Annotated in this window: 219 protein-coding genes, 2 tRNA genes and 2 riboswitches (2 of these 223 only partly in view); of the genes, 121 read left to right on the top strand and 100 right to left on the bottom strand. The window is 64.4% G+C overall.

Going from position 1 to position 226,865, the window contains the following annotated elements:
- The 3 genes in view from JOD47_RS04650 to JOD47_RS04640 are tightly spaced (at most 21 nt apart) and all read left to right on the top strand, a layout consistent with a single transcriptional unit that may run on beyond the window.
- Positions 1-711: the 3' portion of a mechanosensitive ion channel family protein gene (locus JOD47_RS04650; RefSeq protein WP_204532424.1), read on the top strand. The gene continues 489 nt to the left of window position 1, outside the view; only the last 711 of its 1,200 coding nucleotides appear in the window; its start codon lies off the left edge, out of view; its stop codon occupies positions 709-711.
- 8 nt (positions 712-719) lie between these two features.
- On the top strand, positions 720-1,154 hold the full coding sequence (locus JOD47_RS04645; protein ID WP_204532416.1) for a DUF7793 family protein: 435 nt from the start codon (positions 720-722) through the stop codon (positions 1,152-1,154).
- 21 nt (positions 1,155-1,175) lie between these two features.
- Positions 1,176-1,589, top strand: coding sequence for a DUF7793 family protein (locus JOD47_RS04640; RefSeq protein WP_204532414.1), 414 nt, complete (start codon positions 1,176-1,178; stop codon positions 1,587-1,589).
- On the opposite strand, the gene JOD47_RS04635 is transcribed toward JOD47_RS04640, so the two are convergent.
- Positions 1,554-3,422, bottom strand: coding sequence for a glycogen debranching N-terminal domain-containing protein (locus tag JOD47_RS04635; protein WP_204532412.1), 1,869 nt, complete (start codon positions 3,420-3,422; stop codon positions 1,554-1,556). The two genes, JOD47_RS04640 and JOD47_RS04635, sit on opposite strands and share 36 nt — an antisense overlap.
- A gap of 138 nt (positions 3,423-3,560) precedes the next feature.
- Between JOD47_RS04635 and JOD47_RS04630 the strand changes: the two genes are divergently transcribed.
- The 4 genes from JOD47_RS04630 to JOD47_RS04615 all read left to right on the top strand — a co-directional run bounded on the left by JOD47_RS04630 (position 3,561) and on the right by JOD47_RS04615 (position 8,064).
- Entirely contained in the window at positions 3,561-4,607 is a 1,047-nt protein-coding gene (locus tag JOD47_RS04630) for a LacI family DNA-binding transcriptional regulator (protein WP_204532410.1), read from the top strand.
- Positions 4,608-4,650: 43 nt separating this feature from the next.
- Positions 4,651-5,901, top strand: coding sequence for a sugar ABC transporter substrate-binding protein (locus tag JOD47_RS04625; protein ID WP_204532401.1), 1,251 nt, complete (start codon positions 4,651-4,653; stop codon positions 5,899-5,901).
- 82 nt (positions 5,902-5,983) lie between these two features.
- Positions 5,984-7,171: a carbohydrate ABC transporter permease gene (locus tag JOD47_RS04620; RefSeq protein WP_372432787.1), complete on the top strand. Its 1,188-nt coding sequence runs from the start codon at positions 5,984-5,986 to the stop codon at positions 7,169-7,171.
- A complete protein-coding gene (locus tag JOD47_RS04615) occupies positions 7,168-8,064 on the top strand; it encodes a carbohydrate ABC transporter permease (RefSeq protein ID WP_204532394.1) in 897 nt (298 codons plus the stop codon). The genes JOD47_RS04620 and JOD47_RS04615 overlap by 4 nt, the downstream gene beginning before the upstream one ends.
- Before the next feature lie 19 nt (positions 8,065-8,083).
- Here JOD47_RS04615 and JOD47_RS04610 read toward each other — a convergent pair whose 3' ends face one another.
- Complete coding sequence (locus JOD47_RS04610; RefSeq protein WP_204532392.1) at positions 8,084-9,118, bottom strand: NAD-dependent epimerase/dehydratase family protein; 1,035 nt, start codon at positions 9,116-9,118, stop codon at positions 8,084-8,086.
- 120 nt (positions 9,119-9,238) lie between these two features.
- Between JOD47_RS04610 and JOD47_RS04605 the strand changes: the two genes are divergently transcribed.
- From JOD47_RS04605 to JOD47_RS04575, 7 genes are all read left to right on the top strand, one after another.
- Complete coding sequence (locus tag JOD47_RS04605) at positions 9,239-10,345, top strand: YihY/virulence factor BrkB family protein (RefSeq protein WP_204532382.1); 1,107 nt, start codon at positions 9,239-9,241, stop codon at positions 10,343-10,345.
- A complete protein-coding gene (locus JOD47_RS04600) occupies positions 10,342-10,770 on the top strand; it encodes a four-helix bundle copper-binding protein (protein WP_204532380.1) in 429 nt (142 codons plus the stop codon). Before JOD47_RS04605 ends, JOD47_RS04600 begins: the two co-directional genes overlap by 4 nt.
- Positions 10,771-10,779: 9 nt before the next feature.
- Positions 10,780-11,775: a glutathione S-transferase family protein gene (locus JOD47_RS04595; RefSeq protein WP_204532378.1), complete on the top strand. Its 996-nt coding sequence runs from the start codon at positions 10,780-10,782 to the stop codon at positions 11,773-11,775.
- Between the two features lie 126 nt (positions 11,776-11,901).
- The gene (locus tag JOD47_RS04590; protein ID WP_204532376.1) at positions 11,902-12,954 is read left to right on the top strand and encodes a FecCD family ABC transporter permease; all 1,053 of its coding nucleotides are present in this window, start codon (positions 11,902-11,904) and stop codon (positions 12,952-12,954) included.
- Between the two features lie 47 nt (positions 12,955-13,001).
- The gene (locus JOD47_RS04585) at positions 13,002-14,015 is read left to right on the top strand and encodes a FecCD family ABC transporter permease (protein WP_204536432.1); all 1,014 of its coding nucleotides are present in this window, start codon (positions 13,002-13,004) and stop codon (positions 14,013-14,015) included.
- A gap of 1 nt (position 14,016) precedes the next feature.
- Positions 14,017-14,904, top strand: coding sequence for an ABC transporter ATP-binding protein (locus tag JOD47_RS04580; protein ID WP_204532374.1), 888 nt, complete (start codon positions 14,017-14,019; stop codon positions 14,902-14,904).
- A complete protein-coding gene (locus JOD47_RS04575) occupies positions 14,901-16,055 on the top strand; it encodes a siderophore-interacting protein (RefSeq protein ID WP_204532372.1) in 1,155 nt (384 codons plus the stop codon). The genes JOD47_RS04580 and JOD47_RS04575 overlap by 4 nt, the downstream gene beginning before the upstream one ends.
- Positions 16,056-16,061: 6 nt before the next feature.
- Here JOD47_RS04575 and JOD47_RS04570 read toward each other — a convergent pair whose 3' ends face one another.
- On the bottom strand, positions 16,062-17,072 hold the full coding sequence (locus JOD47_RS04570; RefSeq protein ID WP_204532370.1) for a diacylglycerol/lipid kinase family protein: 1,011 nt from the start codon (positions 17,070-17,072) through the stop codon (positions 16,062-16,064).
- Between the two features lie 111 nt (positions 17,073-17,183).
- Here JOD47_RS04570 and JOD47_RS04565 point away from each other — a divergent pair, with 111 nt between their 5' ends.
- The 10 genes from JOD47_RS04565 to JOD47_RS04520 all read left to right on the top strand — a co-directional run bounded on the left by JOD47_RS04565 (position 17,184) and on the right by JOD47_RS04520 (position 25,733).
- Positions 17,184-17,459 carry a hypothetical protein gene (locus tag JOD47_RS04565; RefSeq protein WP_204532368.1) on the top strand — a complete coding sequence of 92 codons (276 nt, stop codon included), beginning with the start codon at positions 17,184-17,186 and terminating at the stop codon, positions 17,457-17,459.
- 5 nt (positions 17,460-17,464) lie between these two features.
- The gene (locus tag JOD47_RS04560) at positions 17,465-18,268 is read left to right on the top strand and encodes an SGNH/GDSL hydrolase family protein (RefSeq protein WP_204532360.1); all 804 of its coding nucleotides are present in this window, start codon (positions 17,465-17,467) and stop codon (positions 18,266-18,268) included.
- A gap of 28 nt (positions 18,269-18,296) precedes the next feature.
- Positions 18,297-18,794, top strand: coding sequence for a MarR family winged helix-turn-helix transcriptional regulator (locus JOD47_RS04555; RefSeq protein WP_204532358.1), 498 nt, complete (start codon positions 18,297-18,299; stop codon positions 18,792-18,794).
- Positions 18,791-19,930 carry a glucose-1-phosphate adenylyltransferase family protein gene (locus JOD47_RS04550; protein ID WP_204532353.1) on the top strand — a complete coding sequence of 380 codons (1,140 nt, stop codon included), beginning with the start codon at positions 18,791-18,793 and terminating at the stop codon, positions 19,928-19,930. Before JOD47_RS04555 ends, JOD47_RS04550 begins: the two co-directional genes overlap by 4 nt.
- A 250-nt stretch (positions 19,931-20,180) precedes the next feature.
- A complete protein-coding gene (gene rpmB / locus JOD47_RS04545) occupies positions 20,181-20,417 on the top strand; it encodes a 50S ribosomal protein L28 (RefSeq protein WP_204532352.1) in 237 nt (78 codons plus the stop codon).
- A complete protein-coding gene (gene rpmG / locus JOD47_RS04540; RefSeq protein ID WP_019481734.1) occupies positions 20,417-20,584 on the top strand; it encodes a 50S ribosomal protein L33 in 168 nt (55 codons plus the stop codon). The genes rpmB and rpmG overlap by 1 nt, the downstream gene beginning before the upstream one ends.
- A gap of 2 nt (positions 20,585-20,586) precedes the next feature.
- Complete coding sequence (gene rpsN / locus JOD47_RS04535; RefSeq protein ID WP_026545363.1) at positions 20,587-20,892, top strand: 30S ribosomal protein S14; 306 nt, start codon at positions 20,587-20,589, stop codon at positions 20,890-20,892.
- Positions 20,893-21,149: 257 nt separating this feature from the next.
- A complete protein-coding gene (locus JOD47_RS04530; protein WP_204532351.1) occupies positions 21,150-21,440 on the top strand; it encodes an HU family DNA-binding protein in 291 nt (96 codons plus the stop codon).
- 127 nt (positions 21,441-21,567) lie between these two features.
- Entirely contained in the window at positions 21,568-23,727 is a 2,160-nt protein-coding gene (locus JOD47_RS04525; RefSeq protein ID WP_204532349.1) for a bifunctional copper resistance protein CopD/cytochrome c oxidase assembly protein, read from the top strand.
- Positions 23,724-25,733, top strand: a complete 2,010-nt coding sequence (locus JOD47_RS04520) for an NHL domain-containing thioredoxin family protein (protein ID WP_204532347.1) — start codon at positions 23,724-23,726, stop codon at positions 25,731-25,733. Before JOD47_RS04525 ends, JOD47_RS04520 begins: the two co-directional genes overlap by 4 nt.
- Here the strand turns inward: JOD47_RS04520 and JOD47_RS04515 are convergent.
- The 8 genes from JOD47_RS04515 to JOD47_RS04480 all read right to left on the bottom strand — a co-directional run bounded on the left by JOD47_RS04515 (position 25,730) and on the right by JOD47_RS04480 (position 34,601).
- The gene (locus tag JOD47_RS04515) at positions 25,730-26,713 is read right to left on the bottom strand and encodes a hypothetical protein (protein WP_307836194.1); all 984 of its coding nucleotides are present in this window, start codon (positions 26,711-26,713) and stop codon (positions 25,730-25,732) included. The two genes, JOD47_RS04520 and JOD47_RS04515, sit on opposite strands and share 4 nt — an antisense overlap.
- 31 nt (positions 26,714-26,744) lie before the next feature.
- On the bottom strand, positions 26,745-28,487 hold the full coding sequence (locus tag JOD47_RS04510) for a helicase HerA-like domain-containing protein (RefSeq protein ID WP_204532344.1): 1,743 nt from the start codon (positions 28,485-28,487) through the stop codon (positions 26,745-26,747).
- A 28-nt stretch (positions 28,488-28,515) separates the two neighbouring features.
- Positions 28,516-29,817, bottom strand: coding sequence for an ABC transporter ATP-binding protein (locus JOD47_RS04505; RefSeq protein WP_204532337.1), 1,302 nt, complete (start codon positions 29,815-29,817; stop codon positions 28,516-28,518).
- Positions 29,818-29,854: 37 nt separating this feature from the next.
- Positions 29,855-30,700: a carbohydrate ABC transporter permease gene (locus JOD47_RS04500; protein ID WP_204532335.1), complete on the bottom strand. Its 846-nt coding sequence runs from the start codon at positions 30,698-30,700 to the stop codon at positions 29,855-29,857.
- Entirely contained in the window at positions 30,697-31,626 is a 930-nt protein-coding gene (locus tag JOD47_RS04495; protein ID WP_204536428.1) for a carbohydrate ABC transporter permease, read from the bottom strand. The genes JOD47_RS04500 and JOD47_RS04495 overlap by 4 nt, the downstream gene beginning before the upstream one ends.
- 29 nt (positions 31,627-31,655) lie before the next feature.
- On the bottom strand, positions 31,656-32,981 hold the full coding sequence (locus JOD47_RS04490) for an extracellular solute-binding protein (RefSeq protein ID WP_204532333.1): 1,326 nt from the start codon (positions 32,979-32,981) through the stop codon (positions 31,656-31,658).
- Positions 32,982-33,193: 212 nt separating this feature from the next.
- A complete protein-coding gene (gene panD / locus JOD47_RS04485) occupies positions 33,194-33,622 on the bottom strand; it encodes an aspartate 1-decarboxylase (RefSeq protein WP_204532332.1) in 429 nt (142 codons plus the stop codon).
- A 118-nt stretch (positions 33,623-33,740) separates the two neighbouring features.
- Entirely contained in the window at positions 33,741-34,601 is an 861-nt protein-coding gene (locus JOD47_RS04480) for a LysR substrate-binding domain-containing protein (RefSeq protein ID WP_204532330.1), read from the bottom strand.
- Between the two features lie 170 nt (positions 34,602-34,771).
- Here JOD47_RS04480 and JOD47_RS04475 point away from each other — a divergent pair, with 170 nt between their 5' ends.
- Together JOD47_RS04475 and JOD47_RS04470 are read left to right on the top strand one after the other, a co-directional pair.
- Positions 34,772-36,124, top strand: coding sequence for an MFS transporter (locus JOD47_RS04475; RefSeq protein ID WP_239548009.1), 1,353 nt, complete (start codon positions 34,772-34,774; stop codon positions 36,122-36,124).
- Between the two features lie 64 nt (positions 36,125-36,188).
- On the top strand, positions 36,189-36,527 hold the full coding sequence (locus JOD47_RS04470; RefSeq protein WP_204532323.1) for a YnfA family protein: 339 nt from the start codon (positions 36,189-36,191) through the stop codon (positions 36,525-36,527).
- 13 nt (positions 36,528-36,540) lie between these two features.
- Here JOD47_RS04470 and JOD47_RS04465 read toward each other — a convergent pair.
- From JOD47_RS04465 to JOD47_RS04455, 3 genes are all read right to left on the bottom strand, one after another.
- A tRNA-Gly gene (locus JOD47_RS04465) sits at positions 36,541-36,614 on the bottom strand.
- A 130-nt stretch (positions 36,615-36,744) separates the two neighbouring features.
- The gene (locus JOD47_RS04460) at positions 36,745-37,041 is read right to left on the bottom strand and encodes a protealysin inhibitor emfourin (protein ID WP_307836193.1); all 297 of its coding nucleotides are present in this window, start codon (positions 37,039-37,041) and stop codon (positions 36,745-36,747) included.
- Positions 37,038-38,102: a M4 family metallopeptidase gene (locus JOD47_RS04455; RefSeq protein WP_204532320.1), complete on the bottom strand. Its 1,065-nt coding sequence runs from the start codon at positions 38,100-38,102 to the stop codon at positions 37,038-37,040. The genes JOD47_RS04460 and JOD47_RS04455 overlap by 4 nt, the downstream gene beginning before the upstream one ends.
- 129 nt (positions 38,103-38,231) lie before the next feature.
- Here JOD47_RS04455 and kynA point away from each other — a divergent pair, with 129 nt between their 5' ends.
- Positions 38,232-39,086: a tryptophan 2,3-dioxygenase gene (gene kynA, locus JOD47_RS04450; RefSeq protein WP_204532318.1), complete on the top strand. Its 855-nt coding sequence runs from the start codon at positions 38,232-38,234 to the stop codon at positions 39,084-39,086.
- A gap of 47 nt (positions 39,087-39,133) precedes the next feature.
- A complete protein-coding gene (dcd, locus tag JOD47_RS04445) occupies positions 39,134-39,730 on the top strand; it encodes a dCTP deaminase (RefSeq protein ID WP_204532310.1) in 597 nt (198 codons plus the stop codon).
- A gap of 20 nt (positions 39,731-39,750) precedes the next feature.
- Here the strand turns inward: dcd and JOD47_RS04440 are convergent, their stop codons facing one another.
- Positions 39,751-41,100, bottom strand: coding sequence for an MFS transporter (locus JOD47_RS04440; RefSeq protein WP_239548008.1), 1,350 nt, complete (start codon positions 41,098-41,100; stop codon positions 39,751-39,753).
- Positions 41,101-41,279: 179 nt separating this feature from the next.
- On the opposite strand from JOD47_RS04440, the gene JOD47_RS04435 reads away from it, so the two are divergent.
- The 6 genes from JOD47_RS04435 to mnhG are packed head-to-tail and all read left to right on the top strand — an operon-like array spanning position 41,280 to position 47,624.
- A complete protein-coding gene (locus JOD47_RS04435; RefSeq protein ID WP_204532307.1) occupies positions 41,280-44,291 on the top strand; it encodes a Na+/H+ antiporter subunit A in 3,012 nt (1,003 codons plus the stop codon).
- On the top strand, positions 44,288-44,785 hold the full coding sequence (locus JOD47_RS04430) for a Na(+)/H(+) antiporter subunit C (RefSeq protein ID WP_204532300.1): 498 nt from the start codon (positions 44,288-44,290) through the stop codon (positions 44,783-44,785). The genes JOD47_RS04435 and JOD47_RS04430 overlap by 4 nt, the downstream gene beginning before the upstream one ends.
- Positions 44,782-46,410 carry a Na+/H+ antiporter subunit D gene (locus tag JOD47_RS04425; protein ID WP_204532298.1) on the top strand — a complete coding sequence of 543 codons (1,629 nt, stop codon included), beginning with the start codon at positions 44,782-44,784 and terminating at the stop codon, positions 46,408-46,410. The genes JOD47_RS04430 and JOD47_RS04425 overlap by 4 nt, the downstream gene beginning before the upstream one ends.
- Positions 46,410-46,979: a Na+/H+ antiporter subunit E gene (locus JOD47_RS04420; RefSeq protein WP_204536426.1), complete on the top strand. Its 570-nt coding sequence runs from the start codon at positions 46,410-46,412 to the stop codon at positions 46,977-46,979. The genes JOD47_RS04425 and JOD47_RS04420 overlap by 1 nt, the downstream gene beginning before the upstream one ends.
- Positions 46,976-47,233 carry an MrpF/PhaF family protein gene (locus tag JOD47_RS04415; RefSeq protein WP_204532296.1) on the top strand — a complete coding sequence of 86 codons (258 nt, stop codon included), beginning with the start codon at positions 46,976-46,978 and terminating at the stop codon, positions 47,231-47,233. Before JOD47_RS04420 ends, JOD47_RS04415 begins: the two co-directional genes overlap by 4 nt.
- A 7-nt stretch (positions 47,234-47,240) precedes the next feature.
- Entirely contained in the window at positions 47,241-47,624 is a 384-nt protein-coding gene (gene mnhG / locus JOD47_RS04410) for a monovalent cation/H(+) antiporter subunit G (RefSeq protein ID WP_204532294.1), read from the top strand.
- A 96-nt stretch (positions 47,625-47,720) separates the two neighbouring features.
- On the opposite strand, the gene JOD47_RS04405 is transcribed toward mnhG, so the two are convergent.
- Both JOD47_RS04405 and JOD47_RS04400 read right to left on the bottom strand, forming a co-directional pair.
- Positions 47,721-49,265, bottom strand: a complete 1,545-nt coding sequence (locus JOD47_RS04405) for an HNH endonuclease signature motif containing protein (protein WP_204532292.1) — start codon at positions 49,263-49,265, stop codon at positions 47,721-47,723.
- A 115-nt stretch (positions 49,266-49,380) separates the two neighbouring features.
- The gene (locus tag JOD47_RS04400; RefSeq protein ID WP_204532289.1) at positions 49,381-49,641 is read right to left on the bottom strand and encodes a DUF4235 domain-containing protein; all 261 of its coding nucleotides are present in this window, start codon (positions 49,639-49,641) and stop codon (positions 49,381-49,383) included.
- Positions 49,642-49,787: 146 nt separating this feature from the next.
- Positions 49,788-49,903: riboswitch (TPP riboswitch) on the top strand.
- Positions 49,904-49,958: 55 nt separating this feature from the next.
- On the opposite strand from JOD47_RS04400, the gene JOD47_RS04395 reads away from it, so the two are divergent.
- The 4 genes from JOD47_RS04395 (at position 49,959) to JOD47_RS04380 (ending at position 53,491) form a co-directional block, all read left to right on the top strand.
- Entirely contained in the window at positions 49,959-50,570 is a 612-nt protein-coding gene (locus JOD47_RS04395; protein ID WP_204532287.1) for an ECF transporter S component, read from the top strand.
- A gap of 1 nt (position 50,571) precedes the next feature.
- Positions 50,572-52,065: an ABC transporter ATP-binding protein gene (locus tag JOD47_RS04390; RefSeq protein ID WP_204532285.1), complete on the top strand. Its 1,494-nt coding sequence runs from the start codon at positions 50,572-50,574 to the stop codon at positions 52,063-52,065.
- Positions 52,062-52,859: an energy-coupling factor transporter transmembrane component T family protein gene (locus JOD47_RS04385; protein WP_204532283.1), complete on the top strand. Its 798-nt coding sequence runs from the start codon at positions 52,062-52,064 to the stop codon at positions 52,857-52,859. The genes JOD47_RS04390 and JOD47_RS04385 overlap by 4 nt, the downstream gene beginning before the upstream one ends.
- A gap of 119 nt (positions 52,860-52,978) precedes the next feature.
- Entirely contained in the window at positions 52,979-53,491 is a 513-nt protein-coding gene (locus tag JOD47_RS04380; RefSeq protein WP_204532281.1) for a sigma-70 family RNA polymerase sigma factor, read from the top strand.
- Between the two features lie 13 nt (positions 53,492-53,504).
- Here the strand turns inward: JOD47_RS04380 and JOD47_RS04375 are convergent, their stop codons facing one another.
- The 8 genes from JOD47_RS04375 to JOD47_RS04340 form a co-directional block, all read right to left on the bottom strand.
- Positions 53,505-54,071: a COG4315 family predicted lipoprotein gene (locus tag JOD47_RS04375; RefSeq protein ID WP_204532279.1), complete on the bottom strand. Its 567-nt coding sequence runs from the start codon at positions 54,069-54,071 to the stop codon at positions 53,505-53,507.
- A gap of 132 nt (positions 54,072-54,203) precedes the next feature.
- Entirely contained in the window at positions 54,204-55,412 is a 1,209-nt protein-coding gene (locus JOD47_RS04370; protein ID WP_204536424.1) for an O-succinylhomoserine sulfhydrylase, read from the bottom strand.
- Positions 55,413-55,500: 88 nt separating this feature from the next.
- Positions 55,501-55,992, bottom strand: a complete 492-nt coding sequence (locus tag JOD47_RS04365) for a rhodanese-like domain-containing protein (protein WP_204532277.1) — start codon at positions 55,990-55,992, stop codon at positions 55,501-55,503.
- A 6-nt stretch (positions 55,993-55,998) separates the two neighbouring features.
- A riboswitch (SAM riboswitch) is annotated at positions 55,999-56,124 on the bottom strand.
- A gap of 257 nt (positions 56,125-56,381) precedes the next feature.
- Positions 56,382-57,236 carry an aminodeoxychorismate lyase gene (locus tag JOD47_RS04360; RefSeq protein WP_204532275.1) on the bottom strand — a complete coding sequence of 285 codons (855 nt, stop codon included), beginning with the start codon at positions 57,234-57,236 and terminating at the stop codon, positions 56,382-56,384.
- A gap of 24 nt (positions 57,237-57,260) precedes the next feature.
- Positions 57,261-57,545: a hypothetical protein gene (locus JOD47_RS04355; protein WP_204532272.1), complete on the bottom strand. Its 285-nt coding sequence runs from the start codon at positions 57,543-57,545 to the stop codon at positions 57,261-57,263.
- Between the two features lie 99 nt (positions 57,546-57,644).
- Complete coding sequence (locus JOD47_RS04350; RefSeq protein WP_204532270.1) at positions 57,645-59,714, bottom strand: chorismate-binding protein; 2,070 nt, start codon at positions 59,712-59,714, stop codon at positions 57,645-57,647.
- Between the two features lie 3 nt (positions 59,715-59,717).
- Positions 59,718-60,335, bottom strand: a complete 618-nt coding sequence (locus JOD47_RS04345) for a LysE family transporter (RefSeq protein WP_204532268.1) — start codon at positions 60,333-60,335, stop codon at positions 59,718-59,720.
- Positions 60,332-61,291 (bottom strand): NAD-dependent epimerase/dehydratase family protein, encoded by a 960-nt coding sequence (locus tag JOD47_RS04340; RefSeq protein WP_204532265.1) that lies wholly within the window; start codon positions 61,289-61,291, stop codon positions 60,332-60,334. The genes JOD47_RS04345 and JOD47_RS04340 overlap by 4 nt, the downstream gene beginning before the upstream one ends.
- Positions 61,292-61,425: 134 nt before the next feature.
- Here JOD47_RS04340 and JOD47_RS04335 point away from each other — a divergent pair, with 134 nt between their 5' ends.
- Positions 61,426-62,133: a TetR/AcrR family transcriptional regulator gene (locus tag JOD47_RS04335; RefSeq protein WP_204532263.1), complete on the top strand. Its 708-nt coding sequence runs from the start codon at positions 61,426-61,428 to the stop codon at positions 62,131-62,133.
- A 41-nt stretch (positions 62,134-62,174) separates the two neighbouring features.
- Here JOD47_RS04335 and JOD47_RS04330 read toward each other — a convergent pair whose 3' ends face one another.
- From JOD47_RS04330 to JOD47_RS04310, 5 genes are all read right to left on the bottom strand, one after another.
- The gene (locus JOD47_RS04330; protein WP_204532261.1) at positions 62,175-62,336 is read right to left on the bottom strand and encodes a PIN domain-containing protein; all 162 of its coding nucleotides are present in this window, start codon (positions 62,334-62,336) and stop codon (positions 62,175-62,177) included.
- Positions 62,337-62,503: 167 nt separating this feature from the next.
- Positions 62,504-63,013, bottom strand: coding sequence for a low molecular weight protein-tyrosine-phosphatase (locus tag JOD47_RS04325; protein WP_204532259.1), 510 nt, complete (start codon positions 63,011-63,013; stop codon positions 62,504-62,506).
- 57 nt (positions 63,014-63,070) lie between these two features.
- Positions 63,071-64,681, bottom strand: a complete 1,611-nt coding sequence (locus JOD47_RS04320) for a phytoene desaturase family protein (protein ID WP_275577871.1) — start codon at positions 64,679-64,681, stop codon at positions 63,071-63,073.
- A 35-nt stretch (positions 64,682-64,716) separates the two neighbouring features.
- On the bottom strand, positions 64,717-65,514 hold the full coding sequence (locus JOD47_RS04315) for a methyltransferase domain-containing protein (RefSeq protein WP_204532257.1): 798 nt from the start codon (positions 65,512-65,514) through the stop codon (positions 64,717-64,719).
- A 10-nt stretch (positions 65,515-65,524) separates the two neighbouring features.
- The gene (locus JOD47_RS04310) at positions 65,525-65,995 is read right to left on the bottom strand and encodes a MarR family transcriptional regulator (protein ID WP_204532255.1); all 471 of its coding nucleotides are present in this window, start codon (positions 65,993-65,995) and stop codon (positions 65,525-65,527) included.
- 91 nt (positions 65,996-66,086) lie between these two features.
- Here JOD47_RS04310 and JOD47_RS04305 point away from each other — a divergent pair, with 91 nt between their 5' ends.
- From JOD47_RS04305 to JOD47_RS04270, 8 genes are all read left to right on the top strand, one after another.
- Positions 66,087-68,282: an MMPL family transporter gene (locus JOD47_RS04305; protein WP_204532253.1), complete on the top strand. Its 2,196-nt coding sequence runs from the start codon at positions 66,087-66,089 to the stop codon at positions 68,280-68,282.
- Positions 68,283-68,511: 229 nt separating this feature from the next.
- Positions 68,512-70,386 (top strand): molecular chaperone DnaK, encoded by a 1,875-nt coding sequence (gene dnaK, locus JOD47_RS04300; RefSeq protein WP_204532251.1) that lies wholly within the window; start codon positions 68,512-68,514, stop codon positions 70,384-70,386.
- Positions 70,387-70,388: 2 nt separating this feature from the next.
- Entirely contained in the window at positions 70,389-71,051 is a 663-nt protein-coding gene (locus JOD47_RS04295; RefSeq protein ID WP_204532242.1) for a nucleotide exchange factor GrpE, read from the top strand.
- A gap of 89 nt (positions 71,052-71,140) precedes the next feature.
- Complete coding sequence (locus tag JOD47_RS04290) at positions 71,141-72,136, top strand: DnaJ C-terminal domain-containing protein (RefSeq protein ID WP_204532240.1); 996 nt, start codon at positions 71,141-71,143, stop codon at positions 72,134-72,136.
- Positions 72,137-72,173: 37 nt separating this feature from the next.
- The gene (locus JOD47_RS04285; RefSeq protein ID WP_204532236.1) at positions 72,174-72,596 is read left to right on the top strand and encodes a heat shock protein transcriptional repressor HspR; all 423 of its coding nucleotides are present in this window, start codon (positions 72,174-72,176) and stop codon (positions 72,594-72,596) included.
- 56 nt (positions 72,597-72,652) lie between these two features.
- On the top strand, positions 72,653-73,258 hold the full coding sequence (locus JOD47_RS04280) for a hypothetical protein (RefSeq protein WP_204532235.1): 606 nt from the start codon (positions 72,653-72,655) through the stop codon (positions 73,256-73,258).
- Between the two features lie 5 nt (positions 73,259-73,263).
- Entirely contained in the window at positions 73,264-73,956 is a 693-nt protein-coding gene (locus JOD47_RS04275) for a PspA/IM30 family protein (protein ID WP_204532234.1), read from the top strand.
- A gap of 51 nt (positions 73,957-74,007) precedes the next feature.
- Complete coding sequence (locus JOD47_RS04270) at positions 74,008-74,700, top strand: SDR family NAD(P)-dependent oxidoreductase (RefSeq protein ID WP_204532233.1); 693 nt, start codon at positions 74,008-74,010, stop codon at positions 74,698-74,700.
- Positions 74,701-74,724: 24 nt separating this feature from the next.
- Here JOD47_RS04270 and JOD47_RS04265 read toward each other — a convergent pair whose 3' ends face one another.
- From JOD47_RS04265 to JOD47_RS04250, 4 genes are read right to left on the bottom strand one after another with little or no spacing between them, the layout of a single operon-like run.
- A complete protein-coding gene (locus tag JOD47_RS04265) occupies positions 74,725-75,561 on the bottom strand; it encodes an ABC transporter permease (RefSeq protein ID WP_204532231.1) in 837 nt (278 codons plus the stop codon).
- Positions 75,558-76,490, bottom strand: a complete 933-nt coding sequence (locus JOD47_RS04260) for an ABC transporter ATP-binding protein (protein ID WP_204532229.1) — start codon at positions 76,488-76,490, stop codon at positions 75,558-75,560. The genes JOD47_RS04265 and JOD47_RS04260 overlap by 4 nt, the downstream gene beginning before the upstream one ends.
- Positions 76,487-76,795 (bottom strand): transcriptional regulator, encoded by a 309-nt coding sequence (locus JOD47_RS04255; protein WP_204532227.1) that lies wholly within the window; start codon positions 76,793-76,795, stop codon positions 76,487-76,489. Before JOD47_RS04255 ends, JOD47_RS04260 begins: the two co-directional genes overlap by 4 nt.
- Positions 76,782-77,456 carry a hypothetical protein gene (locus JOD47_RS04250; RefSeq protein WP_204532224.1) on the bottom strand — a complete coding sequence of 225 codons (675 nt, stop codon included), beginning with the start codon at positions 77,454-77,456 and terminating at the stop codon, positions 76,782-76,784. Before JOD47_RS04250 ends, JOD47_RS04255 begins: the two co-directional genes overlap by 14 nt.
- Before the next feature lie 103 nt (positions 77,457-77,559).
- On the opposite strand from JOD47_RS04250, the gene JOD47_RS04245 reads away from it, so the two are divergent.
- Positions 77,560-78,072 carry a DinB family protein gene (locus tag JOD47_RS04245; RefSeq protein ID WP_204532222.1) on the top strand — a complete coding sequence of 171 codons (513 nt, stop codon included), beginning with the start codon at positions 77,560-77,562 and terminating at the stop codon, positions 78,070-78,072.
- Positions 78,073-78,202: 130 nt separating this feature from the next.
- Here the strand turns inward: JOD47_RS04245 and trmB are convergent, their stop codons facing one another.
- Complete coding sequence (gene trmB / locus JOD47_RS04240) at positions 78,203-79,069, bottom strand: tRNA (guanosine(46)-N7)-methyltransferase TrmB (protein WP_204532221.1); 867 nt, start codon at positions 79,067-79,069, stop codon at positions 78,203-78,205.
- Between the two features lie 71 nt (positions 79,070-79,140).
- Positions 79,141-80,412: a M20 metallopeptidase family protein gene (locus tag JOD47_RS04235; RefSeq protein ID WP_204536420.1), complete on the bottom strand. Its 1,272-nt coding sequence runs from the start codon at positions 80,410-80,412 to the stop codon at positions 79,141-79,143.
- Between the two features lie 277 nt (positions 80,413-80,689).
- On the opposite strand from JOD47_RS04235, the gene JOD47_RS04230 reads away from it, so the two are divergent.
- The gene (locus JOD47_RS04230; RefSeq protein WP_204532220.1) at positions 80,690-82,351 is read left to right on the top strand and encodes a DEAD/DEAH box helicase; all 1,662 of its coding nucleotides are present in this window, start codon (positions 80,690-80,692) and stop codon (positions 82,349-82,351) included.
- A gap of 100 nt (positions 82,352-82,451) precedes the next feature.
- Here the strand turns inward: JOD47_RS04230 and JOD47_RS04225 are convergent, their stop codons facing one another.
- Positions 82,452-84,431 carry a penicillin-binding transpeptidase domain-containing protein gene (locus JOD47_RS04225; protein ID WP_204532219.1) on the bottom strand — a complete coding sequence of 660 codons (1,980 nt, stop codon included), beginning with the start codon at positions 84,429-84,431 and terminating at the stop codon, positions 82,452-82,454.
- Between the two features lie 99 nt (positions 84,432-84,530).
- On the opposite strand from JOD47_RS04225, the gene JOD47_RS04220 reads away from it, so the two are divergent.
- Together JOD47_RS04220 and clpB are read left to right on the top strand one after the other, a co-directional pair.
- Entirely contained in the window at positions 84,531-85,529 is a 999-nt protein-coding gene (locus JOD47_RS04220; RefSeq protein WP_204532218.1) for an aldo/keto reductase, read from the top strand.
- 118 nt (positions 85,530-85,647) lie between these two features.
- A complete protein-coding gene (clpB, locus tag JOD47_RS04215; protein ID WP_204532217.1) occupies positions 85,648-88,245 on the top strand; it encodes an ATP-dependent chaperone ClpB in 2,598 nt (865 codons plus the stop codon).
- Positions 88,246-88,321: 76 nt separating this feature from the next.
- Here clpB and JOD47_RS04210 read toward each other — a convergent pair whose 3' ends face one another.
- Positions 88,322-89,815, bottom strand: coding sequence for a septum formation family protein (locus JOD47_RS04210; RefSeq protein ID WP_204532215.1), 1,494 nt, complete (start codon positions 89,813-89,815; stop codon positions 88,322-88,324).
- Between the two features lie 225 nt (positions 89,816-90,040).
- Between JOD47_RS04210 and JOD47_RS04205 the strand changes: the two genes are divergently transcribed.
- The gene (locus JOD47_RS04205) at positions 90,041-90,268 is read left to right on the top strand and encodes a DUF3073 domain-containing protein (RefSeq protein ID WP_204532213.1); all 228 of its coding nucleotides are present in this window, start codon (positions 90,041-90,043) and stop codon (positions 90,266-90,268) included.
- A gap of 139 nt (positions 90,269-90,407) precedes the next feature.
- On the opposite strand, the gene purM is transcribed toward JOD47_RS04205, so the two are convergent.
- From purM to JOD47_RS04170, 7 genes are all read right to left on the bottom strand, one after another.
- Positions 90,408-91,532, bottom strand: a complete 1,125-nt coding sequence (purM, locus tag JOD47_RS04200; protein WP_204532211.1) for a phosphoribosylformylglycinamidine cyclo-ligase — start codon at positions 91,530-91,532, stop codon at positions 90,408-90,410.
- Positions 91,529-93,088 carry an amidophosphoribosyltransferase gene (gene purF, locus JOD47_RS04195; protein ID WP_204532209.1) on the bottom strand — a complete coding sequence of 520 codons (1,560 nt, stop codon included), beginning with the start codon at positions 93,086-93,088 and terminating at the stop codon, positions 91,529-91,531. The genes purM and purF overlap by 4 nt, the downstream gene beginning before the upstream one ends.
- 41 nt (positions 93,089-93,129) lie before the next feature.
- Positions 93,130-93,417 (bottom strand): hypothetical protein, encoded by a 288-nt coding sequence (locus tag JOD47_RS04190; protein ID WP_204532207.1) that lies wholly within the window; start codon positions 93,415-93,417, stop codon positions 93,130-93,132.
- An 18-nt stretch (positions 93,418-93,435) separates the two neighbouring features.
- On the bottom strand, positions 93,436-94,884 hold the full coding sequence (locus JOD47_RS04185) for a DUF2079 domain-containing protein (RefSeq protein ID WP_204532205.1): 1,449 nt from the start codon (positions 94,882-94,884) through the stop codon (positions 93,436-93,438).
- Entirely contained in the window at positions 94,881-95,270 is a 390-nt protein-coding gene (locus JOD47_RS04180) for a sterol carrier family protein (protein WP_204532203.1), read from the bottom strand. Before JOD47_RS04180 ends, JOD47_RS04185 begins: the two co-directional genes overlap by 4 nt.
- Positions 95,271-95,272: 2 nt before the next feature.
- Positions 95,273-96,277, bottom strand: coding sequence for an asparaginase (locus JOD47_RS04175; RefSeq protein ID WP_204532201.1), 1,005 nt, complete (start codon positions 96,275-96,277; stop codon positions 95,273-95,275).
- An 86-nt stretch (positions 96,278-96,363) separates the two neighbouring features.
- Entirely contained in the window at positions 96,364-97,974 is a 1,611-nt protein-coding gene (locus JOD47_RS04170; RefSeq protein WP_204532199.1) for a molybdopterin-dependent oxidoreductase, read from the bottom strand.
- Between the two features lie 115 nt (positions 97,975-98,089).
- On the opposite strand from JOD47_RS04170, the gene purD reads away from it, so the two are divergent.
- Both purD and JOD47_RS04160 read left to right on the top strand, forming a co-directional pair.
- Positions 98,090-99,427 carry a phosphoribosylamine--glycine ligase gene (purD, locus tag JOD47_RS04165; RefSeq protein ID WP_204532197.1) on the top strand — a complete coding sequence of 446 codons (1,338 nt, stop codon included), beginning with the start codon at positions 98,090-98,092 and terminating at the stop codon, positions 99,425-99,427.
- A 2-nt stretch (positions 99,428-99,429) separates the two neighbouring features.
- On the top strand, positions 99,430-100,296 hold the full coding sequence (locus JOD47_RS04160) for a phosphoribosylaminoimidazolesuccinocarboxamide synthase (protein WP_204532195.1): 867 nt from the start codon (positions 99,430-99,432) through the stop codon (positions 100,294-100,296).
- A 67-nt stretch (positions 100,297-100,363) separates the two neighbouring features.
- On the opposite strand, the gene JOD47_RS04155 is transcribed toward JOD47_RS04160, so the two are convergent.
- From JOD47_RS04155 to JOD47_RS04135, 5 genes are all read right to left on the bottom strand, one after another.
- Positions 100,364-100,440, bottom strand: a tRNA-Pro gene (locus tag JOD47_RS04155).
- Positions 100,441-100,529: 89 nt separating this feature from the next.
- Entirely contained in the window at positions 100,530-102,299 is a 1,770-nt protein-coding gene (locus tag JOD47_RS04150) for an ABC transporter ATP-binding protein (protein ID WP_239548299.1), read from the bottom strand.
- A 101-nt stretch (positions 102,300-102,400) separates the two neighbouring features.
- Positions 102,401-104,221, bottom strand: coding sequence for an ABC transporter ATP-binding protein (locus JOD47_RS04145; protein ID WP_204532192.1), 1,821 nt, complete (start codon positions 104,219-104,221; stop codon positions 102,401-102,403).
- Positions 104,222-104,339: 118 nt separating this feature from the next.
- Entirely contained in the window at positions 104,340-105,224 is an 885-nt protein-coding gene (locus tag JOD47_RS04140) for a metallophosphoesterase (RefSeq protein ID WP_204536418.1), read from the bottom strand.
- 53 nt (positions 105,225-105,277) lie between these two features.
- The gene (locus JOD47_RS04135) at positions 105,278-107,614 is read right to left on the bottom strand and encodes a transglycosylase domain-containing protein (RefSeq protein ID WP_204532190.1); all 2,337 of its coding nucleotides are present in this window, start codon (positions 107,612-107,614) and stop codon (positions 105,278-105,280) included.
- Between the two features lie 37 nt (positions 107,615-107,651).
- Here JOD47_RS04135 and sp36 point away from each other — a divergent pair, with 37 nt between their 5' ends.
- The 3 genes from sp36 to JOD47_RS04120 are packed head-to-tail and all read left to right on the top strand — an operon-like array spanning position 107,652 to position 109,209.
- The gene (sp36, locus tag JOD47_RS04130) at positions 107,652-107,813 is read left to right on the top strand and encodes a Sp36 family protein (RefSeq protein ID WP_157358939.1); all 162 of its coding nucleotides are present in this window, start codon (positions 107,652-107,654) and stop codon (positions 107,811-107,813) included.
- Complete coding sequence (locus JOD47_RS04125; protein ID WP_204532188.1) at positions 107,810-108,292, top strand: RidA family protein; 483 nt, start codon at positions 107,810-107,812, stop codon at positions 108,290-108,292. Before sp36 ends, JOD47_RS04125 begins: the two co-directional genes overlap by 4 nt.
- Positions 108,293-108,297: 5 nt before the next feature.
- Positions 108,298-109,209, top strand: a complete 912-nt coding sequence (locus JOD47_RS04120) for an NUDIX hydrolase (RefSeq protein ID WP_204532186.1) — start codon at positions 108,298-108,300, stop codon at positions 109,207-109,209.
- 181 nt (positions 109,210-109,390) lie between these two features.
- Here JOD47_RS04120 and JOD47_RS04115 read toward each other — a convergent pair whose 3' ends face one another.
- Entirely contained in the window at positions 109,391-110,068 is a 678-nt protein-coding gene (locus JOD47_RS04115; RefSeq protein WP_204532184.1) for a Crp/Fnr family transcriptional regulator, read from the bottom strand.
- 207 nt (positions 110,069-110,275) lie between these two features.
- Here JOD47_RS04115 and JOD47_RS04110 point away from each other — a divergent pair, with 207 nt between their 5' ends.
- The 4 genes from JOD47_RS04110 (at position 110,276) to JOD47_RS04095 (ending at position 115,348) form a co-directional block, all read left to right on the top strand.
- Positions 110,276-111,460: a MarP family serine protease gene (locus JOD47_RS04110; protein ID WP_204532182.1), complete on the top strand. Its 1,185-nt coding sequence runs from the start codon at positions 110,276-110,278 to the stop codon at positions 111,458-111,460.
- Between the two features lie 162 nt (positions 111,461-111,622).
- Positions 111,623-113,317, top strand: coding sequence for an ABC transporter substrate-binding protein (locus tag JOD47_RS04105; RefSeq protein WP_204532179.1), 1,695 nt, complete (start codon positions 111,623-111,625; stop codon positions 113,315-113,317).
- Positions 113,318-113,402: 85 nt separating this feature from the next.
- Positions 113,403-114,407 carry an ABC transporter permease gene (locus JOD47_RS04100; RefSeq protein ID WP_204532178.1) on the top strand — a complete coding sequence of 335 codons (1,005 nt, stop codon included), beginning with the start codon at positions 113,403-113,405 and terminating at the stop codon, positions 114,405-114,407.
- A complete protein-coding gene (locus tag JOD47_RS04095) occupies positions 114,404-115,348 on the top strand; it encodes an ABC transporter permease (protein WP_204532176.1) in 945 nt (314 codons plus the stop codon). Before JOD47_RS04100 ends, JOD47_RS04095 begins: the two co-directional genes overlap by 4 nt.
- Before the next feature lie 107 nt (positions 115,349-115,455).
- Here the strand turns inward: JOD47_RS04095 and JOD47_RS04090 are convergent, their stop codons facing one another.
- The 4 genes from JOD47_RS04090 to acs form a co-directional block, all read right to left on the bottom strand.
- A complete protein-coding gene (locus JOD47_RS04090) occupies positions 115,456-117,189 on the bottom strand; it encodes an ABC transporter ATP-binding protein (protein WP_204532174.1) in 1,734 nt (577 codons plus the stop codon).
- 4 nt (positions 117,190-117,193) lie between these two features.
- The gene (gene aroQ, locus JOD47_RS04085; protein WP_204532172.1) at positions 117,194-117,670 is read right to left on the bottom strand and encodes a type II 3-dehydroquinate dehydratase; all 477 of its coding nucleotides are present in this window, start codon (positions 117,668-117,670) and stop codon (positions 117,194-117,196) included.
- A gap of 50 nt (positions 117,671-117,720) precedes the next feature.
- A complete protein-coding gene (locus JOD47_RS04080; RefSeq protein WP_307836192.1) occupies positions 117,721-119,019 on the bottom strand; it encodes an MFS transporter in 1,299 nt (432 codons plus the stop codon).
- 166 nt (positions 119,020-119,185) lie between these two features.
- Complete coding sequence (gene acs, locus JOD47_RS04075) at positions 119,186-121,168, bottom strand: acetate--CoA ligase (RefSeq protein WP_204532170.1); 1,983 nt, start codon at positions 121,166-121,168, stop codon at positions 119,186-119,188.
- A gap of 206 nt (positions 121,169-121,374) precedes the next feature.
- Here acs and JOD47_RS17445 point away from each other — a divergent pair, with 206 nt between their 5' ends.
- From JOD47_RS17445 to JOD47_RS04065, 3 genes are read left to right on the top strand one after another with little or no spacing between them, the layout of a single operon-like run.
- Positions 121,375-122,952 carry a hypothetical protein gene (locus JOD47_RS17445; protein WP_239548006.1) on the top strand — a complete coding sequence of 526 codons (1,578 nt, stop codon included), beginning with the start codon at positions 121,375-121,377 and terminating at the stop codon, positions 122,950-122,952.
- Between the two features lie 40 nt (positions 122,953-122,992).
- Positions 122,993-123,772: an endonuclease III gene (gene nth, locus JOD47_RS04070; protein WP_307836191.1), complete on the top strand. Its 780-nt coding sequence runs from the start codon at positions 122,993-122,995 to the stop codon at positions 123,770-123,772.
- Positions 123,769-124,452 (top strand): NUDIX hydrolase, encoded by a 684-nt coding sequence (locus JOD47_RS04065; RefSeq protein WP_204532167.1) that lies wholly within the window; start codon positions 123,769-123,771, stop codon positions 124,450-124,452. Before nth ends, JOD47_RS04065 begins: the two co-directional genes overlap by 4 nt.
- Here the strand turns inward: JOD47_RS04065 and JOD47_RS04060 are convergent, their stop codons facing one another.
- Positions 124,453-126,159 (bottom strand): bifunctional 3'-5' exonuclease/DNA polymerase, encoded by a 1,707-nt coding sequence (locus JOD47_RS04060; RefSeq protein WP_372432786.1) that lies wholly within the window; start codon positions 126,157-126,159, stop codon positions 124,453-124,455. It abuts the gene before it with no gap.
- A gap of 169 nt (positions 126,160-126,328) precedes the next feature.
- Between JOD47_RS04060 and ssd the strand changes: the two genes are divergently transcribed.
- From ssd to JOD47_RS04025, 7 genes are all read left to right on the top strand, one after another.
- Entirely contained in the window at positions 126,329-127,396 is a 1,068-nt protein-coding gene (ssd, locus tag JOD47_RS04055; protein ID WP_204532164.1) for a septum site-determining protein Ssd, read from the top strand.
- Positions 127,393-128,583 carry a TadA family conjugal transfer-associated ATPase gene (locus JOD47_RS04050; protein WP_239548005.1) on the top strand — a complete coding sequence of 397 codons (1,191 nt, stop codon included), beginning with the start codon at positions 127,393-127,395 and terminating at the stop codon, positions 128,581-128,583. The genes ssd and JOD47_RS04050 overlap by 4 nt, the downstream gene beginning before the upstream one ends.
- 139 nt (positions 128,584-128,722) lie before the next feature.
- On the top strand, positions 128,723-129,310 hold the full coding sequence (locus JOD47_RS04045; RefSeq protein ID WP_204532162.1) for a type II secretion system F family protein: 588 nt from the start codon (positions 128,723-128,725) through the stop codon (positions 129,308-129,310).
- Positions 129,311-129,408: 98 nt separating this feature from the next.
- A complete protein-coding gene (locus JOD47_RS04040) occupies positions 129,409-129,870 on the top strand; it encodes a type II secretion system F family protein (RefSeq protein WP_204532153.1) in 462 nt (153 codons plus the stop codon).
- Between the two features lie 225 nt (positions 129,871-130,095).
- Complete coding sequence (locus JOD47_RS17440) at positions 130,096-130,422, top strand: DUF4244 domain-containing protein (RefSeq protein ID WP_239548292.1); 327 nt, start codon at positions 130,096-130,098, stop codon at positions 130,420-130,422.
- 65 nt (positions 130,423-130,487) lie between these two features.
- Entirely contained in the window at positions 130,488-130,796 is a 309-nt protein-coding gene (locus JOD47_RS04030; RefSeq protein WP_204532151.1) for a TadE family type IV pilus minor pilin, read from the top strand.
- A complete protein-coding gene (locus JOD47_RS04025) occupies positions 130,793-131,164 on the top strand; it encodes an Rv3654c family TadE-like protein (protein ID WP_204532149.1) in 372 nt (123 codons plus the stop codon). Before JOD47_RS04030 ends, JOD47_RS04025 begins: the two co-directional genes overlap by 4 nt.
- A gap of 11 nt (positions 131,165-131,175) precedes the next feature.
- Here the strand turns inward: JOD47_RS04025 and sftH are convergent, their stop codons facing one another.
- Together sftH and JOD47_RS04015 are read right to left on the bottom strand one after the other, a co-directional pair.
- On the bottom strand, positions 131,176-133,530 hold the full coding sequence (gene sftH / locus JOD47_RS04020) for a DEAD/DEAH box helicase (protein WP_204532147.1): 2,355 nt from the start codon (positions 133,528-133,530) through the stop codon (positions 131,176-131,178).
- 27 nt (positions 133,531-133,557) lie between these two features.
- The gene (locus JOD47_RS04015; RefSeq protein WP_204532145.1) at positions 133,558-134,208 is read right to left on the bottom strand and encodes a GNAT family N-acetyltransferase; all 651 of its coding nucleotides are present in this window, start codon (positions 134,206-134,208) and stop codon (positions 133,558-133,560) included.
- Between the two features lie 97 nt (positions 134,209-134,305).
- Between JOD47_RS04015 and trhO the strand changes: the two genes are divergently transcribed.
- Complete coding sequence (trhO, locus tag JOD47_RS04010; protein WP_204532143.1) at positions 134,306-135,223, top strand: oxygen-dependent tRNA uridine(34) hydroxylase TrhO; 918 nt, start codon at positions 134,306-134,308, stop codon at positions 135,221-135,223.
- A gap of 65 nt (positions 135,224-135,288) precedes the next feature.
- Here trhO and srmL read toward each other — a convergent pair whose 3' ends face one another.
- The gene (gene srmL / locus JOD47_RS04005) at positions 135,289-136,404 is read right to left on the bottom strand and encodes a PheS-related mystery ligase SrmL (RefSeq protein WP_204532141.1); all 1,116 of its coding nucleotides are present in this window, start codon (positions 136,402-136,404) and stop codon (positions 135,289-135,291) included.
- Positions 136,405-136,591: 187 nt separating this feature from the next.
- Positions 136,592-137,056, bottom strand: coding sequence for a hypothetical protein (locus JOD47_RS04000; protein WP_204532139.1), 465 nt, complete (start codon positions 137,054-137,056; stop codon positions 136,592-136,594).
- A 47-nt stretch (positions 137,057-137,103) separates the two neighbouring features.
- Between JOD47_RS04000 and JOD47_RS03995 the strand changes: the two genes are divergently transcribed.
- The 4 genes from JOD47_RS03995 (at position 137,104) to proC (ending at position 143,769) form a co-directional block, all read left to right on the top strand.
- Positions 137,104-138,759: a DUF7059 domain-containing protein gene (locus tag JOD47_RS03995; protein ID WP_204532138.1), complete on the top strand. Its 1,656-nt coding sequence runs from the start codon at positions 137,104-137,106 to the stop codon at positions 138,757-138,759.
- A 112-nt stretch (positions 138,760-138,871) separates the two neighbouring features.
- Positions 138,872-141,631, top strand: a complete 2,760-nt coding sequence (gene topA / locus JOD47_RS03990; RefSeq protein WP_204532137.1) for a type I DNA topoisomerase — start codon at positions 138,872-138,874, stop codon at positions 141,629-141,631.
- A 70-nt stretch (positions 141,632-141,701) separates the two neighbouring features.
- A complete protein-coding gene (locus tag JOD47_RS03985; RefSeq protein ID WP_204532136.1) occupies positions 141,702-142,688 on the top strand; it encodes a Ppx/GppA phosphatase family protein in 987 nt (328 codons plus the stop codon).
- Positions 142,689-142,935: 247 nt separating this feature from the next.
- The gene (gene proC / locus JOD47_RS03980; RefSeq protein WP_204536410.1) at positions 142,936-143,769 is read left to right on the top strand and encodes a pyrroline-5-carboxylate reductase; all 834 of its coding nucleotides are present in this window, start codon (positions 142,936-142,938) and stop codon (positions 143,767-143,769) included.
- 36 nt (positions 143,770-143,805) lie between these two features.
- On the opposite strand, the gene JOD47_RS03975 is transcribed toward proC, so the two are convergent.
- The gene (locus JOD47_RS03975) at positions 143,806-144,444 is read right to left on the bottom strand and encodes a potassium channel family protein (RefSeq protein WP_204536408.1); all 639 of its coding nucleotides are present in this window, start codon (positions 144,442-144,444) and stop codon (positions 143,806-143,808) included.
- Between the two features lie 22 nt (positions 144,445-144,466).
- Positions 144,467-145,879, bottom strand: a complete 1,413-nt coding sequence (locus JOD47_RS03970) for a TrkH family potassium uptake protein (protein ID WP_204532135.1) — start codon at positions 145,877-145,879, stop codon at positions 144,467-144,469.
- A 158-nt stretch (positions 145,880-146,037) separates the two neighbouring features.
- On the opposite strand from JOD47_RS03970, the gene JOD47_RS03965 reads away from it, so the two are divergent.
- Entirely contained in the window at positions 146,038-147,186 is a 1,149-nt protein-coding gene (locus JOD47_RS03965) for an acetoin utilization protein AcuC (protein WP_204536406.1), read from the top strand.
- A 76-nt stretch (positions 147,187-147,262) separates the two neighbouring features.
- The gene (locus JOD47_RS03960; RefSeq protein ID WP_204532134.1) at positions 147,263-147,712 is read left to right on the top strand and encodes an ArsR/SmtB family transcription factor; all 450 of its coding nucleotides are present in this window, start codon (positions 147,263-147,265) and stop codon (positions 147,710-147,712) included.
- A gap of 124 nt (positions 147,713-147,836) precedes the next feature.
- Here the strand turns inward: JOD47_RS03960 and JOD47_RS03955 are convergent, their stop codons facing one another.
- The gene (locus JOD47_RS03955) at positions 147,837-149,567 is read right to left on the bottom strand and encodes an HNH endonuclease signature motif containing protein (RefSeq protein WP_204532133.1); all 1,731 of its coding nucleotides are present in this window, start codon (positions 149,565-149,567) and stop codon (positions 147,837-147,839) included.
- A 294-nt stretch (positions 149,568-149,861) separates the two neighbouring features.
- Here JOD47_RS03955 and JOD47_RS03950 point away from each other — a divergent pair, with 294 nt between their 5' ends.
- The 3 genes from JOD47_RS03950 (at position 149,862) to JOD47_RS03940 (ending at position 151,604) form a co-directional block, all read left to right on the top strand.
- Positions 149,862-150,941: a 3-deoxy-7-phosphoheptulonate synthase gene (locus JOD47_RS03950; RefSeq protein WP_204532131.1), complete on the top strand. Its 1,080-nt coding sequence runs from the start codon at positions 149,862-149,864 to the stop codon at positions 150,939-150,941.
- A 154-nt stretch (positions 150,942-151,095) separates the two neighbouring features.
- Positions 151,096-151,308, top strand: a complete 213-nt coding sequence (locus JOD47_RS03945) for a helix-turn-helix domain-containing protein (RefSeq protein WP_204532130.1) — start codon at positions 151,096-151,098, stop codon at positions 151,306-151,308.
- A gap of 197 nt (positions 151,309-151,505) precedes the next feature.
- On the top strand, positions 151,506-151,604 hold the full coding sequence (locus tag JOD47_RS03940; protein ID WP_003792170.1) for a 30S ribosomal protein bS22: 99 nt from the start codon (positions 151,506-151,508) through the stop codon (positions 151,602-151,604).
- A gap of 48 nt (positions 151,605-151,652) precedes the next feature.
- On the opposite strand, the gene JOD47_RS03935 is transcribed toward JOD47_RS03940, so the two are convergent.
- Positions 151,653-152,495 carry an HAD family hydrolase gene (locus JOD47_RS03935; protein WP_204532129.1) on the bottom strand — a complete coding sequence of 281 codons (843 nt, stop codon included), beginning with the start codon at positions 152,493-152,495 and terminating at the stop codon, positions 151,653-151,655.
- A 158-nt stretch (positions 152,496-152,653) separates the two neighbouring features.
- Between JOD47_RS03935 and JOD47_RS03930 the strand changes: the two genes are divergently transcribed.
- Together JOD47_RS03930 and JOD47_RS03925 are read left to right on the top strand one after the other, a co-directional pair.
- On the top strand, positions 152,654-152,923 hold the full coding sequence (locus tag JOD47_RS03930; RefSeq protein WP_204532128.1) for a glutaredoxin family protein: 270 nt from the start codon (positions 152,654-152,656) through the stop codon (positions 152,921-152,923).
- Positions 152,924-153,094: 171 nt separating this feature from the next.
- On the top strand, positions 153,095-153,805 hold the full coding sequence (locus JOD47_RS03925) for a redox-sensing transcriptional repressor Rex (RefSeq protein WP_204532127.1): 711 nt from the start codon (positions 153,095-153,097) through the stop codon (positions 153,803-153,805).
- Between the two features lie 51 nt (positions 153,806-153,856).
- Here JOD47_RS03925 and JOD47_RS03920 read toward each other — a convergent pair whose 3' ends face one another.
- Positions 153,857-154,525, bottom strand: coding sequence for a hypothetical protein (locus JOD47_RS03920; RefSeq protein WP_204532126.1), 669 nt, complete (start codon positions 154,523-154,525; stop codon positions 153,857-153,859).
- A 115-nt stretch (positions 154,526-154,640) separates the two neighbouring features.
- Complete coding sequence (locus JOD47_RS03915) at positions 154,641-155,192, bottom strand: YceI family protein (protein WP_204532125.1); 552 nt, start codon at positions 155,190-155,192, stop codon at positions 154,641-154,643.
- Between the two features lie 201 nt (positions 155,193-155,393).
- On the opposite strand from JOD47_RS03915, the gene JOD47_RS03910 reads away from it, so the two are divergent.
- From JOD47_RS03910 to ccsB, 5 genes are all read left to right on the top strand, one after another.
- A complete protein-coding gene (locus tag JOD47_RS03910; protein WP_204532123.1) occupies positions 155,394-156,059 on the top strand; it encodes a histidine phosphatase family protein in 666 nt (221 codons plus the stop codon).
- 86 nt (positions 156,060-156,145) lie between these two features.
- A complete protein-coding gene (locus tag JOD47_RS03905) occupies positions 156,146-156,718 on the top strand; it encodes a TlpA family protein disulfide reductase (RefSeq protein ID WP_204536404.1) in 573 nt (190 codons plus the stop codon).
- Positions 156,719-156,753: 35 nt separating this feature from the next.
- Positions 156,754-157,521 (top strand): cytochrome c biogenesis CcdA family protein, encoded by a 768-nt coding sequence (locus JOD47_RS03900; RefSeq protein ID WP_204536402.1) that lies wholly within the window; start codon positions 156,754-156,756, stop codon positions 157,519-157,521.
- A 31-nt stretch (positions 157,522-157,552) separates the two neighbouring features.
- Complete coding sequence (gene resB / locus JOD47_RS03895; protein ID WP_204532121.1) at positions 157,553-159,241, top strand: cytochrome c biogenesis protein ResB; 1,689 nt, start codon at positions 157,553-157,555, stop codon at positions 159,239-159,241.
- Entirely contained in the window at positions 159,241-160,272 is a 1,032-nt protein-coding gene (gene ccsB, locus JOD47_RS03890) for a c-type cytochrome biogenesis protein CcsB (RefSeq protein ID WP_204532119.1), read from the top strand. The genes resB and ccsB overlap by 1 nt, the downstream gene beginning before the upstream one ends.
- 16 nt (positions 160,273-160,288) lie before the next feature.
- Here the strand turns inward: ccsB and JOD47_RS03885 are convergent, their stop codons facing one another.
- On the bottom strand, positions 160,289-160,933 hold the full coding sequence (locus tag JOD47_RS03885) for a response regulator (protein WP_204532117.1): 645 nt from the start codon (positions 160,931-160,933) through the stop codon (positions 160,289-160,291).
- Positions 160,926-162,221 (bottom strand): sensor histidine kinase, encoded by a 1,296-nt coding sequence (locus JOD47_RS03880; protein WP_239548002.1) that lies wholly within the window; start codon positions 162,219-162,221, stop codon positions 160,926-160,928. Before JOD47_RS03880 ends, JOD47_RS03885 begins: the two co-directional genes overlap by 8 nt.
- Before the next feature lie 180 nt (positions 162,222-162,401).
- Here JOD47_RS03880 and JOD47_RS03875 point away from each other — a divergent pair, with 180 nt between their 5' ends.
- Entirely contained in the window at positions 162,402-163,484 is a 1,083-nt protein-coding gene (locus JOD47_RS03875; protein WP_204532115.1) for an ABC transporter permease, read from the top strand.
- Positions 163,485-163,513: 29 nt separating this feature from the next.
- On the top strand, positions 163,514-164,221 hold the full coding sequence (locus tag JOD47_RS03870; protein WP_204532114.1) for an ABC transporter ATP-binding protein: 708 nt from the start codon (positions 163,514-163,516) through the stop codon (positions 164,219-164,221).
- An 88-nt stretch (positions 164,222-164,309) separates the two neighbouring features.
- Here the strand turns inward: JOD47_RS03870 and JOD47_RS03865 are convergent, their stop codons facing one another.
- Positions 164,310-164,792 carry an Lrp/AsnC family transcriptional regulator gene (locus JOD47_RS03865; RefSeq protein WP_204532113.1) on the bottom strand — a complete coding sequence of 161 codons (483 nt, stop codon included), beginning with the start codon at positions 164,790-164,792 and terminating at the stop codon, positions 164,310-164,312.
- Positions 164,793-165,054: 262 nt separating this feature from the next.
- Positions 165,055-165,441, bottom strand: coding sequence for a PLD nuclease N-terminal domain-containing protein (locus JOD47_RS03860; RefSeq protein WP_204532112.1), 387 nt, complete (start codon positions 165,439-165,441; stop codon positions 165,055-165,057).
- A gap of 30 nt (positions 165,442-165,471) precedes the next feature.
- Here JOD47_RS03860 and JOD47_RS03855 point away from each other — a divergent pair, with 30 nt between their 5' ends.
- Positions 165,472-165,765: a DUF4229 domain-containing protein gene (locus tag JOD47_RS03855; protein ID WP_204532111.1), complete on the top strand. Its 294-nt coding sequence runs from the start codon at positions 165,472-165,474 to the stop codon at positions 165,763-165,765.
- Positions 165,766-165,836: 71 nt separating this feature from the next.
- Here JOD47_RS03855 and JOD47_RS03850 read toward each other — a convergent pair whose 3' ends face one another.
- From JOD47_RS03850 to JOD47_RS03835, 4 genes are all read right to left on the bottom strand, one after another.
- The gene (locus tag JOD47_RS03850; RefSeq protein ID WP_204532110.1) at positions 165,837-166,721 is read right to left on the bottom strand and encodes a 1,4-dihydroxy-2-naphthoate polyprenyltransferase; all 885 of its coding nucleotides are present in this window, start codon (positions 166,719-166,721) and stop codon (positions 165,837-165,839) included.
- Between the two features lie 66 nt (positions 166,722-166,787).
- The gene (gene menE / locus JOD47_RS03845; protein WP_204532102.1) at positions 166,788-167,921 is read right to left on the bottom strand and encodes an o-succinylbenzoate--CoA ligase; all 1,134 of its coding nucleotides are present in this window, start codon (positions 167,919-167,921) and stop codon (positions 166,788-166,790) included.
- A 6-nt stretch (positions 167,922-167,927) separates the two neighbouring features.
- On the bottom strand, positions 167,928-168,899 hold the full coding sequence (locus tag JOD47_RS03840; RefSeq protein ID WP_204532100.1) for a 1,4-dihydroxy-2-naphthoyl-CoA synthase: 972 nt from the start codon (positions 168,897-168,899) through the stop codon (positions 167,928-167,930).
- Positions 168,900-168,949: 50 nt separating this feature from the next.
- Complete coding sequence (locus tag JOD47_RS03835) at positions 168,950-169,387, bottom strand: VOC family protein (protein WP_204532098.1); 438 nt, start codon at positions 169,385-169,387, stop codon at positions 168,950-168,952.
- A gap of 169 nt (positions 169,388-169,556) precedes the next feature.
- Between JOD47_RS03835 and JOD47_RS03830 the strand changes: the two genes are divergently transcribed.
- The 6 genes from JOD47_RS03830 to JOD47_RS03805 all read left to right on the top strand — a co-directional run bounded on the left by JOD47_RS03830 (position 169,557) and on the right by JOD47_RS03805 (position 175,524).
- A complete protein-coding gene (locus tag JOD47_RS03830) occupies positions 169,557-169,766 on the top strand; it encodes a dodecin (protein ID WP_056543571.1) in 210 nt (69 codons plus the stop codon).
- A 203-nt stretch (positions 169,767-169,969) separates the two neighbouring features.
- Positions 169,970-171,595, top strand: coding sequence for an ABC-F family ATP-binding cassette domain-containing protein (locus JOD47_RS03825; RefSeq protein ID WP_204532096.1), 1,626 nt, complete (start codon positions 169,970-169,972; stop codon positions 171,593-171,595).
- A 240-nt stretch (positions 171,596-171,835) separates the two neighbouring features.
- The gene (locus JOD47_RS03820) at positions 171,836-173,032 is read left to right on the top strand and encodes a thiolase family protein (RefSeq protein WP_204532094.1); all 1,197 of its coding nucleotides are present in this window, start codon (positions 171,836-171,838) and stop codon (positions 173,030-173,032) included.
- Positions 173,032-173,784: an enoyl-CoA hydratase/isomerase family protein gene (locus JOD47_RS03815; RefSeq protein ID WP_204532092.1), complete on the top strand. Its 753-nt coding sequence runs from the start codon at positions 173,032-173,034 to the stop codon at positions 173,782-173,784. The genes JOD47_RS03820 and JOD47_RS03815 overlap by 1 nt, the downstream gene beginning before the upstream one ends.
- Entirely contained in the window at positions 173,781-174,650 is an 870-nt protein-coding gene (locus JOD47_RS03810; RefSeq protein WP_204532090.1) for a 3-hydroxyacyl-CoA dehydrogenase family protein, read from the top strand. Before JOD47_RS03815 ends, JOD47_RS03810 begins: the two co-directional genes overlap by 4 nt.
- Before the next feature lie 34 nt (positions 174,651-174,684).
- Positions 174,685-175,524 (top strand): endonuclease/exonuclease/phosphatase family protein, encoded by an 840-nt coding sequence (locus JOD47_RS03805; RefSeq protein WP_204532088.1) that lies wholly within the window; start codon positions 174,685-174,687, stop codon positions 175,522-175,524.
- Here JOD47_RS03805 and JOD47_RS03800 read toward each other — a convergent pair.
- On the bottom strand, positions 175,521-176,342 hold the full coding sequence (locus tag JOD47_RS03800; RefSeq protein WP_204532086.1) for an SGNH/GDSL hydrolase family protein: 822 nt from the start codon (positions 176,340-176,342) through the stop codon (positions 175,521-175,523). The two genes, JOD47_RS03805 and JOD47_RS03800, sit on opposite strands and share 4 nt — an antisense overlap.
- 111 nt (positions 176,343-176,453) lie before the next feature.
- Here JOD47_RS03800 and JOD47_RS03795 point away from each other — a divergent pair, with 111 nt between their 5' ends.
- Together JOD47_RS03795 and JOD47_RS03790 are read left to right on the top strand one after the other, a co-directional pair.
- Positions 176,454-177,554: a class I SAM-dependent methyltransferase gene (locus tag JOD47_RS03795; RefSeq protein ID WP_204532085.1), complete on the top strand. Its 1,101-nt coding sequence runs from the start codon at positions 176,454-176,456 to the stop codon at positions 177,552-177,554.
- A gap of 30 nt (positions 177,555-177,584) precedes the next feature.
- Positions 177,585-178,334, top strand: a complete 750-nt coding sequence (locus JOD47_RS03790) for a tyrosine-protein phosphatase (protein WP_204532084.1) — start codon at positions 177,585-177,587, stop codon at positions 178,332-178,334.
- A 3-nt stretch (positions 178,335-178,337) separates the two neighbouring features.
- Here the strand turns inward: JOD47_RS03790 and JOD47_RS03785 are convergent, their stop codons facing one another.
- Positions 178,338-178,688 carry a PaaI family thioesterase gene (locus tag JOD47_RS03785; RefSeq protein ID WP_239548284.1) on the bottom strand — a complete coding sequence of 117 codons (351 nt, stop codon included), beginning with the start codon at positions 178,686-178,688 and terminating at the stop codon, positions 178,338-178,340.
- 167 nt (positions 178,689-178,855) lie between these two features.
- Between JOD47_RS03785 and paaZ the strand changes: the two genes are divergently transcribed.
- Complete coding sequence (gene paaZ, locus JOD47_RS03780; RefSeq protein ID WP_204532082.1) at positions 178,856-180,940, top strand: phenylacetic acid degradation bifunctional protein PaaZ; 2,085 nt, start codon at positions 178,856-178,858, stop codon at positions 180,938-180,940.
- A gap of 85 nt (positions 180,941-181,025) precedes the next feature.
- Here paaZ and JOD47_RS03775 read toward each other — a convergent pair whose 3' ends face one another.
- The 5 genes from JOD47_RS03775 to paaI all read right to left on the bottom strand — a co-directional run bounded on the left by JOD47_RS03775 (position 181,026) and on the right by paaI (position 186,007).
- Positions 181,026-182,483, bottom strand: a complete 1,458-nt coding sequence (locus JOD47_RS03775; RefSeq protein ID WP_239548000.1) for a pectate lyase family protein — start codon at positions 182,481-182,483, stop codon at positions 181,026-181,028.
- A gap of 175 nt (positions 182,484-182,658) precedes the next feature.
- Positions 182,659-183,489, bottom strand: coding sequence for a DUF427 domain-containing protein (locus JOD47_RS03770; protein ID WP_204532081.1), 831 nt, complete (start codon positions 183,487-183,489; stop codon positions 182,659-182,661).
- Positions 183,490-183,542: 53 nt separating this feature from the next.
- Complete coding sequence (locus tag JOD47_RS03765) at positions 183,543-184,148, bottom strand: TetR/AcrR family transcriptional regulator (protein ID WP_204532080.1); 606 nt, start codon at positions 184,146-184,148, stop codon at positions 183,543-183,545.
- Positions 184,149-184,202: 54 nt separating this feature from the next.
- Positions 184,203-185,534, bottom strand: a complete 1,332-nt coding sequence (gene paaK, locus JOD47_RS03760) for a phenylacetate--CoA ligase PaaK (RefSeq protein ID WP_204532079.1) — start codon at positions 185,532-185,534, stop codon at positions 184,203-184,205.
- Positions 185,531-186,007 carry a hydroxyphenylacetyl-CoA thioesterase PaaI gene (gene paaI, locus JOD47_RS03755; protein ID WP_204532064.1) on the bottom strand — a complete coding sequence of 159 codons (477 nt, stop codon included), beginning with the start codon at positions 186,005-186,007 and terminating at the stop codon, positions 185,531-185,533. Before paaI ends, paaK begins: the two co-directional genes overlap by 4 nt.
- A 175-nt stretch (positions 186,008-186,182) precedes the next feature.
- Between paaI and JOD47_RS03750 the strand changes: the two genes are divergently transcribed.
- Positions 186,183-188,045, top strand: a complete 1,863-nt coding sequence (locus JOD47_RS03750) for a gamma-glutamyltransferase family protein (RefSeq protein WP_204532062.1) — start codon at positions 186,183-186,185, stop codon at positions 188,043-188,045.
- Between the two features lie 62 nt (positions 188,046-188,107).
- Here JOD47_RS03750 and JOD47_RS03745 read toward each other — a convergent pair whose 3' ends face one another.
- From JOD47_RS03745 to JOD47_RS03730, 4 genes are all read right to left on the bottom strand, one after another.
- A complete protein-coding gene (locus tag JOD47_RS03745; RefSeq protein WP_204532060.1) occupies positions 188,108-188,860 on the bottom strand; it encodes a hypothetical protein in 753 nt (250 codons plus the stop codon).
- Positions 188,857-190,170: a serine/threonine-protein kinase gene (locus JOD47_RS03740; RefSeq protein ID WP_204532058.1), complete on the bottom strand. Its 1,314-nt coding sequence runs from the start codon at positions 190,168-190,170 to the stop codon at positions 188,857-188,859. Before JOD47_RS03740 ends, JOD47_RS03745 begins: the two co-directional genes overlap by 4 nt.
- 141 nt (positions 190,171-190,311) lie before the next feature.
- Positions 190,312-192,483: a S9 family peptidase gene (locus tag JOD47_RS03735; RefSeq protein WP_204532056.1), complete on the bottom strand. Its 2,172-nt coding sequence runs from the start codon at positions 192,481-192,483 to the stop codon at positions 190,312-190,314.
- A gap of 174 nt (positions 192,484-192,657) precedes the next feature.
- Positions 192,658-193,689, bottom strand: coding sequence for a LacI family DNA-binding transcriptional regulator (locus JOD47_RS03730; protein ID WP_204532054.1), 1,032 nt, complete (start codon positions 193,687-193,689; stop codon positions 192,658-192,660).
- Between the two features lie 146 nt (positions 193,690-193,835).
- Between JOD47_RS03730 and pulA the strand changes: the two genes are divergently transcribed.
- The 8 genes from pulA (at position 193,836) to JOD47_RS03690 (ending at position 202,429) form a co-directional block, all read left to right on the top strand.
- Positions 193,836-196,904 (top strand): pullulanase-type alpha-1,6-glucosidase, encoded by a 3,069-nt coding sequence (pulA, locus tag JOD47_RS03725; protein WP_204532052.1) that lies wholly within the window; start codon positions 193,836-193,838, stop codon positions 196,902-196,904.
- A 174-nt stretch (positions 196,905-197,078) separates the two neighbouring features.
- Positions 197,079-198,068 (top strand): 1,2-phenylacetyl-CoA epoxidase subunit PaaA, encoded by a 990-nt coding sequence (gene paaA / locus JOD47_RS03720; protein WP_204532050.1) that lies wholly within the window; start codon positions 197,079-197,081, stop codon positions 198,066-198,068.
- Positions 198,069-198,422: a 1,2-phenylacetyl-CoA epoxidase subunit PaaB gene (gene paaB / locus JOD47_RS03715; RefSeq protein WP_056543633.1), complete on the top strand. Its 354-nt coding sequence runs from the start codon at positions 198,069-198,071 to the stop codon at positions 198,420-198,422.
- Complete coding sequence (gene paaC / locus JOD47_RS03710; protein ID WP_204532048.1) at positions 198,419-199,243, top strand: 1,2-phenylacetyl-CoA epoxidase subunit PaaC; 825 nt, start codon at positions 198,419-198,421, stop codon at positions 199,241-199,243. The genes paaB and paaC overlap by 4 nt, the downstream gene beginning before the upstream one ends.
- Positions 199,237-199,734 (top strand): 1,2-phenylacetyl-CoA epoxidase subunit PaaD, encoded by a 498-nt coding sequence (gene paaD / locus JOD47_RS03705; RefSeq protein ID WP_204532041.1) that lies wholly within the window; start codon positions 199,237-199,239, stop codon positions 199,732-199,734. The genes paaC and paaD overlap by 7 nt, the downstream gene beginning before the upstream one ends.
- Entirely contained in the window at positions 199,734-200,894 is a 1,161-nt protein-coding gene (paaE, locus tag JOD47_RS03700; protein WP_204532036.1) for a 1,2-phenylacetyl-CoA epoxidase subunit PaaE, read from the top strand. Before paaD ends, paaE begins: the two co-directional genes overlap by 1 nt.
- A 90-nt stretch (positions 200,895-200,984) precedes the next feature.
- On the top strand, positions 200,985-201,764 hold the full coding sequence (locus tag JOD47_RS03695) for an enoyl-CoA hydratase/isomerase family protein (protein ID WP_204532032.1): 780 nt from the start codon (positions 200,985-200,987) through the stop codon (positions 201,762-201,764).
- A 68-nt stretch (positions 201,765-201,832) separates the two neighbouring features.
- The gene (locus JOD47_RS03690; protein ID WP_204532030.1) at positions 201,833-202,429 is read left to right on the top strand and encodes a nitroreductase family protein; all 597 of its coding nucleotides are present in this window, start codon (positions 201,833-201,835) and stop codon (positions 202,427-202,429) included.
- Positions 202,430-202,626: 197 nt separating this feature from the next.
- On the opposite strand, the gene JOD47_RS03685 is transcribed toward JOD47_RS03690, so the two are convergent.
- Genes JOD47_RS03685 through JOD47_RS03675 form a run of 3 tightly spaced genes read right to left on the bottom strand, consistent with a single transcriptional unit; the run spans position 202,627 to position 205,923 of the window.
- On the bottom strand, positions 202,627-203,652 hold the full coding sequence (locus tag JOD47_RS03685) for an NAD-dependent epimerase/dehydratase family protein (protein ID WP_204532023.1): 1,026 nt from the start codon (positions 203,650-203,652) through the stop codon (positions 202,627-202,629).
- 4 nt (positions 203,653-203,656) lie between these two features.
- The gene (locus JOD47_RS03680) at positions 203,657-204,364 is read right to left on the bottom strand and encodes a class I SAM-dependent methyltransferase (RefSeq protein ID WP_204532021.1); all 708 of its coding nucleotides are present in this window, start codon (positions 204,362-204,364) and stop codon (positions 203,657-203,659) included.
- A complete protein-coding gene (locus JOD47_RS03675) occupies positions 204,361-205,923 on the bottom strand; it encodes an AAA family ATPase (RefSeq protein ID WP_204532019.1) in 1,563 nt (520 codons plus the stop codon). The genes JOD47_RS03680 and JOD47_RS03675 overlap by 4 nt, the downstream gene beginning before the upstream one ends.
- Positions 205,924-206,293: 370 nt before the next feature.
- Between JOD47_RS03675 and JOD47_RS03670 the strand changes: the two genes are divergently transcribed.
- Together JOD47_RS03670 and JOD47_RS03665 are read left to right on the top strand one after the other, a co-directional pair.
- Complete coding sequence (locus JOD47_RS03670) at positions 206,294-206,821, top strand: hypothetical protein (protein WP_204532017.1); 528 nt, start codon at positions 206,294-206,296, stop codon at positions 206,819-206,821.
- Positions 206,818-207,498 carry a DUF4166 domain-containing protein gene (locus tag JOD47_RS03665; RefSeq protein WP_204532016.1) on the top strand — a complete coding sequence of 227 codons (681 nt, stop codon included), beginning with the start codon at positions 206,818-206,820 and terminating at the stop codon, positions 207,496-207,498. The genes JOD47_RS03670 and JOD47_RS03665 overlap by 4 nt, the downstream gene beginning before the upstream one ends.
- Positions 207,499-208,303: 805 nt before the next feature.
- Here JOD47_RS03665 and JOD47_RS03660 read toward each other — a convergent pair.
- Positions 208,304-209,305, bottom strand: coding sequence for a hypothetical protein (locus JOD47_RS03660; protein WP_239547999.1), 1,002 nt, complete (start codon positions 209,303-209,305; stop codon positions 208,304-208,306).
- A 212-nt stretch (positions 209,306-209,517) separates the two neighbouring features.
- Here JOD47_RS03660 and JOD47_RS03655 point away from each other — a divergent pair, with 212 nt between their 5' ends.
- From JOD47_RS03655 to JOD47_RS03640, 4 genes are all read left to right on the top strand, one after another.
- Complete coding sequence (locus JOD47_RS03655) at positions 209,518-209,805, top strand: hypothetical protein (protein ID WP_204532014.1); 288 nt, start codon at positions 209,518-209,520, stop codon at positions 209,803-209,805.
- Between the two features lie 516 nt (positions 209,806-210,321).
- A complete protein-coding gene (gene istA, locus JOD47_RS03650; RefSeq protein WP_239547998.1) occupies positions 210,322-211,893 on the top strand; it encodes an IS21 family transposase in 1,572 nt (523 codons plus the stop codon).
- A complete protein-coding gene (gene istB, locus JOD47_RS03645; RefSeq protein ID WP_204532013.1) occupies positions 211,890-212,678 on the top strand; it encodes an IS21-like element helper ATPase IstB in 789 nt (262 codons plus the stop codon). Before istA ends, istB begins: the two co-directional genes overlap by 4 nt.
- Before the next feature lie 184 nt (positions 212,679-212,862).
- A complete protein-coding gene (locus JOD47_RS03640) occupies positions 212,863-213,036 on the top strand; it encodes a helix-hairpin-helix domain-containing protein (RefSeq protein ID WP_204532012.1) in 174 nt (57 codons plus the stop codon).
- A 139-nt stretch (positions 213,037-213,175) separates the two neighbouring features.
- On the opposite strand, the gene JOD47_RS03635 is transcribed toward JOD47_RS03640, so the two are convergent.
- Both JOD47_RS03635 and JOD47_RS03630 read right to left on the bottom strand, forming a co-directional pair.
- Positions 213,176-214,381 (bottom strand): DUF4232 domain-containing protein, encoded by a 1,206-nt coding sequence (locus JOD47_RS03635; RefSeq protein ID WP_204532011.1) that lies wholly within the window; start codon positions 214,379-214,381, stop codon positions 213,176-213,178.
- Between the two features lie 191 nt (positions 214,382-214,572).
- A complete protein-coding gene (locus JOD47_RS03630; protein WP_204532009.1) occupies positions 214,573-215,061 on the bottom strand; it encodes a hypothetical protein in 489 nt (162 codons plus the stop codon).
- Positions 215,062-215,431: 370 nt separating this feature from the next.
- Here JOD47_RS03630 and JOD47_RS03625 point away from each other — a divergent pair, with 370 nt between their 5' ends.
- Positions 215,432-215,740, top strand: coding sequence for a hypothetical protein (locus JOD47_RS03625; protein ID WP_204532008.1), 309 nt, complete (start codon positions 215,432-215,434; stop codon positions 215,738-215,740).
- Positions 215,741-217,280: 1,540 nt separating this feature from the next.
- Here JOD47_RS03625 and JOD47_RS03620 read toward each other — a convergent pair.
- A complete protein-coding gene (locus tag JOD47_RS03620) occupies positions 217,281-217,721 on the bottom strand; it encodes a hypothetical protein (RefSeq protein ID WP_204532007.1) in 441 nt (146 codons plus the stop codon).
- Between the two features lie 138 nt (positions 217,722-217,859).
- Between JOD47_RS03620 and JOD47_RS03615 the strand changes: the two genes are divergently transcribed.
- From JOD47_RS03615 to JOD47_RS03605, 3 genes are all read left to right on the top strand, one after another.
- A complete protein-coding gene (locus tag JOD47_RS03615; RefSeq protein ID WP_204532006.1) occupies positions 217,860-218,261 on the top strand; it encodes a ribonuclease E inhibitor RraB in 402 nt (133 codons plus the stop codon).
- A gap of 99 nt (positions 218,262-218,360) precedes the next feature.
- A complete protein-coding gene (locus JOD47_RS03610; protein ID WP_204532005.1) occupies positions 218,361-218,873 on the top strand; it encodes a GNAT family N-acetyltransferase in 513 nt (170 codons plus the stop codon).
- Positions 218,874-218,957: 84 nt separating this feature from the next.
- The gene (locus tag JOD47_RS03605; protein WP_204532004.1) at positions 218,958-219,308 is read left to right on the top strand and encodes a hypothetical protein; all 351 of its coding nucleotides are present in this window, start codon (positions 218,958-218,960) and stop codon (positions 219,306-219,308) included.
- A 251-nt stretch (positions 219,309-219,559) separates the two neighbouring features.
- Here the strand turns inward: JOD47_RS03605 and JOD47_RS03600 are convergent, their stop codons facing one another.
- Positions 219,560-219,832, bottom strand: coding sequence for a hypothetical protein (locus JOD47_RS03600; RefSeq protein ID WP_239547997.1), 273 nt, complete (start codon positions 219,830-219,832; stop codon positions 219,560-219,562).
- A 143-nt stretch (positions 219,833-219,975) separates the two neighbouring features.
- Positions 219,976-220,740, bottom strand: a complete 765-nt coding sequence (locus tag JOD47_RS03595) for a phosphotransferase (RefSeq protein WP_239547996.1) — start codon at positions 220,738-220,740, stop codon at positions 219,976-219,978.
- A gap of 181 nt (positions 220,741-220,921) precedes the next feature.
- On the opposite strand from JOD47_RS03595, the gene JOD47_RS03590 reads away from it, so the two are divergent.
- Positions 220,922-221,293 carry a nuclear transport factor 2 family protein gene (locus JOD47_RS03590; RefSeq protein WP_204532001.1) on the top strand — a complete coding sequence of 124 codons (372 nt, stop codon included), beginning with the start codon at positions 220,922-220,924 and terminating at the stop codon, positions 221,291-221,293.
- 61 nt (positions 221,294-221,354) lie between these two features.
- Complete coding sequence (locus JOD47_RS03585) at positions 221,355-221,903, top strand: AAA family ATPase (protein ID WP_204532000.1); 549 nt, start codon at positions 221,355-221,357, stop codon at positions 221,901-221,903.
- A 33-nt stretch (positions 221,904-221,936) separates the two neighbouring features.
- Here JOD47_RS03585 and JOD47_RS03580 read toward each other — a convergent pair whose 3' ends face one another.
- From JOD47_RS03580 to JOD47_RS03555, 6 genes are all read right to left on the bottom strand, one after another.
- Positions 221,937-223,292, bottom strand: coding sequence for a hypothetical protein (locus JOD47_RS03580; RefSeq protein WP_204531999.1), 1,356 nt, complete (start codon positions 223,290-223,292; stop codon positions 221,937-221,939).
- A 100-nt stretch (positions 223,293-223,392) separates the two neighbouring features.
- Positions 223,393-223,614: a hypothetical protein gene (locus JOD47_RS03575; protein WP_204531998.1), complete on the bottom strand. Its 222-nt coding sequence runs from the start codon at positions 223,612-223,614 to the stop codon at positions 223,393-223,395.
- Between the two features lie 409 nt (positions 223,615-224,023).
- The gene (locus tag JOD47_RS03570) at positions 224,024-224,719 is read right to left on the bottom strand and encodes a hypothetical protein (RefSeq protein WP_204531997.1); all 696 of its coding nucleotides are present in this window, start codon (positions 224,717-224,719) and stop codon (positions 224,024-224,026) included.
- A gap of 625 nt (positions 224,720-225,344) precedes the next feature.
- Positions 225,345-225,878, bottom strand: a complete 534-nt coding sequence (locus JOD47_RS03565) for a hypothetical protein (RefSeq protein ID WP_204531996.1) — start codon at positions 225,876-225,878, stop codon at positions 225,345-225,347.
- Positions 225,879-226,005: 127 nt separating this feature from the next.
- Complete coding sequence (locus tag JOD47_RS03560; protein WP_204531995.1) at positions 226,006-226,647, bottom strand: hypothetical protein; 642 nt, start codon at positions 226,645-226,647, stop codon at positions 226,006-226,008.
- Positions 226,644-226,865, bottom strand: partial view of a hypothetical protein gene (locus JOD47_RS03555; protein ID WP_204531993.1) — the 3' portion only. It continues 1,020 nt past the right edge of the window; 222 of the gene's 1,242 nt are visible here — the last part of the coding sequence; its start codon lies off the right edge, out of view; the stop codon is at positions 226,644-226,646. The genes JOD47_RS03560 and JOD47_RS03555 overlap by 4 nt, the downstream gene beginning before the upstream one ends.

Raw genomic sequence — 226,865 nt, 5'->3', positions numbered from 1 at the left:
GGTCTGATCTCGATCGTCGCGGGCCTCGCCGTGCAGAGCTCGCTAAGCAACGTCTTCGCCGGCGTGCAGCTGGCCTTCACCGACGCGATCCGGGTGGAGGATGTGGTCCTCGTGGAGGGTGAGATGGGAACCATCGAGGAGATCACCATGACCTACGTGGTGGTCCAGTCCTGGGACGAACGCCGCCTCATCCTTCCCTCCACGTACTTCACCTCCACCCCGTTCGAGAACTGGACGCGCCGCCGCTCCGAGTTGCTGGGAACCGTTGAGCTGGACCTCGACTGGCGTGTGCCGATAGAGAACATGCGCGTCCGGCTGCGCGAGATCCTCGACGGCTCCGACCTGTGGGACAACCGCACCGGCACCCTCCAGATCACCAAAGCCACCGACGGCATGATCCGCGCCCGCATCTTGGTCAGTGCCGCAGACAGCGGCGCCCTGTGGGACCTGCAGTGCCTGGTCCGTGAGCAGATGGTCGGCTTCATCCAGAGCAGGTTCCCCGACGCCCTGCCGCGCCAGCGCTGGGAGGCGGTGTCGCCGTCGTCGTCGGCTGCGCCAACTGCCGGCCAGTCAACCAACGACGACGCCGCGCTGCACCCCAGCAACGGCCGCCTCTTCACCGGCTCACCGGAGGCGGAGAGGCGGCGTGCGGACTTCAGCGGACCGGGCGAAGACGTGCTCGACGAGCGCGAGGCACGCACAGGGTCCTGACCCATCGTGTGAGGTGGGATACATTTGGCTCGGAGCAGCTGATGACGGGAGGGGCGTTGAACGGATTGAAGTCTGGCCGCCGTTTCACCCTCACCCTCGAAAAAGGCTGCGTCCGCGTGGAGTGGAACGAGGGCGTCACGGTGACCGAGCAGGATGCGCTGGAGCTGGTCCGGCGGCTGGAGGAAGTGAATCCCGGCCGGTGCGATCCGATGCTCGTCATCCTTAACTCGATGGTCTCGGTGGATGCCCCCGGGCAGACTGTTTTCGCTGATCACCTGAACGTGGCCGCGCTGGCACTGGTGGGCCCAACAGCAGTGGACCGGCTGATTGCTGCCTTCTTTGACGGCGTTCACCGTCCGCGGTACCCCACGCGCTATTTTGCTGAGCCGGAATCAGCGCGTGAGTGGCTGCTGACACCGGGACACTACACACCTGACATGTAAACGCTGGGGGACAACCGAATCATGGAACCGATTTCCGACGATGGCCTGCGCAACGATGGCCTGCGCTTCGAGCTGACGGACGAGGGCGACTTCCTCCGTCTGTGCTGGAATCCGGGCATCGTCATGGAGCTGCGCGACGTGCAGGCGAGCGTCACGGCTGTAGAAGCAGTATCGCCCGAGTGCCAGCGGCCGCTGCTTGTGCACATTGACCTCGTTGACGGGATCAGCGCCCCGGCCCGGGACCTCCTGCTGGAGGAAACGTGCTCCAGCCGCACGGCGGTCCTCGGAGCGGATGAGGTGGCGCGTGTCATGACCGCCTTCAACTACCGTGCCGCAACGCCCAGCCAGTACTTCACCGATGAGGTACGGGCAATCGAGTGGCTTACGTCCGATAGTGCGTCAGAGCCCACCGAGCGCCTGCGCGATCGGGATTGACGACGCCGCCGCCCACGCCTGCGGGCGGCACGACGCCGGGTAGGGAACCGGAGGCCACATCTCGCTGGACGCATGCCCGGAGAACAGCTCGGGCAACCGCCAGTCAAACCCTTCGGCTGCTCGCAGCAGCCCTGCGGCCAGGGCAGAGGCCTGCGTGACGAAGCCGTCCTTGAGCAGTCCGCTGATGATCATGCCGGTGTCATGGCTCCAGACCGACCCCGCATGGTAGCGCGTGGGCCAGAACCCGCCGTTGGTGGTGGATACCGTGCGGATCCCGTAGCCGGAGAACATGGTGGGATCCATCAGCCGTGCGGCAACAGCCTGCGCTTCCGCTTCATCAAGAATGCCGGTACCCAGCAGGTGACCCATGTTGCTGGTCACCCCGTCCACCGGGCGCTTGGACGAATCCAGTGCGATGGCGGGGTAGCGTCCCAACTCGTCGGTACACCAGAACGCGGTCCGGAAACGCTCCCGCAGGTCTGCTGCGTACCGCCGCCATGCGTCGCCGCCGCTGCGCCCGAAAGCATCGAGCAGGGCTGCTCCTCCCAGCGCGGCCTCGTAGGCGTAACCCTGGACCTCCGCAAGCGCGATGGGCCCGTCAGCCAGCGAGCCGTCATGCCAGCGGATGGAGTCTCCGGAGTCCTTCCAGCCCTGGTTGGCGAGTCCATGGCCGCTCTCGTCCTTGTATTCAAGGAAGCCGTCGCCGTCGGAATCACCGTGATCGCGCAACCACACCAGCGCTGCCTCCAGGTGGTCCAGCAGCGCCTCCACCTGATCCTCGGGCAGCCCCGCCTGCCAGGCGTCATGCAACAGGCAGATCCACAGGGGAGTGGCGTCGATGGTGCCGAAATAGACGGGCGGGAGTGACACGCCGGCGTCGCCCTCGGTGAAGGACAGCGTGCCGCGGCGGACCTCATGAAGGATCTTGCCAGGCTGCTCGGCCGTTCCGGGATCGGTGGAAGCGCCTTGCCGGGAGGCGAGCGCGCGAAGCGTGCTGCCGGCCAGTGAGGTCTCGATCGGCAGGAGCAGCCGCGCCGCAATCAGTGAGTCCCGCCCGAACATGGTGAAGAACCAGGGGGCACCTGCGGCCAGGAACGTGTCCTCGGGCCGACTCGCGGCGGCCATACGAAGGCCGTTCAGGTCTGACACGGACCGGTCAAGCAGACGCTGCAGCGGCTCGCCCTCAACCGTCGGAACCGCAATGCCGGACCCCGACGGCGCCACCATGGGCGCGGCGGCATCGGTAACGGCCAGCCGCCAGCCGAGCTCGACGACGCCACCGGGCTCCACCTCCACCTGCCAGGTAAGGGTGATCCGGCCGCCGTCGAACTGGATGTGCGCGGCGGGTGCCTCCAGCAGGGCGGTGGTGTCCTGATCGCGCCAGTTCCATTTGGGGCTGGTCACGGCGAGTTGAGTGGTGGCGGCTGCGCCGGATTTCACCTGTTCCATCGGGGTATTGTCCGCGTCAAGAACCAGCCGGACGTCCTGCCGGACGGTGAAGCTGTAAGCGGACTCGAAGCGAAGCTGCTCGGCTATGCCTTCGGAGTCGGCGGTGCGGGAACGCGTCAGGTACATCAACGGGTCCGCCACCTGCGACTCCACCCGGACGAAATGCATGTAGTCGACGCGCTGCGCCGAGCGCACCTGCGTTGAGACCCAATCCGGCTCTGCGCCGTCAACCGTCAGCACAGCGGAGCGGACCACCCGGTCATCGCCACAGTGGATTCCCTGCGCACCCGAGTCCCGGATCTGCCCATGCGGGTCCGCCCACGCCTGGACAGGGGCGCTGAACACGCCGGTGAGGTTGTGCAGGAAGGGCTGGAGGTACGCCACGGGGGTTCTCCTTGAAGTTTGGTGAGACTTGAAGTTCGGTGAGCAAGATTAGATCGTTCAAATTATCCATTGACAATCCTATTTGAACGTTCATATTCTGTAAATATCCAGTCGTCGGGATCACGGGAAAGGAACAGCATGTCCAAGGCCACGCTCGTCAGCCTCGCTGAATCCCTCGGTGTCTCGCGGCAGACCATCTCCAACGTGATCAACGCGCCGCACCGGGTGAAGCCGGAGACACGGCTCCGGATACAGCATGCGATCGCGGAGAGCGGCTACCGGCCCAGCGCCGCCGGCCGGCAGTTGCGCACCCGGCGCTCGATGAACCTTGGCATCCGCATGATGCCGGTGATCGACGGAATCAACGGATCAATCCTCGACCGGTTCCTGCACGCGCTCACCGAGGCCGCGCAGCAGGAGGGCTACCGGATCACCCTGTTCTGCGCGGACTCCGATTCCGGCGAGATCCGCCAGTACGAGGAACTCCAGAAGGTTGCCGACCTTGACGGCTTCGTGCTGACCGGCACGCACTACGGCGATGAGCGCACGGCCTGGCTGCTTGAGCACGATGTGCCGTTCGCCGCCTTCGGCCGCCCGTGGAGTAGCATCGAGGATCCCTTCACCTCCAGCCACCCCTGGGTGGATGTCGACGGCGGCGCCGGAACCGAGCAGGCCACGCGCACCCTGATCGGCCAGGGCCACACGGCAGTCGGCTTTGTTGGCTGGCCTGAGGGCTCCGGGGCCGGCGATGACCGCCGCGCCGGCTGGACCCGTGCGATGCACGCTGCCGGACTTCCCACCGACACCCTCGATATCCAGGCCGACGACGGCGTCCCCGCCGGCGCGCAGGGCGCCGAACGGCTCGCATCCCGCGGGGCGACCGCGCTGGTGTGCGCAAGCGATTCCCTGGCTCTGGGAGCCACAGCGAAGCTGAGGCAGCTGCTTCCGGCGCAGTCCTCGCCTGCGGTGATCGGATTCGATGACACACCGGTGGCTGCTGCCGTCGGGCTCTCAAGCGTTTCCCAGCCCACGGAGGACGCAGCGCGGCACATCATCGCTGTCCTCGCCCACCAGCTGGCCGGGCGCAACGGCCGGGAGCTGGATGGGGAGCCGGCGCCGGAGCGGCACCTACTCCTGCCGCCGACCCTGATCCAGCGCACCCCATACTCCTTCAGCAGCACCTGACCAACCCCACAAGAAGAAGAATCAACACAAGAGGAATCAGACAATGAAGACTGGAAATCCCCGACGGCGGCTGGCCGTCGCCATCACCGCAGCATCGATGCTCGCCCTCACCGCCTGCGGTGGCTCGGGCTTCGACGAGTCCGCCGAGGAAGGCGGCGGCCAGACCGAAGCTACGGACGCTCCCGTCAGCGTCCTCATCGGATCATCGGGTGATGCCGAAACCGCGGCTGTCACCTCGGCTGTCGACGCCTGGGCCAGCGAGTCCGGTGTGGATGCCTCTGTCATCGCAGCCTCCGACCTCACGCAGCAGCTCAGCCAGGGCTTTGCGTCCGGTGAGCCGGCGGACGTCTTCTACCTGTCCACCGACGCGTTCGCCGGATATGCGGCCAATGGCTCGCTGGAGCCCTACGGAGAGGACCTGGAGAACAAGGACGACTACTACCCGGCGCTCCGTGAGGCCTTCACCTATGAAGACCAGCTCTACTGCGCGCCCAAGGACTTCTCCACACTCGGCCTTGTGATCAACAGCGCCATGTGGGAGGAGGCCGGGCTCACGGAGGATGACATCCCGACCAGCTGGGATGAACTGGCCACAGTAGCCGAACAGCTCACCACCGGGGAGACCGTCGGTCTGGGGTTCAGCCCCGAGTTCCAACGGCTCGGCGTCTTCACCGCCCAGGCTGGAGGCGGCCTGGTCACCGACGGCGAAGCGACAGTCGCCAGCGAAGCCAACGTCGAGGCGCTGAGCTACGCCAAGCAGATGATGACCGACGGCGTTGCCGCCTACTCCTCCGACCTCGGCGCAGGCTGGGGCGGCGAAGCATTCGGCAAAGGCCTGGCCGCCATGGTCATCGAGGGCAACTGGATTGCCGGCGCCATGACCAACGACTTCCCCGACGTCGAATACCAGATCGCCGAGCTTCCGGAGGGCCCCGGCGGCAAGGGCACGCTCCAGTTCACCAATTGCTGGGGTATCGCCGCAGACAGCGACAACATCGAAGGCGCCAAGGCGCTGGTGGAGCACCTGACCACACCGGAGAGCCAACTGGGCTTCGCGGAAGCTTTCGGTGTCATGCCCTCGCTCCAGTCCGTTGCCGGGGACTGGGCCGAGCAGTACCCGGAGCTGGCGCCGTTCATCGCCGGTGGCGAGTACGCGCAGAACCTGCCCGCCCAGCAGGGCGCAGCCGACGTGCTGGCGGAGCTGAACTCGCAACTCGAGTCCCTGGAGTCCTCGGAGCCACAGCAGATCCTTGAGTCGGTGCAGCCGCTTATGGAATCCGTCGTGACCCAGTAACGCCTTCCCAGCCGCGCAGACGGCGCCCCGCCGCAGGGGCGCCGCCCACGGAACGTCCAGCGAATAGACCCGAGGTATCGACGTGCCATCCACTCCAGCACCCCCTGGGCAATCGGCCGGGCCGGCCAGCCGCAGGAATGGGAGCATCCGCGGCAGGCAAGGGCTCGCCGGCTGGCTCTTCATCACGCCCATCATCCTGATTCTCGGACTGTTCCTCGTCATCCCGGTCCTGATGGCCGCATGGGTCAGCGTCTCGGACTGGACCGGTCGCGGCAGCCCTTTCTCCGGCACCGTGAACTTCGTCGGCTCCGAAAACTACTCGGCCATCCTCGGAGGCGAGGGACTGACGGGACGCGACTTCGGTACCTCGATCCGGAACAACCTGTACTACGTCCTCCTGGTCGTTCCGCTGCAGACCGCGCTCTCCCTCTTCCTCGCGGTCATGGTCAACCGGCAGATCCTCCGGGGCAGGGGATTCTTCCGCACCGCTTTCTACTTCCCGTCAGTGACCAGTTCGGTGGCCATCACGGTGCTTTGGCTGTTCCTGTTCAGCGCAACCGGTGTAGTCAACAAGTTCCTTTCCTTCTTCGCGATCGATGGGCCCAACTGGTTCCAGGACCCGCGCGGCGTCCTGCATATCCTGCTCGGACTCATCGGAATCGATCAGGCGCCGGCCGCCCTGCAGGACCCGGCGTTCCTCGGCATCAGCAGCTGGGAATGGCTGGCCGGGCCATCGGTCGCCATGTCCGCCTTCGTCCTGATGGCGATCTTCACCACCTCCGGAACCTTCATGCTGCTCTTCATCGCGGCGCTGCAGAACATCAGCGGCGAAGTGCAGGAGGCGGCCGAAGTGGATGGCGCCACCGGGTGGCAGCGGTTCTGGAGCGTCACCCTCCCGATGCTGCGCCCCACGCTTTTCACTGTGCTGACGCTGGGCCTCATCGGCACCTGGCAGGTGTTCGACCAGATCTACACCGGCACCCAGGGCGGGCCCGCCAAGACCACGCTGACCCCCGCCTACCTGTCCTTCAACTCCGCCTTCGTGGACCAGCAGTGGGGAGTCGGTGCCGCCATCGCCTTCGTGCTTTTCGCCATCATCGTCGTGCTCACCGTGCTTCAGCGCTGGGCACTGAAGGAACGTGACGTTCCACGACGACGGCGGATGGTTCCCGCTGGAGTCAGCGCCGGTTCAAGCGCTGCGGCGGCCCCCGGCACGGCGGCGCGCACGGATGATGCCGGCGCAGATGAGAAGGGGAAGTCCAGGCGATGAGCACAGCAACAGCACCCGCCCCACCGGCCGCGAACCGCCGTCGTCGTACTGATAATCCTGCGCGCCGCAAAAGGGTACGCGGAGCATGGATCACTTACCTGGTCCTGATCGCACTCGCGACCATCTACATCTTCCCGTTCCTGGTACAGGTGGCCACGTCCTTCAAAACGGAGCCGGAAGCGGCACAGAACCCGCTGGGACTGGTTCCGCAGAATTGGTCAGTGGCGGCCTATGAGGGGCTCTTCGCGAATTCGGACTTCCCGCTGTGGGGGATGAACTCCTTCATCGTGACAGTGTTCGTGACCCTCGGCAGGGTCTTCTTCAATTCGCTGGCCGGCTACGCGCTGGCCCGGATCCCGTTCCGCGGGCGCGGACTGGTGTTTGCACTGCTGGTCGCCGTGATGGCGGTGCCCGGCGTCGTGCTGCTGATCCCGAAGTTCCTCGTGATCAATCAGCTGGGCATCTACGACTCCTACACCGGCATGATCCTGCCGCTGCTGGCCGACGCAGCGGGCGTGTTCATCATGAAGAACTTCTTCGAATCCATCCCGGTGAGCGTCGAGGAGCAGGCGCGGATCGACGGCGCGGGAACATTCCGTACCTTCTGGTCCGTGGTGCTGCCGATGGCGCGGCCGGCCGTGATGACGATTGTGATCCTGTCCTTCCAGGGCTCCTGGAACGAGCTGAACCACTTCATCATCTCCACCCAGGATCCCTCGCTGACAACACTCACGAAGGGCGTCGCGCAGTTGGCCTCCGGGGCATTGAGCCAGGGGACGCAGTATCCGCTCAAGCTCGCAGCGGCAGCGCTCATGACTGTTCCCGTGGCGATCGTATTCTTCATCTTCCAGAAGCGGATCATGAACGCTTCGGCGGGTGCGGTGAAGGAGTAAGTGGGTGAAGCGTGGTTCCTCAGCCGCCGGGACGCAGGCTGGGGGAGCCGTGCACTCCCACGCCGCCCGCCAGCCCGTCGATCACCTCGCGCATCGCCGCAACCGAGGACCGCGTGGGTTCCCAGCCGAGTAGGGTGCGCGCCCGGTCAGTGTTCATGACCGGAGCCTGCGACGCCATGTCGATCCACCCCGGATCCGTCGCCTGGATGTGCAGGGCCCAGGATGCCGCCACCACCGCACGCAGCACGGGCACCGGCAGGTCGAACACTCGCTTGGCGCCGAGCAGCCCGCCCAGCAGGCGTGGCGTCAGGATGGGATCTGCAGCGATGTTGAAGGGGCCTGAAGCCCGCTGGTCGATGATCCGCCAGTAGGCGTCGGCCATATCCGCGGCATGCACCGCCTGGAACACAAGCTCCGAAGGGATCGGCAACACCGGCAGGCTCAGTTTGTTGAGAATCGATTTCGGGATCAGCGGACCCAGGAAGTACCGCCCGATTTCCTCTCCGGCGTCGGCCTGGAAGATGAGCCCGGGACGGACCCTCGCCACGGGAATCTCCGGAAAATCACGTTCGAAGGTGTCCAGCAGGGCCTCCTGCTCGGCCTTGTGCCGGCTGTAATGGGACGTCGCGATGCCTCCGGTGGGCCAATCCTCAGTGACTACCTGATCCTTGCGTGCCGGGCTGTACGCACCCACCGAAGACGCGCAGACGAAGTGCCGCACGCCGGCGTCCGCGGCCGCATGCAGCGCATTCTCCGTGCCGGTCACGTTGGTGCGGTGCATCGCCTCCTCATCCCGGTTGGGCTGGATGGCCCAGGCAAGATGTACGACGGCGTCAGTCCCCTTCAGCGCGTCGGTGAGGCTTGCGCGCCCGGCATCAGTGCCGACGTCGGCGGTGTGCCATTCGACGCCGCTGTAGGGCGCGTGGTCCTGGGAAGGCTTCCTCCGGGAGATACCGACCAGCTCAAGGGCGGGGTTCTCCTGGCGGGCCTGCTGGAGCCGGCGAAGGAGCGCCGTCCCCACGTTTCCGGTTGCTCCGATAACAGCGATGCGCATGTGGAACCCTTCAATCGATGTGCGGCCTGAAAACCACACTAAAGGGTCGACCACTTATTGCAATAGTAAGTATCCTTATGGTTCGGTTGGTGTAGGCAATTCTGAACCGGAGGTAGAAACGTGACCACGAGAGATCCCGCGAAAGCGGACTCGGCAGAGGAAGCCACGCAAGCCAAGGCAGCCTCGAGCCCGCATCCTGATGATTCCCGGAAGCCGGACGCGCCGACTGACCTTGCCAAGCCGGCATGGGGGTACGTCTTCAAGCGGACCATCAACGAGTTCGGCAAAGACCAGTGCACTGACCTGGCGGCTGCCCTGACGTACTACGCAGTCCTGGCCATCTTCCCGGCGCTGCTGGCGCTGGTATCCATTCTCGGGTTCTTCGGGCAGGCAGAGGCTACGACGGACACCGTGCTTAACATACTCGGCAACGTCTCGTCGGACGCCGAAACCACGTTGGGACCTGTTATTCAGCAACTGGCCTCCTCGGAGACCGCGGGCCTGACCTTCGTCATCGGCCTGCTGGGTGCGTTGTGGTCCGCCTCGGGGTTCGTCAACGCGTTCTCGCGTGCAATGAACCGGGTCTACGAAGTCGAAGAGGGGCGCCCCTTCTGGAAGCTTCGCCCGGTCATGCTGCTGATCACCGTCGTCGTACTGCTCCTGGTGGTGCTGATGGCGCTGCTGCTCATCCTGTCCGGACCGGTGGCGGAAGCAATCGGCGGGGCGATCGGACTTGGATCAACGGCCCTGGTCATCTGGAATATCGCCAAATGGCCGGTCATGGTGTTCTTCGCGGTGCTGATGATCGCGGTGCTGTACTACGCGACTCCCAATGTGCAGCAGCCCAAGTTCAAGTGGGTGAGTGTCGGTTCCATCATTGCGCTGCTGGTTCTTGCGCTGACCACAGCCGGGTTCTCCATCTATGTAGCGAACTCGGACAGCTACCAGCAGACCTACGGCGCCATCGCCGGCGTCATCATCTTCCTGCTGTGGCTGTGGCTGGCGAATCTCTCCCTGCTCTTCGGGGCCGAGTTCGACGCCGAACTGGAGCGGGGACGTCAGCTGCAGGCAGGGATCGAGGCAGAAGAAACAGTCCAGTTGCCTCCGCGCGATGCCAAGGCAGCGGAGAAGAAGCGGGACAAGCAGCTCGGCCTGGTGGACAAGGGCCGTGAACTGCGCCAAAAGTACGGACGCGATCGCGATACTCGGACAAGGAGAAAATCATGACCCATATAGCAGACATGATCATCGCCCACCCCCGGCCCTCCGGGCACCTGGAGGCAGGGGACCTCGCAGCCGCCATCGAGGCGTGCCTGGACTGCGTTGCCTCCTGCGGCAGCTGTGCGGACGCGTGTCTTGGCGAGGAAAGCATTGCCGATCTCCGGCACTGCATCCGGACCGACCAGGACTGCGCCGACATCTGCCTCGCCACTGCCCGGATGCTCCAGCGCCAGGGTGGCCACCATCCCGCCGTGCTCGCGCCGCTGCTCGAGGCCTGTCTGCAGGCCTGCCGGAACTGTGCGGAGGAATGCGAGCGGCACGCCTCCATGCACGATCACTGCAGGATCTGCGCCGAGGCCTGCCGCCGCTGTGAGGCTGCGTGCTCCACGCTGCTCGAGACACTGCGCACCAGCGGCTCGTCCAGCCACTAGGGTGGCACCATGAGCCAATCCGACCACAGCACCAAGGGCGCCTACGTGGACTCCGGCAAGGAGTTCAAGCGTGACACCGCCTACATCGAAACACGGATCACACGGGACGGTGCCGACGGGTTCGCGGTGGAACCGGGCCGCTACCGGCTCATCGCTGCCCGCGCCTGCCCCTGGGCCAACCGGGCAATCATCGTCCGCAGGCTCCTTGGTCTCGAGGAGGCCATCTCGCTCGGAACGCCGGGGCCAACGCATGACAAACGGTCCTGGACGTTCGACCTCGACCCGGGTGGCAAGGATCCGGTGCTCGGGATAGAGCGGCTGCAGGAGGCGTACTTCACCCGGGATCCGGATTACCCCCGGGGCATTACGGTGCCGGCTATTGTCGATGTCTCCACGGGCGCTGTTGTCACCAACAACTTTCCGCAGATCACGCTGGACTTCTCCACGGAGTGGAAGGAGTACCACCGCGAGGGGGCTCCGGACCTCTACCCGGAGGAACTGCGTGAGGAGATCGACGCAGTGAACAAGCGGGTGTTCACCGAGGTAAACAACGGCGTCTACCGCTGCGGTTTTGCCGGGTCGCAGGAGGCGTACAACGACGCCTATGACCGTCTCTTCACCGCCCTGGACTGGCTCGAGGAGCGGCTGACCGGCCAGCGGTACCTCGTGGGTGACTCGATCACCGAAGCTGATGTGCGGCTCTTCACCACGCTGGCGCGCTTCGACCCGGTGTACCACGGACACTTCAAGTGCAACCGGAACAAGCTGACCGAGATGCCGGCACTCTGGGGCTACGCACGGGATCTCTTCCAGACGCCGGGCTTCGGAGACACTCTCGACTTCGACCAGATCAAGAAGCATTACTACGTGGTTCACGAGGACATCAATCCCACGCAGATTGTGCCGAAGGGTCCCTCCCTGGAGAACTGGCACAGCGATCACCAGCGTGAACGCCTGGGCGGAAGCCCGTTCGGGCGGGGAACCGCGCCGACAGCGGCCCCCTGACAAGTGGTGATCCCGAGAAATAGGGAACATAACCGTTTCCTAATCCAGCCATGCGTAGGCTAGCCTTACTTAAGTCCGTCCCGGTGATCGTCCGGCGAATTCAGGTGTTGGCTCAAGGAGGCATGCATGGCAGTCGACGTGCCTGCCTCCCCGGCCGTTCTTCGTAAACAGCGTGCATCGAAGCGCCCCTCGGCCCGGGGATTAAAGCTCATCGCCGCCATCGCCCTCCTCGGAACCGCCAGTGTTGCGTCCCTGGCAATCGGAGCCCGGCCAATCAGCGTGGAAACCCTGATCCAGGCCCTGACCGCTTTCGATCCTGCCAACGGCGACCACGCCGTCGTGCTCTCCCGCATCCCGCGGACCATCGTGGGCCTGCTCGCGGGAGCCGCGCTCGGACTGGCCGGAGCGGCCATGCAGGGCGTCGCCCGTAACCCCCTTGCCGATCCCGGCATCCTCGGCATCAACTCCGGCGCAGCGCTAGCCGTCGTGATCGGTATCTTCGTCTTCGGCGTCACCAACTTCACCGGCTACATCTGGTTCGCCTTCCTCGGTGCCGCAGCCGCCGCCGTACTGGTCTACGCGATCGCGAGCCTCGGACGCGACGGCGCCACTCCCGTGAAGCTGGCCCTCGCCGGCGCAGCGCTCTCTGCAGGCATGGTCTCACTGCTCAATGCGGTGCTGGTTTCCAGCCAGCAGACCTTCGATACGTTCCGGTTCTGGCAGGTGGGTTCCGTCGCCGGCCGCGGCTGGGAGGTGATCGTTCCGGTGCTGCCGTTCCTCGCTTTCGGATTCGTACTCACCCTGCTCACCGGCAAGGTCCTGAACAGCCTGTCCCTGGGTGACGACATCGCGCGCGGTCTCGGCCAGAACGTCACCCTTGCCCGCGCGCTCACGGCGCTCGGCGTCGTCGTACTCTGTGGAGCCGCTACCGCGGCCGCCGGCCCAATCGGCTTCATCGGGCTGGTCATTCCGCATGTGGTGCGCTCGTTCACGGGCCCTGACTACCGGTGGATCCTGCCCTTCTCGATGGTGCTCGCGCCGGTCCTGCTGCTTTCGGCGGACATACTCGGCCGCGTCATCCTCCCGCCCGGCGAGGTGCAGGTCGGCATCCTCACGGCGGTCATCGGTGCCCCGGTCTTCATCTGGTTGGTGCGGCGGCGGAAGATGGCCGAGCTGTGAGCCTCGACACCCGTCCCACCCCCGCCGGGCTTCGCGACGAGGAGCGCCTGGTGGTTTCACGGCGTCATCACCTGCGCACCCAGCGGGCGGTCAAGATCGGTGCCCTGGCCTTCCTTGTCGTTGCGCTCAGCGCGGTCACGCTCCTGCTGGGCCGCTACACCGTGACCATCCCCGATTTCTTGCGCATCGTCGCGGGTGCCGATATCCCCGGGGCCAGCTTCATCGTGATGGAGAACCGGATCCCGCGCGTGCTGATCGGCATTATGATCGGCGGCGCGTTCGGTGTGGCCGGCGCGGTGTTCCAGACGATGCTGCGCAACCCGCTCGCCAGCCCGGACATCATCGGCATCAGTTATGGCGCCAGCGCGTCGGCAGTCTTCGCGATCGCATTCCTCGGCGCATCCGGCCTGGTGCTTTCCGGGTTCGCGATGGCCGGAGCCCTCGCCGTCGCCCTGGCCATCTACTTCCTGTCCCGGCGAGGCGCGGTGGCCGGCTACCGGCTCATCCTGGTGGGCATCGGATTCTCAGCAGTCCTGCAGTCAGTGGTCAGCTTCCTCCTGACGCGCACGGACATCAGGGTTGCCTCGGACGCCCTCACCTGGCTGAACGGCTCACTGAACTCGAGCAACTGGGACCGGGTGACCATACTGTTCGTTGCGCTGGCGGTCCTGACCCCCGCCGTCGTCGTCCTGTCCCGCTCGCTGCGCGGGCTGGAACTGGGGGATGACGCCGCAGCCGGCCTGGGCGTGAACGTGGAACGCTCACGGCTGGCCCTCATTGTCACCGGCGTGCTGCTCGCGGCGATTGCGACGGCGGCAGCCGGACCGGTTGCCTTCATCGCGTTTCTCTCCGGGCCGATTGCGCGGCGATTCCTCGGCGGCTACCGCCCGCTGGTGACTGCTGCGCTGGTCGGTGCCGTGATCGTCCTCGCGGGAGATTTCCTGGGTGCCAACCTGATCCCGGGCGTTTCCCTGCCGGTCGGAGTGATTACGGGCGTCCTCGGCGCTCCGTTCCTCCTCTGGCTTCTCGCTACATCCAACCGCTCAGGCCAGGGAGGCTGACATGAGGTTGAACGCCGAAAACCTGACCCTTGCATATGACAACCGCCGGGTAGTGGAGGACCTGACGGTTGAGCTGCCGGCCGGAAAGGTCACCGTCATCGTCGGAGCGAACGCCTGCGGCAAGTCCACCCTGCTGCGCGGCTTGGCGCGGCTGCTCAAGCCCGCCGCGGGTACGGTGCTGCTGGACGGCAAGGACATCCATTCGCTCTCCACCCGCTCGGTGGCAAAGACCCTTGGCCTGCTTCCGCAGACGCCGGTCGCCCCGGACGGCATCGCCGTGGTGGACCTGGTGGGCCGCGGCCGCTACCCGCATCAGGGCTGGTTCCGCCAGTGGAACGCGGACGACGACGCCGCGGTCGCCGCAGCGCTGCGCGTCACCGACACTATGGAACTGGCAGACCGCAACGTCGATGAGCTTTCCGGCGGCCAGCGCCAGCGCGTCTGGATTGCGATGGCGCTGGCGCAGCAGACGGACATCCTGCTGCTCGATGAACCGACCACCTTCCTCGACGTGGCGCACCAGGTGGAAGTCCTCGACCTCATCACCGACCTGAACCGCAGTGCCGGAACCACCGTTGCCATCGTGCTGCATGACCTCAACCTCGCTGCGCGCTATGCAGACCACCTCATCGCGATGAAGGGCGGCCGGATTGTCGCCGAGGGACCGCCGTCGGACGTCGTCACGGAGGCGACCGTCGCTGACGTCTTCGGCCTGGAATCCCGCGTCATTCCCGATCCGGTCTCGGGTACACCCATGGTGGTGCCCCTGGGGCGGCACCACTCCGCACCGAAGAACGTAGCCACAGAAACCACCCGGGATGGCATCGCGGGTTTTTTAGCGAACCCGCAGGACGGGCTCCCCGCTCTGACCATGGAGGCAGCATCGTGACAGAAGTCAGTACCCGTCGTACCCGCAGGACAGCGGCACCCTCACAGACTTCCGCCGGCAACCAGGCGGTCGTCCCGGCGGTCCGCGCATTCAACGTGGTGGTGACCCGCGTGGAGCGCATCAGCTCCAACTTCCGGCGCATCACCTTCGGCGGCGCCTGCCTGTCAGACTTCGGCGTGCAGGGTTCCACTCTGGACCTGCGCATCAAGGTGATGATCCCGCCGGCCAATGGCGAGAGTGCTGACGGTGTTGATCTTGGGACCCTGATGGACGGCGCGGGCAGCGGCTGGTACCAGCAGTGGCTGTCCCTTGAGCCTTCCGAGCGCGGTGACATGCGCACCTATACGGTCCGCGATTCCCGCTGTGAGCAGGAGATTCCCGAGCTGGACATCGACTTCGTGATGCACTTCGACGCAGCCGGCAACGGCGGGCCGGCTTCGCAGTGGGCCGCCGCTGCTGAACCGGGGGACCGGGTGTGGCTGATCGGTCCTAACATCCATGCCGCAAGTTGCTCTACTGCCGGCGCCTACGGAGGTATCGAGTGGCGTCCGGGCCTGGCCCAGAACGTTCTGCTCGCAGGGGACGAGACCGCTGTTCCGGCGATCAGCGCCATCCTTGAGTCGCTGCCTGAGGACATCAAGGGCCACGCGTTCCTGGAGGTTCCGCACGGCTCGGACTGCCAGGACATCCAGACCAGATCGGGCGTCGGTATCAGCTGGCTGGTGCGCGGCGGCCGCCCTCACGGTGAACTGCTCGACGCCGCTGTCCGCCAGGCCGTCAGGGTGCCGGGCTGGGTGTCCCTGTCCGCGCCGTTCCGCGTCAGCCTCGGAAGCGACACGCCCTCAGGCCAGGCGCTCGCTGCCGCAGCCGGCCGCGCGGGCGGACCGGAGCGCGCTGCCGGACCGGAGCCGGAGGACATCGACGTTGACAAGACCATCCTGTGGGAAACTCCGCAGCTCCTGGACGCCGCAGCCCTGAACGGCTCCCTGAATCCGGACAAACCCGCGGGCGCATTGCCGTTCTACGCGTGGATCGCGGGCGAAGCGGCGGTGGTGCGGGGGCTGCGCCGTTACCTGGTGCGCGACGTCGGCATCGACCGCAAGCAGGTCGCCTTCATGGGCTACTGGCGCCAGGGCAAAGCCGAGGGCTGAACCGCTCTACGGCGTCGGGTCGGCGAGGATTGCCGGATCCTTCTTGCCGTAGGGCATGCGCAGCCTCAGGGAGTTCGGCTCCACCCGGAAAGACATGTGACTGCCCTTGCCCAGGGAGTCTCCGTCCAGTTCGATCTCCAGCGGGGTCTCGGACTCCACCTCGGCGGTACTGCACTGGTAGTACTCGAGCGACGGGTCCTTGCCCTTGCCGCGCGCAAGAAGCTTGCCGAGTACAGCAAACCAACCGAACTTCCCGCTCGGCGCGATGGTCATGATGTCCAGCAGCCCGTCGTTGAGCTTCGCGCCCGGGAAGATCTCCAGGCCGCCCATGATCTTGCCGCAATTGCCGCCCATGACGCTGCGCAGGCGGCGGGTAACGCGCTTGCCGCCGTCAATCGAGATGGACACCCTGGACGGCTTTCCGGGAAGGTTCCGGATGCCGGCGTCGACATAGGCGAGCCAGCCCACCTTGTCCTTCAGGTCATCCCGGGTATCAGCCATCACCGCTGCGTCGAAGCCCAGCCCGGCCATGACCAGGAAGACGTGGGCGTCCTGCGCCCGGTCGACGTTCACATGCACCACGTCGATCATCCGCTCCGTGCCTCCGAGCGCAGCTTCGACGGCTCCCCGGGGATCATCGACGTCGATATCGAGGTTGCGGGCGAGCAGGTTGCCGGTGCCCAGCGGCAACAGGCCAAGTGCCGTCGTCGTGCCTGCCAGCTCTTCCGCCACGCACCGGACGGTGCCATCGCCGCCGGCTGCAATAACGACGTCGACTCCTGCCTTCAGTGCTTCCTGCGCCTGGCCGTGGCCCGGGTCATCCGCGGTGGTCTCCAGGAACAGGGGTTCTTCCCAGCCCTGTTCGAGACTCAGTTCAGTGACGATGGCCCGGATATCCTCAGAGGTGGGCTTGACCGGATTGAGGATCAGGGCTGCGCGCCTGGTCCGCGTTTCTGACTGGTGCTCCGGCTGGAGATCGCTCGGCTGATCAGATTCGGTATCCGGTACGGAAGCCATAGGTATTCTCCTGACACGTAGGTTTGTCACCGAGCTTAGCGTCTGCGCCTGCCACGTGTACGCGGGCGTGCGCGGGACTATGCTGGGTGGGCAAAACCAGAAGGAGGAGCCATGACTCAGGACCAGTCCAGCGCAGGCAAGGCCAAGGGACAGGAGAGCGGCGCGCAGGAGGGCAACCCCTTCGGCGGTTCGCCAACGTTCCCTGACCCTTCCACTACCCGGCCCACCGGCGACACCACCGGGTTCAACGGTTCCTACGAGGAGACCGAGCACCACACCCAGCACGAGTACGACGCCGAGCACCAGCAGAAGAACTCCGGAGATGGTGCCGGCAGCGATTCCGGGACAAGCGATTCCGGAACAAGCGATTTCAGGGAAGAGGACTAACAGAATTGGGCGAAGAAACCACCGCGTTTACCCACCGTTATGTCGCACTCGGGGATTCCTTCACCGAGGGCGTGGGGGACTGGGACCCGCGCAGTCCCAACGGCGTCCGGGGGTGGGCTGACCGGGTTGCCGAGCAACTGATCCTTGCCGACCCGTCCTGGGGCTATGCCAATCTCGCCATCCGCGGCCGCAAGATGCGGCAGATCCTTGCCGAGCAGGTGGATGCAGCGCTTGCGCTCAAGCCGACGCTCGTGACCATCTACGCCGGTGCCAACGACATCCTGCGCCCCTCCATTGATCTCGACGCACTCTTGGCGGAGTACGACGCCGGAATCGCCCGCCTGCGCGCCGGCGGTGCCGCTGTGGTGCTGTTTACCGGGTTCGACTCGTCGAAGTCAGCAGTCTTTGCAAAGACACGCGGACGTACGGCGATCTACAACGAACTCGTCCGGGAGATCGCGGACCGGCACGATGCCGAAATTGCCGACTACTGGCGGATGCGGGAGTTCCAGAACTGGGGCTACTGGGACGTGGACCGCATGCACATGGCTGCAGCCGGCCACACCCTCATGGCGGCCCGCGTCCTGGAGGTACTGAAGTCCGCGCACAGCATCGAGGTTCCTGAGCTTGAGGCCCGGCCGGCAGCAACGCGCCTCGCCCAGCTCCGGACGGACGCGCTCTGGGCCCGCGATTACCTCGGGCCCTGGGTCGGCAGGCGATTGCGTGGGCAGTCCTCCGGGGACACGGTGACCTCAAAATACCCGGAGCTGACCCATCCGGTGTGGACACGGGAAACAACGTCCCCGTGACGTCGGCGCTTCTGCAAGGATGGGAACCATGACAGGCGTGCGCTGGTTGAATCCCGCGGAAAGACAGGCATGGCTTGCCCTCTACGGGGTGGCCACCCTGTTGCCGGGAACCTTGGATGCAGACCTCAACCGTCGTGCCCGGGTGACGCTGTTCGACTATCACGTCCTTGCGATGCTTTCCGAGGCTGATGAGCGGACACTACCCATGAGTGAACTCGCGGGCCGCTCCAATGCCTCCCTGTCACGGCTGAGCCACGTGGTCACCAAGCTGGAGAACCGCGGCTGGGTGCAGCGGAGCCAGAGCACCCGTGACCTCCGGGTGACTACGGCGAGCATCACCCCCGAGGGGCTGACCAACCTGCAGGAACTGGCGCTCGAACATGTGGAGCACGTCCGCCGGCTGGTCTTCGACGGGCTGAATGACCAGGACATCGCGGACCTCGAGCGGGTAGGCAAGAAGATCCTCGCGCGGCTCGATGAGACGCACTGGATCCTCAAACAGTCCCAACCCGTGGGATCGGCATGACGGAGCCGTCCGTCCTGGCAGTCATTCTGGCCGGCGGTACCGGCGGAAGGCTGGGGGCGCTGACCGACAGCAAGGCCAAGCCCGTGGTGCCGGTGGGCGGAACCTATCGGCTGATCGATATTCCGCTGTCCAATCTCCACCACAGCCACATCTCGGATGTCTGGGTAGTGGAGCAGTACCAGCCGAAGTCCATCAATGACCACCTCGCAAACGGCCGCCCCTGGGACCTCGACCGCACCAACGGCGGTCTGCGGGTATTGCCGCCCTTCCAGGGGGAACACGGCGAGGGCTTCGCCGCGGGCAACGCGGACGGCCTCTACCGGCAGGCCGAATTCATCCGCGAGTTCGATCCCGATCTGGTGCTTGTGCTCAGTGCCGACCACCTCTACCAGCTCGATTACCGCGAGGTGGTGAAAACCCATCAGGAGACCGGTGCGGTCCTCACCATGGTGACCACACGGTTCGACGGCGATGCCTCCCAGCACGGTGTTGCCGAGGTGGAGGATGGCCGGGTCACAGGGTTCCAGTACAAGCCCGAGAAACCCCGTACCGACGTGGTGGCGGCGGAGATCTTCCTCTATTCCACGGACGTGCTGCTGAATACGCTGGCGGAACTGCACAAGCGCGACGGCGAGCTGAAGGACTACGGGGACCAACTCATCCCGCACCTGGTGGAGCACTCCACCGTCGCCGAGCATCGGCTTGAGTCATACTGGCTGGACCTCGGCACACCGAAGAACTATCACCGAGCGCACATGGACCTACTGGCTGGAAACGGTCTCGCGTTCGACGATCCCGCGTGGCCGATCCTGAGCGCCAGTCCGCGCCGCCTGCCCGCGTTCATCGCGGACACCGCGCGGGTCGGTTCCAGCCTCATCTCTCCGGGTGCCGCCATCGCCGGAACTGTCACGCATAGCGTGATCGGGCCGGACGCGGTGGTGGAGGAGGGCGCCGTCGTCGAGCATTCGGTGGTACTGAACGGGGCACGCATTCCTTCCGGTGCGGTGCTGCGCCGGACCATTGTGGACGCCAACGCCCAGCTGACCCCCGGCGCGCAGATCGGGGAAGCGGGTGTCGTCACAGTCGTTGACGTCTCTGGAAACGCAACGCGCCCCGACGAGTCGAACGGCAGCTGAGGCTTCCGCGATTGGTCTTATGGCCGCCTCCCTCCTAGAATGGAAGGGCATCAGGTGGCGGAGCGTGCGCAATTGCTCCGGTTGACGGGAATCTTTTTCTTCCGAGGGCCGGTAGTTAGGGGCTCAGGTTGCGCAGAATTCGCGAACATCCGGCGGTCTTTTGACCGCTCTGACGGTGGCGCCACTGAACGCATTCCATGGCAGGTAGCACTGTCCGCTACCTGTTCTATTCAATCTTTGGAGGATCGTCATGGCAGCTCACTGCCAAGTGACTGGGGCCGAGCCGGGCTTTGGGCACAGCATTTCGCACTCGCACCGGCGCACCAAGCGCAGGTTCGACCCGAACATTCAGAAGAAGCGCTACTGGGTTCCGTCCCTGCGCCGCAACGTAACGCTGCAGGTTTCAGCCCGCGGCATCAAGACCATCGACGTGCGCGGTATTGACGCCGTCGTGGCCCAGATCCAGGCGCGGGGAGTGAAGCTCTAATGGCAAAGGACAAAGACGTACGTCCGATCATCAAGCTGAAGTCCACGGCTGGCACCGGGTACACCTACGTGACCCGCAAGAATCGCCGTAATGACCCGGACCGTATGGTTCTGATGAAGTATGACCCCAAGATCCGCAAGCACGTCGAATTCCGAGAGGAGCGCTAAACATGGCTAAGAAGTCAAAGATTGCTCGTAACGAGCAGCGCAAGGTCATTGTTGAGCGCTACGCGGCCAAGCGCCTCGAGCTCAAGAAGACGCTTGTTGATGAAAACGCAACGGATGAGGCTCGTGAGGCTGCACGCCTCGGTCTGCAGAAGCTGCCCCGCAACGCTTCGCCGGTCCGCCTGCGCAACCGCGACCAGATCGACGGACGCCCCCGCGGCACGCTCCAGAAGTTCGGCATCTCGCGTGTCCGCTTCCGCGATATGGCGCACCGCGGCGAGCTTCCCGGTGTCACCAAGTCCAGCTGGTAGCTGGCTGGGGCTGAGATTGCCCCGATGAACTGTCACTCAGGACGGCGACTCCGGTCGCCGTCCTGAGTGCTTTAACCGGACCGGTATATCCTTCGGGCCACTTTGGCGCGTGAAATAGGTCTGAATTCGGCTAAATACCGGGCAAAAGTGCCCTAATCTGCGGGACTTTGCGATTGAAGCTGGTAGGTTTTCCTCCAGAAGCTTCGCCAGCACGGTGAGGTTCTGAATAATCCGTACGAGGTCCAGGAGGACATACATTGGCTAAGAAAGAGACCAAGAACCGCAGTGAACTGGTTGCCGAGGTAGCAGCGAAGGCTGACACCAGCCAGACTGCCGTGAACAGCGTGCTGGATGCCCTGTTCGACGTTCTCGCTTCCTCCGCCAAGAGCGACGTCAAGGTTACGATCCCGGGCTGGCTGGCAGTCGAGCGCACCGAGCGTGCAGCACGCACCGGCCGCAACCCCCAGACCGGTGAAACCATCGAGATTGCAGCAGGCAGCAGCGTCAAGCTGACCGCCGGCTCCAAGCTCAAGGCTGCCGTCAAGTAGTCAGCCGATCCGAGGGCTGCCACCATACGGTGGCAGTCCTCGCTTCGTTTAACGCGGACAAACAGCCGGGTCCACCGTCCGTGCGGCAAACCACCTTAGTTGGCCGTTGTTCTACTGCGGGTAGACAATGGGAAGCGTGGCCACAACAACTAACCAGACGAAGCACGGCAGCGCCGGTGCGGCCGGCGAGCGAGGCGTCAAACCGGGCTGGCTGATCGCCGCAGGAGTCACCGTTCTTCTCGCGGTGGTGCTTGCGCTTGCGTTCTCCGGTGCGGCGGCGCCGCGTCAGCTCAGCGACCCGGGAGTGCTCACCCGGTGGGGTCTGCCCATGGCAAAGGCGCTGCACAACGTCTCCGTTGCCGCTGTCATCGGTTCCCTTGTCTTCGCGGTGGTGATCCTCCCGCGGCACGTCCGCCCCGGCAGCGGATCCACCCGCTCCAGCCGCGTGAATGATCCGGGCCCTGAGGCTGAAGAGACTCCCGCCTTCGCCAGGGTCATGACGCTCGCGTCCTGGGCCGCGGTTATTTGGACCCTTTCCGCGCTGGCCGTACTGGTATTGACCTACTCCGACGCCGCAGGGCTGCCACTCAGCGGTGACCCCGCGTATACCCAGGGCCTCGCTTCCTACCTGACGGACTTCGACACCGGCCGTGCCTGGCTGTCCACCACCATGATCGCCGCAGTGGTCGCAACCATGACCTTCGGCGCCCGTTCAAGCATCTGGCTGGCCCTCACGCTCGTGCTGTCGGTCGGCGGCCTGGTCCCGATGGCACTGATCGGCCACTCGGCGGGTGGCGATGACCACTATGCCGCCATCAACTCCATCGCGCTGCACCTCGTGGGCGTCTGCCTCTGGGTGGGCGGGATCATTGTCCTCGCCGCGGTTGGCGGGAAACTTGGAACACAGACGACGACGGTGCTGACGCGCTTCTCCGCGCTGGCCGGCTTCGCCCTCGCACTGGTTTTCCTCTCAGGCATCATCAACGCAAGCCTGCGTATCGGCAGCCTCTCACAGCTGGGCTCCGAATGGGGTTTGCTGGTGACCTTCAAGGCGATCGCCACCATCCTCCTCGGCGGGATCGGACTCATGCACCGGCAGTGGATCATCCCCCAGCTGGACACCAACTTCTCTGCCCGCCGCGTGCTGTGGCAGCTCATCGCCGTCGAGCTCGTGATCATGGGCGCAGTGTCCGGCGTCGCCGTTGCGTTGGCAAGGACCGCACCGCCGCGCTCGGAGGAGCTGCAGCCTGACGCCACCCCTGCCCGCATCCTGACCGGCTACGAGCTGCCTCCCGAACCGACGCCGATGCGCTGGCTCACCGAGTGGCGCCCGGACTGGCTGTGGGTCGCCTTCACCGTCACTGTTGCTGTTGCCTACATCCTGGGCGTGGTGAAACTGCGCCGCCGCGGTGATTCCTGGCCGGTGCTACGGCTTGTCTCCTGGTTCATCGGTCTGGTCGCGCTGACGTACTTCACCTCCGGGGCTCCCGCCGTCTACGGCATGGTGCTCTTCAGTGCGCACATGATCGACCACATGGCGCTGACCATGGTGGTTCCGCTGTTCCTGGTGATCGGCGCACCCGTCACGCTTGCGCTCAAGGCGCTCACACCCCGCAGGGACGGCAGCAGGGGGATCCGTGAATGGATCCTCGTGATTGTCCATTCGAAGTTCTCCGCGCTCGTCACCCACCCGCTGTTCGCAGCGGCGAACTTCGCCGGGTCCATCGTGATCTTCTACTATTCGCCGCTGTTCGGCTTTGCGCTGCGTGAGCATGTGGGACATGAGCTCATGAACGTGCACTTCCTGCTCACCGGGTACATCTTCGTGCTGACGATGATCGGCACCGACCCGATTCCGCGCCGCGCACCCTACCCGCTGCGGCTGGTGCTCCTGTTCGCGACCATGGCCTTCCACGCTTTCTTCGGTGTTGCGCTGACGGGCGGCACCTCCCTGTTGCAGGCGTCCTGGTTCGGAAACATGGGCAGGGAATGGGGCCCATCGGCGCTCGCGGACCAGCAGATCGGCGGCGCAGTGACCTGGGGCATCGGTGAAATCCCGACGCTCCTGCTGGCGATCGGCGTTGCCGTGATGTGGTCCCGGAGCGACGCGAAGGAGTCGCGGCGCACGGACCGGGCTGCGGATCGGAATAACAACGCCGAGCTATCGGCTTATAACAACATGTTCGCCTCACTGGCGGAACGGGACCGCCCCAGGTCCTCCCCGTCCGGCGGGCCGCACGACCCTCCCGCAGGACAGCGCACAACCCCCACAGGAGACCCTGAATGACCGAAACCTCCCTCCGCGTCGGCTACCGCGTCCGCGCTTCCGAACTCGTCGGGCGGAACTGGCTCAACACCGGGGGCAAACAGCTCAAGCTTGAGGACCTGCGCGGGAAGATCGTCCTGCTGGATTTCTGGACCTTCTGCTGCATCAACTGCCTCCACGTCCTCGACGAGCTTCGGCCGCTCGAGGAAAAGTACTCGGACGTTTTCGTCACCGTGGGCGTCCACTCGCCCAAGTTCGAGCATGAGGCGGATCCCGTGGCCCTCGCCGCAGCGGTCGAGCGGTACGAGATTCACCACCCGGTCCTCGATGACCCGGAACTGGACACCTGGCAGGCCTATACCGCCCGCGCATGGCCCACGCTGGTAGTCATCGACCCGGAGGGTTACATCGTTGCCCACCTGTCCGGTGAGGGGCACGCAGCGGGGCTGGAATCCCTCGTTGAGGAACTGGTTGCCGAGCATGAGGCGAAGGGCACCCTGCATCGCGGCGACGGCCCGTACGTGCCCGCCGAACCGACCGCCGGCAATCTCCGCTTCCCGGGCAAGGTACTTGCACTTCCCGCCACCAACACCTTCCTGGTGGGGGACAGCGGCCATCACCGATTGGTGGAACTCGAGGCTGATCTCGAGACCGTGCGGCGCACCATCGGCTCCGGTACGCGCGGTTTCGCGGACGGCGGGGCAAACGATGCCCAGTTCAACGAGCCCCAGGGCCTCACCCTCCTTCCGGCGCCGATCGCACGGCAGGTGGGATACGACGTCGTTATCGCAGACACCGTCAACCACCGTCTGCGTGCGGTGTCGCTTGAAACCGGCGCGGTGACCACCATCGCGGGCAACGGTATCCAGCGGCTGCTCGACTCCGGCAACCAGGTCAAGGCCCGCCCTGCCGAGCTGCAGGAGGTCTCCCACGATCTTGGCGGTGACGTCGCCGACATCCCGGAGGATGCCACGCCGCGGTTGGAGGACACGTTCCTCGGTACGGATGCCCTCGGTGTCTCATTGTCTTCGCCGTGGGACGTCATCTGGTCCACCATCCTGGGGCGGGTTGTCGTGGCCATGGCCGGGACCCATCAGATCTTCACCTTCGATCCGCTCACCCATGCCGTCGATATTCTTGCCGGCACCGGGCTTGAGGGCCTGCTCGACGGTGATTCATCCGCTGCCTGGTTCGCCCAGTCCTCCGGACTGGCTGAAGATGCGCACGGCAACATCTGGGTTGCTGACTCCGAAACCTCCGCACTGCGGGTGTTGAGCTTTCCTACGGTCAACGGCAGGAGCCGCACGCAGGTGCAGTCTGCTATCGGCACCGGATTGTTCGACTTCGGGTTCCGTGACGGTGAGGCCGGGCAGGCCCGCCTGCAGCACCCGCTCGGTGTCACCGCCCTTCCGGACGGGTCGGTCGCTATTGCCGACACCTACAACGGAGCTATCCGCCGGTATGACCCGGCAACGCGCGAGGTTTCCACCCTCATGCGCGGATTGGCCGAGCCCTCCGACGTCCTCGTAGACCAGGCGCCGCTGGAATCGGGGAGCGAACCCCTGCTCATCGTGGTCGAGGCGAACAAGCACCAGCTTGTACGGCTTCCGATTCCGAGGGAGGCCCTTGCGGTCGATGAGGGTGCCTCGCAGACACAGCGGCCCAAAACGGCCGTGGCGGCAGGGGAATTTGGCGTGACGGTGCGGTTCAGTGCGCCGAAGGGCCAGAAGCTCGATGACCGGTGGGGAGATCCTACGCAGCTCAAGATTTCCTCGTCGCCGGAGTCGCTCCTGGTATCGGGTGCGGGAACCGGCGTTGGCCTGACGCGGCAACTCGTGCTGTCAGACGGCGTCCCCGAGGGCGTCCTGCACATCACCGCACGCGCTGCGGCCTGCGACGGTGAGCCCGGCGGTGACATACCCGACCACGCTGCGTGCCACCTGTACCAGCAGGACTGGGGTATCCCGGTGACCTTCGATGCCGCCGGTGAAACCGAGCTGACGCTCGACCTGCGCGGGCTCGACTAGTACTCCACCACGGGGGTTACGGTGATGCCCTCGTCGGTGACGGCGAGGCGGGCGGTGAAACCGAACTCCTGCGGGACGCTGATGGGTTCAATGATGCCCGTGAAGAGGTCCTGCAGGCTCGTCTCCAGCAGCACAGTGCCCGTGAGCGGCGAGATCACCCAGTCGCCGTTGAAGGGTTCGATGCTCACTTCCGGGTATTCCGTGATTGACCAGGCGATCGGCCCGGCTACCCGGTTCCCGGTTTCGAAACCGAACGGGCAGTTGGCTGGTTGGAACACGGTCTGCTTGGCACAGGAGTCGAGGAACGTCTTCAGCTGGGCGGTCACAGCCTCGCTCAGTGCCGGAGTTGCCGCCGTGGCGAGGTTCAGGCTGACCGTCGCCTGCTGACGGTCCGTAACTGCGGCGGTCTGGGCCGGCGCGGCGAAGTATTCGCTCGTGTAGTGGGCTTCCACCTCGGTGGGGTAGAAGGCCGCGAACTGGTTGCGTCCTTCCGGCATCACCACCCGCGTGCCGTTGAGTGTGGCCTCGTTCTGGTTGATGACCGACACTTCCAGCGCAGGCAGCGTCGAGGGTACAAACTCCCACTGGTTGAAGAACAGCCACTCGGTGCCGGTCTTCTCCAGGAGGAACGCGGTGGTGTGTGCGGTGTCATCGATGGTGTAGGTGACGTCCACCTCAACCCGGTCCTCGCCCGACGGCTGCGGCGTGCCCACCTCGATGTTCTCCACACCCTGCGTTGCCCGCTGCAGGGCCGGGCCGTCGAGGAGCGCGGCGTTCGCGTCCGGAACGGTGGCGTTAAGCAGTCCCAGGGCACGCTCTCCCTCACCCTGGCGCAGCGCCTCGAGGTAGCTCTCCACCTGCTGGTGCGGACCGAACATGTGCGTGTTGACCAGGGTCACCGTGACGATCGCCGCGGCGATTGCGATCATGAGACCAAGCAGCCAGGCGGCCAGGACTCGGATCAGGCGGGACGAATGCACGCTCTTACGTTACCCAATGGTGATGCCAGACCTACCAACGACGACGGCGGCGCCTCCGTTGCGTTGCAAAAAGGCCACGGACCAGTTCAACTCCGATGGTGCCCGCCGTCTTGAGCGCGAAGTCCATCATTTCGTTCTTTTCCTGCTGTTTCTGCCCGGTGGGCGGAGCCGGGGGATGAGTTTGGCCGCTTATCGGAGCCGGGTGCTCCCGGCGGGTGGTCGCGGGGCGGCTGCTGGGCCGGCCGAGAATGTCTTCCTCGATCCGGCGGGCCTCGGCATCGATCTCCGACTGCGAGGGGAGGCGGCGTGCCGGTGGAGTATCGCCTGACTGGGGCGCCGCCGTCGTCCCCGGTCTTGTCGTTCCAGGTCCTGTCGTGCCCGGTTCAGCGGAAGCGTGTGTGGGCGCCGGTTCGGGTGTGGAAAGCTTCTCGAAGGCGGAGTGGCTGTCGATGGGTGTGCCGTAATCCGCGAGGAGCGGTGAGCCTGCCACTATCCCCTCGACCACTCCTGCCGGGGATGGTCCCATGGTGGACTGCGGCGAGAACATCCTCGTCCAGGCCACGGGCGTGGGAGCGCCCTTCTCGTTCATGACGGTGACCACCGCCTCGCCGATGCCGGCTGATGTCAGAACTTCTTCGAGGTCGTAAGGGCTGATGGGGAAGGTGGAGACAGTGGACTTGAGAGCTTTCGCGTCATCGGGCGTGAATGCGCGAAGCGCGTGCTGCACCCGGTTCGCGAGCTGGCCCAGCACCTCCGCGGGCACGTCGCGCGGGGTCTGGGTGACAAGGAAGATGCCAACGCCCTTGGAACGGATCAGCCGGACGGTGGTCTGGATGGACTGCAGGAAAGCCTTGGACGCGCCGTTGAAGAGCAGGTGCGCCTCGTCGAGGAAGAAGACCAGCTTCGGCTTGTCGATGTCCCCGACCTCCGGAAGGTCCGCGAAGAGGTCTGCCACCAGCCACATGAGGAAGGTGGAAAACAGCTGGGGCTTCTGCTGCAGTGTGGGCAGTTCCAGGCAACTGATGACTCCGCGGCCCGCGGCATCGGTGCGCAGGAGGTCGTCCGTGTCGAATTCCGGCTCACCGAAGAACCGGTCCATGCCCTGGGCTTCAAGGGTGATGAGCTCGCGCAGGATGACTCCGGCAGTTGCTTTCGAGAGGCCGCCGAGGTTCTCCAGCGACCCCTTGCCTTCATCAGAAACCAGGAACGAGATGACTGCGCGGAGGTCAGCGAGGTTGAACAGTTCGAGGTCTGCCTTGTCGGCGTAATGGAACACGAGCTGCAGGCTTGATTCCTGCGTCTCGTTCAGATCCAGGACCCGTGCCAGGAGCAGGGGGCCGAAGTCGGAGATGGTTGCACGGATGGGCACGCCCACGCCGTCTCCGCCAAGGGAGAAGTACTCGACCGGGAAGCTCTTGGCCGCCCACGCCTGACCGACTGACTGTGTGCGCTTGAGGAGCTTTTCGGCGCCCGCGCCCGCGGTCGACAGACCGGTGAGATCTCCCTTGATGTCTGCGAGGAAGACCGGAACGCCGTGGGCGCTCAGCTGTTCGGCGATGACCTGCAGCGTGATGGTCTTGCCGGTTCCGGTGGCTCCGGACACCAGTCCATGGCGGTTCATCATGGCCAACGGCAGCCTCACAGCGGCTTCCGGATGCACGGTGTTGTCCACGACTGCCGCACCCAACTGGATGGACGGCTCATCGAAGGTATACCCGGAGGTAATCTGCTCAATGTGCTGGGCCGGGGTCTGCTGTGCCTCTTTGCTCGCCATGATGCTCAGCGTACAACCCGCCCGCTTGTCAGCTCGCTGCCGCGTGGCTTCCGCCGCTCCTCCCGGCGCTCGACTCGTGGTTGGCCTGGTCAGCCTGGCGGGCACTTTCGATCTCCTCGGCCCGCTCCTCACTCGCCTCCGCGGTCAGCGCTGCTCCCGCCTCGGCATCGCGGGTCAGATTTTCACCGGTCTCGGCGTCGAACAGGTGCAGCTTGCGGGTATCCAGCCAGATCTCCGACTCCCGGCCGCCCCGGATACGGCTCGCAGCATCGAGCGTCACCACAACCTGCGGCCGCAGCTCATCGGCATCCATATCGCGTGCCAGGTTATTCAGGAGTTCGCGCACCTCGGGGGCAGGGTCGAAGTTGATGTAGCCGTACTGCTCATTGCCGAGCCACTCGGTGTGGGTGAGAGTTGCCGTGAACGTGGAACCATGCGGCTTCTTCGCCTCGTCCACCAGCTTGGCGTCCTCGAAGAATTCAGGCCGGACACCCACGAGGACCACCTTGCGGCCTTCCGCCTTCGCTGCGCGGTCGGCAGGAATATCCAGCGCACCGAGCGCGGTCTGGAGCTTGCCGCCTTCGATGGTGGCCGGAAGGAAGTTCATCGACGGGGAGCCGATGAAGCCGGCGACGAACAGGTTGACCGGCTGTTCATATAGTTCCCGCGGGGAGGCAATCTGCTGTAGCTCGCCTTTCTTCAGAACGGCTACCCGGTCTCCGAGGGTCATGGCCTCGGTCTGGTCGTGGGTGACGTAGACCGATGTGGTGCCCAGCCGCCGCTGCATCTGCGAGATCTCCGATCGCATCTGCCCGCGAAGCTTTGCGTCAAGGTTGGAAAGCGGCTCGTCGAACAGGAACGCATCTGCCTGCCGGACGATGGCCCTGCCCATGGCAACACGCTGCCGCTGGCCGCCCGAGAGATTGGCGGGCTTGCGCTGCAGGTGATCGGTCAGCTCAAGGGTTGCGGCCGCCCCGGTAACCAGGCGATCCACCTCTTCCTCGCTGTTCTTGCCCTTTGCAAGGCGTAGCGGGAAAGCGATGTTCTCATACACCGTCAGGTGCGGATAAAGCGCGTAATTCTGGAACACCATGGCAAGATTCCGGTCACGGGGAGCCTTCGAATTGACCCGCTCCCCGTTGATGTACAGATCGCCGGACGTGATGTCCTCAAGCCCCACGATCATGCGCAGCAGAGTTGACTTGCCGCAGCCCGAAGGGCCGACAAGGATGATGAACTCGCCATCCTCGATGTCGATACTGATGTCATTGACGGCGGGGAACCCGTCCCCATACTTCTTGACGAGGTTCTTGAGTGTTATGGAAGCCATGTTCTTATCGGTCCTCTTCCTTCAGTTTCTTCGGTTCTCAACCCTTGACTGCGCCCTGAGTCAGGCCTGAAACGATCTGCCGCTGGAAGAGCAAGACCAGCAGCACAACCGGAATGGTCACAATGATTGCCGCCGCGGAAATCGCACCGGTGGGGGACTCGAACTGCGAAGCCCCGGTGAAGAACGCAAGTGCCGCGGGTACAGGACGTGCCGCTTCCGTCGACGTCAGCGATATGCCGTAGACGAAGTCGTTCCACGCGATGAAGAAGGCGATGATCGCCGTCGTAAACACGCCGGGTGCGGCGAGCGGAACGATTGCCTTGCGGAACGCCTGCCACGTCGTGGCACCGTCCACCTGTGCCGCTTGCTCCAGTTCCCACGGGATCTGGCGGAAGAAGGCTGCCAGCGTCCAGATGGAGATCGGAAGCGTGAGAGACAGGTAGGGGATGATCAGGCCGAGCCAGGTGTCGTACAGACCGATGTTCCGCCACAGATTGAACAGTGGAGTGACGATCGAGATGACAGGGAAGATCGACACCGCCAGCGCCGTCGTCAGGATGACCTTCTTGCCGGGGAAGTCCAACCGGGCGATCGCGTAGGCGCACAGGGTAGCCAGGACAACGGCGATGAAGGTTGCAATGAGCGATATTCCGATCGAGTTCCACAGCGCTGTGAGGAAGAGGCCCTGTGCATCTCCGACAAGGATCTGTTCGTAGTTGTCCAGCGTGGCCAACCCCGGTGTCGGGAGAAAATTCCCGTTGGTCAGGTCACCGGGTGCCTTGAATGAGGTGGCGAAGATGGACGCTACAGGGAACAGTGCATAAACGAGAACTGCAATCGAAATGAGCGTCCATACGAGCTTTTCGCGGCCAGTCGACTTCATCGCTTTCCTCCTGTTGATCCGGCGAGGTCCACCTTGAACACCTTGATCGCAACGAAACTGATCAGCAGGACACAGGCGAAGAGAAGTACCGATACAGCTGAGCCCAGGCCGATCTCCAGTCTGCTGATCGAGGTTCGATAGGCGAGCAGCGAGAGCACCTCGGTGCCGTACTGGCCATTGGTCATGATGAAGACGTTGTCGAATATTCGGAAGGCGTCGAGGGCGCGGAAGAGAACCGCTACCATGATGGCCGCCTTCATATTGGGAATGATGACCTTGCGCATCTGCTCCCACCACGTGGCGCCGTCAACCTTGGCGGCCTCCGTCAGTTCATCCGGCACCTGTGCCAGCCCGGCCAGCAGGAGAAGTGAGATGAAGGGTGTGGTCTTCCAGATTTCCGATGCCATGATGACCGGGAGCGCCGTGCTGGCCTGTGCGAACCAGTTCAGATCCTGATCGATGCCCGGCACCCAATTGAACCACGAGTTCACGTAGCCGGAGCTGATGTCGAACGCGTAGAACCAGGCATACGCCGAAACTACGGTGATGATTCCGTAGGGCACAAGAATGGCAGTACGGAGCCAGCCCCTTACTGCTTTGAGCGCCCGGTGCATGACCAGTGCCAAGGCAAAACCAAGAACGAGTTCGACGGCGACTGTCACTACGGTGATCAGGAGCGTCACCAGGAGGTCGCGCCACCAGACCGGGTCGCTCAGGATTGTCACGTAGTTCTGAAACAGAATGAATTGGCGCTCGTCCGGTGCCGTCAGCCTGAAGGCGAACAGCGAGTCGAAAAATGCCTGGAGGATGGGGTACAGGGTGACCGCGAGCATGATGATGAAGGCCGGGCCCGCAAGCATCCAACCAAGCCGGCGTTCAGATTTGGCCCTGTCGCTGTAGTCGTCGTTACGGCCATTGGTCTTCATGGCCTTTGGATTCTTGGTGATTGCGCTGGTCACAGCAGCCTCTCCCCTCTCAGCACAGCGGTGATGAACTCCGCTGATTGCTCCGGCGTGGTTTCCGGCTCCACCTCATCCGGCGGGGTCCAGGTCTGCTGGAGGCCACTTGAGATTTCGTTGTAGAACGGGGTTTGCGGGCGAGGCGCTGCAAGTTCCAGTGATTCACGGATGGTCTCAGCCATGGGGAACTGTTCTTCGATCCGGGGATCCTCGTACGCCTCCGAGTTTGACGGCGGGTTGCCGTTGGTCAGGAAGTATTCGGTCTGGTTCTCTGGCTGCACAATGCACTCGATGGCCTGGTACGCCAGCTCCGGATTTTCACTGCCGGATCCCACGCCGAGGTTGATTCCGCCAAGCGGAGGCGCTGTCTCCTGATCCTCGAACACGCGCGGGTAGAGCGCCCATCCAATGTCATCGAGCACCGCCTGATCCAGGGATCCTCCCTCGACTGCGCCCTGTGTGGCGGGCCAGACAAAGGGGTAGTTGACCATGAAGGAACCGGTCTCGCCCTGGAATTCGATGAGGGACGTATTCTCGGTGGATGTCGCCAGACCCGGACCGCCCAGCCCCTGGTCCCCGATCGTCCCGACGATGCGAGCAGCTTCGCGTCCCGCTTCACTGGCCAGGCCCAACTCAATCTCGTCGGCGGGTGCTTCCGGGGTTTCAAGGATTGTTCCGCCGGCCGACTCGATCAGGGAATTGATCCAGACGGTCATCGATTCAGCCTGTGAACCCTGAACGCCGAGCTCTACGTCCTGCGCGGCGGCTACTTCCATCAGCTGGTCCCAGGTGACCGGTTGAGACATGTCGAGGCCGGCTTCCTCTGCGACGGATTCGCGGTACCAGAGGATCTGCGTATTGGCCCAGAACGGCACCGTTACCAGTTCATCCTCATACATTGCACCCTGCAGTGCGCCGTCCAGTGTGTTCTCGGTGGTGCTCTGGGCGACGTCCTCGGGAACCGGTGCGAGGAACGTGGCCAGCTCAGGTACGAACGGCGGGTCGATGCTCATGATGTCCAGGGAATCGTCATTCGCCGCCAGCCGGCGTGCGAGCTGCTCGCGCTGGGCTGCTGCGTCATTGGGAAGCAGCGCAGTTTCGATCCGGTACTCGCCGCCCGCCTCTTCGGTGCAGCGCTGCGCGATGTCCGCCTGCCCACCGGCATCGGGATTGATGTACCAGGTAAGCGTGGGAACACCGGAGTCCGCTGGCCCGCACCCGCTGAGGAGTAGTGAAGCAAGCCCCAGGGTGGTGGCGGCGACGGCACCGGGGCGCCTCCGAATCCGCCTCTTCTGCTGCTTGATCCTGCGATTTCCCGGCATGCGTACCTCGCCTCCACATCGAGTCTGGTCCGCCCCGATCCTTCAGAACCGGTGCCGGTCAAAGGAAAGAAAGCAGCCTTGCCTTTCTGACACTAAGCCCTACGGGACGAATTCGCTAGGATCCGTTGCCAAGCCGATATCGAAGAGTACAAACAACAGGAGGCCCCGCAGAATTTGCGGGGCCTCCTGGTGCATCGTCCGGGATGCGAAGACTAGAGCAGTGCGGCGTTATTCAAGGCGAAGGGGGGCCGCAGCAACCCCTCGGTGAGTCCCTCTGCGGGATCATTGCCCAGTTCGATGATCCGGTTGGCAGCATCAACGTGAACAATGGTGGGCTCGTAGGAATGCGCCTCTTCAGTGGTCATCGCTGCGTAGGTGATCAGAATGACCGTGTCACCCTCATGCACCAGGTGAGCGGCCGGACCATTGATGCCGAGGACGCCGGAACCGCGTTCGCCTGCGATGGTGTAGGTCTCCAGACGTGCACCGTTGGTGACGTCCACGATGGACACCATCTCACCGGGCAGGATGTCTGCCGCTTCCAGCAGGTCCAGGTCAACGGTGACGGAACCCACGTAGTGAAGGTCCGCGTGGGTCACCGTAGCGCGGTGGATCTTGGACTTGAACATTGTGCGATTCATCGCGTCAAGTCTACGCTGGCCCCAGCCGGCCTGCCATGTGGCCTTGCGCACGCTCGCCGCGCCGTAGTCGGCCTGCGCCAGCCCGCCCGCGCCGCCCGCCCGCTGCGGCCGGGACAGGTCAGGAGTCCGTCGGCTTGCGCAGTGCACGGCCAAGGATAGCTGTGCTCAACGTCTCGACCAGGTCCTGGTTCGCCAGCGGGTTGCTCAGCAGCGTGAAGTCCACATCGCCCAGTGGAGGCAGATCAAAGCGGTTGGTTACCTGGACCAGGTCATCAGGGATGAGGGACTGGGGGAAAACGGCCAGTCCGATTCCCGCGCGGGCTGCTGCCAGTACGCCGTTGATCTCACGGGTGTTGCAGGTGATCCGCCAGGTCCTGCCCGCCTTCTCAAGTGCTTCGATTGCCATTTGCCGGCTGAGGCTGGGTGCCTGGTAGGCAATGAGCGGGACCGGGGCGCCGTCGTCGAGCGTTGTCTTGGCATGGCCCGCCCAGACGAGGCGGTCACGCTGTACCAGGGTGCCCTCACCCGTACCGGCCATGTACTTGATGAGAATCAGGTCCAGTTGACCGGCGCGCAGGCGGCGCAGCAGCGGCGGGCTCTGCGACACCGTCAGCTCGAGGTTGATCTGTGGGTAGAGCTGACGGAAATGACGGAGAATGCGGGGAAGCTGAGTGATCGCGAGGTCATCGGCGACCCCGAAGCGCAGCCGCCCGCGCATGGCCGACCCCGAGAAATAGGTGAGCGCCTGTTCCTGGGCCGCGAGTATTGTGCGGGCGAACCCGGCCATCGCGTCACCGTTGTCGGTGAGGCGGACCTCCCGGGTGTCCCGCGCTATGAGCATCCGGCCGGCGGCCTTTTCGAGCTTCCGGACATGCTGACTGACCGTCGGCTGACTCAGCCCGAGCCGGGTTGCTGCCCCCGTGAAACTGCGGGTCTCCGCGACGGCGAGGAAGGATTTCAGTTGCACTGAGTCGTACATGGGCTGCCTCTCTGCGCACTCATTACGTTCCACAATAGTACTTATAAGCTTGATCACCATTCCTAATGCGCGTGCGGCTGGTTAGCGTTAAGAAGGTACCCATCCATTCACCGCGCTACTGCAGTTCCCAGCGACGCTTCAGTTCTCCGCGCTACTTCAGGAAAGTTTCCTTGGCACCCCCACCGCCCTCCGCACCGGCCGGAGACCCCACACTGACCGCCCCGATTCCCGTCACCTCTCACCGCCCACCCTGGCGTGACACCTTCATCTCGCTTCGCATCCCCAACTTCCGCCTGTTCGCAATCTCCCACCTCATCGCCGTCGTTGCAGTCTGGATGCAGCGCATCGCACAGGACTGGATGGTCCTGGAACTGTCGGGGTCCGTTGCAGCGGTGGGCGTGACTGTTGCGCTGCAGTTTGCGCCCATGCTGATTCTGGGGCCCTGGGGAGGAGTGGTGACAGACCGTTATTCCAAGCGCACCCTCCTCATCATTTCGCAGAGCGTTGCAGCGCTGATGGCTGCAGCCATGGCGGTGCTTGCGCTCTCCGGGCTGATCGAGGTGTGGCACGTCTACCTCATCGCCTTTGTCCTGGGTCTGGTCACCGTGGTGGATGCGCCTGCGCGGCAGGTCTTCGTCAACGACCTCGTTGGGCCCATCTACCTGCGCAATGCCATCAGCCTCAACTCGTCGATCTTCCAGCTCGGTGCCATGGTGGGCCCGGCGGTCAGCGGTTTGCTGATCGTTGCCGTCGGAGGAGGATGGGCTTTCGCCATCAATGCGATCGCCTGCTGTTACACCGTGCTGACGCTGTGCCGGCTGCGTACCGACCAACTCAACGCAACAGCGCCGGCACCCCGCGCCAAGGGGCAGCTGCGTGCGGGCGCACGCTACCTCCTCAACAAGCCGGCGATCTTCTGGACCACGGTCTCAGCCGCCTTCGTTGCCGTCTTCGCGTTGAGCACACCGGTGCTTCTGGCAGCCTTCGCGGACAGCGTTTTCGAATCGGGCGCGGGCGGCTACGGGCTGTTGAACACGGCGCTGGCCAGCGGCTCGCTGGTCGGCGCTCTCGCATCCACCCGCAGAACCACGCTGCGGCTGCGCGGGGTGCTTGGAGGGATGACGGCGTTTGGCGGGTTCATGGTGCTTGCCGCGTTCGTCCCCAGCCAGTTGGTCTTTACCACGCTGATGTTCTTCGCGGGTATCGGGTGTCTCTGGTTTGTCACGGGAGCCAACCAGTTGGTTCAGACTTCCACGAACCTGGCGATCCGCGGACGTGTGATGAGCCTTTACATGATGGTGCTCATCGGGGGGCAGGCACTCGGCGGTCCCATGATTGGCTGGCTCGCGGAGAACATCGGTGCACAGCCCACCATGATGATTGCCGGAGGGGTTCCCGTTCTGGCGGCCGGAGGCATCGCCGTCGTGCTTGCCCGTCGCGGCCAGCTGACTGTCCGCTTCCGCTGGACAGCAGCTCAGGATGAACGACGGCGGTTCCTTGCGATTGTGCCGAAGGTTTCGTAGCCGGACGGCGGGCTCGCCTGCAAGGAGAACTTAGCCGTGTAGAACAGCAGTAAATAATGGGGTCATGAGCGTACTTCTCGTCATTGTCCTCTTCGCCGTAGCAGCAGTGGCCGAGATCGGGGGAGCCTGGCTCGTGTGGCAAAGCGTGCGGGAAGGCCAGCCGTGGTGGTGGGCAGGCCTGGGGATCATGGCCCTCGGCGCTTACGGGTTCGTGGCGACACTGCAGCCCGACGCGAACTTCGGCCGGATCCTTGCCGCATACGGCGGAGTCTTCGTTGTTGGATCCCTCGCCTGGGGGATGGCCTTTGACGGGTTTCGGCCTGACCGCTGGGATCTGATTGGAAGCGCCGCCTGCCTGGCCGGCGTTGCGGTGATCATGTTCGGGCCGCGCTCCGCGAGCTGACCGGTTTGATCTGTGGAGCGGGCGACGGGAATCGAACCCGCGTATCGAGCTTGGGAAGCTAGCGCTCTACCATTGAGCTACGCCCGCATGCGGCCGAAACCGCTCCATAAACACTACAACATGTGCGGGATGCATTTCAGACGCCCGTGCGGTGGCTGACGTCTTCGCAAGCGCGGTCAGCGTCGTTGCAAGTGCGGCCAGCGTCTGTGCAGGAGTGTCAGTCGGGTGCCTCCCCGGATTCCTTTCCACGCTGGCTGGACGAGGCACCCTTGACCCACTCCACCAGTTCCTTCCAGGGACCTTCCACTGCGCTCTCGGCAACCGTCACTTCCCGGTAGCCGATGGCGATGTGGTAGACGTAGCGATCACGTTGGGGATCCTCGAGCCCGCTGCCTTCCACCTTCTCCAGAAGGGGCAGCCAGCGTTCCTCCGCCTCGGTGGAGCTCACCTCCACACTCCAGGTACGGGTCAACCCGGCGAATCCCCCCGAGCGCGATACCTCAATCCGCGTCACAGCACGCCCACTTCCCGCCAGGCGTACTGCACAGCGTCAGCCTCCGGTGAGCCGTTTCCGAACCGTGCGGTGGCGGCGTCGACGGTGACGGACGCGAACAGTGCGAAATCGCAGTCCGTGGGGACGCGTCCTCCCGTTGCGGAGTCATACCAAATCTGTCCACACCGCTCCCACGCGTTGCCGCCCAACCTCGTGGCGGCTATGTAGAAAGCATGATTCGGGATGCCTGAATTGATGTGCACGCCACCGTTGTCGGAGGTGGTGTCCACGTAATCCGCCATGGTGGCGGGCTGCGGATCCTTGCCGAGGACGTCGTCGTCGTAAGCGGTTCCGGGAGCCTTCAGCGAGCGCAGCGCGCGCCCCTCCACCTGATCGGTGAAAAGGCCCTCGCCGACCAGCCAACTCGCGGCGTCCGCGGACTGGCCCAGCTCACGCTGCTCGACCAGCACACCGAAGACATCCGAAATGGATTCGTTGAGCGCACCCGACTGGCCCTGATACCGCAGGTTGGAGGAGTACTGGGTGAATCCATGCGCCAGTTCATGGCCGATCACCGTGAGCGACGCGGTGAAGCGTCCGAAGATTTCACCGTCACCGTCACCGAACACCATGCGGGAGCCGTCCCAGAACGCGTTGTCATACTGCTGGCCGAAGTGAACCGTGGCATCCAGCGACAGGCCGGCGTCGTCAATGGATGACCTTCCGTACACCTCGCTGAACAGCTCATACGTTGCACCGAGGCCTGCATACGCTTCATCCACCGCTGCATCACCCGTAGCCGGATCGCCTTCCCGTCGGACGGTCTGTCCCGGCAACGTCTCGCTGCCGCCGGCGTCCGCTATGGTCCGGCGCAGCGCCAGCACGACGGCGGTACCGGCTCCCCGCGATGGATCCCTGGGAGCGGTGGCCCGGGCATGATGGATGGGGTCCAACTGCACGAGCGCTCGCCGGGCGGCAGCCGCCGCACCGCGATGTTCCGGAGCGTCGAGGCCGGCCAACCGGGCCAACAGGTAGGGCGGAACAATGCTGCAGCGAACGTGGGTAGGTGTGCGTGTGATCATGCTGCCTCCTCGGGTTCCTCCAACCTAGTGGCCGCCCCTGACAGTCTTCAATGGCGCCCTTCAATGGCGCCCTTCGATGGCGCACTTGTAGGGGCGCGCTTCGATGGCACGAAGAACTACGCTGGGGGCATGAGCGTGGAGCGGAACACCCGGAACCTTGAAGCAGGCATCGAGAAGGATTTCTCCGGAAAGATGAGCTACGGGTCCTACCTCGCACTGGACTCCATCCTGTCCGCGCAGCATCCTGTCAGCAGGCCCGAACACCATGACGAAATGTTGTTCATCATCCAGCACCAGACCTCCGAGCTGTGGCTGAAGCTCGTCCTCCATGAGCTGAGTGCGGTCCGCACTTACCTGCGCGCGGATGATCTGCGGGCGGCCATGAAGGGCATAGCCCGCATCAAGCACATTCAGCGCTCGCTGACCGAGCAGTGGTCGGTGCTGGCGACGCTCACGCCGTCGGAATATGCGGAGTTCCGCGGTGCGCTCCAGTCGGCCAGCGGCTTCCAGTCCTACCAGTACCGTGCCGTCGAGTTCCTGCTTGGCAACAAGAACGCGGGCATGCTTCAGGTCTTCGAGAGTGACGCTGAGGCCTTCGAACTCCTGTCCCGGCTCCTGCAGGAAACCAGCATCTACGACGAGTTCATCTCCTACCTCTCGCGTCGCGGCTACGGCATCCCCGCGGAACTGCTTGAACGGGACGTAACACGTGCCCACGAGTTCAGCCGCGGGCTGGTCCAGGTCTACAAGGAGGTGTACGAGGACGCTGCCGGCCACTGGGACGTCTACGAGGCGTGCGAGGAGCTCGTGGACCTGGAGGACAACTTCCAGCTGTGGCGGTTCAGGCACCTGAAAACGGTTGAGCGGACCATAGGCCACAAAACGGGAACCGGAGGGTCCAGCGGGGTCGGGTTCCTGCAGAAGGCGCTGGAGCTGACGTTCTTTCCCGAGCTGTTCGCCGTCAGGACCGAGATCGGGCGCTGACTGCCTTCGATGAGATCGGCTTGAACTGCGTACGGTATTTTTAGACGGTGCTGATCTCAGACCGCGACATCCGAACCGAAATTGCCGCCGAGCGCATCCTCCTCGACCCCTATGATCCCGCGATGGTTCAGCCGTCGAGCGTGGACGTCCGCATCGACCGGTTCTTCCGGCTCTTCGACAACCACAAGTACGCGCACATCGACCCAGCCGAGAACCAGCCGGACCTGACCCGCCTGGTGGAGGTCGCTCCGGACGAGCCGTTCATCCTGCATCCGGGGGAGTTCGTCCTCGGTTCCACTTATGAGCGGGTTACGCTCCCTGACGACATTGCGGCGCGCCTGGAGGGCAAATCCTCGCTCGGGCGTCTGGGCCTCCTCACCCACTCGACGGCTGGCTTCATCGATCCCGGCTTCTCCGGCCACGTCACGCTTGAGCTGTCCAACATGGCAACCCTGCCGATCAAGCTGTGGCCGGGCTCCAAAATCGGCCAGCTCTGCTTCTTCAAGCTCACCTCGCCGGCGGAGCACTCCTACGGTTCAGGGCAATATGGCAACCGCTATCAGGGCCAGCGGGGCCCGACGGCGTCGCGCAGCCACCTGAACTTCCACCGCACCGAGATCGCCGAGGGCACCCCTTCCCGCTGAGACGGGCACAAGGCGCAGCACTACGGCGCAGGAACGACGGCGGGAGTCACCTGTGCAGGCGGCTTCACCGGGAGCAGCACCAGCAGGCCGGCCAGCAGCACCACCAGAATCCCGATGATGCCGAACCGCTGTTCCCCGAACACTCCGATAAAGAGTGAGAAAAGCGCTGGAGCCAGGAAGCTGACCGCACGGCCGGTGGTCGCATACAGCCCGAACATCTCGCCCTCCTCACCCCGCGGTGAGAGGCGTGCGAGGTAGGCCCGGGAAGAAGCCTGTGCCGGACCCACGAAGAGGGTGAGCAGGAGTCCGAAGATCCAGAACGTAGTATCACCGCTCCAGTTCAGGCCGAACATCTGCTGGTCCTCCGCTCCAAGGACCATCACGGCGGTGCCCGCGACCAGAAGACCGATCAGCGACACGATGATGACCAGTTTGGGGCCGACGCGGTCATCGAAGTAGCCGCCGATCACTGCGCCGACGGCAGCGATGACGTTGCCCACGATGGCGAACAGGATCACCTCGCTGAGCTCGAAACCGAATGTTCCGGCAGCGATGATGCCGCCGAAAGTGAACACCGCCGCCAAACCGTCACGGAAAATGGCGCTCGCGAGCAGGAAGTAGATGGTGTGCGGGCTGGTCCGGTAAATCGCCTTGATCCGCCGGAAGAGCAATCCATAGGAGGCGAGGAAACTCAGACGGTCGGCATGGCGCTGCCGGGGGACTTCGGGGACCGCAAACATCACCGGGAGTGCGAAGGCGAGGAACCAGAGCGCGGAGAAGACGGCGACCAGCCGGATATTCAATGCGCCCTCGGTGCTGGACCCGAACCATTCGAAGACCGGCTGGACAAAAGCGACCAGAACGATCACCAGGGCCACGATGCCGCCCACGTACCCCATTGCCCAACCGAATCCGCTGACCCGTCCCACGCTGGAGGGGGTGGAAATCTGCGCGAGCATGGCGTTGTAATTGACCCCGGCGAACTCGAAGAAGATGTTCGCGGCAGCAATCAGCGCAACGCCGAGAATGAGCAGTTCAGGGCGCGGGAACACGAAGAAACACAGGGCGGTCAGCGCCGCGACGGCCAGGCTGTTTACGCCCAGCCACAGTTTGCGGCGGCCGCCAACATCCGACCGTTGGCCGGTCACCGGAGCGAGGAGCGCAATGAGCAGGCCGGCAACTGCGAGACCCCAGCCGAGAACCTCGGATGCGTAGGTCTCTCCGCCGAAGGCGTCGGAGGTCAGGTACACCGTGAAAACGAAGGTGGTCATGACTGCGTTGAAAGCCGCTGAGCCCCAGTCCCACGATGCCCACGCAAGCACGGGTTTGGATAGGAGTCGGCCAGGGGGCTGTTGGGGGTCCGTGCTCATAGGCTGCATGCTATCCGCTGCGAACCAACAACTGGTTGAAGGCCGCTTTTATTCCCTGTGCCGGCGACTTGTGCGCTGGGCAGAAACGGGAGGATGCCTCGAGTATGCCACGGGTAGAATGAAACATATGCCCTTGACCGTCAGCTGACCGTCTCATTCGGAGAGATCAGGAGATCATCGTGCTACCCGTGCTCATCGCCCTCTTCGCGGTGGCCGCAATAGCGCCCTTGATCTTCCGCCTGATGGGCCGATCGGCCTTCTACCTCCTTGCCGCGGTTCCGGCGGCCGGATTCGTATGGCTGCTTGCGACCTTCGGCGATTACATCAACGCAGACCAGACCAGCGGCAACGGCCAACCCAACGCACCGCCGTCCGTCGTCGTTCCCTGGATTCCCCAGCTTCAGCTGGAACTGGCCTTCCGCATGGACGCGCTGGCCGCGGTGCTCAGCATCCTTGTTCTGGGCGTCGGATCCCTGGTGCTGTTCTATTGCGCACGCTATTTCAAGCAGGACGACGCCAACATCGGCCCGTTCGGAGCCCAGTTGCTCGCCTTCGCGGGCGCCATGTTCGGTCTGGTCATCGCCGATGACCTGATCCTCCTGTTCATCTTCTGGGAACTCACCACTGTTCTGTCCTACCTGCTGATCGGATACTCGAGGCATCGCCTCTCAGCCAGGCGTGCGGCGCTGCAGGCGCTCATTGTGACTACGCTCGGCGGCCTGGCCATGCTCGTTGGCCTCATCATTCTGGGGCAGTCAGCCGGCACTTACCGGCTCTCGGACATCCTTGCGCGTGCAGATTCCCTCACCGGCCCTGCAGTGGAGACGGCGATCGTCCTGATCCTTGTCGGTGCGCTCTCCAAGTCCGCACTTGTGCCGTTCCACTTCTGGCTTCCCAGTGCCATGGCAGCGCCGACGCCGGTCAGCGCGTACCTGCACGCTGCCGCGATGGTGAAAGCCGGCATCTACCTGATCGCCCGGTTTGCGCCCGGTTTCTCGGACACCCTGCTCTGGCCACCGATCGTCCTGAGCCTCGGTCTCGCAACAATGATCTTCGGCGGGTGGCGCGCCCTGCGCCAGCATGACCTGAAGCTGCTCCTCGCCTACGGCACCGTGAGCCAGCTGGGGTTCCTGACGATCGTTGTGGGCCTGGGCGGGCAGGAGGCAGCGCTTGCGGGACTGGGGCTCCTGCTGGCCCACGGGTTCTTCAAGGCGACGCTGTTTCTGGTGGTCGGCATCATCGACCACCAGTCGGGTACCCGTGACATCCGCAAGCTGTGCGGGATCGGCCGGTCCGCACCGGTGCTGGCCGCCGTCGCCGTTGTTGCTGCCGCCTCGATGGCCGGGATCCCCCCGCTGTTGGGTTTCGTGGCCAAGGAATCCGTCTTTGAGGCTTTTGTCCACCGGGCGGAGGAGGGCCCGGTGGGCGTGGTGATGCTCATCGGGATCGTCCTGGGCTCCATGCTGACCTTCGCGTACAGCGCCCGCTTCATCTGGGGTGGTTTCGCACGGAAGTCCTCGGCCCCGACACCGTTCAAACGGGTTGAGCCGTCCTTCCTGTTCGCTCCCGCGCTGCTGGCCGTTGCATCCGTCGTGTTCGGCCTGTGGCCGGCGCCGCTCGACTCGGCGGTCCAGCCGTATCTCAGCACCTTCCCGGCGGTCGGGGAGACTCCCCACCTGCTGCTCTGGCACGGTGTCACTCCGGCGCTGTTCCTGTCCCTGCTATCGATCGCGGGCGGGCTGGCGCTGTTCCTGCTGCGCGAGCGCTTCGAACGGCTGCAGACCAGATTCGCCCCGGATATCGACGCCGAGCGGAACTACAAGGCGGTCATCGGTGTTCTCGATGACGTGGCGGTCTGGCTCACGGGCCGCACCCAGCGGGGTTCGCTGGCGTTCTACCTGTTTGTCATCCTTACGATGGCGATCGTGACGCCGCTGAGCGCTCTAATCTTCTTCGACGCACCTGTGCCGCAGGACTGGTACCTGGCGGACTCGCCCGCCCAGCTCATTGCCGGCGTCGCCATCATCCTTGCCGCCATCGCGGCGCTTCGCGCCACCAAGCGGTTCATGGCGGTCATCATGGTCGGCGTCACCGGCTACGGGATCGCGCTGATCTTCGCGCTTCAGGGCGCGCCGGACCTGGCACTGACCCAACTGCTGGTCGAGACGATCGTGCTGGTTGCCTTCGTGCTCGCGTTGCGATCCCTCCCAGCGCGTCTGTGGCAACGCGCACCGGGACGTAAATACCGGGTGCTCCGCGCAGTGCTTGGTATCTCCTTTGGTGCGGTGATGGTCGCCATCGCGATGTCGGCGATGGCTTCCCGGGTAGCGGAGCCCATCTCGCTGAGCTTCCCCTCGCTGGCTTACGACGACGGCGGAGGCGCCAACATCGTCAACGTCACCCTCGTGGACATCCGGGCATGGGACACCTTCGGCGAAATCAGCGTGCTCGCCATCGCTGCCACCGGCGTGGCAAGCCTGATTTTCATCCGTGGCCGCGGTGACGGACGTGTGCGTGCGGACGGAGTCAAGAGCGGGACTGTCGGGCGCGGCAAGGAACCGATCGATGCGTACGGCAGGGAGGCCGCTGCCCTTGAGCTCGCCAAGAAGTTCGCGAGCTCGGTGAACGATGCGTGGCTGGTTGCGGGCCGGACCCTTGCACCTGAGCGCCGCTCCATCATCTTCGAGGTGGTCACCCGCCTGCTTTTCCACTCGGTGATCATCTTCTCGATCTATCTTCTGCTCGCCGGGCATAACCTTCCGGGCGGCGGGTTTGCCGGTGGACTGATGGCAGGACTGGCCCTGACCATCCGATACCTTGCCGGTGGCCGCTTCGAACTCGCGGAGGCCACCCCCGTCAGTGCCGGCCTGCTCCTCGGCGGGGGCCTCGCAACGGCGGCCCTGACGGCGATCGTGCCGGTGTTCCTCGGCGGCGAAGTCTTTCAGAGCGCAATCATCGAGGCAACCTGGCCGGTGTTCGGAGACATCAAGTTCGTGACGTCGACCATCTTCGACATCGGCGTCTACATGGTGGTGGTGGGGCTGGTGCTCGACGTGCTGCGTAGCCTCGGCTCCGAGATCGACGAACGTAGCGAAGGGGTTACCGCAACCATCGATGCCGGAACGCCGGAGCAGACCAAGACGCCGGAGCAGGCAAAGAACAGGGATCCGGAAGAAGAGGTGGCTCAGTGAGCGTCAACATCACGCTGCTTGTCATCATGGGTGCGCTTTTCGCCGCCGGAATCTACCTGCTGCTCGAGCGGAGCCTGACCCGGGTATTGCTCGGACTGATCATGCTCACCAACGGAGCGAACATGCTGCTTCTTGCCGGCGGCGGCGCCGCCGGCAAGGCGCCGTTGTACTCGGCGGATATTCCGGCCGAGGAATATAGCGATCCGCTTCCGCAAGCACTGATTCTCACCTCCATCGTCATCTCATTTGCTGTCACCGCCTTCATGCTCGGCATCATCTACCGCTCGTGGGTCCTTGGGCGCCAGGACGAAGTGCAGGATGACATTGAAGACCGGCGGGTGGCGTCGCAGAGCAGCTTCGACGCAGAGGACGACGCCGAGGTGCCCATTGAGACCACCGAGTTCACGCCGGTTGAGGAAGCCGAAGAAGCACCCGGTGCCCAACGAACGGCAACCGCCAAGAAAACAAACAAGCCACGGACGGGGGAGCGATGAACATAGCGAACCTTGCGCCCCTCGCGGTCGTTCTTCCGTTCCTCGGGGCAGCGCTGGCGTTCCTGCTTATTCGGCATTCCCGTTCCCAACGGGCTGTCAGTATCACAACACTGTGTGTGACGCTCCTGATCGAGATCTTCCTGCTCATCGACACCAGCGGGAAGGGCACCACGGCAGTCTTCATCGGCAACTGGGCCGCGCCGTTCGGAATCACGATGGTGGTGGACCAGTTCTCCGCCCTGATGCTCGTGGTCTCCTCAGCGGTCAGCCTCGCCGTGCTGATCTACGCCACCGGCCAGGGTATGACAGACGGGGACGAAGACGGTCCGATTTCGATCTTCCACCCCACCTACCTCATCCTGGTGGCAGGAGTCTCCAACGCGTTCCTTGCCGGAGACCTGTTCAATCTATACGTGGGATTCGAAATCCTGCTTACCGCGAGTTACGTCCTCATGACCCTCGGAGGCACCACGCCGCGCATTCGTGCAGGGGTGACCTACGTCGTCGTCAGTGTGGTTTCCTCGATGCTTTTCCTTATCAGCATCGGGATGATCTATGCGGCTACCGGAACCATCAATATGGCGGATCTGGCACTGAAGCTTGCCGATATTGACCACGGGACACAGATGATCCTGCATTTGATGCTGCTGGTCGCTTTCGGCATCAAGGCTGCAATCTTCCCGTTGTCCTTCTGGCTGCCCGACTCCTATCCGACTGCCCCTGCGCCCGTAACCGCGGTGTTCGCGGGCCTGCTGACCAAGGTTGGCGTGTACGCGATGGTCCGGACCGAGACGCTCCTGTTCCCCGGAGACCGCATCAACACGCTGCTCATGGTCGTCGCGATGCTCACCATGATCGTTGGAATCCTCGGTGCGCTGGCGCAGTCGGACATCAAACGTATGCTCTCCTTCACGCTGGTCAGCCACATCGGCTACATGGTCTTCGGGCTCGCTGTCTCGACCGTGATCGGCCTGGGGGCGGCGGTCTACTATGTCGCTCACCACATCATCGTGCAGACCAGTCTGTTCCTCGTGACCGGTCTGATCGAACGCCGTGGCGGGACGGCCAACATGGACCGGCTCGGCGGGCTGGCGAAAATCTCCCCGTTGCTGGCTCTGCTGTTCTTTGTTCCGGGTATGAACCTGGCCGGCATTCCGCCGTTCTCCGGTTTCCTTGGGAAGCTGGGACTGCTGCAGGCCGGTGTGGAACTCGGAACGCCGCTGGCCTACGTGCTGGTGGGAGCCGGAGTGCTGACAAGTCTGCTGACCCTGCTGGTGATCGCGCGGGTGTGGAACCGTGCCTTCTGGCGCCAGCCGGAGGACGCAACCCACCCCGATCCCATCCTGATGGCAACGTCAGCCGACGGCTCAGCCGTTCGAACCTCACGGCGGGTTTCAGGGCACAGTACCGGAAAGTTCGCGGGCAGGACTGCGGTGAACCTGTTGCCCCGGAGCATGGTGGGGGCAACTGCCGGGCTGGTGATGCTGGGCGTCAGCCTGACCCTCATGGGGGGTCCGCTTTTTGCCCTCAGTGACCAGGCTGCACAGCAGATGCTCGAGCGGACACCCTACATCGACGCTGTCCTTGGCGAGGGCGCTACCGAAGCGGCAGGAGCAACGCCATGATGTCCAGACAGAAAATTCCGCTGCGGGTGGAGCTGCCGCTGCTGGTCTGGCTCGTTATCGTGTGGGGCGCGCTCTGGCAGGACTTTAGCCTGGGAAACATGGTCTTCGGAGCGATCATCGCCTTCGCAGTCGCCAACCTGCTCTATCTTCCGCCTGTTGAGCTCAGCGGCCGGTTCAATGTGTTCTACGCCGCGGGATTCGCCGGGAGGTTCCTCCACCAGTTGGTGCTGGCCAGCTTCCAGGTATTCTGGCTGGCGCTCACGCGCGGGCCACGGTTGAAGAACGCGGTTGTCGCAGTGCGTCTGCGCAGTCCGTCTGACCTGTTGGTAACCGCCACCGGGCATGTCCTTTCGCTGATCCCGGGATCGCTCGTAGTGGAGGTGGACCGTTCCACATCCACGCTCTACCTGCACTGTTTGAATGTCGCCACCAGCGACGACGCGGAGAAGGTGCGCCAGAACGCCCGGCGCACCGAGGAATGGCTCATCCGCGTCATGGGGACCCGGGATGATCTCGCGCTGCTGGACACTGACGCTCCGCACCACCTCGACGGAAGGGGACACCCGTGAGCGTAATCCTCGGCATTGTCGCCGTGATCCTCGGCATCTCGGCGCTGTTCGCCATCTACCGGGTGGCGCGTGGTCCCTCGATCCTTGACCGGGTGCTAGCCGTTGATGTCCTTCTCGCGATCGTGGGTGGTGCGCTCGCTGCGGACATGGTGTTCAACGGACACACCAACAGCCTCGTGATCCTCGTAGCAACCTCCGTCGTCGGATTCATTGCCTCGGTGACCGTCGCCCGATTTGTCACGGATAAGAAGTGAGCCGCTGATGGATACTGCCCTGGATATCCTGACCGCCGTTTTGCTCCTGGGCGGAGCGCTCATGTCGCTGGCTGCCGCCGTCGGACTGTTGCGTTTTCCGGACCTGCTCAGCAGGATGCACGCGGCAACCAAGCCCCAGGTTCTGGGACTGTTGCTCTTCCTGTTGGCCATCGCGGTGCAGCAGCGTTCGTGGGCAGTGGTGCCCGTCCTGATCGTCTGCTGGATCTTCCAGTTGCTGACTGCGCCCGTGTCGGCGCACATGGTGGGCCGCGCGGGCTACCGCACCAAGCACCTGCGCAAGGATCTGCTCAGCATGGATGACCTTGACGATGTCGTGGAACACGCGGCCACACGTCGCCGTGAGGCCGGGGACCGTGCGTCCAATGAGTGAGGCCGAGCCGAGCCAGTAGCCACCCGCGCTGCCGGTGCCTTTGGTCAGGTTCTGCCTTGGTCAGGGCTTCGCCTGTGGTCAGGGTTCTGCCGTTGGTCAGGGTGGTGCCGCGCGTTCACCGGTGCCCGTGTGGGTGTGGGTGCTCGCGTGGGTGTTGGAGTCTGTGCCGATGTTAGAGCGCGCGAGGTGGTTGTGGATGGCTTGTTCTACTTGCCAGTAGCGGTTGCGTTTGGGTGTTTGGTGGGGGTCGAGGTATTTGGGTGGTGTGAACCAGGGGATTCCGTTGATTGATTCGACGGTCCAGTTTCCTTGGTGGATTTGGTGGTGGTGCCAGGAGCACAGCAGGACGCCGTCGCTGAGGTTGGTGGTTCCACCTGTTGCCCAGGGGATGATGTGGTGGGCTTCGCACCAGGTTGCGGGAGTGGTGCAGTCGGGGAAGGCGCAGCCTTTGTCCCGTGCGACCAGTGCTCGTCGCAGGTGGGGTGGGAAGAGGCGTTGGGTGCGGCCGATGTCCAGGACCTGGCCTTCGCCGCCGAGCACCAAGGGGAGGATGTCTGCGTCGCACGCGAGTTTACGGATACTGCGGGCGCTCAACTGTTGGGCGAACACCGAATGCCCGTCGTGCCCACTGTGCCGTCCGTGTCCGTCGTGTCCGCTGTGTCGCCCGTGTCCGTTGTCTGCCAGGTCGTTGAGGAGGTCGCGGTAGTTGATGGTGACCATTACTTGGGGTCGGTGGCCTCCGGTTGCGGGGAGGCCGTCACCTGCGAGTGCGATCCGGCAGGCTGAGACGAGACCGTCGAGAAGGCTCTGTTCACGGGTCGGCTGATCGGGGCTTGAGCCGGCGTCGTTGTCGCCGCCGTCGGTGAGGTTGCCGTCGGTCGTGCCGGTTCCCTGGTGAGCGGTGTTTTGTGCTCGGGGGTTGGTGGCGGTGTTCATGACGGTGATGAGGTGTTCGTATTGTTCGTCGGTGGCGCCGATTTCCATGAAGTGCAGGCCGTGGCGTCTGCCGCGCAGGAACACGCCCTGGCGTGCGCGGAGGATTTTGTCGGTGGGTTCGGTGCCGTCCTGGTCGATGATGTCTTCCCAGCGTTGGGCCAGGGCCCGCAGGACGTCTTCATCGGATTCGACGGCCTGGCGGACCAGGTGCTCTTCCATGGCATCGAGTTCCTGGCGGGTCGCGGCGGGTGAGACGCGGTGCATGGCGTTGCGGATGATGGTGGCGGCACGGCTGCTGAGCGCACCGGCACTGGTTGCTTCAGCCAGAACACCCAGCGGAGGTGTGAGCGCTGCTCCTGGTCCGGGAATCTCGGGCAGGACGTCGTGTCCGAGCCGTAGCCGGCGGTTCGCTTCGGTGCGGCTGATACCGATTTTCGCCCGTAGGTAGTCCGCGGTGTTCTTGTGCGGGTCCCGGGCGTCCGTGGTGGCGAGCTGGTGGTCCTCGGCGGCACGGGCAGCCACGGTCTGCAGGTGATCGACCAGTTTGGAGAGCTGCTCGACCTCGACCAGGGTTGCCGCGGCCTCCTGCGGACTCAACGTCAGGTACGACGACTCATACTGCTGCACGAAGGCCTGTAGGTCGGACCGCAGGCCACCCAGGAGAGACGTGTCTTCCGTGGTGGGTTCGAGCACTGCGACGGCCATACCCAAATTCTATCGAACACGCGTTCTAATCACGATCGAATACCGCCAATGTGGAGGACAAGTGAAACAAACTTATCCACAACCCCGTACGTGAATGCCGCCAACCCGCGTAGGCCTAGGTGAGGTGACGCGTGCGCTCGTAGCGGTGAATGGCCCGCTGGGTGGTGCGGTTGGTGAGCACGCGGATGGTGGTGCTGACACTGCCCGAGATAATGGCGAAGATCAGCGCTGACCGAAGCGTGTTCTCAAGGCCCTCCACGTCCTTCGGAGGCTCGTTTCCGGTGACCCGCTTCCAGATGAAGTCCACCAGCTGCGTGCCTATGAGGCCCGCCCCAATGCCCAGTCCAACGCCCATCAGTTTGAAGATCGCGTTCATGGTGCCTCTTTCAGTCGGCTTAGCTTTCCTCCCAGCCTAGCGTTATCGAGGCGATCCTTGGAGGACCCGGTGGGTCACCGGCCGCTGCATGACCGCAACGACGACGACGGCGTAGCACGGCTTCCGGTGTAGAGTTGGTATCGCTCAAACAACGACAGGGGAGCGCAGCCACGCAGGTGGTGGGCGCTGAGAGTGCGGATCACCGCAGACCCTCGAACCTGATCCGGCTAGTACCGGCGAAGGGAGTCGAGTTCTCGAGGCTTCACGGCGTCTTGCCGGAAGGCCTCCCCCTCCTGTACCCAGGAGGATCAACAATCATGACTGCAACACAGAGCGTTACACCGTCCCAATCCCGGCGCCGCTATGAGTGGCGTGTCGTCGATATCGTGGTCGCCTCAGTCATCGCGGTGGCCGTGGGCGTCATCTTCTTCGCCTGGTCTGCCGGTTACAGCGGCATTGCCGCGGTGACAGCTGCATTCCCGCCTCTCGCCGGGCTGTACTCAGGCGGCTGGCTCATCGCCGGGGTGCTGGGCGGACTCATCATCCGCAAGCCCGGCGCTGCCATCTACTGCGAGGTGCTCGCGGCCGCTGTGTCGGCGCTGATCGGAACCCAGTTCGGTATGGCGGTGCTGCTCTCCGGCCTGGTTCAGGGCCTTGGCGCTGAACTGATCTTCGCACTTTTCCTTTATCGGCGGTGGAATATCGGGGTGGCGCTCCTCGCGGGACTGGGCGCCGGACTTGCCCTCGCCATCAGCGAAAACATCATGTACAACGTCGAATGGGCTCTTGAGTACAAGCTGATGTATGGAGTCTTCGCCGCCATCTCCGGCGTAGTGCTCGCGGGTCTGCTGCCGTGGCTCGCCACCCGGGGGCTCGCGAAGACCGGTGCCCTGTCAGCCTTCGCCGCGGGCCGCACGGCAGACGTCTAGCATGGCACCCACGGCGGCGCCCGCCCCGGCGTCGATCACCGCAAGGGGTTGGGGATGGCGTCACCCCGGCCGGACACGCTGGGCAGTCCGCGATATCCACCTGACGATCGAGGCCGGGCAGCGCGTCCTTCTCCTCGGCGCGTCCGGTGCCGGCAAGTCCACGCTTCTGCACGGACTTGCCGGGGTCCTGGGCGATCAGGACGAGGGCGAGCAGACCGGCGAACTTACTATCGACGGCGTCAGGCCGGCTGCTGCACGCGGCCGGTCCGGGCTGGTCCTTCAGGACCCGGACAGCCAACTGGTGCTCGCCCGGGTCGGTGACGAAGTGGCGTTCGGAGCCGAAAATCTGGCAGTGCCACGGAAAGACATCTGGCCACGCGTGCGTCAGTCGCTGGACGACGTCGGCCTGGATGTCCCACTGAACCACTCCACCACCGCGCTCTCCGGCGGCCAGAAGCAGCGGCTCGCGCTTGCGGCAGTCCTCGCGATGCAACCCGGGTTGATGCTCCTCGATGAGCCGACCGCCAACCTGGACCCCGCCGGGGTGTTGGATGTGCGCGATGCCGTTGTCCGCGTACTCAACCGAACCTCCGCGACGCTCGTTGTGGTGGAGCACCGGGTGGAGGTCTGGGCTGACGTGGTGGACCGGGTAGTGGTGCTCGATTCCGACGGCGGCATCCTCGCTGACGGGGAACCGGCTGCAGTGCTCCGGCACGAGGCCACACGCGCCAGGCTCGTTGAGGCAGGGGTCTGGGTGCCGGGTTACCGGCCGGAGACCCCAACGGTACGTACCGGCTCCGGAACGGACCTGCTGCAGGCGTCCGGGCTATCCGTCGCGCGCACCAAGCGCGGGCCGGCGGTTCTCAGCGGCGTCGACCTCACCCTGCAACAGGCGGAAGCAGTCAGCGTGTTGGGTCCGAACGGTGCCGGAAAATCCACGCTCGCGCTCACCCTCGCCGGGTTGCTCCGCCCCCGCAAAGGTGAACTCTCAGCCCTGGATCCGCTCGCCCGCGGAGCGGGGGCCAAACCATTCGAGTGGAAGTCCGCCGATCTGGTCAGCCGGATCGGTACGGTCTTCCAGGAGCCCGAACACCAGTTCCTGACCAACTCCGTTCGTGAGGAACTGGAGTTCGGCCCGCGGCGGGTGGCCAGGCTCACGGAGGAAGAAGTACGACGGCGGATCTATCCCATTGCTGAGCGGCTCCGGCTCACGGGGCTGCTGAAAGCGAATCCGTTCACGCTGTCCGGCGGCGAAAAGCGACGGCTGTCCGTTGCGACGATGCTTGCCACCAACCCGGACATCCTTATCCTCGATGAGCCCACCTTCGGTCAGGACGCCAACACCTGGGCCGAGCTGGTGACCCTGCTCGCCGAACTCATCCACGCGGGAACCTGCGTGGTCTCCGTTACCCATGACCGTGACTACACCGCGGCGCTCGGAAGTTGTGTGGTGGCCGTTGACGGCGCGTCCGCAACGCTGGAGGCTGCGGCGTGAGCATTGACGTGGTGAACCCGGCAATCACCGGGAAGGTGCTTCCGAGGGCCAACCCGCTCTCGAAACTTTTTGCCGCTCTGGTGATCACCGTCGTCGTCATGCTCAGTGTCGACTGGGTGAGTGCCGGCGTCGTGCTTGGAAGTGAACTGCTGCTGCTCCCGTTGCTCGGCATCAGCGTGCGGAGGCTGTTCCTGAGGACGTGGCCGTTTGTCGTCGCGGCGGTCGTCGCCGCGTACGGCACCGCGCTGCTGGCGGAAAAGACCGGCCGGGTTCTTCTTGAGTTCGGCCCGGTTCTCTTCACGGAAGATTCAGTCAACGCCGGGCTCGCGATCGGGCTGCGTGGGCTCGCGATCGCGCTTCCCGGACTGTTCCTGCTGACCACCACTGACCCGACGGACCTTGCCGACGCGCTGGCGCAGCGGCTGAAGGCGCCGCACCGGTTTGTGCTGGGAGCACTCGCAGGGATGCGGCTGGTCGGCCTGCTGTTCGACGAGTGGCGGACGCTTGGCCTCGCCAGGCACGCCCGCGGCGTGGGGCATGAGGGGAATCCGGCCGCACGGTTCGGTCATTTTCTCGGGCAGGCGTTCGGACTCATGGTCCAGGCCATCCGCAGGGCCACCCGCCTGGCCGTGGCCATGGAGGCACGCGGTTTCGGAGCCGGTCCGCGCACCTGGGCCAGGGAAAGCACCTTCAGCCGGGTGGACGTCGTCGTCGTGCTGGTGGGCGTGCTGATCGCAGCGCTCGCCGTGACCGCGGCGGTCTTCGCCGGCACCTGGAACTTCATTCTCGGCTAGGCGACCCTGTTCGGAAGGCGTTCCGGGGTGCATCATGAAGGAAGCCGCAGGCTTTTCCCAACGTCGCATCGTCTCAATGGGTAGGTACTGCGGTGTGATGTCGAATGTGGGGAACGAACATGGCCGATGGACAGGCTGACTGGCTGGGTGTCATTAGGGATAACCACCTGCGCCCGCTGCGGCGCTTCGTCCGCCGCCTGACAGCGGACGCCTTCCTGGCTGACGAGGTGGTCCAGCTGACCCTGCTGCGGGCCTGGGAGCATCCGGTCATGCGGGGTCACAGCGAGCTCGAGATCCGCGCCTGGCTCTTCGTTGTTGCCCGGAACATCCTCGTGGACTCGTTCCGCAGCGGCTTCCGCCGCCACGAGTTCGATGTGGACGAGGTTCCGGATACTCCTTCCGATGACGAGGTGGAGCAGCTCCTGACGTCCTGGCTGCTGACCGATGCGCTGAACGAACTCTCGCCCGAACACCGCGACGTGGTACTCCACTTCTACTTCCGCGGGGAGACAGCGGCGGAGATCTCACGGGCCCTTTCCATACCGGAGGGAACCGTGAAATCCCGCCTGCACTACGCGTTGCGCTCCCTCAAGAGCGCGCTGCTTGCCCGGGACGTGGCCTCAAGCGGTTAGCCCGGCCGTCACCTTACTGGATCATCGTGCCGTCCGGTGCCACGACGTACCACACCTCGTTGGCGCCCTGGCCGTTGGTGTCGCCCGGAGCCTCATCTTCGGCGAAGTAGTAGATCGGCATGCCGTTGATCGTGATCTGCAGATCTCCGTCGGGTGTTTCGATGGTGCCCACTTCGCCCGTAACGCCTTCCACTTCAGGGGTCTCGCTGTCGCTGAGCACCGGCGGCCAGGCTTCAAGGCAGCCGCCCTCACAGGCGCTCACTCCGGAGTCTGGTTCGTCATTGGTGAAGTAGTAAACCACCATGCCCTCGGCGTCGACGACGATCTCACCCAGCTCGGATTCCGCGACACCGAGCGGGGTGCCGACGGTTCCGCCGGCCGCTGCCTCGCCGGATGGTTCCTCCGAAGCCGCGGTTGTCTCCGCCTCCGTGGGTTCCGCGCTGGTCGGTTCTGCTGCTGCAGTGGTTTCTGCGGCTGGGGCGTCGGTCTCAGTCTCGGTCGAGGTGGAGCCGCCACAGCCGGTCAGCGCCAACAGGCAAACAGCGATGACGGCGAACAGGACACGCATTGCTTTACTCATGTTGATTCCTCCCGTAAACACCCCCTGGACACCCGGGGGATGGGAGTGGCCACTCGACCCCTCTGCTGGAAAGACGCACGAACCACCCCTGATGGTTCAATCTGCGGACGAACTCACAGGTGAGTCACAGCTTCAGGCGGAGGCGAGCGCCCGTGCGAGGTCCGTCTGCAGATCGGTCACGTCCTCAAGGCCCACCGAGAGCCGGATCACGCCGTCGGACAAGCCGATCGCCGCGCGCCCTCCGGGACCCATCGCACGGTGCGTGGTGGTGGCCGGGTGGGTGATCAGCGTCTTCGAATCGCCCAGGTTATTGGAGATATCGATGATGCTCAGCGCATCGAGCAGCGCGAAGGCGCGCTCCTTCGCCTTCCCCTCGGGTGCGTCCAGTTCAAACGTCACCACGGTGCCGCCTGCTGTCATCTGGGCGGCAGCGAGATCAAACTGCGGGTGGGATTCGAGCAGCGGGTAGCGCACCCAGTTTACTGCCGGTTGGGTTTCCAGCCAGCGGGCCAGGGTCAGCGCCGAGGACGAGGAGTGGTTGACCCGCAGCGAAAGCGTTTCCAGTCCCTTGAGCAGGGTCCATGCATTGAATGAGGACAGCGCTGGCCCGGTGTGGCGCATGAGCGCCTTCACTGGACCCTCGATGAAGTTCCTGCGGCCGAGGATTGCGCCGCCCAGCACCCGCCCCTGCCCATCCATGTGTTTGGTGCCGGAATAGACGACGACGTCGGCACCCAGTTCCGTACACCGCTGCAGCAGCGGTGTGGCGAAGACATTGTCGACGACGACCTGCGCCCCGGCGGCATGGCCGAGCTCGACGACCGCCCGGATGTCGACGATCTCCTGCATGGGATTGGACGGCGATTCGAAGAACACCGCGGTGGTGGGAACGCTCAGCGCTTCCTCCCACTGGCTCAGGTCCCAGCCGTCCACGAAGACTGTCTCCACGCCCCAGCGGGGCAGGACCTCGTTCAGGATGACAAAGCAGGAGCCGAACAGGCTGCGGGAGGCAACTACCCGGTCACCGGCCGCGAGGAGTGCACCGAGTGCGGTGAAGACGGCGGACATGCCGCTGGCGGTGGCGAAACACGCCTCCGCTCCCTCGAGCAGGCGGAGTCGTTCCTGGAACATGGCGACAGTCGGGTTCCCGTACCGGGAGTACACAAACCGGTCCACCTCGCCGGTGAAGGCCGCCTCCGCCGCCGCAGCGGAGGAATACACGAAGCCCGAGTTCAGAAAGAGTGCCTCGGACGTCTCCTCGAAGTTGGACCGTGCCAGCCCGCCACGCACCGCAAGGGTGTCGGAGGACCAGGCGGCGACGTCGTCGTCCGGGCGTTGGATCCGGGGGTAGCCGCCGTTGCCGGCGACGGGCTCACGGCTCGCCGCCGGAGAGAACGACGACGGCGCGGGCTCACTCACGGGCGCGGGCTCACTCACCGGCGTCGTCACGGTCCGCTGCCGGCAGGGCAGCGCCGGTCGGTCCTGTGGTCTCTGAATGCGTGGTTTCGGTATGCACTGTGGTGGCCAGGCCGCTGGAGCGCCAGCCGCCGTCGGCCTCGAAGCCGTGCAGCACGTTGTACGCAGTGTGACCGGCAGCGGTTGCGTTCTGCGCTGCGGCCACGGAGCGGACGCCCGAGCGGCACAGGAAAAGCAGCTCACGGCCCTTGAGGCCGTTCAGCTGGTTGAGGAAAGAGACGTTGCGGGTGCCGTCGGAGCGGTTCCACTCGAGGAAGAGAGGTACGGTCCCGGCGTCGGTGAGGTCGGGGACGCCGACTGCCTGCCACTCCTCAACCGTGCGCACATCCACGAGTACGGCGCCCTTGCTGACGCGCTCAACGGCATCACGGGGAGTGATGTCGCCGGCGTAACCGCCGACGGGCCGGGACTGTGTCCGGGAATGGGGGGTGGAATGCGATGTCACTGTGTCTCCTCACGCTGTGCACGCTGGTGATCATGGAACCTGATCGTTGTGCCGAGTAGTCACCTGAGGCACCCCGCCGTGAAAGAGGGTTGCCGGCCAGCAAGTCAGGGCTTGGCACTGGCGCTCGTTACTCCGGAATGAACGTAGCACCGGCGATGGTACGGCTGCCACGCTGGGCCGTAACGTGCGGTAACGCCTGCGGCGCTCTGAGCTGCGGGCATGGGCCAAAGGTGCCGGTGCGTGGCAGGTTCGTGGGCCAAAGGTGCCGGTGCGTGCCAGATTCGTGGGGACGTCCCCACGATCCTGCCGATTCCCGGCGCGTTTGCCGTCGAGCTGGGAAACAGGCGCGTTTGCGGTCGAACTGGGAGGCCGGCGCGTTTGCGGTCGAGCTAGGAGACGGACTCCACGAGACCGCTCAATTCGTCGGTCAGCTCCGGCGAGACCGTCACCGGCGTTCCGTCGATGGACCCGACCTCGGCGAGCAGACGCACGCTCGAGATCAGCCAGACGCCGTCAGAGACGAACAGGTCTGGTGGCACCAGCGGACCGTAACCCAACTCCCAGCCAGCCTCGCTCGCAGCGGTAAACAGTGCGCCCTGGGAGGTGCCGGGCAGGATTCCGCTCTCCAGCTGCGGCGTGATGAGGTGCTTGACCCCGTCGATTACCCGCGCGATCAGGACGGTCGACGTCGGGCCCTCGAGGACCTTGCCGTCGGACGAGGTGAAGATGACATCATCGGCGCCGCGCGAACGGGCATAGCGGACCGCCGCCATGTTCACCGCGTAGGAGAGGGTCTTGGCTCCCATCAGCAGCCACGGAGCACGCTGGGCGACGGTGCTGTCGTAGCCGCGGTCAAGCAGGAGGACCGACAGCCGCTGTCCGCGCAGCCCGTCCGGTACGGCGGACACCTGGACCCACGCGGTGGCTCCCGCGGCTGGTTCGCCACGGGTGGCTACGAGCTTGACCACGAGTTCACCGTCGTCGTCGGCTTCGGTAAGCGCGGTGGTGATGGCACGTTCCCAGGCGTCCGACGACGGGACGTTGAGTTCCAGCGCGGCGGCGGACGTCGCCAGCCGGGCGAGGTGTGCCTGCAGTTTCCGGGGAGCGCCGTTGACGGCGAGCATGGTCTCAAAGATGCCGTCACCCCGGGTGATCCCGGTGTCGGTGACCATCAGCTGCGGCTGTGCTGCGTCAGCGATGCGGCCATCGGGACAGGCGGAGTCGAGGAACACCAGAACACTCATGCGATCAGCATAGTGACCGGAGCGTCAGGAGCTCGTGTCACTTTCCTCATTCAGCCCGCGCTGTGCGAAGTCTGCTTCGTCGGAAGCTTCCGGCGGCAGGGGATCGGTGGCGTCCGGAACCTGGCCTGGTGCGTAGTCGATGAGCCCGGCGTCGACCCGTTCCTGCTCCGTTGCGGCCGCCAGGGCATCGTCATCGAGGCGTTCGGGCTGCCCCGCATGGCCCTGATGGATGCGGTTGGGGAGGAACTCGTTATCCGGCTCCTGGACGTCGTCCAGGTTGGGCGTGTTTTCATCGTTGGAGCTAGTCATGACTGTTCTCCTTCGTTGCACTTTCCTCGGGCGTCCCATGCTTCCACAGACCCTGATCGGACGAAAGGCCCCCGCCCGTGTGCCGGCTTGATTGGAGAGTCAGTCGGGAAAGGACGAGCCCAGCGCGGACAGCACCCCGAACGCTTTTGTCCGGACCTCGTCCCACTCCTCGGCGGGGTCGGAATCCGCAGTGATCGCGCCGCCCACCCCCAGCGTGAGGCGGGTGCCGCCGTCGTCGTCCTCCATCAGGAGGGTGCGGATGACGACGGCGAGGTCCGCCGCCCCATCGAGGGAGAAGTAGCCGGCGGCACCGGCATAGATGCCGCGGGGTCTTTCCTCCAGCCGGTCCAGGATCGCCATGGTGCTGATCTTCGGCGCACCCGTCATTGAACCGGCCGGAAATGCTGCGGCGACGGCTTCGGCACGGGAGGAACCGGGCCGGAGACGCGCGTCGATCGTGCTCACCATCTGGTGGACCGTGGCGTACGTTTCGATATCGCACAAGCGGGTCACCGTCACGGTTCCGGGGACTGCGAGATGGGAGAGGTCATTGCGGAGCAGGTCCACGATCATGATGTTCTCGGCCCGGTCCTTCGTGCTGGTGCGCAGATCCTCCTGCAGGGCGGCGTCCTCGGCCGGGTCCTTGGACCGGCGCCGGGTTCCCTTGATCGGTTCGGCGCGCATTCCGCCCGCCGAGTCCAGCCGCAGGAACCGCTCCGGCGACGTGCTCGCGACGGCGAATTCCGGGAAGCTGAAGTAGTGCGCAAACGGTGCGGGATTGGCGTCGCGCAGAGCGAGGTAGGTGCCGAACGGATCCAGTGGCGCTTCCTCCCGGGCGGTCAGGGCCGTCGTCAGGCACACCTCGTACGAGTTGCCGTCCGTGATTTCCGCCTTGGCCGCGCGGATCTTCTCCAGATAGGGCTCCCGTGTATCCCGCGAGGTGAAGCGCGGTGCTCCCAGTGGGCGCGGAGCACTCACCGGATTGTCCAACGCCGGAGCAGTACCCCCGAAAAGCACGACGGCGCGGGCCCGTTCCAGCCACGCATCGGCGTCAGCGTCGCGGGAGCCGTCGCTCAGGGTCAGCAGGTAGGTTCGCTGTTCCCGGTGGTCAAGGACGACGGCGCGGCCCGCGAAAAGCAGTGAAGCATCCGGAACCGAGCTGGAACTGTGCGCATGCACAGGAGCGGAACCGCCGGTTTCACGCTTCAACTCGTAGCCGAGGTAGCCCAGCCAGCCGAGGGCAAACGGTCCGGGATAGTCCTCCGGCGGCCGGACGGCGCGGCGGCCCCACACACCGTCCAACCAGCGGAAAAATGGACCAGCAATCCGGGCAGTAACCGGGCCGCTGCTGACCATGGTGACGCCGGAGGTGTGCCGGGCAACCTGCCCGAACCTGCCGCCGTCGTCGGCCAAGATCGAGAAGCGGCTGCGGCCTTGCGGGTCCTGGGCGGCGGAGCTGTCCAGCCAGGCAGCCGCCTCGGATCCCCCGTACAGGGCGGAGAAAACGCCCGCGGCGTCCGGACACCCTCCGACGGTTTCGACCTGCAGCGTGAGACCTCTCCGTGCCGCACGCTCCATGGACATCAGCGATTCACACTGCGGCAGTCCCGCCAGGGCACGACGAAGCTGGTCCGGAACGGAGTTGCCGCGATGGCCCTGAACCAGCAGGTCAGCGTGGGGTGCGGGGCGGTCGGCCGCGAGCCACCGCTCTTCCTGTTCGGACCAGCGCTGCCAGAACGGCGTGTAGGTATCGCCGTCGCGTGCGAGTGCACTGGTCCGGCGAAGAGTGTCATCGGCGTCGATCCACACCACCACATCGAGCAGTTCCCGGGCGGCTTCGCACGCCGCACCCACGCCCTCGACCACCACAATGTCAGCGGGCTGCGTGAGGCGGGTGCCGCCGTCGTCGTTCGCTGTCCAGTCCCAGGCCGTCCACCGGGCAGGCCGTCCGGAGGCCAGCGGGGTAAGCACCGTGCGGACGTACCGCTCCATGCCGTCGGCAAGGCCGTCCCAACCGGGATAGATGTCCTCGAGGTGAAACAGGCTGACGGTGTGGTGTTCGCGCAGCAGCGCGGCAAGCTCAACGGCGAGGGTTGTTTTGCCCGCCCCGGATCGGCCGTCCACGGCAATGATGAGCGGAACGACGGCGTTCGCGAACTTGTGAGCCATGCGTCAGGCGAATGCCAGCAGCGCACCCACGGCCACGAACAGCGTGCCGAAAGTGCGGTTGAGGACGCGTTGCCCGCGCGGGCCGCTGGTGAACCGGCTGAAGGAACGGGCAGCGGCGGCGAAGAACAGCCACATCACCAGAACATCAATAACGACGACGGTTCCCGCCAGCACACCGTACTGGCCGAAAAGCTCCTGCTCGGGCCGGATGAATTGGGGGACGAACGCGAGGAAAAACACGATCGCCTTGGGATTGAGCAGGTTCACCCACAGGCCGCGGCGGAACATCGACGCAGCGCCTTCGGCATGGAGCGTGGCTGCCTGCTCGGCCGGCACCAGAGGCTCAAGGAACTTCCGGATGCCGAGGTACACCAGGTAGGCGGCACCCGCGTAGCGGATGATGCTGAACGCCAGCGGAGACCCGGCGACCAGGAGGCCAACCCCTGCGGCGACGACGGCGATGTGTACCAGCAGTGCCACCTGCTGGCCGAGGATGCCCCACATGGAGCGGCGGAACCCGACGGTGAGCGAGTTGCTCATGGTGTTGACGGCTCCGGCGCCCGGGGTGAAACTGATCAGCGCCTGGGCGCCGACCAGCGCCAGCCAAATCGAAAGGGTCACTGAACAATCTTAGGGGCCAACGGCACAGCCCCCTGCCCCTGCCACCAGCTCACCGTCGCGGCGGCTCCGTCCTGCAGGGGAGTAGGCCGAAGGCCAAGCAGTACCTCGCTATGCGCCGAGTCCATGACGAACGGATTCTCGAACTGGTACAGCATCTCGGAGAGTTCCCGCAGGTCACCCGGGAACTTCCCGAGCAAGCGCACCATCCAGCCGGGAACCGGCTTGATCCGGGGCTCCGGGGATCCGGCGGCGCGAGCGAATTCCTTCGCGATCCCGCGGAATGTCGGAGCGGCAGTTGTCGGGGCGTGCAGGACCGAATTCCACAGTTCCTTCCGGGCGGCAGCCGCGATCATGGCCGCCGCGAGGTCGGGAACGTAGGTAAAGGAGTGGGGCAGGTCCGGGTTTCCGAGCGGTCGGATAGTCTTGCCGGCCAGCAGGCGCGGGACGATGCGTTCCCCTGCATGGGCTGCACGGACCCGTGGCCCGTAGAAGTCTGAGGCGACCATGCTGACCGTCGCCGTGGCCGACGCCTCCCGCTGTCTCAGCAACAGGGTGCGCACACCGCGTTTGCCGGCCACCGCTTTCCGGGAGGAGCGTTCAGTCATGACCTCGTCCGGTTGATCGTAGGAATACAGGCTCTCAGGAAAGACGACGACGGCGCCCGCCTGCCCAGCCGCCTCCAGCACCACCTGCTCTGCACGGGGCAGCTCCGCTTCCCATGCTGCAGCCGTATAGGCGGAGCCGTGGATGCAGTGGAAGACCGCTTCCGCCCCCTCGAAGGCCGGTTGGACCCGGTGAGGGTCCGATACATCCACGCGGATCCGCTCGATGCCTGGATTGTCTGGTCCTGCGCCGGAACGGGTGAGGATGCGCACCCTGTCGCCCCGGGCAGCGAGCTTCTCGGCTACTGTCCAGCCGACGGGGCCCGCTCCGGTCACTACGTATAGCTGTGTCATGTCGGCTCCGATTGATGAGTGCGTAAAGTGGAGAGCAGTGCTCTCGCAATCAGTATGCGCTCGCCGAAGGGCATGCGTCAAGAGCGGTGCTCTCTAAAGTTGACGATGCTCTCCGGTGCAGCGAGCATGGGAGCATGGCCCCTACTCCACGTGAACGTGCGCGCACCCAGACGATGAAAGACATCATCAGGATCGGCCGCGAACATCTCGCTGTGCATGGGGCCGCTGCCTTGTCGCTGCGGGCCATCGCCCGGGAGCTCGGGCTGGTTTCTTCGGCGGTCTATCGGTACGTCGAGAGTCGGGATGAGCTCCTTACCCTGCTGGTGGTGGACGCCTATACGGAGTTGGGCGACGAGGTGGATCACGCGGTCTCGAAAGTGCCGGCGTCGGACTACGCCGCCAGGTTTATTGCCCTGGCCCGTGCGGTACGCGTCTGGGCGGTCAGGGAGCCCGCGCGCTATGCGCTGCTCTTCGGCAGCCCGGTTCCGGGCTATCACGCACCCGCGGAGCAGACCACAGGTCCCGGTACCCGTGTGATCAGGGCGCTGGTCCGGATCTACGATGACGCCTACCGGGCCAAGGGCGGCGTGGCAGCCCTCCCGGCCCTGCAGCATGAGGCGCCAGTGGAAGTTCAGCTAGCTGCAGACCTGGCCTGGATTCGGCAGGAGATGGGTTTGGAAGCCGACGATGACCTGATCGTGAGGGGAACGCTCGTCTGGGCAGCACTCTTCGGCGTGATCAGCTTTGAGGTCTTCGGCCAGTATGGCGCGCGCACGTTCGGCGATCCGGAGCAGCTGTTTGAGCAGCACTTGCTGGTGCTGAAGGGGGTTGTGGGGCTATAGGTTGCTGGCCAGCCCGGCTGGCCGCCTCCGCAGTGCGGCAGCTACCAAAGGGTACTCAGCGGTTCGTAGTCGTGCATGGCGGCGTCGCTGGTGATCACAGTGGCACCTTCGATCAGGGCTTGCGCTGCAATGAGTCGGTCGAAGGGGTCTGCATGGTGCCAGTCCAGGGACGCTGCCGTGCTGGCCCATGTTGACCAAGTCAACTTGGTCAACATCGGCGGTATAGGGCTCAACCCAATGTCCACATCCATCGAATGCGGTCATGATGCAACGGTATAAGTCACGGCGCCGGCTGTCTGAATCAGGAAGATATGTGGAAAACCCTCAGCAGGTTCCTCACTTGGGGAGTAAGGCTTGTCGGCCGCAGGGCTCAGCGGGCAGCGTGACCCCGCGCGAGTTCCTCCAGCACGTACTGAACAATCCCCGGAACGGCGTCGTTGACCAGCCGCCAGGTGGCCTCGAAGTCTGCCTGATCCCCATACCACGGGTCGTAGATTCCCAGCTCGGAAACCGGTGTTCCGGCAGCGCCTGGATCGAATTCGCGAAGCATGCGCACACGGCTCCGGCTCTCCGCGTCCGGTGCTTCCAGCCGGAGGTCCTCGTAGTGGTCCACATCCAGTGCGAGGATGAGGTCGCGCTCCGCGTACCAGCTGGGGTCGAACTGCCGCGCGCGGTGCGCGTCGCTGGCCAGCCCCAGTGCGGTGAGCTTCGCGGCCGCCCGCTCATCGATCGGGTTACCCGCTTCCCAGCCGGTTGTGCCGGCGGAATCCACCAGGACGTCATCGGCCAGACCAGCCTCTTCAAAAGCGCGGTTCAGCATGATCTCGGCCATGGGGGAGCGGCAGATATTGCCGGTGCAGACAGTGACGATCCGGTACATGCATCAATCCTAGGTACTGAAGCGGGACAGTCGCAGGGGGCGTGCCGAAATCCTCGGCTAATCCTCTTCCAGCAGCGCCATCGCGGCGCTGTGCCCACCGAGTCCGCTTACTCCGCCGCCCCGCCGGGACCCCGCACCGCACAGCAGGATGCGCGGGTGATCCGTTGCAACACCCCACCGGCGAGCGGGCGTGTCCAGGGGTTCGTCGTCGTCCGCGAAGGGCCACGACAGCGGCCCGTGAAAGATGTTCCCACCCGTCAGGCCGAGGGTGTCCTCGAGATCGAGGGTGGTTTTGGTTTCGATGCAGGGCTCACCCGACGGCCCCGTGAGGATGCAGTCTTCGATCGGCTCGGCCAGCACACTGTTCAGCGACGCCAGCACCGCCTGCTGCAGCGCAGCGCGGTGAGCATCAGGGTCCCCCGAGGCAACCAGCCGGTGAGGGGTCTGCAGGGAGAAAATGGTGAGCGTGTGCGCGCCTGACTCCCGCAGCTCCGGCGACAGGATCGAAGGATCCGCCAGCGAGTGGCAGTAGATCTCGATCGGCAGCGGGTCGGGTACACGGCCGGCGGTTGCCTCGGTATAGGCCCGATCCAGCTGCGGGTACGTCTCGTTGATATGGAACGTCCCGCCGAACGCCTGCTCGGGGCCCACCTGAGGATCCCTGAGCCGCGGAAGCCGGGACAACAACAGGTTCACCTTCACCTGCGCGCCCTCTGCAACCGGATGCGACGCCGGTGCGAAGCCAGACGCATCCGGCCCGCCCATCAGCCGCCCCAGAACGGCGGGCGTGACGTTCGCGAGGACAAATTCTCCGCTCACCCGCTGTGGGCCACCGCCTTCGCTGTCAAGCATGTAATGCACGACGCCGTTCGCAGCGACCGCAGTCACTTCCGCTCCCGTGCGGATCACCACGCCGGCTTCGCGGGCCGCCCGCTCCAGCGCTCCGGAGACGGCTCCCATTCCACCGACGGGAACATCCCAGTCCCCGGTGCCTCCGCCGATCACGTGATACAGCAGGCACTTGTTCTGCCGCAGATCCTCGCCGTGCGCCCGGGCGAAGGTGCTGATGAGCCCGTCGGTCAGCAGGAGCCCGCGCACCAGGTCGCTGTCCACACAGCGTTCAATTACCTCGCCGACCGGCCGCTCGATGAAGTCTTCCCACACGGCGTCGTCGCCGACGAGTGCGCGCGCCTCAGTCCGGCGCAGCAGCGGCCGCGTCACCGTTGGCCACAGCTTCTCTCCGAGTGCAGTGGTGCGCCGGTAGAACGAAGCGAACCCGCCGGCATCATCTCCGGCACCAACGCGTTCAAAACTTGCGCGGGTCGCCTCGTCATCCGAGTTGTCGATAAGTAGCCCGACGTCAGCGCCGGGCAGCGGCGTATAGGAGGAGTACCGCCGTCGTACCAGGTGCAGGTCAAGATCGAGGTCCTCGATGATCTGCCGCGGCAGGAGGCTCACCAGGTAGGAGTAGCGGGACAACCGGGCGCCGGTGCCCGGAAAGGCTTCGGCGGAGACCGCTGCGCCGCCCACCTGGTCCTGCTGCTCAAGGACCACCACGGACCTGCCGGCTCGCGCCAGGTACGCGGCCGCCACCAGGCCGTTGTGGCCGCCGCCGACTACAACGACGTCGAAATGCTCAGGATCGGTTGACAGGGACCGGCTCATCATCGCCTCACCCTATAACTTCACACCCGGACCGAACTTCACACGCGGATAAGGAGCTCCCCGCACGGGATGAGGAACCAGCCGTCGGGCGATTCACCCCAGCGCCGCCAACCGGCAGCCATGCGCTCCAGGGCGGCGCTGTCCGCCAGTCCGCGCTCAAGTGTCTGCTCGGCGAAGCCGGAGCTCAGCACACGCTCCGCCCACGTCTCCGCGTGCCAGCGGCGGCGCTCCTGCGTGGCATACAACCAGTTCGACGACAATGCCTCCACCTCCGTCAGGCCCGCCTCGTGAGCCCAGGCAAGGAGGTGGCGGCCGGCGTCGGGCTCTGCCCTGTTGCTGCGGGCGAGCTGTTGGTAGGTCTCCATCCACTCGTCCAGCTCCGGAGCGGGCGGGTACCAGGCCATGGCATGGAAGTCTGCATCGCGGACAGCGATGATGCCTTCGGGACGGGTGACGCGCTGCATCTCGCGCAGTGCGGCGACCGGGTCGGTGAGGTGCTGCAGTACCTGATGGGCGTGCACCACATCGACGGCTTCGTCCTCAAGGTCGAGGTCATACACGTTGCCCGTGCGGAAGGACAGGTTCTCGACGCCTGCGTAGGTGCGCGCCGCCAGTGCCACGACGTCCTCGGCCCGATCCATGCCGATCACTACTCCGGGATCCAGCAGGGCAGCGAAATCGGCGGTGATGCTGCCCGGACCGCAGCCGACATCGAGCAGGTCCATCCCGGAGGAAAGATGCTCCAGCAGGAATCCGGCGGAATCCTGCGCCCGGCGTGTTGCATGGGCGCTCGTCACGCTGGCGTGATGACCATGGGAGTAGACCTCATCGTTCATGACCGACAGGTTACTCCGGCGCGTCCTCCAACGCCTTGCGGCGCGCGTTCACGGTGGCGTCCGTGACCTTGCGCATCATGGTGCTGAACAGTTCAAGTTCTTCGGGAGTGAATCCGGAGAGGGCCTGTTCCACTTCGCGCGCCAGGGGGATGAACAACCGGGACCCGGTCTCGAGCGCCTTCTCCGTCATCTCGAGGTGCACCTGCCGCCGATCCACAGAACTCCGTGAGCGGCGGACATGCCCCGCTTCATCCAGCCGGTCTATCAGGGCCGTGGTCGCGGGCGAACTCAGGTTCAGGGCGTGGCGAAGCATCCCGGGTGTCACGGTGGCGCCGGTGCGCGCAGCCCCCATCATGATTCCCAGTGCGTTCAGGTCCGTCCGGTGCAGGGCATCGCGGACGCTGACCGTATCCACGTAGCGGTCGGTCTCGACGGTGAACTGCTGAAGCAAAGCCAGTAGTTCACGTGATGCGGCGGCCATCTTCCTCCTGTTCGTCTCCAAGACTAGAATACTGGAAATTATCTCGATGATGGATATAGTAGGCGGCAGAGATACTCCAGAGAGGTTGCGCATGTTCAACAAGAAGTGGGTCCGGGTGTTCTTCCCGGCATTCATCGTGGTGCTGTGGTTCATCGGTGCCGGCTTCGGCGGTCCCACGTTCGGCAAGCTGGAGGAGGTTTCCAGCAACGATCAGGCGTCCTTCCTCCCGGCCAACGCCGAGTCAACGGAGGCTGGAGAGCTGCAGGCGGCGTTTACGGAATCGACGGCAGTGCCCGCCGTGATTGTGGTGGAGTCAGAGACGGAGATTCCTCCGCAGGAGCTTGCCCAGTATGAAGAGCTTGCCGGCCAGCTGACCGAGGTGCCGGGCCTTGAGCCTGCCGCCGAGGGGCAACCCGCCGTCATCGGTCCCATCCCTTCGGAGGATGGCCTCGCCATCCAGTACATTGCCTCAGTGTCCGACGGCGCGGAACTGGGTGAGGTGGTCATCGAACTCCGCGAGGTGCTTGAGGCTGAGCTTCCCGCGGGCACCGAGGGTTACGTCACCGGGCCGGCGGGCTTCACTGCTGACCTGGTGAGTGCGTTCGGCGGCATTGACGGCATCCTTCTCGCCGTGGCTCTGGCAGCCGTGTTCGTGATTCTGCTGGCCGTGTACCGCGCGCTCCTCTTGCCGTTCCTGGTGCTGTTCACCTCCGTCTTCGCGCTTGCGACGTCAATCCTGCTCGTCTATGCCTTTGCGTTGTGGGGCTGGATCGAGCTGAGCGGGCAGAGCCAAGGGATCCTGTCGATCCTGGTCATCGGCGCGGCAACGGACTATGCACTGCTGCTGGTTGCCCGCTACCGGGAGGCACTCACCGAGTTCAGCTCGAAGTGGGATGCCATGAAGGTTGCCTACCGGGCCTCGGTGGAACCGATCATCGCCTCCGGCGCCACGGTGATCCTCGCGCTGCTGTGCCTTCTGTTCTCCGACCTCAACTCGAACCGCAGCCTTGGCCCCATTGCCGCGATCGGCATTGTCTTCTCCCTGCTGGCCGCGCTGACCCTCCTGCCCGCGTTCCTCCTGCTTTTCGGCCGAAGCGCGTTCTGGCCCCTGCGGCCCAAGGCCGGTACCCATCCGGCCGGTGTCCACGGTCGCAACGTCACCGGTCTCGAAGGATTGCGCGGTATCTGGAAGCGGGTCGGCGGACTGATCTCGCGGTTTTCCCGACCCGTCTGGATCGTTTCCTTGCTGGTGCTTGTGGCTGGTTCGCTTGGGCTTCTTCAACTCCAGGCCTCGGGTGTGCCGCAGTCTTCACTGATCCTGACACCGTCCAACGCGGTGGACGGCCAGGATGCGCTGGCCCGCCACTTCAACGCCGGTGCCGGCAGTCCGCTGACCATCATCGCGCCGGAAGGGCAGGAAGATGCCGTGCTCGACGTCCTTGAAGGACAGGAGGGCGTCGCCGAGGCGACCGTTGTCACTGAGGGGGCGGGCGCCGTCGTCGTCCGCGATGGCAACGTGCTGGTCAGGGCCACGCTCGGCTACCAGGCCGACTCCGCGGAGGCGGAGGAACTGGTCAAGCAGCTGCGCACCGACCTGGACGCGGTGAGCCCCGAGGTGCTGGTGGGCGGAGTGACCGCCGTTGCCCTCGATACCAACGAGACCGCACAGGCGGACCTGACGAAGATCATCCCCATCGTCCTGGTGGTGATCCTTGTGGTCCTCATGCTGCTGCTGCGGTCCGTCCTGGCGCCGCTGCTGCTCATCGGCTCGGTGGTGTTGTCCTACGCGACTGCGCTCGGTGTCTCAGCGCTCGTGTTCAACAACCTGCTCGGGTTCGACGGCGCGGACGCCTCTGTTCCGCTCTTCGGCTTCGTGTTCCTGGTGGCGCTCGGCGTTGACTACAACATCTTCCTGATGACACGCGTGCGGGAGGAGTCGCTGCGCATCGGAACGCGGCCCGGAATCCTTCGCGGACTCGGTGTCACAGGCGGCGTCATCACCTCCGCGGGCGTTGTGCTGGCGGCTACGTTCGCGGCCCTGGGCGTCATTCCCATCCTGTTCCTTGCGCAGATCGCCTTCATCGTGGCGTTCGGCGTGCTGCTCGACACCGTGATTGTGAGGTCGCTGCTGGTTCCGGCGCTGGCGTATGACATCGGGCCGAAGATCTGGTGGCCTTCGAAAATGGCCAAGCACGACGGCGGCGCGGCGACTGGTGGCGGTGCTCACAGGGCAGACACTCCCAGCGAAACGCCCGATTCAGTGGGAACGTCTAGACATTCCCACTGAATCCACTGATCCGATGGGACAGCACGAAAGAGGACCGAGCCGCTGGATTTCCGGGAACTGGGGGCATCGTCGTCGCGCTCTGATCTTGAATTGAGCGATATCGACTCAAGTCTGGTTTGACACATGAATGATGCTGAGTACAGTTGAGTGCAGAACGCTCAATCTGGGCGGAATCCCGAATTTCTGGTTGATGGCCACAGGGCCGCCGACTCGCTGAAAGGAAATACGCATGTCACGTGCAGTAGGTATTGACCTCGGAACCACCAATTCCGTCGTTTCCGTGCTCGAAGGTGGCGAGCCCACCGTCATCGCCAACGCGGAAGGCGCCCGCACCACGCCGTCCACTGTCGCTTTCTCCAAGAGCGGCGAAGTTCTGGTCGGCGAGATCGCCAAGCGCCAGGCTGTCAACAACATCGACCGCACCATCGCCTCCGTCAAGCGCCACATGGGGACCGACTGGACCAAACAGATCGATGACAAGACCTACACACCGCAGGAAATCTCCGCGCGTATTCTGCAGAAGCTGAAGACCGACGCCGAGAGCTACCTGGGTGAAAAGGTGACGGACGCCGTCGTCACCGTTCCCGCCTACTTCAATGACGCCGAGCGTCAGGCCACCAAGGAGGCCGGCGAAATCGCAGGCCTCAACGTCCTGCGGATTGTGAACGAGCCCACCGCTGCAGCGCTCGCCTACGGCCTGGACAAGGGCAAGGAAGATGAGCTTATCCTGGTTTTCGACCTCGGTGGCGGTACGTTCGACGTCTCGCTCCTCGAAGTCGGCAAGGACGAGGATGACTTCTCCACCATCCAGGTCCGGTCCACCTCCGGCGACAACCGCCTTGGTGGCGATGACTGGGATCAGCGCGTCGTTGACTTCCTCCTCGCGCAGGCAAAGGCGAAGGGTGCAGACCTGTCCAAGGACAAGATCGCGTTGCAGCGTCTGAAGGAAGCCGCTGAGCAGGCCAAGAAGGAACTGTCCTCAGCCAGCTCGACGAACATCTCCCTGCAGTATCTCTCCGTCACCCCTGACGGCCCGGTGCACCTGGACGAGCACCTCAGCCGGGCAAAGTTCCAGGACCTCACCAAGGACCTGCTGGACCGCACCAAGAAGCCGTTCAACGACGTCATCAAGGAAGCCGGCATCAAGGTCGCCGACATCGATCACATCGTGCTTGTCGGCGGTTCCACCCGCATGCCGGCCGTCTCCGAACTGGTCAAGGAACTTGCCGGCGGCAAGGAGCCCAACAAGGGCGTCAACCCGGATGAGGTCGTTGCAGTCGGTGCAGCCCTGCAGGCAGGTGTGCTGAAGGGCGAGCGCAAGGACGTTCTCCTCATTGACGTCACCCCGCTGTCCCTCGGCATCGAGACGAAGGGCGGTGTGATGACCCACCTGATCGAGCGCAACACGGCCATTCCCACCAAGCGAAGCGAAACCTTCACCACCGCGGATGACAACCAGCCCTCCGTTGCCATCCAGGTCTTCCAGGGCGAGCGCGAGTTCACCCGGGACAACAAGCCGCTGGGTACCTTCGAGCTCACGGGTATTGCCCCCGCGCCGCGCGGTGTACCGCAGGTCGAGGTGACCTTCGACATCGACGCCAACGGCATTGTGCACGTGTCCGCCAAGGACAAGGGCACCGGCACCGAACAGTCGATGACCATCACCGGTGGTTCCTCGCTCTCCAAGGAAGACATCGACCGCATGGTCCGCGACGCCGAGGAGCACGCTGCCGAAGACAAGCAGCGCCGCGAGGCAGCTGACACCCGCAATGGCGCCGAGCAACTGGCCTACTCAACCGACAAGCTGATTGCCGATAACTCGGACAAGCTGCCGGAAGAGGTCAAGACCGAGGTTCAGGCCGACGTCGACGCCCTCAAGAAGGCCCTGGAAACCCAGGACAATGATGATGAGGTGAAGGCCGCCTTCGAGAAGCTCCAGGCTTCGCAGAGCAAGCTCGGCGAAGCAATCTACGCCCAGGCACAGCAGGAAGGCGCCACCGGTCCCGGTGCTGCCCCCAGCGGTGAGCCGAGCGAAGACGGCACCAAGGCTGACGACGAGGACATCGTTGACGCCGAGGTCGTTGACGAAGACGAGAAGAAGTAACCATGCCTCACCACGGAAACGAAGAAGAGCACCAGGAGCCCGTCAGTTTCCGGGACAACCGGAAGATCGACCCGGAAACCGGCGAGGTCCGTGGGCAGCAGGACGGCACTGCCGGCACTGAGGACACTGGATCGGCACCCTCAGCGGGCGCCGGTCAGGAGCCCGAAGCTGCCGCTGATGGGCCCGACGCGTTGGCTCAGGCAGAAGCCATCCTCAATGAGGCCGGCGAGGAAGTCCCAGCGGCTTCCACCGATGGCGAGGCTGAACTCCGGAACGATCTCCTCCGCCTGCAGGCGGAGTACATCAACTACCGCAAGCGTGTGGAGCGTGACCGGGATGTCGCACGGGACATGGCGGTGATCGGGGTCCTGAACTCGCTGATGCCGGTTCTCGACGACATCGACGCCGCGCGGCAGCATGGGGACCTCGCGGATGGGCCCTTCGCGGCAATCTCCGCCAAGCTGGAGAATGCGCTGAAGACCTACGGTCTGTCCCGCATCGACGAGACCGGAGTGGAGTTCGACCCGAACATCCATGAAGCCCTCATCCAGCAGCCGAGCGCCGACGTCCAGTTCGACAGCGTCAGCCAAATCCTCCGCGTGGGTTACAGGAAGAACGACCGCGTGCTGCGTGCCGCGCAGGTAATTGTTGCTGTTCCCGAGTAGCTGAGCTCGCCATCCCCTCCGCACGGAGGGGATGGCGGCAAGGCTTCCACGAATCGGCAACCTGAAAATTTTTAGAAGGGAGGGGTCAGATGGCTAGTCAGGATTGGGTCGACAAGGACTTCTACAAGATTCTTGGTGTGCCCAAGGACGCCTCCGACGCCGACATCAAGAAGGCTTACCGGAAGCTCGCGCGCAAACACCACCCGGACCAGAACCAGAGCACCGGCGGCTCGGACAAGATGTTCAAGGACATTTCCGAGGCCTATTCGGTGCTGTCCGACCCCGAGGAACGCCAGCAGTATGACGCAGTCCGAGCCATGGGAAGCGGGGCCCGCTTCACCGCGGGCGGTCCCGGCGGACCAGCCGGGGGCGCCGGCTTCGACGACGTCTTCGGGAACCTCTTCGGCCAGTCGGCGGAGCGTCAGCGCAGCGGGGGCTTCGGCGGCGGCACCAACCTGCCACCGGAGTTCGCCGACCTGTTCGGCGGTGGAGGCGGCTACTCGTCCGGCGGCGGTTTTCCGGGCTACCAGGCACCGCCCCGCAAGGGCGCGGACCGCACCGCCAGCACCACTATCTCCTTCGCAGGATCCATCCGCGGAACCACCATCGGCCTGCGTGAACCGTCGGGCGAAGTCATTGACGTCCGCATCCCCGCCGGCATCCGCGACGGCCAGAAAGTGCGTGTCCGCGGAAAGGGCCAGAGCGGGCCCGTGGGCAACGGCGATCTCATGGTCACCGTGAATGTGAAACCACACTCCTTCTTCCATCGCGACGGCGACAACATCCGGGTGCATGTGCCGGTCACCTTCCCGGAAGCAACGCTCGGAGCCCAGGTGGAGGTGCCCACCTTGGACGGCGAAAAGGTCACGGTCAAGGTCCCGGCGGGCACTCCCTCGGGCAGGACTCTGCGCGTCAAAGGCCGCGGCGTGAAGACATCGAAGGTAACGGGCGATCTCCTGGTGACTATCGACATCGTTGTTCCGCAGAATCTGAACAAGGACGCCGCAGCCGCCGTCGAGGCATTCTCGAACGCTACGAAGGATGCGGATCCGCGCAACAACCTGGCCGAGAAGGCACGGCTCTAGGGTGTGGGAAAGCTAGGCAGCGGAAGGGGAGCAACACATGACTGTTGACATCAACATGCCGATCTATGTCATCTCCGTCGCGGCGGAGCTCGCGGACATGCATCCCCAGACACTGCGCCAATACGACCGGTTGGGCCTCGTTATCCCCAGCAGGGCGTCCGGGCGTGCCCGCCGCTACTCACAGCGCGATGTCAACGTCCTGCGTGAGGTGCAGCGGCTCTCCCAGGAGGGGGTGTCGCTGGAGGGCATCCGGCGCATCCTTGAGCTGGAGAACCAGGTGCTTGCACTTCAGCACCGCGTCAGTGAGCTGACGGATGAGCTCGCCCAGCGCCGGAGGTCGGAGACGACCCGTGTCTTCGCTGCCGGTCTGGCTGGCGAGACCGTCACCCTCGCCCGCGGCCAGCGTCCCCGCCCGCGCAGCCAGGCGCTGATGATCTGGCGCGGAGACCCAACCCGCTGACATCTCTGATGCCTCCCACGTGGCGCAACCTGCAATTCCACGGCACACTTGTATACATGCCTGATTCAGAGTTCGCTGACGCCACGGAATTCCTGCTGGAGGGTGTTCTTCAGCTCATCCTCTTCGGTGGAGCTGTGCTGGGAATCCTCGCGATCGGCGCTGCAACCGGAACCTGGCTGATCGTGCGCCGCATCCGCCGCTCAGGAGTCCTCCGTCGCCGGATCGAGCGGGGCTCCAGCCGGCTGCGGTCATTTTCCACGGACGCTTCGGCACGGGAACTCGCAAGGCTCCGGCTCCAGCTGGAGCGATCCACTGAGGCCACGCGCCGTTCAGTTGCCGCCGCCATCGCGCACGGGTCCGCGGCCGGGGATCTGGCCGCAACGGCTGATGACCTCACCCGGGCAGAAGCGGTGCTCTGCGAGCGCATAGCACTGGCTGAGCGGGAGCCCCACCGGGCACTGCGGGAGGATCTCGCGCGCAGTATCGGCGAGCAGGTCAACTCCCTCTGCGAACTGTCGGCCCAGTTGCGTCGCACCCTGCTTGAGGTGCACCAGGAAACCGGCAGCAGGCAACTGGAACGCGCCACCTCCCGCCTCACCATGGAGATCGGCGCGCTTAAGACCTGGAACGCCGCGTACGGCACCGGCACCCGGAGGGCATAGCGCCAGTGTCCGTCCGACGCCGCATCTCACGCATCATCGCCTCGCGCCGAAACGCAGTCGAACCGGGTGATCCGATCGCCGCGCTTGGTGATTCGCAGCGGCAACAGGAGGAAAACCTCGACCGCGCGCGCCGCAGCGTCGCTGACCTCGCCGCCGTCCGCCATCGCGTGGACACCCTTGCCCGGCAGGCAGCCGCGGATCTCGATGCGTGCAACCGCGAAGCGGAACGGGCGGTCGCGAACAACAATGACGACGCCGCCCGGTCGGCATTGCGCCATGCCCTGGAGATTCAGAAGAGACTCGAAACCCTGACCCGCCAACGCGACGACGTCGATCAGCAGTTCCGCTCGCTGGAGTCAGATCTGTACCGGCTCGAAACCTCCCTGCAGGACAACGCCGTCCGTTACGAATCACTCAGGGCGCAGCACGGTGCAACGCAGGCAGCGTTGAATGTTCAGGGTGCGGTCTCGTCCTCAGCAGGCAACAGCATGGAAACCGCCCGTGCTGCCCGCGAGGCGGAGCAGGCTGCCCGGCAACTGAGGCACCAGCAGGCTGCGCAGGAAGAACTCGCCTGGTCAGACCCGACCTCCGGGAAGCTCGAAGAGGCCTTCGATGAGCTGGAAGCCCGTGAGGCCGCCGAGCAGGATCTCCGCCAGTTGAAGGGGCGGGTGCAGGGCAACCGCCCGGGGTCCGCCTGACAGCCCGGGCACTCCGAGGGAACCGTCAGGGCCGGTTGCTAGGCTCGGGCAATGGATGAGCTCAATGGCAACGGAATCAGCGGCAAACACTTCCTGGTGGTCGGCGCAACAGGTGAACTCGGTTCGCGCATTGCGGGGGAGCTGAAGTCCAGAGGAGCGGAAGTGACGCTCAGCGGCAGGGACCAGGAGAAGCTCGGTGTACTTGCCGGCCAGCTTGGCGCCCATTCCATCGCCGCTGACCTCACGCTGCCGGGCGGCCCGGCCGGAATCGTTGATGCGCTCGGGGACCAACCGTTGGACGGCGTGGTGTACGCAGCGGGCGTCGTCGCGTTCGGCGCTCTGGCAGAGCTCGACGACGACACCCTGGATGAGCTGCTCCTCACCAACTTCGTGGGTTACGCCCGGCTTCTGCGGGCGGTGGTTCCACGCCTGAACAAGGGCGGGCAGGTCGTTCAGATCAGTGCCGTCGTGGCCGAGAGTCCCACCGCCGGCATGGCAGCGTATTCGGCGAGCAAAGCTGCCCTCAGCGCCTTCGGCAAGGCAGCGGCACTCGAGCTGCGCCGTAGTAACGTCCGCGTGCTGGACGTGCGTCCGCCCCATACCGAGACCGGCCTGGCTACCCGTCCCATCGATGGCCAGGCACCCCGCCTGCCGCAGGGCAAGGACCCGGATGCGGTGGCCCGGCGGATTGTGGATGCGATGGCTGCGGGGGAGCGGGACCTGCCGTCGTCGTCGTTCGACTGAGCGGGAACGGGCACGCAAGCGAGGTCAGCGGAAGCGGCGACCCTGGTCGCGCCGCGCCGCCCAGAGGGCTGTCGCTCCCAGCACCAGCAACCAGGCCAGCAGGCAGACGACGGTGGTCGGGTGCAGCCCCTCGCCAGTCAGCGCGAAGACAGACAAATCCCGCGCGGCACGCGAAGGCAGGAACAGCGAGAGCGTGTTGAGCCACTCAGGGAACATCAGTGGCGGAAGCATCATGCCGCCCGCAAAGGCCAGCGGGAAGAACACCACCTGCGTCACCGCGACGGCTACCTTGGAGGTGCACAGGTGCCCGATGAACAGCCCGAGCGCCAGGAACGGCAGCCCGCACAACAGCCACACCCCTACAGCAAAGGGAACCCTCCACCAGGGCAGGTCGCCGCTGGTGAAGGCGTCCGGCGCTGAGGTGAGCAGGGCGCCGAGGATCAGGACCGGCAGCAGTGACATGAACGCGAACAGCATCCCGGTCACCGCCCGTGCCAGGATTCCGGGCAGCGGTCCCGCCGGGAGGGAGCGGACGTAACTGCTCCACGGATTGGCGCGGTCCTCGGCCACGCCTACTCCGTAGTTGAACAGGAACGCGCTCATCACGCCGAAGACGCCGAGCTGCGCTATCGATGCGAGCGAGGCCATCGGATTGGCCGTCACCGCCGACTGCGGCACCACGAAAAACATCAGCACCAGCGCCGGAAAAACCACCGACGAGATCACCGCGACCGGGATGCGCAGCTGCTCTAGGAGCTGCGCCCTCGTATGCGTGCGGATCAGTGAAAGCTGAGACGGAGCAGTGTGAGCTGTGGCGGCGTTGCGTCCTGTGGGCGGGTTGTGTGCTGTGGCGGTGCTCATTGCTTCTCCTTGGCGGTGAGGGAAAGAAAGGCTTCTTCGAGGGTGGCGCCATGGACTTCAAGCTGCGCGAACGCCAGCCCGCCGTGAACCAGTTCGCGGACCGTGGCGTCGGCGTCCTGGGTCACCACCGTGGTGCGTCCGGTGTCAGCTACCGTGACGTCCACCGTGCCGGGAAGGGACAGGAACGACGACGGCGGCAGATCCGTTGCGAAGGACACCTTGCTGACTGCCACGCGGCTGCGGATGTCATCCACGGTCCCGTCAGCGATCACTGTTCCCCGGTCGATGACCACCACCCGGCTGGAGAGCGCTTGGATCTCCTCGAGGTAGTGGCTGGTGATGAGCAGCGTGCCGCCGGAACTGCGGTAGGTGCGCAGCTGGCTCCAGAGGGTCTCGCGCGCGTCCACATCCAGGCCGGTGGTCGGTTCGTCGAGGATGACCAGCTCCGGTCTTCCCACAAGGGCCAGCGCTACGAGCAGGCGCCGCTGCTGACCGCCGGACAGACCGCCGCACTGCTTCCGTTCCGCCTCCACGAGGCCGAAATCCTTCAGGAGCTGCGCGGCAGGAATCGGGTGCGCGTAGTGCCCCGCGACGAACTGAACGGCTTCACGGACGGTCAGGTTCTGCGGAACAGCAGTCGCCTGCGGAGTGATGCCGAGCCGCAGGCGGGTGCGTGGATGGGACGGGTCATCTCCGAAAAGCCGGACGGTTCCCGAGTCCGGACGCCGGAGCCCTGACAGCAGGCCGATGAGGGTTGACTTGCCGGCACCGTTCGGCCCCAGCAGCCCCACAGACTCAGCCGGATGGATCTGCAGGCTCACTCCCGTGAGTGCAGCAGTCTTGCCAAAGGATTTGGTGACAGCTTCCGCGGAGGCGAGCGGCGCCGTCGTACCCTGCCGGCGCTGCGCGAGGGTTGCTGGTGAGGTCATGATTTCTCCGTAAGTTCGGTGGTGAGGAGTTGGTGTAGTGCCAGGCGGTAGGCGGCGTAGGCGGCGGTTCCCGCCGGAGTGATGGCCACATAGGTTGCCGGTGTGCGGCCCTCGATGGTCTTGGAAACGGTGATATAGCCGGCGTCTTCAAGCTTGCGCAGGTGGGTTGAGAGGTTACCGGCGGTCATGTCGAGGATCTTCTGCAGCTTGGTGAAGGCGATGCGGTTGCGCTCGCCGACTTCGTTCAGTGTGGTGATGGCCCGTAGCCGTGACTCGGCATGGATGACCGGGTCAAGCTCGGGCATGCGAGTGCCCCCGGCGCTGACGCAATGCCTGCACAGCGGCGCCCACAAAGAATCCGCCGGAGCCGAAGATGAAGAACACGGTGAGGAAGTGCTCCGGCCCGGCGACGATCGACGCGATGTCCACCACGAGGAACCACACGCCCATGACGACCTGCACCACGTCGTTGAAGGTGGTTCCGCCCGTGATGTACAGCAGGCCGACAATCAGGATGGCGATGCCGTTGATCAGCATGCCGCGGAGCCAGAAGTCATCCACTGCCATCCCGATCGTGCCACCCAGTGCGCCCATCACGATGAACCCCAGGATCCAGGCGAGCGCATAGAAGCCGCCGGTGAAGGATGAGTGGCCACGGATTCCGCGGCTTTGACGGCCGAAGATCACGATGGTCACCGCTACACCGGCGGCAACGAGGAGGCCGAAGAGCGTGAGCGCGGTTTCGGGTTCGAGGGGAATCCAGCCGTTGCGGGAACCGTGGAGCGTACCGAAACCAAGGAACCACGTGAGTGCCCAGAGGAGATACACCCAGGCACCGTTGCCGCGCAGTTCCCGGCGGGCACGCTTTTCTGCGGCCGAAACCACGTTGAGTGCGGTGTTCAGGTCCAGGGGGCGTTCGTCGTCGAACCGGTTGGAGCCGTCGGGAACCTTCTTGTGTGAGTTCACACAAACTACTTTGCAGTACAAACCAGTTTGCTGCAAGAGGTCAGGTCGAAATCCATCGTCACAGGATGCAGACGAAGGGTCAGGTGTGGATACGCTTCCCTCCATGGCGATTGAACCGGATACCAAAGACTGGACCTGGGTGCTGGAGCGTCCCTGCCCGCAGTGCGGCTTCGATGCGGCGGACTATCCGTCGGGAAGCATCGCGGAAAAACACAGGCTGGACCTGCCGCGGTGGCGGGAAGCGCTCGGTCGGGCTGACGTGCGGGACCGTCCGGATGAGGGCACCTGGTCAACGCTTGAGTATGCCGCGCACGTCCGGGACGTCTATGTCCTGTTCACCGAGCGCACGGAACTGATGCTGGCGCAGGAAGACCCGATCTTCGAGAACTGGGACCAGGACCGCACTGCCCGGGAGAAGAACTACGCCGACGAGGATCCGGCCCGGGTAGCCGACGAGCTGGCGGCAGCGGGGGAGACCTATACAGCGCTGCTGGACTCGGTCCCGGACTGGCACCGGGTGGGGCGGCGCAGCAACGGTTCGCGTTTCACCGTCGAGACCCTCGCCCAGTACGGACTGCACGACGTCGTCCATCACCTTTCCGACGTCCGCGGCTGACGATTCCTCGCAGGTTCGCGCCGCCGATGTGCGTGTCGAAGCCGAACACGCCGCGGTAGGTGCCGGGTTAGGGTGGAACCTGCACGGAATCGTCCGCGGCCTACCGTCAGCGCTGACCGTCCGCGGCTGACTAAACCCTGCGGTACGCCAGGTCGAAGATCGAGCGGCCGGCGTCGTGAGCCTTGTTCTCGAAGCTCGTCAGGATGCGGCCGTCGAACCGGGGGGCCCAGCCACCGATCGAGTCTTCGCCCTCGTTCCGCGAAGCCGTCCCGGCTGGTTCGCGCCCTTCCCGGCGGGGCGTGCCGCCGACCTCGTGCTCCACACCGCTGGCCCAGACCAAGGTGAGCGGGCTGTCGGAGCCGGCGCGCTCGCCGTCGTGCAGGTTCTCGAAAAGAGGTGAGTCATCGGCGGAGGCGCGCATCTGCACGGCGTAGTCAGACCAGTCGGTGGCGAGGCGCAGGATGCCGCCCGGTGCCAGCACGCGCCCGGCGAGTGCAAGAAAGGAGTCCTTGACCAGCCGGCGCTTGTGATGGCGGGTCTTGTGCCAGGGATCGGGAAAGAAGACCCACAGTTCAGCAACCGAGGCGGGGCGGATCATGGTGGCCAGCGCCTCGGCCGCATTCACCTGGGCAATGCGCACATTCGTGAGACCGCCCTGATCGATACGCAGCAGGGTCTGGGCGAGTCCCGGCTTGTACACCTCGAGCGCGAGGAAATTGCGGTCGGGATCGGCCGTCGCGGCGGCCGCTACCGCTTCACCGAGTCCTGACCCGACCTCCACCACCAGCGGGGCGTCGCGCCCGAAGGAGGCAGCGGCGTCGTACTCCCAGGCAGGGTCCACGGACGTGTCCGCTGCAGTGTTGCGGGGCACGTCCACCACCAGGCCCTCAGACAATTCAGCCCAGGCATCACGACGGCGGCCCTGGAGGCGGTTGCCTCGGCGGACGAAAGAGACGGGTTGGGTGGAGAAGGGCTGGGGTTCAGGGCGCGTGCTCATCGGTACAAGCGTAGCGAGGCGTGCAAAGCGGGCGGTGCCGCTGGGTGGTGTTGCTGGATGGTGCCGCTGGATCAGGCGCCGGCCAACTCGGCGATCCGCGCCATGGCCAGCTGCGCATAGAGCGCGGTGCCGTCAGCGAGGATGCTGTCATCGAAGGCCGCGTAGGGAGAGTGGTTGAACGCGGTACCTGCCGGGTCCACGCCGGGTTGAACCGCGGACAGGAAGACGAAGCTCCCGGGCACGGCCGCAAGCACGCGGGAGAAATCCTCGGAGCCGCTGAGCGGGTTCACCATCTGCGTGTACCGCTCGTCGCCGAACAGGTCGCGGACGTGCTTCTCGATGTTCGAGGTTTCGCCCGCGTCGGTCACGGTCAGCGGGTACTCCGTTTCATACTCGACCGTCGCGTGGAGACCGTGCGCCTCGGCGATGCCGTTTACGAGCCGGGGGATGGCCGTGCGCATCAGTTCCCGGTTCTGCTCGGAGAACGTCCGGATCGTCGCTTCGATGCGTGCGGATTCGGGGATGACGTTGCGCTTGGTTCCGGCGTGCAGCAGACCGACAGTGAGTACCGCTGGGTCGAACATGTCGAACTGGCGGGTGATCATCGTCTGGAGGCTGGTCACGATCTCCGCCGCAACGGTCACGGGATCCTTCGCGCGGTGGGGCGCTGACCCGTGACCGCCGGCACCGTGGACGGTCACGTACAGCCCATCCGACGCTGACATCAGCGTGCCCGGCCTGCTGGCGAAGAGGCCGTTCGGCAGCAGCGAGGACACCACATGAATGCCGTATGCCGCATCCGGCCGTCGCCCGGCGGCCTCAAGAACGCCCTCCCGGATCATCACGCCCGCGCCGTCGAAACCTTCTTCGCCGGGCTGGAACATCAGAACGACGTCGCCGGCCAGTTGGTCACGCCGGTCGGCAAGGATCCGCGCGGCTCCGGCGAGCATTGCGGTATGCAGGTCGTGTCCACAGGCGTGCATCGCGCCATCGATGTGGGACGCGTAGGGCGCACCGGTCTGCTCCTGTACCGGAAGCGCATCCATGTCACCGCGCAGCAGCACCACCGGCTTCCGGGAGGCCGACGACGGCGCCGTTCCGCGCAGCACGGCTGTCACCGACGTCGTATCCTTGCCGATGCTCACCTCGTAGGGGAGCCCATCGAGCGCTTCCAGCACCTTTTCCTGCGTCCGCGGGAGGTGCAGCCCGATCTCCGGCTCCTGATGCAGCCGGTGGCGCAACTGCGTCACCTCCCCGGAAAGGTCTGCAGCATGGGCGCGGATTGCGGCGGCGGTAGGCAAGGTTCCTCCTGGAGGTGGTGAGGTTTTCGGTGGGGCGGGCATGGTGGGCTTGCTCACACAGACCCCATCCTCACCAACCGCCGTCAGGAGCGCAACCGGACCACTGATAGACTTGACCCACTTGCTTGCGGTACCTGGAGCTTGTTCCCGGAGATTTTCGGGTTCCTTCAGCCGCAGCCTGCGTCGATGAACGCATTCTTTTGTCCCGCGCTATCTCCCAAAATCGTGAGAGCGGTTGACACTGTCTGACTTTCCTTCGGCGGACTCTGGGCACCAACCGGTGCGCAGGGAAGATGAGAAGAAAGTTCGTGTACTTTACATGACTACCTTTGCTGCGCTTGGCGTGCCCACAGCGCTGGTCCGTTCCCTCACCGAGCAGGGAATCACCGAACCGTTCCCCATTCAGGTCAAGACCCTCCCCGACACCCTCGCGGGTCGGGATGTTCTCGGCCGCGGCCGCACCGGCTCGGGTAAGACCCTGGCGTTCGCGCTGCCGATGGTCTCACGCCTGGCCGAACGCGAGGCAGCTTACCGCCGCAAGCCCGGACGCCCGCTGGCGCTTATTCTTGCTCCCACCCGGGAACTCGCCACGCAGATCAACGCCACCGTTGAGCCCCTTGCCGGCGAGCTGGGCCTGAACACCACCGTCATCTACGGCGGCGTGTCCCAGGCACGCCAGGAGAAGGCGCTGCGTGCCGGCGTCGACATCGTCATTGCCTGCCCCGGCCGGCTCGAAGACCTAATGCGCCAGAAGCTGGTCACGCTCGAGTCGGTCGAAATCACCGTGCTCGACGAGGCCGACCACATGGCTGACCTCGGCTTCCTTCCCGTCGTCAAGCGGATCCTCGACACCACGCCCACCGAGGGCCAGCGCATGCTGTTCTCGGCCACGCTGGACAACGGCGTGGACAAGGTCGTGCAGCGCTACCTCTCCAACCCGTTGACGCACTCCGTGGACACCACGCAGGCTTCGGTCACCACGATGGAGCACCACGTGCTGCTGATCGGCGACCAGACCCAGAAGAAGCAGCTCATCGTGCAGCTCGCTTCCGGCAAGGGCAAGCGCGTGCTCTTCATGCGCACCAAGCACCACGCACGCAAGCTTGCCAAGACCCTGACCGACGCCGGCATCCCCGCTGTCGATCTGCACGGCAACCTGTCCCAGAATGCGCGTGACCGCAACCTTGCCGAGTTCTCCACCGGAGACGTCCGGGTTCTCGTTGCCACCGACGTCGCAGCCCGCGGCGTCCACGTGGATGACGTCGAGCTCGTGGTCCACGTTGATCCGCCCACGGAGCACAAGGCGTACCTGCACCGCTCCGGCCGTACCGCACGCGCTGGATCCGACGGCACCGTCGTAACCATCACGCTGCCCGAGCAGAAGGGTGAGGTGCAGAAGCTCATGAAGGCGGCGGGTGTGAGCGTCGGGTTCGAGAACGTCTCCGCGACCTCCCCGCTCGTGGGCAAGCTCATCGGCGATGTTGCAGAGAAGGTCGACCCACGCACCCGGGCGGCGCTTCTTGCCCAGCGCGAGACCCCGCGCGGCGCAGGCTCCTCGACCGGAGCGAACGCCGAGCGCAAGCGAAACCGGCGTGCAGCCCCCGCCGCAGGCGGACGTGGCGGCCGCGGTGGACGCGGTCGCGTCGCAGCGGACCCGCAGGGCAACCGTGCAGAGCGCCGCAAGGACCAGCCGCAGGCAGCGCGTTTCGGTACCGAAGGCGAGCGTCGTCGTACCGGTGAGGGTGCAGCAGCCGGCGGAAACCGCACGCGCCGCGCCCGCCCGGCAGGTTCGGGCGACGTTGCTGCTTACAGCACCTCAAGCACACGCGGCGCGCAGGGCAAGGGCCAGCCCGGCTCGGGTCAGCGCAGCTCCGGACAGCGTCCCTCGGCACCGTCGTCGTCGGGCCGTCCCGCCGGCACCCGCGGGTCCGGCCCACGCAGGGCAGGCGCCCCGGCGTCGAACGAGCGCCGCGGCCGCTAAGCAACACGCTTGAAACGACTCTGCCCACCGAGCTGAACAGCTGGTGGGCAGAGTCGTTTCTGCTCCCGGTTCCCGCAGCAGTTGCGCTAGCAGTCCGGGTCTACTGACCGGCCCCGCGGAGGAAGTCCTCCATCAGGGGGCCACCGGAGATGGAACCGCGTTCACCCTCCTCCACAAAGACGGCGACCGCGAGATCACCCTGCAGGGCCACTACCCAGGCGTGCGTGCGGGGCGGATCCTCCGTGCCGAACTCGGCGGTACCGGTTTTGGCGAGGACGGGTTCGCCCGGGATGTCCGCGAGCAGCTGCGCACCTCCCACGGTAACGACGGCGCCCATCATCTCCCGAAGATCTGCCGCCTGATCAGCAGTCAGGTTGCTTGGGGCCGGCGCTTCCTGTGTCCCGGTTTCTGTATCCTCAGCTTCTGCTGTCTGTTCAGTTGAGGGCTCAGCGGAAGCCGATGACGACGGCGCCTCCTCCGGCGCTGTGTTCCCGGCCAGGAGCGTGGGCGCCACCCGTTCCCCAGCGCCAACCGATGCAGCCATGATGGCCAGGGACAGCGGAGAGACCAGGACCTCGCCCTGCCCGATCATCGATGCTGCATGAGCAGTGCCGTCCGCCTCCGTCGGTACCGAACCGAAGAACCCGGGAGTACCGATGGAAACGTCGATTCCAATGCCCAGATCCGCAGCGGCCGAGGCCAGCGCTTCCTGGGAGATGACCTCGCGCTGGGAGATGAAGCCGGTGTTGCAGGACTGCGCAACGGCTTGCAGGAGCGGTATCTCCCCGGTGAACTGCGCGGGATACCCCGGTACGTTGTTGAACGCACGCCCTTCGACCACCAGCTCCTCGGGGCAGCTGGTGGTGGTCTCCGGCGTGAAGCCGTTCTTGAGCAGGGCGAGCGACGTAGCCACCTTGAAGGTGGATCCGGGCGGATACTGGCCAAGCAGTGCGGTCTGCAGACCCTCGCTGCCGGGGCCGTTCGCGACGGTCAGGATCTCACCGGTTGATGGTCGGATGGCCACGATCGAGGACGCCGAGGGTTCTTCGGCGAGCACGTTCTCCGCCAGCGTCTGCAGTGCGGGATCAAGGGTGAGTTCGAGCGGCTCGCCGGGAACCGGCGCCTTCTCGAAGAGCACTTCGCTGGTGCGTGTTTCACCCTCCCCTGTCACGGCTTCGATGACCATTCCGGGGGTCCCGCCGAGCTGCTCGTCATACTGCAGTTGGAGACCTGACAGCCCGGCAACGTCACCGGGTTCAAGGCGACCTTCGGACTGCGCCACCAGCTCAGCGGTCACCGGGCCAACCGATCCCAGCAGCTCACGGGCAAAGGTGCGGGTAGGGGCCAGTGACATGGTGTCCGGGATGCCGGAGGCTCCGGCGATGGCATCAATTTCTTCGTCAGAGACAGGGCGGTCCTCGTTGTCACGCAGGACGATCGCTTCGACGAAGGCCTGCTCGCCGGCGCCCAGGACCTGCTCTGTGTAGGCCGCAGGGTCAAGGCCCACGAGTTCGGCCAGCGCGGCGGAGGATGATTCAAGCCCGGAGGCCTCAATACGCGTCTTGTCGATGCCCACCCGGATGACCGGACGCTCGGTGACCAGGACTTCGCTCTCTGCACCGAGGACTTCCGCGCGTTCGGCCGGAGTGCGGGAGACCGCGAGCGAGGCCTCCGCGCTGAGGCCGTCAACAGCGAGGGAAGGGTCCCAGCCGACCTGCCATTCGTCGTCGACCAGGGTCAGCTCCGCGGTGGTGGTGTAGGTCCAATCCATGTCACTGTCATCGAGATCCCAGACGTGATTGAGCTGGGCCGTCGCTGTGTCTTCCCCCGTCGATTCCACGCCGGCAACGGACACCGTCGGTGAGGCCGGGTCGAGACCGGCGGTAACCTCTTCGAGCTGCGCGGCGGCGTCCTCTGCGGAAACGGCAGCAAAAGCAACGCCGCTCAGGTCCCCGGTGGTCAGTCCCTCGGCGAGACGTGTGGCCGCATCTTCAGCGGTAGGACCATCCTGAGAGCAAGAGGTCAGAGTCAGCGCCAATGCGGCAACGGTCAGGACAGACATGATATTGGTTTTCCCCATGGCCTCCATTATTGCCCACGCGCTTCCCTGGCCGTCCGCTTACCCACAGACGCCGCGCACGTCTGTCCGGATAGCAGCCGGCGGAATACCATCAGAGGCATGACCCTTCCCCGAATTGAACTGGCAGCCGGCCTCATCGTGAGCGCCCAGGGTTTCGGCGGCATGGCGCTGACCGAGGTCTACGGCGGTCTCGATCAGGAACAGGCCCTGAAGACCCTTCACCACGCGGTCGATGCAGGCGTGACGTTCATCGACACTGCTGACGTCTACGGAGCGGGCAGCAACGAAGAGCTCGTTGGCCGGCTGCTTGCCGTGCGGCGGGACGAGGTGGAAGTCGCCACCAAGTTCGGCATCGAGGGCAGCCCGGCCGCAGGGTACACGGGCGTCCGCGGCGATGCCGCCTATGTGCGAAGTGCAGCGGAAGCCAGCCTGCGGCGGCTGGGAACGGACGTCATCGACCTGTACTACATGCACCGGCGTGACACCTCCGTGCCGATCGAAGAGACAGTCAACGCCATGGCGGACCTGGTCGCAGCGGGAAAGGTGCGCCACCTGGGACTGTCCGAGGTGACGGCGGATGAGCTGGCAGCCGCCCATGCCGTGCACCCGATTGCAGCTGTCCAGAGCGAATGGTCCATCTGGAGCAGGGACGTAGAACGCCAGGTGGTACCCACAGCTGCAAGGCTCGGAGTCGGATTCGTGCCGTACTCGCCGCTCGGCAGGGGCTTCCTTACCGGAACGGTCCAGGCACAGTCTCTCGCCGAAGGCGACTTCCGGCATCGTGTGCCGAGGTTCAGCGCGGACGCGATGGACGCCAATGCCGCCGTGGTCGAAGCGGTCCAATCAGTGGCCGTCAACGCCGGAGCCACACCCGCGCAGGTCGCGCTTGCTTGGCTCGCTGCGCAGGGCTCGAAGTTTGGGCTCCCGGTGGTTCCGATTCCCGGCACCCGCAAACCGGAGCGCATCGACGAGAACGCCGGCGCGCTTTCGGTGACGCTCACCGACGCAGATCTGGATGTGCTGGACGCGGCTGCCGACCTCGTGGTGGGCGAGCGCAGCGCCAATCCCGCTTGGGTGTCGAAGGGCAGGGAAGCCTGAGGGCGATCGAGCATCGGCAGCAGTTCGCCTGAAGTGAAAACGCTCCCGCAGCACTGCAACAAAAACTTGAGCGCAGTACACTCAACTTAGTAGTTTGCGCTAATGCAGGAGGGTCAGCATGGACACCAAGTTCACCACCAAGAGCCAGGAAGCACTGTCTGCTTCCGCTATGAATGCCTCCACCGCGGGGAATCCTCAGGTGGAGCCCGCGCATGTGCTCAAGGCGCTGATGGACCAGCGGGACGGCGTCGCCGTCGCGCTCCTCACCGCTGCCGGCGTGGGTGCGGACAGCGTCAGCGTCAAGGCGAGTGCCGCGATCAAGGCGATGCCGTCGTCGTCGGGTTCATCCGTTGCGCAGGCACAGTTCTCCCAGCCCATGCTGCGGGTCATCACCGCTGCGCAGCAGGAGGCAGAATCGTTGGGAGACTCCTTTGTCTCCACCGAACACCTCCTCCTCGGAATTGCCGCTGATTCCGGGGCAGCGGGCAGGGTTCTGCGCGAGGAAGGCGCTTCCCGTGACGCGCTGATCGCGGCGCTCCCCGGGGTGCGTGGGGACCGGCGCGTCACCAGCCCCGATCCGGAGAACACCTTTCAGGCCCTTGAAAAGTTCGGCGTGGATCTGACGGAGGTAGCGCGCTCGGGCAAGCTGGACCCGGTCATTGGCCGTGATACCGAAATCCGCCGCGTGGTGCAGGTGCTCTCACGCCGTACCAAGAACAACCCCGTGCTGATCGGTGAACCGGGAGTCGGCAAAACCGCCGTTGTCGAGGGCCTGGCGCAGCGCATGGTCGCAGGGGACGTGCCCGAGTCGCTGCGGGGCAAGACGCTCATCAGCCTCGACCTCGGTTCGATGATCGCCGGCGCAAAGTACCGCGGCGAGTTCGAGGAACGGCTCAAGGCGGTCCTCGAAGAGATCAAAGCCTCGAACGGCCAGGTGGTCACCTTCATCGATGAGCTGCACACCGTCGTCGGTGCCGGCGCATCGGAAGGATCCATGGATGCCGGCAACATGCTCAAGCCCATGCTCGCCCGCGGTGAGCTGCGCCTGATCGGTGCCACCACGTTGAATGAGTACCGCGAGAACATCGAGAAGGACGCAGCGCTCGAACGCCGGTTCCAGCAGGTCTACGTCGGTGAACCGAGCGTTCAGGACACCGTGGGCATCCTCCGCGGACTCAAGGAACGCTATGAAGCCCACCACAAGGTGTCCATTGCCGACTCCGCGCTGGTAGCGGCCGCAACACTGTCCAACCGGTACATCAGCGGCCGCCAGCTTCCGGACAAGGCCATCGACCTGGTGGATGAAGCGGCGTCCCGGCTGCGGATGGAGATCGACTCCGCACCGGAGGAGATAGACCAGCTGCGCCGCGCCGTCGACCGCCTGACAATGGAGGAACTGGCACTCGAAGGGGAGTCGGATGAAGCGTCAGTCGAACGTCTCGAGGCTCTCCGGGCGGACATGGCGGACCGCAAGGAGCAACTCGGTGCGCTGAACGCCCGCTGGGAGGCGGAAAAGGCCGGGCTGAACCGCATCGGCGATCTCAAGGCGAAGCTGGATGAGCTGCGCTCGCAGCAGGAACGCACCCAGCGTGAGGGTGATTTCGAGACTGCTTCCCGCATTCTCTACGGCGAGATACCGCAGGTGCAGCGGGAACTTGATGCGGCGCAGGCCGAGGAGGAACGGTCGGCTGATTCGCCGGAATTGATGGTTGCGGAGGAGGTCACGGCGTCGGACATCGCTGAGGTCATCTCCGCCTGGACCGGCATTCCGGCCGGACGCATGCTGCAGGGTGAAAGCCACAAGCTGCTGCATATGGAGGAGAACCTCGGCGAGCGCCTGATCGGCCAGAAGAAGGCCGTCGCGTCGGTTTCCGATGCTGTGCGGCGTGCCCGCGCCGGCATCTCGGACCCGGACCGCCCCACCGGATCCTTCCTGTTCCTTGGGCCCACAGGGGTCGGCAAGACCGAACTCGCCAAGGCGCTGGCGGACTTCCTGTTCGACGACGAGCGCGCCATGATCCGCATCGACATGTCGGAATACTCGGAGAAGCACGCGGTCGCGCGGCTGGTCGGTGCCCCTCCGGGCTACGTCGGTTACGAGGAGGGTGGACAGCTCACGGAAGCAGTCCGGCGCAGGCCCTACAGCGTCGTGCTGCTCGACGAAGTGGAGAAGGCCCATCCCGAGGCGTTCGACATCCTCCTGCAGGTGCTCGACGACGGCCGGCTCACCGACGGCCAAGGCCGCACGGTGGACTTCCGCAACGTGATCCTGGTGATGACATCAAACCTTGGCTCGCAGTACCTGGTGGACCCGACCGTCGAGGAGGCAGCGCGCAGGGATGCCGTCATGTCGGTGGTGAACTCGAGCTTCAAGCCGGAGTTCCTGAACCGGCTCGACGACATTATTCTGTTTGACGCCCTCAGCCTCGAGGAGCTCTCGCAGATTGTGGATCTGCAGGTCTCTGCGCTCGCTGCCCGGCTTCAGGACCGCCGGCTCACGCTCGACGTCACGGACGCAGCGCGGGAGTGGCTGGCACTCACCGGGTTCGATCCCGCATACGGTGCCCGTCCACTTCGCCGCCTGGTGCAACGCGAGATCGGCGACCGCCTCGCCCGCGGGCTCCTGTCCGGAGAAATCAGCGACGGCGACAAGGTCCGGGTGGACCGTGCAGCGGACGGGGCAGCAGGGCTGACGGTCGGCAGCGTCACGGGCTAGCGCGGTCAGCTCTCCGGTCGGCGTGGTCGGAGCGGGGGATGCGTTCCTCGCTCGAGTCACTCAGGCCTCGCTTGAGTCACTCAGCCAGGAGTGTGTCCATGATGACGTTGCCTTCATCCGAGACCACGAAGCAGTCGACGCGCCGGTCGCCGTCAGCCCAGGTGCCCGAGGTCGGCGTGACCTGGGTCAGCGTGAGACCCGCGTACTCTGCGGCGGCATTCTCATTAACTGCCACCGAGTTGCACAGGTCGTCGCCGCTGGCGTTCAGCGCAGCTTCCCCGGGGAATTCTGCGTCCTCCGGGAAGCCGGTGGTGGCCAGCAACTGGGCATTGTGCGGCGTGGTGCACGTAACGGTGGTGACGTCCGCGCTGACGTCAAGCGAATCGAAGCCGAGGATGCAGTCGCCGGCGCCAAGCTCGAGGGGCGAGATGCTCTCCGCGATGATTCCGTCGGCGCCGGCTGTGGTGCTGGGAGAGGACCCGGTGTCGGAATTGTCCGGACGCAGGGCGTTGACAATGCTGGTGATCGCGACAATCAGCAGAATCAGCACCACCAGCCCCGCCACACCCAGAAGAATCAGTTTCTTCCGGTTCCCACCCCGGGACCTGCCTGCGGAACGGGCCCGGATGCGCGTCGGGGCGGCGTCGTTCGCTCCGGCCGGCGGAAGACCATACGGTCCACCGACGGGCGGAACAGGATTGGCAGGAGCCTGCGGGTGTCCGGCGGCGAAGGGCTGGGCCCAGGGTGCTTCCGGTGCTTCAGTCTCGGCGGAGTCTGCGGATGAGCTGGAGGCTTCCGGGGCTTCAGTCTCGGCGGAGCCTTTCTCCCGATGATCTGAGTGCTGATCGCCTGGGTGGTGGGCGCCGTGCGCGTGCTGCGTGTCTCCCGGGGCAGCTGCAGGCGGGGCGGGGATGCCAGCCGGAAGGTTGGCTCCCTGATCCGCCCCGGTTGGGTCCGGGACGCCCGCGGTAGCTGCACTACCGTGCGCGGCCGTGCCACCCGGGCCGGCGGACGCATCGGTCTGTCCTGCGTCGAACAGCGCGTCCCAACGGGCCTCGTCCTTGCCCTGGCCTATCCAGGTGGGCTCTGTGCCTGATGCCTCGAAACTCGTTAGCCCGGCTGCATCCCCTTCGGCACCCGCGGTTGAATCTCCCGCTGCGCCTCCGGCAGGAGCGGTGCCCGACGGCATGGCGGCCCCAGTCGGGTCTTCGGCCGGACGGGGGCCGGCAACCAGCGTGCCGACATCCTCGGCTTCCTTGGCTACCAGTGCGGCCTCTGCCGCCGCGTCATCCAACGAGGCGGCCGTGGCTGCGTCCTCGCTGATTTCCGCCGCTCCGAGCGACGGTTCATTGAGGCGGACATCCTCCGCTGAGGTGTTGAGGGTAGGTTCCACTGCATCGGCGGAAACATCCGGATCTGCGAGGTGAACGTCGTCGGCCTTGACGAGTTCCGGCTCGGGCACGGAAGCGTCCGCCGCTGCCGAATTGCCGTCCTCCGGCTTGTCCGGCTGATCGCTCATAGTGAACTGCCCCCTCATGCGCCTGCCGAACGGCGGGCTGGCTACGGTCATGACTACCCCACGACTCTAGCTAAGAATGGGCTTTCCCCGCATCGAGGCAGACCTTCGTTGCATCTCGCGGCTCATCCTGGCGGGTGCGTCCGCACGTCGGGCCGGAGAAACCATGTAACCTATATGTACGACACATTAACCGGATACTCCGGGGCCTCGCTACGCCGTAATTTTGTTGGCCATAGCGACCACCTCCGGATCGACGCAAAAAAAGGGGGTCACGCCATGGGGCGCGGCCGTCAGAAGGCGAAAGCCACCAAGCAGGCACGGGACATGAAGTATTTCAGCCCGTCCACGGACTACTCGGCGCTGCAGCGCGAGCTCAAGGCAACCGAGAGTCGTGCCTCCCGCCATGATGATCCGGTTGAGCCGGATTATTCGGCGTATGAGGATAAATACGCGGACCAGTTTGATGATGAAGAGAACGACGGCGGCACTCGCCGCATCGGGTGAGTTCCCTCTTCTGAGCTAAGCGCTCGCATAATACGTTGAGAACCAGCGGCCAGGACACGTTCTTCCAGGCCGCTGGTTCTTGTTGTGCCCGGGGATTCTGCCGCCCGGGGCAGGTCCCGGGCAGCAGAATGCCGAAAGATCAGGCGTAGGAACCAACCAGCCGCACTGAGCCGCCATCAACACCTTTTGCGCCCTGCACGTAGTCCGGCCCGTCGGTGCTCGCGCCGGAGGCACTTGCCACCTGGCCCATGACCCACGCGGGGACGCCGCGATCGTTCAACCGCTTCACCGCGCTGTCAGCTCCTGCCGCAGAAACCACTGCGACCATCCCGACGCCGAGGTTCAGCGTGCGCTCCAGGTCCGGCAACGGCACGCTGCCCAGTTCGGAAACCAGGCTGAAGACAGGTGGCAGCGACCAGGTGGAGCGGTCCACGGTCGCCTCAAGTCCGCGGGGCAGAACGCGCGCGAGGTTCGCGGCAAGACCGCCGCCGGTGACGTGGCTGAAGCCGTGGACGGCTTCGTCGGAATCGAGGGGGAAATGCCGGGCGAGGTCGAGGCAGTCGGCCGCGTACACGCGAGTGGGCTCAAGGAGTTCCTCACCCAGCGTGCGCCCCAGCTCCGAAACCTGCCGGTCCAGGGCCCAGCCGGCCTGGTTGATGACCCTGCGGACCAGTGAGTACCCGTTGGAGTGCAGTCCCGAAGAAGCCATGCCGATGATGACGTCCCCCTCGCGCACCCGGTCCGGGCCGAGCAGCGCATCCGCTTCCACCACGCCGGTCGCGGCGCCCGCGACATCGTACTCGTGTTCACCCAGGAGGCCGGGATGCTCGGCGGTCTCGCCGCCCACGAGCGCCGTTCCGGCAACGGAACAAGCGGAGGCAATTCCACGCACGATAGCTGCGATACGGTCAGGGACCACCTTGCCGCAGGCGATGTAGTCGGTCATATAGAGCGGCTCCGCACCGACCACCACGATGTCGTCCACGACCATGCCCACGAGGTCGAATCCGATGGTGTCGTGGATGTCCATGGCCTGCGCAATAGCAACCTTGGTTCCCACGCCGTCGGTCGAGGTGGCGAGCAGCGGCCTACGGTACGTCAGCAGTTTCGAGACGTCATAGAGACCGGCGAACCCCCCGACGCCGCCTACAACATTGGCCGTGTGGGTGGCCTTGATGGCGTCCTTCATCAGCTCCACCGCCCGGTCGCCGGCTTCGACGTCCACTCCGGCGCTTGCATAGGTGATGGGGTCAGTTGAGCTCATACCCGCTCTTTCTTGTCAGCTTCGGTCAGGAGGGTCTCAAGTTCGCTTCCCGGCCCAGGGTCACAGCCGGTGGCGCCGGGCTTCTCGGCAGGGTCGGCCCGCTCGAGGAGATTCTTTCCGCGGCGTTCTTCCTCTGGCAGCCTGATGGGGTAATCCCCGGTGAAGCACGCCGTGCAGAGCCGCTCCCGCGGCTGCTTCGTGGCTTCGATCATGCCGTCCTCGGAAATGTAGGACAGGCTGTCTGCGCCGATCGATTTGCCGATTTCATCCACTGCCGCCCCGTTGGCGATCAGCTCGGCGCGGGAGGCAAAGTCGATGCCGTAGAAGCAGGGCCAGCGTACGGGCGGGGAGGAAATCTTGATGTGGACCTCGGCGGCCCCGGCCTCGCGCAGCATGCGCACCACGGCCCGCTGCGTGTTTCCGCGGACGATGGAGTCGTCTACGACAATGATCCGTTTCCCCTTGATGACGGACTCCAGCGCGTTGAGCTTCAGCCGGATGCCCAGTTGCCGGAGCGTCTGGCTGGGCTGGATGAACGTACGCCCCACATAGGCGTTCTTCACGAATCCGTGCGCAAAGGGAATCCCGGACTCTTCCGCAAAACCAACGGCGGCCGGTGTACCGGATTCCGGCACGGGGATGACGACGTCGGCCTCCGCAGAGTTCTCCCGGGCCAACTGCCGGCCCATTTCGACGCGCGAATCATAGACCGAGCGGCCGGCGATCGAGGCGTCGGGACGGGCAAGGTAGACGTACTCGAAAACACAACCGGCCGGCGTCGTCGGTGCGAAGCGGCGGGAGCGGACGCCGCCCTCATCGATGGCGATGAACTCGCCGGGTTCAATCTCACGGATGATGCTGGCGCCCACGGTGGCGAGCGCAGCTTGCTCGGATGCAACCACCCAGCCGCGCTCCAGCCGGCCGAGCACCAGCGGGCGGACGCCGTGGGGATCGCGGGCGGCGTAGAGCGTGCCCTCATCCATGAACACGAAGCAGAACGCGCCCTCGATGGTGGGCAGGAGGTCCATAGCGGTGTCTTCGAGGGAGCGGCCGTCGTCGCCGGCCAGCAGAGTGGTGACCAGTGCGGTGTCGGAAGTGTTGCCCTGCGCCATCTCGCCGGAGCGGGGCTTCCCGTGGCGCTTGAGGACCGTCTGGTACAGATCGGCCGAGTTGGTGAGGTTGCCGTTGTGGGCGAGTGCCACGGTGCCTACGGCGGTGGCGCCGAGGGTGGGCTGCGCGTTGGCCCAATTGGAGGACCCGGTGGTGGAGTAGCGGCAGTGGCCAACAGCGATGTGGCCGGTGAGGGTGTTCAGCGTGGCCTCGTCGAAGACCTGGGACACCAGACCCATGTCTTTATAGACGCTGATCCGGGTGCCGTCGCTGGTTGCTATGCCCGCAGACTCCTGGCCGCGGTGCTGCAGGGCGTACAACCCGTAATAGGTAAGTTTGGCAACTTCCTCGCCAGGGGCCCAGACGCCGAAGACGCCGCAGGCATCCTGGGGGCCTTTTTCGCCGGGGAGTAGATCGTGGGAAAGCTGTCCGTCACCGCGCACCATTGCTCCATTCTCTCACGGCGTAATGAGGCTGGATTTCCGGGCTATTCGTCCTCGGTGCGCTCCGCCGTCGCCTGCTTCATCCGGCGTACGCTGATCCGGTCGAGCAGCAGCGTCAGGAGAGCACCGATCAGCAGCCCGGGGATCGCGAAAACCACCGTGAAGAAGCCGAGCACGGATTCGCGGGTCAGCGTGGGATCAGCGGGCCCGGTATAGGCCACGATCAGCGCGGCAAGAAAGCCGATCAACGCACCGAGCCCCATGAACGGACCGAATTTCGGCGCCCGTCGGATGGTGACCTGCCGGCGCTCTGGAGGCTGCTGCGAACTCATGGTTCAAGGCTACCGGGATCAGGTCCCGCGCTTGACCAGTTGGTACCCGGCCTCGTCGAAGACCAGTGTGTAATTTTCGCCCGGATAGGTCTCCTCGGCATGCTGTTCTGCGCTGGTCGGGCGGGTGGGCCCCCAACTCCAGTCCTCGGCGTCGACCACGAGGTATTCCGGCGCCGGGTTCTCATTGCCGATCCAGTACACCTCGGTCTCCGGCACCAGGTAAGGCATCAGCACCACCCCGGACTCCACCGTCGCGCCGGCCGGAATGTGCTCCATCATCCGGTGCGCCGCGTCCCAGCGCGGCGACTGCTGGAAGGTCTCCGGCTTCGCGAGCGCAGCCAGCGGCTGCCCGGGTAGGAGCATGAGCGCCACCACGGTGACTACCGGCACGACGGCGGCGCTATAGGAGCGCAGCCAGCCGCGCCTGCTCGTGCGGGCACGAAGAATCGAATCAATGAGCGCGGCGAACAGGATGGGCATGAGGACGGCGTTGTAGTGCCAGTCCGGGCCCCAGTAGGACTCGTTCCCCGCAGCGAAGCGCCACAACAGGGTGGGAAGCAACACTGCAGCCAGCGGCGAGCGGAGGAACAGGAACCCGCCGGCAAGAAGCAGCAGCCACAGCGTCTGGTACTTCTCCGCGACGGTCACCATGGTGATCACCGTGTCCACGGGGTTGGCCAGGAGCGCGGCCACGTCGATGCGGTCAGAGTAGTCGTACGTGCCGCCGGTGTTCAGTGCCGGCAGGATGACGCCCACCGACAGGACCACCCAGGCGAGCCCCCAGACCGCCAGCCCCAGGCCCGCCCGGTAGCGGCTGCGGAACCGCCATGCCAGGGCCAGCCCGAACGCGAAGACCGTCAGGCCCATGTCCTCCTTCACGAACACCAGCAGTGCGCCGGCGACGACGGCGGTGCGCAGCCGGCCCCCGATGTACGCCTCCAATGCCAGCGCCAGCAGGGGCAGCGCCAGCGCCACTTCGTGGAACTGGACGGCGACGGCGGCCTGGATGCCCCAGGACAGGCCGTAGGCGGTCCCGAGAAAGAGCCCCGGGACGCGTCCAACGTGCCGCACCGCCAGGCGGGTGAGGATCAGCACCGACCAGCCCACCAGCAGGTTCTGCAGGATCAGCAGGGTCATCCCGGACGGGAAGAGCGCGTAGGCGGGCCCGAGGATGATGAGCAGCGGGTGGAAGTGGTCGCCGAGGAGGTTGAACCCGTCGCCCTTGATGGGAACGATCGGCGCATCGAACCCCGCATACGCTTTGGCGAGTTGGGTGAAGATGCCGAGGTCCCAGGACGGGGTGTCGAACCGGTTCCATTGGGCGACGGAGAAGATCGTGTAGAGCGCGGTGACAACGCCGGCAACAACCCAGGCTTCCACCGGCTGCCGGCGAAGGGCAGCCAGGGCGCCGTTCAGGCCCCGGACCAGGAGGTTGGGGCGGGAAGCGTGTTCGCGCTCGAGGATCATGCCGAGCCCGTCACCGGGGTGGGCGATGCCTGCGGGAAGAGCGGCAGGAGCGCCGAGAGGTCCGCCCGCCGGCCGGATGCCGCCACCACGCCGGAGGTGACGGCCGCGTCCCAACCCAGGGTCCCCAGAACGAGGGCGAGCCACGTGTCGGCATCGGTCTCGATGACGTTCGGCGGAGTTCCCCGGGTGTGGCGGGGACCCTCGACGCACTGGGTGACGCCCAGCGGCGGAACGCGCACCTCCACGCTGTTGCCTGGTGCGCGGAAGGCGAGCTCCTCCAGGGAAAAGCGAACCGCCGTCGTACGTTCTGTACGGTCGGAACTGCCGGCAGCCACAGCGCGGACCGCAGCGTTGCCGTCCGCGGTGGGAATGCGCCGTCGTGCCATGGTCAGTCCAGCAGGGCCATGACGGGAGCGGCGAGGCGCAGTTGGCCGACGGGCTCGCCGCCGCCCAGCACGGGCTGCACGACCTTCTCCAGCACCGGCGCTACGGCCTCCGCGTCGAGGGCGCCTGAGGCGGCAAGGAGGGTGAGCCCCACCAGGGTGGTGGCGCGGATGTTGCCGTCCAGGATCTTGAGGGCCATCGAAACGCCGGTGGGCGTCGCCATGACGAGGACGCCCTCAGCCCCGTTCTTGGCCAGAATTCCGAGGTCTTCCATCACCACCGAGTTCTCGCGGCCGTGGCCGTGGACTGCCCACGGGTAGTCGAGCATGGCCGTTGCAATGGTGGCTGCGCGGGCGTCGGCGTTCTTGTCACCGGGAGCTTTGGCGATCTTGCCGATTCCCCGCGCGAGCCCGGTGAGTGAGACGGCGCCCAGCGGAGCGCCGCAGCCGTCCACTGCCCAGTGCTCCACCTTTTCCTCGGTGTATTCCTCGATGATGGCCGCGATGCGCTGCTGCAGCGGGTGGCCCCGGTCGAGGTAGGTCTTGTGGTCCCACGAGTTTTCCGTGCACGCCCACAGGAAGGCGGCGTGCTTGCCGGAGCAGTTGAACGCTACCCGCTGGCGGCCCTTGTCGCTGCGGATAAGCGAGTTCCGGGCTTCCTCGTCCTGCGGCCAGTCCGCCGGACACTGCAGGTCTTCCTCGGTGACGCCCGCGGCGCTCAGCATGGACCTCGCCACGTCCATGTGCTCGAAACTACCGATATGACTGGCCGCAGCGAGGGCCACCTGGGCCCCCCGCAACGGAACACCGGCCTGCATGGCAGCCAGCGCCTGGAACGGCTTCAGGGTGGAGCGGGGAAAGATCGGCGCGTTGACGTCGCCCAGTTCCGTGACGGTGGAGCCGTCCGCTGCGAGGACCACGGCGGAGCCGACGTGACGGGACTCGATGAAGCCGTTGCGCTCCAGGACCGCGAGGTCAACGGCGCTGGAGGATGAAAAAGTGGAGGGCATTGTTCAAGTATTGCGCATCGCCGGGGGATGTAGCTTGTGCCCACCGGAGGGAACGGGTCATCCGATGGGCACAAGTAGGGGCGGAACTACTCCGCTGAGAACTGGACGGTGTGCCAGCCCGATGCGCCGTCCGGAACGGTGTCGGCGCGCTCTTCGGTCTGGACGCCGTCGGGATCGTAGGCCCGTGAGCGGATCCGATGGGATCCGGCCTCGAGCTGTACCTCGTGGGTCCACTGCCGCCACGTGTCCACGGTGTATTCGGCGGCGAGGGTCGCTTCCTCCCAGGGGCCGTCGTCCACCTGGACTTCCACCCTGTCGATGCCGCGGTACTGCGCCCAGGCGGTGCCGCCCACCCTGAACGCGCCGGCTGCGACGTTGCCGAAGGGCCTCGGCACCTCGACCCGCGACTGCGTCTTGATGGGGCCCTTTTCATCCCAGCCGCGGTCGGTCCAGTAGGCGGTGGCGTCCGCGAATCGGGTCACCTCAAGGTCAACCACCCACTTGGTGGCCGAAACATACCCGTACAGCCCCGGGACCACCATGCGCACCGGGTAACCGTGTTCGAGGGGCAGCGGCTCGTCATTCATGGCGACGGCGAGAATGGCGTCCCGCTCGTCCTGCAGGATGGGCAGGGGAGTGGAGGCGCTGAAACCGTCGGTGCTGGTGGACAGGACCATGTCGGCGCCCTCGGTGGGACGGGCCCGTGCAAGGAGTTCGCGGATCGGGTAGCCCAGCCACTTGGCGTTGCCGATCAGATCTCCGCCCACCGGGTTGGAGACACAGGTCAGCGTGATGTGCCGTTCGATCAGCTCCGAATCCAGTAGGTCCTGGAAGTTGATGCGGATCTCTTCCTCCACCATGCCGTGGATGCGCAGCTCCCAGGTATCCACATCGATGGTGGGAACCTGCAGGGCCGTGTCGATCCGGTAGAAGTCCGGATTGGGCGTCAGCCACGGCTCAACCCCGTCGACGTCCACATCAACACCGGCAGGGACCGGCATCGCAGGGCTGGCGGGTGCCGGGAAGCTCAGGCGCTCACGGGCCACATTGACGGTGTTGCGGATTCCACTGACGACGGCGCCTCCCGCTGCAGTAGCCGCCGCGACGACGGCGGTCACCCCCGCCGCAGCGAAGAACCCGCGCCTGCTGACGGAAGTTCCGGACCGCGCGCGGTGGGAACCGCCGGCGCTGAACGCGCCGTCGTCGTCGTTGGTTTGAGGCTCGGTCTGCGGTTGCGCCGCATGCAGCTTCCGGATCATCCAGCGGAGCGCGGCGAGGCCGGCCAGCGTGCCGATCACTGAGGGGACGGCGTCAACAAGGGATGCGCCGGCACGGGAGACGACGGCGGCAACCATGACGGCGCCCATGAAAAGCACACCGGCCACACCGAACACCCAGCGCCGCCAGGCCAGGTAGCCGAGGATCGCGGCGAGGATGATGATGGTGACGGCCATGCCGACAAAGAGCGCGAGCTTGTCGTTGGTGCCGAAGGTGTCGATCGCGAAGTCCTTCAGCCAGGCCGGCGTGAAGTCGATAAACGTGGAGCCGAGTGCAATCAGCGGTGCCGATCGGGTGGAGAAGAACGCACCGACCAGTTCGGCAACGCCAAGGACCAGACCCGCTGCGAGAATGCCGGCAAGCGCCGGGAGGGCAGCTAGGGATGAGGCGTTACGACTGAACTTGCGAACGGCTTTCATACTGAGTGTTCGGAGAGACGGACGGTGTGTATTGGTAATCAGCGGGTGCTGTGGGACTTCACACTAGCCCCGCGCAGTAGTTGGGCATAGGAACGAGCCAGTACCCTGAACTACTGTGAAGGTTCTTGTGATTGGCCCTGGAGGCCGCGAACACGCCATTGTCCGAGCGCTCCTGTCCGATCCCTTCGTGAGCGAGGTGCATGCCGCTCCCGGGAACGCCGGAATGGCGCAGGATGTCCCCGTCCACAGGATCGAGGCCAACAACCCCGCCGCCGTGACGGAGCTGGCCGCGCGGTTGGGCTCTGACCTGGTGGTGGTGGGGCCGGAAGCGCCGCTTGCTGCCGGTGTTGCCGACGCGCTGATCGAAGCAGGCATCCCGGTTTTCGGACCCACCAAGGCTGCGGCGCAGCTTGAGGCGTCGAAAGCGTTTGCCAAGCAGGTCATGGCCGCCGCCGGTGTTCCGACGGCAATGGCGAAGGTCGCGTCCACCGCCGCCGAAGCCGAAGCGGCGCTGGACTCGTTCGGCGCACCGTACGTCGTCAAGGATGACGGCCTGGCTGCGGGCAAGGGAGTGGTGGTCACCTCGGACCGCGCGGCCGCCCTTGAGCATGCCCAGGCGTGCTTCGACGTAGACGGCTCCGTGGTCATCGAGGAATACCTTGACGGGCCCGAGGTCTCCCTCTTTGTCCTCTCGGACGGCATCAGCGTGGTGCCGTTGGCGCCGGCGCAGGATTTCAAGCGCATCTTCGACCATGACGAAGGGCCGAACACCGGCGGGATGGGTGCCTACTCACCGCTGGAATGGGTGCCACCCGGCCTCGTGGACGAGGTGATCGAGCGCGTTGCGCTGCCGACCATCGAGGAGATGGCACGCCGCGGCACCCCGTTCACCGGGGTCCTTTATTGCGGTCTCGCGCTGACCTCGCGCGGGCTGCGCGTGATCGAGTTCAACGCGCGCTTCGGGGACCCGGAGACGCAGGCCGTGCTGGCCCGGCTCAAGACTCCGCTGGGCGGCGTCCTGCTCGCTGCCGCTAAGGGGGAACTGGCGACCGTCGACAACCTGAACTGGTCATCGGAGGCCGCGGTCGCCGTCGTTCTCGCTTCGGCGAACTATCCCGACTCACCGCGCACCGGCGATGAAATCCGTGGTCTGGAGGACGCGGCTGTCCTGGACGGCGTGTCAGTGCTGCACGCCGGGACTGCGCTGGACGGGGACGGCAGGGTGGTGTCAGCCGGCGGGCGGGTGCTTGCCGTCGTCGGGCTGGGCAAGGACCTCGCAGAAGCGCGCAACAAAGCGTACGACGGCGTGAGCCGCCTTGAACTCGAAGGCGGCCAGTACCGCACTGATATTGCCGCGAAGGCCGCGCGCGGAGAAGTTGTGGTTTCACAGCCGGCTTCGCAGCTCGGTTCAGCGGCGGGTTCAGCGGCGGGTTCAGCGACGGGCGGGGCATAGGCATGGCACAGGAACTTGCGGGTTGGCGGCACATCTACTCCGGGAAGGTCCGGGACCTGTATGAACCCGTGACGGGAGAGGATGATCGCGTGCTGGTGGTCGCCAGTAACCGGATCAGCGCCTACGATTTTGTGCTGTCCTCCGAGATCCCGGACAAGGGGCGCGTGCTGACCCAGCTGAGCCTGTGGTGGTTCGAGCAGCTGTCCGGCATCCCGAACCACGTCCTGTCCACCGACGTTCCCGCCGAAGTGGAAGGCCGGGCGATGATCTGTCAACGGCTGGACATGTTCGGTGTCGAGTGCATCGCCCGTGGATACCTGACCGGTTCCGGGCTGCTGGAATACAACGAGTCGCGGACGGTGTGTGAGCTGCCGCTTCCGGAGGGTCTGGTGGACGGCTCCCGTTTGCAGGAGCCGCTGTTCACGCCGTCGGCCAAGGCTGAGGTGGGCGAGCACGACGAGAACATCACCTATGACGCCGTCGTCATGATGGTGGGGGATGATCTCGCCGCGAAGCTGCGCTCCCTGACGCTCGACATCTACTCCCGGGCGGAGTCGATTGCACTGGATCGCGGGATCATCCTCGCCGATACCAAGGTTGAATTCGGCATGTCGCGCTTCGGTGAGGTGACCCTCGGCGACGAGGTGCTGACACCGGATTCGTCACGGTTCTGGGACGCGGAGCTGTATGCGCCGGGGAAGGCTCAGCCCTCCTTCGACAAGCAGTTTGTGCGCGACTGGCTCACGTCCGACGACGCCGGCTGGGACCGAGTGTCTGAGCCGCCCGCGCTCCCGGCCGAGGTCATCGAGAAGACGCGCGCCCGGTACATCGAAGCCTACGAGCGGCTGACGGGCCGGACGTTCGCCTGACAGCACGCTTCGCCTATATGCACAAACGAAAAGGTGCCCGCAGTCTGAACTGCGGGCACCTTCTGTGTGGTCGGGGTGACAGGATTTGAACCTGCGACCTCGTCGTCCCGAACGACGCGCGCTACCAAGCTGCGCCACACCCCGATTGAGCTGTTCCGAGGAGCCCCGAAAGCAACCTCTCAAGGATAACGGACAACGGCGTCCCTGACGAACTAGCTTGTGTCGGAGCGGAACTAGACGAGCGAGTCCTGCCAGGCTGCGTGCAGCGTGGCGAACCGGCCGTTTCCGCTGATCAGGTCAGCCGGCGTGCCGTCCTCAACGATCGCGCCGTCGTGCACCACCAGCACACGGTCCGCAATCTCGACCGTGGAGAGCCGGTGCGCGATGATCAGCGCGGTCCGGTTGCCGAGCAGCTTCTGCAGGCCCTGCTGCACCAGCCGCTCGCTCGGGATGTCCAGCGATGACGTGGCCTCGTCCAGGATCAGGACCGCCGGGTCCGCAAGGAACGCCCGGGCAAAGCTGATGAGTTGCCGTTGCCCCGAGGAGACCCGGCCACCGCGTTTATTGACATCGGTGTCGTAGCCCTCGGGCAGGGACGTGATGAACTCATGTGCTCCGACAGCCCTGGCGGCCTGCTCGATCTCCTCCGGGCTTGCCTCCGGCTTGCCCAGGGCGATGTTGTCAGCCACGCTCCCGCTGAACAGGAACGCCTCCTGCGTCACCATGACGACGGCGCGGCGCAGGTCGCGCGGCGACAATTGGCGCAGGTCCACCCCGTCGAGGGTGATGCTGCCTTCGGAGACGTCGTAGAACCGGGCGATGACCTTGGCGAGAGTGGACTTGCCGGCGCCGGTCTGGCCGACAAGGGCGATCGTCTGCCCCGCGGGAATGGTGAGGTCCATGCGTGGAAGGATGACGGGCCCGTCCCCGTAACGGAACTCGACGCCGTCGAACTCTATCCGGCCCTGCGCGTCCTTCAACGGCACCGGGTTCTTCGGCGGGCGCACCGTCGGTACTTCCTGCAGGAGCCCGGATACCTTCTCGAGGGCAGCGGCCGCTGACTGGAACGAGTTGTAGAACATGGCCATCTGGTCCACGGGCTGGAAGAACCGCTTGCTGTACAGCAGCAGCGCCAGCAGCGCACCGACCTCCAGCGATCCGCCAAGCACCCGGAAACCACCGAACAGCAGGACAGCGGCCACGGTCACGTTGCCGATCAGCACCAGGCCGGGCTGAAAGACGCCGTTGAGGTTGATCGAGCGCACCGTCACCTTGCGGTAGTCCTCGGCGAGTTCGTCGTAGCGGTCGGCGTTGACTTTCTCGCGGCGGAAGGCCTTGACGGCGCGGATGCCGGTCATGGTCTCGATGAAGTGCACGATCAGCTTCGCCGAAACCACCCGCGATGACCGGTACGCGATTTGCGAGTGCTTCTGGTACCAGCGCGCCAGGAACGTCATCGGGATGGCAGCGACGAGAATCAGCAGCCCGGTGGGCCAGTCCAGGACAAGGATGGTGACGGCGGTGAAGATCATGTACATCAGACCGGATGCCAGGGAGCTCACGCCGGAGTCAAGCAGCTCGCGCAGAGCCTCCAGGTCCGATGTCTGGCGCGAGATGATGCGCCCCGAGGTGTACTTCTCATGGAATTCGAGGCTGAGCCGCTGCGTGTGCCGGAAGACGCGCAGGCGGAGGTCCAGCAACATTTCCTGGCTCAGCCTCGCCGCAGCGAGGACGTAACCGGCTGTAAGGGTCGCTGCGAGTACGGCTGCGATGAGGTAGGTGATGCCTGCACCCCAGAGCAGTGCGGAGTCGCCCTGCAGCAGCGAGGGGAGCGCGTGGTCGATACCGAAAGCGATGATCGCCGGCCCGGCCACCCGTGCGATTTGGGAGAAGACCACGAGGAACGCGGTCCAGATGAACTGCCGGCGGTTGGGTCGGATCAGGGAGCCGAGCAGTTTGAAGGACCGTGTGCGCACCGACTTGTTCTGTGCCCGGTCCAGCATCACATCGTCCTCGTTGGAGACTCCGGAGGAAATGACCGACGACGACGACGGCTGGCTCGCCTGCGCGCGCCTGTTCCGCTTCTCCTGCTTCGCTGAGGTGCTCATGCGCGGGCCTCCTGGCCGTTGTGGTCCAGCTCTTCCAGCTCGCTGTCGAGGTCCACGGGTTCCTCGGTCAGGCTCGCAATGACGTAGCGGTAGTGGTCGCTGCGGGCAAGCAGCTCGGTGTGGGTTCCGACATCGGAAATGCGCCCGTCCTCCATGAGCGCGACGCGGTCAGCCAACGCCACGGTGGACGGGCGGTGGGCCACGATCAGCGTGGTGGTATCCGCGAGGACCTGGCGCAGCCGCTCCTCCACAAGCTCCTCCGTGCGCACATCGAGTGCGGACAGCGGGTCATCGAGAACCAGGACTCTTGGCTTGGCCGCGATGGCCCGGGCAAGCGCCAGCCGCTGGCGCTGCCCGCCGGAGAGGCTCAGCCCCTCTTCACCGATGAGCGTGTCCACGCCCTCGGGAAGCGAGTACACGAAGTGCGCCTGCGCAACGTCCAGCGCCTCGGTGAGGATGGCGTCGTCGTCGTCGTGGGCATCAACACCCATCAGGACGTTCTCGCGGACCGAGTTGGAAAACAGGGTGGTGTCTTCGAAGGCAACGGCGACATGCCGGCGCAGCTCCTCCAACGAGAACTCGCGGAGATCGATCCCGTCGATGCGGATGGCTCCGCCGGTGACATCGTAGAGGCGGGGGACCAGCTGGAGCAGGGTGCTCTTGCCACAGCCTGTCACTCCCACCAGCGCCATGGTCTCGCCGGCCCTGAGCGTGAGATTGGCTCCGTCTATCACGGAGATGGACGTGTCCTTCGCATCGGGATAGCGGAAGGAGACGTCGTCGAACGTTACTTCGCCGTGCGGGTCGGTGAGCGTGCTGGGATTCGGTGGTCCGGTGATGGTGTTCTCGGACTCCATGACCTCGTAGTGGCGGTCAATCGCGGTTTTTGCGGTGAACGTCATGGCGAGCAGCGGGCCGATGAACTCGACGCGTCCCGCCACGACGCCGGCCGTTGCGAAGAACGCGACCAGGCCGCCGATGGTGACGTCGCCGTTGACAGCGAGGAGGATGCCGGTGACCAGCGACGCGCCGAGGGCGAGTTCGGGGAGCAGCGTCACGATCAGTGAGAACGTGGCCAGGCTCTTGGCCTTATGAATCTCCGTTTCGCGCAGTTCCTCGGCCTGGTCGCTGAAGGCGTCGAGAGCTTCCCGGCTCCGCCCGAAGGCCTTCAGGACGCGGATGCCGTGGACGGATTCCTCCACAGTGGTGGCGAGATCACCGGCTTGGTCCTGGCTCTTGCGCGAAACCCTGCTGTAGGACGTCCGGAAGCGGAACCCGTAGATCATCACAGGGACCGCCGCTGTGAGGAAGATTAGGGCCAGGGGCCAGCTCATGAAGAACATGATGGCCACACCCGCGGTCAGCGTGATCGCGTCCACTACGAGCATGATGGCGCCGAATGCCATCCAGCGCCGCATGAGATTGAGGTCCGTCATTGCACGCGACAGCAGCTGGCCGCTGCCCCACCGGTCATGGAAGGCCACCGCGAGGTTCTGCAGATGGCGGTAGAACGACGTGCGCAGGTTGGTCTCGACGGTGGTTGCTGGATTGATGACGAAGAACCGCCGCAGGGCAACGAAGACAGCTTCGAGCACTCCCAGCACCAGGACGATCCCGGACGCTATCCAGACGGTGGACGTGGCCTGGCCTTCCGCCAGGGCATCGTTGACGAGGACCCGGAATACCTGCGGGATGGCCAGCACCATGACGCTCGCACCGAGCGCGGCGAAAAGCCCGAGAACCAGCCGTGGAATGATCGGCTTCAGATGCGGGTACAGGCGCCTGAGAGACTCCCACAGCGTTGTTTGCGTCGGCATGTACTTCTCTCGAATGTTGAAGATACGAGGGAGCCGAAATTTTCGTGTCCCCCAGCAACAATCCTATGTCAGACCGTGCGCGCCGCGCTCGTCACGGAACAGGTACCGGACCCACTACTCAGCGTGGGGTGAGCGTCAGCAATACTGCTTCGGGGCGGCAAGCGAAACGGACTGGGGCAAACCGCGAGGTTCCGATGCCTGCGGAAACATTCAGTGGAACAGTCCGGCCGTTGTGCTCCCACTGGGTGAGGCCGCGGGCGCGCCACGTGGGCAGATCGCAATTGCTGACGAGGGCGCCGTAACCGGGAATGCAGACCTGGCCGCCGTGGGTGTGACCAGCGAGGATGAGGTTCGCTCCGCCGTCGGTGAAGGTGTCGAGGACACGCTGGTAGGGGGCGTGCGCTACGCCGACTCGGAGGTAAGGGGCTTCATGAGCCGTGCTACTCCCCGACGGGAAGCCAACGAACTTGTCCCTCTTGAGATGAGGATCGTCGACGCCGCTGAAGTCGAGACGGACACCCCTCACTCCCATGGACTGCGACCGGTTGGTGAGATCGACCCACCCCGCGGATCCGAACCGGGCGAACATCTGCTGCCAGGGAAGTTCCTTCAGCGGCTTGTCTCCCTTACTCGAGGAGGGCCCGCTGAAGTACTTGAACGGATTCTGCAGGCGCGGCGCGTAGTAATCGTTGGAACCGGGCACGAAGACGCCGGGAAACTCCAGGAGGGGTTCCAGCGCGTCCAAGAGGGGCGCAAGCGCCTTGGGGTGGCTGAGGTTGTCGCCGGTGTTGACCACGAGGTCCGGTTTCAGCTCGGCCAGGCCCTGCAGCCACTTGGTCTTGGCGGCCTGACGGGGAACCATGTGGATATCCGAGAGGTGCAGGACCTGCAGTGGCCTGCTGCCGGGGGGAAGGATTGCAAGGTTCTCCTTGCGAAGGCCGAAAAGGTTCCGCTCGACGAACGCTGCGTACCCCAGGGTGGCGACGCCGGCTGCTGCCGTCATGCCCAGCGCAATCGCAACGCCGTTATGCGAACCCTCTGTGGTTGTCCCCACGATCAGCCGTTACCTCCGCCGTTGCCGTTCCCATTGCCATTACCGTTCCCATTGTTGCCTGAATTGTCCGGGGGCGTAACAGGCAGGGTGTTGCCGCCTGGCGCCGGCGGAAGAATCAGCTGACCGGTGTTGGTGGCCGGCTCATCATCGGCGTTTGTATCCGGTGACCTGTCCGGCTCGGTGGGGCGCCTCGAATTGATCATGTTCGACGGCGGGTCAGCGAACGGCTCGGGCTGGTAGGCACCCTGGATTTGCTGCATGTAGCGGGCCCAAGACGGTGCGGCGATCAGTGAACCGTCAATTTCGGGGTAAGTCCGTCCACCGATCTGCATTCCGCTGAGACCCGTATTGCCTTCCTTCCAGTTACCGATCCAGGAGGCAGTTGCCATGGCGGAGTTGTAACCCATGAACCAGGTCTGCGAGCGGGCGTCATTGGTGCCGGTCTTGCCGGCCATGGGGATGTCGCCAAACTCAAGCAGCTGACCCGACCCACGCTCCATCACTTCCTGCGTGGCGTAGTTCACCCCGCGGGCTATTTCCTTGGAGATCACCTGCTCACATGCGGGTGCTGGGACGGGGTACGTATCGCCGTTGACCGCAGTTACCTCGACCAGAGCGCGCGGATCACACTGCAGGCCTTCAGCTGCGAGGGTGGCATACGCCGTTGCCATCGACATCGGGGCGACGTCGCTCGAACCACCGATGAGCATCGGCACATTCACATCGACCGGAAGCGGCTCACCTTCCGAGCTCTTGCCGTTATGGACGCCCATCTCGAAGGCCATGTCGCGGATCTTGCACAGGTCGAGCTGCTCGGCGGTTTCGAAGGTCACGGTGTTGTAGGACTGCGCGAGACCTTCGAGGACGGTGTAGTCGCCGTAGTTGATGTCGCCGTAGTTCTGGGGCTCGTACTCGTAATCCGGGTCGTCGCTGAGGATCTCGTAGAAGCCCCGCGGCAGGCAGCTGGCCTCCCAGCGGTCGCCTGCAGGATAGGCCTTCTTGCTGCCGTCCACCACAGTGTTGAGCGCCCGGCCGTCCTCCAGCCACGCCGCCACGACGAACGGCTTGAACGTCGAGCCCGGCTGGAAACCGCCGAGCCCGCCGACCGGCTTGTTGGGATCTCCCATGTAATACGCATCGACGTTGAAGTTCTGCACCGAGTCGCCCGGAGTTTCACCGGGCATGAACCGGGTGTTCTGCGCCATGACCAGGATGTCTCCGGTGCCGGGCTCGAGGCTCACCATCGAGTGACCCACTGCTGGGTCAGTGGTCTCGCGGTTCGCTGTCTCGTTGACTGCGGTCTGGGCAGCTGCCTGTGCGCGCGGATCAAGAGTGGTCTTGATGGTCAAACCACCGCGGTACAGCAGATTCTCCCGGTCCTCGCGGGTTTCGCCGTAGGCAGGATCGTTGAGGACCAGGTGTGTCACGTAGTCGCAGAAGTAGGGTGCCTGTTCGGCACCGACGCAGCCGTTAAGGACCGGCGTAATGGTCAGCCCCAGGTCGGAGGCAACCGCGGCGTCATACTCTTCCTGCGTGATCTTGCCGGTCTCCAGCATTCGGCCGATCACCAGGTTGCGGCGCTCCAGCGACCGCTCCGGGTAGAGCTCGGGGCTGTAGAAGGTGGGCCCATTGACCACTCCGGCAAGCAACGCGGCCTGCTGGATGTTCAGGTCTTTCGCCTCAACGTTGAAGAAATATTTGGAGGCGGCCTGGACGCCGTAGGTGTTGCCGGTGAACGGCACGATGTTCAGATAGCCGGCGAGGATCTCCTCCTTGCTCAGCTCCTTCTCCACTGCGATAGCCAGCTTTGCTTCGCGAAGTTTGTCGCCCAGGGTCTTCTGACCGCTGAAGGTGATGTCGCCGCCGCTCTGCATGCTGGCGTCGATGAGTACGTTGTTGACGTACTGCTGCGTGATGGTGGAGGCGCCGCGGGTGGTGTCGCTGCTGATATTGCTGATGGCCGCGCTGATGATGCCCTGGAGGTCAACGCCGCCGTGGTCGTAAAACTGATCATCTTCGATCGCGATCAGCGCATCCGTCATGTTCTCGGAGACCTGATCCAGCGTGACAGGCTGGCGGTTCTCCTCATACAGGGTGGCGATCAGCGAGTCGTCGGAGGCAACAATCTTGGACGGCTGGGCGAGCGCGCCGCGCTCGAGCTCAGCCGGGAGGTTCTCGAAGAACTGGATGGACGCGGAGGCGCCGGTACCGGCGGCAGCAGCCACTGGCACCAGAAGGCCAGCGGCAAGCACCCCGCTCAAGCCACTGATTCCAAGAAATGCAATGATCTTCCCCAGGGTGGTTGCCGTGTCAAAGAAAGGAGATTTACGAGCAGCCATGTACTCCAGTTTACTAGCACGCGCTAACCTGTGAGTCATGACCAAATGGGAGTACTCCACAATTCCGCTCATCATCCACGCAACCAAGCAGATTCTCGACCAGTGGGGTGAGGACGGCTGGGAGCTCGTGCAGGTGGTTCCGGGGCCGGACGGCAACGGTCTCGTTGCATACCTCAAGCGGGAGAAAAACGCGTCGTGACCAGCGCCAATGAAGCAGTGTCCGCGGTGGAGAGCAGGCTGAAGGACCTTGGGATCACCCTTCCCGAGGTAGCGGCACCGGTGGCCGCGTACATCCCCGCAGTGGTCTCCGGCAACTATGTCTACACGTCAGGACAGCTTCCGTTTATTAATGGTGAACTCCCAGCTAAAGGCAAGGTCGGGAGTGATATAGACGTGGACCAGGCCAAGGAGTTTGCGGCCATCTGCGCCGTGAACGCACTCGCAGCTGTGAAGTCGCAGATCGGCGACCTCGACCGCATCAGCCGGATCGTGAAGGTGGTGGGATTCGTTGCATCGGATCCCACGTTCACGGGCCAGCCGGGAGTGATCAACGGGGCGTCCGAGCTGCTCGGGCAGGTCTTCGGTGAGGCGGGCGCCCACGCGCGTTCCGCCGTCGGGGTTGCAGTACTACCATTGGATGCGTCAGTAGAAGTCGAGATTATCGCGGAGTTCATCTAGTCACCGTGAATCGTTCAAGTACCAGGCTCTTCCCAGTCCCGGAAGAGCAGCAGGGTGCCGCCCGCAGTTGGATTGATCACGGCGAGCGCACCCCCATGAAGCCGCGTCCGGCGTCGTCGGTCGTGCTGATCCGTGACGCTCCGGCCGGTACCGAGGTCTACCTCTCGTACCGGCGCGGGGAGTCACCGCTTGGCGTGGTGGCCTTCCCCGGCGGCAGCGTGGAGGAGAACGACGACGATCCCGTCACCTGGTTTGGTCCGTCGCCTGCCCAATGGTCCGCAGCCCTTGCCGCCGACGACCACCATGTCGCGCGGCGGTTTGTGATCGCCGCGATCCGCGAGCTCTTCGAGGAGACAGGCGTGCTGCTGGCAGGGCCGGATGCGTCGAGCCTTGTCGAAGGGACCCGCCACCCGCAGTGGATGGAAGCCCGTAAAGCGATGGCCGCCGGTGACAGGACCTTTGCGGAGATCCTCGCCAAGCGAGGGCTCGGTCTGCGCACCGACCTCATCAAGCCGTTGTCCGCCTGGCTCAGCCCGGATTTTGCCCACCGCCGTTTCGATACGCGGTATTTTGCGGCAGCCCAGCCGGTCAACCAGGAACCCACCCTGCTCGCGAGCAAGGGCGTGTGGGGACAGTGGCGGTGGTCTGCCGAGGAAATCATGCACCGGAATGCCACCTCCCTCGGCGATGAAGTCAATCAGCCGAACACTACCGGCCGGACACTGGGTGAGCTCACGGTTCCCGCCGTTGAGCTCATCCTCGAGAAGATCGGCTCCTCGCGCGGCTGCATCGCGTACCTGTCGCACAAGCGGCCGATGAAGGTCTTCTCGCCCCGGCTCATTGAGTCCGAGGGTGAGACGAAGATCGAAGTCGAATGCTCAACCGCCACGGAAGGCTCCGAGCAGCGCGGCCGGTAGCCGTCGTCGTCGTCGTCCTTCAGTCGCCGCACTTCGACAGCGTTCGGCTCCTTCGGGATAGCACTTGCGCCTCAAGATACCGATTGGGCGCTAACGCGAGGCTTAACCGCTAACGCGTGGCCGGAATGCTATCCGGCCACGCGTTAGTTGCGCTAGTTGCGCTAGTTGCGTTGGTGGCGGCTCAGCGGCTCCGCTGACGCAGCCGCTGAATATCCAGGATGACGACGGCGCGCGCCTCCAGGCGCAGCCAGCCGCGCTGGACGAACTCGGCGAGCGCCTTGTTCACGGTTTCACGGGAAGCGCCGACAAGCTGCGCAAGCTCTTCCTGCGTCAGTTCGTGGGCCACCAGGATGCCGTCGGTCGCGGGGCGGCCGAAGCGGTCCGCGAGGTCCAGCAAGGCCTTGGCCACACGGCCCGGCACGTCGGAGAAGACCAAATCCGCGAGGGATTCGTTGGTGCGGCGCAACCGGCGGGCCAGGGCCTGCAGCAGCTGGGCGGACACCTCGGGGCGGGTCTCCAGCAGGGCACGAAGGTTTTCGTTCTTGAGGCCGGCGAGGCGGGTCTCGGACACAGCTGTTGCCGTGGCGGTGCGGGGGCTGGGATCGAACAGGGCCATTTCGCCGAAGAGTTCACCAGGGCCGAGGATTGCCAGCAGGTTCTCGCGGCCGTCCTGGGCAGTGCGGCCAAGCTTGATCTTGCCGGAGACGATGAAGTAGAGCTGGTCGCCCTGATCGCCCTCCCGGAAGACCGACGCGCCGCGCGACAGGTCCACTTCAGTCAGCTCGTCAGTGAGTGCCGCAAACACCTCATCGCTCAGTGAAGCGAACAGGGGCGCCCTGCGCAATACCTCGATATCCATGAAATCTCCTCCGTATGATGCAAAACCAGCCAGTTTCCCGTCTTTTCCCATCTTGCCGTACGCAGGGACGTTGTGACACCTGCTACACGCGTGTTCGCCCACGGGATAGGGGAAAACACTCCTCGCGTTCCCGGCTGACTGTCAGCCCGAGACCGTAGAATCAAAGCTCAGCAGGGGAAGTGCGGCGCTTCCTGGAAGGGGAGTGGCGTGTTCGGTTTTACACTCCTGGACATCATTCTGGTCCTGGTGCTGATCGGCTACCTCATTGCCGGGCTGAAAAACGGCTTCCTGGTCACCCTCGGCGGCATCATCGGGTTCGCGGCCGGCGCAGTGGCCGCGTTCTTCGCCATCCCGCTGGTCAGTGCGTGGGTATCCGACGACGCCTGGCGGCTCGCAGCGGTGATCGCAACTGCCCTGCTCCTGGTCATTATCGGGCAGGCGCTCGGCGCGGGGCTGGGCCGCGCGCTCAGCAACAGGGCCGGATCAGCTCCGGTGCGCGTCATCGACCGCCTTCTGGGAGGGGCGACCAACGTCGTCGTAGCGGCGCTGGTGCTCGCCATGCTGGCATTCAGTATCAGCACCATGGGCGTGCCTTTCCTCTCCCAGTCGATCGCCTCATCGAAGGTGCTGGGCAGCATCGACACCCTGACGCCGTCGCCCGTTCGTGCCTGGATGGCGCAGATCCGTTCCATCGCCGTCGCTGATGGTATTCCCACACTCCTTGAGGGAGTGGCGCCGGCCAGCCCGGCTCCCGTGCCGGATGCATCAGTGGACACACCGGCGCTCGCGGCCGCCTCACAGTCCGTCCTGCGCATCGCAGGCACCGCCTATCAGTGTGGCCAGAACCAGACCGGGTCGGGATTCATCGTCGCGCCGGGCCGGGTGGTCACCAACGCCCACGTGGTGGCAGGGGTGAACCAGCCGGTCGTCGAGGTTCCCGGTGCAGGTGCAGTGCCGGGAAGCGTCGTCTATTTCGATCCGGTGCGGGACATCGCGGTAATCGCCGTGGACGGCCTGGACCGGGCGCCGCTTGCGCTCGGGGAGGACCAGGAGACGGGAGACACCGCGGCCTTCGCTGGATACCCTGCGGGCGGGCCGTTCCAGATCCAGCCGGCAAGCATCCAGAACCGGTCCGACGTACTCGTCGAGAACATCTACGGAGCTGACCCGACGGCAATCGACGTCTACACACTGGCCGCAAATGTGCAGCAGGGGAACTCGGGCGGGCCGCTCCTGGACATGGAGGGCCGGGTTGCCGGCGTGATCTTCGCGAAGTCCACCGCTGACGTGCCGGTGGGCTACGCACTGACGCTGAACGAGCTTCGCCCCGTCGTCGAACAGGCAGCAACGCTGAGCGAAACAGTGTCCGCCGGACAGTGCACGGAACGCTAGCAAGAGTAAGCGCTTAATCAAATCGTGATCGCTTGCTGGCGGGAAATACTGCACACGCCCGCGCTGGGAGTTAGGCTCGTCACATTAGGCAACACGGCCTGCCCGTGCGCCGCTCGGACACAGTGACGTGTCCGCCAGGTAACAGATCATCAGGAGCCCTTAATGTTCACAAGCACATCGGCGCGGGGGACGCATCCCACAAAGAAGCGCGCTGCCGCCATCACTGCCGGCGCCGCAATCAGCGCGTTGCTGCTCAGCGGCTGCGTCCAGAGCCAGCGGGAAGAAGACGGCGGCGCAGCTGCGGAGGGCGAGGTCGATTCGACCTTCGTGTTCGCAGCCTCGTCCGACCCTGCATCGCTTGACCCGGCATTCGCGAGCGACGGCGAGTCCTTCCGTGTCAGCCGGCAGATTTTCGAGGGACTTGTCGGCGTGGAGCCAGGCACAGCAGACCCGGCGCCGTTGCTGGCCGAGTCCTGGGAAACATCCGAGGACGGACTGTCCACCACGTTCGCGCTGAAGGAAGGCGTGACCTTCCACGACGGCACCGAGTTCAACGCCGAGGCCGTTTGCTTCAACTTCGACCGCTGGTACAACTTCACCGGGCTGGCCCAGGCGCCGTCGGTGTCCTACTACTACAACAACCTGTTCCGCGGCTTCGCGGATTCTCCGGACGCCGCAGTCTATGAGTCCTGCGAAGTGAACGGCGACCTTGAGGCCACCGTCACGCTTGCCAAGCCGTTCGCCGGATTCATCCCCGCGCTGTCGCTGCCTGCATTCGCCATGCAGAGCCCCACCGCGCTGCAGGAGTTCAACGCTGATGACATCGGAGGCTCCTCCGAAGCTCCCCAGCTGAGCGAATACGCGGAAGGCAACCCGGTAGGAACCGGACCGTTCAAGTTCGATTCCTGGAACGTCGGCGCAGACCTCACCGTCTCCGCGTACGAGGAGTACTGGGGCGAGCAGGGCGACGTCCAGACGGTCATCTTCCGGATCATCGATGACCCGCAGGCGCGCACGCAGGCGCTGCAGGCGGGGACCGTCGACGGCTTCGACCTCGTGTCCCCGGCTGACATTCCGCTTCTTGAGGAGGAAGGGTTCATGATCGTTCCGCGCGATCCGTTCACCATCCTCTACCTCGGCATCAACCACACCGTCGAAGAGCTGAGCGATCCGCTGGTCCGCGAGGCCATCCACCACGCCATCGACAAGCAGGCGCTGATCGACCAGACGCTGCCTGAGGGAACCCAGCTGGCCACGCAGTTCATTCCCGATGTCGTCGACGGCTACAACGAGGACGTCACCACGTACGAATACGATCCGGAGCGCGCGATGGAACTGCTGGCCGAGGCCGGCTACCCGGACGGCTTCGAGGTCCAGTTCAACTACCCGACGGACGTCTCCCGCCCGTACATGCCTACCCCGGAGCAGGTGTTCACGAACCTCAGTGACCAGCTGAGCGAGGTCGGCATCACCGTTACCCCGGCGCCCGACGTCTGGACGCCTGACTACCTCGACCGCATTCAGGGCACCGAGAACCACGGCATCCACCTCCTCGGCTGGACCGGCGACTACAACGACACCGACAACTTCATCGGCGTCTTCTTCGGCCAGGAGAAGCCGGAGTTCGGCTTCGACAACCCGGAACTGTTCGAGGCACTCAGCGAGGCTCGCGGCATGACAGACCGCGAAGAGCAGACCACCACCTACGAGGAGATCAACGAGCAGATCGCCCAGTTCAACCCGGCGATCCCGCTGGCGCATCCCGCGCCGTCGCTGGCCTTCGCTCCGCGGGTGGATTCCTACCCGGCGAGCCCCGTGAATGACGAAGTATTCAGCATGATCGAACTGAACGAGTAAAAACTCTGGCGGAGGGACCGAAACATTGGTCCCTCCGCTTTTGTTTGCTCTCGTCCACTCGATGCCACACTGTTGAAAGGACATCGTGCTTCGCGTCATTGGTAAACGCCTCGCCCTGCTCGTTCCTACCCTGTTTGGACTTTCGGTCCTGCTTTTTCTCTGGGTTCGGGGCCTGCCGGGCGGGCCTGCAACAGCCCTGCTGGGCGAGCGGGCAACCCCGGAAGCGGTAGCCCGCGTCAACGAGCTGTACGGTTTCGACGAACCGATCCTCCTTCAGTACTTCACCTACATGGGCAAGCTGCTGCAGGGCGATTTCGGTACCTCGATCATCACTGGCCGTCCCGTACTCGAAGAGTTTGCAACACGCTTCCCGGCCACGATCGAACTGAGCGTGGTAGCGCTGATCTTCGCGATCGGTGTCGGTATCCCGCTGGGCTATATGGCCGCGCGCCATTACGGCAAGGTGCTGGACCACGGTTCAGTGGTCCTCAGCCTGATCGGGATCACCATTCCGGTGTTCTTCCTGGCCTTCATCTTCAAGTACCTGTTTGCCATCCAGTGGCCTATCCTGCCGCCGGACGGCCGCCAGAATCCGCGAATCAACGCTACGCATGTCACTGATTTTTATGTGCTGGACGGACTCCTGACAGGCGAGTACGACGCCGCGTGGGACGCCTTCCAGCACCTGATCCTTCCAGGACTGGCACTGGGAACCATCCCGCTGGCCATTATTGTGCGCATCACGCGCGCTTCGGTGCTGGAAGTGCAGAACGCCGACTACGTACGGACGGCCCGCGCCAAGGGACTCATGGAGAAGACGATCCGGAGCCGGTTCATCCTTCGCAACGCGATGCTTCCCGTGGTGACGACCATCGGCCTGCAGACCGGCCTGCTCATCTCGGGCGCGGTCCTTACGGAGACGGTCTTTGCCTTCAACGGCATCGGCAGTTTCCTTCGCGACGCCATCTTCGAACTGGACTACCCGGTGCTGCAGGGCTTCGTTATCTTCATTGCGATCCTATACGCGCTGATCAATCTCCTGGTTGACGTCTCGTACTCCGTCATCGATCCAAGGGTGCGTGTGCAATGAGCACTGTCTTGCCTCCCGCCGCCGGCGGGCCAACTTCTCCGACCACCGACCCAAGCCTCGCTGAGGGTGGCGGCACCGGCCTCTGGAAGGACGCGTTCCGCCGTCTGCGCCGGAACCCGCAGGCCATCGCCGGGGCGGTCATCATCGGGCTGTTCCTCCTGGTTGCCGCGTTGGCGCCGATCCTTGCGCCCTACGGCGGGGAAGCGCTGCCCGGACGCACGGAAATCACCCCGACCAACATCCCCGGACCGGGCGAGCTCGCAGAATACCCGCTGGGCCTCGACCGCTTCGGCGGTGATGTGCTCAGCAAACTGATCTGGGGTGCGCAGGCGTCGCTGCTGATCGGTGTCATCTCGACAGCGATCGGCCTGGCCGGCGGAATGCTGCTCGGGCTGCTTGCCGGCGGCCTGGGCGGCTGGGTGGACAGTGTCATCATGCGCTTCGTGGACATCCTGCTGTCCGTCCCGAACCTGCTCCTCGCCGTCAGTATCGCGGCCATCCTGGGACAGGGGCCCTACGCGGTGATGATCGCAATCGGCGCCTCGCAGCTCCCGATCTTCGCGCGCCTGCTGCGTTCCTCCATGCTGTCGCAGCGTGGATCGGACTACATTCTCGCTGCGCAGACGCTCGGCCTCAGCAAGCGCACGATCACCATGAGCCATCTGCTGCCCAACAGTGTCGGGCCGGTGATCGTGCAGGCGACGCTGTCCCTCGCGACAGCAGTGATCGACGCCGCTGCCCTGTCCTTCCTGGGGCTCGGCGGCGGGGTTCCGCAGACGGCCGAGTGGGGACGCATGCTGACCTACGCTCAGCGGGAGCTCGCCTCGGACCCGTACCTGGCGTTCCTGCCCGGCGCGTGTATCGCCATCACCGCGCTCGGATTCACCCTGCTGGGCGAATCCCTGCGCGAGGCGCTGGACCCGAAGACCCGCCAGAAGTAGATCTTCCAGGGAAAAGAACAGTACGACGACGGCCGGTCACCTTTCGAAGCGAAGGTGACCGGCCGTCGTCGTACATAGTTCCCACAGAGGGGGGCTTGGCGGAGGGGTCAGGCGATGTTGAGTTCGTTACCCGGGATGGAAGCCAGAAGCTTCCGGGTGTACGGGTGGCGCGGGTTCTGGAAGACTTCCTCGGAGCTCGCCGCCTCAACCAGTTCGCCGTCCTTCATGACGCAGACGTAGTCGGAGATAAGCCGGACCACAGCGAGGTCATGGGAGATGAACAGGTAGCTCAGGCCCAGCTCGGACTGGAGGTCGCCCAGGAGCTTGAGGATCTGTGCCTGCACCAGGACATCGAGGGCAGAGACGGGCTCGTCGCAGACGATCAGTTCGGGCTTCAACGCCAGGGCGCGGGCGATGGCGACGCGCTGCCGCTGCCCGCCGGAGAGCTCCGAAGGATAGCGGCGCAGCGCGTTGTGCGGCAGGGACACCTGGTCCATGAGTTCGCGTACCCGGGCAGCGCGCTCCTTCTTCGAGCCGCGCTTGTAGGCATTGAGGGGTTCCTCGACGATGCGCTCGATGGTGAACATCGGGTTGAGCGATGAGTAGGGGTCCTGGAACACGGGCTGCACACGCTGCCGGAAATCGGCGAGCTGCGCCTTATCCAGGGTCGCCACGTCCATGCCGTCGAACTTCATGGTGCCCGAGGTCGGTTCGATGAGCTTCAGGAGCATGCGCGCCGTCGTCGTCTTGCCCGAGCCTGATTCGCCCACGATGGCGACGGTCTGGCCCCGTGGGATGTCCAGCGTGACGTTTTTCGCGGCGTAGAAGTCCTCGGAGCTGCCGCGGCGCTTGTAGATCTTCGTCAGGTCGCGTATCTCGACGATGTTGTTGGTCGGAGCGGCCTCGTCAACGGAGTCGGCGTCTGCCTGGTGCTCCTCAAAAGCTGCCGCCGCTACTGCTGCGCGCTTCGCGGCATCCTCGTGGTACGCGCCAGGACGCAGGCGGACCGCCGCTACGCTCGGCGCGGCCCGGACCAGTGACTGCGTGTAGGGGTGTTTGGGGTCGTTGAGGAGCTGGGCAGCCGGACCGGTTTCAACCACACGGCCGCGGTGCATCACCACCAGTTCCGAGGCACGTTCCGCTGCCAGGCCCAGGTCATGCGTGATGAGCAGCACCGAGGTGCCGAGCTGCTCGGTCATGGTGTCGATCTGGTCGAGGATGGTGCGCTGCACGGTGACGTCAAGCGCGCTGGTGGGCTCATCGGCGATCAGCAGCCGCGGACGGCACGCAAGCCCGATGGCGATCAGCGCGCGCTGGCGCATGCCGCCGGAAAACTCATGCGGGTACTGCTTGGCGCGGTCCGCGGCGTCCGGCAGGCCGGCAGCCGACAGCACCTCGACGACGCGTTCCTTCACGTTCTTCTTGTCCGCGAGCCCGTGCACCAGGAGGGTTTCCGCCACCTGGGTGCCGATTTTCGCAACCGGGTTGAGGTTGGACATGGGGTCCTGGGGCACCAGGCCGATTGCCCGGCCGCGGATGGTGCGCATGGCTGACTCCGGGAGGGGAACCAGGTCCCTGCCCTCGAACAGGATGCTGCCACGGGTAACCCGCCCGTTACCGGGCAGCAGGCCGATGCAGGCCATCGCCGTCGTCGATTTACCCGAACCCGACTCACCCACGATGGCCAGGGTCTTTCCACGGTGCAGGGTGAAGCTGGCGTCTTCGACGGCGTGTACCTCGCCGTACGTGGTGCTGAAGCTGACTGCCAGGTTCTTCACCTGAAGCATGGGGGCGTTCTCGGCGTCATCGACACCGTTGTCGATAGAGGTGATTTCCGTCATAGCTCTATCGTCCCTCATAACCGCCCTGCATCAGGTCATGGCGCGTCAGTTTGTGCACAAGGTGGTCGATGGCCAGCCGATAGCCGTCCACGCCGGCCCCGACGATCACCGCATCCACCACGGGAGAGAGGTATGAGTGGTGTCGGAATTCGTCACGCCGGTGCACGTTGCTGATGTGCACCTCGACGGTCGGCAGGCCAACGGCGCTGACTGCATCCCTCAGGGCAACCGAGGTGTGGGTGTAGGCACCGGCATTGACAACGATTCCGTCGGCCGTTCCGGCAGCGCCCTGGACAGCGTCGACCAGATCGCCCTCATGGTTCGACTGCCTGCAGTTGACAGCCCAACCGTGGGCACCGGCAGCCGAGGCACAGAGGTTCTCAACGTCGTCGAGCGTGTGTGAGCCGTAGACCTCCGGCTCACGGGTACCGAGCAGGTTCAGGTTCGGGCCGTTGAGGATCAGCAGGGTAGTGGTCGCCATGGCTTAACTATGCCTGATCTGTCAGGGGCGGACCCGCCGGCTCACAGGCGTCAGTCGAGGGTGGGAACTGGCCGGCGCATGCGTGCTGCTGCCGTCGCGCCGGCGACAGTCACAAGGCTCATGAGAGCCAGTACGACGCCGGGATGCCACCATGCACCGTCCGTCGCCGTGCCGAAGGCCTGCGTGATCGACGGCGCGAAACCGGCCACGATCGCGGCGATGCTGTAGGAGAAGGACAGTGCCGTGAAGCTGGTGCTCGGTTCGAAGAGGTCCGCCATCAGGCCGCCGAGCGCTGCCCAGCTCGCAGTGGGCAGGATCCCGCCGAGCAGGATGGCGGCTATGTAGAGCGGCGCGTCCGCGATGCTGATGACCCAGTACAGCGGGAAGGCGATCAGTGCGGTGCCGATCGCACCGCCGGCCACGACTTTCGCTGAGCCGACTTTCATGGCCAGCCAGCCGAATGCCGGGATGGTTGCGAGCTGCAGCAGTGAGCCGATGAGCGCCGCGTTCAGGACTGTTTCCTGCGCCAGGCCCAGCCGCTCGGTTCCGTAGGCCTGGGTGTAGGACACCATGAGGAAGTAGGAGCCGATCCCGAGGACGGCGGACGCCGTGGCGACGACGACGGCGACCGGCTGTGTGCGCAGCACGCTCACCAGTGGTACGCGCACCTTTTTGGTGGTCTGGAAGACCGGTGTCTCGTCGATTGCCAGGCGCAGGTAGAGCGCGACGGCGAGGAACGGGAACGCAAGCAGGAACGGGATGCGCCAGCCCCATGTGGTCATGACGTCCGGCACGGTCACTGCGAGGACGAGGAAGATCAGCGAGATCAGCATGGTGCCCACGGGCGAGCCGAGTTGGGGGATGGCCGCGTACAGGGCGCGCTTCCGCGGGCTGGCATGCTCAGTGGCGATCAGGATGGATCCGCCCCACTCGCCGCCCAGCGACAACCCCTGGAGCAGGCGCAGCACGGTGAGGATGATGGGGGCCCACACGCCGATGACGCTGTAGTCAGGGAGGAGCCCCACGGACCCCGTAGCGAGCCCCATCAGCAGGATGGTCCAGATGAGGGTCTTCTTACGGCCGATCCGGTCACCAAGGTGACCGAAGAGGATGGCGCCCAGCGGGCGGGCGACGAAGCCCATCGCGAAGATCAGGAATGCCGACAGCGTGCCCGCGAGGGGATCCTGGGCGGCGAAGAAGACCTCATTGAACACGAGTGCGGCGGCAGTGCCGAACACGTAGAAGTCGTAGGACTCAAGGGCGGTTCCAACGAAGGATGCAGCGGCGGTCTTCCGGGCCATTCCGGGGCGGGTGACCGGCGTCGGGCGGGGTGCGGTAGAGGTGGACACGCTTCAGAATTGTCCTCGCTGCGACCCGGAGGAGGCCAGCTTTCCCGGGCAAGGTCACAGTGCCGGTTGACGCACCTCACATTGCGGGCGCCGGACCGCCGCCCCGGGTAAGGCGGCGGTCTGGCGTTGGTCAAGCTCTGGCGCTCGTCAACCTGGGTCGGAAGCGCTACTTCCGCAACGACGCGGCGATCTGCTGCATGATCGTTGGATCCGACAGCGTCGTGGCATCGCCCACCTCGCGGCCTTCCGCAACGTCCTTGAGCAGGCGGCGCATGATTTTGCCCGAGCGGGTCTTGGGCAGCTCCGGCACCACGAGGATATTGCGGGGTTTGGCAATCGGCCCGATCTCCTTGGCGACGTGATTGCGCAGAGTGGTGACGACGTCGTCGTCGTGAACCGCTGAGCCGCGCAGAATCACGAAGGCCACCACCGCCTCACCGGTGGTCTCATCCGAGGCACCGACGACGGCGGCCTCCGCCACCGACGGATGGCTCACCAGAGCGGACTCAATCTCTGTTGTCGACAGCCGGTGTCCGGAGACGTTCATGACGTCATCCACCCGGCCGAGCAGCCAGATGTCGCCGTCCTCGTCGCGTTTGGCGCCGTCGCCGGCGAAGTACATGTTGTCGAAGCGGGACCAGTAGGTTTCCTTGAACCGTTCCGGGTCTCCCCAGATTCCACGCAGCATCGCCGGCCACGGTTCGCGGATCACGAGGTAACCACCGGATCCGTTGGGCACCGACTTGCCCATCTCATCCACCACATCGACGGCGATTCCGGGCATTGCCACCTGAGCAGACCCGGGCTTGCACGCCGTGACGCCGGGCAGCGGGGACACCATGTGTGCGCCGGTCTCGGTCTGCCACCACGTGTCCACGATCGGAGCGCGGGTTTCCGAGCGTCCGCCGTTGCCACCGATGATCTCCCGGTACCACATCCACGCTTCGGGGTTGATGGGTTCACCGACCGAGCCAAGGACCCGGATGGAGGAAAGATCAAACTTGGCTGGGATGTCCCGTCCCCACTTCATGAAGGTGCGTATGGCTGTGGGCGCGGTGTAGAGGATGGAGACCTTGTACTTCTCGATCAGCTCCCACCAGCGGCCCTGGTGAGGGGTATCGGGTGTGCCCTCATACATCAGCTGGGTAGCGCCGTTCACCAGCGGTGAATACGCGACGTAGCTGTGGCCGGTGACCCAGCCGATGTCCGCGGTGCACCAGAAGACATCGGTTTCAGGGTGCAGGTCGAAAGTGTTCTTCTGGGTGAACGCGGTCTGCGTGAGGAACCCGCCCGTGGTGTGCAGGATGCCCTTCGGCTTTCCGGTGGTGCCGGAGGTGTAGAGGATGAAGAGCGGATGCTCTGAATCGTGGCCCTCTGCGGTGTGCTCCCCGGAGGCCGGCCCGACGACGTCGTCCCACCAGATGTCCCGACCCTCGGTCCATTCCACGGGTTCCCCGTTGCGCTTGACCACAACAACGTTCTCCACGGTGTGCCCGGGACGTTCCAGGGCGCCATCGACGGCGGGCTTGAGGGCGCTGGGTTTGCCGCGGCGGTAGGTTCCGTCAGAGGTGACCACCAGTTTGGCTTCGGCGTCGTCGATCCGGCTGCGGAGGGCGTCGGCCGAAAATCCGCCGAAGACCACTGAGTGGACGGCGCCGATGCGGGCGCAGGCAAGCATGGTGATGACTGCCTCGGGGATCATGGGCAGGTAGACCGCCACGCGGTCACCCTTGGCGACACCGAGGGATTCGAAGGCATTGGCGGCCTTCTTCACCGCTGTGGTGAGCTCGGCATACGTGTACGTGCGGGTGTCGCCCGGCTCGCCTTCGAAATGGATGGCGACGCGGTCCCCGCGGCCCTGCTCAACGTGGCGGTCAAGCGCGTTGTACGCGGCGTTGACCTTCCCACCGACAAACCACTTGGCGAAGGGAGCCTCGGACCAGTCCAGAGCCTGCGAGAAATCCTCATGCCAGGTCAGCAGTTCCCTAGCCTGGCGAGCCCAGAATTCCGGCCCCTCCTTACCCTGCTCATACAGGTCGGCCGTGGCAATGGCATTGGCAACGAAATCTTCGCTCGGCGGGAAGCGCCGTTCCTCGTGGAGCAAATTTTCGAACGCGTCACCAGTGGAAATCTGGGTGTCTTCAGACATTGTGAACCCCTTCGGCCAATCAGTACGGAGACGGGCTTGAACAGACTCAGTCAGCCCGCGAATGTGCTGTGTTCCACAGTAGTGGGGACCTCCCCCAAACCGTGTGCGCCCGGTCACACGGCAGATGCGAAAGGCACGGATTCTGCGATGAGCGGTGGGCGCGCGGCCCAGACATGTCCCATCATTGGTAGGAAAGGAAGTGGGCGTTGACTAGGGTTGTCAAAGAAATCCGAATCCGGCTCAACGCCCTCGGCACCTTCGACTGCGGCACCCACCGCCGTTATGAAACGGAGAATCCAGACATGACCGAACAGCGCCAGTACGACGGCGGCGCAGACACCGCGCATAGCTCGCCGGTGCAGCAATCCGGCCGGTCCGAAACCCCTGCTGATGCCTCCCCGTCCGCCGGACACACCGGACACACCGGACCAGAGGCAGTGGCCGGTCCCTTCACCCTGCGTGAGACCGTCATCGGTGTCTCCGTGCTGGTGATGTTTGTCGGAACCATTCTGCCGTTTGTGGACGGCGTCAACCTGTGGCGCACGTTCTCCCTCTTCTTCCTGGGCATCGGCATTCTGCTGCCGGTCGCCGCGCTGGCGCTGCTGGTGGCCCGCCGCCAGGGCAGCAAGCGGCTGCGTGTCGGTTCTCTCTCCGTGGACCAGTTCGCTTCGGTTGCGGCGGCCTTTGCTGCCGCCTTCTTCTTCCTCCAGACGGTCACGACGTTCGAGATCGGTGCGCTGATTGCGCTACTCGGATCCGTCGGATTCCTGGTGGCCACAGTCGGTGGTCCGCATATCGGCGTGTTCAAGCCCGACTTCGCCGGCCGTCCGTCGTCGTCCGCGCATCCCATTGCCAGGGAAGCACTGCCCGCGAAGCAGCGCCCGCCCAAGCCGGTGCCGGCGGAGAAGGTCAGCGGCTGGAGCAGCCCATCCTCTTCAGGGGAATCAACCGCGAGTGGTCCGAGCAGCGCCGGATACAGCGCCGGCTACGCCGTCGCGGGTTTTGCAGCAGGCCAGGGTGCGGGTGCCTCACCGGATCTTTCCGTGCAGAATCGTTCAGCGCGAGAATTCTCAGCGCAGGATTCAGGCCATCAGCCCGCGAGCTCTTCTGCGCGCGCTGAAGCGTCTGCAACGGCCCCTGCTGAAGCCCAGGCAACGGCCGCGCAGCCGAGCGCCGATCATGCCTCGGGTGTGCAGGCGGACAGTAGCGCTGATGCTTCGGCAAAGTCCGCCGCGCCCGCAGCTTCGAAGGAGCATGCCGGCTCCGAGGCTCCCGCGGAGTCCGCTGCGCCTGCCGCTTCCGCTAGCTCCGAGACGCGCGCTTCCGAGACACAGGCCGCGCCTGCTGATCCCCAGACGCACACCGGGTCCCAGACGCACACCGACCCCGCCGCGCCCGCAGAATCCGCGGGCCCCGCTGCCACCGCCGCGCAGCCCAGAGTCGAGGAAACCGCGCCGGATAGAACGGCGGCGCACCCTGTCGTCCAGCGTCACAAGGACACTGCGGATGAGCATTCCTCGCACCCGCGTACGGAGTCCATCTCGGCTACCCGCGACGCGGACGATGACGAGCCCATGCTTGAGGCTTTCTGGTTCGCCGTCGGTACACCCCGCTCAGTGGTTGACGAGCAGACCGGTGCGCCGCTCTTCGTGCTCCAGCCCGGCGACTGGGAAGTGGGCATCGAGGACCGCGGACACGAATTCCTGGTCCAGGACAAGCGCACTGGCCGTACCGGCGTCATGCGGGACCTGCGGAACATCGAGCGCGCGCCTACCGAGAGCTAGCAACGGGGCCGGCTGGAACTACGAGGAAGGACGGGCCAGCGTGGACGTATCGCCCATTGCCCTGAAGCGCCGCGCGCGGAAGATCCACCGGATCCTGGCCGAAACCTACCCCTACGCCGTTGCGGAACTGGACTTCCGCAACCCGTTCGAGCTGCTGGTTGCAACGGTCCTGTCCGCGCAGACCACCGATGTCCGCGTCAACCTGACCACTCCTGCCCTGTTTGCGCGTTACCCCGACGCGCGCAGCCTCGCCGAAGCCGCGGAAGATGAACTCCAGGACATGATTCGTCCCACGGGGTTCTTCCGGGCCAAGTCGAGGAGCCTTCTCGCGCTCGCCACCAAGATCGTTGATGAATTCGACGGGGACGTGCCCGGCCGTCTGCAAGACCTCGTCACGCTCCCGGGCGTCGGGCGCAAGACCGCCAACGTGGTTCTCGCGAACGCCTTCGGGATTCCCGGCGTCTCAGTCGATACCCATGTTGGGCGGCTGTCCCGCCGTTTCGGCTGGACCACCGAGGAGGACCCGGTGAAGGTGGAGTCCGACGTCGCCGCTCTCTTCGAGCGGAAAGACTGGACCATGCTCTCGCACCGGGTCATCTTCCACGGACGCCGCATCTGCCATGCCAAGAAGCCGGCGTGCGGTGCCTGCCCGGTGGCCTCGCTCTGTCCCTCCTACGGCGAGGGCGAGGTGGATCCGGAGAAGGCACGGAAGCTGCTCAAGTACGAGCTCGCTCCCGGGCGAGAGGATCTTCACCGACGCATGCTGGAAGGCGCGTCCCGCGCCGAGCTGCTGGCTGCCGGCCACACGTTGAGCGCATGAGCGCTTACACCCAGCTCAAAGCGTTCGCGGACGGGGCAGCTCCCATCGGCCCTGGTGCGGACACCACCGAGTCCTGGCAGCTGGGCGGAATCGATCTCGAAACCGCGCGACCAGCCGCCGTGCTGATCCTCTTCGGACACCTCGACGACAGACCCGCCAGAACCCACTCCGCTGCCGTTCCGGACGATCTGGACGTTTTGTTTGTGACCCGCGCGGGAACGTTGCGCAACCATCCCGGCCAGGTGGCGTTTCCCGGCGGAAAGATCGACGACGACGACGCCAGCCCTGCCGCTGCTGCCCTTCGTGAGGCAGAGGAAGAGACGGGACTGGATCCGGCGGGTGTCGAGATCCTGGGCGCGCTGCCGGTGGTCGGCCTGCCCGTCAGCAACTACCTGGTGACGCCGGTGCTCGGATGGTGGGCGTCCCCCACCCCGGTGCGCGTGGTGGACCACGCCGAGTCTTCCCATGTGTTCCGTGCGCCGGTGGCCGACCTGCTCTCGGATGAGGTGCGGTTCACGGCGGTGGTCAGGCGGAACGGTCGCACGCACAGCACGCCTGCCTTCACCATCGACGGCATCACCATCTGGGGTTTCACCGGCCTCCTGCTGTCACGGCTCTTCGACGGACTGGGGTGGACCCAGCCCTGGGACGAGGCCCGGGAGCGGGACGCGCCGATTTAGTTACTTCGCGTCGGCGTAGGAGTCCACCACCACAACATTCACGGGGAACTCCACTGGGATCTGGCCGAACATCAGGTGTGCGGCGGACCGTGCGGCCTCGGTGACCATGGCAGCTACCTGATCGGTCAGCTCGGCCGGGACATGGAGCATCACCTCGTCATGCAGGAAGAAGACGATGTGCGCACCGGCGTAGTCGGGAGTGTCGGCGCGCAACCGGCGTCGTAATTCTGCCAGCCAGCACAGCGCCCATTCCGCGGCAGTGGCCTGGACCACGAAGTTGCGTGTGAAGCGGCCGCGTGAGCGGGCAAGGGAATCGGCACGTTGCTGCTCGGCGGCGCTGCTGGTGCGCTGCGCTGCGAGCCACCGTTCCGACGGCGGAGGGCAGCCCCGGCCGAGGAAACTTGCGACGACGCCGCCCGCCTCACCGGTGCGTGCCGCCGCCTCGACCACGGAGATCGCCTGCGGATAGGTGCGGGTCAGCTGGGGCATCAGACGGCCGGATTCGCCGGTGGTGGCGCCGTACATGGCTCCGAGCATTGCGACCTTGGCCTTGGCGCGGTCGCCGCCGAAGCCCTGGTCCGCAATGCCCTGATACAGGTCCAGCCCGCGGCCGGCCGTCGCCAGCGCGGAATCCCTGCCCAGCGCAGCAAGGACCCGTGGTTCAAGTTGTGCGGCATCAGCAACAATCAGTACGTGGCCTGGGTCCGGCCGGACGGCATCACGCACCTGATGCGGGATCTGCAGGGCGCCGCCGCCGTTGGACGCCCAGCGTCCGGACATGCTGCCACCCACAATGTACTCGGGACGGAACCTGCCGCCATGTACCCAGGTATCCAGCCAGGTCCAGCCATTGGCGGTGAGGAGGCGGGAGAGCTTCTTGTACTTCAGCAGCGGCGCAATGGCGGGATGAGAGTGGCGCTGGAGTTCCCAGGACCTCGTCGAGGACACCTCGATGCCCGCCCGGTGCAACGCACGCAGCAGCTCCTGCGGGGAATCCGGGTTGAACCGGGGGTTGTCGAGAGCCGCGCGCAGCTCACCCGCCAGGCGCTCAAGCTCCGCAGGGCGGTGGCCTTCCCGCGGTCGGGGCCCGAGCTGGGAGGTGAGCAGCTCATCGTGCAGGTCGGCGCGCCACGGAATGCCGTGGAACTCCATCTCGGCGGCGACCAGGGCACCGGCGGACTCCGCTGCGACCAGCAGGGCCAACTGCGCTGGGCGGTCGCTGTTTTTGAGCGCCTGCTGTTGCGCAGCGAATTCTGCCACTACCTGAAGTGCATCAGCGCCGCTGGCAGGCTGTGCCGCCTCGAACAGGCTGCCCTGAAGCGGCGACGCTGCCACCGGCGGTAGAGCCCGGGCGGGGTTGGCATCCTCGGCCTCATCGGGGCGGAACTGCAGGTGGCTCCCGTATTCCGTTCCTGCGCAGGAGGGGGAGTGGCGAAGGATCTCCCGGCTGAGCGCGACGTCGTGGCAACGCTCAACGGTGACGCCGGCAGCGAGCAGGCGCGGGTACCAGGCGCGGGTGCCGTCCCACACCCAGCGGACCCCTGGCCGCTCCAGTTCCCGTACAGTCTCACCGAGCTGCGCTAGCGGAACAACGACGGCGTCTGCCGTGGGTGCTCCCGCTGAGTCCACCGGCACAAACGCTGCCTGGGCATCGTCCACTCCGCTCATGCGCTGCCCGCTCGACGGCGGTGCAAGGACGATATACACGTCTCCTATTGTTGCCCACTGCTTCGGTCTCTACTGCTTCGCTCGCCACTGCTTGTGTTGTCCACCGAAAGACGGCGGCAGGTCGCACAACTCCTGCACTTCTGCTGAAGATATCCACATACGCCGCCACGGGCCGCATTCGGTGGACTCTTGGGAGCAGGCTGGCCGTATGTCTTCCTGGATCCCGGCCGCTGAATCGGCCGCCGTCGTGCTGGTCACCTCCTCACAACGCATCCGCGATGAAGTGGCGCGGGTGGCGGTTGCTGCGGGTCTCGCCCTCGCGAGCGCTTCCACGGTGAGCGAGGCGCTGGCGTTACGTCCCGCCGTCGCGCTGCTGGACAGCGACAATGCGCGGCACACTGTCTCCGGTTGCGCCGTGATCATCGTCGGTCTTGACAGTGATGAGGCCGCAGCGTGGACGGCAGCTTCGCGGTGCAATGCCGATCGGGTGGCCATCCTTCCTCATGCTGCCGGGTGGCTCGCTGAGCACCTGGGTATGCTGCAGCGTGTCCGTGATGAGGGGACGGTCGTCGGTGTTCTGGGTGCCGTCGGAGGAACAGGCGTGAGCACCATTAGCGCCTTGCTTGCTGCTTCCGCGGTGTCACGGGACCTGAACCCGCTACTCGTGGACGGTGATCCGTTCGGTGGTGGGCTCGAGCTCTCCCTCGGCGGCGAGTCGGTGCCCGGCGTACGGTGGCCGGACCTTGGGGAAGTACGCGGGACCTTGAACCCGGAGCAGCTGATTCATGCTCTGCCGTCACTCGGCGGCTTCTCGCTACTGTCCATGGGCACCGAACCACCTGCGCCGGGCATCCTGGCATCAGCGGCGGTGCCGCCCATCATGGAGGCGGCGCGGGGAGCGTTCAAGCTGACGGTGGTCGATGTGGCGCGAGGATGGTCGGCTGACGGATCACTGCTTCCCTACTGTGACAGTGTCCTCATTGTTGTACCCGGTCGTGTCCGGGCTATTTCGGCTGCCCGCGCGCTGGTGGCGCAGCTGCAGCCGTTGCCCGTGCGGGCTCTCGTCCGGGGGCCGCTGGGCCCGGACCTCGACCCGGATCGGGTGGCAGATGCCGTTGGCGTGCCGAACGCGGGCTATCTGCCCTACCTTCGCGCCGCCGTGGGCAGCGAAAACCAGGGAAGGGTTCTGGATCTGGCACGCCACCGTGCCGTTCGCTCGTTCGGCCGCTCGGTCCTCGGCGCTGTGCTTCCCGGACCGCTGAAGGCGGTCGCATGAACCAGCACATCAGAGCCCGCCGTGCCCGTCCGGATGCCCTGCCGGCGGACGCCGCCATGGTCGCGCAGGTACGGGACGTCGTGCTCAACGAAGCAGAGCCCGTCACCGGAGCCAGGCTCGCCGCCGCAGTTCAGTCGACCGGACGGCTGCTGGGGTCGGAGGGTGCCTTCCGTACCCTCGACCGCGTCCGCGCGGAGTTGCAGGGGCTCGGTCCGTTGCAACGGTTGGCGGAAGATCCGGCGGTGACCGACATTCTCGTCAACGGGCCGGGCGCAGTCTGGGTGGACAGCGGCGGTAATTTGCAACGCACCGACCTCACCTTCTCCAGTGATGCTGACGTGCGGGCACTCGCCACACGGCTGATCGCGGCCGGCGGGCGCAGGCTGGACGACGGCAACCCCTGCGTGGACGTGCGGCTGGACCGGTTCCGGGTGCACGCGGTCCTCCCGCCGCTCTCCACAACGGGGACGTTGCTCTCCATCCGTATCCAGCGGCAACGGCACTTTTCCTTCGATGAACTGGTGTCCTCCGGCGCGCTGGACGCGCAGATGTCCGCAGCACTGCGCGGGATCGTGAGCAAGCGTCTGAACTTTTTGATCAGCGGCGCTACCGGCACGGGGAAGACCACCCTGCTCGCTGCCCTATTGTCGCTCAGCGGGTCCCACGAACGGCTGGTCACGGTCGAGGATTCCGCTGAGCTCAGCCCTGCGCATCCCCATGCCGTCGGACTTCAGAGCAGGCACGGAAACCTTGAAGGCAGCGGATCGGTGGACCTGGCCGAGCTGGTTCGTCAAGCGCTGCGAATGCGCCCGGACAGGCTGATCGTCGGGGAGTGCCGCGGCGCCGAAGTGCGCGAACTCCTGGCGGCGATGAACACGGGGCACGATGGCGCCGGTGGAACAATCCACGCGAATTCCGCGGCAAGCGTCCCTGCCCGGCTTTCCGCGCTCGCAGCCCTCGCCGGGATGGAAGCGCAACCACTGGCGCAACAGGCGGCCAATGCTCTCGACGTCGTCGTCCACGTCATCCGTGCAGGCAGCGGCCGCACGGTCTCCGAGATCGGTGTCCTTGAGAGGACGGCGAATGGTGAGCTGGTGGTGAGGACTGCCCTCGCGCGAAACGGAGCTGCATCGGAGCGCGGGCCGGCGTGGGAGGCGCTGGCTCTGAAGCTCGAGCGGGGCCGTTGAGATGAGCGGAGCGCTCGTTGCCTGCCTGCTCTTTGCCGCGTGCTGGGTCCTGGCGTTTCCCCGCCGCTCGCCGCGCAGCGCGGATCGGCTGCACCGGAACCTTCCCATTGCCCTTCCGGCCCTCTTCCCGAGGCGCCCAATGAAGACTGACCCACACGAAATCCCACTGTTCGTCCATCAATTGACCGGCCTGCTCCAGGCAGGACGGACGCCATCCCAGCTGTGGGGAGACGCGCTCAGCGTGCATGGCGGCAGTACCGGAACCGCGTTCTCGTCAGCAGCAAGGCCCGCGCTGAGTTCCGCCCATCAGGCTGCACAGCTCGGACTCAGCGTTCCGGAGGTTTTGCGGGAGGCAGCAACCCGCACCAGGGATCCGGCGTTGCGGCCACTCTGGCAGGACCTGGCTGCCTGCTTTGAGGTCGCCGAGCGCAGTGGTGCACCCCTCGCCGCCGTCCTTGCCCGCTATGCGGTGCAGCGCGAATCGTGGCTCGACTCTGATGCTGCCCGCGATACGGCACTCGCCGGACCCAGGGCTACGGTCCGCCTGCTTTCCTGGCTTCCGCTGTTCGGATTGGCGGTGGGCTATCTGATAGGAGTGGATCCCCTCGCTGTCCTTCTCGGTTCGGCGCCGGGCATCGCCGCACTGTGTGCAGGTTTTGTACTCATGGTTATCGGCAGGATCTGGTCGAGCAGGCTGGTGCGGGCGGCGGCGGGCGATCGCACATGACCGGTGCACTGATCGCTGCGCTTCTCTTTGCTGCTTGCTGGGTTCTCCATCGATCGCCGCCTCTGAGTGCCCTTCCACCGGGCGTGGCACAGGGAGACGTGGCCGGGCTTCAGGATGACGGGCTGGAAGATCCAGCACTGATGATGGACCTGATGGCGTCCATGCTTGCTGCCGGCTCATCGCTGGACCGCGGTCTCGACGTCCTTGCGCGGTCGGCATCAGCCCCCGTGGGCGCTTCCCTCAGTGCCGTCAAGACTGCGCTGGATCTGGGTGCCTCCTGGGACGTTGCGTGGGCAGCAGTCCCGCATACGAAAGATGTGAAGGCAGCCCAGGAACTGGGAGATGCCCTACGGTTCGCCGGAACAACAGGGGCGCCGTCGGCCGCTGTGGTCACCGCGCACGCTGCACAGTTCAGACGGAGGAGAAACCGGGAAGCAGAGCAGCGAGCCGCTGCTCTCGGCGTGCGGCTCGTTGTGCCACTCGGACTCTGCTCCCTCCCGGCGTTCGTCTGCCTCGGCGTCATTCCCATTCTGGTGGGCCTCTTTCCGGCCTTCACGTAGCAGTGTGCTCACCGCCATCGCCATGGCCACCGCTCGCACGCCGCTCGTCTCGTGCTCCACAACGGAAGGGTAGTGCTGCACTTTTCCACTTACCGGCATCTTCATGGGCCGGCCGACGGGCAGCGCGAAAGACTCGAATCAGCCGCTGAAGCGGTCCGAACGGTTCAGCACCCGCTGAATCGTCAGTCAGGATCAACCGGAAGAACCATCAACCAAGGAGTCGTCATGACAGGTTCCACCACCGCAGCAACAGCCCACACCGCAGCAACAACTCACACCGCGGCAACAGCCCGGTCCGGGGACCCGCAGGAATGCTCCGGGGAAGCGAGGCCACTTGCCACCGTGACGCCCCTGCGGCCCGAGCCCGTCAGGACCAACCGCCGGACAAGGCGTGCGCTGATGCGGTCCGAGGCAGGGCTGGCCACCGCCGAGTACGCGATCGCCACACTGGCCGCTGTGGGGTTCGCGGCACTTCTGGTCGCAGTCCTTTCCAGTGGGGAGATCCGCGGAATGCTCATGTCGCTGATCACCAACGCCCTCAGCTTCGGCTGACGGGGGTGGAACGGACTGGACCGCGGGTAGCGCAGCGCAGGGACGCAGGAGCTGTGACGGCGGAGGTGGCAGTAGCACTCCCGGCAGTAGTGGTGGTCCTGGCCGTAGTTCTCGCTGCTGCTGCACTCGGCTTGTCTCAGCTGCGGATCGAGGAAGCGGCGAGGGCAGGGGCACGCGAGATCATGCGGGGCGAGTCGTCGGCCGTCGTCGAGGGCACAGTTCGGCGGATTGCAGGCGAGCAGGCGACTATCGCGATCCAGTCCAACGGCTCCTATAGTGCCGTCACCGTCGAGACCACGGTGGATGTGCCCGTGCTGGAGTTGCTCGACGTCAACCTCTCAGCCCGCGCGGTCGCCCTGCCGGAGCAGGAATGAAGGGCATCGAACCGGACAAGGAATCAGGAGCCGGCACCGCTTTGATGACCGGCGTCGCCCTGGCCGCCCTGCTGCTGCTCTCAGTTGTTGTCCTGTTCGCGCAGGCGTCCGTGGCAGCCTTGAGGGCAGCAACGGCCGCGGACCTTTCCGCACTCGCGGGGGCTGACGCTGCACGAGGGCTCCGCGACGGAAGCCCCTGCGCGGTAGCCTCCGAGGTCGCTTCCCTTCAGGACGCCCGGCTGACAGGGTGCTCGATCGAGGGAGAATCAGGACACATCGTTCAGGTTTCCACCGAGGTCGATTCCATTCCTGCGCTTCCCCCGGCAACGGGACAGGCCCGAGCCGGTCCACCGTCACCAGACCCCTAGCGGAAGGAGGATTACCCGTCCGACATGTTTTTGCCTGGCGCAGGCTCCCCGTCCGGAGCCTGCGCCAGCAGCATGGTGAGCAGGGTAAGCGCGCCGTTCTTGCTCAGCGGGTTGTTGCGGTTGCCACACTTGGGCGACTGAACGCAGGAGGGGCAGCCTGTGTTGCACTCACACGAGCGGATCGCCTCCGCTGTGGCACTGAGCCACGTCTTCGCCGCCTCAAAACCCCGCTCAGCGAAGCCCGCGCCGCCGGGGTGGCCGTCGTAAACGAAGATGGTGGGGAGCCCGGTATCCGCATGGAGCGCCGTCGACACTCCGCCGATGTCCCATCGGTCGCTCGACGCGACCAGCGGCAGCAGCCCAATCGCGGCATGCTCAGCGGCATGAAGAGCGCCGGGCAGATCAGCCACGCTGATCCCGCTGCTCTCAAGCAAGCGGTTATCGCACTCGAACCAGACGCTCTTCGTGAAGAGATCCCGCGCACCAAGCTCCAGCGGTTCCTCCCCGAGGATCTCGTTCGAGACAAATGCCTTGCGCTGGAAGGAGATCACCTGGGTGGTCACCTTGACCTCCCCGAAACACACCCGGATGGGGCCCCACGGCACGTTGCGCAGCTCGGAAATCACCTCAATCTGCGTGACGTCGCGAGCCTGCGTGTAGTAGTCGGGATTGGACCGACTGACGATGGCGCAGTGCTCCTGCTCGTTCAGTTCCTCCACCACGTAGCTCTGGCCCTGATGCACATAGACCGCGCCCGTGTGAGCCTGATAGTGGCTCTGCGGTGAATCCATGGTTCCAAGAACGGTGCCGGTTTCACTCTCGATAATATTGATCGGACCGCCGCCGTCCGCCCGCAGGTTCACCATGCCTGCGGCACTCTGCGGGTGTGTCCAGAACCACCCTGCCGGGCGGTTGCGCAGCAGCCCCTGGTCCACCAGCTTGTCCATTAGCGCCGGTGCGGTATCCCCGAAGAGGGGAAGGTCCTCAATCGTCAGCGGCAGCTCCGCCGCTGCCGCACAGAGGTGCGGCCCCAGAACGTAGGGGTTGGCGGGATCAAACACCGTTGCCTCAACGCCCACGTCGAACACCGCCTCGGGGTGGTGCACCAGATAGGTGTCCAGCGGATCGTCACTGGCCACGAAGGCGGCGAGTGCGTCCTGACCCGATCGTCCGGCCCGGCCGATCTGCTGCAGCAGGGATGCACGGGTGCCCGGCCAGCCGGCCACAAGGACGGCATCCAGACCCGAAATGTCGATTCCCAGCTCCAGTGCGGATGTACTCGCCACACCCAGCAACCGGCCGGACCGCAGCGCACCCTCCAACTGGCGGCGCTCCTCGGGCAGGTACCCCGACCGATAGGCCGCGACGCGCCCCGGCAGCGTGGGATCCACTTCGCTGAGCAGCCGCTTGGTGTTCGCCGCGATGCTCTCGGCTCCCCGGCGCGACTTGATGAAGGCGATGGTCCGAACGTGCGCCGAGACCAGGTTGGCCAGTAGATCGGAGGTCTCGGCAATGACCGTCCGGCGCTGTCGGGCGCCGTTCTCGCCCCGAAGATCGGTCAACTGCGGCTCCCAGAAAGCCACCGTCGTCGCCCCGTGCGGCGACGTGTCCTCGGTGAAGGCTTGAACCGGAGCGCCGATCAGCTTCCCGAAGGACTCCGCGGGAGCGGCGGATGTCGCTGACGCTCCGATGAAGACGGGTTCCGCACCGTAGTAGGCACAGACGCGTCGAAGCCTCCGCAACAGGTTGGCGACGTGGGATCCGAAGACACCGCGGTAGCTGTGTGCTTCGTCCACGATCACATAGGTAAGACGCCGGAAGAACCGCGCCCACCACGCGTGATTCGGCAGGATTCCGTAGTGAAGCATGTCCGGGTTCGCCAGAACCAGGTTGGCGTGGTCACGGATCCAGCGGCGGGCGCCAGAGTCGGTGTCGCCGTCGTACGTGTCTGCGCGGACCGTGGCCAATCCAAGGGAAGTGATGGCAGACAGCTGGTCAGCGGCCAGCGCTTTGGTCGGCGAGAGATACAGTGCGACGGTGCCGGCCGGCTCAAGCGACACCTTCTCCTCAAGCGCCGACCGGTGGATGGCGTCAAGGACCGGCAGCTGGTAGCTGAGCGACTTGCCCGAGGCAGTACCCGTGGCGATGACCACGTGAGACCCTGCGTGAGCGGCATCCGCCGCAGCACTTTGGTGCTTCCACGGCTCTACGATTCCCCGGGCCTGATAGGCCTCCACCACCTCGGGATGGACCCACGCCGGCCATGGACTGTGCACCGCATCGCGGGCGGGAAGCTCCCTCACATGAACAAGCTGCTCGGGATCTCCACCGCCGAGCAGCGGAATCAGGGAATCATGGGCAGCCACCCGGCCATTTTGTCACCCCGGCACAAATCAGCGGCGGATCACAAAAGCATCAGCCAGGTGGGTCCAGCCCAGGTACTGGTACAGCTGGCGTCCCTCCTCTGAGGCCATCAGCAGTCCGGTTTCGACATCGTCTTCCAGAATGTCGGCGGTCAGCGCGCGCATGACAAAGCTGCCAAGGCCCCGCCGCCGGTATTGCTGAGAAGTGATGATGCGGTCATAGACAGCGTGTTCATCCTGTTTGGCCACCGAACCCCGGGCAGCCTCCTCACCGTCCACGGTCACGGAAACACGCCTGCAGCCATCCTCGCGGATGTGCTCGAGTTTGAACTCGTCGTCGGGAGGGCGGGGGTCTTCGACGTCCTGGCCGTCCATATCTGCACACATCAGAGCCTGCTGGCGGTCAGTGACCCGCATGCCGAGGGGAGCCGCGGCATCAATGAGGTCCTGCGAGCGGTTGGTGACGACGGTCAGCACACGGAAGGGATCTTCACGAGTCTCCCCGGCGAGCTCGAGCAATTCGCTGATCGTGGGCTCGTAGACGATGGTTTCGAGGTGGTTCTGCTGGTCCGTGAGTAGAACGGACAGGCTGCTCCCGTTGTCCTGCGGCGTGTAACCGCGACATTTTGCCCAGCCGGAAACCCACGTGCGGACAAGTTGTTCGGAAAGAGCGGCTCCCATGCCTGAACGATAGTGGGGACCAGGCCGTAAAGACATAGCCCGGGGAAGAGGTTGCCGATTTGAGACCTCGCGGGCGCCCGCCGGTACCCTTGAATGCGTGTCAATGAACCGGATTGTCCTGTATTACGCGTTCACCCCGCTGCCCGATCCCGAAGCGGTGCGGCTCTGGCAGCGCGCCCTGTGTGAAAAATGGGGGCTCCGCGGCCGCATCCTCATCTCGAAGGACGGCATCAACGGCACCGTCGGCGGGGAACTGAACGCGGTCAAGCAATACGTGAAAGCAACCCGGGAGTACCCCGCTTTCAAGAAGATGGACATCAAATGGTCCGACGGCGGGGCAGAAGACTTTCCGCGGCTCAGTATCAAGGTCCGCGAGGAGATCGTGTCCTTCGGCGCACCGGGGGAGCTGAAGGTGGATGAGAACGGCGTGGTGGGCGGCGGTACCCATCTCAAGCCCGAACAGGTGCATCAGCTGGTCAGCGAACGTGGCGACGACGTCGTCTTCTTCGACGGCCGCAATGCCCTCGAAGCGCAGATCGGCAAATTCCGGAACGCGATCGTCCCGCAAGTGGACACCACCCACGACTTCGTGCGCGAACTCGATTCGGGGAAGTACGACCACCTCAAGGACAAACCGGTAGTCACATACTGCACCGGCGGCATCCGCTGCGAGGTGCTCTCCAGCCTCATGGTCAACCGTGGATTCAACGAGGTGTACCAGCTGCAGGGCGGCATTGTGCGCTATGGGGAAACGTATGGGGATGCAGGCCTCTGGGAAGGCTCACTGTACGTCTTCGACAAGCGCATGCATGTTGAGTTCAGCAAGGACGCCAAGACGATCGGCAAGTGCGTCCGCTGCTCCGCGCCCACCAACAAGTTTGAGAACTGCTCGAACCTGACCTGCCGGAACCTGACGCTGTACTGCGCCCAGTGTGCCTCCGACCCCGCCACGCTTCGCTGCCCCCAGGGGTGCGAGACGGATGAGGCGGAAGCCACCGCGGTCGGCGCCGCCTGAGCTCAGCGGCACTTCCCGGTTGGGCTTCGCCGGGTTCTCCGTCGGTCACCCTCAGGCGCCGGCTCTCACCCGGCCGCCAGCTCAAGCACCTGTCCCTCGTGGAGCGCAAGGTACACGCGGTCCCGCAACGCGTTCGCTTCGGCATCGGTCAGCGTCCGGTCGAGTGCCTGCAGCGTCAGGCGTACCAGCAGGTTCACCTGCCCCGGCTGGGCGTCAAGACGGACGACGGCGGCAGTCGGCAGCTGTTCCACCGGCGTGCGGGCGCGGATCACCAGCGACTGCAGGACATCCGCCTCCGGGCCGAGTGCTTCGCGAGCCGCATCACCCAGCGTTTCCTCATCTGCGTCGGGACGGCAAAGGATCGAAAGATCCCGCCGGACGGCGGGCATGAGGGAGACGGGACGCCACGGCTCCAGGTCCCGCATCTGCGCGCAAATGCGGGGGTCGGGCGATCGCAGCAGCCGGATGTCGTCCACACCCTTCCGCAGCATCAGCGCCCGGTCCAGCCCCATCCCGAGCGCGAGGCCGGTCCAGCGACGCGGGTCCAACCCCGAATTGCGGAGGATCCGCGCGCGCACCAGGCCGCACTCAGCCAGTTCCAGCCACCCGGCGGGTGTCTCGACGTCGATCTGCATGCCGTGCGACGTATAGGAATGGTCAGCGGGTACGGCCCGCCAGCGAGCACCGGGCAGGACCGCCTCGACCACGGCGGAGGCCATACTGCGCAGGTCAGCCTCAGCCAGCAGCCCACGCGCCTTCAGGCGCCACAGGTCAACCTGGTGCGGTGTGCCGACGTGCGTGCGATCCACCGCATCGCGGCGGTAGACCAAGCCGGGAAGGACATGGAGCCGGTCGTACGGTTGCTCGATGTCTGCGAGGGAATCAAGAACGGCGGGGATCCCGGCCGACGTGTGGCTTCGGAGCATCACCGTGGGGCTGGCGTGGCGCGAGTACCGGGCGTCCCTGGTGACGTCGTCCGGCGCGTAGCCCAACCGGTCGTAATTGTCGGCCGTGGCGACGAGGCCAGTTGTCCGATGCACTTCGGCGGGAATGTCCCAGGCCTGCGTCAACGAGGTGATGACGCCGTCGAGCAGGTCCTGCAGCGCGTGAGGTCCCTGTTCCGGATCGGTGAGGTCGCGGATGGACAGGGCAGAGGTGAGTTGGGGAATGGAAAGGTACATGGCTGGTCCTTCGGAAAGTGTCTGGCGGGGAGGTGGTGGAAACCCCCGGCCGCGGACACCGTGTGGACCTAGCTGTAGTTAGACGCGCAGCGTAGAGCCCTCACGGCCGACAGGCGGCCGGGGGCTGGTAAATCGCTGATGCGCGTGCATGGGTCCATGGTACGCGAGGACATCTTGGAGCGGAACGCTACGGTGCGCCGCCCGGCTTTCCGCCGGGAACCAGCCCCACGGTCCACAGCATTTCCGCACCGGAGTTGCTGGCCCGCAGGGTGAGCTCGTCCGCTGCCGCACGAAGCTCTATATGTGCTGTCACCGCGGGGCTGTCGCAGCTGGTGGTGCCGTTGCTGAGAGTCGTTCCGTCTGCAAGTAGCTCCAAGGCCATGGCGTCTCCGCCCGCACACGCCATGGTGACCTCATACCACCCCGGTTCGACGTCGTAGAACGACCCACCGCTCGCCGCGGCCCCCTGATGCCTGCCGGCGAAAGACATGCCGCGTTCCATCCCCAACACTGACTGCGACCAGGATTCGACGTCCATCGACGCCGGGTCAACCTCGGCGGGGTCCACGGCGGAAGGTGTGCAGGCGCTGGTCATCAAGGCAACAAGAAGGCCGGAGACTGCGAGCACGACCCGCTGCGTTTGAATTCCCATGCGCTCAGTAAACAGCACGGAAGGTTCCCGCCCAATAGGCTTGCTCCGTGTCCACTTTCGCCGCAGTACCCCACACCCCGCGCAGCGATGACCAGGATCTGCTCAACCGTCTCGCCGCGGACCTGACGGCGGCGTGCTACACGGTCGACGGCGTGGCTGCCCTCGTGGGCACTGATGCCTACGCAGCGCTGGAGCGGGACCAGACGGTGCCGGCTCTCCTGGCTGCGCGCGCCGCCCAGCGCACCGAAGAACAGCGCACCGAAAGGCAGGACAGCGCAGAACAGGACAGCGCAGAACAGGACAGCGCAGGAAGCCGGCTTGCCGCCGTCGTACTGGTTTTCCTGCTCGGTGAGGCGCTGCCCACCGCCTTGATGGACGGCGCGCTTCCGTCGGTCGGCGCCGACGGGCTGCACGCGTTGGGACTGGTGGAAGAGTACGACGGCGGTCTCCGCGCCCTGATGGACCTCCGCCCCTACTCATCCGACACCGGAGGCGAAATCTGGGTTGCGTCGGACCTCGGATCCCATGTGCGGCCGGGTGTCCTGCGGACAGACCATGTGCTGGGGATCGGCAGGGCGTCGCTGACCCTCGCACAGTTCGCCGCGCGAACACCGGTGGGCCGCGCTCTGGACCTTGGCACCGGCTGCGGAATCCAGACCTTCCACCTCCTCGCGCATGCGCAGCACGTCACAGCGACCGACGTCTCGGAACGTGCGCTCGCGGTCACGCGGTTCAACCTGCTGCTCAACGCCCCGGCACTGGGGATCGATCCGGCCAACCTCGAGGCCCGGGTCTCACTTCGGCTGGGTAGTCTGCTGGAGCCGGTGAGCGGCGGGACGTACGATCAGGTGGTATCCAACCCGCCATTCGTCATCACGCCCCGGCGCTCCAGCGAAACAACGGACGAGCAGTTCACCTACCGGGACGGCGGCCTTGCCGGCGACGACATCGTCTCCTCACTGCTGCAGGACATTCCATCCGTTCTCGCTCCGGGCGGATCAGCGCAGCTCCTGGGAAACTGGGAGATCCCGAACGGTTCCACCTGGCAGAGCCGGATTGCGGGCTGGCTGCCGGAAACCACGGACGCCTGGATCGTCCAGCGGGAGCAGCTCACGCCCACCCATTACGCCGAGACCTGGCTGCGCGATGCTGCGGAGAACCGGAACCCCGCCCGGTTCGCCGAACGGTTCAGGGACTACCTCGCCGACTTCGCCTCCCGTTCCGTCGAACACATCGGATTCGGTATGGTGTGGCTGCGGAACGCAGGCGGTCCGGCGACGCTCCGCCGGTTCGAGGAAGTCACCTACGAACTTGAACAGCCCATCGGACCGCATCTCGTGTCAGCCGTTGAACGACACGACTGGCTTGGCGGCTGCCCTGACCTGACCGGCGAACACCTGCTCGTCGCCGACGACGTCACCGAAGAGCGGCACCAGCGCCCGGGAGCTGAGCATCCCGGCGTGATCCTGCTCCGGCAGGGCGCAGGATTCCGACGCACCACCCTGCTCAGCACGGAGCTGGCCGGATTCGTGTCAGCGTGCGACGGCGACCTCACCGCCGGCCAGATCATCGGTGCCCTTGCGGCGCTGCTGGACCGCGACGACGACGCCTTCGCTGCGGCCCTGCTGGAGGAAGTGCGTAACCTCGTTGCAGACGGCTTCCTCGTCCCCGAACCGGTGTCTCCGGCCAAGCCGTTACCCTAGTGCAGGTAGGCGTACCGCATACTGAGAAGGGCAGGACGCCCACCAATTCGAATATTTAGCTCAGAATGAGCGGCTGTTCTGCTGTTTAAAAGCACCTGTATCGAGGAGTGAAGTGCCAGCTAAGGCAACGGACAAGAAGCCCGGTAAGAAACTCGTCATCGTCGAGTCTCCGACCAAGGTCAAGACGATTGCCGGCTACCTCGGTGAGGGCTTTGAAGTCGCGGCATCGATGGGACACATCCGCGATCTGCCCCAACCATCGGATTTGCCCGCGGAGCTCAAGAAGAGCTCGCTCGGCAAGTTCGCGGTGGACCTCGACAATGACTTCGAGCCGTACTACGTCGTCTCGGCGGACAAGAAGAAGCGCGTCGCGGAGTTGAAGGCTGCGCTCAAGGACGCCACCGAACTGTACCTCGCAACTGACGGTGACAGGGAGGGTGAGGCCATCGCGTGGCACCTGCTCGAGGTGTTGAAGCCGAAGGTCCCCGTCTACCGGCTCACCTTCCCTGAAATCACGCGTGAGGCCATTCAACGTGCCATGGCGGAGTTGCGTGACCTCGACATTCCCATGGTGGACGCCCAGGAGACGCGCCGAATTCTTGACCGGCTCTATGGCTATGAAATTTCCCCTGTGTTGTGGCGCAAGGTTGCGCGTGGCCTGTCTGCCGGGCGCGTGCAATCGGTCGTCACCCGTCTGGTGGTCGAGCGTGAGCGTGAGCGTATGGCGTTCCGCGCGGCGTCGTACTGGGACCTGACGGGTACGTTCTCGCCTGCTGATGCGACCAAGGGGGAGTCCTTCAGCGCAAAGCTGGTTTCCGTCGATGGAACCCGGGTTGCCTCAGGGAAGGACTTCAGCGACCTCGGTCAGCTGAAGTCGCAGAACGTTGCGGTGCTGAACGAGGAAGCCGCTACCGCCCTTGCCGAAGGGCTTGAGCAGGCTGCGTTCGAGGTCCGTTCGGTTGATACCAAGCCGTACACGCGCCGCCCTGCAGCGCCATTCACCACCTCGACGCTTCAGCAGGAAGCTGCACGTAAGCTCCGCTATTCTTCACGCGTTACCATGCAGGTTGCCCAGCGGCTGTACGAGAACGGCTACATCACGTACATGCGTACCGACTCGCCGGCGCTGAGCGACGAGGCGATCAACGCCGCCCGCCGGCAGGCGTCGGAGCTTTACGGTCCTGAGTACGTGCCTGAGGCACGCCGCGTCTACAAGGGGAAGTCGAAGAGCGCGCAGGAGGCGCACGAGGCCATCCGCCCCGCAGGCGACTCCTTCCGCACACCCGCCCAGGTGGCCAAGGAACTGCATGGCGACGAGTTCAGGCTCTACGAACTGATCTGGAAGCGCACAGTTGCATCCCAGATGGCGGATGCCAAGGGTTCGACGGCGTCGGTGCGCCTCGGTGCGCACACGCCCGATGGCAAGGACGCGGAATTCTCGGCGTCCGGTACCGTCATCACCTTCCGCGGCTTCATGGCCGCCTATGAGGAGGGCAGGGACGCTTCGCGCGACGAGGATGACGCTGCAGGCGGAACCGATCAGTCCGGACAGGGCGGCCGGCTGCCGAACCTCGCCACGGGGGATGCGCTCGGCGCCGAAACTATCCAGCCTATCGGCCACGAAACTTCGCCGCCGCCACGCTATACAGAAGCGTCGCTGGTGAAGTTGATGGAAGAACGCGGCATCGGCAGGCCGTCCACCTACGCGGCAACCATCTCCACCATCATGGACCGCGGATACGTCCGTACCCGTGGCCAGGCGCTGGTGCCGAGCTGGATCGCATTCTCCGTGGTACGGCTGCTCGAGGAACACTTCCACGATTATGTGGATTACGACTTCACCGCCGAACTCGAGGAAGATCTGGACCGCATCGCACGCGGCGAGCAGAGCCGCGTCCAGTGGCTCAACTCCTTCTACTACGGGGACCGCAAGGACACCGGGCTGAGCACTATCGTGAACGACCTGGGAGAAATCGACGCGCGCCGAATCAACTCGGTGGAAATCGCCGAGGGAATTGTCCTGCGCGTGGGCAAGTTCGGCCCCTACCTGGAGACCCCGCTGCCTGCGGATGCGCCCGAAGGCACCGAGCCCCGGCGCGCCAACGTGCCCGAGGATCTCGCGCCGGATGAGTTGACCGCGGAAAAAGCCGTTGAGCTGATGAACACCCCGGCGACCGAGGAACAGGTCCTTGGAACGGATCCGGAGACCGGGCGGACCATCGTGGCCCGTGACGGGCGCTACGGCCCCTACGTCATCGAACTCATTCCGGAGCCCACCGCCGAAGACCTGGCCAACCAGCCTGTGGAGTACTACAAGAACGGCAAGCCCAAGCCGCCCAAGAAGCCGGTCAAGGTCAAACCGCGCACCGGATCGCTGTTCAAGTCGATGACCGTCGAAACGGTCACCCTTGAGGAAGCACTGAAGCTGATGAACCTTCCCCGCGTTCTGGGCAAGGATGCTGAAGAGAATGAGATCACCGTGCAGAACGGCCGCTTCGGGCCCTACCTGAAGAAGGGCTCCGATTCCCGGTCGATCGGCTCAGAAGAGGAAATTTTCACCATCACGCTGGAACAGGCGCTCGAGATCTACTCCCAGCCCAAACAGCGTGGCGGACGCACCGCAACCCCGCCGCTGGCCGAGTTCGGCGATGATCCTGTGTCGGAGAAGCCGATCGTCGTCAAGGAAGGCCGGTTCGGTCCGTACATCACGGACGGCGTCACGAACATCACCGTGCCGAGATCCACCGCGATAGAGGAGCTGACCCGGGAAACCGCGGTGGCGCTCCTTGCTGAGAAGCGGGCCAAGGGGCCGGCTCCGCGCAAGTCCGGCGGTCGTGCACCGGCGAAGCGCAAGGCCACCGCCCGGAAATAGATGGGGTTGCGCCTGCGCCGGCCCGGCTGTCGGTTGAGCCGGCCGAACCGGTGCACGACATAATGGGGATATGCGGCTAGGCGTCCTCGATATCGGATCCAATACAGTGCACCTACTCCTGGTGGATGCTCACCCGGGGGCGCGCCCTGTGCCCTATGCGTCCCATAAACGTCCGCTGCAGCTGGTGAGTTACCTCGACGCAGAAGGCCGGATCAGTGATGAGGGCCAGGAGGAACTGGTCGGTTTCATCCGAGAGGCCCGTGCGTTCGCAACCGATCATCGGGCGGAGGATTTCCTCGCATTCTGCACCTCGGCCATCCGCGAGGCGGGGAACGGCGAGGACGTGCTGCGTCGCGTTGAGGCTGAAACCTCGGTGGTCCTTCAGGAGCTCTCCGGTGACCAGGAAGCGGCCATGACCTTCCAGGCGGTACGGCGCTGGTACGGCTGGAGTGCCGGGTCCATCCTCAACCTGGACATCGGCGGTGGCTCATTCGAAATGGCAATGGGCCACGACGAACTCCCTGAGATTGCACACTCGGTCCCGCTCGGTGCGGGCCGCCTCACGCGGGAGTGGCTGCCCGGGGACCCGCCTGCGCCCCTCGATGTCAAGAAGCTGCGCCGCCACATCCGGCAGATCCTCAGGGAACCGGCAGTCAGCTTCGCCCGCCTCGGTACACCACATCTGGTTGCCGGAACGTCGAAGACCTTCCGGTCCTTGGCCCGCATGGCCGGCGCTGCGCCCTCGGCGGCCGGTCCGTTTGTCCGTCGGACCCTGCGTCTGCAGGATCTGGCTCTGTGGGCAAAGCGGCTGGAAGCTATGTCAGCGGCGGACCGGACCAACCTGGACGGGGTGTCCGAGCTGCGGGCCCGTCAGGTTCTGGCCGGTGCCCTCGTGGCCGAGGCGGCGTTTGAAATCTTCGATGTGTCCGAGATGGACATCTGCCCCTGGGCGCTGCGCGAGGGGCTGATCCTCCGCCGTTTCGACACGCTCATGTTTGAAGCGGATGAACCGATGCCCTCTGTGGGGGTCGGCCATGTGCGTTTGGGAACACGCTGAGCATGAGCCTGGTACCGGGAGTCCGGCAACCGGGCAAAAAAGTGTGCCGGTGAGCCGCAGCGTGATTGGGGGAAACACTGCTGCGGCTCACCGGCACTGACCGAGCCAGGGAGAGCCCGGTCTCATCACTCGCACCTTTATGAGGTGATAACGACTGTACTGCTATTTCTGGGTACTGAGCCCCATACAGGCTGTGAGGATGCTGGGAATCAGTTCCTCATGACACGATGGGCCGATGGCTATCAACATTCCACAGCACATTTCCTTCCTCGGGTGCGGCTCCATGAACGGCGCAATCCTGACCGGTCTGCTGGCTGCCGGGCTTCCTCCGGCGCAGGTGACCGCCACCGTACGGAGTCCTGAAAAGGCGGCCGATCTCTCCAAAAGAAACGGCGTGTCTGTTTTGTCCTCGGTGGAGGACCCGGAGGCCAACCGTACAGCGGCGGCCAAGGCCGACGTCGTACTGCTGGGAGTGAAGCCAGTCGGCATTCTGGATCTGGCGAGGGAAATCTCGCCGGCGCTGAAGCCGGGAACAGTAGTCATCAGTGTTGCCGCCGCCATCTCCCTCGCCATGCTTGAGGCGGCACTGCCGGCAGGCCAGCCTGTCATCAGGAGCATGCCCAATACGCCGTCGAGCCTCGGCCGCGGTGTGCTGTCCATTTCGGCTGGAACCAGCGCGACGTCCGAGCTGATGGATCAGGCGCGCACCATTCTGGGAGCCGCGGGCACCGTCGTCGAAATCCCGGAAGGGCAGGTTGACGCGCTTTCCGCCGTGAGCGGCTCCGGGCCGGCCTACGCGTTCTACCTTGCAGAGGCGATGGCCGCCGCCGGCGTGAAGCTCGGCCTCGATGAGGAGCTCGCGAAACTGCTCGCCACCGAGACCGTGTCCGGAGCCGGATTCATGCTTGCGGAGGAAGGCGCTGACGCAACGGCACTCCGCACGGCTGTGACCAGCCCGAACGGGACGACCGAGCGTGCGATTGCCACCTTCGATGAGCAGGGCCTGCCGGACATCGTGGCTGCGGGAGCGCGTGCGGCAGCTGAGCGCGCCGCTGCCATCACCCGTGAACTGGGCGGTTGAGCGTTCAGACGCAGCAGACAGGCAGTTTGGAGGGACTCAGGGACGGGCAGCGAAGCGCTCGAGGAGGTCCACGTGTCCCGAGACGATCAGCATGTCGCGGCTCGTAACCTTCGTTTCCGGCCGTGCGTAGGTGAAGTCCTCTCCGGGGGACTTCACCCCGACCACGGTGACGCCGTATTTTGAGCGCACCGCCGACTCGCCCAGGGTGAACCCTTGCGTCTCCTTCGGCGGGAACATCTTTACGATGGCGAATCCGTCGTCGAACTCGATGAAGTCGAGCATCCGCCCGCCCACGAGGTGAGCGGCCCGCTGCCCGGCGTCGGCCTCGGGGTAGATCACATGGTTCGCGCCGATCCGCTTCAGGATCTTGCCGTGTGACGGCGTGATGGCCTTGACCCAGAGGTTGTCGATATTGAGGTCCACCAGGTTGGCGGTGATGAGGACGCTTGCCTCGATGGAGGTACCCACACCGACGACGGCTGCGGGGAACTCCTGTGCGCCGAGCTGGCGGAGCGCGTCGATGTTGGTCGCGTCAGCCTCCACCACATGGGTCAGCGTGCCGGACCATTTCTGGACCAGCTGCTGGTCCTTCTCGATCGCAAGGACCTCGCGGCCCTGCTTGACCAGTTGTTCCGCCGTAGCTGAGCCGAAACGTCCGAGCCCGATCACAAGCACGGGCGCGTTGTGTGCTGGTCTGTCAGCCAATGATCGGCCTCTCTTCCGGATAGTGGTAGAGCGTGCTGCGCTGACGCAGGGCCAGCGCCGAAGCAAGCGTAATCGTTCCGAGGCGGCCGGCGAACATCAAGGCTGAGAGGACGTACTTGCCTTCGGGTGGAAGTTCCGCACTGAGGTTGGTGCTGAGACCGCAGGTGGCGAAGGCCGAGATGACCTCGAAGAGTACCCGGTTCAGTTCCACCCCTGAGATCCACAGGATCAGGCCGGTTCCGATGAGCACCATGGTGGCGCCCATGAAGATCACGGAGATGGCTACCCGCATGGCGCCCTGGGGAATCTTCCGACCGTACACGCTGACGTCGGAATCACCGCGGGCTTCGGCGAGGATGGCCAGGAACATCACGGCAATAGTGGTGACCTTGATGCCGCCGGCAGTGGAAGCAGATCCGCCTCCGGCGAACATGAGCGCGTCAGTGAGGAGCATCGTCGTCGGCTCCATCTGGCCCTGGTCCACGAGGTTGAAACCGCCTGAGCGTGTGTTGACCGAGGCGAAGAGCGCGTGGATGACCTTGTCGCTACCGCTCAACCCGCCGATTGTCCGGCTGTTGGACCATTCCATCAATCCCCAGAGCACCATTCCGGCGAACAGCAGGATGAGGGACACATTGATGGTGAGCTTGGTGTGCAGGCTCCACTTGTTCACGTGGTGGCGGTACTGGACAAGTATGAGGATGGCAGGGAAGCCGAGGCTGCCGACAAAGACGCCGACCATGATCGGCGTCAGGATCCACAGGTCGGTCTCGTAGGGGACCAGGCCGTCCGAGTGCGGAGTAAATCCTGCGTTGTTGAAGGCCGAGATGGAGTAGAAGAAACCGTGCCAGACCGCGAGCCAGAACGGTTCGCCGAGGATCATGAAGCGCGGGATCAGGGCCAGCGCAAGTACCAGTTCCACCATGACGGACGTGGTGATGACAATGCGCAGCAGTGTGCCCACTTCACCGAGGCGGCTCGCGTTGTTGAGTGCGGACTGCGCCAGCAGCTTGCCGCGGACGCCGAGCCGCTTGCTGACCACCAGTGCCAGGAGTGAGGCCAGGGTCAGGGTTCCGAGGCCGCCGACGAAGATGCCGATGAGGATGATCAGTTGCCCGAAGAACGACCAGTGCGCTGCCGTGGACACCACTGTCAGCCCCACTACGCATACGGCGGAGACCGCTGTGAACATGGCGTCGTGCAGGGGAGTGACCTCGCCGGAGCTGCTGGCGAATGGCAGGCTGAGTAATCCGGTGAAAATCAGGACAACAAGGGCAAAGATCAGCAGTGCAACGCGCGCCGGTGAACTGTTTACTACGCTGTCGATGAAGTCGCGCGCCCGGCCAAGCAGATGCAGATGAACCTGGTCTTCCCCTCCCAACCAGGAGGGGTGTGTTCGTGCCATGCTTGCTGATCCGCTCCGTTTCTCCTGCTGCGTCCTTCGAGTAGTAAACCACTTCCGCTGCTGTGCCGTGGGCAGGACGGGCTGCGATCGCGTAGCCTGCTTGAGTGGCCAGTACCTCCGTTCCCGCCTTTGCAACGAGGGTGATGTGGGACAAATCCATGCTCGCGTACAACTTCGGTGCCCATCACCCGATGAATCCGCAGCGGCTCGAGCTGACAGCACGGTTGATCAGCGAACTGGGTTTGTTGGACCTTCCGCAGGTATCCGTTGAGGCTCCGGACGTGGCCGATGACGCCAGTCTACGGACGGTGCATGATGCCTCCTACGTTCGGGCCGTCAAAGCGGCCGATGCTGACCCGGCGGCCGCCGACGTCGCATCGGGGTTTGGAACTGAGGACACGCCGGCCTTCACCGGAATGCATTCGGCCAGTGCCCGGTTGGTTGGTGGTTCCCTTGCCGCAGCCGATGCGGTCCTGTCCGGTACGGTTCAGCATGCGGTGAACTTCGGCGGGGGGATGCACCATGCCGGCCGAGCCCGGGCTAGCGGGTTCTGCATCTATAACGATGCAGCTGCAGCGGTCCAAAGGCTGCTCGATGCCGGTGTGAAGCGCGTGCTGTATATCGACGTCGACGCCCACCACGGAGACGGTACTCAGGAAATCTTCTGGGATGACAAGCGTGTCATGACCATCTCCCTGCACGAGACCGGGATGAGCCTCTTTCCGGGAACTGGGTTCCCGAACGAGATCGGTGGTGCGTCGGCTTCCGGCTACGCGGTCAACGTCGCGTTGCCGACCACCACCGGTGACTCCGGTTTCCTACGGGCGTTCCATGCCGTTGTGCCGCAGTTGACCGCTGCGTTCGGGCCTGAGGTGATCGTCAGCCAGCACGGTTGCGACGGTCATGTGGACGATCCCCTTACCAACCTGCGCATCACCGTCGATGCCCAGCATGCTGCAGCAGTTGCGGTTCGCGATCTCGCCTCACAGCACTGCGGCGGCCGCTGGATCGCGACCGGTGGCGGCGGGTACAACATCACCTCGGTGGTGCCACGTTCGTGGACGCTCCTCACAGCGGTGGCTGCCGGTGCCGACATCACACTGACGACGCCGGTGCCCGCCCCGTGGCGCGCGTATGTCGCCGAGCGCTTCGGTCGCGAAGCGCCTTCCGTGATGGGCGACGGCTCTGATACCTGGTGGCAGTCGTGGGAGGCCGGGTTCGACCCCAACGAGAACCTGGACCGGTCGATCATGGCAACCCGCAAAGCCATTTTTCCGCTTCACGGACTGGACCCCTGGTTCGACTGAGCCTGCGGCTACTTCGAGCGATCCCTATCGGAAACAAAGGGATGCCGCTTTCGACATATACGGTTATGGTAATGGGATGGTCATGGATGATGTGTTCGGGGTCATCGCCGAAGCCACCCGCCGCCAGATTCTGGGCTCGCTGCGGGACGGGGATAAAGCGGTAGGCGAGTTGGTACTGGAGCTAGAAGTAAGCCAACCCACGGTTTCGAAGCACCTCAAAGTTCTGCGGGAGGCAGGGCTGGTCACCATGCGGGCGCAGGGCCAGAAGCGCTTCTACTCACTCGATCCGGAGCCATTGATGGGCGTTGCCTCCTGGTTAGCGGAGTTCCAGTTGCCGGCCCAGAAGGTCAACTCGTCCCTTGCGCCTGCCGTCGTCGAACCCGAACTCGATGCACTGGTCTCAGTTGGACCGGGCGTTGCGCCAATCGATGGTGCTCAGCCGTTCGGGCGGACCGTCGGCAGAGCTGCTGAACGTGCTGCCGACCTTCTGTCCCAGTTTCCGAAACTGCGTCGCCGCAAGGAGTAGGCGCCGGCGCGCTCGGCGTTACCGGACATTCCTCCTCGGCCTGGTCCGCAGTTGTTCGGCTGCGATTATTCAGCCTGGTCCGCAGTTGTTTGGCCGCGCGTGATTGTTCAGCCTCGTGGGTTGTTCAGCAGAGTGTCCAGTAGTGGTTTCGTCGTGGTTGCTGGCCGGGGTCGATGTGTGGGGGTGGGATGAACCAGGGGAGCCGGTCCCTGGTGTGGATGGTCCATTCGTTTTGGTGGATCAGATGGTGGTGATGGGCGCAGAGAAGTACTCCGTTGTCTGTGCTGGTGGGGCCTTCGTGTGACCAGGGTTGGATGTGGTGGGCTTCGGTCCAGTGTGCCGGCATGGTGCAGGCAGGGAAGGCGCAGCCCTTGTCTCGGGCTATGAGGGCTTTGCGTTGTTTCGCTGTGAAGAGCCGTTGTGCTCGCCCGAGGTCGAGGATTTCGTTGTTTCCGCCGAGGACGACGGGGATGATGTCGGCGTCGCAGGCGATTTGACGGGCTGTGCGTGCGTTGATGGGGCCGGTGTATGCGAGCGATGCCCCGGCGGCGGGTGAGAAGGAGGCGCCGGTATTGGAAGTGCCGGTGGACGTGCCGGGGGCTGGCAAGAACGTGCCGGTGCGGGTTTCGATGTCGCCGAGCAGTGTCTGGTAGTCGATTGTGACGAGGACCTGGGGCCGTTGTCCGCCGGTGGCGGGGAGCTTGTCGGTGGCCAGGGCTATCTGGCAGGCTCCGACGAGTCCGTCCAGGAGCAGTTGTGCCCGGGTCCTGGTCTCGACGGGCGCGTCGTGGCCGTTGAGTCCGGGCGCGTCATCAGGTCCTGCTCCGCCACCGCCGGTCCCTCCGCCGTCGCTCCCTTCGCTGCCGCTCTGGCCTCCGTCGCCGCCGGTGCCGGTGGTGCGGGGGTTGGTGGCGGTGTTCATGATGGTTGTGAGGTATTCGTATTGTTCGTCGGTGGCGGCGATGTCGAGCAGGTGGAGGCCGCGTTTTTTGCCGCGGAGGAACACGCCTTGGCGATTGGTGAGTTCCTTGTCGGTGGGTTCGGGCCCGTCGGGGTCCAGATGGGCTTCGAAGCGGTGGATGAGTTTGGCGAGGAAGTCGGGGTCGAACCGGGTGGCGCTGGCGGTGAGTTGGGCTTCCATCGTGTCGAGCATGGCCGGGTCGGTGGTGAACTGTGCCCGGTCCAGGGCGCTGTTGATCATGGTGGCGGCTTTGCCGGACACTACCCCGGCCGAGACTTCGGCTGCGAGTTGCTCACAGGTGGCGGGCAACGGTTCTCCGGTGAGGCTGATGCAGGGGATCAGTTTCGCGCCGAGGCGGAGCCGGCGGTTGGCTTCGCCTCGGCTGATGCGCAGCCGGTCCCGCAGGTATTCGGCGGTGCACCGGTACGCCGAGCGCCCACCGGCCGGACCGGACAGACCGAACGCGAAACCGACACCACCGGCAGCGGAACCGGCACCATTGTCGGTAGCCGAACTGGCGGAGCCGACACCGCCGGGAGCGCAACCGCCGTTACTGCCGGTGGGGGAACCGCCGGCGTCGTCGGTGGTGGTTTTGTTGGTGTGGGTTGGCGTGCCGCCGGCTGCGGCGCTGCTGCGATCCACTGCGGTGGCCGCGACGACCTGAAGGTACTCCACCGTCCGGGAGAGGTCTTCGATTCCGGTTGCCTGCTCGGCGAGTTGCTCCTGTCCCATTCCCGGAAACGCGGCCACGAAACGCGAGGCGTAGGCGGCCAGGATCTGCAACAGGTCCCCGATCGAAGGCGTGGACGAACCGGCCGGATCATCGAATTCGAAGGATGGGAGAGCGCGCAGTCCGCCGCCGGGAAGGGCGTCGAGTGCGGCTGTCAGGCTCATACCTCATTCTATTAGAAGACACATTCGAAAGAAAGGGGTTGTGGAGAACTTTCAGCGTGCCGGTGTCACATACCATTTTCGAAGTTTGCAATTCGGACCGCGCCGTCTAGTCTCTTTCCATGACAACCCGTTGGTATGCGTATTTTGCGTTGGCTCTGGAGGAGCCTGCGGCCTGACACGCTGACCAACACCTTCAGAGCCAACAGGGCAGGACACGCTTCCTGCCCTTCGTCGTTTCCACGGCGGGTTCTGCAGGACAGTCCCGCCGAAGAACCATCTTCGAAAGCCGGGACCATGAAAACCCTCACTTCAGCCTCGTCCAATCTCAATGTCCGGAGCATCGAGCCGCTGCCCACGCCCGCCACCGTGCTCGCGGAACTTCCGGGAACCGTCGAGGTGGCAGATTCGATCCGACGTTCACGCGAAGAGATCAGGGCAGTCCTTGATGGAGTGGATGATCGCCTGCTCGTGATCGTGGGTCCCTGCTCGATCCATGATCCCGACGCCGGCCTCGAGTACGCGCGGCTGCTGGCGGATGCCGCGCAGATGCACGCCGAGGACCTGCTGGTGGTCATGCGCGCCTACTTCGAAAAACCCCGCACCACGGTGGGTTGGAAGGGGCTGATTAATGACCCGCACCTGGACGGGAGCCACGACATTGCCGCCGGCCTGCGAACGGCCCGTAAGTTCCTCCAGGACGTTGCCGCCCTGGGGCTTCCGCTCGGCACCGAATTCCTTGAGCCGATCAGCCCCCAGTACATTGCGGACCTGATCAGCTGGGGTGCAATCGGCGCCCGCACCACTGAGAGTCAGATCCACCGCCAGTTGTCCTCCGGCCTCTCCATGCCTGTGGGTTTCAAAAACGGAACGGACGGCGGCATCAGTGTGGCGCTCGACGCCTGCGCTGCGGCCGGCGCACCACAGGCGTTCCTGGGCGTCGATGAGGAGGGACGGGCGGCCCTCGTCTCGACCACTGGAAACCCGGACACCCATTTGATCCTTCGCGGCGGATCGGACGGCCCGAATTACAGCGCTGCCCACATCGCGAATGCGTCTGCCAGGCTTGCTGCGGCAGGTCAGAACGGGCGGCTGATTGTCGACGCGAGCCATGCGAACAGCGGCAAGGATCACCGGCGGCAGGCCGACGTCGCGCGGGAACTCGCGGACGCAGTGTCCGACTCGAATCTGATCGCCGGCGTGATGCTGGAAAGTTTCCTGATGGAAGGTGCGCAGAAGCTCGATGTGACAGCTCGGGGTGAGCTTACCTACGGCCAAAGCGTGACCGACGCATGCATGGGCTGGGGTGCTACCGCATCGGTACTGGGCGATCTTGCGAGGGGATCGCGCCGTCGTCGTCATGGTGGCGCTTCGTGACCTTGGCGTGCTTTCACTTTGGCCACATGAACCACTAGAGTATTTCTCCAGACGGATAATCCTCAGGTCTCAAGGCGACACGCCGTCCGGCGTTCCATCAAGTGCGGTGGGCGCCCATCTCAGGGTTAGCTCCAGAGAGAAGGACAGTGGTGAGATGGTGAGCGGCAGCAACTTCTCCGACGTGCGCTTCCTGACGGTTGCGGAAGTTGCCGAAGTGATGCGGGTATCAAAGATGACCGTGTACCGGCTGGTCCACTCCGGGGATATGCCGGCCGTCCAGTTCGGGCGTTCCTACCGCGTGCCTGAATCCGCCGTGCAGCAGTATCTGCGTTCCGCATCTGTGGAGGGTGAGTCGGGTACGGGCTGAAGGCGCGGTTGGCGCCGGTCGGAAAGGCCGGTTTGAGCGGGTACTCTGTTAAGAAGCGTTTTGCGTAGACGGTCGCATGTGCGGCCGCATGATGTACGTCACCGCGATGTGCGTCTTTTGTCAGATTCGAGCGTCCCTTCCGCAATTGATGCGGTAGTGGTTGTCCGGAACCGGAATGAATAGTTTGTGAGGACTCTATGGGTTCAGTAATCAAGAAGCGCCGCAAGCGGATGGCGAAGAAGAAGCACCGCAAACTGCTTCGCAAGACCCGCCACCAGCGCCGCAACAAGAAGTAGCATCGCATCCGGTCCGCCACTGAGGCGGACCGGTTTTGCATTTAAGCGCTAGCCCCTCATTCGTGAGAAGCCGCGCCACAGGCCGTAAATGGCACCCGCGCCCGTTGCTGCCTTAAGCCCCAGGGTTGCCGCACGGCGGCCGCTCCGGAAATCGTAAATCGGCCAGTTGGAGTCCCGGGCGTGCTTGCGAAGGCGGTGGTCCGGATTGATGGCGACAGGGTGGCCAACAATGCTGAGCAGCGGAACATCGTTGTAGGAATCGCTGTACGCCCAGCACCTGGACAGGTCCAAACCCTCTTGTCCGGCAAGTTCGTGGACAGCCGTGGCCTTTGCAGGGCCGTGGAGGAACTCGCCCACCAGCTTGCCGGTGTAGAAGCCGTCAGACACCTCTCCCACAGTGCCGAGCGCACCTGTGAGCCCCAGCCGGTTGGCGATCACACTGGCCACTTCGACAGGGGTACCCGTAACCAGCCAGACGCGGCGCCCGTTTCGGAGATGCTGTTCCGCGAGGGCACGAGCTCCCGGCCAGATCTTCGACGCGATCATCTCGTCGTAGACCTCTTCGCCAAGGGCCAGCACATCTTCGTGCGCAATGCCGATGGCGAAGGCAAGGGCGGCGTCCCGGACGGCATGAATGTCCGTCATGTTCTCGCCACGCATCACGAAGCGCAGCTGTTTCCAGGCCAGCCCGGCAGCGAAACGGAGTGTGAAAGCCCGCCGCTGGTACATCTTGCGCGCCACATGGAAGAGACTGGCGCCCCGCATCATGGTGTTGTCGACGTCGAAAAAGGCTGCCTCTCCTGCCGGGCCGCCCAGCGGAGAAGCTTCGGCAGGCACAGTCTCCGTGGAGGACCCGGGCTCGACTGCGGGTCGGAGGCTGGCTGCGGACATAGCACGAGTCTAATCACTGGTTGGCCTTCGGAGTGTTTGAGGACGCTGACTGTCGCGCGTCGATCTCTCACACCCCCTGTGGCGTCTTGAACCGGGGCAAATGGGTGCCCAGGGCCTGGCATTCGGTGCGGGACCGCCGGCCGGTAAGCTAATAGACCATGACTCAGCAGACCCAGCCGCCTGCCGCGAACTGGAACTCCGGCCTCGTGCTGGTGACCAGACCGGACTGCCATCTGTGCCAAGCTGCCCGGGAGACGTTAGGCCGGGTGGCATCTGAATTGGGCGTCGTTTGGCGGGAAGAGTCGATAGCCGACCACGCCGAGTTGCTTGAACGGTTTTGGGAAGAGGTGCCCGTCCTGCTCCTCGACGGCGTCCAGCGGGACTTCTGGACTATCGACGAAGTGCGCCTGCGCAGGCTCCTCACCTAGCAGCCGGCTGTGCCCAGCATTCAGGGTGTGCTCACCGTCCACCGTTGCATCCGGACTTTGAGGGCTTCGCGCCGGGACCTAAAGTGGGAATATCCCGCCGTCATCCTCCGGCGGGCGGGCGGAGCAGTCCCGGCCGCCGGCGAACAATGACGGAGAGATGAACCAGTGACCATGTCGGAGCTTCCCGGATTACGGTCCGCCGCGGGCGATCAGCAGGGCAGGCAGATTCCGCCTGCATCGCTCGCCCGTCTGACCATTTATCTGCGCGCCCTGAATTCCCTCTTGGCGGAGGGGATTGAACGAGTGTCTTCGGAGGAACTTGCTGACGCGGCGGGCGTGAACTCACCGATGCTTCGCAAGGACCTCTCTTACCTTGGTTCCTACGGAACGCGGGGCGTCGGCTATGACGTCCAGTACCTGAACAGCCAGATCTCCACCGCTCTTGGGCTGACCCAGGACTGGCGGGTGGCCATCGTGGGCGCCGGCAATTTGGGTCGGGCGCTCGCCGGATACTCAGGGTTCCAGTCGCGGGGCTTCGAGGTGGTCGCGCTGTTTGACGCCGATCAGATGATCGTCGGCACCGAAGTCGGCTGGCTGCGTGTCAGTCCGGTGCAGGATCTGGCAACCGTTCTCCACAGAACGCGTGCCAACATGGCTGTTCTTGCTGTGCCTGCGGGCGTCGCCCAACAGCTGTGCGACGAACTGGTTGAAGCCGGTATTACGAGCATCCTGAGTTTCGCGCCCGTAGTGCTGCAGGTTCCTGGCCAGGTGCAGCTGCGCAAGGTGGACATGGCTACGGAACTGCAGATCCTCGCCTACCACGCGCAGCGGGCGCAGGAACCGGATCTTGATGCCGGTTCCAGCGCCCGCGCGGCCCAGTAGGCGAAGCAAGCCCAGCCACTGCCTGTGGCCGGCCCAATAAGCGTCAGCGCACTAGTGCGTGATTTGCTGCCGCTTGAAGTAGGCGTTAGACGGCTTGAGCCAGCACAGCACTACTCCGGCGACTCCAAGCAGTACCACGAGGACGTTCAGCGCGATCGAGAATCCGCTTGGCTGCAAGCTTTGTCCACCCAGCTGCTCCTGGACTTCTGAGTTGCCCTGCAGTGCGGCGAGCGTCACCCAGCTCATGATCATGAGCAGAACGGAAATTCCTGCAAGAACGGTGGCGGTGATGCGCGCCCAGTTGTGTCCCTTGCGGATGAAGACGGCCAGCAGTACATAGACGCCGGTGGTGAGGATGCCGACGACTATTCCTATGCCGACGCCGATTGCAGCCGCTCCCGCCGGCCCGCCGGTGGTGCCTGATCCCATGAGGGTGGTGATGAAGTTCAGCACCCCGGCGGCGATGATCAGCCAGAAAGCCAGATTGACTTCCCTGGGAAGCGGTGGCCGCGCCTCCTCCGGCATGCGGGCTGCACTGGGGTAGGCATACCCTGCGGGCTGGGCCGATTGATAGGAATACGGAGATGCAGGCTTCTGCGGTTCGGGGGACAAACCCGATCCTGAGTTCTGGGTGGGTCCGGGCTCAGCGGGATTCAGTGGGTCAGTTCCGGAGAGCTGATGCGGATCGCGTTCTGACGGGTCGTGTGATGGCGTACTCATGCGCTCAGCGTACCGCCGTGATGCTTCCACCCCCGGGGTTTAAGGACAGAAAAAACGAGGGGGCGTACCGGAAAGCCCGGCACGCCCCCTCCAAGGGAATCGCTGAAACGAGTCTCTAGTTTGCTGAGGGTGCCACGAAAGCAGCGTCGAGGTTGATGGTCACCTTGTCGCCGACCAGAACACCGCCGGTCTCAAGAGCTGCATTCCAAGTCAGGCCGAACTCCTTGCGGGAGATAACCGTCTGGCCGGAGAATCCGGCGCGGGTGGCTCCGAAGGGGTCAACAGCAACGCCGTTGAACTCGGTGTCGATGGCAACTTCCTTGGTGATCCCACGGATGGTGAGGTCGCCGATGAGCTTGTAGGTCTCGCCCGCGCCTTCGACGCGCCTGGACACGAAGGTCATCTCGGGGAACTGCTCAGCGTCGAAGAAGTCGCCGCCACGCACATGGGCATCGCGGTTCTCATCGTTCGAGTTGAAGGATTCGGTCTTGATGGTCGCGGTGATCTTGGAATCCTCGAGTGAGGATCCAACCTGCAGGGTGGCGTCGACGGTGTCGAAGTTTCCGCGTACCTTGCTGATTCCGGCGTGGCGAACGCTGAAACCGACTTCGCTGTGCGAGGCGTCGAAGTTCCAGGTGCCCTGAGTGAGTCCGGTGGGAATAGCCATGATGTTTCTCCTGATCTGCCGTGCTTTGGATTGGTGTGCGGCCGAGGTGGCCGAACGGGCGTGTACCTCTATAAACATGCATTTGCATCTTTTATTCCAGAGATTGCTTCAATGTTCAAATATTTTCTCCACCGTCCGCTTCCGGCGGGGCTCTTGAGACCGATTTAGCCCTCTGACGTGAGGGATGCGAAACTTGATGACATGCCCTCAGCCACCGTTCACCTCGTGCGCCACGGCGAAGTCCACAACCCGGACGGGATCCTCTACGGACGCCTGCCCGAGTTCCACCTGTCAGAGCTCGGTCGGGAGATGGCCGAGCGGGTTGCAGGCTACTTCGCAGAGCGCAGGAACGACGGCGCCGACATCGTGCATCTGGTCGCCTCACCTCTCACCCGCGCACAGGAAACCGCTGAGCCGACAGCTCGCGAGCTGGGCCTGACTGTTGTGACCGATGAGCGCATCATCGAAGCGGAGAACCGGTTCGAAGGCATGGCGCAGGTCGCCCAGCAGATCAGGCACCCGAGGCACTGGAAGTCCCTGCGGAACCCGTTCACACCATCCTGGGGTGAACCGTACAGTGCCCAGGTTGAACGCGTGATGTCCGCGGTCCATGACGCACGCACTGCGGCGCTGGAAGCTACAGGCGGCACGGACGCCGAAGCGATCATGGTCAGCCACCAGTTGCCCATCTGGGTTGCCCGGCTCGCCGCGGAGAACAGGCGCCTGTGGCATGATCCGCGCCAGCGTAAATGCACGCTGAGCTCCGTGACCTCCCTCTACTTCGACGGCGACCAGCTCACCGGCGTGCGGTATGAGGAGCCCTGTGCAGATCTTCTGCCCCGCGCGAAGAACATCCCGGGAGCGTAATACAATTACTACACGTTGTAGAACTCGTGGAAGCCGTTGTGACTCAAACTAAAGCTGCCCCGCGCCGCCGTCCCGGCCGCACGCTGATGCGCCTTGCCGCGTCGGCAATTGCCGCCGTCGTCGTGCTGTCGGGCTGTGCTGCACAAGACCCGCTGGCCCAACAGGCGGCGGAAGGCAGCAACAAGAATTACATTGCCGGCGACGGCTCCGTCACGGAGTACGCCGTCGCAGAGCGCGGTGAGCCGGTTGCAATCGAGGGCACGCTCTACAACGGTGAGACGGTTTCCTCCTCCGCATGGCCGGGCGGCGTGACGGTCCTGAATTTCTGGTATGCAGCCTGCGCGCCCTGCCGGGAAGAGGCTCCGGACCTCGTTGCCCTGCATGAGGAGTACCAGTCGGAGGACGTGCAGTTCTACGGCGTCAATATCCGGGACGGCCAGAAGAATGCCGAGGCTTTCGAGCGCAACTTCGGCATTCCCTACCCCAGCTTCAACGACTCCGACGGCGGCGTCCTCCTGGCGATGACCAGTTACGTACCGCCGCAGGCTGTGCCGACCACTCTCGTGCTCGACAAAGAGGGTCGCGTGTCGGCCCGCATTCTGGGCCTGGTCGACAAGGGAACCCTCAGCGCGCTCATTGACTCCGCGCTGGCCGAGTAGTGGCTGTGACCGCCTCTCTCCCACTCGGTGCCGCCATGGCCCTGGCACCAGCCGGGAATGCCTTCGCCGACACCGTGCTGAACGGTTCGATGCTCCTTGCGTTGCCCGTGGCGCTCCTCGCAGGCCTCGTCTCCTTTGTGTCGCCGTGCGTGTTGCCGCTGGTGCCCGGATATCTGGGCTACGTCAGCGGCCTCACCGGGGTGGACCTGGAGCAGCAGAGGCGCGGACGGATGGTGGTCGGTATCGGGCTGTTCGTCGTCGGGTTCTCCGCCGTGTTCATGGCGTACGGTGCGCTCTTCGGACAGCTCGGAGCGTGGATGGCAGGCTCCCAGGAGTGGCTGATCCGGATCTTCGGGCTCGTGGTGATTGTGCTCGGCATCGTCTTCATGGGCGGATTCTCCTGGTTCCAGCAGGACCGGAAGCTCCATGCCCGCGTACCGAGCGGCCTCTGGGGAGCGCCGCTGCTGGGTCTCACGTTCGGTCTGGGCTGGGCCCCCTGCATCGGACCGACCCTGTCCGCGGTGCAGCTGCTTGCTTTCTCCAACGACGGCGCCAGCGCTGCCAAAGGTGCACTCCTCACCTTTGTGTACTGCCTCGGCCTCGGACTGCCGTTCCTGCTGATCGCCCTCGGACTGCGGCGTGGAATGGGAGCCATGAAGTTCTTCCGGCGCCACCGGCTGCTGCTGCAGCGAACTGGTGGCGGAATGCTGATACTGGTCGGCGTGCTCATGGCCTCCGGTGTCTGGAACGTGTGGATCAACGACCTTCAGCAGTGGCTCGGCGGCGTCACCCTTCCGATCTGAACGACTGATGGCTAAATCAAAGGAAGATTCAATGGCAACGAAGGACCGAGAAGACGGCGTCGCGCTGCCCGCTCTTGGGTTCCTCGGCACCGTGCGCTGGATGTGGACCCAGCTGACCAGCATGCGTACGGCCCTCTTCCTGCTGCTCCTGCTCGCGGTCGCCGCTGTACCCGGTTCGCTCTTCCCGCAGCGCCCGGCAAATCCGGCCGTCGTGACCCAGTACATTCAGAACAACCCGGAGACCGGGCCGATCCTGGACTGGTTCCAGCTGTTCGATGTCTACTCGTCCGTTTGGTTCTCAGCGATCTACCTGCTCCTGTTCATCTCGCTGATCGGATGCGTGATCCCGCGGGCAATGGTCCACGGCCGTGCCTGGCGGTCGAAGCCGCCCCGGACCCCCAGCAGGCTCTCGCGGATGCCGGCTCACGGGACGTTCGTCCTGCCGGTCGCGCAAGAGTCCCAGCCCAGCGGGCAGGAAGGCGGGCGGCCCACCTCGGCCGGTGCCGCCGTCGTCGACGCTTCAGTCGTGCTGAAGAAGCGCGGCTACCGCGTGGACGTGCGCGACGAGAACAGCGCCCGGCCCTCCGTCGGTGCGGAGCGGGGCTTCCTGAAGGAATTCGGGAACCTGGTGTTCCACGTGTCGCTGATCGGCGTGCTCGTTTCCGTTGCCGTGGGCGGGCTGTTCGGGTACCGGGGGCAGAAGATCCTGATCGAGGGTGAGACCTTCGTGAACACGTTGGTGGGCTACGATTCCTTCACACCGGGCACCAACTTCTCCGAGAACAATCTGGATCCGTACTCGATCACGCTCGAGAACTTCGACGTGCAGTTCGACCGGCAGCTCACGCACTACGGTCAGCCAATCGACTTCACCGCCACCATGACCACCAGAACCGCTCCCGGGGTTGAACCGGAAGAGCGGATCCTGAAGGTCAACGAGCCGCTGACTATCGGCGGCACCAGCGTGTACCTGGTCGGAAATGGCTACGCTCCCGTCATCACGGTGCGCGACGGCGAGGGGAACATCGCGCACCAGGGCCCCGTTGTGTCGATTCCGCAGGACGGACTGTTCACGTCCCTCATTGTGCTGAAGGTTCCGGACGCACAACCGGACCAGCTCGGTTTTGTCGGGTTCTTCCTGCCCACGGCGGCAGTAGACGAGAACGGTGTGTCCTTCTCCCGTGACCCGGACCCGTTCCTGCCGCAGCTGAACCTCAACTCCTACTACGGCGACCTCGGGCTGGATGAGGGCGACCCGCAGAATGTCTATGTTCTGGACACTGACCCACTGACCGAGTTGAACAGTCGGAACAGCGAAGCCGGCGGCATTGTGCTCGACGCCGGCGAAACCTTCGAGCTACCCGAGGGCAAGGGTTCCATCACCTTCGACGGGCTGCGCCGTTATGCGGCCCTGGACATCACGCATGACCCGGCCGAGCTCGGCGCCCTGGTGTTTTCCTCCCTCGCCCTGGCAGGACTGAGCGCGTCCCTGTTCATCGGGCGCCGCCGGGTCTGGATAGCGACGGGCACGCGCACGGACGGCAGCATCACGGTGGAGTACGGTCTGCTGGCCCGCGGTGAAGATCACCGTCTGGCCGGCGAGGGGGCAGCGATCGAGAAACTGCTCCGGGAACGCTGGCTGGCAGGCAGCACCGAAGACGACGAGAATGAGACAGCGCACGTGGGGGCGCCAACGCACGGAACCGGTAAGGACAACTGATGCAGAACATAAACCAGACCCTGGGACAGTACAGCGAGCTGTTCATGCTGCTCGCTGCCCTGGCATACACAGTCGGGTTCCTCGCTTTCACCTGGGACCTCGTCAAGAGCAGCCGTCGCATTCGCGAGATCGAAGCCGGCCTCGCCGAATCCGCGAATGACCGGGAGTTGGTGCTCGCCGGCGCTGTGGCCGGGGGCAAGCGCGGAAAGGCAGCCGCTGACGGTGCTCCAGCGGGTTCAACCGCCGACGACGCCATGGACTATCAGGGCGAGCGACGCTCTGCCGCGCGCATCGCCGTTGCCCTTACCATCGTGGCTTCAGCGATCCATGCAGTGGCTGTTGTCACCCGAGGTGTTGCCGCCGGGCGCGTGCCGTGGGGCAACATGTACGAGTTCTGCACCACCGGCGGTCTGGTGGTCGCCGTCGTCTTCCTGTTGGTGCTCACACGTAAGGACCTGCGCTTCCTCGGAACCTTCGTGATTGGTCTCGTGGTGGTCATGCTGTGCGCAGCCACGATCGGATTCCCGACGCCGGTGGCCAACCTGGTGCCCGCGCTGCAGAGCTACTGGCTCATCATCCACGTGTCCGTGGCAGTCGCAGCGTCAGCCCTCTTCACCCTGACCTTCGCGATGTCGGTGCTGCAGCTGATCCAGGCGAGCCGGGTGGCACGGCTCGCCGCCGGCGATGATGACCGGCTGCCGTTCATGCGGCTGGTTCCCTCGGCGCTGAGCCTGGAGAACCTCTCCTACCGGATCAACGCAATCGCTTTCGTGCTCTGGACCTTCACCCTCATGGCCGGTGCCATCTGGGCGGAGAAGGCCTGGGGCCGGTATTGGGGCTGGGACACCAAGGAAGTGTGGACCTTCGTGATCTGGGTGGTCTACGCCGGCTACCTCCACGCCCGCGCAACCCGCGGATGGACCGGGACGAGGGCCGCGTGGCTCTCGATCGTGGGCTATCTGTGCATCGTCTTCAACTTCACGATCGTGAACATCTACTTCTCGGGACTGCACAGCTACGCCGGCGTCTAATCGCGAAGTTAAGCGGTCAGCTCCGGATGATGCGCTGCTGCCTCGCCGTTGAGATGGCGGCGGTGCGGTTGTCCACACCGAGCTTGTCGTAGATGTGGACCAAATGCGTCTTCACGGTTGCCTCACTGATGAACAGCTCCTTCGCGATACCCCGGTTCGGCATGCCGGTTGCAAGGAGTTCCAGCAGTTGAATCTCACGTTTGCTCAGAGACGTCGTCGGGCTCGAGATCCGGCCCATCAAACGCGCGGCCACCTCCGGCGCGAGCGCTGTCTGTCCCCGGGCGGCTGACTGCACTGCCCGACGGATCTCTTCCGGCGGAGCGTCCTTCAGGAGGTAGCCGCCCGCACCGGCCTCCACGGCAGCGATGATGTCCGCGTCGGTGTCGTAGGTGGTCAGGATCAGTACCTGCGGTGGGTCCTCCAGCGCGCGGATGCTCCGGGTGGCGGTGACGCCGTCCATGCCTTCGCCCATCTGCAGGTCCATGAGCACAACGTCCACCGGCTGGTCGAGGGCAGCCCGTTTCCGCACCTCTGCCACGGCGGCGGCGCCATCAGCGACGTCCCCGGCCACGAAGACGCCGTCGAAGTCGTTGAGCATTGCCCGCAGGCCGGCGCGGACAACCGGATGGTCATCCACCAGAAGAACCCGGATCTCAGTCATCCGCCGTCCCGTCGTCGAACGGCAGCAGGGGCAAACGGATGCCGACGACGGTGCCCTCGCCCGCCTCGGATTCGATCTCGATAGCTCCGCCCAACGCTGTGATCCGCTCCCGAAGGGCCCTCAGCCCAAACCCGGTGCCGTCTGTCCTCTCTACCGCAGACGCCAGCGCCGTATCTACGTCAAACCCCCTGCCGTTGTCGTAGATATCGAGCGCCACCTCTGAGCCCACGAAGGTGAGTGTGACGACGGCGGTTCCGGCACTGGAGTGCCGCAGGGAGTTCGACAGGGCTGACTGCGCCGCACGCAGCAGGGCAACCTCGTAGGGAGCCGGCATCCGGATGGGCGCGCCGTCGAGCTCGAACCGGCAGCGCAGGCCGATGCCCTGGGCCGCCGCCTGCTGCTCGACGCTGGCGCAGGTTCTGCGCAGGCTGCCGACGAGGAACTCGGGATCACCCTCCGCCGCACTCAACCCGCGGACAAAGCGGCGCGCGTCAGTGAGATTGTCAGACGCCGCCTGCTGCACCGTGCGGATGCGTTCCCGTGCCGTATTCGTTGCTCCGGCGTCCAACGAAGCTTCGGCTGCCCGCGAGATGAGGACGATGCTGGACAGGCCCTGCGCCAGCGTGTCATGGATTTCGCGGGCCAGACGCTCCCGCTCGGTGAGCACTCCGGCCTGGTGCTGTGTGCGTGCAAGCTCGGAACGCGTCCGCCGGAGTTCCTCGAGCGCCTGCCGCTGGTTGACGCCCTCGAGATAGAGGCTCTGGTAGACGACCGTCATGACCACGGCGAAGACCGCTCCGAACATCGGGCCGAGGATCATCGGCACCTGCAGTTCCCCCTGGCGTTCCCATTGGGCGGCAATGACCACGCCGGTCAGGAGGACGATCGCGACCACGGCATGCCTGGTGCTGAGCAGGTGCAGGTGAAGGAAGAACAGGGCGAAGGCCAGCCAGGAAAAGTCGGCGCTGAGCATCATCAGGACAACCCAGAGTCCGGTGACTCCGGCCAGCCAGAACCGTGCGTAACGCGGTACACGCGACGACGACGGCGTCCCCGGCTGCTGCTTCGCAGCCCGCCTCTCCCTGACGGTCCCCGCCAGGTACAAACCGCCGAGACACAGGGAGATCAGAAGAGCCGGATACACCACGGCGGGGCCGGGTTCTGAAACCAGTGTCGCCGCCACTCCCACCAGGAGCAGTGCCAGGAAACCGGCGTGCAGGGTGATCCGGAGCATCCGCAGAACGGCTGGCGCAGCCATGTATCCAGCCGGGCTCGCGGGGTCTCGCATACAGCCACCCTAGCTGCGCCCGGTGGACGTGACATCAACCGAACGGTTGACCGCCGGGTCAACCGGTAAGAGCTAAGCAGATCAACCGGAGCCCCGATGTAGCGAGGCAAGCAGGGATGGAGAGTTGAAGGTGAGCGGCAGGCGTCGGCTCACCACAAGGCATGCGGAGGATGACAAACGATGTACTTAGCTTTACGGGATCTCAGGTTCGCCAAGGGGCGGTTCGCCCTGATGGGTACCGTCGTCGGGTTGATCACTTTCCTGCTGGTGATGCTCTCCGGTCTGACCGCAGGCCTGGCCAACCAGTCGACGTCGGCAATCGCCGGGTTGAACGCCGACACGATCGTCTTCGGAGCACCTGCCGGCAATGAGCCGGCTGCTTCCTATCCTGAATCCCAGGTGGGCGGGGAGCAGCTCCAGGTGTGGCGGCAGGCCGGGGGAGTCTCCCGGGCCGAACCGCTGGGGATCAGCCAGACCCGTCTGGAAGCGGGAGGCACCGCCACGGTCGCGGTGTTCGGGGCAGGCGCAGACGGCGCGCTTGCCCCGGACGGCCTGACGGAGAGCACGGTAGTGGTGAGCCGCACGGTGGCCGAGGACCTGTCGCTTTCTGTGGGTGACACCGCGAGCATCAGCGGGACGGCGCTCCGCGTTGCGGGCGTTATCGACGACCAGTGGTACAGCCACACTCCTGTGGTGTGGATGACGCTGGCCGACTGGCGGACAACCGCGCACGTGGCGGATCCGGACGTCGTCGGTACGGTGCTCGCGGTAACTTCCACCGACGAAGCGCCGGAGGTGCAGAGCCGCGAACAGATCGACGCCGGGGCCGGAACCGTCAGCACAACCCGGACCGGCAGCTACGGCGCCCTGGCGTCCTTCGGGTCCGAGAACGGTTCACTCACCATGATGCAGGGTTTCCTCTACGGAATTTCTGCGCTGGTGATCGTTGCCTTCCTCACCGTGTGGACCATCCAGCGGACCCGGGACATCGCCGTACTCAAGGCCCTCGGAGGGTCCAATGGCTACATCCTGCGGGACGCGCTCAGCCAGGCAGCGATCGTGCTCGTCATTGGAGCCGCAGCCGGTGCGGCACTCGGTCTGGGCGGCGGCTACCTCGCCGCAGCGGTGGCTCCGTTCCTCATTTCCGCAGCGACCGTCGTCGGGCCTTTTGCAGGCATTGTGCTCCTCGGACTGGCGGGATCGGCGCTCGCCGTCCGCGGAGTCACGAGGATTGATCCGCTGCTGGCTCTCGGCGGCAACTAGACCCCGAAACCTCCATGAAAGGACACTCCATGAGCATGTTCCCAGTACCCGCTTTGAAGCTCGTCAACGTCTCACTGCACTATCCGGACGGCGACGCCGGCACCATCACTGCCCTTGATGGCGTCACCCTGAGTGTTGACTCCGGATCGGTCACCTCCGTGGTTGGACCGTCCGGCTCGGGCAAGTCCAGCCTGCTCGCCGTCGCGGCCACCCTCGTGCGTCCCACCAGCGGCGACATTCGAATCGGTGGCGTAGACGTAACGGAGTTGAGTGACAAAGAGCGGACGGCGCTGCGCCGCGACGAAGTGGGCATCGTCTTCCAGCAACCCAACCTGCTGCCGTCGCTCACCGCGGTGGAGCAGCTGCTCATCGGTCAGCACCTTCGCGGTGGGGCGCCGAAGGCGGCGCGGCTCCGGGCGCTGGAACTGCTCGACGTCGTCGGCCTCGCAGGCGCAGGCGACCAGCGGCCGCACCAGCTTTCCGGAGGACAGCGCCAGCGGGTGAATATCGCGCGGGCACTGATGGGGGAGCCAACCGTCCTTCTGGTGGATGAACCGACGGCAGCACTGGACAAGGTACGCTCCGAATCGATTGTCCGGCTGCTGTGCAAGGTCACCCGGGATCAGCAGCTGGCCACCGTGATGGTCACTCACGACACGGAGTTTGTGCCGCTCACCGATGCCGTCGTGACCATGACCGACGGCGTGCTGCACTCCCTGGCTCCGGTTCGCGCCTAAGCGCCGGCGTTCATTCGGCAGGACACGCCCCGAATGGGTAGCCATAAGGGGTGTGTCCTGCCCCTTCAACGGCCGGGGTAGGGGCGATTCAGCCCGCGATGGCCCTCAGCAGAGGCGCCATCCGATAGGGGATGGGTTGGCGCAGGAACATGCTGGTCCTGGTCCGCAGGATCCCGGGACACAGGCGGATTTCCTCGGACACGCGGTACAGATCGTCAGGATCCCGAGCCACCACGCGGCACAGCAGGTCGGTTTCGCCGGCGGGCGCAAGGCACTCGATGACCTCCGGGATGGCGCGCAGACCCTCAACGGCCAGGTCTATGCGGTGCTGATCCAGCTCGGCAGCGACATGCGCAGAAATGCCCATGCCGAGTGCCTCCGGATCGATCCGTACGCTGTGCGCCCTCAGTACCCCTTCGCGCTCGAATCGGTCGAGGCGCGCCTGGACGGTGCCGCGGGCCAGACCCGTCCGCTGGGCGATGGCGAGGATGGTCATCCGGGGCTCGGCATCGAGTGCCTCGAGCACGGCCCGGTCAATTCCATCTCTGGGGTGGCGGGGTTCCTTGTTCATGGGTAGGCGTCTTCTCCAGGCGGGGACTGGTCAGATTGACCACTATTGTCGGAGCCACATCCCCCGGGGTAGTCATTTCGACTATTCCGACGATGGGCTGTTGTGCAAATCTTTGCACATGCCGTCAAATGGGTGACATAAGAGTGCTGAGGGGAGACCATCCCGGCGGCACGCGCCGCGATCGTCAGGGAACATCAACCCGCTGACCGTGTCAGGAGTCCCACAAGGATCACCTCAGCGCCACGCAGGACCGTCTACGTAGCTAGGCGGTCTTGCCGTCGTTGGCCGTACCCTCGTCGTTTTTCTTCTTCTCCGCCTCGCGTGCCCGTTTCTCGGCCTCGCGCTTGCGCTGTTCGGCGTCGCGGGCTTCCTGGCGTCGCCTGATTTCGAGGTTGCGCAGGAACTGGGGGTCGTCATCCGGTGCGGTGGGCCCTCGCTTCAGCCGCTGGCTCGGGCGGTCTTCCCTGCCGGGCCGCCCGAAAAGGAACCAGAGACCGGCGCCCAGGAGGGGAACCAGGAGGATCGTGAAGAACCATGCGGGTTTGGAGATGCTGCGCACCGATTCTGCCCGGCTCATGATGCAGTCGAACAGGGCGTAAACGATGACGGCGATCCCCAGGATCACGAGGAACAGCAACAGGCGGGGCATGCATCAATTGTAGGCGAGTAAACTTGAGACGTGCCTTTCCTCAAATTCACCGCTCTCCGCCTCGGCTTTGTCGCGGTGTTCTCCGTGATCTGCTACTCCTTCGGCCTGGGCGCGATCTTCTCGGTGATCGCCGGCGCAATCCTGGCGTGGTGCGTCACGTACCTGTTTTTCCGCAACCTGCGCAATGATGCGGCGTCGTCGCTGCAACGCCGCTTCCGCGACGGAGCGCCGCCGGTTCGCTCAGCCAGTGAACTGCGTGATGCGGACGCCGAGGACAGTTTCGATCCCAACACCGCCGTGAATTCGGACCGCCGCCAGGCGTAGGGCCCACACCGCCAGGACCAGGCCGGCCCGGGACCTGGCCGGCCCGCCGGGCAGAGTTGAGCCGGGCAGAGCTAGGACAGCACCCCCGAGAGCACCACACCGGCGCCGAACAGTGCGCTGAAGCCGAGGTTGATGATGCTCGTCTGTTTCAGGACCGGAATAAGGCTGCGGCGCTTCTTGCCCTTGAGCATCAGCCAGCTCGGCATCAGGCACAGCGGGATCAGCAGCAGGACCAGCAGCACCCATGGGTAGTCGTACACCAGGAGCAGCGGCAGGAGCAGCGCCACCGCAAGCATCATCACGTAGCTGATACGGGCAGCGGTATCGCCGAGGCGGACAGCGAGGGTGAGCTTGCCCGCCTCCCGGTCCGTGGGAATGTCCCGCACATTGTTGGCCATCAGCAGCGCCATGGCAATAATCCCCGTGCAGACCGCTCCGACCCACGCCGGGCCGCTCAGCTGCCCCGCCTGCGTGTAGGTGGTGCCGAGGGTTGCTACCAGTCCGAAGAAGACGAACACAAACAGGTCACCCAGACCCATGTACCCGTAGGGATTGCGCCCGCCGGTGTAACCCCAGGCAGCAGCAACGCAGCCGAGTCCCACGAGCAGCAGGAACCACGCCTGGGAGAGCACAATCAGCGCAATGCCGGCGACCATCGCCAGCGCAAAGCACCCGAAGGCCGCCCACTTCACCTGCCACGGCTTCGCTACCCCGAAACCCGTCAGCCTCAGCGGACCGACGCGGTCATTGTCTGTGCCGCGGATGCCGTCGGAGTAATCGTTGGCGTAGTTCACGCCCACCTGCAGCAGGATGGCGACAACAGCCGCGAGCAGCGCATTGACGGGTTTGAACGCGCCGAGGTCGAACGCTGCGGCGCACCCGATGATGACGGGCGCCACCGCCATGGGAAGCGTGCGGGGACGCGCCCCCTCCACCCACTGCGCAGCTGTTGCCACGATGTTCCTCCGGTTATTTGATCTTTGGTTCTCGACTGGATGCCCTGGACGTGCCGGGCGGATTCGCTACAGCGTGGACTGCTCGAACAGCGCGCGGACGGCCAGCCGGTCGGGTTTGCCGTTGGGCAGCATGGGAAGTTTATCGAGCGTCAGCACGATCCTCGGGGCCGCGTGTGCCCCCAGATGCTCCTGCGCATGCCGGCGCACTGCGTCCGGATTGACAGAGCCGACGACGGCGGCAGCCACCTGAGCGCCCCACTCCGGGTGCGGAACACCCAGCACCAGTGCTTCGCTGACGCCCGGCATGCCTTCGATGACGCTGGACACCGCGACGGCTGACACCTTGAGGCCGCCCGTGATGATCACGTCGTCCACGCGCCCATGGACGGTGAGGACGCCGCCGTCGATGGTGCCGTCGTCGTCCGTTCGGAACCAGCGCCGGCCGGAGTTGAACGGAAACTTCTCCCGGGTGAGATCCGGCTGGCCCAGGTAACCGTCGGCCAGAACGGGGCCGCTGATCCAGAGCCGGCCGTCCTCGTTGGTGAGCTGCACGCCCTCGAGGGGAACGCCGTCGTACACGCACCCGCCGCAGGTTTCACTCATGCCGTAGGTGCGGACGATCTTCAGCCCGTGTGCGCGGGCCTTGTTCCGAAGGGCGTCGGTGACGGCCGCGCCGCCGAGCAGGATTGCGTTGAATCGCTGGAGCACCTTGATGGTTTCGGGTGCCGGGTCCTCAAGGAGGCGGTGGAGCTGCGTGGGCACCAGGGACGTGAAGCGCACTTTGTCGGTCAATTCGCCGGCAGCTTCGGTGAAACGCTCAGGGCTGAAGCCTTCCGTCAGGTCCATGGCCCAGGGCCGGGTCCCCGCGTACAGCGAGCGCACCAGCACCTGGAACCCGGCCACATACTGCACGGGCAGGGTGAGCAGCCACTGGCCCTCGGACTTCAGGGCGTAGGCGGTTCCCATGGCAGAGGCGGCGAGGGCATCGACGCTGAGCATGGTCTGTTTCGGGGTGCCCGTGGAGCCGGAGGTGCTGAGCACGGCGGCGATCTCATCGTTGGGCAGCTCGCCGTTGAAGCTCTGATGCTCGTCGGAGTGCGGTGCTACTGCTGGTCCCTCACCGGCAAGGGCCGCCGCGAGAGGAGAAAGCAGTGAGTGTGGGTCGAAGCCGGGCGGAGTGTGAACGGGAAAGAGTTCCATGAGGGCCTAGAAGTAGTAGGGGAAGCTGGACCAGTCGGGGCTGCGTTTCTCGAGGAACGCTTCCTTGCCCTCGACCGCCTCATCGGTCATGTAGGCCATGCGGGTGGCCTCGCCGGCGAAGACCTGTTGGCCGGCCAGGCCGTCATCGGCCAGGTTGAACGCGAACTTGAGCATGCGGAGTGCCTGCGGACTCTGGTTGGCGATGTCTGCGGCGTATTGAAGGGCCACCTCTTCGAGCCGCTCATGGTCAACGGCTTCGTTCACCGCGCCCATGGCAACCATGTCTTCCGCCGAGTACTCCCTGGCGAGGAAGAAGATCTCGCGGGCTTTCTTCTGGCCGATCTGGCGGGCGAGGAGCGCCGATCCGTACCCGGCATCGAAGCTGCCTACTGTGGCGTCGGTCTGCTTGAACCTGCCGTGCTGGCGGGAGGCGATGGTCAGGTCCGACACCACGTGAAGGCTGTGCCCGCCGCCTGCGGCCCACCCATTGACGACGGCGATGACCACCTTGGGCATGGTCCGCATCAGCCGCTGGACTTCAAGGATGTGGAGCCGGCCCGCCCTCGCGGGATCGATGGTCTCCCTGGTTTCACCTTCCGCATACCGGTAGCCGTCCCGCCCGCGGATCCGTTGATCACCGCCGGAGCAGAAGGAGTGCCCGCCGTCCTTGGGAGAAGGGCCGTTGCCCGTCAGGAGGACCGTTGCAACGTCCGGAGTCATGCGTGCGTGGTCCATCGTGCGGTACAGCTCATCCACCGTGCCCGGGCGGAAGGCGTTCCGGACCTCCGGCCGGTTGAACGCGATCCGGACGGTGGGCAGATTGCGGAACGGGGCGTCGTCGTTCTGGCTGTGCTCCACCTGGCTGCGGTCCACCTGGCGGTGATACGTGATGTCCTGAAGATCCTCAAACCCCTCCACGAGCCGCCAGCGGGCAGGGTCGAAGACGTCGGATACCTGGGGTGGGAGATCTGTGGTCACCAATCGAGTCTAGCTTTGGAGACGGGGGGAACTTCAAAGTGGCTGGGAGGCTAGCTCACGCAGAACTCGTTGCCCTCCGGATCCGCCATGGTGTACCAGACATGCGGACCCTGGCTGCCCTGGTGCAGGAAGCGTGCGCCTCGCTTTTCCAGTGCTGCGCGAACGGCGTCCTTGTCATCACCGTCCAAACGGATGTCCAGGTGCGTGCGGTTCTTGACCGTCTTGGGCTCAGGTACCTGCACGAAAAGAATGCGCTGCCGTCCCGTCTGACCTTCCTCATCCGGCCGGTGGATAGCCTCGCCGGTGCTCCAGACCCGGATGCCGTTGTGCTCGATGAGGTCGCTCTGCTGCGCATAACCCTCGGCGAGCATTTTGTCGATGAAGTCCTGATCCGTCGGCTCCACGCTCCAGCCCAGGGTCTCGGCCCACCAGCCTGCCTGCGTATGGGGATCTTCGCTGTCAATCACTATCTGGATGCTGTACGTCATGGAACGAGCGTAGGGGCGCCAGCCGAACCAATCCAGAGCTTTCCGGACAGGTTGGGTCCGCAAATCAGGGCCAGGGCATCCCGCGCCTGAAGGGCTGGACCGGGACGGTGGGGAGGACTAGCGTGGCACCCACCCGCCGGACGCGCCGGCGCCCGTTTCAGGAGGAAGCATGGCGAACCATACTTACAGCATTTCCGAGGTTGTCGGGACGTCGCCGGACGGGGTGGACGCGGCAGTCAACAACGCCGTGACCCAGGCCGCCAAAACGCTCCGCAACCTCGACTGGTTCGAGGTCAAGGAAATCCGCGGTCATCTGGTGGATGGCGCCGTCGCCGACTGGCAGGTCACCGTCAAGCTGGGCTTCCGCCTCGAGGACTGACCCTCAAGAACCCACCGCCGGCTGACGCTCGAGGAATTTACGGCGGCCGCCAAAGAAACCGTTGACGAAATCCCGCAGCAGGGGCAGGCTGTCTACTATGTGGTTCTAACCCGCACCTGTCTTCTCGCCGGCGTTGAGCCCGCCCCGATGCGCACATCCCGGGGCGGCTCCGCCGGCGCTTCATCGACTTTGCGAGGTATCCATTGACGGACCACGTCCATCTTTCCAACGTGTCCCACGGTTACGGCGACCAACTCCTGCTCGACGACGTGAGCCTCACCCTTACCCGTGGTGAGCGCGTCGCACTCGTCGGTGAGAACGGTTCCGGGAAATCGACGATGCTGCGCCTGCTGTCCGGGCGCGAACAGCCTGATGCGGGAGCCATGACAGCAAGTGGAACAATCGGCTACCTGGCACAGACCCTGGACCACCCGGCGTCGGACACGGTTGGCCAGGTCATCGACACGGCGCTCGCCTGCATCCGGGCTCTTGAGGCGGAGCTGCGGTCCCGTGAAGCGGAGTTGGGCACGGCTGACCCTGCCGAACTGGCCCGCTACGGGGACCTCCAGACCCGGTTCGCGCTTCACGGCGGCTACGAAGTCGATGCCCGCGTCGACTCCGCCATGGCGCACCTGGGGCTGGGGGAGATCACCCGTGCCCGGCCGTTGTCTTCTCTCTCGGGCGGGGAACAGGAGCGGCTCGCGCTCGCCTGCCTGCTGGCTGACCCGGCCGCGATCCTCCTGCTGGATGAACCGACCAACCACCTGGACGACGACGCCGTTGCCTGGCTCGAACGACGGCTCACCTCGCACCCTGGTGCAGTCATCGCTGTTTCCCATGACCGGGATTTCCTGCGCACCTTCGCTACCGACATTGTTGAGCTCGATGCTGACCGGCGAAAGCTGCAGCGTTATGGCAACGGGTACGAGGGCTATCTGCACGCGAAAGAAGCAGAGCGACGCCGCTGGGAACAGCAGTACCAGCAGTGGCTGGATGCCCAGGAAGCAGAACGTTCCAAGGCCTCGGCGGTTGAGCAGCGCATGGGCTACGGACGGGTCCGCGACGGCGACAAAATGGGTTATGACTTCAAGCAGGGGACCGTCCAGGAAGCGGTGACAAGCCAAAAGCGGAACGCCCTCGAGAGGTTGCGGAGGCTTGAAGAGAACCCGGTTGACCGGCCGCCGCAACCCCTGGCGCTGTCGGCCCGATTCGGCGGACGGTCCCTGCACGGCGATGTGATTACAGTGTCCGGACTGCGGGTGGGTGCCCGTCTGGCCGTCCACTCACTGACGGTGGCCGCGGGCGAGAGACTGCTCATCACCGGGCCGAACGGAGCAGGAAAGACGACTCTGTTGAACGCCATTGCCGGTACCGGGCAGGTCGACGCCGGAGCCGTGCGGTGCCGCGGACGGCTCGGCTACCTTCCGCAGGAACTGGACCCGCCGGAGAACCCGTCCCAGCGGCTGTTGCCCGCCTTCGCCGCTGGGCTCCGCGGTGACATTGACGAGCTCGCCGACAGGCTGCTGAACCTTGGCCTGTTCAGATCCGCCGATTTCACGGTGCCGGTTGGAGGACTGTCTGCCGGCCAGTACCGCCGGCTGGCCCTTGCACGGCTGCTCGTCGGCCATTACGACGTGCTGCTTTTCGACGAACCCACCAATCACTTGTCGCCGGTGCTGGTGGGGGAGCTGGAAGAAGCGCTCGCCGGCTTCGCAGGCACCCTCGTGATTGTCAGCCACGATCGGGCGCTGCGCCGCTGGTTCGCGGGTCTTGGCGGGTCGGAACTGCGGCTGGACGCCGGGCAGGTGGTCCAACTGCGTGCGGCGTGACCGCTTCGGCCGGTAGCCGAGCAATTTCTCGCAGGTTTGCCTCGCGTCTTCCTACAATCAGTGGCGTTTCCTCGGCCGACACGCGGTTCTGCACCGCAAAGCTGCGAGAAACGGCACGGCCGGCGCACGTAACCCCGGTTGACCGCTCCGGCGCCCCGTGCGATTCTTTATAGAACGAACGGTCGGTAATTACGCCGCCCTTCCTGCAACGCTCTGACGACGACGATGACGGAGGCTGGCATGGCCGAGGCTTTTCTGGTGGGCGGGGTTCGCACCCCGGTGGGACGGTACGGCGGAGCGCTTTCAGCGGTCCGGCCCGATGACCTGGCGGCGCTGACCCTCCGCGAACTGGTCCACCGCACCGGGGTGGACCCCGAGACGATCGACGAGGTCATCCTCGGCAACGCAAACGGCGCCGGTGAGGAAAACCGGAACGTCGCCCGCATGGCCACCCTGCTCGCAGGCCTGCCCAACAGCATCCCGGGCATCACCGTGAATCGGCTCTGCGCATCCGGACTGTCCGCGATCATCATGGCCTCCCACATGATCAAGGCCGGAGCTGCCGACGTCGTTATCGCCGGTGGAGTCGAGTCCATGAGCCGCGCCCCGTGGGTCATGGAGAAGCCGACGACGGCGTTCGCCAAGCCGGGTGCCGTTTTCGACACCTCGATCGGCTGGCGCTTCACCAACCCCACCTTCGCGGCCCAGGAGAAGACCACATTCTCGATGCCGGAGACGGCGGAGGAGGTCGCCCGGGTAGACGGAATCACCCGGGATGACGCCGACGCCTTCGCGCTCCGTTCCCACCAGCGGGCCATCGCCGCGATCGAGGCAGGGCACTTCACGGATGAGATCGTCCCCGTGAACACCACACACCGCAAGAAGAACGTCACCGTTGATACGGACGAAGGGCCCAGGCCGGACACCACGCTTGAGGTGCTCGCGGGGCTGAAGCCGGTCGTCGCGAAGGGCGGCGTGGTGACAGCGGGCAATTCGAGCTCGCTGAACGACGGCGCGTCCGCTGTGATCATCGCATCCGAAGCCGCGCTTACAAGGCTAGGCCTGACCCCGCGTGCCCGCATCGTCACGGGCGCGTCCGCCGGAGTGCCGCCGGAAATCATGGGTATCGGACCTGTTCCGGCCACACAGAAGGTCCTCAAGCTCGCCGGCCGCTCCATCGGTGACCTCGACGCCGTAGAACTCAACGAAGCCTTCGCCACGCAGTCCCTCGCCTCCATCCGCAGGCTCGGCCTCGACGAGGACATCGTCAACCGCGACGGCGGAGCGATCGCCCTGGGACACCCGCTGGGTTCCTCGGGATCGCGGATCGCCATCACCCTCATGGGCCGGATGGAACGTGAAGGCGGAAGCCTGGGGCTCGCCACCATGTGCGTCGGTGTCGGTCAGGGAACCGCCCTGCTCCTGGAGCGTGTGTAGTGCAAACCCTGACAATCGACGACGGCGGGAACCGCCTCAGCGTCCAACTCAACCGCCCCGAGGTCCGCAACGCAATCGACCAGCAGATGGTCGACGAGCTTCACGAGGTGTGCGCTGACCTCGAGCGCACCCCGCGGATCCTTGTGCTTTCCGGAACGGGTGGCGTCTTCGCCTCCGGCGCCGACATTGCACAGCTGAAGGAACGACGGCGCGACGACGCCCTTGCCGGAATCAACTCGACACTCTTCTCCCGGATCGCGAAACTTCCGATGCCGGTGATCGCGGCGCTGGACGGCTACGCGCTCGGCGGCGGCGCGGAACTCGCCTTCGCCGCCGACTTCCGGATCGGGACACCTGCGCTGAAGATCGGCAACCCGGAAACGGGCCTGGGCATCCTGCCGGCTGCCGGCGCGACGTGGCGTTTGCGTGAGCTTGTCGGTGAGCCCCTCGCCAAGGAGATCCTGCTCGCAGGCCGTGTGTTGAACGCCGACGAGGCCCTCGCCGCCCGGCTCATCACTGAAATCCACCCGGCTGAGGAGCTACTTCAGGCAGCCCACCGTCTGGCTGACCGCATTGCGCGGCAGGATCCGCTCGCTACCCGCATCACCAAGAGCGTGTTCCACGCACCACCCGAGGCGCACCCCGTGATCGATCAGCTCGCACAGGGAATCCTGTTCGAGTCCGAGGCAAAATTCGAGCGCATGCAGGCATTCCTGACAAGGAAAGAAACCGACCGGGAGAAGAAAAAGTGAGCACAGTGGGGACCAACCGCGTTCCGGAGACTGTCGGCGTCCTCGGCGGCGGGCGGATGGGCGCAGGAATCGCGCACGCATTCTGTGTGGCGGGTGCCGCCATCGTCGTCGTTGAACAGAACGACGACGCGGCGGAGGCGGCCCGCGGACGGATCACTGCCGCGCTGGACCGCAGCATTGCCAAGGGGACCACGCAGGAAAGTCTGGATGCGCTCTCCGCGCGGCTGCGGGTGAGCACTGATTACGAGGCTTTCGCCTCCTGCGGCCTGGTTGTTGAAGCCGTGCCGGAGGACCTTGCGTTGAAAACGGCCGCGCTGCGTGGTGTGGAGGAACAGCTCGACGACGGCGCCTGGCTCGCGACGAATACGTCCTCCTTGTCGGTCGGCGAGCTGGCCGGCGTCCTGCAGCGGCCGGACCGCTTCTGCGGCCTGCACTTCTTCAACCCGGTGCCGGCGTCAACGCTCATTGAGGTTGTGCTCGCGCCGTCCACCTCGACCGAGCTGGCCGACAAGGCCCGCGGCTGGGCCGAAGCCCTCGGCAAGACTCCTGTGGTGGTCAAGGATGCACCCGGCTTCGCCAGTTCGCGGCTTGGCGTCGCTATTGCGCTGGAAGCGATGCGCATGGTCGAGGAGGGCGTGGCGTCCGCTGAGGACATCGATACGGCGATGGTGCTCGGGTACAAGCATCCGGTCGGTCCGCTGCGGACAACGGACATTGTCGGGCTTGATGTGCGGCTCGGGATCGCCGAATATCTGGAGTCGACGCTGGGGGAGCGTTTCGCGCCGCCGCAGGTCCTCCGGGACAAGGTCGCGCGCGGGGAGCTCGGGCGTAAGTCCGGTCAGGGGTTCTTCGCTTGGGACGAATAGCCCACGCCGCACACAAAAGGGCTAAGGTTTTTTCATGAGTGAGCGGACGACGCTGGCAGACAAGCCGCTGATCGGACCTGTTGAGCCGCCGCAACTCCACATCATGACCTACAACATCCGGCGCCGGGTCGCTCATGTGAACCCGTGGAGCCACGATTTCTGGGGCCGCCGCGAACCGCTGGTCCGCCGGCTTCTGGCCGCCGAGCAGCCCACAATCCTCGGCGTCCAGGAGGCCCTGCCGGACCAGATGCCGGCGATCTGCGAGGGTCTGGGCGAGCACTACAGCAGTATCGGCCGCGGACGTAACGCGGACGGCGGCGGCGAACAGTGCCCCATTGTTTACGACGCCGACCGGTTGGAACTGTTGGAGTGGGACCAGGACGCGCTGTCCAGCACGCCGGATACCCCCGGCTCGAATGGTTGGGGCAACCTCATCCCGCGTATCGTCGTCACAGGACGCTTCCGGGACCGGGAAACAGGCAAGGAACTGACTGCCGTCAACACGCACCTCGACCACATGTCCAGGAAGTCGCGTCAGCGGTCGGCGGAGGCCATCCGGTCGCTCGTCGCTCGGACGGAGGGGGCCGTCGTCGTGATGGGCGACTTCAATACCGGTGCAGCATCGCAGCCCTACGAGGCGATGACCAGCGGTGAAGTGCTGGCGGACGCGTGGGATGAGGCCAAGGATCGGTTGACTGAGCTGTGGGGGACGTTCCCGCATTACCGGGCGCCGAAGCAGGGGCGCAAGCGGATTGACTGGGTCATGGTGAACTCAGGGGTCACCGTTGTGGAAACGGGAATCAACACCACCCGCTACAACGGCGCGTGGCCATCAGACCACACGCCGGTGCAGGCGATCATTACTGTGGATTAGTCGATCGCCTTGCGAACCTCCGGAAGGTAACCGGACTTGTAGCCCTTCGCGGTGGGGTGCAGATCGTCGATGGCGGTGAACCCGGTGAACGTGATCCACGGCTGCGGTGAACCGATACCGTGCTTGTCGAACCGCTTGGTTACGTCGACAAATTCAAACTCCGCCTCTTCTGCGCGATCCTCGATGATCTCGTTCAGCTCGTCAGTGCCGTCGTTGAAGAGCTCCTGCGCCTCGAGGGAGAGAAGCGGTTCATTCCCGAATTCGGGCGAGAAGAGGTGTGGATAGCCGGTGACGATGACCTGCGCCTCGGGTGCGGCGACGGCGATCTGCTCGTAGAGGGTGTCCAAATTGCCTGCCACGACTGTCTTGGCTTCGATTACGCGGGTCTGGATAAGCCCTTCACACACGGCGAGGGGCTGGGTGGCACACACCCGGACTATTTCGCCGAAGTCCAGATCATTGCCGCCCGCGGAAACAGTTATCAGGTCCGTCTGTGAACCGAGGGCACCCACCGCTGCAAGTCCTCCGACCTGCTCGGGAAGATCGGGAACGCCGCCGAGAGCGCCCGCCGCCTCGGCGCCGGAACAGGTCGCGTTAGCGGTCAGTTCGATCCGCTTGCGCTCATCAAGCAGGCCGGGAAGCCCAAGCGGGGACTGCCCGCATTCGTTGACATAGGAGCCGGCCCCGAATCCCGCGGCATAGGAATCACCCACGGCGACATAGTTCAGCGGTGATGGGGGAGCGGCGACGGATGCCGAAACCGGCACCATCAGCCCAACGGTCATGACAGCGGTGCCTGCAATTCGAAAGAGTTTCATTGGCTCAAGATACTCCTGATCGACCGCGCCGAACATAGGGTTTCAGCCACACCTTGCCAGCAATCAGCGAGGGGTCCATTCTTGGTCTCACTGCATGCCAAAAGTGGAGGAATGATGGCCCCTGAGCAGGACGCCGAAGCCGTCGCCGAGCGCATCTTCAACGCAGCACTCGGCACCATAGACATCCTTTCCATTCACCTGGGCGACAGGCTGGGCTGGTACCGAAGCCTGGCGAGTGAGGGCCCGGCGTCGTCCGCTGAACTGGCGCAGCGCACCGGGACCTCGGAGCGCTACGCCAGGGAATGGCTGGAGCAGCAGGCCGTCACCGGCCTCTTGACCGCTCTGGACGACGACAACGACAAAGGCAACGACAAGGACGACGACGGCGGCGGCACCTGCCGCTTCAGCCTCCCTCCTGGAACCGCGGAGGTGCTGACAGACACCGAGAGCCTCAATTACCTCGCGCCGCTCGCCCGGATGCTGGCGGGTGCCGCGGTGCAGCTTCCCGCATTGCAGGAGGCGTACCGTGCCGGAACGGGAGTGGGATGGTCGGAGTTCGGTGACGACGCCCGCGTGGCGCAGGCCGACATGAACCGCCCGTGGTTCGAGCGCGAACTGGGTAACGCGCTGAACCAGGCGCCAGAGCTCGTCTCCCGGCTTGAACGCGCAGGGACAATGATCGGGGACATCGGTTGTGGTGCCGGTTGGTCGACGATCGCTCTTGCCAGGATGTATCCGGCAGCGGCGGTTACCGGCTTCGACATCGACGCAGAGTCGATTGACCTCGCACGGGCCAACGCAACAGAATCAGGCAGCACCGTTGAGTTTCAGCACATCGACGCAGCCGGTCTGCCCTCAGACCGGTTCGACGCGGTGTTCGCCTTCGAGTGCATTCACGACCTCCCTTATCCGGTTGAGGTGTTGACCGCGGCGCGCCAGTCGCTTCGTGAAGGCGGGAGCGTCGTCGTCATGGATGAAGCTGTGGCTGACGCCTTCGCGGCACCGGGAGACGAGGTTGAGCGGCTGATGTACGGCTACAGCCTGCTGATCTGCCTGCCCGACGGCATGGCTCACCCCAAGAGCGCCGGCACGGGAACGGTCATGCGCCCAGTAACCCTGCGGAAGTACGCTCTGGAGGCCGGATTCCACGATATCCGGACCCTGCCCATCGAGGGCTTCGGGTTCTTTCGCTTCTACGAATTGGTGCCCTGACGGCATTCTTGCTGCTTGTTACGCTGAGGCATGGCTTCGATTGATCTGGACCACCTGCATCAAAACGGCAAGCACCGGAGCGTGCCCTGGGACGGGGCGGTGAATGCACGGGACCTCGGCGGCGTCAGCCCAGACATCAGGGCTGGGCGGCTGTACCGGATGGGCCGCCATGAGTGGCTCACGGACGCCGGTTGGCAGCAGGCGTACGACGACGGCGTTCGCACCGTGGTTGACCTCAGAAACCCTGACGAACGTGGACGGCGGGAAGCGGATCCCGTCCTGAACACCGCTGTCCTGGACCGGTTCCGGGTAGTGAACTGCCCCACCGAGGACCAGTCAGATGAAGAGTTCATGCAGCTGGTCGGACCCTATCTGAACTCGCCCGAGTACTACCGCGAAAACCTGCGCCGGTGGCCGGAGAAGATCGCCGCAGTGGTGCGGGCCGTGGCGGAGTCGGATGGCGCCGTCGTCGTGCACTGTGCAGCGGGACGCGACCGCACCGGCATGGTGACCGCAGTGCTGCTGGCGCTCGCGGGCGTTGCGCACGAGGACATCGCCAACGACTATGCGCTGGCCGTGCATGGCATCAATGAGCACAACGTTGGGCTCGAAAAGCCGCATGAGACGCCGAAGTCGCCTGAGCAACTCCACGAGTGGGTTATGCACACCCGGGCGCATCTGCTGGAGCTGCTGGACAGCCTCGACGCCGAGGCGTATCTCAGGGACGCCGGCTTGTCAGGGGAGGAGATAGCGGCGGTCCGGGCGAAGTTGACCTCGTAACGCCTATTTTTTCTCAAGCAGCAGGTTGGTGATGCGGAGGGTGCAGAGGCGGCCGCCGTCGTCGTTGGTCAGCAGCACTTCATGCGTGGTGAGGGTGCGCCCCAGATGGATGGGCGTGGCGGTGATGGTGATGGTGCCGTTGCGCGCGGACTTGTGATGGGTCGCGGAGACGTCCACGCCCACGGCAGTCTTGCCCAGCGTGCTTGCGTGGATCACGGCTGCCCAGGAGCCGACGGCTTCACCGACCGCAAGCGATGCCCCACCGTGCAGGAGGCCGAAGGACTGCCGGTTACCCTCCACGGGCATCGTCGCGACGACCCGCTCGACCGACTGTTCGAGGATCTTCACGCCCATCTTCTCGTCGAGTTCGCCGAGGGTAATCTGCCAGGGTTCGCCGGTCACTGAAGGCTCCTTGTGGGGTGTGGAGGGATGGTGCGTTCATGTACTCTGGACATATTACCGAACGTCCGTTCAGTAATGTTTGCCCTATTCCTCGAGCTCCCAAACGCGAAAGGTCAACGATGACTTCGACCGCCCTCAGCGTGGACATTGTCCCCAGCTTCATCCGCGACGCCTGGTGGACGCCTGACCAGCACACGTTGTCCGAGGACAACGCTACTGAAGTACGGGATGCCAGCACCGGCGAACTGCTTGCCATGGTGAGCACCAGCGGGCTGGACGTTGCCGACGTCGTCGATTATGCCCGGACCACCGGCCAGGGTGAGCTGGGAAAGTTCACGTTTCATCAGCGCGCGCTGAAGCTCAAGGCGCTCGCCCAGTTCCTGAACGGGCAGCGGGAGCACCTGTATGAGCTATCGGCACGGACAGGCGCCACGAAGGTCGATTCAATGGTCGATATCGACGGCGGAATTGGCGTCCTGTTCACCTTCGGTTCCAAGGGTCGGCGGGAGCTGCCCAACTCGCAGGTTGTCATCGACGGTCCTGTGGAGGTGCTGTCGAAGGACGGCTCTTTCATTGGCGAACACATCTACACGCGCATTCCGGGCGTGGCAGTCCAGATCAATGCTTTCAATTTCCCGGTATGGGGATTGCTGGAGAAGCTTGCGCCGGCGTTCCTGGCCGGTGTGCCGACGATTGTGAAGCCGGCGACGCCCACCGGCTACCTGACGGCCGCGGTCGTGAAGCTCATCATCGAGTCCAACATCCTGCCCGCCGGGTCGCTGCAGCTTATTTCCGGCCCTGCCCGGGACGTGCTCGATTACCTTGATTACCGCGATCTGGTGCTGTTCACCGGTTCCGCGTCGACGGCGAACAAGCTGAAGTCCCACGAGAACGTGACGACGGGCGGCGTGCGTTTCTCCTCCGAGACCGACTCCCTCAACGCCGCGATCCTTGGCGAGGATGCCGTGCCCGGCACTCCCGAGTTTGACGCGTTCATCAAGTCACTCGTCACCGAAATCACGGTCAAGGCGGGGCAGAAGTGCACCAGCATCCGCCGCACGCTGGTCCCGAAGGCCCTCGTGAACGACGTCGTTGCTGCCGCCCGCGACCGCATCGAGCAGCGCATCACGCTGGGTGATCCGCGCGCCGAGGGCGTCACCATGGGTGCGCTCGCTTCGGTCGGGCAAATGCGGGACGTCCGCGCCGCCGTCGAAACCATGCTTGCAGCGGGCGGCGAGCTTGCCTACGGAACCCTCGACTCTCCGCGTGTGACCCACGCTGACGGCACCGTGGACGTCGCCGAGGACGGCGCGTTCATGGCTCCGGTGCTCCTGACCTGGGAGAACTCCGACGCGGTTGAACTTCATACGGTGGAGGCCTTCGGCCCCGTGGCGTCGGTGGTGGGGTATGACGACACTGCACACGCCGTACGGCTGGCCGCCATGGGTGAAGGTTCGCTTGTGGCGACGGTCTGCACCAACGATCCAGCCATTGCGCGCGAGTTGGTGATGGGTATCGCGGCTCACCATGGCCGTGTGCTGCTGCTGAACCGTGAGGATGCGCGTTCCTCCACCGGACACGGTTCGCCCGTGCCGCACCTGGTGCATGGCGGACCGGGCCGCGCGGGCGGCGGGGAGGAACTCGGCGGCATCCGTTCCGTGCTGCACCACATGCAGCGCACGGCACTGCAGGGGTCGCCGAACATGCTGACCGCGGTGACCGGCGTCTGGCACACCGGAGCTGACCGGAACTTCGACGACGAGCACCCGTTCCGGAAGAACCTCGCGACGCTGCGGATCGGCGACTCTGTGCGCTCCGACCTGCGCCAGGTGACCCTGGAAGACATCACCGCGTTTGCGAACGAGACAGGCGATAAGTTCTACGCGCACACCAACGAGGAAGCGGCGGCGGCGAACCCCTTCTTCCCGGGCATCGTGGCGCACGGGTACCTGCTGCTGTCCTGGGGAGCCGGGCTGTTTGTCGAGCCTGCTCCGGGGCCCGTGCTGGCGAACTATGGCCTGGAGAACCTGCGGTTCATCACGCCCGTCGCTGCCGGTGACTCGATTCGCGTGACCCTCACCGCCAAGCGCATCACGCCGCGCGAGGACGAGGAGTACGGCGAAGTGTCCTGGGACGCGGTGCTGACCAACCAGAACGACGAGATCGTGGCGACGTACGACGTCCTGACCCTCGTGGAGAAGTAGCCGGGCGCTATCCACGCGCCTGTGGGATGCGGCGTGGCGCCTGGTCGTGCACTCGGCGACCGGGCGCGCACGCCGCACACTCATCTCAGGGAGCTGCTATGTCGATGATTCCTGCTCCCGTGGCATGCTTGCCGTGCCATTTCACTGCCGCGTAGCTCGACACAGCTTCGTAGCTGTACTCAGCCGAAGGTGACCAGCCCACGTCGGTGCTGAATCCGGCAAGTGCCCAGGCCGGCGCTTCGGCGCCCTTCGAGTCCGCTTCTGCCACTGCCGTAGCCGAAGTGCTGTCGTAACCGGCGGATGCCAGCGCGTTCACGTCCGTTGGCTGTCCCTTGAACCAGGAGCCGCTATCGACGAATCGGGTTGCATTCCAGTTCGCGACAATGATCGACTCGTCGGCACCCGGCCCTACGTAGTCGAAGGCATTTCCCTCGGAGACGATTCGGGATTCATAGCCCAAGCCGATGAAGTAACTGTGGCCCCCGTTCGCGCTTGACTGAAGGGGCGAAACCGGATCATTCACCTTGCCCGAGTAGTAGTTGTTGAGAACATGCACAGCTCCGTATCGGACACGTGGTGACCGCTGAGCTGTTCCGTCGAAGTGGTTGTGGGCGATGGTGATTCTCAAGCGGCCGGCGTCGGTATCTGCGTTGTCATCGCCCGAGCCTAGGAGCATGGATTTGTCGTGGTTCTCGAAGCGGCTGTTCGTGACCGACACGAAGTCGGTGCCGTCCTTCATGTCGAAGAGCCCGTCATGGAAGTTGATGGGTTTTCCGTTCGGTCCTTCGGCGGCAGCGATGTCAGGAAAGCGTCCGTCGGTGAAGGTTACGTGATCCACCCAGATGTTGCTGGCCGTGACTGAGGACATTGCGTCGAACCGTGCGTTCCAGGAGCCTTCCTCGCCGTCGTTTGGGTCCCAGGAGGTGAAATGGTCCACGGGAGCCTCGAAGGTCAGGTTCCTGATCACGATATTCGTGTCGACGTGAAGCATGATGTTGGTGGAAGTGAATCCTGAGTTCTCGCCAACGCCCAGAAGTGTCGTGTTACTCGGTATCTTGGTCTCGATCTGTCTCTTCAGATTGTTACTGCCCGTTTGACGGAGTCGGCGCTGTGGACCGCAATAATTGTGAGTTGAATCGCTCCACCCCTCCGAGGTGAAGCAGCTGAGATATTTCTGTATGTCGTAACCCGGTGCGTAGTCCGCTGCCTCAAGCAACTCACCGTTTGCTGCCTCGTTCCCATGGATAGTGCCGTCGACGTAAATGATCTTCGGTGCGTCGGGGAATCCGTTGTTGTCCAGCGCATCGATAAGTTCCGCACGGTCGGACACCACGTAAGTGCTTTCATCCGGCGCCCCTGCACCTCCATTCGTTCCACCGTTCGATGTTGCCCAGCCGAGGGTGGCGGCTTCTGTTCCTAGGAGCGAATCTGCAGCGGTGGCGGGGGTAGAAGGGGCGGTGGTCAGCAAGGTTCCAGCGAGGAGCATGCTCACTCCGAGGGCGGCAACCCTGGGCGTGGGACGAACGTGAATCTGGGTAGGCATCGTCATTGATTCCTTCTTCTGAGGTGAGCGGTGGGCATGCGGGATCAGCGGGGGAGAGCTTCCCTCCGCGCGAGAAAACGTTTTCTTGAGACCGCTTCTCTAGCCTTGTTGAGACCGGGCCCGGAGTCAAGAGCCCAAGAGATAAAAGACCGATCGGGATGATGAATCAGGGAGGCTAGGACCAGGGCGTGATGCTCTTTCGCTGCAATTGCCCGTCCACTGTCACGTCCACTTTTTCGTCGAAGAAGCACACCAGTCCGTGGATCTGTGTTGCGTCCGGAAAGCGCGAGTCGTACTGCCACGCGATGTCCTGACCCTTGGGTGATTCAGGGTAGGAGTAGTAGCTCGCCTTGCCCTTGTACGGGCAGACCGTCGTCGTCGTGCTTGCTTCCATCAGGTCGAGCCGCACGTCCTCCGGCGGCAGGTAGAAACGCGGTGGTAGGAACGTTTCGTACAGCAGGCAGGCTTGAGCAGTCTCCGCGAGTGTGATGCCCTCCAGTTGGATGCTTACCCGTGCAGCAGATCGGCGGACATCGATGCGGTGGAATGGGTCGCGTGGGTGCCCGATAATCTCTTCGTCGTCCTCGTACCAGCTGAACGCATCAAAGTCGAGAAGGACATAGCCTGCCAAAGCGCCGTCATCGGGGCGGAACGCTGCCCCTGGCAAAATGGTGCTGCCCGTTCGCAACGTCAAGGGGGTGCCGGGCGTCGTGTGGCGACTGAATGAGGTGCGGGGGTCAAGCGCCGGCGGAGCGTCGAGCATGATGGCGATCGGATATTCCCTGGCGGCGGCTTGATCAGCGTTGCCGGGGATCAACTCGGTTTTCAACTCATCCTCGGGCACGGCGAAGATCGGCGTGACCCGCTTCGGTTCCCAGACCAGCAGTGCCCGGTGAGTATCGACGACGGCAGTGCCATCGACGTGGCCGCGGATCCGCTTGGCAATGGGTTCGTACCGCAGCTCTGACAGGAGGCCCATCATTACCCCGGACAGTTTCGCAACCATAGCATCAGGGTCCGCTTAGGTCGGCGATCAGTCAAGGTCCTACCGCACGAGCCTCAGGCGTGGTGGTGCAGCCCCTCAAAGACCATGGCGATGACGTCGTCGGCGAGCTTCTGGGGCGTCAGCGGACCCCCGGGCTTGTACCACTCGACCACCGAGTTGATTGTGCCGAACAGCAGCCTCGTCGTGGTCCGCGGATCGATGTCCTTGCGGATGGAGCCCTCGGACCGCGCAGCCTCGACCAGCGACGCCACCTGATGATCAAACGCACGACGACGCTCAAGGGCTTCGCGCTCAACCTCCGTATTGCCGCGCAGCCGCAGCAGGAGCGTCACGAAGGGAAGCCGCTCGGTCAACACCGCAATGGTGCCGCGCAGCACGTACTCTAGCCGCTGGTCCGCCTTGCCGGACGTTGCATTCGCGTGCGTCAGTACGGCTTCGAGGCCGCCGAGCGCATGGTCCAGCGCGAGCCGCAGCAGATCGCCCTTCGACGGCACGTGATGGTAGATCGCCGATTTGCTGATGCCCAGGTTCTCCGCAAGGACGCCCATCGACGTGGCCTCGTAGCCGTGCCGGTTGAAGACATCGACGGCGATGTTGAGGACAGTCTGCTGATCGTATCCGGGACGTCCGCGGCGGGTAGCGGCCTGTGAGCTGGGCATACCGGCTATTTTCGCATGAACGTTCGGTCAGAATGGACGCTGTGCACCATGCCGCTACACCTTCGGCCGCAGGTCGTAGATCCGCTTCAGCTTCCCACTCGAGCGCGCCAGGGACCCGCTCTCGACGACGGACACCGCGCAGCTTGAACCGATGTGGATCTTGATCTGCGCGCTCAGCTCGGACGCGGCCGCAGCAGCATCGTCAGCGCTTACGCCTTCCCGCGGCTCAATCCGTATGGTCAACTGGTCCATCCGCTGTCCCTCGGGACGAGTGAGCTCCAGCTGGAAATGCGGGCTGAGCGCAGGGATGCGGAGCGCGATCTCCTCGATCTGCGTGGGGAAGAGGTTCACACCGCGCAGGATGATCATGTCGTCGCTGCGCCCGGTGATCCGGTCCATCCGGCGCATGCCGGGGCGGGCAGTGCCGGGAAGCAGCCGGGTCAGGTCATGCGTGCGGTACCGGATGATCGGCAGCGCCTCCTTGGTGAGGGAGGTGAAGACAAGCTCACCGGACTGGCCGTCGTCGAGCACTGCGTCAGTGAAAGGATCGATAATCTCTGGCCGGAAGTGATCCTCCCAGATGTGCGAGCCGTCCTTCGTCTCGACGCATTCACCCGCGACGCCGGGGCCCATCACCTCGGACAGTCCATAGATGTCACACGCGTCGAATCCCATGCGCTGCTCAAGCTCGATACGCATCCGGTCAGTCCAGGGCTCCGCACCCAGTACGGCAGTCTTGAGGGACGTAGCCTTCGGATCAACGCCGGCGGCCACCATCGCGTCAAGGATGGTGAGCAGGTAGGTGGGGGTGCTGAGGATGGCATCCGGCTCGAAGTCCTGGATGAGCTGCACCTGGCGCTCGGTCTGCCCGCCGGAGATCGGGATGACGGTGCAGCCAAGTTTCTCCGCTCCGAAGTGTGCGCCCAGTCCGCCCGTGAAGAGCCCGTAGCCGTAGGCGTTGTGCACCTTGTCGCCCTTCTTGACACCGCTGGCCCGCAGGCACCGCGCAACCAGCGACGCCCACCGGTCGAGATCCCCGGAAGTGTAACCAACAACCGTGGGCCGCCCGGTGGTGCCCGACGACGCGTGAATGCGGGCCACGCGCTCCTGCGGAACCGCGAACATCCCGAAGGGGTACGTCTGCCGGAGGTCTTCCTTGGTGGTGTAGGGGAACTTGGCCAGGTCGGAGAGTTCGCGAAGGTCCTCAGGGTGGATGCCGGCGTCGTCGAACTTGCGGCGGTAAAGGTCCACATTCTCGTAGGCGTACTTCACCGTCCACTGCAGCCGCTCGAGCTGGAGTTCCTCGATGCGCCCCCGGTCATAGCTTTCCTCCGGGTCCAAGGTGGCTGCATCCGCTGCCGTCGCCTTGATGGCCGTAGTGCTCATGAGGTCCTCGTCTCGGGCTGGTTCGTGGATGGAGCATCGCGGCCGGCCTTATTGGGAACGGTGCGCGAGCGGCCGCGGAACTCGGCAATCAGGCGGGTGTCGCCGTCGTCGTTCGCGGCAGTGATGGAAATGTCATAGAGGCCGCTCCGGCCGGCGGAGGCTTTTCGGTCAGCGACCGCGGTCAGCAGATCGCCCGGGAAAGCGGGGGCAAGAAAGTTGATGTCGACGCCGGAGGCAACGGTGATCGTCTCCGTCTCGCCGGGCGGATTGCAGGCCAGCGCGAAGGCGGAATCCGCGAAGGCAAAGACCATGCCGCCGTGCGCGATCCCAAAGCCGTTGAGCATTTCCTCGCGTAGACGCATGGTGATGGTCGCATGCCCGTCTGCGAGGCGGAGCACTTCGATTCCCAGCCAGTGGGAGGCGTGATCCTGTTCGAGGATAGGGTGCGCAGGGCGGACGTCAGTGTCCTTCATACAGGCCTCTCAGAATTATTTACCGATCGTTCATTAGGTAATACCGGAACCGCCGTAACTGTCAAGCAGATGAAGGCATTGTGGCGTTCATGATGCCGGTGGAAAACAGGTGAAGAAACGGAGTCACGGTGCTAGTCTTTCGGCACAGCGTCCCTGAATCGAAAGGGGTACGCGCTTGCGACACTCGATTCGCCGGTCCCTCGCCGCCCTCCTCTGCGCCGGAATGGCGTTGACAGCCTGCACAGCTCAGGAAGCACCGTCTCCCGCCGCCGAAGCGCCAGCCTCCCAACCAGCCTCCCTACCAGCGCCTGAGACGCCAACGCCGTCGCCTTCACCGTCCCTCCTCAGCCCCTCACCGTCCTCCACCAGCCCGGAGCCGCCGCAGGATCAGCACGTCGAAGCCGTCGTCTCGTCGAACTCGCTGGCTACGGACGCCGGCGCGAGGATCCTTACCGCAGGCGGGTCGGCAGCGGACTCCGCAGTCGCGGTCGCCGCCGTGCTGAGCGTCGTGGAACCCTTCTATTCGAGCGTGCTCGGCGGCGACACCTGGGCGCTCTATTACGACGCCGGCATTCAGGACGTCACCAGCCTCAACGCTGTGGGGCCGGTAGGCAGCAAGGCAACGCTCGAGGACTACACTCCCCGCGCCGGTGAATATGGCATTCACCAGGCCATCCTGCCCGGTGCCTGGGACGGCTGGATGCTCTGGTTGCGGGACCACGGGAACCTGCCGCTGCGGGAGGTCCTGGCCCCTGCGATCGAAACGGCGCGCGCCGGCTATCCCGTCAGCAGCGAGATGACCTTCTGGCTCACCCTGCAGGAACAGAACATCCGGAACTCTCCGAAGCTCAGCGAGCTGTACCTGCGCGGCGGCGGCCTCGTTGCCACAGGCCAGACTGTCACCCAGTCTGACCTCGCCGACACCCTCGAAGCGCTTGCAACCGCTTACGACGACGGCGCCGCCACCGCCGGCGACGCGGCAGCATCCCACGCGGCCGGTATCCAGGCCGCCCGCGACTATTTCTACCGGGGACCGTTGGCCGAAGCGATCGTGCAGTACTCCGACGAGTTCGGCGGCTACTTCACCCTGGAAGATTTCGCCGGCTACGAGGCGGAGCAGGTGGATCCGATTTCCATCGACTGGGGCGGTGGGCTGCAGGTTCTGCAGAACCCGCCCAACAGCCAGGGCATCGCTATGCTGATGGCGCTGAACATATTGAAGACGGAGGACTGGTCGGGCAGGTCGCCCTCCGATCCCGATGTCATTCATCGGCAGGTCGAAGCAGTGAAGCTCGCCTATGCGGACCGGTTCGCGTATGTCGGCGACCCTGACCGTACCGACGTGCCGGTGGACGAACTGCTCTCAGATGATTACGCCGTAGCCCAGCGCACCCGAATCGATATGGACACGGCCGCGGAGTGGCCGATTGCAGCGGGTCTGGACCGCCAATCAACTGACACCACCACGTTCCATGTCACGGACAGCGAGGGCAACGCCGCCGCCATCACCACCAGCCTCGGCGGGCAATTCCTCGTGGTGGGGGAGACCGGTATCCACATCAACGAGCGCATGAAGTTCATGTCAGTGGACCCGGAGAACGTGAATGTGGTCGCTCCGGGCGCGACCGTGCGGCACACGTCCAACCCCTACATGGTGATGCGCGACGGCCGGCCGTACCTGCTGGGCGGGAACACCGGCGTCGATACCCAGCCGCAGGCGCAGCTCCAGCAGTTCATGAACGTCGTGGCTTTCGGTCTTTCTCCGCAGGAAGCGGTTGCACAGCCCCGCTTCGTCAGCACGTCATTCCCGCAATCGATCTTCCCCTACCCGGCGGACAACATCCTGCACGTGGAGACAAGCTTCGCGCCCGCCGCCATCGCTGAATTGCGCTCACGCGGACACAACATCGCAGTAGGCCAGGGAATTTTCGGCACCGCCAACATCCTCGAGATCACCGAGGACGGCACTGTTGCCCGAATCGGAGCCGAACCGCGCAACGAGACCGCCAGCGGCGTCGTCCTTCCCCTCGGCCAGTGATCGTGCGCCGGGGCGGTGTCTCCGGCGAAGCGGGAACGGGGACGCGCAACGTTCGCCGTGCCCTACGCGGCTGATGAATCCGGCGGCGCTGACGGAACAGATGACGCTGGTGGTTCAGGGCTTGCCGGTGGAGCGGGACTTGTCGGTGGTCCGATGGCCGGTGCGGACGGAAGCGGAGGTTCCGGCACGGCCGGCGCTGACGGGCCGGGAGGGGTCGGAGCGGGCACCGGCGTCGTTGGGAGAGGGGGTTCAACGGGGGCAGGCTCAGTGGGTTCGGGGTCGGGTTCGGGAACCTGGCTCGGCGCTGGGTCGGGGACAGGGTCAGGCGCGGGTGCGGGATCCGGCTCGGGCGCACTTGATGTGTCGGGAACCGGAACCGGAACGGGAGCCGGAGCCGGTGCGGGCGGCGGTACCGGGCCCGGTGCGGGCGGCGCCGGTTGGAGTTCTCTTTGTGATTGGTCCGGTGTCGGCGTCGCTGGTTCTGGAGGCGTGGCTGGAGCAGAGGGTGTGCGGTCGCGCAATGCGCGTTCGAAGTACGCCCGGAGATTGGCTATCGCTTCTTCGATCTGTTGCTGTTGTGCAGGCTCGACCGCGCCGATGAAACCAAGCGTCGCCAGACGCATGCTGAGACTGTCCAGCGCATCCTGTGCCTCTGTGAAATCGCCGTCGACAGACAATTGCGTAACTTCCAGGACGTCGGCCTGTAATTGCCGCGAGGCGGCAGCACCGTAGTCCGGAGCGAGGCTGCAGCCGCTCAGCAGGGCCACAGCCAGCGCTGCCGCTGCAGCGTACCGGCGAGTTCTCTTCGTGGTCACGGGGTCACGCTTTCCTGTAATTCTTCGAGGAGGACACCGAGTTCTCCTGGTGCCGGAGGGTAGTTGACGGTCTCGGAGTCAGTTCCGGACATCAGGACGGGTACGAGGATGACCACTGCAATCAGGAGCGTCAGGGCCGCTGCGAGTGCGATCAGCGCCCATCGGAGCGCGCGGGGCTTTCTCCGCCTCTGCGGAGCTGCGGGCTCAGTTGAGTGGGCATTTACCGGCCACTCATCGTCGCCCTCCTTGCCGCCGTCGTCGTTGGGTGTTTGCAGCGCAGCTCCGCGCCAATTTTGCAGCGGTTGTTGCGCCGTAGTCGGCTGCGGGTCCGGCCGGTGCGGGATGTGCTCCTGTGGCTCCGTAGGGGGTTGCGATGCTGCCGTCGAGTCCTTCTTAATCCCGGCCGTTCCGCCCGCTGTCATGGATGGTGCACTAAGTGCGCGGGCAACATCCTCCGCCGACGGGCGGGCTGCCGGATTCCGATGCGTCATGTCCCTGAGCAGCCGACCCCAGTCGCTGTCCGGCGATGCGGGGATCACCGGATCGCGATGAAGACGCGCGGCTGCTGACGCCGCCGCCGGACCGGGGAAGGGCGTCTCGCCTGTGAGGCACTCAAGCAGCACCAGCCCGAGGGAGTAGATGTCGCTGGCAGCCGTGGCCGCAAGGCCTTCGGCCTGCTCGGGGCTGAAGTACGCGGCGGTGCCGACGGATTGACCCGTCGCAGTCAGGTGGGCTTCCTCCACGAGGCGGGCTATGCCGAAATCTGTGAGTTTGGGGTTCTCTGCGCGGTGTGGATTGCCGCTGGTGCCGAGGAGGATGTTGGCCGGTTTCACATCGCGGTGAATCACCCGCTGGCTGTGAATGTAGGCCAGGGCCTGGGCCACGCCCCTTCCCATGGCCTTCGTCTCTTCGGCGCTGAGAGGTGCATGGAAATGTGTCCGATGAAGATCCTGGCCCGTGATCAACTCCATGACCAGGAAGGTGCGGTGGTGGAGGTCCGAGGTGTCAGTGCCGATATCGAAAACGGTAACGAGGTTGCGGTGGTTCAGCCCCGCGAGAATCTGGGCTTCCGCCCGCTGGCGCGCCTCGTCCTCGGGTTTGATCGACCCGGTGTGAAACACCTTGACTGCCACATCCCGGTCAAGCACTTCATCCCGCGCCTTGTGCACTGAGGCCATGCCTCCCTGACCGAGGAGGGCGTCAAGCCTGTACCGCCCGCCAAGGATCTGGGGTAAGCCGAGGTCGGGTTGGGAGTCGGGTTCTCCCACCGTCGTCGCAGCATGTGCCGATCCGGCACCCTTGCTGTCCATCCGTCAACTATACCGACGCCGGGCTGCCGTTGTCCGCCGCGGGACGCAGGCCAGAGCTCCTGCCACGTCTGTATTTTCCATATGGGGTGTTCGGAGCCCTGGCGCTGAAGGATCGCAACAGCACCCGGAAATCCCGGCGATTCACCCCGCGATACTGCTCGCCCCCGAAAGCACCCTGGTGGCGCCCAATGCGTCAGCCACGAACGCGTAATCCCAGGCGACGTCCTTCCACTGCTCGTACCGCCCGCTTGCGCCGCCGTGGCCGCCGTCCATCTCCGTCTTGAGGACAATCGGCTCACTGCCGGTCGATTCCTCGCGCAGCCTCGCCACCCATTTGGCCGGCTCCACGTAGAGCACCCGGGTGTCGTTGAAGCTGGTCACCGCAGCGATTCGCGGGTACGCGGCCGCGCGGATGTTCTCGTATGGGGTGTATTCCTTCATGTACCGGTAGACTTCGGCGTCCGTGATGGGATTGCCCCACTCCTCCCATTCCAGTGCGGACAGGGGAAGCTCGGGATCCAGAATGGTGGTCAGGGCATCCACGAACGGAACCTGCGCCACAATCGCGCGATACTTCTCGGGAGCCAGGTTGGCCACGGCACCCATCAGGAGCCCGCCGGCGGAACCGCCGATAGCGGCAATCCTGCCCGAATCCACCCAGCCTGACTCGCCCAGATGAGTGGTTGCGTCGACGAAGTCCGTGAAGGTGTTCTTCTTCTCGAGCTTCTTCCCCTTCTCGTACCAGGTGCGCCCCATCTCCCCGCCACCGCGGATATGCGCGACGACGAAGATCACTCCGCGGTCAAGCAGTGACAGGCGCGAGATGGAGAACGCCGGATCCATGCTGATTTCGTAGCTGCCATAGGCGTAGACAACGGCCGGGTTGCTGCCGTCCTGCTGCAGGTCCCGGCGCCGAAGGACGGAGAGCGGGATCTGCGTGCCGTCCGCCGCCGTCGCCCACTGGCGCTCGGCGACGTAGTCCTCCGAGCGGTACCCGCCGCGCACTTCAGTCTCCTTGCGCAGGGTGAGTACACCGCCGTCGAGCAGGTAGTCATAGACCCGCGGCGGAGTGAAGTAGGAGGCGTAGGAAAGCCGGATCACGGGGGATTCAAACTCGGCGCCGGCCAGGTTGCAGGTGTACAGGGCTTCGTCGAAGGCCGGCTCGAGCGGCACCGGCTGTGCCGGCGTGCCGAGGCCTTCCCGGGGCAGGATCTGCACGCGCATGGTGGTGTCCTTGCGGACCGAAACCAGGACGTGCGTCGCGGTGACGGTGGCACCGTGGACGCGGACGGCGTCGTCGTGCCTGATCACCGGCAACCACTCCTGCTCGGTGAGCGGGCGCTGGAACTGCTCCGCGTCCACGAGGCTGACCATCGAGTTCTTCGCGCCGCGGTCGTGGGTGAGCAGGTAGTGCAGGCGGCCCTCGATCCGCAGCGGTTCCGGCTCATAGAGGACGCGGTCCGAGCGCGGAATCAGCGTGGTGAGGCCGGCCTCCTGGTTCTCGAGGTCCAGCACGCGGTACTCGCTGTATTCCGAGCACCCGATGCCGATGAGGAGTTGCGTGCGGTCGGCGGAGAGGTCGAAACCGGTCCACATGGCGACGTCGTCTTCCTGGTAGACCAGCTCGTCCTGCCCGACGGCGGTGCCGAGCCGGTGCGATTTCACCTGGTAGGGGCGCCAGCTGTCATCGACGACGGTGTAGAACACCTGGGTTCCGTCCGGTGAGAACGCCAGGCCGTAGAAGACGTTGGGGATCTCGTCGGGCAGGAGCTGACCGGTGGACAGGTCCTTGATCCGCAGGGTGAAACGTTCATCCCCGGCGTTGTCCACGCTGAAGGCCAGCAGGTTCCCGTCCTCGCTGACGGTGAGGCCGCCCAGTGAGAAGAAGGGCTTGCCTTCAGCCTCCGCGTTGCTGTCGATGAGTACCTGTTCGCCTTCGACGGGCCGGCCGGCCACCACCTCGGGCGGCGTCCAGTCCCTTGCAACATTGCCGGTATCTGCCGCCTTCACCCGGCAGTGGATGCTGTACTGCTTTCCCTCTTCGGTGCGGGAGTAGTACCACCAGTCCTTCTTGCGGGCGGGGACGGAAAGATCCGTTTCCTGCGTGCGGTTCTTGATTTCGCTGAAGATGTCCTGGCGAAGCTGTTCCTGCCCGGCGGTGACTGCCTCGGTGTAGGCGTTCTCGTCCTTGAGATGCCCGATGACCTCGGCGCTGTCCCTGGCGCGCATCCACTCGTAGGGGTCAATCACGGTCTCGCCGTGGTGGGTGCGCTCGGTGGGGACCTTCTTGGCAACGGGAGGGGTGAGAGTCATGGCTCCATCCTGCCAGAACCTTGTGCGCCTGCCGGCGGGGCCGCCTGCGCTCGACGATTCCGTGCAGGTTTCGACCGAGCAGGTGCGTGTCGCCGCGGAACACGCCGATGATTGGAGGAGGACGCGAGGCAAACCTGCGAGAAATCGTACGGGTTGTAAAGGTCAGGCGAAATGTCAGCCGGGAGCGGCCGTGGTGGATCCCCGGACAATCAGGTCCGACTCGAACAAGACCTCGGTGCGGCTGCTGCGTTCGCCGGAGAGTTCCGTGAGCAGAGCCTGGACGGCGGCCTCGGCCATGGCTGAGACGGGCTGCCGGAGGGTGGTCAGCGGTGGGTCGGTGAAGGCCATCAGGGGTGAGTCATCGAATCCGACGATCGACACGTCCTCCGGTACGCGCAACCCCCTCGAGCGTGCGGCGCGAATTGCGCCGAGGGCCATGACGTCGGACGCGCAGACAATGCCGGTGTGGCCGGAGTCCAGCAGCTCGACGGCGGCGCTGTGGCCGCCCTCGATGCTGAACATGGTGACGGCGGTGTGTGTCGACGGATCGGTCTGGCCGAGTTGCTGTTTCACGCCGGCACGGAACCCTTCCGCCTTCCGGCGGCTGGGGATGAAGTGTTCCGGGCCGGTGGCGAAGCCGACGTTCCGATGCCCCAGCGAGGCAAGGTGGCGGACGGCGGTCTGGATGGCGATGGAATCGTCAGTGGCAATTGCCGGGGCATCAATCTCCGGCCGTGTTCCATTGATCAGCACAAAGGGGATGCCGCGCGCACGCAGCCGCTGATACCGCTCAACGCTTGCACGGCCGTCCGCGTGGGCGGCGCACACGAAGATGAGGCCACGGGCGCCCTGATCCAGGAGAAGGGACACGTACTCGTCCTCGGGAACCCCGCCGCCCGGCAGCGTGCAGAGCGCGGGGATGTAGTCATTCGGAGCCACCAGAGCGCTGATCGCGCCCGCGAAGGCGGGAAAGATCGGGTTGACCAAATCAGGCACCACAATGCCGATCTGCCCCTTGGCTCTGCCCGATAGGCGGTCGGGCCGTTCATAGCCGAGGTCATCCATGGCGGTCAGTACGGCCTGGCGCGTTTCCCTCGACGCCCCGCTCCGCCCATTGAGCACTCGCGAAACCGTAGGCACGCTCACTCCGGCATGGCGCGCTACATCCTCCAGCCGGGGCTTGTCGGTCGGTGGAGGAAGAGTCACTTTTCCATCGTATCCGGCCGGAACGGCTCGATGAAAATTTTCATGAAACTTTCAGCAAACTCTTGACCGGTCGGCGACTGCTTTCTAGGGTGAGAAGCGCCTACTACCAAAACCGCACGTGCACTGAAGCACGTCGAGGAGGATCCATGCTCACCCCACCATCTGTTCACCACGGCCGACGGCGCGCCGCCGGGCTGGCCGCCGGTGTCCTTGCCGTACCGCTGCTCGTCAGTCTGCTGCCTGTTCCGGCGCTCGCCGACCACAGCGCTCTGCCTGCGTCCGTCACCCTCGTGGGCTCGCTCCAGTCCGAGCTCGGATGCCCCGGCGACTGGCAGCCCGAGTGCACGGCCACGGCCCTGACCGAAGTCGAAGGCTCGCCCGGCACCTATAGCGGCACGTTCGATGTTCCGGCCGGCGATTACGCTTACAAAGCAGCCCTCAACGGCACCTGGACCGAGAACTACGGCGACGGCGGCGCGGCGGGTGGAGCCGATATCGCGCTGACATCCCAGGGAGGGCAGATCACCTTCACTTACGATCACAGCACCCATGTGATGACCAGCGACGTTCCGGCTTCGCTGGTGTCCGGCGCTGCAGCGCACTGGCTGGCGCCGAATGTTCTGGCGTGGGATCTGACGGATGCCCCGGAAGGCGCGTCCTACCGCCTTTATTACGGACCCAACGGCGGTTTGGAAGTGGTTGACGGCGCCATTCCGAATGGAAAGTACATCGACCTGGAACGCAGTTCCGACTCACTCGGCGCCGAGCTGGCAGCCACGTCTCCGCACCTGGCATCCTTCGACACTCTGACCCTTCCGAAGAAGGCCGCACGCCAGGCGAAGGACCTGCTCAAGGGCGAGCTGCTCGTTGCGCAGCTCGCTGCCGACGGAACGGTCCTGCAGGCCACGGGCGTGCAGATCCCGCGCGTGCTGGATGCGCTGTACCCGAAGGCCCTCAAGCGCACCCTCGGTCTGAGCTGGAAGGGCCCGCGCCCGAGCTTCGACCTGTGGGCGCCGACTGCCCGCCAGGTCACACTTCACCTGTACCGCGAGGGATCCGGCGGCGAGGCCATAGCCACTGTTCCCCTGAAAGAAGGGCACGACGGCGTGTGGTCCCTTCTCGGCGAGAAGGACTGGAAAAACGCCTACTACCTCTACGAAGTGGAGGTGTATGTGCCGGAAACGGGGGCAGTGGAGCGCAACCTCGTCACCGACCCCTACAGTGTGGGCCTCTCCACCAATTCCGAGCGCAGCCTGATTGTGGACCTGGCGGATCCGGCGCTGGCGCCGCCCGGCTGGAAGTCGATCGAGAAGCCAGCCCTTGCGCAGCCCGAAGACCTTTCACTGTATGAGCTGCACGTCCGGGACTTCTCGATCTCCGACGCCACGGTGCCGGCCGGGCGCCGCGGCACGTACGCAGCCTTCGCGGAACCGGACAGCGATGGAATGAAGCGGCTGGCAGACCTGGCGGACGCCGGGCTGAACGCCGTGCACCTCCTGCCGGTGAACGACATCGGAACCATTGAGGAGCGCCGCGACGTCCAGGCCGAGCCGAAGTGTGATCTGGAAAGTTTCGCTCCTGACAGCGAGGAACAGCAGGCCTGTGTCTCCGCCGTCGCGGGCAAGGACGGCTTCAACTGGGGCTATGACCCGCTGCACTACACCACGCCGGAAGGCTCATACTCCACCAACCCCGAGGACGCCACCCGCATCCGCGAATTCCGCGACATGGTGGCGGGCCTGAACAGTACGGGCCTGAGGGTGATTCAGGACGTCGTCTACAATCACACCGCAGGCGCGGGCCAGACCTCGACCAACAATCTGGACCGCATCGTGCCCGGGTACTACCACCGGTTGAACCCCACCAGCGGTGCTGTCGAGACCTCGACCTGCTGCCCCAATACGGCAACCGAGAACGCCATGATGGGCAAGCTCATGGTGGACTCCATTGTGACTCTCGCGCGCACCTACAAGCTGGACGGCTTCCGGTTTGACCTGATGGGCCATCACAGCAAGCAGAACATGCTCGATGTTCGCGCCGCCCTCGATGAACTGACTCTGAAGAAAGACGGCGTCGACGGCAAGAGCATCTATGTTTACGGTGAGGGCTGGAACTTCGGCGAGGTGGCCAACAATGCGCGCTTCGAGCAGGCCACCCAGCTGAACATGGCCGGCACGGGCATCGGAACCTTCAACGACAGGCTTCGCGACGCCGTGCGCGGCGGCGGACCATTCGATGAGGACCCCCGCGTGCAGGGTTTCGGCTCCGGTCTCTGGACCCAGCCCAACGGCGCGGAGGTCAACGGCACGCCCGAGGAGCAGCGTGCCCGCCTGCTGCTCAACCAGGACCAGATCAAGGTGGGGCTGACCGGAAATCTGCGGGACTACACGTTCATTGACCGCACCGGTGCGGAGGTGACCGGCGCCGACGTCGACTACAACGGCAGCCCCGCCGGCTACACCGCCGATCCGCAGGAAGCCATCACCTACGTCGAGGCACACGACAACGAGACACTGTTCGACAGCCTCGCGTTCAAGCTGGCGCCCGGAACGTCCATGGCCGACCGCATCCGGTTCCAGACGCTCTCACTCAGCACCACGGCCTTCGGACAGGGCATTTCCTTCTGGCATGCCGGGGGAGAGGCCCTGCGCAGCAAGTCGCTGGACCGCAACAGCTACGACTCCGGCGACTGGTTCAACCTCCTGGACCACACCGGCACCGACAACGGCTTTGCCCGTGGACTGCCGCCGCGTGCGGATAACGCGGACAAGTATGAGTTCATGAAGCCGCTGCTGGCGGACCCTGCGCTCAAGCCCGCGCCGGAGGACATTGCAACGGCTCGCGATCAGGCCCTGTCCCTCCTGGAAATCCGCAAGAGCACGCCGCTGTTCCACCTGGGCACGGCCGAGCTGGTCCAGCAGAAGGTGTCGTTCCCCACGGGCGGTCCCGACCAGGTTCCGGGCGTGATCGTGATGCATATTGACGACACCACCGGACCGGACATGGATAGCGAGCGGACCGGCGTCGTCGTCGTTTTCAATGCGTCTGACGCTACCGTTACCCAAACGGTTCCCGCAGCGGAAGGGCAGTCCTTCGGACTGCATCCGGTGCAGCGCGACGGCTCGGATGATGTGGTGAAGGGTGCGTCCTTCGACCCCTCAGCGGGCAGCTTCACCGTCCCGCCGCTCACGGTGGCGGTGTTCGAGGCAAAGTAGCAACAACCAGGCAGCGAAGGGCCGGAACAGCAGAGCGTGCTGTTCCGGCCCTTCGCGCGTCCCGGGACTGCGCCGGTGTTGACTCTGAACTCGCCTCGCCGATATCCTGAACGAACGGTCGGTAATTATTTCGGGCTGGCACATGGGCCGGCCTCGCACAGTGAGGTGACCATCATGACAACCGCGACTGACACTCCGCAGGATCTGACAGCGGAGCAGGAACAGTTCGATCGGCTGATCGCCGATGACTCCCGCATCGAGCCCCGTGACTGGATGCCCGAGGCTTACCGCAAGACCCTCACCCGCCAGATCTCCCAGCACGCGCACTCCGAGATCATCGGCATGCAGCCGGAGGCCAACTGGATCACCCGTGCCCCGAGCCTGAAGCGCAAGGCCATTCTCATGGCCAAGGTGCAGGATGAAGCCGGGCACGGCCTGTACCTGTACTCGGCCGCCGAAACCCTCGGCACGTCCCGCGACACGATGACGGCGGACCTCATCGCCGGCAAGGCGCGCTACTCAAGCATCTTCAATTACCCCGCGCGCACCTGGGCTGACATGGGTGCTATCGGCTGGCTGGTCGACGGCGCTGCTATCGCCAACCAGGTGCCGCTGTGCCGTGCTTCCTACGGCCCGTACGGGCGCGCGATGGTCCGGATCTGCAAGGAAGAGTCCTTCCACCAGCGCCAGGGATTCGAGATCCTGCTCGAGCTCGCCAATGGAACCGAAGCGCAGAAGCAGATGGCCCAGGATGCAGTGAACCGCTGGTATGCCCCGAGCCTCATGATGTTCGGTCCTCCGGATGAGGATTCACCGAACTCGCAGCAGTCCATGGCATGGAACATCAAGCGGTTCTCCAACGATGAGCTGCGCTCGCGCTTCGTTGGCATGATCGTTGAACAGATCAAGACCCTCGGCCTGACGCTGCCGGATGACCAGATCCGTTACAACGAGGCCACCGGCAAGTGGGAGCACGGCCCGCTGGACTGGAACGAATTCAAGGAAGTCCTCGCCGGCCGCGGACCATGCAACGCCCAGCGTTTGGAACGGCGTCGTGAAGCGCACGACGACGGCGCCTGGGTCCGCGAAGCAGCAGCGGCCTATGCCGCGAAGCAGGCGGCGAAGCGCGCTGACCAGCGCGATCTGACAGTAGAGGCGGCATAGATGGTCGGCGGATCAACAACGGGCGACGACGGCTCCAAGGCTCCCAGCGCGGAGCAGCCCGGTCACCCGGCGGCCGAGCCGTGGCCGCTGTGGGAAGTGTTCGTCCGGTCCTCGCGCGGGCTCAGCCACGTGCATGCCGGCTCGCTGCACGCGCCTGATGCGGACATGGCTGTCCGCAACGCACGCGATCTGTACACCCGGCGCAACGAGGGTGTGAGCCTCTGGGTGGTGCCGGCGTCGTCAATCATTTCCAGCGATCCGGATGCCAAGGGGCAGTTCTTCGAGTCGCCGCAGGGCAAGGACTACCGGCATGCCACGTACTACACCAAGAGCGAAGGGGTGAAGCACCTGTGAGCGAGTCGAATGCGAGCGCCACCCGCATCACTCCGGGCAACGCGCTCCGGCCGGAGGACATCGCGGCGTCGGATGCGAAGCCCAGTGAAGCCGTGGGAGAGTATGCGCTGCGCCTTGGAGATGACGCCCTGATTCTTGCGCAGCGCCTGGGCTGGTGGATTTCGCGCGCGCCGGAGCTCGAGGAGGATGTGGCTCTGGGCAATATCGCGCTGGACCAGATGGGACATGCGCGCTCATTCCTCGCCTACGCCGGGCATGCGTGGGGCAAGACTGAGGATGATCTCGCGTACTTCCGCGGCGAGGACGAGTTCCGTTCCTCCCACCTCGTGGAGCAGCCCAACGGCGATTTCGCGCGGACCATTGCGCGGCAGCTGGTGATTTCGCAGTACCAGTTCACCCTCTACGCCCGGTTGATGAATTCCACCGATGCGACGTTGGCTGCCATCGCGGCCAAGGCTGTCAAGGAAGTCGATTACCACCGGGATCACGCCCGCCAGTGGGTGCTGCGGCTGGCGCTGGGAACCGATGAGTCGCGCCGCCGCATTATCGAGGGAATCCTCCTCACGTGGCCGTACGTGGGCGAGCTCTTCGAGGATGATGACCTTGTGACCGGCCTCGACGGCGTCGCCGTGCGTCCTTCCGACCTCCGCCCGGCCTTCGATGCAGACATCGAGTCCCTCTTCGCCGAAGCCGAGCTTGAGGTGCCTGCCGTCCCGTTCGCCGTGGGCGGCGGACGCCACGGGCGCCACAGCGAACACCTCGGGTACATCCTCGCCGAAATGCAGGTCCTGGCCCGCGAACATCCGGGAGCGACATGGTGACCGCAACGCTCACCCTCGAACAGACTGTCTGGGAGGTCGCCGCAACAGTGGCGGACCCTGAGATTCCTGTACTCACCATTGAGGATCTCGGTGTCCTTCGCGCGGTGACCATCGACGACGACGGCGCCATCACCGTCACGATCACCCCCACCTACTCGGGGTGCCCGGCCATGGACGCGATTCGCGACGACATCATCACCGCCCTCGCGCTACAGGGCCACGCCAACGTGCAGGTCAATCTGGTGCTGTCGCCGGCCTGGACCACCGACTGGATGAGCGCAGCCGGCAAGGCGAAGCTCGAGGAGTACGGCATCGCGCCGCCCACGGGGAAAGCCGCCGCAGGAAAAGTCAGCGTGGGCCTGAGCGTCAAATGCCCGCAGTGCTCATCACTGAACACCCGCGAGCTCACCCGTTTCGGTTCCACGTCCTGCAAGGCGCTCTATGTTTGCCAGGACTGCAGGGAGCCCTTCGACTACTTCAAGGTCCACTAATGGCAGTGAAACTAGCGCCGTCCACGAAGCGGCGCACCGCTTTCCATGAACTGACGGTTGCGGAGGTGCGCCGGCTCACCGAGGACGCCATCGAGGTGACCTTCGCCGTTCCGGAGGAGCTGAGCGGCCGGTTCGACTACGTGCCCGGCCAGTACGTGGCGCTGCGAACCACCATGGACATCGACGGTGAGCCGAAAGAGGTGCGGCGCAGCTACTCCATCTGCGCCGAGCCGCAACCGGGTGAGATCCGCGTCGCCATCAAAAAGGACCTCGGCGGCACCTTCTCCACCTGGGCCAACGAGTTCCTCAAGGCAGGCGACAAGCTGGACGTCATGAGCCCCATGGGCCAGTTCATCTCAAAGCATCCCATGACCGGGCTCAACAGTCCCGAGAGCATCGACACCACCACCGAGCACTCCTTCGTTGCGGTCGCCGCCGGTTCGGGCATCACGCCGGTCATTGCCATTGCGCGGTCGGTACTCGCCGCCAACCCTGCAACCCGGTTCGACCTCATCTACGCCAACAAGGCCGCGATGGATGTGATGTTCCTCGAGGAACTCGCTGACCTGAAGGACCGGTACCCCGCACGGTTTGCGCTGCACCATGTGCTTTCCCGCGAACAGCGCATCTCCCCGCTCCTGAGCGGGCGGATCGACGCGGAAAAGCTGCAGACCATGCTCACCAGCGTCATCCGCACCGAAGAGGTGGACGAGTGGTTCCTGTGCGGTCCCTTCGAACTCGTCCAGCTGTGCCGCGACACCCTCGCCGAGCGCGGGGTCGCACCGGAGAAGATACGGTTCGAGCTGTTCACTACCGGTGAGCCGACCAAGCCCGAGGGCCAGATCGGCCGGCCGGTGAAGGACGACGAGAATGCCGATTCCTACTCCATCAACTTCAACCTTGATGGCCTGCAGGGCACCGTCTCCAGCCCCACCCATGCACGCGAATCCATCCTCAACGCTGCGCTTCGCGTCCGCCCCGATGTACCGTTCGCGTGCGCCGGGGGAGTGTGCGGTACCTGCCGGGCCAAGGTGGTCAGCGGAACCGTGGACATGGAGGAGAACTACGCGCTGGAGCCGGATGAACTGGCGAACGGCTACGTGCTGACGTGCCAGTCACGGCCAACCAGTCCCGAAGTCACCGTCGACTACGACGCCTGACCCACGAAGTTTTTGTCGCCTAGTTGCTGCCTTCGCACGGTTTTAGCGGCAACTAGGCGACAAAAACTCTGAAGAAGAGGGAGGTACCCCATGATTGATCTGTCCATCGACGGCAAGGTCGCCGAGATAGTTTTGAACGCGCCCGAGAAGCTGAACTCCCTCAACGAGGAGGGCCTCGCGGAGCTGTCAAAAGTGTACGACGACGCCGCCTCCGCTGCCGCGGAAGGCCGGGTCCGCGCGCTGCTGCTGCGGGGCGAAGGAAGGGCTTTTTGCGCCGGGCGCGATATTTCGCAGGTGGCCCCGGAAACCGACGACGCCGTTGCCTACCTGGACGGACTGGTCACCCCGCTGCTCAAGAAGATGGCAGCTTTTCCCGCTCCTACATTCGCAGCCGCACACGGCGCCTGCCTTGGAGTTGGTCTTGGATTGCTGATTGCAACCGACGTGGTGTACGTTGCCAACTCAGCGAAGATCGGATCCCCGTTCGCCAAACTGGGCGCAACACTGGATTCGGGCGGGCACTGGCTGTTCACGGAGAGGCTTGGCGCACACCGCACGCTGGACCTCATCTACACAGCCGACCTGATGAGCGGCGCTGATGCCGTCGCAGCCGGGCTCTTCAGTCGGGCCTTTCCCGCGGAGGAGCTGCTGCCGGCCACAAGGTCCACGGTGGAGCGGGTTGCCCAGGGCGCTACGGGCGCATTCCGCGCGTCGAAGGAACTGGTCGCATCCATTCGTGACCGGCGGCTTGGCTTGTGGGAGTCGGTCGCTGACGAGAACACCGTCCAGGGCGAGCTGTGCAGCAGCCCGGACTACGCCGAAGGATTCCGGGCATTCCAGGAGAAGAGGGCGCCCATCTTCAAGGGCTGAGGGCGGCAGGAGTCCCACGTCACAGCAGATTCTGGAATCTCGCCGGAACCCAACTGGTTGTCGCAAGCATGACCTCGACAACACTCGATTCCACCGTCCGCAATGCAGAGACCAGTGTCCCCCTGGTTCCACTGCTCGACGAGCGCTGGAGCCCGCGCTCATTTGACCCGGCCGCCACTCTCACGGACGAGCAGCTTACCGCTCTCCTTGAGGCAGCACGCTGGGCGCCGTCGGCCGCGAACACGCAGCCCCGCCGCTTCATTGTGGGCCGTCGCGGCAGCAAGACGTTTGATGCAATCGTCAGCGCCTTGATGGGATTTAATGCCGCGTGGGCAGGGAACTCGTCCGCGCTGATCGTGGCCATCGCGGAGACCTCCACGGTCGAAGGCGAGCCGCGGCAGTGGGCAGAGTATGACTTGGGGCAGTCAGTGGCCCACCTCTCGGTTCAGGCACATCATGAGGGTCTTTACACCCACCAGATGGCGGGGGTCGACTGGGACCAGGTCGCTGCTGCGTTCGGTCTGGCGGAGAATTTGAAGCCGGTCACCGTGACCGCCGTGGGAGTTGTTGACGAGGCTGACCGACTGGTCGAAGCACTTGCGGAACGTGAGACGGCTCCGCGCACGCGCTTGCCGCTGGACGAACTGGTGCTGGTCCGCGACTAGTCGAAATCAGTACGCAAAAGCAATTAGTTATGCAACGGTTTGAAATCAATACTGCGTAATCCGCACAGAAGAGCCGACATTTGTCCTTTCGTGGCATTTACTGGGACAGGTGGCCGGAGCAGTCTGCCGGGGGGCCTTATGGGGGATGGTGACATTCAGAACGGGATGTCACCTCCAGTACGGCAGACGCCCGGCCATCACTCTTCCTCGGCGTTGTGATCCCAAGATCTGTGATTTCGGCCTGGGCTAGCCTCGCTAAGCTGCCCTAGCAGCTCGAGTTCTTCCGATCGGCTCAATCCGGACCTGCGTTCACGGGCAAGGCCGAGGTTTCGCTCGGCATCCAGTGTGCTTTGCACGGTTTGACGGAGTGCCCTCAGCTCGCCGCCTGCAGCGTGGAAGGCAGTGTTGTCCCGTTGTGCGAATGCGCTGTCGGCCTTGGGAACCCATAGGGGTAGCGAGCGGGGGCCGGCCCAGAACCGGACGTCGTGGTCAATGAGCCATTCATCGGAAGCACGCACCAGCTCACCGGTGAAGCCGGCAACATCCGCACAAAGCGCAAGCACATCTGCGAGAGCATGCTGATTGCCGGTCGCGTTGATGACCCCGGCGATGCCGCCCTTGCCGGACTGTGCGATGAAAATGGCAAGGTCCTCGACATCAATCACCTGCACCACTCGATCATCAGCGATGGGGGAGAGCACCGGCCCTTCGCCTGCGAGAGCGAAGCGTCCGGCCCAGTAACTGAATCTGTCGCTGCCGTCTCCAGGGCCGGCGACCAATCCCGGCCTGACAATGAGGAGCCGGTTGCCCAGGGCTTTCTGAGAGGCTTGCTCAGCGGCGACTTTCGCTTGACCATAGTCATTCAGGTCCACCGGCTTGAGTAGAGGTGCGGACTCGTCCGCACCCGCGTCGGTGTTCGTGGCGTAGACGGAGACCGAGGAGACCAGGGTCCAGTGCTTCGCACTGTCGGCAAGGGCGTCGAGTGCCCCCTGCACCAAGGCGGGTTCGTAGGACAGCTCTATGACTTCGTCCCAGGACTGACTGGCTACCGCCGCGTAGGCATCCGGTGATCGTCGATCGGACTGGACGAAGGCGGCTCCGGCAGGTGGTCGGCCGGACTCGCCGCGCGCAATGCACGTGACCGCGTCGCCGCTGGCCAGCAATTGCTCGGCAATTTCGAACCCAAGCCACGCAGTTCCCCCGAGCACCAGGACGTTTCGCATGTGGTCAGTCGCCAGCTTCGAGGACAAAGAAGATGAAAGACAAGAACGCCGTCTTCTCGCCATTGAGGATGCGCGGCGGAAGGAGTTCGCGTGGAGTGTCGGGAGACGGCTCTGGTTCGCTCACACGGGCTATACGGTATCCCGCCGATGTGAAGGCGTTGATCATCGCGTGGAGTGGCCGGTGCCAGAAGGTCAGGACCGCAGGCTCGCCATTGAACTCATAGTCCTCCGAGTACTCCCGGATGGCGAAGTAGTCCTCGGTTGGGTGGGTGACCACGCTCACCGTGGGGTGGTTGACCGACAGGATCAGGCGACCCCCGGGCTTCAGCACTCGTCGCAGTTCGGCAAGCGGTGCTGACCAGTCCTCCAGATAGTGCAGAACCAAGGACGAGACAACATCGTCGAAAGAATCATCGGCGTAAGGAAGCGGCTTACTAAGGTCGGCCAGGCACAGGTCCGCTGTCCTGCCCAAGCGCTGCCGTGCCAGTTCGAGCATCGCGGAGCTGGAATCGAAACCGGTCAGAATGGCGCCCTTCGCGCTCAGCTCCGCGGACAGCGGCCCGGAGCCGCACCCTGCATCAAGGATCCGGTGGCCGTCGACGTCGCCGGCGAGGTCAATCATCGCCGGCCGTTCGTAGTAGGCGTTGAGGAGGCTGGACTCGTTTTCCATCGAGTAGCTCTCGGCGAAACTGTCATAGAGGTCGGCTTTCACGAATCCTCGCTCTTGCGGTCGACGACATCAGGTTGTGGGTGATGAGCCTCCGTTGCATCTTGATGGTCGTCAAAAGTCACAGACATGGTTGAGCTATACGCCGGCGCAAAGGACCCGGAATAGTGCTCCGCATGAGGACGATACCCGAAGGACGAACTGCTATCTTGCCCCGGTCCGTCTTTGGCCAGTTGAGAGTTGCTACCCAGCAGGCTGCGGGTGAGGACGGCACTGTCTGCCATCAACTCATTCACCGCGACTAGTAGGTGAGCGTCGCTCAAGGGGGTCGCATCAGACGCTGCAGCAAGCACGGCACGGCGAACGAGTTCTTTCGTGAAAGAGGCCGTCGTTCCCTCAGTTCCTACTGCTGCCGCGTGGACCGCTTCCGGGCTGAACGTTTCCCGCGGTGCGTAAAGCTGCAACAGGGCGGCGCGTTCACCCTCATCTGGAAGCGGAATCTCGACAGCAAGGTCCACACGGCCGGGACGCTGCGCAAGAGCGCGTTCGAGCATGACCACACGATTGGTCGTGAGCACGAACGTGACGTCCGCATCATCATCGAGGCCGTCCATGGCATCCAGCACTTCGAAGAGCAGGGGTTGCGGGCCATGGCCGAAGCTGCGGTCTTCCGCAATGAGGTCACAATCTTCAAGCACCACGATGGACGGTTGAAGAGCTCGTGCCATCCGGGCTGCCTCACCCACATGGGCGAGCGTGCCTCCGGACAAGATGATGGCCGTTGTCCCCGGGCTGGCGCCCAATAAGTAACGGACAGTGTGTGTCTTGCCGGTACCGGGCGGACCGTACAGCAGGATCCCCCGCTTGAGATGTTGTCCGGCTGCGACCAGTTCCTTCTTATGAGCGGCAATTCCGAGGGCATGCTCGCTAATCCTGGCGAGGAGACCGTCAGGCAACACGATCTGGGCCCTCGTCAGATCCGGCCGCCGGTGGAATGTTACGCCCGCGCTACTGGGACCGAACTCCTCGACAGTGAAGGACAGTATTTGTCCTTTCAGGATGCTTTCGCTCTGCATGCGGCGCCGAAATACGGCGAGAAAATCCGCTGTGACCGCCGCATCCGCACAGAGCACTTCCAGTGAAGCGAACTGCCGGCCATATCGGGGTTCCGCCTTGCGCTGCAGGAGTGCGATCGGTTCGCCGTTGTGGTGAAAGAGGCGCAGACCGAGCGCAACAGTCTGTCGTTGCTCGTCAGGACCGACTGGCAGATTAGCGTAGTCAGGCTGCGAGAGCGGAAAGTTTGGATACATGTCGGACTGCTGGACCATGTCGCTCAAGGACATATGGTGCCGCTGGTCACCGCCGCCGATGCCAGTCAGCGTGCTGTTCTCACCCACGAGCGAGGCGAGGATGATATCCGCGTCCACCAACCGGTGAACAGGCACTTCCTCAACGACCAGAGGAAGGGACGACGGTGGAACGCCGAGGTGGGCAGCCAAGGCATTGACCAATTCCCGACCATTCTCGGAGGTAGGTTGCGCCGACTGCACAAGCCTGACCATGGCGCCGAAATTACTGACGAACTTCGCCGCATCATTCCCCATGCAAGGAGGCTAGCAGCACCGTCAAGGACCCTCGCGGACGGGAGCGTGCAGGTGTGCTGCTGCTCTATGTTGTGTCCGCAACTTATGCTTCTGGAGTGGGGAACACGTTGACTGCTCCGGCAGCTGAAAAGGGCAAGCCGATTTACGTTGAAATCGCCATCCGGTCATCAATGGAACGGGTATGGCAGCTAAGTCAGGATTCCGATTCGCATCCGCGATGGGATCTGCGGTTTTCGCGGATAGTTCCGATCGACCGCAGCGCCCTGGGGACAACCGTTTCCGCTACGAATTCCACCTTCCCTTCCATACGATTCATGGCACCGGGACGTCGCTGGGGCACAGGTATCGCGCCGATGGCCAAGCAACCTCGGTGTTGAAGTTCGACACCGAGGACGCGCTCTCACCCATCGGGCAGGGCTCGGGTTACTGGCGGTACATTCCCACCGATGACGGACTGCGCTTCATCACGGGGTACAACTATCAGCCGGGGGTGGGTGCCCTCGGGAGGCTTCTGGACACTCCTTTCACCCGTCCGGCGCTGGGTTGGGCGACAGCGTTGAGCTTTGACCGTCTGCGGATATGGGCAGAATCAGGCCTGGAACCTCAGAAGTCCCGCAGACGCTGGATCATCGACGCAGCAGCCCGAGCCTGCGGCCTCCTTACGGCCGGCATCCTCACACTTCACCCTTTGGAAGGGCGAGTTTCTGTCGCGGCGAAAGTAGTGGGCGTGGGGGTAGCGCTGGCCGCCTGGTTAACACCAGCACACACGACAGTCCCAAGGGCGGGGCGATGCTTACGCCAAGCACCCGATGCGGGTGCCGCTCTGGCGCCGGCGGCTCTTGCCGACCTGGAGCCTCCAGCGAAGGCAAACACAGTGCGCGGAAGGAGCAAGCTGTGAGTTCAATCTTTGAATTAGCGCTCGGGAAGGAATTCGACCGTCTACACCCCATGCTCCAGCAGCGATTCAGGGTCGACGCTGAAGCTGGCTTCGCATGCGTGGGATCCGGAACATTCTCCCGAATGCGTCGGGCATGGTGGACGAGCCCCTTCCTACGCCTGGGCGCATACCGGAACATCCTGTTTCCGGAGCAGGGCAACGACATCTCCTTCACGATCGAGAACTACCCCTACGTGGACGGTTTCGGCCGGCCGACAGTCACATTCGTGAGAACGCTCAAAATCTCAGAGTCTAAGCAGCGCCGATTCGACGCGACCATGATTTACAACCCGGAATCAGGGCTGATCGTGGACTACCTGGGGACCCACCAGCATCTGGCCACAGACCTACTGCTCGATGTGACAGCAGGCGGATCACTGCATCTGCAGTCCACTGCTCAACACTTCTACGAGGGAGTCCTGGGTTTCAGAATTCCGACGAGCCTTACCGGCACCGCAGACCTCTACGAGGGCTACGACGACGCCCGAGAAGTTTTTACTATTCAGATGCAGGTATGGAACCCCATCTTCGGGTTCTTATTCGGATACCAGGGCGAATTCACGTGCACCTACCCGACACTGATCGAGGGAGGGTTCCCAGAACACCTCCAACCGGTCAGAGAAGAGATCCGCAATTAACGCCGAGGCCTTTTCCCGTACGAGTCGATCCCTCACCCCACTCACCCTGCGTCGGCCGGGAGAGTGCGAAACCGGCACGAGCATCCGCAGGCTACGTCCTTCGGCCTGAGTCGTTAGATTCGGAGCGGCGTTTTTTTGGCTGCAAGTCTTGAGCTTCCGTCGGTTTGAAGCCATAGAGTTCGGACTGGACTCCACCGGACTTGAAGACCGGCCCGAGTACATCCTTCTTGACTTCGTTCTTTCCCCGGCGAAATATGGCGATGACCAACCTGACGAGGATGCCCCCGATGATAATCAGGAGTATCGCGAATCCGATGATCCCTCCGATAGCTGGCGATCCGGACGAAACGGCGATTGTGCTGTCCCACATGACTGGCCTTACCGCGTTCAACTTCGCGGTGACTCGTTAGAAGAACCGCTCGTGTTCGGATGAAGTGAGAACTCGTGACCATTCCATAGCAGCATGGCGGCCCCTGCCGGAAAGAAGAACAGGGCTGGAAGCCACTGCCAAACTGCTAGGACGGCCAAAGATACAACCATCACCACCAAACCAATGATTCGCACTGACCTAGCCATCGCACTCTCCTAGTCGCCTACGATCACAAAGGGGACGCTCTCTATATAAAAGGCACAATCACCAAGGCTTCAAGCCAGTGAGCTGGCCGACCGAGTGCGAATCCCCATGACGTCACGCTACCAACCGGACCTCTCAACGCCGAGGAAACCGGAGATACGCAACGTCACCGTTACAGTCGGGCAACCCGAGACGAGCGGATCCCTCAGCGGGCATACCGTCGCGCCTCGGTTATGTCGGAAGTTGCGTCCAGGACTCTTCTTGAGGTGAGGGGCGGTGCCATGCCTGCCGTGGTGTCTCCCATTCTCGAGCCACGTCTGTGAGCCAGAATGTGCGGTCTGGGTCCCAGCCGGCGATAACCGATGACGTGTCGGAATCAACGGGAAGGGCCCGGCCAGCGCTGCTGAGGTAACCCAAGCCTGTCAGGTGCACGGCGTCCCATTCATCGGCCACTCGCTCCCAGTCCGGGAGGACCCAGCGGCCGTTCCGACCAGTTGTCCGGTACCAGTCGTGTCGGCGTGAGGCGGTACCTTCCAGCGGGTACTTCCGGCACAGTGCTACCCAGTCATCTGCGGTGCGGATCTCATACGTTGCGCCAATCCCGCGGACAGCGATAACGGTTGCCTGCTCCCATCCCAAAGAATCCTCGATGAGGCTCAAACCTGCCGGGATCTGCCCCACAGTGCTGATGGTGCCGCGCGGTACTGACCACCAGGTTCCGGACCAGTTGGCGTGTGGATCTTGCGGGCGGTCCCGAGAGGCACGCAGTTCTTCCGCACGCTCGTCCTGCGCCCATTTCGATAGTGCTTGCCGGGGTGCACGCGGCAACGGGGCCGGGTCGTCAGCTGATCGCCAGTCGATGGCCCATTGTTCGATGTGGCGTGGCTCGCGGAGCCATTGCATCGACGGCAGGGCCAAGATCTTATCCGCGATAGGTGCGAAGGCTTCGCGTACTTCAGGAAGTCCAGCGAGTATGTCTTCTCCGTCTGGTTCCTGCCAGTACCGCGCCGCCTCTACTGACCGTTGCAGAGCGGCGTTGAGCGCACCAGCACCGATATGAGCCAAGTCGAGTGAAACGATTGCTGCTGCCAGCTCGGCCGGGGACCAGTTGAGGAACGGTGCGGCGGGTTGCCCAGTATCGGCTGCTATCAGGACCCTTGATGTTCCGCTTGCCGGATCGAGGCTGTGCGCCAGCCGGAAAGCGCTCTGCCTGATGTCAGGGTCTAGCTCCATCGCGAGCTCCAAACACAGACGTCTCCCGCGAGGCCCATCGAGAAGCAACTGTGAAGGAGTGTTCATCAGCTCATCCTTACATCCCCACCCGCAGTCGAGAACCGATCGCTCACCGAACCGAGGTGATCCATAGATCCTTCGAGGCTCAACGGTCCAAAGTGGTGCTGTAGAAACTGCATTGTGGGAAGAAGCAGCTTTCGGATCGAGGCCGAGTGAAACTGTACATATACGCCGCCGTTGGTCTGCTCCTCGAGGCTGGGGTAATCAGCTTCTTCCTGAAAAACTGGGATGTACTCATCGGGGTTTCGCTCGGGCTAGCCGTTGTCTTTGTATGCGACTTGGGCTTTGAATGGAGTGCCAAGTACTCGGAAGAAACCGAGAGACATCGCGAGAAACTGTTGGGCAAGAAAGCCTCCGAGACGACGTACTACTACTTTGATGATGATGGCGAAGAAACGCCTTCCTCAGACTCCGATGACAAGAAGAGCCCGCGTGAGTAAGTCCGTGTCCGATCCCTCACCGTTCGAGCACTGGGCTTGGGTAGTCTGTAGCGATCATCTCAGTCTCGTCTTTGGGGGAAGCTAGTGCAGGTTGGTGAGATCGATTTCGTTATTGTCATGCTCGTTCTGTGGATTCTTTTGATCGCAGTTGTTGCCTTTGTCCTGTACTGGATCATTCGATTAGCCGTGAAACACGGCTTGCGGTCGTCCCACGAGGGCGTCGACCAAGGGTCCAAGAAATAGTCAGCGCACGCCTTGTTCTGTCATTGTGTGCGAACGTCGCCGGTGCAGTGACCCCGGCGCTGGACGGTTACCGCTGTTAGCGGCCATGAAAAACTGCCCATAGGCGGCCACGAAAGTGCCCACTGACGGCCAGTAAAACTGCCCACCGGTGGCCATGAGATCTGCCCACTTCCTTACTGTTCCTACCGCGTCTTAAGCGGTACGGGGCCTCTTCCCGGGGTTTGATGACGGTGTCGAATCGCATCAAACCTGACCGAGGAAGAGACCCCTTGTATGAAGTCTGACGGAGAAATCATGGAAATTCTTGCTGCCTACGACCTGACCGGGTCGCTGCGCGCAACAGCGGAGCTCACGGGCTGCTCGCACCACACTGTTGCCAAGCATGTCGCGGCACGCGACGCCGGCCGCCCGATCGCCGAACCCGCTGCCCGGGACCGGGTCACCGACCCGTTCCTGCCCAAAATCGAGGAGTGGGTCCAAACATCCAACGGCCGGATCCGCGCCGATAAAGCCCACGACAAGCTCGTAGCCCTCGGCTATGAAGGCTCTGAGCGCTCCACCCGGCGGGCCATCGCTCAGGTCAAAGCCGCGTGGCGGCTCGGACACGTCCGGGTCCACCGGCCGTGGATCACCGAGCCGGGGATGTGGTTGCAGTACGACTTCGGCGACGGCCCGCGCATCGGAGGGGTGAAGACCGTCCTGTTCGTCGCCTGGCTGGCCTGGTCCCGGTTCCGGATCGTGATTCCGCTCAAGGACCGGACCGCGCCGAGCGTGTTCGCCGCCCTGGACCGGTGCTTCCGGATCCTGGGCGGGGCACCGACGTATGTGCTCACCGATAACGAGAAATCCGTGACCACCGCCCATGTCGCCGGGGTCCCGGTGAGGAACCAGCAGACCCTGGACTTCGCCCGGCATTACGGCGTAACGGTGCTGACCTGCCAGCCCGCGGACCCGGCAAGCAAGGGCGGGGTCGAAGCCGCGGTGAAACTCGCCAAAGCCGACCTCGTACCCAAAGACACCAACCTCCGCACCGACTACAGCACTTTCACCGAGTTGGAGGAGGCGTGCGAAGCGTTCATGGATCATGTGAACCAGCGCGAACACCGGATTACCCGGCGCAAACCCGCGACCATGCTCACCGAGGAACAACCCCGGTTGCACCGGATCCCGGGTGCTGCGCATACGGTCGCGTTCGGGCTCGCCCGCACCGTCCCGGAGAACACCCCCATGGTGACCTTCGAAAACGGGCAGTACTCGGTGCCCGCGCACCTGCTCGGCGCCCGCGTGTTCGTCCGCGCCCACGGCACCGGGCCCGGCGAGCAGATCATCATCGTCCACCACGGGCCAGCCGGTCCGGTCGAAGTCGCCCGACACCGCCGTACCCGCCCGGGCAGCCCGGCCATCTGTGATGAGCATTTCCCCGGCACCAGGACCCGCATCCCGGGCGATTACACGGTCAAGGCCCGCACCGCTGACGAGGCCGAGTTCCTGGCCCTCGGGGAAGGCGCCCGGACCTGGCTCATCGAAGCAGCCGCCACCGGCGCGCAGCGGATGAACGTGAAAATGGCCGAAGCCGTCACCCTGGCGAAGATCGCCGGCACCGCAGCCGTGGACCGGGCTCTCGGGACCGCCGCGCTGCATGGCCGGTTCGCCCACGGTGACCTGGCCTCGATCCTCAATGCCACCACCCAACGCACCACCACGCACGCCGCGAATGAAACCACCTCGCTGACTCAAGGAACGAGTGCCTGGGCGGCGATCGGCAACCCCGCCCCGAACCACACCACCACCCCTACCAGCGACACCACCATTACCGCAGATACCACAGCGGAGGACGCCCGATGAGCCCGGTCACCACAACCAACACCACCGCACCGCCCCTGCCTGCGGACCTTGAAGCGCTGATGCGTCAGTTGAAGATGCCGCACGCCCGCGCCCTGGCACCGGAACTGATCACCACCGCTAAAGCGCAGCGTTGGGAGCCGGTCGAGGTCATCAAGGCCCTCTTCACGGAGGAAACCGCCGGACGGGCACGGTCCATGCTCGCCAACCGGCGCAAAGCAGCAGGATTCCCCACCGGGAAAACCTTCGACGCCTGGGACCCCGACGCGTCTTCCATCCCCGCCCCCACCCAACACGCGCTACGGACCCTGGAATGGGTCACCCGGCGGGAAAACCTGGTCGTCTGCGGGCCCTCCGGAACCGGGAAAACGTTCTTCCTCGAAGCACTCGGCCAGCAAGCCGTGGAAGCCGGGATGCGCGTGGCCTGGTTCCGGCTCGAAGACCTCGGCGTCCTGATCCGGGCGCACCGCACCGATGACAGCGTCACCAGGGCCGTGTCCCGGATCCTCCGCGCCGAGCTCGTGGTCATTGATGACATCGGGCTGTTGCCGGTGGCCACGGACGCCGCCGAAGGTCTCTACCGGGTCGTGGACGCAGCCTACGAGAAGCGCTCCATTGCGATCAGCTCCAACCTCCACCCCGCCGGTTTCGATGAGCTCATGCCCAAAACCCTCGCCACCGCCACCGTGGACCGGCTCCTGCATCACGCCCACGTCTGCCAAACAAGCGGCGATTCGATCCGCCTCACCCAAGCCCTCGCCGGTAAGGGGGTCACAGCCCTGAACTAACCGCCCCAAAAATGGCCAACCCCGCCGAACCACTCAGTGGGCAGATCTGTTGGCCATCACAGGGCAGTTTTACTGGCCACCAGCGGGCACTTTTACTGGCCGCCCGTGGGCAGAAACTAATGGCCATTGACATACCGCGAAATTGCTCCGCTCCTGCATCCCGACCACAAATGAAGGAGACGGTATGACCGACAACAGCGGTGCTTCCCATGACCGAGGCCCGACATTCGACGGGATAAAAATCGGTCGGCCAGCAACCGGCGCCCTCATCGACGCTGGTTACAACTCGCTGCCGGACCTGCCCGCCAACCTTGATGAGTTGAGGGACATCCATGGAGTCGACCCAAAGAGGCCCTAAAGCTATTGAAGGATGCACGCAATCTGTAACCGGCGGGGTGATTGCATGGAAGGGACCGTCGGGGCTGAGCCGATCCCTTACCGTTCGCTGTTTCGGTGAGGGATCGATGCGTATGAGGTTCGGGGCTTCAGCGTGTAGCTCAAGGACGCTTGTTCGGATCGGCTTCCTGTATCTGAGCTCCGTCAATGATCAATGTGCCGGATAAGTCCGGTGCGCCGCTTTCGGCAGGCACATCGATGGCAGTTCCCGGCTTCAGTACAGCAGTGGATGCGATTGTTAGGGGCGGCACTTGGTCGAGACCGTCGACCCTGCCCTTATCTATGCGGCAGGTACTGGTACTGATGTTCAGCAGGCGGTATGGCAGCTCGCTTGGCTGGTCTTGCCCTGACGCAAGATAGGGCTGAGGCGTCGTTGTGGCGAGTTGTTGATTCTGACACGCGGATGCGATGTCGACAGCGGCAGAACCGTTTTCCCAATGCGCTCGATCAACTCCATAGCCCAGCACTTCCCAGGACGTTGCACTGATCTCGCTCGATTCCGCGACTGCGAGGGTCGCTCCGGAGTGGCCAGCGGGCGGTCTCAGAAGAACCTCCCCGCCCTGCAATTGCAAGGTAATAATCTGGTGGGCAGGGAAGATTTGGTGGGGTCTGTAAGAGATCGCAGTCATCGCAGACTCCCAAGGCTGCAGTGTCACGGCGGATTTAGCTTGGTCCCACAAGGGTTGAAGAGCTTTGCGGCCGAGGTCGATGTTGATGCCGGTGGCTTCGGAGAGCTCACATGGGTTTTCAGCCACGTTTTGCACGCGGACGACGAAGTTGTCAGTATTTCCAGCCGCATTTCCTGAGTCGAAGGTTGCCCGCAGATCGTTCGCGGAACACGGACCGGTGGCGCGTTGAGGATCAGCCGGGAGGACCTGCGTCATCGGTGTTCCTTCGTTCGCTGAATCACCCCTTACTAGGTCGTTCCGAGTCTCCAGTACCAGGCCCAGCACTTCAGCTCTTTTCTGAGGTGCATCGACCTGCCCTGTTTTTGAGGGCATCTTTTCTGGGCAGCGTGTCTGTTCGATGTGAATCCGCGCCTCGTCGCGATGGATGCTGATTTCGGCGCAGATCACCGGGTTTCCGGATGCCGGTCCCCGATTCCCAGCCCACACCGCGATGCCGGCTGCTTTTGCATCGGAGTCAGCCGTGCGCGGCACACCGAACAGGGCGTAGTCCGCCTCAGGCCAGCCTTCACTTTCTAATGCGGCCGGTCGGACCGCCGCCAGGTAATCAACGAATCCGGACGTGGAGCCTGCCCGGAAGCCGGCGAGCTGTTCCTCGAAAACCTGCGCAATCTCCGTCAATACGGGAGAGCTTGATCCGGCCTGTTCCGGTCCTTGTTCAGAGCTCGCTGTCTGCTGAGTAGCCCAAATGATGGTGAGTCCAAGAAGTGCGAGTAGAAGAGCGGCTGAGGTAAGGATCCTAGTGCGGCCTGTCCGTGGTTTCGGTTGTTCTCTCAAGCTTCTCCCTTATCCCTGTCCTGCGGCTTTTCCAGTCAGTGGTTGAGAACTCCACATGATTTGAAGAAGTTGCGTAGATTCGTGGAGTCGCCCTCGTATGCGGTATCGACCACTGCGGAGTCGAAGACTTCGGGATTCTGATGGTGAGCCACGACAGCGGGCAAGGATGTGTACTTTTCAATCTCGCTCAACGCTGAGTGTGCATCTGCGGTATCGCCAGTATCGGAAGCTTCGATGTACTCCGCTGTCCATGCGCACAACCAGAACTCAGCAATGCTCGTATCTGCCACACCCACTTCAGCAACCACGTCTTGCCCTGCGGCAGCTGGTGCCACCGCATTCCCGGCGGGCCAGACGTACCCAGCTGGTAGCTCCTCGGGGAACTGTTCGATCGCCTGTCGCCTCGCTTCGGGCATCTCAGCGGCACCGATCATTTCATTGGCATCGGCTGTGGAAGCGCCGACAACCGTCTCCACTTCAGACGCGGACGGCGCCGCACAACCGGCCAGGAACAAAAACGTCATCAGCACACCAGCAGCACGGACTCGGACTAGTTTCATTGCACTCCCCCAAATTCAACGAACGCTAGAGACTGACTCTACTAACACTTCCGCACCACAGCCCCCGGCGCGTGCCGACACTTTCCTATGAGGAGAATTCGACGCCCGTATGATCGATCCTCCACCGTGCCACTTCTCGCAGCTTCCGCATACTGTTACGTGCATTCAGCTTGAGACAGGGCTGTCTTGTGGTGCACTGGCAGTACTGCAAATGCATCGTTGTAGATCGCTCATGGAAGCTCGTCGACAGCCGCTCACACTCGCAATTCTCTGCGCCCTTACCGTTAGCGGGTGCACCTCAGAACACGTGGCGGGAACGAATGAATCGGACGCCGTGATTCTTCTCATCTCTGACTCGAAGCGAGACGGTAAATCGGGGCCCGAGGCGCTATTTCGCGGCGTTCTCCTAGTTGGGGAGGATGACTGCCTGCAGGGACATGCTTCCGACGGAACGATATTGAACATCGAGTTCCCTGCCGGGACGCATTTCAACGAGGCAGGGGCCATCGACATGGGCTTCGCCACCGTGACACTGGGGGACGAAGTCTCCCTCGGTGGCGGATACAGCCAAGACTCCGAACTCACGGAATCACTCCCTGAATCCTGCAGAACAGACACCACATTTCGCGTCTACTCGGCATGAGCGCAGCTTGTAGAAGCTTGGCCGAGCTCATTTTCTGACGGATCCTCCACAGTGCGCTTTCTTGGGCGGGCACCGCCGCGGAAGTGATCTAATCTGATCGGATGCAGTCTGGACTTTCGGAGGTCGAAGCGTGAAGTTGCTGGACCCTACCCCTACACGGGCTGACCTCGACAGCCGCGGATTTACAGCCGTGCTTCAGGCGCTCTTGAGTGCCGTCCTGTGTGTCGTCTGTGCTGGGTCCGCCATTGCAGCCGTCGGCTGGATTACTGGCACAACCACAGAGCCTGACGAGGTGACTCTTCCAGGGCGCCGTGGCCCGGACACTCTGGAGTACGCCGCTGACACGGGATGGTTCATCCTTCTGGTGAGCCTTGTCTTTGGACTGATATTTGCGGTTGTGACCGTCGCTCTGACACGCCGTGCCGTGCGCGCTTTCAAAAGGACTTCTACGGAGGGAAGGCTCGCTGAACAGCGAGAAAGACGCGCCAAGCGAAACCAGAACAAAAAGGGCTCTGCAGGGCGACTCTCGAAGCGCGCGCCGCGGAAACCCTAACGAACAGCGCCGCAAATGACCGCACACTCACGGAAAGGGATCGGCCGGAAAAATGCCGGCCGAATCCGGAAACAACGGGCAGCCAAGGAAGCCAGAAAACGGCGGATCCGCCTAGAGGAAGGCCTTCATTGGCGCATTGCAATCTCGCTACTGCTCACCGCTATTGCGGTCGTCCCAGTGTTTTGGCTGGCCGGTGTGATCGACGCACCGGAGTACCTCTGGCTGCCTTCACGGTTTGACCCTGATGCGGGTGTTCGTCCCTACACCCGCGACCGAGCCCTGGCCGTACTCTCAGTCTTGTCGGTACTGGCTGTCATCGCCTGGATGAGAACTATCTGGCGCACTACCGCAAGCTCAAAGCTGAAGTGCAGAAAGTGCAGGCTTCCTCACATTCGAAGCGTTAGAGCAACATTGAGAGGTAGTTCTCAACAAATTGGATCCCTCACCGCACCCTTCCGGAGTGCAAGCAAAGCGTCCGCATGAGTGGCAAGGAGGATGATGCACTAGTCCTTATTCACGTTCTTTGTCTTGCTCCTCATGAGTAGAGCGACGATGACGCCGACGGTTATTGAAGCAACTGCGGTTATTGCCGCAGCGCCCCCAAGCCCGATCTGGTCATTGAGTAGTCGGAACAGGGCGACCAGCACAGCGGGCACCAATAAGGCGAGGAGGACTACGGGAGCCCTGTTACGAGAGTGACTGTCAGCGTCTGAAGTTGACGGAACGATACCTGGCGGTTTCGCCGGATCATTGAACGGTTGCAAAATACCTCCTGTAGGAGTGTGAGCCGCAGCTGTGCCGCCGCCGTTATGTTCAACTAAGCGGTTGGACTCCAGTGTTGCCTAGTACAGCGTTGGCAGATAGGGCTAGGAAGTCCATGACGCAACATCGTTCCTGTGCGGGCGCATACACACGATCCCTCACCGGGCGCACCGTACTCAAGCAGTGGTTTCGACCCAACGCGGTGCTTTGGGCCAAGCGGAGTGCTCAAATCGGTTTAGGACCAGCCCAGTGGTTTTGACCCAGGCGCCATTCGAAGCCGTCCGCCTCGATTTTGAGGATGAAGGTGCTACCGCGACCGAACAGACGACGCCGCGTTGTTACCTGCCCACCTCCTAAAAGGTATGCGCGCATGACGCGACAAAGCTTCGTTAGTTCGGCCTCCCTGTATGCCCCCAACTCGTCGTCGTCTTCTTCTCCATAGTCGTCTACTAGCAGGGCCGTCTGAACATTCAGTTCTGGGACAAAGCCCTCCACCCACACCGGGTCGACTCGAATGACTGCACTACGCTCCGGATGGGAACTGCTGCTCACTTGGACACTGGTGGAGGAGGCAGAATCGTCTGAGCTGCGGTTAACAACGACAAAGCCTGCGTTGAATACCTCGGCCACGACGCGATCGAGCATGGTCTTGATGTCCCGAGTCATGATCAGAGTCTTTCAGGGTCGAGATAACGGAGACGGCTCCGCAGCCATCTCGGACCCCTCATCGCGCCTTCGAGCCGTCCCGGCCATCGCTACACGCTCCAGAAGCAGGAACGCGGATTCTTCCAATAGCATGTGCCCATGACCAGTGCTTCTGACCGGCTAGCCAGCCATCTTTCATCCTCGGTGGAACAGTTGAGGGACCGCAGGAAACAGGGTGACCATCTCGACGTACCTCGCGAGGTAGCGCATGACGGTGTCTTCCCGACGAAGGAGGCAGCTCTAGAAGCGGGCAAAGAATTGATGGCCGAGGGATATCGCACCGTAGTATCGGCCGTCAACGACCAATTCTTACTGGAAGCAGACAAAACGACGGCCCTCGATCCTGACACTGTGGAGCAATTCACCAAGACTGTCTTCGCCGCAGTTGATCGAAACGGTGGTGAGTACGACGGTTGGGGCGCTGACTTGGTGGACAGTCTTCCTCGCCCGCTCACAGCTGGACTCCTCTTCGGATATAAACGGCTATTCGAACACGGGTGACGTTCGGACTTTGTGTCCGTGGTAGCCAGCCGCGCCTATGCAAGATTCCTTAGATCCTCCATCGAACATCGCGCAGGCTATAGATGGGAGACTGCGGGAGTGATTCGTACTCTGAACTTACCCGTCAGCCTCAGCGCCAAGGCACAGGAGTTCACCCTGCGCCGAGCCACAGAACACGACCTGGGTGCGCTGATGCTTCTTCTCGCGGACGACCCAATTAGCGCAACGAGGGGTGATAAAGCCAATGAAGCCGACGCCGCCTCCTACCTCTCTGCACTGACCGCGATCATCACAGACCCCTCCAACGACCTACTCGTGGTGGTGAGCGAGACCGACGAGCCTCTGGCAACGATGCAGCTCACACGAATACCCGGCATGGCCCGACGCGGATCGACTCGGCTTCTGATCGAAGCCGTCCGCGTCCGCAGCGATCACCGGTCAAGTGGTATTGGATCAACCATGATGCGCTGGGTGACTGGAACTGCAGCACCCGCTGTGGAGGCGTCCCTCGTACAGCTCACCTCTGACGAGGCACGCCAGGACGCCCACCGTTTCTATGAGCAATTGGGCTTCGTCGCATCGCATCGAGGGTTCAAGTACAAAGTTGGATGAAGCCGTTCATCATCGGACAATATATTCCAGTCGCCATCCCTCACCGCGCTCTTCTCGACCGGCTATGTGCTGACAGGTTCCTTCGTGGTGGTGCTCCAGGTTGTTGCCGACATCGTCGGTAGGCTGTGCCTCCTAGGCGTGCTGCAGGTTAGAAGATTATGGGGTCTGGAAATGAGTGAAGGAATGGGCAAGTCTCGAAAGAGCGATGGCCCTAGGGTCACTGCCCGTCAGGTCGGGTGGGCTGCTGTTGTCGTCACAGTGATTGCGGCTGGACTCTGGGTGATTGCAATTGCTTCTTATGCGGCGGATTCTTCCGGACCGTTCCTGCCCGTAACTCCGGTACTCGCGACCGTTGTGGTTGTGATGACGCTGTTCAGGTATCGGAAGTTCAAACGCGAGGAATCGCATGCAGGCGACAGCGGTATCCCTAGCTGACGTTCCCCGTAAGTTGCGCATCGCGTCTGCGGCTCATCGTTGAGCTGGCTTAGTTTCTGCTGGCTTTATATGTGAGAAGGCAGACATAAGCGATGAAGGCAGTTCCAGGAATCGAGGCGATGTACGGAGACTTGGGTAAGAGAATTAGTAGAGCAGCGGCAGCGGCCATACTCATGACGAAGCCGATGAGCACCTTCTTCCAGATCTTCACGCGTTGACCTCATCTCCCAGCTTCATTCGGTGGCGATCCCTCAGCGGTCACCGTTGTCGCAACCCTTGGCTGGCATGTGATCGCGGAAATCCGCCTCACCGACCCCTCCCGGCTCGTAGAACCCCTGAATGAATGCTCGCGCTTCCTGAGCGAGCTGGTCATGTGACATACTCGGCTCGACCGCAGCTCCAGGGGCGACACTGCCAATCGTGAAGCCGTAGGTGCCGTCATTCGGACCATTGAGCCACTCGAAGTCATAACTCACAGCACCAGAAACTTGCCTCCTCTCACTGATGCGGAAGATCTTGATCAATCGTGAGCTCGATGGGATCCATGTGGCGAGTCTAGATTCGCCTTCAACACTTGCGAGCGGGATCCCTCACCGCACCTCCTTTCGGGGCTACGGACGGCGGCGTCGTCTTGGCTTTGCGGTTCGGCTGCAGCTGCTGCCTGCCTTTAGAAATGAGTGATCGCTTCTTCCAACATGCGATGGCCTTGTGCTTCGAAGTCGGTATCGCCCATTTGATACGCCCAAACCGCGGTGCCGACAGCTTCTCGCAGCAATTCCATCACCCAGATCACGCCCCGACGCGGGTCGCTCCCATACCCATCAAGGAATGCAGCCTCTAGCCCGGGGGCCTCCTTCCACTGCTGGGCAGCGAGCCGGCATAAGTCGGTAGCCGGCGGTCGGAGATCGAAGCGGCCGAAATCAATGACCCGTATATCGCCATCTTCCATCAGCCAGTTGCGCGGCTGCCAGTCACCGTGCGTCGGGACGATCATGATCGGTGCTGGACGGTACGCTGCGAGAATCTGCCGCACCTCGGCCTCCACCGTCGACGCGATGCGGTGTTCTTTGTCCAGCCATGCGACCGTCTTATCCGTGGCACGCAACTCGTACTCATCGCTGATCAGTGCGCTTTGCTCATGGAAAGCACGAAGAACCGAACCTGCCTGGGCGTGGACTCCCAAATCGAGCTCGTAGGGTGTCCCCTCGACCAGTGTTCCGGGTTGGTAGGTGGTTATCAACAGATTCGCTGCTCGATGGGCAGCAACCAGCTGAGACGTACGGTTGCTGCGAACGAGTGCTTCAGTGAAGGTCTCGTGCGCTGTAATTTCCCGGTTGATGTGATGGTGCTCCGGCGGTGCAGCTTTCACGACAAAATCTTCACCGCGCGCACGCACATGAAGAACCTTCGTGGCCGCCAGGTCCCAGGACAAGTCCCTCAGCAATACGGGATCCCCGAGCTCACGGACTACAAGCCCCGATTGGTCCTCACTCAGATGCGTCCCATCCCATCTCGTCATCAAAGACACTCTAGGAGATAGACAGGACGCAGGGATCTTCCAATGGGCACCATTACCCGTTTCGTAGGTGCTTCATGGCTGACACACTGAGTGCATGCTCAATCAGGAAGTACTGGACGCTGCCCTGGCGCGAGCCGACGCTCTGAGAAGACGCGACGGTAAGCAGTTACGCCGCCTATTACACCCGCAGTTTCGATGGACGTCGCACAAAGGAGATCATTTTGACCGCGATGCCTACCTTGAGTCCAAAGTTGAGGGCCAAAACAATTGGCACGCTCAGACTCTCGAAGAGCCGGAGATCACGATATTGGGCACGGCGGCGGTACTTACCTGCATTGTGAAGGACGATGTGTCGAACAGCGACGGACGGAACCAATACCGTATGCCCATGACTCAAGTGTGGGTATACGAGAAAACCTGGAAACTTGTTGCCGGCCATGCAGGCCCGCTTATTCCATCTCTCTAAACCACGGGACGCATCCCATCCTTGAGCGGGCACACGGGGACGGTACGAATAGCATGGGCAAATGATTGTATGGCTGAATGGCACGCATGGAGTCGGGAAGACGACCACGGCTGATCTCGTGCAGCAGTTGATTCCAGATTCACGTGTGTTCGACGCGGAAAAGGTCGGAGAAACGCTAATGGACGTCCGTCCAGGGCTACCTGCGACAGATAACTTCCAGAACTGGCGGCCGTGGCGGCAGCTCGTGGTCGAGACGGCTCAGCGCATCCTTGACTACACCGGCGGCACTCTTGTGATGCCGATGACTGTGCTCGTCGAGGCTTACTGGCGAGAAATCAGCCAAGGCTTAGCCTCCTACAGCATTCCGGTGCACCACTTCGTGCTCCACGCCGATCAAGACACTCTCAGGGGGCGAATCCAGAATGACTCCGAGATGGGTCCCTCTTCATTTCGTTTCAGATACCTCGCTCCCTACGAAAAGGCCTTCCAAGGCTGGCTGCGAAATGAAGCGCGAATCATCGATACGACTGAACTCACGCCCGGTCAGGCCGCATCAGTGATCGTCGAGGAAATCCAGGATGCTGCCTATCCACGAGAAGCGTTGGGATAGCCGATCCCTCACCGTGCTGGTTCTCAGTTGGTATTAGAAGTCGAGGACACCGTTGGTTGCGGCGGAGCGGGGTGGGATGTTCCCGGTGTGGAGGTCCTCGTCGAGGTGAACGGTGGCGTACGCCCATTCGCGAGGACGCCCGGCATCGTTGAATACGCGGTAACGTCTACGCAAGCGAAGATTCGGCACGGTGATGTGCTCGAATGACACGACGATCTCGGTAGCCGGCCAGGCTTCTTCTTCCGTGACACTCACGTTCCGGTAGTCGCTGCGCCCGAGCCGGAGTGACGGATGGTCATACGTCCACACGATGCTGGGTCTCGCGAGGGTTTCAAACTGCTCCCGGAGTTTGGAGATAGCGCCAGCGCGCGCTTCCTCACGAAGGTTACGGAGGGGCCATGCAGCGCCCTGGACGCCGTCTAGCTCGAAGCGGTCCTGCCACTGAGCGGCGGTAACGTGGTGCCGCCCATAGTCTTGTCCCCACTCACCCTCATCCTGTGGTGCAGGTTTCGACGGGAGCTGCTCGGTCTCGATTCTCTCGGGTAGCCCGTCTGCGATGTCGATGGCGACCTGTTCGGGTTCATACACGACATCCCAGCCAAGATCATTGCCGAGTGGGACCTGCCGCGGTCCGGTAGGAAAGTACTGGAGCGTCAACGTGTCCCGGGAGACATCTACACGGTGCACGAGGTGATCAACCTGAATCACGGTCCGTTTACCGTCAGTACTGATCCGCACGAGCTCAGTTTCAGGAGTCGGCAATGGAGGACCCGGCTCACCAACCGACGTGTCATCATCGCCAGCAGCGCGGATATGAGTTAGGTACCCGGTCCGCTGTCCTGCATCGCTTGCGCCGCCGGCATGTTCAAGGATGGGCGTCGAGATCGGAGCCGTGCCCTCGCTCCCTGCTTCGCCGGGCCAGAACGGTTCCGACGGAACCCACTCCATCCCCTCAGTAGTGAGCTCTTCCGCCCCAACCGGATCCTTCGCGGTCTCTGCGGAATCAGGCGATTCCATCCATGCCGATGCGTCCCGTGGATCACCGACCCACAGACCGTCGGCATCAACACCCACCGGCCGGCCCTGCCCAAGATCGCATGCCGCGGTGACACCGTTCGGGGTGACGGAGACAGCCGTTCGCTGCACCAGATAATCGGGGCCTTCTGTATCCTCAGCCTGATAGATCACCCACGCCCCCTTGGACGTGGGCAAGAGTTGCACCTCACCGACCGCACGGTCGGGCAAGGGAGCCTCAGGCCAGGTGACCCACCGGACAGTTGAATCCTCGTCAATAATTGCCGCGACGGGCCTTTCCGCATCGGGCACGATCACGGTCCGACCAATAACGACGGCGCCGAGAGGCACGAGCGGGTTCCGGGGCGTAGACACGCGCCAATGCTACAACGGCACTAACAACACATCCGGACCAACGCCAGGACCCATCGCCCACCGTGCAGAAGGAATACGGCTGCCAGCTACGGCCTTCGAGCTAGCGAAGCGAGATCCTGCATTCCGTACTGGCATCGGTGCCCTCCGAGGTGAATTGGATGGTGAGTTCGCGGGCATCTTCCGGCGGTTCTGGCTGATAGGTCCAGATTGCGTACCACTCCGTACCGTCGCCTGCTACTTGGCCACCGACCTGCTTGTACTCGGTTCCCAGCTCGTCGGAGATCTGCGTGGTGATTTGTTCGAAGACAGGTACTGCCGGCATGGGCGGGGGATGTCCGGCCGCTTCTCTGCCCTAGGTTTTGAGGATCTCGTACCAACCCTCCATCGCTTGAGCTCGCTGGATGCCTCTCTTGATCGTCTCTTCACCCCGGGCACCTGCGAGGGAAACTTTTATACCGCCTTGTCTACGCCCCGGTGCCCTTGATCCAGGGATTATCGGTTGCATCGTGATACCTGCGAAGCGAACTGAAATACCTTCCACAGATGCAATCACGAGGTCTGCAGGGGCAGAGACTAAAGACGCCATACCGCCACGCTAGCTTTGCTTCCAATAATCGTCGATAGCCCAACCCGCCGAACCCGGCGATGGTCTCCCGCCGGGATCCCTCACCGCGCTCTATCTCCGGCGGTGAGGGATCGACTCCCGAGAACTCGGCAATTCGACGTGGCGGTCAGGAGGTCGGCCGGTTGACGTCGTCTGCGTCCCAGGTGAGGTCCGTTGTCGGTTCTACGCGCTCCGCTTCTACGGCTGGAATCTCCATAACTTGATTGATGAACTCGAACGAACCACCAATGAGCGTGGAGTCGAAATCGATCTCGGATGTGATGGCCCAAGCGCGGTCCTCCGGCCAAATGAGTTGCGGCATAGGTCCGCTGAAGCCCTCGCCCCAACCGATTTCAGCCTCCCAAGGCCAGAGCGGATTCGCCAGCTCCTCCGTGCTCGTTGCCAGTAAGACGTACTGGCGGCCCGGCAGTTCAAGGAACGGGCCGCGGGCCAGGGTGTTGGACTGGAAGCCCCAGCCAGTCCACACAGCGGCGGTGATGTCGTCGGTGGTGCTGGTGTGTGCAGTTGCGGTGCGCATGATTTCAGCGAGGAGCCGGGGATTCAGCCATCCAAGTGGCGGAGGCTCAGCGCTCCTGTTCCCTGGCAGCGGCAGTGAGCTGTATTGATGGCCAGCTACTCGGATCCACTGGACCTTCGGGTGGATGATCGTTCCTGTGTGGGCTGCGATCCGTGCCCACGACCACTCCTCTGTCGGGTAGTCATCGCGCGGGTTGTTCTCGCCTTTAGGGTTATGCCGGGTGACGCTCACCGGGTGCAGAATGCGAGCGTAGGCTTTGAAACCCGAGGGGACGATACTGGCCACTGAACCGAGAGGTCCCTTGAGAAGTTCCCCTATCCACGCCCCGCGTTCAGCATCCCCAGTCCACCGCATACCCGCATACTTCCACACAATTTAACCGCGTTGACAGAGCGGACTTGATACCTTCGGCAACGTTTCGGAGTAGCGGATCCCTTTCGATGCTGCTGCACCCAGCGCGGATCCCTGACCGTGCTGTTTCTACCGCGGGCCTGTTTCGAACTCCGAAGTGACTCTCTCAACTCCTGGTCACTGCTGTCGGATTGAAGCGCGACGTTGCCTTGAGAGTAGGAGGCATCAACACCAATCTGGTCGAAGAAATGCGGGCGCCGCGACCAATCAGTGATGTAGCCTCCGGATATGAGCTCTAAACCCGGACGGATTCGGCGAGCCACGGACTTCTTGGGCCTGACCGAGTCGGTCGAGAGCCAGCGACTTCGTCCAGTCGGTTCCAAGAACTGGTGGATGTACCTCCTTAGCACAATGCTTCTAGGTTTGATCGTCGCTGCCTTAGTCATAGTCCTTTTGTAACTTGAACCTGCATTCGCCTGTCGCAGGCGATCCCTCAGCGTTCAGGGGGGAGGGATCACGAGGTTGCTTGGTTCAGCTGACGATCAGAGTGTTGATCTCGTCATTGTCTGGGCAATGACTTGGATCCCATCGGGGTTTCAAGGAAGCCATTTGGACCGATTAGTGTCGCAACCCTGTCATCGAGGACGACCTCTGCCACCGAGAGGAAGTCGAAGCTGCCAACTCGCGTGTCAACTTCCTCCCCATCTATATGCAATGTGGAGTCGCGGAGCTTGATCCGCGCAGTACGCCGACTAAATTCCTCCAAGCGATGCGGTAATTCTCGAGAAGACCGGCCGGTGGGAAGGATCTGCTTCACGCAAGCCGTGACCAGATGACTTTGCAGGGCGGTCCGGTTGTCGACGACACTTCGAACCACTTCCCCGTTCTTGTAGGTGCGAATTGAGGTCCTGACCGAGAGGTCAGACCGCAGGGAATCTATGTAGGACACCTCCGAAACGTCGGTCGGGTCAGTGTCCGTTCCCTGCCAGTTGATCCTGTCGAGCACAAATCGGGTGTTGGGCATGAGGCTCAGCAGCGGAACGCCGAACTCCTCAAAGCGTTCTTCGCCACTGCGCAAACCAAACAAGTTCATAAGCCGTCCCCCTGAGGCTTAGCAGACCTTTTCAGGCTATTTCCGAAGGCTACTCGCGCTAGTACTGAATTTCGCCACGACCAGTCGAACTGTGATCCACCCGTGACACCTGGGACAACGGGATCCGTCACCGCGCATCTTCTCGGTCAGGTCTCTGTACTAAGCTGCGCTGAACTGCCGCCGAAGTGGCGGCCACTATGAAGGCTGTTGCCAGTGAGATTGCGGCCGTGGGTATAAGGACTGGATCAGTTGCAGGGTTGTAGACGATGTTCCATTCCCAAGGGATGAGACCGGGAATCGTGTTCAGGATGACGAATGCGGGGGCGAGAAAAGCAGCCCACACGCCACCTATGAGGACGCCGGTGATCAGGGTGAGGGCTAGGAGGAGTGCGAAGAGACTGACGATCCTTAGCCAGCGGATGTCGTTCGGGTAGAGCGCGGCTGCGGTCATGGCGGAGATGAGGCTTACACCTGTGATGAGTCCGAGGTTACCCAGCCGCATGAGGACTGGGCTGCGCGGGGCTGTTGTTGTGAGCCATGCTGTGCGGTCCTGCACGAGGACACCTACCAGCACCAACGGTAGGCAGAGTCCGATGGCGCCGAGTTGTTCGAGGGCGCTACTTGCCGAAGATACGCCGGGATCTATGCGAGGGATGGTGACTAGGGAGCTGGCTACCGCTGCCGCCCAGGCGAGTAGCCACCACAGTCCCCAGCCCTTGTCGATGCCGCGATGGTGAAGCAGGAGCGCCGGTGTTGGTGTGGGTCTCACGGCCACACCACCTTCTCATGCGCGCAGTCGGTGAGGTATGGGGTGTTCTCCTCAAACCAGGTTTCCCGTTCGGCCGGCGGAAGGGCGGCCAGTTCCTGCCCTTTACTGGGTGCTTCTGTTAGCGCGGGATCGAGGAGCCATGGCGCACCGGTGAAGGTCACCATTTCCTGCAGGCTGATGCCGTGCTCGATGCGCCACCACGCGTAGAGGCTGGCGGG

Source organism: Arthrobacter tumbae, assembly GCF_016907495.1.
GTDB lineage: Bacteria > Actinomycetota > Actinomycetes > Actinomycetales > Micrococcaceae > Arthrobacter_D > Arthrobacter_D tumbae.
The sequence above is the reverse complement of the archived record's forward strand: the minus strand, read 5'-3'. Positions and strand labels throughout refer to the sequence as shown.

What these genes read in the sequence shown, in the direction of transcription:
- JOD47_RS04525 (WP_204532349.1), top strand. Translation starts at nt 21,568, where the DNA reads ATGGGAAGCGTGGCCACAACAACTAACCAGACGAAGCACGGCAGCGCC.
- JOD47_RS03985 (WP_204532136.1), top strand. Translation starts at nt 141,702, where the DNA reads ATGCGGCTAGGCGTCCTCGATATCGGATCCAATACAGTGCACCTACTC.
- JOD47_RS04400 (WP_204532289.1), bottom strand. Translation starts at nt 49,641, where the DNA reads ATGAACGCGATCTTCAAACTGATGGGCGTTGGACTGGGCATTGGGGCG.
- JOD47_RS03675 (WP_204532019.1), bottom strand. Translation starts at nt 205,923, where the DNA reads ATGGGGAATGATGCGGCGAAGTTCGTCAGTAATTTCGGCGCCATGGTC.
- dnaK (WP_204532251.1), top strand. Translation starts at nt 68,512, where the DNA reads ATGTCACGTGCAGTAGGTATTGACCTCGGAACCACCAATTCCGTCGTT.
- JOD47_RS04325 (WP_204532259.1), bottom strand. Translation starts at nt 63,013, where the DNA reads ATGTACCGGATCGTCACTGTCTGCACCGGCAATATCTGCCGCTCCCCC.
- JOD47_RS03950 (WP_204532131.1), top strand. Translation starts at nt 149,862, where the DNA reads ATGAAAACCCTCACTTCAGCCTCGTCCAATCTCAATGTCCGGAGCATC.
- JOD47_RS04135 (WP_204532190.1), bottom strand. Translation starts at nt 107,614, where the DNA reads ATGGCTGCTCGTAAATCTCCTTTCTTTGACACGGCAACCACCCTGGGG.
- JOD47_RS04265 (WP_204532231.1), bottom strand. Translation starts at nt 75,561, where the DNA reads ATGAGCACCGCCACAGCACACAACCCGCCCACAGGACGCAACGCCGCC.
- JOD47_RS03800 (WP_204532086.1), bottom strand. Translation starts at nt 176,342, where the DNA reads ATGAAACTCTTTCGAATTGCAGGCACCGCTGTCATGACCGTTGGGCTG.
- rpmG (WP_019481734.1), top strand. Translation starts at nt 20,417, where the DNA reads ATGGCAAAGGACAAAGACGTACGTCCGATCATCAAGCTGAAGTCCACG.
- JOD47_RS04270 (WP_204532233.1), top strand. Translation starts at nt 74,008, where the DNA reads ATGGATGAGCTCAATGGCAACGGAATCAGCGGCAAACACTTCCTGGTG.
- JOD47_RS03960 (WP_204532134.1), top strand. Translation starts at nt 147,263, where the DNA reads ATGGTCATGGATGATGTGTTCGGGGTCATCGCCGAAGCCACCCGCCGC.
- JOD47_RS03835 (WP_204532098.1), bottom strand. Translation starts at nt 169,387, where the DNA reads ATGACGTACAGCATCCAGATAGTGATTGACAGCGAAGATCCCCATACG.
- JOD47_RS04065 (WP_204532167.1), top strand. Translation starts at nt 123,769, where the DNA reads ATGAGCGCTTACACCCAGCTCAAAGCGTTCGCGGACGGGGCAGCTCCC.
- JOD47_RS04375 (WP_204532279.1), bottom strand. Translation starts at nt 54,071, where the DNA reads ATGAGTAAAGCAATGCGTGTCCTGTTCGCCGTCATCGCTGTTTGCCTG.
- JOD47_RS04570 (WP_204532370.1), bottom strand. Translation starts at nt 17,072, where the DNA reads ATGGCTTCCGTACCGGATACCGAATCTGATCAGCCGAGCGATCTCCAG.
- JOD47_RS04000 (WP_204532139.1), bottom strand. Translation starts at nt 137,056, where the DNA reads ATGGGAATTCAAACGCAGCGGGTCGTGCTCGCAGTCTCCGGCCTTCTT.
- pulA (WP_204532052.1), top strand. Translation starts at nt 193,836, where the DNA reads ATGCTCACCCCACCATCTGTTCACCACGGCCGACGGCGCGCCGCCGGG.
- JOD47_RS04350 (WP_204532270.1), bottom strand. Translation starts at nt 59,714, where the DNA reads ATGGCTCACAAGTTCGCGAACGCCGTCGTTCCGCTCATCATTGCCGTG.
- JOD47_RS04280 (WP_204532235.1), top strand. Translation starts at nt 72,653, where the DNA reads ATGCCTGATTCAGAGTTCGCTGACGCCACGGAATTCCTGCTGGAGGGT.
- JOD47_RS04440 (WP_239548008.1), bottom strand. Translation starts at nt 41,100, where the DNA reads ATGAGCACGGACCCCCAACAGCCCCCTGGCCGACTCCTATCCAAACCC.
- JOD47_RS04625 (WP_204532401.1), top strand. Translation starts at nt 4,651, where the DNA reads ATGAAGACTGGAAATCCCCGACGGCGGCTGGCCGTCGCCATCACCGCA.
- paaD (WP_204532041.1), top strand. Translation starts at nt 199,237, where the DNA reads ATGGTGACCGCAACGCTCACCCTCGAACAGACTGTCTGGGAGGTCGCC.
- JOD47_RS04230 (WP_204532220.1), top strand. Translation starts at nt 80,690, where the DNA reads ATGACTACCTTTGCTGCGCTTGGCGTGCCCACAGCGCTGGTCCGTTCC.
- purM (WP_204532211.1), bottom strand. Translation starts at nt 91,532, where the DNA reads ATGAGCTCAACTGACCCCATCACCTATGCAAGCGCCGGAGTGGACGTC.
- JOD47_RS04285 (WP_204532236.1), top strand. Translation starts at nt 72,174, where the DNA reads ATGACTGTTGACATCAACATGCCGATCTATGTCATCTCCGTCGCGGCG.
- JOD47_RS03860 (WP_204532112.1), bottom strand. Translation starts at nt 165,441, where the DNA reads ATGCCCCGCCTGTTGCTGTTCCTCGTGATCCTGGGGATCGCCGTCATC.
- JOD47_RS03805 (WP_204532088.1), top strand. Translation starts at nt 174,685, where the DNA reads ATGAGTGAGCGGACGACGCTGGCAGACAAGCCGCTGATCGGACCTGTT.
- JOD47_RS04175 (WP_204532201.1), bottom strand. Translation starts at nt 96,277, where the DNA reads ATGCCCTCCACTTTTTCATCCTCCAGCGCCGTTGACCTCGCGGTCCTG.
- menE (WP_204532102.1), bottom strand. Translation starts at nt 167,921, where the DNA reads ATGGAACTCTTTCCCGTTCACACTCCGCCCGGCTTCGACCCACACTCA.
- JOD47_RS04225 (WP_204532219.1), bottom strand. Translation starts at nt 84,431, where the DNA reads ATGGGGAAAACCAATATCATGTCTGTCCTGACCGTTGCCGCATTGGCG.
- JOD47_RS03565 (WP_204531996.1), bottom strand. Translation starts at nt 225,878, where the DNA reads ATGAACTTGTTTGGTTTGCGCAGTGGCGAAGAACGCTTTGAGGAGTTC.
- JOD47_RS04290 (WP_204532240.1), top strand. Translation starts at nt 71,141, where the DNA reads ATGGCTAGTCAGGATTGGGTCGACAAGGACTTCTACAAGATTCTTGGT.
- JOD47_RS04580 (WP_204532374.1), top strand. Translation starts at nt 14,017, where the DNA reads ATGAGGTTGAACGCCGAAAACCTGACCCTTGCATATGACAACCGCCGG.
- JOD47_RS04255 (WP_204532227.1), bottom strand. Translation starts at nt 76,795, where the DNA reads ATGCCCGAGCTTGACCCGGTCATCCATGCCGAGTCACGGCTACGGGCC.
- mnhG (WP_204532294.1), top strand. Translation starts at nt 47,241, where the DNA reads ATGGATACTGCCCTGGATATCCTGACCGCCGTTTTGCTCCTGGGCGGA.
- JOD47_RS03955 (WP_204532133.1), bottom strand. Translation starts at nt 149,567, where the DNA reads ATGAGCCTGACAGCCGCACTCGACGCCCTTCCCGGCGGCGGACTGCGC.
- JOD47_RS04610 (WP_204532392.1), bottom strand. Translation starts at nt 9,118, where the DNA reads ATGCGCATCGCTGTTATCGGAGCAACCGGAAACGTGGGGACGGCGCTC.
- aroQ (WP_204532172.1), bottom strand. Translation starts at nt 117,670, where the DNA reads ATGGCGACCACTACCCTGCTGATCCTCAACGGCCCGAACCTGAACCTG.
- JOD47_RS04425 (WP_204532298.1), top strand. Translation starts at nt 44,782, where the DNA reads ATGAACATAGCGAACCTTGCGCCCCTCGCGGTCGTTCTTCCGTTCCTC.
- JOD47_RS04205 (WP_204532213.1), top strand. Translation starts at nt 90,041, where the DNA reads ATGGGGCGCGGCCGTCAGAAGGCGAAAGCCACCAAGCAGGCACGGGAC.
- JOD47_RS04565 (WP_204532368.1), top strand. Translation starts at nt 17,184, where the DNA reads ATGACTCAGGACCAGTCCAGCGCAGGCAAGGCCAAGGGACAGGAGAGC.
- JOD47_RS03795 (WP_204532085.1), top strand. Translation starts at nt 176,454, where the DNA reads ATGATGGCCCCTGAGCAGGACGCCGAAGCCGTCGCCGAGCGCATCTTC.
- JOD47_RS04160 (WP_204532195.1), top strand. Translation starts at nt 99,430, where the DNA reads ATGGCACAGGAACTTGCGGGTTGGCGGCACATCTACTCCGGGAAGGTC.
- ccsB (WP_204532119.1), top strand. Translation starts at nt 159,241, where the DNA reads ATGCAGAACATAAACCAGACCCTGGGACAGTACAGCGAGCTGTTCATG.
- JOD47_RS04395 (WP_204532287.1), top strand. Translation starts at nt 49,959, where the DNA reads ATGACTGCAACACAGAGCGTTACACCGTCCCAATCCCGGCGCCGCTAT.
- resB (WP_204532121.1), top strand. Translation starts at nt 157,553, where the DNA reads ATGGCAACGAAGGACCGAGAAGACGGCGTCGCGCTGCCCGCTCTTGGG.
- JOD47_RS04245 (WP_204532222.1), top strand. Translation starts at nt 77,560, where the DNA reads ATGGCGATTGAACCGGATACCAAAGACTGGACCTGGGTGCTGGAGCGT.
- JOD47_RS03685 (WP_204532023.1), bottom strand. Translation starts at nt 203,652, where the DNA reads ATGCGAAACGTCCTGGTGCTCGGGGGAACTGCGTGGCTTGGGTTCGAA.
- JOD47_RS04340 (WP_204532265.1), bottom strand. Translation starts at nt 61,291, where the DNA reads ATGACACAGCTATACGTAGTGACCGGAGCGGGCCCCGTCGGCTGGACA.
- JOD47_RS04405 (WP_204532292.1), bottom strand. Translation starts at nt 49,265, where the DNA reads ATGGCCGTCGCAGTGCTCGAACCCACCACGGAAGACACGTCTCTCCTG.
- srmL (WP_204532141.1), bottom strand. Translation starts at nt 136,404, where the DNA reads ATGTACCTTTCCATTCCCCAACTCACCTCTGCCCTGTCCATCCGCGAC.
- JOD47_RS03630 (WP_204532009.1), bottom strand. Translation starts at nt 215,061, where the DNA reads ATGACGTTTTTGTTCCTGGCCGGTTGTGCGGCGCCGTCCGCGTCTGAA.
- JOD47_RS04510 (WP_204532344.1), bottom strand. Translation starts at nt 28,487, where the DNA reads ATGGCGAGCAAAGAGGCACAGCAGACCCCGGCCCAGCACATTGAGCAG.
- JOD47_RS03930 (WP_204532128.1), top strand. Translation starts at nt 152,654, where the DNA reads ATGACTCAGCAGACCCAGCCGCCTGCCGCGAACTGGAACTCCGGCCTC.
- JOD47_RS04140 (WP_204536418.1), bottom strand. Translation starts at nt 105,224, where the DNA reads ATGACGGCAGCAGCCGGCGTCGCCACCCTGGGGTACGCAGCGTTCGTC.
- JOD47_RS04335 (WP_204532263.1), top strand. Translation starts at nt 61,426, where the DNA reads ATGGCCCCTACTCCACGTGAACGTGCGCGCACCCAGACGATGAAAGAC.
- JOD47_RS04390 (WP_204532285.1), top strand. Translation starts at nt 50,572, where the DNA reads ATGGCACCCACGGCGGCGCCCGCCCCGGCGTCGATCACCGCAAGGGGT.
- JOD47_RS04105 (WP_204532179.1), top strand. Translation starts at nt 111,623, where the DNA reads ATGTTCACAAGCACATCGGCGCGGGGGACGCATCCCACAAAGAAGCGC.
- JOD47_RS03615 (WP_204532006.1), top strand. Translation starts at nt 217,860, where the DNA reads ATGACCAGTGCTTCTGACCGGCTAGCCAGCCATCTTTCATCCTCGGTG.
- JOD47_RS04115 (WP_204532184.1), bottom strand. Translation starts at nt 110,068, where the DNA reads ATGGATATCGAGGTATTGCGCAGGGCGCCCCTGTTCGCTTCACTGAGC.
- JOD47_RS03820 (WP_204532094.1), top strand. Translation starts at nt 171,836, where the DNA reads ATGGCCGAGGCTTTTCTGGTGGGCGGGGTTCGCACCCCGGTGGGACGG.
- JOD47_RS04220 (WP_204532218.1), top strand. Translation starts at nt 84,531, where the DNA reads ATGACCCTTCCCCGAATTGAACTGGCAGCCGGCCTCATCGTGAGCGCC.
- kynA (WP_204532318.1), top strand. Translation starts at nt 38,232, where the DNA reads ATGAGCGTGGAGCGGAACACCCGGAACCTTGAAGCAGGCATCGAGAAG.
- JOD47_RS04050 (WP_239548005.1), top strand. Translation starts at nt 127,393, where the DNA reads ATGAACCAGCACATCAGAGCCCGCCGTGCCCGTCCGGATGCCCTGCCG.
- JOD47_RS03940 (WP_003792170.1), top strand. Translation starts at nt 151,506, where the DNA reads ATGGGTTCAGTAATCAAGAAGCGCCGCAAGCGGATGGCGAAGAAGAAG.
- JOD47_RS04500 (WP_204532335.1), bottom strand. Translation starts at nt 30,700, where the DNA reads ATGAAGTCGACTGGCCGCGAAAAGCTCGTATGGACGCTCATTTCGATT.
- JOD47_RS03915 (WP_204532125.1), bottom strand. Translation starts at nt 155,192, where the DNA reads ATGGCTATTCCCACCGGACTCACTCAGGGCACCTGGAACTTCGACGCC.
- JOD47_RS03735 (WP_204532056.1), bottom strand. Translation starts at nt 192,483, where the DNA reads ATGACTCTCACCCCTCCCGTTGCCAAGAAGGTCCCCACCGAGCGCACC.
- rpsN (WP_026545363.1), top strand. Translation starts at nt 20,587, where the DNA reads ATGGCTAAGAAGTCAAAGATTGCTCGTAACGAGCAGCGCAAGGTCATT.
- rpmB (WP_204532352.1), top strand. Translation starts at nt 20,181, where the DNA reads ATGGCAGCTCACTGCCAAGTGACTGGGGCCGAGCCGGGCTTTGGGCAC.
- JOD47_RS04170 (WP_204532199.1), bottom strand. Translation starts at nt 97,974, where the DNA reads ATGAAAGCCGTTCGCAAGTTCAGTCGTAACGCCTCATCCCTAGCTGCC.
- JOD47_RS03695 (WP_204532032.1), top strand. Translation starts at nt 200,985, where the DNA reads ATGATTGATCTGTCCATCGACGGCAAGGTCGCCGAGATAGTTTTGAAC.
- JOD47_RS04640 (WP_204532414.1), top strand. Translation starts at nt 1,176, where the DNA reads ATGGAACCGATTTCCGACGATGGCCTGCGCAACGATGGCCTGCGCTTC.
- JOD47_RS04490 (WP_204532333.1), bottom strand. Translation starts at nt 32,981, where the DNA reads ATGCCGGGAAATCGCAGGATCAAGCAGCAGAAGAGGCGGATTCGGAGG.
- JOD47_RS03945 (WP_204532130.1), top strand. Translation starts at nt 151,096, where the DNA reads ATGGTGAGCGGCAGCAACTTCTCCGACGTGCGCTTCCTGACGGTTGCG.
- JOD47_RS04015 (WP_204532145.1), bottom strand. Translation starts at nt 134,208, where the DNA reads ATGGGAGCCGCTCTTTCCGAACAACTTGTCCGCACGTGGGTTTCCGGC.
- JOD47_RS03875 (WP_204532115.1), top strand. Translation starts at nt 162,402, where the DNA reads ATGTACTTAGCTTTACGGGATCTCAGGTTCGCCAAGGGGCGGTTCGCC.
- paaB (WP_056543633.1), top strand. Translation starts at nt 198,069, where the DNA reads ATGGTCGGCGGATCAACAACGGGCGACGACGGCTCCAAGGCTCCCAGC.
- JOD47_RS04470 (WP_204532323.1), top strand. Translation starts at nt 36,189, where the DNA reads ATGAGCGTACTTCTCGTCATTGTCCTCTTCGCCGTAGCAGCAGTGGCC.
- JOD47_RS03785 (WP_239548284.1), bottom strand. Translation starts at nt 178,688, where the DNA reads ATGGGCGTGAAGATCCTCGAACAGTCGGTCGAGCGGGTCGTCGCGACG.
- JOD47_RS03590 (WP_204532001.1), top strand. Translation starts at nt 220,922, where the DNA reads ATGCTCAATCAGGAAGTACTGGACGCTGCCCTGGCGCGAGCCGACGCT.
- JOD47_RS04520 (WP_204532347.1), top strand. Translation starts at nt 23,724, where the DNA reads ATGACCGAAACCTCCCTCCGCGTCGGCTACCGCGTCCGCGCTTCCGAA.
- JOD47_RS04495 (WP_204536428.1), bottom strand. Translation starts at nt 31,626, where the DNA reads ATGAAGACCAATGGCCGTAACGACGACTACAGCGACAGGGCCAAATCT.
- JOD47_RS03775 (WP_239548000.1), bottom strand. Translation starts at nt 182,483, where the DNA reads ATGCCTACCCAGATTCACGTTCGTCCCACGCCCAGGGTTGCCGCCCTC.
- JOD47_RS04045 (WP_204532162.1), top strand. Translation starts at nt 128,723, where the DNA reads ATGAAGACTGACCCACACGAAATCCCACTGTTCGTCCATCAATTGACC.
- istB (WP_204532013.1), top strand. Translation starts at nt 211,890, where the DNA reads ATGAGCCCGGTCACCACAACCAACACCACCGCACCGCCCCTGCCTGCG.
- JOD47_RS04150 (WP_239548299.1), bottom strand. Translation starts at nt 102,299, where the DNA reads ATGCTGGACCGGGCACAGAACAAGTCGGTGCGCACACGGTCCTTCAAA.
- JOD47_RS04185 (WP_204532205.1), bottom strand. Translation starts at nt 94,884, where the DNA reads ATGATCCTCGAGCGCGAACACGCTTCCCGCCCCAACCTCCTGGTCCGG.
- paaE (WP_204532036.1), top strand. Translation starts at nt 199,734, where the DNA reads ATGGCAGTGAAACTAGCGCCGTCCACGAAGCGGCGCACCGCTTTCCAT.
- JOD47_RS04600 (WP_204532380.1), top strand. Translation starts at nt 10,342, where the DNA reads ATGACCCATATAGCAGACATGATCATCGCCCACCCCCGGCCCTCCGGG.
- JOD47_RS04550 (WP_204532353.1), top strand. Translation starts at nt 18,791, where the DNA reads ATGACGGAGCCGTCCGTCCTGGCAGTCATTCTGGCCGGCGGTACCGGC.
- JOD47_RS04315 (WP_204532257.1), bottom strand. Translation starts at nt 65,514, where the DNA reads ATGAACGATGAGGTCTACTCCCATGGTCATCACGCCAGCGTGACGAGC.
- JOD47_RS04380 (WP_204532281.1), top strand. Translation starts at nt 52,979, where the DNA reads ATGGCCGATGGACAGGCTGACTGGCTGGGTGTCATTAGGGATAACCAC.
- JOD47_RS03660 (WP_239547999.1), bottom strand. Translation starts at nt 209,305, where the DNA reads ATGGAGCTAGACCCTGACATCAGGCAGAGCGCTTTCCGGCTGGCGCAC.
- JOD47_RS03575 (WP_204531998.1), bottom strand. Translation starts at nt 223,614, where the DNA reads ATGCCGGCAGTACCTGTCTTCGAACAAATCACCACGCAGATCTCCGAC.
- JOD47_RS03690 (WP_204532030.1), top strand. Translation starts at nt 201,833, where the DNA reads ATGACCTCGACAACACTCGATTCCACCGTCCGCAATGCAGAGACCAGT.
- JOD47_RS04025 (WP_204532149.1), top strand. Translation starts at nt 130,793, where the DNA reads ATGAAGGGCATCGAACCGGACAAGGAATCAGGAGCCGGCACCGCTTTG.
- JOD47_RS03900 (WP_204536402.1), top strand. Translation starts at nt 156,754, where the DNA reads ATGGCCCTGGCACCAGCCGGGAATGCCTTCGCCGACACCGTGCTGAAC.
- JOD47_RS03885 (WP_204532117.1), bottom strand. Translation starts at nt 160,933, where the DNA reads ATGACTGAGATCCGGGTTCTTCTGGTGGATGACCATCCGGTTGTCCGC.
- JOD47_RS03880 (WP_239548002.1), bottom strand. Translation starts at nt 162,221, where the DNA reads ATGCGAGACCCCGCGAGCCCGGCTGGATACATGGCTGCGCCAGCCGTT.
- JOD47_RS03765 (WP_204532080.1), bottom strand. Translation starts at nt 184,148, where the DNA reads ATGCCCAGCTCACAGGCCGCTACCCGCCGCGGACGTCCCGGATACGAT.
- purF (WP_204532209.1), bottom strand. Translation starts at nt 93,088, where the DNA reads ATGGTGCGCGGTGACGGACAGCTTTCCCACGATCTACTCCCCGGCGAA.
- JOD47_RS04180 (WP_204532203.1), bottom strand. Translation starts at nt 95,270, where the DNA reads ATGGCACGACGGCGCATTCCCACCGCGGACGGCAACGCTGCGGTCCGC.
- JOD47_RS17440 (WP_239548292.1), top strand. Translation starts at nt 130,096, where the DNA reads ATGACAGGTTCCACCACCGCAGCAACAGCCCACACCGCAGCAACAACT.
- JOD47_RS04310 (WP_204532255.1), bottom strand. Translation starts at nt 65,995, where the DNA reads ATGGCCGCCGCATCACGTGAACTACTGGCTTTGCTTCAGCAGTTCACC.
- JOD47_RS04505 (WP_204532337.1), bottom strand. Translation starts at nt 29,817, where the DNA reads ATGGCTTCCATAACACTCAAGAACCTCGTCAAGAAGTATGGGGACGGG.
- paaZ (WP_204532082.1), top strand. Translation starts at nt 178,856, where the DNA reads ATGACTTCGACCGCCCTCAGCGTGGACATTGTCCCCAGCTTCATCCGC.
- JOD47_RS03905 (WP_204536404.1), top strand. Translation starts at nt 156,146, where the DNA reads ATGCGCCTTGCCGCGTCGGCAATTGCCGCCGTCGTCGTGCTGTCGGGC.
- JOD47_RS03920 (WP_204532126.1), bottom strand. Translation starts at nt 154,525, where the DNA reads ATGAGTACGCCATCACACGACCCGTCAGAACGCGATCCGCATCAGCTC.
- JOD47_RS03965 (WP_204536406.1), top strand. Translation starts at nt 146,038, where the DNA reads ATGCTCGCGTACAACTTCGGTGCCCATCACCCGATGAATCCGCAGCGG.
- JOD47_RS04305 (WP_204532253.1), top strand. Translation starts at nt 66,087, where the DNA reads ATGTTCAACAAGAAGTGGGTCCGGGTGTTCTTCCCGGCATTCATCGTG.
- JOD47_RS04480 (WP_204532330.1), bottom strand. Translation starts at nt 34,601, where the DNA reads ATGTACGACTCAGTGCAACTGAAATCCTTCCTCGCCGTCGCGGAGACC.
- JOD47_RS04555 (WP_204532358.1), top strand. Translation starts at nt 18,297, where the DNA reads ATGACAGGCGTGCGCTGGTTGAATCCCGCGGAAAGACAGGCATGGCTT.
- JOD47_RS04095 (WP_204532176.1), top strand. Translation starts at nt 114,404, where the DNA reads ATGAGCACTGTCTTGCCTCCCGCCGCCGGCGGGCCAACTTCTCCGACC.
- JOD47_RS04360 (WP_204532275.1), bottom strand. Translation starts at nt 57,236, where the DNA reads ATGAGTGTTCTGGTGTTCCTCGACTCCGCCTGTCCCGATGGCCGCATC.
- JOD47_RS04630 (WP_204532410.1), top strand. Translation starts at nt 3,561, where the DNA reads ATGTCCAAGGCCACGCTCGTCAGCCTCGCTGAATCCCTCGGTGTCTCG.
- JOD47_RS04615 (WP_204532394.1), top strand. Translation starts at nt 7,168, where the DNA reads ATGAGCACAGCAACAGCACCCGCCCCACCGGCCGCGAACCGCCGTCGT.
- JOD47_RS03740 (WP_204532058.1), bottom strand. Translation starts at nt 190,170, where the DNA reads ATGGACAGCAAGGGTGCCGGATCGGCACATGCTGCGACGACGGTGGGA.
- JOD47_RS04090 (WP_204532174.1), bottom strand. Translation starts at nt 117,189, where the DNA reads ATGACGGAAATCACCTCTATCGACAACGGTGTCGATGACGCCGAGAAC.
- JOD47_RS03640 (WP_204532012.1), top strand. Translation starts at nt 212,863, where the DNA reads ATGACCGACAACAGCGGTGCTTCCCATGACCGAGGCCCGACATTCGAC.
- JOD47_RS04320 (WP_275577871.1), bottom strand. Translation starts at nt 64,681, where the DNA reads ATGATGAGCCGGTCCCTGTCAACCGATCCTGAGCATTTCGACGTCGTT.
- ssd (WP_204532164.1), top strand. Translation starts at nt 126,329, where the DNA reads ATGTCTTCCTGGATCCCGGCCGCTGAATCGGCCGCCGTCGTGCTGGTC.
- JOD47_RS04235 (WP_204536420.1), bottom strand. Translation starts at nt 80,412, where the DNA reads ATGCCCGCCCCACCGAAAACCTCACCACCTCCAGGAGGAACCTTGCCT.
- JOD47_RS04145 (WP_204532192.1), bottom strand. Translation starts at nt 104,221, where the DNA reads ATGCCGACGCAAACAACGCTGTGGGAGTCTCTCAGGCGCCTGTACCCG.
- JOD47_RS04355 (WP_204532272.1), bottom strand. Translation starts at nt 57,545, where the DNA reads ATGACTAGCTCCAACGATGAAAACACGCCCAACCTGGACGACGTCCAG.
- paaK (WP_204532079.1), bottom strand. Translation starts at nt 185,534, where the DNA reads ATGAGCACTACGGCCATCAAGGCGACGGCAGCGGATGCAGCCACCTTG.
- JOD47_RS03790 (WP_204532084.1), top strand. Translation starts at nt 177,585, where the DNA reads ATGGCTTCGATTGATCTGGACCACCTGCATCAAAACGGCAAGCACCGG.
- JOD47_RS04295 (WP_204532242.1), top strand. Translation starts at nt 70,389, where the DNA reads ATGCCTCACCACGGAAACGAAGAAGAGCACCAGGAGCCCGTCAGTTTC.
- JOD47_RS04190 (WP_204532207.1), bottom strand. Translation starts at nt 93,417, where the DNA reads ATGAGTTCGCAGCAGCCTCCAGAGCGCCGGCAGGTCACCATCCGACGG.
- paaA (WP_204532050.1), top strand. Translation starts at nt 197,079, where the DNA reads ATGACAACCGCGACTGACACTCCGCAGGATCTGACAGCGGAGCAGGAA.
- JOD47_RS04595 (WP_204532378.1), top strand. Translation starts at nt 10,780, where the DNA reads ATGAGCCAATCCGACCACAGCACCAAGGGCGCCTACGTGGACTCCGGC.
- JOD47_RS04455 (WP_204532320.1), bottom strand. Translation starts at nt 38,102, where the DNA reads ATGATCACACGCACACCTACCCACGTTCGCTGCAGCATTGTTCCGCCC.
- JOD47_RS04590 (WP_204532376.1), top strand. Translation starts at nt 11,902, where the DNA reads ATGGCAGTCGACGTGCCTGCCTCCCCGGCCGTTCTTCGTAAACAGCGT.
- clpB (WP_204532217.1), top strand. Translation starts at nt 85,648, where the DNA reads ATGGACACCAAGTTCACCACCAAGAGCCAGGAAGCACTGTCTGCTTCC.
- JOD47_RS03770 (WP_204532081.1), bottom strand. Translation starts at nt 183,489, where the DNA reads ATGGTTGCGAAACTGTCCGGGGTAATGATGGGCCTCCTGTCAGAGCTG.
- sp36 (WP_157358939.1), top strand. Translation starts at nt 107,652, where the DNA reads ATGACCAAATGGGAGTACTCCACAATTCCGCTCATCATCCACGCAACC.
- JOD47_RS03925 (WP_204532127.1), top strand. Translation starts at nt 153,095, where the DNA reads ATGTCGGAGCTTCCCGGATTACGGTCCGCCGCGGGCGATCAGCAGGGC.
- panD (WP_204532332.1), bottom strand. Translation starts at nt 33,622, where the DNA reads ATGAATCGCACAATGTTCAAGTCCAAGATCCACCGCGCTACGGTGACC.
- JOD47_RS03865 (WP_204532113.1), bottom strand. Translation starts at nt 164,792, where the DNA reads ATGAACAAGGAACCCCGCCACCCCAGAGATGGAATTGACCGGGCCGTG.
- JOD47_RS03870 (WP_204532114.1), top strand. Translation starts at nt 163,514, where the DNA reads ATGAGCATGTTCCCAGTACCCGCTTTGAAGCTCGTCAACGTCTCACTG.
- JOD47_RS04260 (WP_204532229.1), bottom strand. Translation starts at nt 76,490, where the DNA reads ATGACCTCACCAGCAACCCTCGCGCAGCGCCGGCAGGGTACGACGGCG.
- JOD47_RS03830 (WP_056543571.1), top strand. Translation starts at nt 169,557, where the DNA reads ATGGCGAACCATACTTACAGCATTTCCGAGGTTGTCGGGACGTCGCCG.
- JOD47_RS04210 (WP_204532215.1), bottom strand. Translation starts at nt 89,815, where the DNA reads ATGACCGTAGCCAGCCCGCCGTTCGGCAGGCGCATGAGGGGGCAGTTC.
- acs (WP_204532170.1), bottom strand. Translation starts at nt 121,168, where the DNA reads ATGTCTGAAGACACCCAGATTTCCACTGGTGACGCGTTCGAAAATTTG.
- JOD47_RS03620 (WP_204532007.1), bottom strand. Translation starts at nt 217,721, where the DNA reads ATGACTCGGGACATCAAGACCATGCTCGATCGCGTCGTGGCCGAGGTA.
- istA (WP_239547998.1), top strand. Translation starts at nt 210,322, where the DNA reads ATGAAGTCTGACGGAGAAATCATGGAAATTCTTGCTGCCTACGACCTG.
- JOD47_RS03910 (WP_204532123.1), top strand. Translation starts at nt 155,394, where the DNA reads ATGCCCTCAGCCACCGTTCACCTCGTGCGCCACGGCGAAGTCCACAAC.
- trmB (WP_204532221.1), bottom strand. Translation starts at nt 79,069, where the DNA reads ATGAGCACGCGCCCTGAACCCCAGCCCTTCTCCACCCAACCCGTCTCT.
- JOD47_RS04420 (WP_204536426.1), top strand. Translation starts at nt 46,410, where the DNA reads ATGTCCAGACAGAAAATTCCGCTGCGGGTGGAGCTGCCGCTGCTGGTC.
- JOD47_RS03935 (WP_204532129.1), bottom strand. Translation starts at nt 152,495, where the DNA reads ATGTCCGCAGCCAGCCTCCGACCCGCAGTCGAGCCCGGGTCCTCCACG.
- JOD47_RS03970 (WP_204532135.1), bottom strand. Translation starts at nt 145,879, where the DNA reads ATGGCACGAACACACCCCTCCTGGTTGGGAGGGGAAGACCAGGTTCAT.
- JOD47_RS03585 (WP_204532000.1), top strand. Translation starts at nt 221,355, where the DNA reads ATGATTGTATGGCTGAATGGCACGCATGGAGTCGGGAAGACGACCACG.
- paaI (WP_204532064.1), bottom strand. Translation starts at nt 186,007, where the DNA reads ATGAAGGACACTGACGTCCGCCCTGCGCACCCTATCCTCGAACAGGAT.